This is a genomic window from Citricoccus sp. SGAir0253, assembly GCF_005877055.1.
Lineage (GTDB): Bacteria > Actinomycetota > Actinomycetes > Actinomycetales > Micrococcaceae > Citricoccus.
Map to the genome: position 1 here is coordinate 2334211 of NZ_CP039424.1, position 230686 is coordinate 2564896.

189 protein-coding genes, 3 tRNA genes and 1 riboswitch (2 of these 193 running past the window's edge) are annotated in these 230686 nt (G+C 74.9%); of the genes, 55 read left to right on the forward strand and 137 right to left on the reverse strand.

Annotation, left to right across the window (positions count from 1 at the left end; translation table 11 throughout):
* The 11 genes from miaB to dapA form a co-directional block, all read right to left on the reverse strand.
* A protein-coding gene (gene miaB, locus E7744_RS10275; protein ID WP_137774028.1) for a tRNA (N6-isopentenyl adenosine(37)-C2)-methylthiotransferase MiaB crosses the window boundary here: on the reverse strand, positions 1-235 show its 5' portion. The gene continues 1265 nt to the left of window position 1, outside the view; only the first 235 of its 1500 coding nucleotides appear in the window; it begins with the start codon at positions 233-235; the stop codon falls past the left edge of the window.
* A gap of 9 nt (positions 236-244) precedes the next feature.
* On the reverse strand, positions 245-811 hold the full coding sequence (locus E7744_RS10280) for a regulatory protein RecX (protein ID WP_246858400.1): 567 nt from the start codon (positions 809-811) through the stop codon (positions 245-247).
* Between the two features lie 20 nt (positions 812-831).
* Positions 832-1890, reverse strand: coding sequence for a recombinase RecA (recA, locus tag E7744_RS10285; RefSeq protein WP_137774030.1), 1059 nt, complete (start codon positions 1888-1890; stop codon positions 832-834).
* A gap of 237 nt (positions 1891-2127) precedes the next feature.
* Positions 2128-2346 carry a DUF3046 domain-containing protein gene (locus tag E7744_RS10290; protein ID WP_137774031.1) on the reverse strand — a complete coding sequence of 73 codons (219 nt, stop codon included), beginning with the start codon at positions 2344-2346 and terminating at the stop codon, positions 2128-2130.
* A gap of 89 nt (positions 2347-2435) precedes the next feature.
* Positions 2436-2888 (reverse strand): helix-turn-helix domain-containing protein, encoded by a 453-nt coding sequence (locus E7744_RS10295; RefSeq protein ID WP_137774032.1) that lies wholly within the window; start codon positions 2886-2888, stop codon positions 2436-2438.
* A 267-nt stretch (positions 2889-3155) separates the two neighbouring features.
* A complete protein-coding gene (locus tag E7744_RS10300) occupies positions 3156-4268 on the reverse strand; it encodes a hypothetical protein (protein WP_137774033.1) in 1113 nt (370 codons plus the stop codon).
* Positions 4265-4789: a CinA family protein gene (locus tag E7744_RS10305; RefSeq protein WP_137774034.1), complete on the reverse strand. Its 525-nt coding sequence runs from the start codon at positions 4787-4789 to the stop codon at positions 4265-4267. The genes E7744_RS10300 and E7744_RS10305 overlap by 4 nt, the downstream gene beginning before the upstream one ends.
* Complete coding sequence (gene pgsA / locus E7744_RS10310; RefSeq protein ID WP_137774035.1) at positions 4786-5376, reverse strand: CDP-diacylglycerol--glycerol-3-phosphate 3-phosphatidyltransferase; 591 nt, start codon at positions 5374-5376, stop codon at positions 4786-4788. The genes E7744_RS10305 and pgsA overlap by 4 nt, the downstream gene beginning before the upstream one ends.
* Positions 5377-5443: 67 nt before the next feature.
* Entirely contained in the window at positions 5444-8590 is a 3147-nt protein-coding gene (locus tag E7744_RS10315) for a DNA translocase FtsK (RefSeq protein WP_137774036.1), read from the reverse strand.
* A 75-nt stretch (positions 8591-8665) separates the two neighbouring features.
* Positions 8666-10351 (reverse strand): ribonuclease J, encoded by a 1686-nt coding sequence (locus E7744_RS10320; protein WP_137774037.1) that lies wholly within the window; start codon positions 10349-10351, stop codon positions 8666-8668.
* A 15-nt stretch (positions 10352-10366) separates the two neighbouring features.
* The gene (gene dapA, locus E7744_RS10325; RefSeq protein ID WP_137774038.1) at positions 10367-11278 is read right to left on the reverse strand and encodes a 4-hydroxy-tetrahydrodipicolinate synthase; all 912 of its coding nucleotides are present in this window, start codon (positions 11276-11278) and stop codon (positions 10367-10369) included.
* A gap of 93 nt (positions 11279-11371) precedes the next feature.
* On the opposite strand from dapA, the gene E7744_RS10330 reads away from it, so the two are divergent.
* A complete protein-coding gene (locus tag E7744_RS10330; protein WP_137774039.1) occupies positions 11372-12583 on the forward strand; it encodes a heparan-alpha-glucosaminide N-acetyltransferase domain-containing protein in 1212 nt (403 codons plus the stop codon).
* 31 nt (positions 12584-12614) lie between these two features.
* Here E7744_RS10330 and E7744_RS10335 read toward each other — a convergent pair whose 3' ends face one another.
* From E7744_RS10335 to E7744_RS10495, 33 genes are all read right to left on the reverse strand, one after another.
* A complete protein-coding gene (locus E7744_RS10335) occupies positions 12615-13052 on the reverse strand; it encodes a hypothetical protein (RefSeq protein WP_137774040.1) in 438 nt (145 codons plus the stop codon).
* A gap of 19 nt (positions 13053-13071) precedes the next feature.
* Positions 13072-13854, reverse strand: coding sequence for a 4-hydroxy-tetrahydrodipicolinate reductase (gene dapB / locus E7744_RS10340; RefSeq protein ID WP_137774041.1), 783 nt, complete (start codon positions 13852-13854; stop codon positions 13072-13074).
* Positions 13855-13864: 10 nt separating this feature from the next.
* Positions 13865-15130: a NarK/NasA family nitrate transporter gene (locus E7744_RS10345; protein WP_137774042.1), complete on the reverse strand. Its 1266-nt coding sequence runs from the start codon at positions 15128-15130 to the stop codon at positions 13865-13867.
* Positions 15127-15945 (reverse strand): respiratory nitrate reductase subunit gamma, encoded by an 819-nt coding sequence (gene narI, locus E7744_RS10350; RefSeq protein ID WP_137774043.1) that lies wholly within the window; start codon positions 15943-15945, stop codon positions 15127-15129. The genes E7744_RS10345 and narI overlap by 4 nt, the downstream gene beginning before the upstream one ends.
* On the reverse strand, positions 15932-16648 hold the full coding sequence (gene narJ, locus E7744_RS10355) for a nitrate reductase molybdenum cofactor assembly chaperone (RefSeq protein ID WP_137774044.1): 717 nt from the start codon (positions 16646-16648) through the stop codon (positions 15932-15934). The genes narI and narJ overlap by 14 nt, the downstream gene beginning before the upstream one ends.
* Positions 16645-18375, reverse strand: a complete 1731-nt coding sequence (gene narH / locus E7744_RS10360; RefSeq protein ID WP_137774045.1) for a nitrate reductase subunit beta — start codon at positions 18373-18375, stop codon at positions 16645-16647. Before narH ends, narJ begins: the two co-directional genes overlap by 4 nt.
* Entirely contained in the window at positions 18375-22112 is a 3738-nt protein-coding gene (locus tag E7744_RS10365) for a nitrate reductase subunit alpha (protein WP_137774046.1), read from the reverse strand. The genes narH and E7744_RS10365 overlap by 1 nt, the downstream gene beginning before the upstream one ends.
* A gap of 175 nt (positions 22113-22287) precedes the next feature.
* On the reverse strand, positions 22288-23829 hold the full coding sequence (locus tag E7744_RS10370; RefSeq protein WP_137774047.1) for a sodium:alanine symporter family protein: 1542 nt from the start codon (positions 23827-23829) through the stop codon (positions 22288-22290).
* A gap of 106 nt (positions 23830-23935) precedes the next feature.
* Positions 23936-25267 (reverse strand): pitrilysin family protein, encoded by a 1332-nt coding sequence (locus E7744_RS10375; protein ID WP_137774048.1) that lies wholly within the window; start codon positions 25265-25267, stop codon positions 23936-23938.
* A gap of 203 nt (positions 25268-25470) precedes the next feature.
* Complete coding sequence (locus E7744_RS10380) at positions 25471-27744, reverse strand: polyribonucleotide nucleotidyltransferase (RefSeq protein WP_137774049.1); 2274 nt, start codon at positions 27742-27744, stop codon at positions 25471-25473.
* 248 nt (positions 27745-27992) lie between these two features.
* Entirely contained in the window at positions 27993-28262 is a 270-nt protein-coding gene (rpsO, locus tag E7744_RS10385) for a 30S ribosomal protein S15 (RefSeq protein WP_137774050.1), read from the reverse strand.
* Positions 28263-28403: 141 nt separating this feature from the next.
* Entirely contained in the window at positions 28404-29213 is an 810-nt protein-coding gene (locus E7744_RS10390) for a class I SAM-dependent methyltransferase (RefSeq protein WP_137774051.1), read from the reverse strand.
* Entirely contained in the window at positions 29210-30184 is a 975-nt protein-coding gene (locus E7744_RS10395; RefSeq protein WP_137774052.1) for a bifunctional riboflavin kinase/FAD synthetase, read from the reverse strand. Before E7744_RS10395 ends, E7744_RS10390 begins: the two co-directional genes overlap by 4 nt.
* Before the next feature lie 58 nt (positions 30185-30242).
* Positions 30243-30647 carry a hypothetical protein gene (locus tag E7744_RS10400; protein WP_137774990.1) on the reverse strand — a complete coding sequence of 135 codons (405 nt, stop codon included), beginning with the start codon at positions 30645-30647 and terminating at the stop codon, positions 30243-30245.
* 64 nt (positions 30648-30711) lie between these two features.
* Complete coding sequence (locus E7744_RS10405; RefSeq protein ID WP_137774053.1) at positions 30712-31074, reverse strand: hypothetical protein; 363 nt, start codon at positions 31072-31074, stop codon at positions 30712-30714.
* A 7-nt stretch (positions 31075-31081) separates the two neighbouring features.
* The gene (gene truB, locus E7744_RS10410) at positions 31082-32008 is read right to left on the reverse strand and encodes a tRNA pseudouridine(55) synthase TruB (RefSeq protein WP_137774054.1); all 927 of its coding nucleotides are present in this window, start codon (positions 32006-32008) and stop codon (positions 31082-31084) included.
* The gene (gene rbfA, locus E7744_RS10415) at positions 32005-32448 is read right to left on the reverse strand and encodes a 30S ribosome-binding factor RbfA (protein ID WP_137774055.1); all 444 of its coding nucleotides are present in this window, start codon (positions 32446-32448) and stop codon (positions 32005-32007) included. The genes truB and rbfA overlap by 4 nt, the downstream gene beginning before the upstream one ends.
* A gap of 60 nt (positions 32449-32508) precedes the next feature.
* Positions 32509-35382, reverse strand: a complete 2874-nt coding sequence (infB, locus tag E7744_RS10420) for a translation initiation factor IF-2 (RefSeq protein WP_137774056.1) — start codon at positions 35380-35382, stop codon at positions 32509-32511.
* A gap of 133 nt (positions 35383-35515) precedes the next feature.
* The gene (locus E7744_RS10425; RefSeq protein ID WP_137774057.1) at positions 35516-35827 is read right to left on the reverse strand and encodes a YlxR family protein; all 312 of its coding nucleotides are present in this window, start codon (positions 35825-35827) and stop codon (positions 35516-35518) included.
* 69 nt (positions 35828-35896) lie between these two features.
* Entirely contained in the window at positions 35897-36865 is a 969-nt protein-coding gene (nusA, locus tag E7744_RS10430; RefSeq protein ID WP_137774058.1) for a transcription termination factor NusA, read from the reverse strand.
* The gene (gene rimP / locus E7744_RS10435) at positions 36866-37456 is read right to left on the reverse strand and encodes a ribosome maturation factor RimP (RefSeq protein ID WP_137774059.1); all 591 of its coding nucleotides are present in this window, start codon (positions 37454-37456) and stop codon (positions 36866-36868) included.
* Between the two features lie 81 nt (positions 37457-37537).
* A complete protein-coding gene (locus tag E7744_RS10440; protein WP_371415402.1) occupies positions 37538-38287 on the reverse strand; it encodes a sulfite exporter TauE/SafE family protein in 750 nt (249 codons plus the stop codon).
* Between the two features lie 60 nt (positions 38288-38347).
* The gene (locus E7744_RS10445; protein WP_137774061.1) at positions 38348-40189 is read right to left on the reverse strand and encodes a proline--tRNA ligase; all 1842 of its coding nucleotides are present in this window, start codon (positions 40187-40189) and stop codon (positions 38348-38350) included.
* Positions 40190-40241: 52 nt separating this feature from the next.
* Positions 40242-41156 (reverse strand): hypothetical protein, encoded by a 915-nt coding sequence (locus tag E7744_RS10450; protein ID WP_137774062.1) that lies wholly within the window; start codon positions 41154-41156, stop codon positions 40242-40244.
* 44 nt (positions 41157-41200) lie between these two features.
* Positions 41201-42124, reverse strand: coding sequence for a DUF4081 domain-containing GNAT family N-acetyltransferase (locus E7744_RS10455; protein ID WP_137774063.1), 924 nt, complete (start codon positions 42122-42124; stop codon positions 41201-41203).
* Complete coding sequence (gene ispG / locus E7744_RS10460) at positions 42078-43238, reverse strand: flavodoxin-dependent (E)-4-hydroxy-3-methylbut-2-enyl-diphosphate synthase (RefSeq protein ID WP_137774991.1); 1161 nt, start codon at positions 43236-43238, stop codon at positions 42078-42080. Before ispG ends, E7744_RS10455 begins: the two co-directional genes overlap by 47 nt.
* A gap of 79 nt (positions 43239-43317) precedes the next feature.
* The gene (locus E7744_RS10465) at positions 43318-44115 is read right to left on the reverse strand and encodes a hypothetical protein (RefSeq protein ID WP_246858401.1); all 798 of its coding nucleotides are present in this window, start codon (positions 44113-44115) and stop codon (positions 43318-43320) included.
* A 212-nt stretch (positions 44116-44327) separates the two neighbouring features.
* On the reverse strand, positions 44328-44633 hold the full coding sequence (locus E7744_RS10470; RefSeq protein WP_137774065.1) for a YciI family protein: 306 nt from the start codon (positions 44631-44633) through the stop codon (positions 44328-44330).
* 37 nt (positions 44634-44670) lie between these two features.
* Positions 44671-46032 carry an RIP metalloprotease gene (locus E7744_RS10475; protein WP_137774066.1) on the reverse strand — a complete coding sequence of 454 codons (1362 nt, stop codon included), beginning with the start codon at positions 46030-46032 and terminating at the stop codon, positions 44671-44673.
* 2 nt (positions 46033-46034) lie between these two features.
* Entirely contained in the window at positions 46035-47285 is a 1251-nt protein-coding gene (gene dxr, locus E7744_RS10480; protein ID WP_137774067.1) for a 1-deoxy-D-xylulose-5-phosphate reductoisomerase, read from the reverse strand.
* A 147-nt stretch (positions 47286-47432) separates the two neighbouring features.
* Entirely contained in the window at positions 47433-48992 is a 1560-nt protein-coding gene (locus E7744_RS10485) for a cation acetate symporter (protein WP_246858653.1), read from the reverse strand.
* A gap of 59 nt (positions 48993-49051) precedes the next feature.
* Positions 49052-49432: a DUF485 domain-containing protein gene (locus E7744_RS10490; RefSeq protein ID WP_137774069.1), complete on the reverse strand. Its 381-nt coding sequence runs from the start codon at positions 49430-49432 to the stop codon at positions 49052-49054.
* Between the two features lie 118 nt (positions 49433-49550).
* A complete protein-coding gene (locus E7744_RS10495; RefSeq protein ID WP_137774070.1) occupies positions 49551-50759 on the reverse strand; it encodes an acyl-CoA dehydrogenase family protein in 1209 nt (402 codons plus the stop codon).
* A gap of 244 nt (positions 50760-51003) precedes the next feature.
* On the opposite strand from E7744_RS10495, the gene E7744_RS10500 reads away from it, so the two are divergent.
* On the forward strand, positions 51004-51468 hold the full coding sequence (locus E7744_RS10500) for a GNAT family N-acetyltransferase (RefSeq protein WP_137774071.1): 465 nt from the start codon (positions 51004-51006) through the stop codon (positions 51466-51468).
* A 27-nt stretch (positions 51469-51495) separates the two neighbouring features.
* On the opposite strand, the gene E7744_RS10505 is transcribed toward E7744_RS10500, so the two are convergent.
* Genes E7744_RS10505 through E7744_RS10515 form a run of 3 tightly spaced genes read right to left on the reverse strand, consistent with a single transcriptional unit; the run spans position 51496 to position 55224 of the window.
* On the reverse strand, positions 51496-52977 hold the full coding sequence (locus E7744_RS10505; protein WP_137774992.1) for a dihydrolipoamide acetyltransferase family protein: 1482 nt from the start codon (positions 52975-52977) through the stop codon (positions 51496-51498).
* Between the two features lies 1 nt (position 52978).
* Positions 52979-54037, reverse strand: coding sequence for an alpha-ketoacid dehydrogenase subunit beta (locus tag E7744_RS10510; protein ID WP_137774072.1), 1059 nt, complete (start codon positions 54035-54037; stop codon positions 52979-52981).
* Complete coding sequence (locus E7744_RS10515; protein WP_137774073.1) at positions 54034-55224, reverse strand: thiamine pyrophosphate-dependent dehydrogenase E1 component subunit alpha; 1191 nt, start codon at positions 55222-55224, stop codon at positions 54034-54036. Before E7744_RS10515 ends, E7744_RS10510 begins: the two co-directional genes overlap by 4 nt.
* Before the next feature lie 183 nt (positions 55225-55407).
* Between E7744_RS10515 and E7744_RS10520 the strand changes: the two genes are divergently transcribed.
* On the forward strand, positions 55408-55902 hold the full coding sequence (locus E7744_RS10520) for an Lrp/AsnC family transcriptional regulator (RefSeq protein WP_168199800.1): 495 nt from the start codon (positions 55408-55410) through the stop codon (positions 55900-55902).
* 75 nt (positions 55903-55977) lie between these two features.
* On the opposite strand, the gene E7744_RS10525 is transcribed toward E7744_RS10520, so the two are convergent.
* The 6 genes from E7744_RS10525 to rpsB all read right to left on the reverse strand — a co-directional run bounded on the left by E7744_RS10525 (position 55978) and on the right by rpsB (position 61228).
* Complete coding sequence (locus tag E7744_RS10525) at positions 55978-56586, reverse strand: DivIVA domain-containing protein (protein WP_137774074.1); 609 nt, start codon at positions 56584-56586, stop codon at positions 55978-55980.
* A 175-nt stretch (positions 56587-56761) separates the two neighbouring features.
* Entirely contained in the window at positions 56762-57673 is a 912-nt protein-coding gene (locus E7744_RS10530) for a phosphatidate cytidylyltransferase (RefSeq protein ID WP_137774075.1), read from the reverse strand.
* A gap of 15 nt (positions 57674-57688) precedes the next feature.
* The gene (gene frr / locus E7744_RS10535) at positions 57689-58246 is read right to left on the reverse strand and encodes a ribosome recycling factor (RefSeq protein ID WP_137774076.1); all 558 of its coding nucleotides are present in this window, start codon (positions 58244-58246) and stop codon (positions 57689-57691) included.
* Positions 58247-58357: 111 nt separating this feature from the next.
* Positions 58358-59176: a UMP kinase gene (pyrH, locus tag E7744_RS10540; protein ID WP_246858402.1), complete on the reverse strand. Its 819-nt coding sequence runs from the start codon at positions 59174-59176 to the stop codon at positions 58358-58360.
* A 172-nt stretch (positions 59177-59348) separates the two neighbouring features.
* The gene (gene tsf / locus E7744_RS10545) at positions 59349-60185 is read right to left on the reverse strand and encodes a translation elongation factor Ts (protein ID WP_137774077.1); all 837 of its coding nucleotides are present in this window, start codon (positions 60183-60185) and stop codon (positions 59349-59351) included.
* 131 nt (positions 60186-60316) lie between these two features.
* Positions 60317-61228 (reverse strand): 30S ribosomal protein S2, encoded by a 912-nt coding sequence (rpsB, locus tag E7744_RS10550; protein ID WP_137774078.1) that lies wholly within the window; start codon positions 61226-61228, stop codon positions 60317-60319.
* A gap of 387 nt (positions 61229-61615) precedes the next feature.
* On the opposite strand from rpsB, the gene E7744_RS10555 reads away from it, so the two are divergent.
* Positions 61616-62218, forward strand: a complete 603-nt coding sequence (locus E7744_RS10555) for a M23 family metallopeptidase (protein ID WP_137774079.1) — start codon at positions 61616-61618, stop codon at positions 62216-62218.
* Here E7744_RS10555 and E7744_RS10560 read toward each other — a convergent pair.
* Positions 62140-63363 carry a glycosyltransferase gene (locus E7744_RS10560; protein WP_137774995.1) on the reverse strand — a complete coding sequence of 408 codons (1224 nt, stop codon included), beginning with the start codon at positions 63361-63363 and terminating at the stop codon, positions 62140-62142. The genes E7744_RS10555 and E7744_RS10560 overlap by 79 nt on opposite strands.
* Before the next feature lie 294 nt (positions 63364-63657).
* Between E7744_RS10560 and E7744_RS10565 the strand changes: the two genes are divergently transcribed.
* Positions 63658-64797, forward strand: coding sequence for an S-layer homology domain-containing protein (locus E7744_RS10565; protein ID WP_137774080.1), 1140 nt, complete (start codon positions 63658-63660; stop codon positions 64795-64797).
* A 16-nt stretch (positions 64798-64813) separates the two neighbouring features.
* On the opposite strand, the gene E7744_RS10570 is transcribed toward E7744_RS10565, so the two are convergent.
* The 6 genes from E7744_RS10570 to E7744_RS10595 all read right to left on the reverse strand — a co-directional run bounded on the left by E7744_RS10570 (position 64814) and on the right by E7744_RS10595 (position 70229).
* A tRNA-Ile gene (locus tag E7744_RS10570) sits at positions 64814-64887 on the reverse strand.
* Between the two features lie 48 nt (positions 64888-64935).
* Positions 64936-66375 carry a lipase maturation factor family protein gene (locus E7744_RS10575; protein ID WP_137774081.1) on the reverse strand — a complete coding sequence of 480 codons (1440 nt, stop codon included), beginning with the start codon at positions 66373-66375 and terminating at the stop codon, positions 64936-64938.
* A gap of 152 nt (positions 66376-66527) precedes the next feature.
* Entirely contained in the window at positions 66528-67727 is a 1200-nt protein-coding gene (locus E7744_RS10580) for a glycosyltransferase (protein ID WP_137774082.1), read from the reverse strand.
* A gap of 73 nt (positions 67728-67800) precedes the next feature.
* Complete coding sequence (locus E7744_RS10585) at positions 67801-68718, reverse strand: DMT family transporter (protein WP_137774083.1); 918 nt, start codon at positions 68716-68718, stop codon at positions 67801-67803.
* Positions 68715-69359, reverse strand: coding sequence for a CDP-alcohol phosphatidyltransferase family protein (locus E7744_RS10590; protein ID WP_137774084.1), 645 nt, complete (start codon positions 69357-69359; stop codon positions 68715-68717). The genes E7744_RS10585 and E7744_RS10590 overlap by 4 nt, the downstream gene beginning before the upstream one ends.
* A 33-nt stretch (positions 69360-69392) precedes the next feature.
* Positions 69393-70229, reverse strand: a complete 837-nt coding sequence (locus E7744_RS10595) for a phage holin family protein (RefSeq protein ID WP_246858403.1) — start codon at positions 70227-70229, stop codon at positions 69393-69395.
* A gap of 452 nt (positions 70230-70681) precedes the next feature.
* On the opposite strand from E7744_RS10595, the gene E7744_RS10600 reads away from it, so the two are divergent.
* Both E7744_RS10600 and E7744_RS10605 read left to right on the forward strand, forming a co-directional pair.
* Positions 70682-70757 (forward strand) — tRNA-Asn (locus E7744_RS10600).
* A gap of 95 nt (positions 70758-70852) precedes the next feature.
* Positions 70853-72064, forward strand: coding sequence for a DUF1524 domain-containing protein (locus E7744_RS10605; protein ID WP_137774086.1), 1212 nt, complete (start codon positions 70853-70855; stop codon positions 72062-72064).
* An 84-nt stretch (positions 72065-72148) separates the two neighbouring features.
* On the opposite strand, the gene E7744_RS10610 is transcribed toward E7744_RS10605, so the two are convergent.
* From E7744_RS10610 to E7744_RS10620, 3 genes are read right to left on the reverse strand one after another with little or no spacing between them, the layout of a single operon-like run.
* Positions 72149-74050, reverse strand: coding sequence for a sugar phosphate isomerase/epimerase and 4-hydroxyphenylpyruvate domain-containing protein (locus E7744_RS10610; RefSeq protein WP_305764205.1), 1902 nt, complete (start codon positions 74048-74050; stop codon positions 72149-72151).
* Positions 74047-74955, reverse strand: coding sequence for a shikimate dehydrogenase (locus E7744_RS10615; protein ID WP_137774087.1), 909 nt, complete (start codon positions 74953-74955; stop codon positions 74047-74049). Before E7744_RS10615 ends, E7744_RS10610 begins: the two co-directional genes overlap by 4 nt.
* 52 nt (positions 74956-75007) lie before the next feature.
* A complete protein-coding gene (locus E7744_RS10620; protein WP_137774088.1) occupies positions 75008-75766 on the reverse strand; it encodes an IclR family transcriptional regulator in 759 nt (252 codons plus the stop codon).
* Positions 75767-75888: 122 nt separating this feature from the next.
* On the opposite strand from E7744_RS10620, the gene E7744_RS10625 reads away from it, so the two are divergent.
* Positions 75889-77307, forward strand: coding sequence for an MFS transporter (locus E7744_RS10625; protein ID WP_137774089.1), 1419 nt, complete (start codon positions 75889-75891; stop codon positions 77305-77307).
* Between the two features lie 91 nt (positions 77308-77398).
* Here E7744_RS10625 and aroQ read toward each other — a convergent pair whose 3' ends face one another.
* Positions 77399-77857 (reverse strand): type II 3-dehydroquinate dehydratase, encoded by a 459-nt coding sequence (aroQ, locus tag E7744_RS10630; RefSeq protein WP_137774090.1) that lies wholly within the window; start codon positions 77855-77857, stop codon positions 77399-77401.
* Positions 77858-78193: 336 nt separating this feature from the next.
* Here aroQ and E7744_RS10635 point away from each other — a divergent pair, with 336 nt between their 5' ends.
* Both E7744_RS10635 and E7744_RS10640 read left to right on the forward strand, forming a co-directional pair.
* Entirely contained in the window at positions 78194-79327 is a 1134-nt protein-coding gene (locus E7744_RS10635) for a hypothetical protein (protein ID WP_137774091.1), read from the forward strand.
* Between the two features lie 98 nt (positions 79328-79425).
* A complete protein-coding gene (locus E7744_RS10640; protein WP_137774092.1) occupies positions 79426-80226 on the forward strand; it encodes a PepSY domain-containing protein in 801 nt (266 codons plus the stop codon).
* 4 nt (positions 80227-80230) lie between these two features.
* On the opposite strand, the gene dnaG is transcribed toward E7744_RS10640, so the two are convergent.
* Positions 80231-82207, reverse strand: a complete 1977-nt coding sequence (dnaG, locus tag E7744_RS10645; protein ID WP_137774093.1) for a DNA primase — start codon at positions 82205-82207, stop codon at positions 80231-80233.
* Between the two features lie 94 nt (positions 82208-82301).
* Positions 82302-83696, reverse strand: a complete 1395-nt coding sequence (locus E7744_RS10650; RefSeq protein ID WP_137774094.1) for an aromatic acid/H+ symport family MFS transporter — start codon at positions 83694-83696, stop codon at positions 82302-82304.
* Positions 83697-83983: 287 nt separating this feature from the next.
* Between E7744_RS10650 and E7744_RS10655 the strand changes: the two genes are divergently transcribed.
* Together E7744_RS10655 and E7744_RS10660 are read left to right on the forward strand one after the other, a co-directional pair.
* Complete coding sequence (locus tag E7744_RS10655; protein ID WP_137774095.1) at positions 83984-84955, forward strand: NAD-dependent deacylase; 972 nt, start codon at positions 83984-83986, stop codon at positions 84953-84955.
* A 79-nt stretch (positions 84956-85034) separates the two neighbouring features.
* Positions 85035-85682 carry a DNA alkylation repair protein gene (locus tag E7744_RS10660; RefSeq protein WP_371415403.1) on the forward strand — a complete coding sequence of 216 codons (648 nt, stop codon included), beginning with the start codon at positions 85035-85037 and terminating at the stop codon, positions 85680-85682.
* 7 nt (positions 85683-85689) lie between these two features.
* Here E7744_RS10660 and E7744_RS10665 read toward each other — a convergent pair whose 3' ends face one another.
* Together E7744_RS10665 and dusB are read right to left on the reverse strand one after the other, a co-directional pair.
* A complete protein-coding gene (locus tag E7744_RS10665; RefSeq protein WP_137774097.1) occupies positions 85690-87081 on the reverse strand; it encodes a deoxyguanosinetriphosphate triphosphohydrolase in 1392 nt (463 codons plus the stop codon).
* Entirely contained in the window at positions 87074-88282 is a 1209-nt protein-coding gene (dusB, locus tag E7744_RS10670) for a tRNA dihydrouridine synthase DusB (protein WP_137774098.1), read from the reverse strand. The genes E7744_RS10665 and dusB overlap by 8 nt, the downstream gene beginning before the upstream one ends.
* A gap of 170 nt (positions 88283-88452) precedes the next feature.
* Between dusB and E7744_RS10680 the strand changes: the two genes are divergently transcribed.
* Positions 88453-89496, forward strand: a complete 1044-nt coding sequence (locus E7744_RS10680) for an LLM class flavin-dependent oxidoreductase (RefSeq protein ID WP_137774100.1) — start codon at positions 88453-88455, stop codon at positions 89494-89496.
* 9 nt (positions 89497-89505) lie between these two features.
* On the forward strand, positions 89506-90675 hold the full coding sequence (locus E7744_RS10685) for a hypothetical protein (RefSeq protein WP_137774101.1): 1170 nt from the start codon (positions 89506-89508) through the stop codon (positions 90673-90675).
* 34 nt (positions 90676-90709) lie between these two features.
* Here E7744_RS10685 and E7744_RS10690 read toward each other — a convergent pair whose 3' ends face one another.
* The 6 genes from E7744_RS10690 to E7744_RS10715 form a co-directional block, all read right to left on the reverse strand.
* Positions 90710-91000, reverse strand: a complete 291-nt coding sequence (locus E7744_RS10690) for a hypothetical protein (protein ID WP_137774102.1) — start codon at positions 90998-91000, stop codon at positions 90710-90712.
* Positions 90993-91568: a cation transporter gene (locus E7744_RS10695; protein WP_246858404.1), complete on the reverse strand. Its 576-nt coding sequence runs from the start codon at positions 91566-91568 to the stop codon at positions 90993-90995. Before E7744_RS10695 ends, E7744_RS10690 begins: the two co-directional genes overlap by 8 nt.
* A 112-nt stretch (positions 91569-91680) precedes the next feature.
* On the reverse strand, positions 91681-93015 hold the full coding sequence (locus tag E7744_RS10700; RefSeq protein WP_137774104.1) for a YibE/F family protein: 1335 nt from the start codon (positions 93013-93015) through the stop codon (positions 91681-91683).
* Positions 93016-93021: 6 nt separating this feature from the next.
* On the reverse strand, positions 93022-93495 hold the full coding sequence (locus tag E7744_RS10705; protein WP_137774105.1) for a PaaI family thioesterase: 474 nt from the start codon (positions 93493-93495) through the stop codon (positions 93022-93024).
* Between the two features lie 51 nt (positions 93496-93546).
* Positions 93547-94587 carry a GNAT family N-acetyltransferase gene (locus E7744_RS10710; RefSeq protein WP_137774106.1) on the reverse strand — a complete coding sequence of 347 codons (1041 nt, stop codon included), beginning with the start codon at positions 94585-94587 and terminating at the stop codon, positions 93547-93549.
* A 46-nt stretch (positions 94588-94633) separates the two neighbouring features.
* Positions 94634-96025 carry a glycine--tRNA ligase gene (locus tag E7744_RS10715; protein ID WP_137774107.1) on the reverse strand — a complete coding sequence of 464 codons (1392 nt, stop codon included), beginning with the start codon at positions 96023-96025 and terminating at the stop codon, positions 94634-94636.
* A 197-nt stretch (positions 96026-96222) separates the two neighbouring features.
* Between E7744_RS10715 and E7744_RS10720 the strand changes: the two genes are divergently transcribed.
* Positions 96223-96489 carry an RNA-binding S4 domain-containing protein gene (locus E7744_RS10720; RefSeq protein WP_137774108.1) on the forward strand — a complete coding sequence of 89 codons (267 nt, stop codon included), beginning with the start codon at positions 96223-96225 and terminating at the stop codon, positions 96487-96489.
* 15 nt (positions 96490-96504) lie between these two features.
* Here the strand turns inward: E7744_RS10720 and E7744_RS10725 are convergent, their stop codons facing one another.
* The 3 genes from E7744_RS10725 to E7744_RS10735 are packed head-to-tail and all read right to left on the reverse strand — an operon-like array spanning position 96505 to position 99733.
* Complete coding sequence (locus E7744_RS10725; protein WP_137774109.1) at positions 96505-97194, reverse strand: alpha/beta hydrolase; 690 nt, start codon at positions 97192-97194, stop codon at positions 96505-96507.
* An 18-nt stretch (positions 97195-97212) separates the two neighbouring features.
* A complete protein-coding gene (locus tag E7744_RS10730) occupies positions 97213-98334 on the reverse strand; it encodes a homoserine O-acetyltransferase (protein WP_137774110.1) in 1122 nt (373 codons plus the stop codon).
* A 16-nt stretch (positions 98335-98350) separates the two neighbouring features.
* Positions 98351-99733: an O-acetylhomoserine aminocarboxypropyltransferase/cysteine synthase family protein gene (locus E7744_RS10735; protein ID WP_137774111.1), complete on the reverse strand. Its 1383-nt coding sequence runs from the start codon at positions 99731-99733 to the stop codon at positions 98351-98353.
* Positions 99734-99807: 74 nt separating this feature from the next.
* Positions 99808-99922: riboswitch (SAM riboswitch) on the reverse strand.
* 243 nt (positions 99923-100165) lie between these two features.
* On the opposite strand from E7744_RS10735, the gene E7744_RS10740 reads away from it, so the two are divergent.
* Positions 100166-100813, forward strand: coding sequence for a VOC family protein (locus E7744_RS10740; protein WP_137774112.1), 648 nt, complete (start codon positions 100166-100168; stop codon positions 100811-100813).
* Positions 100814-100824: 11 nt separating this feature from the next.
* On the opposite strand, the gene E7744_RS10745 is transcribed toward E7744_RS10740, so the two are convergent.
* Positions 100825-101709: a type II CAAX prenyl endopeptidase Rce1 family protein gene (locus E7744_RS10745; RefSeq protein ID WP_137774113.1), complete on the reverse strand. Its 885-nt coding sequence runs from the start codon at positions 101707-101709 to the stop codon at positions 100825-100827.
* A 37-nt stretch (positions 101710-101746) separates the two neighbouring features.
* Here E7744_RS10745 and E7744_RS10750 point away from each other — a divergent pair, with 37 nt between their 5' ends.
* A complete protein-coding gene (locus E7744_RS10750) occupies positions 101747-102811 on the forward strand; it encodes a phosphotransferase (protein WP_137774114.1) in 1065 nt (354 codons plus the stop codon).
* Here E7744_RS10750 and E7744_RS10755 read toward each other — a convergent pair.
* The 8 genes from E7744_RS10755 to ligA all read right to left on the reverse strand — a co-directional run bounded on the left by E7744_RS10755 (position 102787) and on the right by ligA (position 112737).
* Positions 102787-103758, reverse strand: a complete 972-nt coding sequence (locus tag E7744_RS10755) for a phosphotransferase (protein WP_137774115.1) — start codon at positions 103756-103758, stop codon at positions 102787-102789. The two genes, E7744_RS10750 and E7744_RS10755, sit on opposite strands and share 25 nt — an antisense overlap.
* Positions 103759-103861: 103 nt before the next feature.
* On the reverse strand, positions 103862-105376 hold the full coding sequence (gene gatB / locus E7744_RS10760; RefSeq protein ID WP_137774116.1) for an Asp-tRNA(Asn)/Glu-tRNA(Gln) amidotransferase subunit GatB: 1515 nt from the start codon (positions 105374-105376) through the stop codon (positions 103862-103864).
* A complete protein-coding gene (gatA, locus tag E7744_RS10765) occupies positions 105376-106926 on the reverse strand; it encodes an Asp-tRNA(Asn)/Glu-tRNA(Gln) amidotransferase subunit GatA (RefSeq protein ID WP_210417218.1) in 1551 nt (516 codons plus the stop codon). Before gatA ends, gatB begins: the two co-directional genes overlap by 1 nt.
* A gap of 50 nt (positions 106927-106976) precedes the next feature.
* Positions 106977-107273, reverse strand: coding sequence for an Asp-tRNA(Asn)/Glu-tRNA(Gln) amidotransferase subunit GatC (gene gatC / locus E7744_RS10770; RefSeq protein ID WP_137774118.1), 297 nt, complete (start codon positions 107271-107273; stop codon positions 106977-106979).
* Between the two features lie 41 nt (positions 107274-107314).
* On the reverse strand, positions 107315-108322 hold the full coding sequence (locus E7744_RS10775; RefSeq protein WP_168199801.1) for an acyltransferase: 1008 nt from the start codon (positions 108320-108322) through the stop codon (positions 107315-107317).
* Between the two features lie 213 nt (positions 108323-108535).
* The gene (locus E7744_RS10780) at positions 108536-109330 is read right to left on the reverse strand and encodes a GNAT family N-acetyltransferase (protein WP_246858405.1); all 795 of its coding nucleotides are present in this window, start codon (positions 109328-109330) and stop codon (positions 108536-108538) included.
* 51 nt (positions 109331-109381) lie between these two features.
* The gene (locus E7744_RS10785) at positions 109382-110263 is read right to left on the reverse strand and encodes an inositol monophosphatase family protein (protein WP_137774120.1); all 882 of its coding nucleotides are present in this window, start codon (positions 110261-110263) and stop codon (positions 109382-109384) included.
* Complete coding sequence (ligA, locus tag E7744_RS10790) at positions 110260-112737, reverse strand: NAD-dependent DNA ligase LigA (protein WP_137774121.1); 2478 nt, start codon at positions 112735-112737, stop codon at positions 110260-110262. The genes E7744_RS10785 and ligA overlap by 4 nt, the downstream gene beginning before the upstream one ends.
* Before the next feature lie 64 nt (positions 112738-112801).
* Between ligA and E7744_RS10795 the strand changes: the two genes are divergently transcribed.
* Complete coding sequence (locus E7744_RS10795) at positions 112802-113638, forward strand: sugar nucleotide-binding protein (protein WP_246858406.1); 837 nt, start codon at positions 112802-112804, stop codon at positions 113636-113638.
* A gap of 29 nt (positions 113639-113667) precedes the next feature.
* On the opposite strand, the gene E7744_RS10800 is transcribed toward E7744_RS10795, so the two are convergent.
* The 12 genes from E7744_RS10800 to E7744_RS10855 form a co-directional block, all read right to left on the reverse strand.
* Positions 113668-114444, reverse strand: a complete 777-nt coding sequence (locus E7744_RS10800) for a hypothetical protein (RefSeq protein ID WP_246858407.1) — start codon at positions 114442-114444, stop codon at positions 113668-113670.
* Between the two features lie 15 nt (positions 114445-114459).
* Entirely contained in the window at positions 114460-116052 is a 1593-nt protein-coding gene (locus E7744_RS10805) for a serine/threonine-protein kinase (protein ID WP_137774122.1), read from the reverse strand.
* Positions 116049-117677 carry an FHA domain-containing protein gene (locus tag E7744_RS10810; protein ID WP_137774123.1) on the reverse strand — a complete coding sequence of 543 codons (1629 nt, stop codon included), beginning with the start codon at positions 117675-117677 and terminating at the stop codon, positions 116049-116051. The genes E7744_RS10805 and E7744_RS10810 overlap by 4 nt, the downstream gene beginning before the upstream one ends.
* The gene (locus E7744_RS10815) at positions 117674-118555 is read right to left on the reverse strand and encodes a PP2C family serine/threonine-protein phosphatase (RefSeq protein WP_137774124.1); all 882 of its coding nucleotides are present in this window, start codon (positions 118553-118555) and stop codon (positions 117674-117676) included. Before E7744_RS10815 ends, E7744_RS10810 begins: the two co-directional genes overlap by 4 nt.
* Positions 118552-119829, reverse strand: coding sequence for an RDD family protein (locus E7744_RS10820; protein ID WP_168199802.1), 1278 nt, complete (start codon positions 119827-119829; stop codon positions 118552-118554). The genes E7744_RS10815 and E7744_RS10820 overlap by 4 nt, the downstream gene beginning before the upstream one ends.
* Positions 119830-119834: 5 nt before the next feature.
* A complete protein-coding gene (locus E7744_RS10825) occupies positions 119835-122297 on the reverse strand; it encodes a DUF3488 and DUF4129 domain-containing transglutaminase family protein (RefSeq protein ID WP_137774126.1) in 2463 nt (820 codons plus the stop codon).
* Positions 122294-123541: a DUF58 domain-containing protein gene (locus E7744_RS10830; protein ID WP_371415404.1), complete on the reverse strand. Its 1248-nt coding sequence runs from the start codon at positions 123539-123541 to the stop codon at positions 122294-122296. Before E7744_RS10830 ends, E7744_RS10825 begins: the two co-directional genes overlap by 4 nt.
* Positions 123542-123626: 85 nt before the next feature.
* Entirely contained in the window at positions 123627-124640 is a 1014-nt protein-coding gene (locus tag E7744_RS10835) for a MoxR family ATPase (protein ID WP_137774128.1), read from the reverse strand.
* 93 nt (positions 124641-124733) lie between these two features.
* Entirely contained in the window at positions 124734-130922 is a 6189-nt protein-coding gene (locus E7744_RS10840) for an Ig-like domain-containing protein (protein WP_246858408.1), read from the reverse strand.
* 205 nt (positions 130923-131127) lie between these two features.
* On the reverse strand, positions 131128-132285 hold the full coding sequence (locus E7744_RS10845; RefSeq protein ID WP_371415405.1) for an adenylate/guanylate cyclase domain-containing protein: 1158 nt from the start codon (positions 132283-132285) through the stop codon (positions 131128-131130).
* A gap of 103 nt (positions 132286-132388) precedes the next feature.
* Complete coding sequence (locus tag E7744_RS10850) at positions 132389-133060, reverse strand: PH domain-containing protein (protein WP_168199803.1); 672 nt, start codon at positions 133058-133060, stop codon at positions 132389-132391.
* Positions 133061-133125: 65 nt separating this feature from the next.
* Positions 133126-134040 carry a biotin--[acetyl-CoA-carboxylase] ligase gene (locus E7744_RS10855; RefSeq protein WP_137774129.1) on the reverse strand — a complete coding sequence of 305 codons (915 nt, stop codon included), beginning with the start codon at positions 134038-134040 and terminating at the stop codon, positions 133126-133128.
* Between the two features lie 130 nt (positions 134041-134170).
* On the opposite strand from E7744_RS10855, the gene E7744_RS10860 reads away from it, so the two are divergent.
* The 6 genes from E7744_RS10860 to E7744_RS10885 all read left to right on the forward strand — a co-directional run bounded on the left by E7744_RS10860 (position 134171) and on the right by E7744_RS10885 (position 141553).
* Positions 134171-134965 carry a bifunctional 2-polyprenyl-6-hydroxyphenol methylase/3-demethylubiquinol 3-O-methyltransferase UbiG gene (locus E7744_RS10860; protein WP_137774130.1) on the forward strand — a complete coding sequence of 265 codons (795 nt, stop codon included), beginning with the start codon at positions 134171-134173 and terminating at the stop codon, positions 134963-134965.
* A gap of 221 nt (positions 134966-135186) precedes the next feature.
* Positions 135187-136815 carry an acyl-CoA carboxylase subunit beta gene (locus tag E7744_RS10865; protein WP_246858409.1) on the forward strand — a complete coding sequence of 543 codons (1629 nt, stop codon included), beginning with the start codon at positions 135187-135189 and terminating at the stop codon, positions 136813-136815.
* A 20-nt stretch (positions 136816-136835) separates the two neighbouring features.
* Positions 136836-137090: an acyl-CoA carboxylase epsilon subunit gene (locus tag E7744_RS10870; RefSeq protein WP_137774132.1), complete on the forward strand. Its 255-nt coding sequence runs from the start codon at positions 136836-136838 to the stop codon at positions 137088-137090.
* Between the two features lie 46 nt (positions 137091-137136).
* Entirely contained in the window at positions 137137-138861 is a 1725-nt protein-coding gene (locus E7744_RS10875) for a DUF885 domain-containing protein (protein WP_137774133.1), read from the forward strand.
* Positions 138858-139604 carry a nucleoside triphosphate pyrophosphatase gene (locus E7744_RS10880; protein WP_137774134.1) on the forward strand — a complete coding sequence of 249 codons (747 nt, stop codon included), beginning with the start codon at positions 138858-138860 and terminating at the stop codon, positions 139602-139604. Before E7744_RS10875 ends, E7744_RS10880 begins: the two co-directional genes overlap by 4 nt.
* Before the next feature lie 134 nt (positions 139605-139738).
* Positions 139739-141553, forward strand: a complete 1815-nt coding sequence (locus tag E7744_RS10885; protein ID WP_137774135.1) for a biotin carboxylase N-terminal domain-containing protein — start codon at positions 139739-139741, stop codon at positions 141551-141553.
* Here E7744_RS10885 and E7744_RS10890 read toward each other — a convergent pair.
* On the reverse strand, positions 141540-142709 hold the full coding sequence (locus E7744_RS10890; RefSeq protein ID WP_137774136.1) for a glycosyltransferase family 4 protein: 1170 nt from the start codon (positions 142707-142709) through the stop codon (positions 141540-141542). The two genes, E7744_RS10885 and E7744_RS10890, sit on opposite strands and share 14 nt — an antisense overlap.
* Positions 142710-142764: 55 nt before the next feature.
* Complete coding sequence (locus E7744_RS10895) at positions 142765-144900, reverse strand: glycogen debranching N-terminal domain-containing protein (protein WP_137774137.1); 2136 nt, start codon at positions 144898-144900, stop codon at positions 142765-142767.
* Between the two features lie 499 nt (positions 144901-145399).
* On the opposite strand from E7744_RS10895, the gene E7744_RS10900 reads away from it, so the two are divergent.
* Entirely contained in the window at positions 145400-146851 is a 1452-nt protein-coding gene (locus E7744_RS10900) for an MFS transporter (RefSeq protein ID WP_210417103.1), read from the forward strand.
* A gap of 45 nt (positions 146852-146896) precedes the next feature.
* Here the strand turns inward: E7744_RS10900 and E7744_RS10905 are convergent, their stop codons facing one another.
* Together E7744_RS10905 and E7744_RS15840 are read right to left on the reverse strand one after the other, a co-directional pair.
* Positions 146897-147082 carry a hypothetical protein gene (locus E7744_RS10905; RefSeq protein WP_137774138.1) on the reverse strand — a complete coding sequence of 62 codons (186 nt, stop codon included), beginning with the start codon at positions 147080-147082 and terminating at the stop codon, positions 146897-146899.
* Positions 147083-147087: 5 nt separating this feature from the next.
* A complete protein-coding gene (locus tag E7744_RS15840) occupies positions 147088-147225 on the reverse strand; it encodes a hypothetical protein (RefSeq protein ID WP_168199804.1) in 138 nt (45 codons plus the stop codon).
* Positions 147226-147347: 122 nt separating this feature from the next.
* Between E7744_RS15840 and E7744_RS10910 the strand changes: the two genes are divergently transcribed.
* Positions 147348-148070, forward strand: a complete 723-nt coding sequence (locus E7744_RS10910) for a hypothetical protein (protein WP_137774139.1) — start codon at positions 147348-147350, stop codon at positions 148068-148070.
* On the opposite strand, the gene E7744_RS10915 is transcribed toward E7744_RS10910, so the two are convergent.
* Positions 148027-149373, reverse strand: a complete 1347-nt coding sequence (locus tag E7744_RS10915; protein ID WP_137774140.1) for an alkaline phosphatase PhoX — start codon at positions 149371-149373, stop codon at positions 148027-148029. The two genes, E7744_RS10910 and E7744_RS10915, sit on opposite strands and share 44 nt — an antisense overlap.
* A gap of 205 nt (positions 149374-149578) precedes the next feature.
* Here E7744_RS10915 and E7744_RS10920 point away from each other — a divergent pair, with 205 nt between their 5' ends.
* Together E7744_RS10920 and E7744_RS10925 are read left to right on the forward strand one after the other, a co-directional pair.
* Positions 149579-150658 carry a hypothetical protein gene (locus E7744_RS10920; RefSeq protein ID WP_137774141.1) on the forward strand — a complete coding sequence of 360 codons (1080 nt, stop codon included), beginning with the start codon at positions 149579-149581 and terminating at the stop codon, positions 150656-150658.
* A gap of 101 nt (positions 150659-150759) precedes the next feature.
* Positions 150760-152145: an MBL fold metallo-hydrolase RNA specificity domain-containing protein gene (locus E7744_RS10925; protein ID WP_137774142.1), complete on the forward strand. Its 1386-nt coding sequence runs from the start codon at positions 150760-150762 to the stop codon at positions 152143-152145.
* Positions 152146-152181: 36 nt separating this feature from the next.
* Here the strand turns inward: E7744_RS10925 and E7744_RS10930 are convergent, their stop codons facing one another.
* From E7744_RS10930 to E7744_RS10940, 3 genes are all read right to left on the reverse strand, one after another.
* A complete protein-coding gene (locus tag E7744_RS10930) occupies positions 152182-152436 on the reverse strand; it encodes a PLDc N-terminal domain-containing protein (RefSeq protein WP_137774143.1) in 255 nt (84 codons plus the stop codon).
* On the reverse strand, positions 152433-154193 hold the full coding sequence (locus E7744_RS10935; RefSeq protein ID WP_246858410.1) for a DUF4389 domain-containing protein: 1761 nt from the start codon (positions 154191-154193) through the stop codon (positions 152433-152435). Before E7744_RS10935 ends, E7744_RS10930 begins: the two co-directional genes overlap by 4 nt.
* A gap of 80 nt (positions 154194-154273) precedes the next feature.
* Entirely contained in the window at positions 154274-155680 is a 1407-nt protein-coding gene (locus E7744_RS10940) for an NAD(P)H-quinone dehydrogenase (RefSeq protein ID WP_137774144.1), read from the reverse strand.
* 90 nt (positions 155681-155770) lie between these two features.
* Here E7744_RS10940 and E7744_RS10945 point away from each other — a divergent pair, with 90 nt between their 5' ends.
* From E7744_RS10945 to E7744_RS10965, 5 genes are all read left to right on the forward strand, one after another.
* A complete protein-coding gene (locus tag E7744_RS10945) occupies positions 155771-156646 on the forward strand; it encodes a purine-nucleoside phosphorylase (protein ID WP_137774145.1) in 876 nt (291 codons plus the stop codon).
* 52 nt (positions 156647-156698) lie between these two features.
* Positions 156699-158444 carry a phospho-sugar mutase gene (locus tag E7744_RS10950; protein ID WP_137774146.1) on the forward strand — a complete coding sequence of 582 codons (1746 nt, stop codon included), beginning with the start codon at positions 156699-156701 and terminating at the stop codon, positions 158442-158444.
* 10 nt (positions 158445-158454) lie between these two features.
* Positions 158455-159105: a deoxyribose-phosphate aldolase gene (gene deoC / locus E7744_RS10955; protein WP_137774147.1), complete on the forward strand. Its 651-nt coding sequence runs from the start codon at positions 158455-158457 to the stop codon at positions 159103-159105.
* Positions 159106-159147: 42 nt separating this feature from the next.
* A complete protein-coding gene (locus E7744_RS10960; protein WP_137774148.1) occupies positions 159148-159417 on the forward strand; it encodes a hypothetical protein in 270 nt (89 codons plus the stop codon).
* A gap of 95 nt (positions 159418-159512) precedes the next feature.
* Positions 159513-160505: an acyltransferase family protein gene (locus E7744_RS10965; RefSeq protein ID WP_137774149.1), complete on the forward strand. Its 993-nt coding sequence runs from the start codon at positions 159513-159515 to the stop codon at positions 160503-160505.
* A gap of 197 nt (positions 160506-160702) precedes the next feature.
* On the opposite strand, the gene mfd is transcribed toward E7744_RS10965, so the two are convergent.
* Positions 160703-164419, reverse strand: a complete 3717-nt coding sequence (gene mfd / locus E7744_RS10970) for a transcription-repair coupling factor (protein WP_137774150.1) — start codon at positions 164417-164419, stop codon at positions 160703-160705.
* A gap of 59 nt (positions 164420-164478) precedes the next feature.
* On the opposite strand from mfd, the gene E7744_RS10975 reads away from it, so the two are divergent.
* The gene (locus tag E7744_RS10975) at positions 164479-164991 is read left to right on the forward strand and encodes a DUF2505 domain-containing protein (protein WP_137774151.1); all 513 of its coding nucleotides are present in this window, start codon (positions 164479-164481) and stop codon (positions 164989-164991) included.
* 90 nt (positions 164992-165081) lie between these two features.
* Here E7744_RS10975 and E7744_RS10980 read toward each other — a convergent pair whose 3' ends face one another.
* A complete protein-coding gene (locus E7744_RS10980; protein WP_137774152.1) occupies positions 165082-166062 on the reverse strand; it encodes a ribose-phosphate diphosphokinase in 981 nt (326 codons plus the stop codon).
* Positions 166063-166129: 67 nt separating this feature from the next.
* On the reverse strand, positions 166130-167629 hold the full coding sequence (glmU, locus tag E7744_RS10985) for a bifunctional UDP-N-acetylglucosamine diphosphorylase/glucosamine-1-phosphate N-acetyltransferase GlmU (RefSeq protein WP_246858412.1): 1500 nt from the start codon (positions 167627-167629) through the stop codon (positions 166130-166132).
* 863 nt (positions 167630-168492) lie between these two features.
* Here glmU and E7744_RS10990 point away from each other — a divergent pair.
* A complete protein-coding gene (locus E7744_RS10990; RefSeq protein WP_137774154.1) occupies positions 168493-171333 on the forward strand; it encodes a WecB/TagA/CpsF family glycosyltransferase in 2841 nt (946 codons plus the stop codon).
* 88 nt (positions 171334-171421) lie between these two features.
* Here the strand turns inward: E7744_RS10990 and E7744_RS10995 are convergent, their stop codons facing one another.
* From E7744_RS10995 to E7744_RS11040, 10 genes are all read right to left on the reverse strand, one after another.
* Positions 171422-172528 (reverse strand): glycosyltransferase, encoded by a 1107-nt coding sequence (locus tag E7744_RS10995; protein ID WP_168199805.1) that lies wholly within the window; start codon positions 172526-172528, stop codon positions 171422-171424.
* A gap of 132 nt (positions 172529-172660) precedes the next feature.
* A complete protein-coding gene (locus tag E7744_RS11000; RefSeq protein ID WP_137774156.1) occupies positions 172661-173812 on the reverse strand; it encodes a DegT/DnrJ/EryC1/StrS aminotransferase family protein in 1152 nt (383 codons plus the stop codon).
* A gap of 115 nt (positions 173813-173927) precedes the next feature.
* Positions 173928-175358 (reverse strand): exopolysaccharide biosynthesis polyprenyl glycosylphosphotransferase, encoded by a 1431-nt coding sequence (locus E7744_RS11005; RefSeq protein WP_168199806.1) that lies wholly within the window; start codon positions 175356-175358, stop codon positions 173928-173930.
* Between the two features lie 483 nt (positions 175359-175841).
* On the reverse strand, positions 175842-178499 hold the full coding sequence (locus E7744_RS11010; protein WP_137774158.1) for a LuxR C-terminal-related transcriptional regulator: 2658 nt from the start codon (positions 178497-178499) through the stop codon (positions 175842-175844).
* A complete protein-coding gene (locus E7744_RS11015) occupies positions 178496-180994 on the reverse strand; it encodes a LuxR C-terminal-related transcriptional regulator (protein WP_137774159.1) in 2499 nt (832 codons plus the stop codon). The genes E7744_RS11010 and E7744_RS11015 overlap by 4 nt, the downstream gene beginning before the upstream one ends.
* 544 nt (positions 180995-181538) lie before the next feature.
* Positions 181539-181610: transfer RNA gene (locus E7744_RS11020), tRNA-Gln, on the reverse strand.
* A gap of 39 nt (positions 181611-181649) precedes the next feature.
* Positions 181650-183563, reverse strand: a complete 1914-nt coding sequence (locus tag E7744_RS11025) for an ABC-F family ATP-binding cassette domain-containing protein (protein ID WP_137774160.1) — start codon at positions 183561-183563, stop codon at positions 181650-181652.
* A 100-nt stretch (positions 183564-183663) separates the two neighbouring features.
* Positions 183664-184638, reverse strand: a complete 975-nt coding sequence (locus tag E7744_RS11030; RefSeq protein ID WP_137774161.1) for a 4-(cytidine 5'-diphospho)-2-C-methyl-D-erythritol kinase — start codon at positions 184636-184638, stop codon at positions 183664-183666.
* A complete protein-coding gene (rsmA, locus tag E7744_RS11035; RefSeq protein ID WP_137774162.1) occupies positions 184635-185567 on the reverse strand; it encodes a 16S rRNA (adenine(1518)-N(6)/adenine(1519)-N(6))-dimethyltransferase RsmA in 933 nt (310 codons plus the stop codon). The genes E7744_RS11030 and rsmA overlap by 4 nt, the downstream gene beginning before the upstream one ends.
* A 79-nt stretch (positions 185568-185646) precedes the next feature.
* Positions 185647-186678: a TatD family hydrolase gene (locus E7744_RS11040; protein ID WP_246858413.1), complete on the reverse strand. Its 1032-nt coding sequence runs from the start codon at positions 186676-186678 to the stop codon at positions 185647-185649.
* A 108-nt stretch (positions 186679-186786) separates the two neighbouring features.
* Here E7744_RS11040 and E7744_RS11045 point away from each other — a divergent pair, with 108 nt between their 5' ends.
* A complete protein-coding gene (locus E7744_RS11045; protein WP_137774163.1) occupies positions 186787-187401 on the forward strand; it encodes a low molecular weight phosphatase family protein in 615 nt (204 codons plus the stop codon).
* 54 nt (positions 187402-187455) lie between these two features.
* On the opposite strand, the gene pth is transcribed toward E7744_RS11045, so the two are convergent.
* Positions 187456-188073 carry an aminoacyl-tRNA hydrolase gene (gene pth / locus E7744_RS11050; protein WP_246858414.1) on the reverse strand — a complete coding sequence of 206 codons (618 nt, stop codon included), beginning with the start codon at positions 188071-188073 and terminating at the stop codon, positions 187456-187458.
* 8 nt (positions 188074-188081) lie between these two features.
* Positions 188082-188696: a 50S ribosomal protein L25/general stress protein Ctc gene (locus E7744_RS11055; protein ID WP_137774164.1), complete on the reverse strand. Its 615-nt coding sequence runs from the start codon at positions 188694-188696 to the stop codon at positions 188082-188084.
* A gap of 257 nt (positions 188697-188953) precedes the next feature.
* On the opposite strand from E7744_RS11055, the gene E7744_RS11060 reads away from it, so the two are divergent.
* The 3 genes from E7744_RS11060 to E7744_RS11070 are packed head-to-tail and all read left to right on the forward strand — an operon-like array spanning position 188954 to position 193630.
* The gene (locus E7744_RS11060; RefSeq protein WP_371415339.1) at positions 188954-189940 is read left to right on the forward strand and encodes an AAA family ATPase; all 987 of its coding nucleotides are present in this window, start codon (positions 188954-188956) and stop codon (positions 189938-189940) included.
* 13 nt (positions 189941-189953) lie between these two features.
* Complete coding sequence (locus tag E7744_RS16510) at positions 189954-191111, forward strand: DUF58 domain-containing protein (RefSeq protein ID WP_137774165.1); 1158 nt, start codon at positions 189954-189956, stop codon at positions 191109-191111.
* Entirely contained in the window at positions 191108-193630 is a 2523-nt protein-coding gene (locus E7744_RS11070) for a transglutaminase-like domain-containing protein (protein WP_137774166.1), read from the forward strand. The genes E7744_RS16510 and E7744_RS11070 overlap by 4 nt, the downstream gene beginning before the upstream one ends.
* A gap of 49 nt (positions 193631-193679) precedes the next feature.
* On the opposite strand, the gene E7744_RS11075 is transcribed toward E7744_RS11070, so the two are convergent.
* Entirely contained in the window at positions 193680-195164 is a 1485-nt protein-coding gene (locus E7744_RS11075; protein WP_137774167.1) for an NAD-dependent succinate-semialdehyde dehydrogenase, read from the reverse strand.
* A 172-nt stretch (positions 195165-195336) separates the two neighbouring features.
* The gene (gene rsmI / locus E7744_RS11080) at positions 195337-196221 is read right to left on the reverse strand and encodes a 16S rRNA (cytidine(1402)-2'-O)-methyltransferase (RefSeq protein WP_137774168.1); all 885 of its coding nucleotides are present in this window, start codon (positions 196219-196221) and stop codon (positions 195337-195339) included.
* Positions 196222-196286: 65 nt separating this feature from the next.
* On the opposite strand from rsmI, the gene E7744_RS11085 reads away from it, so the two are divergent.
* The 4 genes from E7744_RS11085 (at position 196287) to E7744_RS11100 (ending at position 201114) form a co-directional block, all read left to right on the forward strand.
* Positions 196287-197966, forward strand: a complete 1680-nt coding sequence (locus E7744_RS11085) for a dolichyl-phosphate-mannose--protein mannosyltransferase (protein WP_246858416.1) — start codon at positions 196287-196289, stop codon at positions 197964-197966.
* Between the two features lie 74 nt (positions 197967-198040).
* Complete coding sequence (locus tag E7744_RS11090) at positions 198041-199870, forward strand: long-chain fatty acid--CoA ligase (protein WP_137774169.1); 1830 nt, start codon at positions 198041-198043, stop codon at positions 199868-199870.
* 96 nt (positions 199871-199966) lie between these two features.
* Positions 199967-200224 (forward strand): DUF6480 family protein, encoded by a 258-nt coding sequence (locus tag E7744_RS11095; protein ID WP_137774170.1) that lies wholly within the window; start codon positions 199967-199969, stop codon positions 200222-200224.
* A gap of 68 nt (positions 200225-200292) precedes the next feature.
* Positions 200293-201114, forward strand: coding sequence for a phosphatase PAP2 family protein (locus E7744_RS11100; RefSeq protein WP_137774171.1), 822 nt, complete (start codon positions 200293-200295; stop codon positions 201112-201114).
* 34 nt (positions 201115-201148) lie between these two features.
* On the opposite strand, the gene E7744_RS11105 is transcribed toward E7744_RS11100, so the two are convergent.
* The 4 genes from E7744_RS11105 to E7744_RS11120 all read right to left on the reverse strand — a co-directional run bounded on the left by E7744_RS11105 (position 201149) and on the right by E7744_RS11120 (position 205761).
* On the reverse strand, positions 201149-202309 hold the full coding sequence (locus E7744_RS11105; protein ID WP_137774172.1) for a glycosyltransferase: 1161 nt from the start codon (positions 202307-202309) through the stop codon (positions 201149-201151).
* A gap of 78 nt (positions 202310-202387) precedes the next feature.
* Positions 202388-203629, reverse strand: coding sequence for a TIGR01906 family membrane protein (locus E7744_RS11110; protein ID WP_137774173.1), 1242 nt, complete (start codon positions 203627-203629; stop codon positions 202388-202390).
* 122 nt (positions 203630-203751) lie between these two features.
* Positions 203752-205305 (reverse strand): adenosylhomocysteinase, encoded by a 1554-nt coding sequence (gene ahcY, locus E7744_RS11115; RefSeq protein ID WP_137774174.1) that lies wholly within the window; start codon positions 205303-205305, stop codon positions 203752-203754.
* A gap of 78 nt (positions 205306-205383) precedes the next feature.
* Positions 205384-205761 carry a DUF3499 family protein gene (locus E7744_RS11120; protein WP_371415340.1) on the reverse strand — a complete coding sequence of 126 codons (378 nt, stop codon included), beginning with the start codon at positions 205759-205761 and terminating at the stop codon, positions 205384-205386.
* A gap of 134 nt (positions 205762-205895) precedes the next feature.
* Between E7744_RS11120 and E7744_RS11125 the strand changes: the two genes are divergently transcribed.
* The gene (locus E7744_RS11125; RefSeq protein WP_137774175.1) at positions 205896-206399 is read left to right on the forward strand and encodes a metallopeptidase family protein; all 504 of its coding nucleotides are present in this window, start codon (positions 205896-205898) and stop codon (positions 206397-206399) included.
* Positions 206400-206486: 87 nt separating this feature from the next.
* On the opposite strand, the gene E7744_RS15845 is transcribed toward E7744_RS11125, so the two are convergent.
* The 3 genes from E7744_RS15845 to E7744_RS16210 form a co-directional block, all read right to left on the reverse strand.
* Entirely contained in the window at positions 206487-208208 is a 1722-nt protein-coding gene (locus E7744_RS15845; protein ID WP_168199807.1) for a DUF5719 family protein, read from the reverse strand.
* Positions 208205-211783, reverse strand: a complete 3579-nt coding sequence (locus E7744_RS11135) for a glycosyltransferase (protein WP_138424644.1) — start codon at positions 211781-211783, stop codon at positions 208205-208207. The genes E7744_RS15845 and E7744_RS11135 overlap by 4 nt, the downstream gene beginning before the upstream one ends.
* 77 nt (positions 211784-211860) lie before the next feature.
* Positions 211861-212418, reverse strand: coding sequence for a WhiB family transcriptional regulator (locus tag E7744_RS16210; RefSeq protein ID WP_137774177.1), 558 nt, complete (start codon positions 212416-212418; stop codon positions 211861-211863).
* A 386-nt stretch (positions 212419-212804) separates the two neighbouring features.
* On the opposite strand from E7744_RS16210, the gene E7744_RS11145 reads away from it, so the two are divergent.
* Complete coding sequence (locus tag E7744_RS11145) at positions 212805-213593, forward strand: TIGR03089 family protein (RefSeq protein ID WP_137774178.1); 789 nt, start codon at positions 212805-212807, stop codon at positions 213591-213593.
* A gap of 54 nt (positions 213594-213647) precedes the next feature.
* On the opposite strand, the gene E7744_RS11150 is transcribed toward E7744_RS11145, so the two are convergent.
* Positions 213648-214277, reverse strand: a complete 630-nt coding sequence (locus E7744_RS11150; RefSeq protein WP_246858417.1) for a GtrA family protein — start codon at positions 214275-214277, stop codon at positions 213648-213650.
* A 136-nt stretch (positions 214278-214413) separates the two neighbouring features.
* On the opposite strand from E7744_RS11150, the gene E7744_RS11155 reads away from it, so the two are divergent.
* The 4 genes from E7744_RS11155 to manA are packed head-to-tail and all read left to right on the forward strand — an operon-like array spanning position 214414 to position 219124.
* The gene (locus tag E7744_RS11155; RefSeq protein ID WP_137774179.1) at positions 214414-215634 is read left to right on the forward strand and encodes a 5-(carboxyamino)imidazole ribonucleotide synthase; all 1221 of its coding nucleotides are present in this window, start codon (positions 214414-214416) and stop codon (positions 215632-215634) included.
* Positions 215631-216218 carry a 5-(carboxyamino)imidazole ribonucleotide mutase gene (gene purE, locus E7744_RS11160; protein ID WP_137774180.1) on the forward strand — a complete coding sequence of 196 codons (588 nt, stop codon included), beginning with the start codon at positions 215631-215633 and terminating at the stop codon, positions 216216-216218. Before E7744_RS11155 ends, purE begins: the two co-directional genes overlap by 4 nt.
* On the forward strand, positions 216215-217831 hold the full coding sequence (locus tag E7744_RS11165) for an LCP family protein (RefSeq protein ID WP_137774181.1): 1617 nt from the start codon (positions 216215-216217) through the stop codon (positions 217829-217831). Before purE ends, E7744_RS11165 begins: the two co-directional genes overlap by 4 nt.
* A 42-nt stretch (positions 217832-217873) precedes the next feature.
* Positions 217874-219124 carry a mannose-6-phosphate isomerase, class I gene (gene manA, locus E7744_RS11170; protein ID WP_137774182.1) on the forward strand — a complete coding sequence of 417 codons (1251 nt, stop codon included), beginning with the start codon at positions 217874-217876 and terminating at the stop codon, positions 219122-219124.
* A 7-nt stretch (positions 219125-219131) separates the two neighbouring features.
* Here manA and glpX read toward each other — a convergent pair whose 3' ends face one another.
* Positions 219132-220157, reverse strand: a complete 1026-nt coding sequence (gene glpX / locus E7744_RS11175; protein WP_137775009.1) for a class II fructose-bisphosphatase — start codon at positions 220155-220157, stop codon at positions 219132-219134.
* Between the two features lie 149 nt (positions 220158-220306).
* Between glpX and E7744_RS11180 the strand changes: the two genes are divergently transcribed.
* Together E7744_RS11180 and E7744_RS11185 are read left to right on the forward strand one after the other, a co-directional pair.
* The gene (locus E7744_RS11180) at positions 220307-220897 is read left to right on the forward strand and encodes a DUF4245 domain-containing protein (protein ID WP_137774183.1); all 591 of its coding nucleotides are present in this window, start codon (positions 220307-220309) and stop codon (positions 220895-220897) included.
* Between the two features lie 2 nt (positions 220898-220899).
* Positions 220900-221541: a carbonic anhydrase gene (locus E7744_RS11185; protein WP_137774184.1), complete on the forward strand. Its 642-nt coding sequence runs from the start codon at positions 220900-220902 to the stop codon at positions 221539-221541.
* Positions 221542-221584: 43 nt separating this feature from the next.
* Here E7744_RS11185 and E7744_RS11190 read toward each other — a convergent pair whose 3' ends face one another.
* Together E7744_RS11190 and E7744_RS11195 are read right to left on the reverse strand one after the other, a co-directional pair.
* The gene (locus E7744_RS11190) at positions 221585-222250 is read right to left on the reverse strand and encodes a response regulator transcription factor (RefSeq protein WP_137774185.1); all 666 of its coding nucleotides are present in this window, start codon (positions 222248-222250) and stop codon (positions 221585-221587) included.
* Positions 222247-223644: a sensor histidine kinase gene (locus tag E7744_RS11195; RefSeq protein ID WP_137774186.1), complete on the reverse strand. Its 1398-nt coding sequence runs from the start codon at positions 223642-223644 to the stop codon at positions 222247-222249. Before E7744_RS11195 ends, E7744_RS11190 begins: the two co-directional genes overlap by 4 nt.
* 147 nt (positions 223645-223791) lie before the next feature.
* Here E7744_RS11195 and E7744_RS11200 point away from each other — a divergent pair, with 147 nt between their 5' ends.
* The 3 genes from E7744_RS11200 (at position 223792) to E7744_RS11210 (ending at position 227198) form a co-directional block, all read left to right on the forward strand.
* On the forward strand, positions 223792-224994 hold the full coding sequence (locus tag E7744_RS11200) for an FtsX-like permease family protein (RefSeq protein WP_168199808.1): 1203 nt from the start codon (positions 223792-223794) through the stop codon (positions 224992-224994).
* A gap of 75 nt (positions 224995-225069) precedes the next feature.
* Positions 225070-225750 (forward strand): ABC transporter ATP-binding protein, encoded by a 681-nt coding sequence (locus tag E7744_RS11205; protein ID WP_137774187.1) that lies wholly within the window; start codon positions 225070-225072, stop codon positions 225748-225750.
* Positions 225751-225761: 11 nt separating this feature from the next.
* Complete coding sequence (locus tag E7744_RS11210; protein WP_137774188.1) at positions 225762-227198, forward strand: class II fumarate hydratase; 1437 nt, start codon at positions 225762-225764, stop codon at positions 227196-227198.
* Between the two features lie 78 nt (positions 227199-227276).
* Here the strand turns inward: E7744_RS11210 and E7744_RS11215 are convergent, their stop codons facing one another.
* Positions 227277-227807, reverse strand: a complete 531-nt coding sequence (locus E7744_RS11215; RefSeq protein WP_137774189.1) for an NUDIX domain-containing protein — start codon at positions 227805-227807, stop codon at positions 227277-227279.
* A gap of 40 nt (positions 227808-227847) precedes the next feature.
* Positions 227848-228354: an A24 family peptidase gene (locus E7744_RS11220; protein WP_137774190.1), complete on the reverse strand. Its 507-nt coding sequence runs from the start codon at positions 228352-228354 to the stop codon at positions 227848-227850.
* A 96-nt stretch (positions 228355-228450) separates the two neighbouring features.
* On the opposite strand from E7744_RS11220, the gene E7744_RS11225 reads away from it, so the two are divergent.
* Complete coding sequence (locus E7744_RS11225; RefSeq protein ID WP_137774191.1) at positions 228451-229101, forward strand: rhomboid family intramembrane serine protease; 651 nt, start codon at positions 228451-228453, stop codon at positions 229099-229101.
* Positions 229102-229429: 328 nt separating this feature from the next.
* Here the strand turns inward: E7744_RS11225 and E7744_RS11230 are convergent, their stop codons facing one another.
* Positions 229430-230686 carry the 3' portion of a PhoH family protein gene (locus E7744_RS11230; protein ID WP_246858659.1) on the reverse strand. The gene runs 42 nt beyond the window's last position, so 1257 of the gene's 1299 nt are visible here — the last part of the coding sequence; its start codon lies beyond the right edge, outside the window; it ends in the stop codon at positions 229430-229432.

The window sequence follows — 230686 nt, forward strand, 5'->3', positions numbered from 1 at the left end:
CCTCCTTGACGGAGCGCAGGTTGCCGAGGTTGCCGTAGAGGCGGTTGTCCGCGTTCTCCCGCACGGCGCACGTGTTGAACACCACGAGGTCCGGCTCCACGGCCTCGCCGGCCGCCGTGTACCCGGCGGCCTCCAGCAGGCCGGAGATGCGCTCGGAGTCGTGCACGTTCATCTGGCACCCGAAGGTGCGGACCTGGTACGTGCGGTCGTCGGGGAGGGAGGCGGTGGAAGTCACCGCAGCATTCTAGTCGTCGAGCTCGTCCGGCTCGTCCTCCAGCCCGCCCAGCACGTCCCGGACCACGCCGAGGGCCATGCCGGGCGGGTAGCCCTTGCGCGCGAGCATCCCGGCCAGCCGGCGCACGGCCTTGTCCCGCTCCGCCCGGGCCTCCGGGTCGTTGCCCGTGGGCACGGGGCGGCCGCGCAGCTTCCGCTCCACGAGCTCGACCGCGGCCGCCCGCTCGGCGTCCTCGCTGATGGTGCCGAGCGCGTGCTCGGCCGTCTCCCCGGTGACGCCCTTCTGCTGCAGCTCCCGGCGCAGCGCCCCGCGGGCCAGCCCGCGGGTGCGCTGGCGGGTGGAGACGTAGGACTCGGCGAACGCCTCGTCGTCCACGAGCCGCACGTCCTCGAGGCGGTCGAGGACGTGCGCGGTCACCTCCGGGTCCACGCCCCGCTCGGCGAGCTTGTCCTCGAGCTGGCGGCGCGACTTCGGCGAGGCGGTGAGCAGGCGCAGGACGATGGTCCGCGCCACCTCCTCGGCGGCCGGCTCCGGATCGCCCGCGAGGTGCTCGGGGACGTCCGGATCCGGCACCACGCGGAGATGGCGGCGTGTCATCAGGCCGGGGACTGGCCGGAGACGGCCCGCAGCTGAGGCTCGGCGGCCTCCTCCTCGGCCTTCACGCCGATGCCGAGCTTCTCCTTGATGCGGGACTCGATCTCGTCGGCCAGGTCCGGGTTGTCCTTGAGGAACCGCCGGGCGTTCTCCTTGCCCTGGCCCAGCTGGTCGCCGTCGTAGGTGAACCAGGCGCCGGACTTCTTGACGATGCCCTCCTCCACGCCCATGTCGATCAGGCCGCCCTGCCGGGAGATGCCCTCGCCGTAGATGATGTCGAACTCGGCCTGCTTGAACGGCGGGGCCATCTTGTTCTTCACGATCTTCGCCCGGGTGCGGTTGCCCACCGCGTTGCCGGCCTCCTTGAGCGTCTCGATGCGGCGCACGTCCACGCGGACGGAGGCGTAGAACTTCAGCGCCTTGCCGCCCGTGGTGGTCTCCGGGCTGCCGAAGAACACGCCGATCTTCTCGCGCAGCTGGTTGATGAAGATGGCCGTGGTCTTCGTCTGGGCCAGGCGGCCGGTGATCTTGCGCAGGGCCTGGGACATCAGCCGGGCCTGGAGGCCCACGTGGCTGTCGCCCATCTCGCCCTCGATCTCGGCCCGCGGCACGAGCGCGGCCACGGAGTCGATGACGATGATGTCCAGCGAGCCGGAGCCCACCAGCATGTCCATGATCTCCAGGGCCTGCTCGCCCGTGTCCGGCTGCGAGACGAGCAGCGCGTCCGTGTCCACGCCGAGCTTGCGGGCGTACTCCGGGTCCAGGGCGTGCTCGGCGTCGATGAACGCGGCGATGCCGCCGTTGCGCTGGGCGTTGGCCACGGCGTGCAGCGCCACCGTGGTCTTGCCGGAGGACTCGGGGCCGTAGATCTCCACGACGCGGCCGCGGGGCAGGCCGCCGATGCCCAGGGCCACGTCCAGGGCCACCGAGCCGGTGGGGATGACCTCGATCGGCGCGCGGGCGTCGTCGCCGAGGCGCATGACCGATCCCTTGCCGAACTGCTTGTCGATCTGGGCCAGTGCGGCTTCCAGTGCCTTCTCGCGGTCAGTGGCTGACGCCATGATTCACCCCTGGGTGTGTGTTGGTGGCTTCCGGCCGGTCGGCCGGTCCCTGATGCTGTAGATGAACCTATCCGGCACCCCGGACGAGTTAACGTGGCCCCGTGGCCGCTGTGGACGACATGCCTGGCTCCCGCCCCGCTCGACGTCCCGTGCAGGAGACTACTCTCCTTCGAAACTGTTTTCGAATCCCGCCGGCCGGCGTGTCGCGGCACCGGCGCCCCGGGCCGCCCGCGCTCCTCAGTCGCGCGGCGGGATGTCCCGGCCCAGGCGGCGCTCCTCGGGGACGCCCTGGAGCTCGCACACGTCCAGCCAGACGCGGCGGGGGTCCCAGCCGGCGTCGAGGGCGCTGTCCGCGGTGGTGCCCAGGGTGGGCAGCACGAGGGACGCCGCGATCATCCCGGCGTTGGCCGGGCCGAACTCCTCGTCCATCAGTCGGCGGAACTCGCTGAGCCTCATGGTGGTCCCCCTCCGGGCACGGGACGGCCATGGCCGCAGACCGGGCGGTCTGCGGCCATGGCGGTGGATGCGGGCGAGCCCGCGGGTGGTCAGTGGCTGCCGGCGAGCTGGGTGAGGTCGTCCGGCAGTTCGTCCGGCACGGTGGTCCCCAGCGCGGGACGGCCGTAGTCGGCCTCGAGGTCGGCGGGGATGTGGTCCGGGATGTGCACGCCCTCCTGCACCGCGATCCGGTCCGAGACCTCGCGCAGCATGAGGGCCATGGGGACGTTGAGGGCGGAGCAGATGGAGGAGAGCAGCTCGGAGGAGGCCTCCTTCTGGCCGCGCTCGACCTCGGAGAGGTATCCGAGGGACACGCGGGCGTGGTGCGAGACCTCGCGCAGGGTCCGCCCCTGGCGCTGGCGCACGTCTCGCAGCACGTCTCCGATCTCCTGGCGAAGGACTGGCACGGCGCGCTCCTTGGTCTCGGGGGTGTCTGCTGGGACTGTCTCGCCGGTCGCCAGCCAACGGGTGATGCCGTTGATGGTAACCGGTTGCTTCATCATGTCTACTGGTCTCTCCTGAGTGCGGTCTGGGAACCGGGCCCCTCCCGTCCGCGGCGCGGGGGCGGGACCACTGCCCTGTACAACCCTCCGGAGGCCGGTTTTTGTTCCCGGACCCCCGCGGCAGCGCGCGTCTCCCAGCGGACTCCCCGTCCTCCCGGCGGAGGGCCGGGCGCCCGTTGCGCCCCACTGTAGCGACCGCTCCGCGGCCCGGGGCAAGGCCCCGCCCGGCCCGGTCGCGATCGTGACGCGATCGTCACGCGCGCGGGCTCAGTCCCGGTCCTCGCGCTCGTCGATCCGGTGGTGCAGGGCGCGGCGCTCGGCCTCGCGGCGGCTGTAGGTGGCATTGCGGATGGCCTCGTCGTCGTCGAAGCTCGAGCCGATGGCACCGGCGATCAGCCCCAGGCTCGCGGCGAGCCACGAGAGCTTGAGGTAGTGCTCCGGCCCCGCGGCCACGCCGAGGACCTCCGTGAGGTGGTGGGGCGGCACCACCACCGCGGCGGCCAGCAGCAGCATCACGAACAGCCCGGCGTAGATCATCAGCACCGCCACGCCCACGGTGAGGACGGTGGCGAGGTTGTCCAGCGCGGACCAGCGGCGCGAGGACCAGCCGCTGCGCCGGGCCCACAGGCCGTTGGTGGCGATGAGCCAGGTGGTCATGGCCGCGATCGCCAGGACGCTGACCAGGCCGAGGCGGTCCACGCCGGCGTCCGTGGCCAGGGTCCAGATGCTGCCGAAGAACACGCCGTAGGCCCCGGCGGCCGCGGCGGCGGCGGCCGACTTCGTCATGGCCCGCGGCAGCCGGCCGGGCCGGTTCGACTGGACCATGCCGGTCAGCAGCCGGACGGTGGCCCAGGGGCCGCCGGACTGGATCTGCTCGCTCGAGGCCGCGGCCTCGGAGGTGGTCCCGGACAGCGGCGTGAGGGCGTTGAGGGCCTCGGGATGGTCGGGGTCGCGCGTGACGAGGCGCCCCCCGGAGCCCGTGTCCACGGCCCCGCGGTACAGGTGCCCGGCCATCCGGGCGAGCGTCTCGGTGACCCGTTGGCGCAGGCGGACGACGCCGAGCACGGGCAGGAACAGGATGGCGGCGCTGCGCTCGCGCGAGACCTCCGCCACCACGGGGCGGCCGCGCTCGAAGCGGGGCAGGTCCGTGATGTACAGGACCATGTCCCAGTCCTCGCGGTCGCTCATCTGGTCCGTCCAGCGGACCAGGTCGATGCCGCCCTCGGCGTCCAGGGCCACCGTCTCGTCGACCACGTCGACGCGCCAGTCGGTCCGGTCGTCCACCCGGCGGTGCAGCTCCTCCTCCAGGTCCCGGCGCACCTTCCGGGCCAGCGCGGCCGGCAGGCCGGGGTCGGCCATGAGCCCCACGACGGCGGTCATGCCGGTCCTCCTTCCGGACGGCCTTCCGGGCGGCCCTCCGGGCGGCCCTCCGGGACGTCCCCCAGGCGGCGCAGCACCCCGGCGAGGACGGCGTCCACCGTGCCCCGGCGGATCGCGGCGCGGTCCCCGGCCAGGTGCAGCTCCTCGGCCGTGTCCCCGCCCAGCCCGGCGAAGCCCAGGTAGACGGTGCCCACCGCCCGTCCCTGGTGCGGCTCGGGGCCGGCGACGCCGGTGGTCGCCACGCCGATGTCCGCACCGGTGGCGCGCCGGGCCCCCTCGGCCATCTGGGCCGCCACCATCGGGTCCACGGCCCCGTGGCGGGCGAGCCGGTCCGGGTCCACCCCCAGCAGCCGCTCCTTGACGTCGTTGCGGTACGCGACGACCCCGCCGACGAGGGTGCCCGAGGCCCCGGGCACGTCCGCGAGGGCGGCCGCGAGCAGCCCGGCGGTGAGCGACTCCGCGGTGGCGATCGTCAGCCCGCGCCCGAGCAGGGCGGCCACCACGTCCTGGGACCGGCTCACGAGGGCGCCTGCCCGGCCAGCGCGGAGCGCCGGAGCCGGACCGCCTTGGCCACGTAGTCCGCCCCCGTGACCAGGGTGACGGCCAGGGCGGCGGCCATGGCCGTCCAGCCGACCCACGGGTACCAGTCCCCCACGAGGGAGGCCAGCGGGGCCAGCATCAGCAGCAGGGCGCCGGCCTGCAGGACCGTCTTGAGCTTGCCGCCGCGGGAGGCCGGCATGACGCCGTAGCGCAGCACGGCGAAGCGCATCGCGGTGATGCCCCACTCGCGCAGCAGGATCAGCGCGGTGACCCACCACCACAGCTCCCCCAGCAGGGAGAGCACGATGAACGCCGAGCCGGTGAGCAGCTTGTCGGCGATGGGGTCCGCGATCTTCCCGAAGCTGGTGACGAGCCCGCGCGCCCGGGCGATGTCGCCGTCGAGCTTGTCCGTGTACATGGCCACCGCGAACACGGCGAACGCCGCCCAGCGGATGGCCACGGAGTCCTCCCCGAAGGGGCCCCCGGCCAGCAGGAACCAGACGAAGAACGGGACCAGCAGGATCCTGACGGTCGTCAGGACGTTGGGCAGGTTCCAGTTCTCGCTCATCCCTGCAGTCTACGGACCGGCGGCGGGGGACGCTCAGCCCGCGGGCCGGCGGCGGGCCGACCGCCGGTCAGCGCCCGGTCAGCTGCCAGGCGTCCTCGGAGCCGGCGTCGGCCTCGTCGTCCCCGTCGTACCACTCGTCGGCCCGGCGCCGGCCCTCGAGGTCCTCGGCCACGAGGTCACGCCCGTAGCCGTCCTCCGGCGGCAGCGAGCCGCGCACGAGCTCCCGGTCCGAGGGCCCCGCTCCGGGGCCGCGGCCGGGCACCGGCACGCCGTCCCCGTCCGCGTCCCGGTCGGAGTGGACCACGTCCTCGGCGTAGGCCTCCGGGGCCTGCTCGCTCGGGGCGGCGGCCGGCGGCGCGTCGCCCCGGATCGTGGCCAGCACGCCGGCCAGGTCGTCCGGCTTGACCAGCACGTCGCGGGCCTTCGAGCCCTCCGAGGGCCCGACGACGCCGCGGGACTCCATGAGGTCCATGAGCCGGCCGGCCTTGGCGAACCCCACGCGCAGCTTGCGCTGCAGCATCGAGGTGGAGCCGAACTGCGTGGTCACCACGAGCTCCGTGGCCTGCAGCAGCAGGTCCAGGTCGTCCCCGATGTCCTCGTCGATGACCTTCTCGGTCTTCTCCGGCACCACGTCGTCGCGGTACTGCGCGGTCATCTGCGCCTTGACGTGCTCCACGACGGCGTGGATCTCCGACTCGTTGACCCACGCGCCCTGCACGCGCATGGGCTTGGACTTGCCCATCGGCAGGAACAGCGCGTCGCCCTGGCCGAGCAGCTTCTCGGCGCCCGGCTGGTCCAGCACCACGCGGGAGTCCGTGACCGAGGACGTGGCGAAGGCCATGCGGGAGGGGACGTTGGCCTTGATCAGGCCCGTGACCACGTCCACCGAGGGCCGCTGGGTGGCCAGCACCAGGTGGATGCCGGCGGCGCGCGCCAGCTGCGTGATGCGCACGATCGCGTCCTCGACGTCCCGCGGGGCCACCATCATCAGGTCGGCGAGCTCGTCCACGATGACCAGCAGGTACGGGTAGGGCTTGAGCACGCGCTTGGAGTCCGGCGGCAGGTGCACCTTGCCGGCGCGGATGGCCTTGTTGAAGTCGTCCACGTGCTTGTAGCCGAAGGCGGCCAGGTCGTCGTAGCGGGTGTCCATCTCGCGCACGACCCACTGCAGCGCCTCGGCGGCCTTCTTGGGGCTCGTGATGATCGGGGTGACCAGGTGCGGCACGCCCTCGTAGGCGGTGAGCTCCACGCGCTTGGGGTCCACCATCACCATCCGCACCTCGTCCGGCGTGGAGCGCATGAGGATCGAGACGATCATCGAGTTCACGAACGAGGACTTGCCCGCACCGGTGGCGCCGGCCACGAGCATGTGCGGCATCTTCGCCAGGTTGGCCATGACGTAGCCGCCCTCGACGTCCTTGCCCACGCCCATCACCATGGGGTGGTCGGTCTTGCGCGCCGCGTTGGAGCGCAGCACGTCACCGAGCGCCACGACCTCCTTGTCCGCGTTCGGGATCTCGATGCCGATCGCGGACTTGCCCGGGATGGGCGAGAGGATGCGCACGTCCGAGGACGCCACGGCGTAGGAGATGTTCTTGGACAGCGCCGTGACCTTCTCGACCTTGGTGCCCGGCGCCAGCTCGATCTCGTAGCGCGTGACCGTCGGGCCGCGGGAGAACCCGGTGACCTCGGCGTCCACCTTGAACTGGTGCAGGGTCTCGGTCAGGGCGGCCACCACCTGGTCGTTGGCCTCGGTGCGCTCCTTCGGCGGCGGCCCGGCCGGCAGCATCGTGGAGTCCGGCAGCGTGTAGGTGACGTCCCCGCCCAGGTGCAGCTGCTCGGAGCGCGCGGGCATGGGCGGCAGGTCCACGGGGCGGGCCACGGGGGCGGCCTTCACCGCGGGGGCGGGCGCCGCCGGGGAGCCGGAGGCCCCCGGGGACACGACGCCGATCGGCTCGGTCGCCGGACCGGTGGCCGGATCGGCCCCGTCCGCCTCCGTGCCCTCGGGCCCGACGCCGGCCGCCTCCCGGGCGCGGGCGATGGCCAGTTCCCCGGCGGTCGGGCGCTTGACGCCGGCGGGCACCGCCGGTGCCGCGGCCGTCTCCGGCACCGCGTCGTCCCGGTCCCCCTCGCCCTTCGCGGCGCCGCCCTTCGCCGCGCCGCGGCGCGAGGACCTCCGGCCGCGGCCGCCGGCGGCGCCCGCCTCGGCGGGGTCGTCGTCGATGACGGCGGTCTCGTAGGCCTCGGTCCCCCCGCCGGGGGCGGCGGCGCGGAGCTCCTCGGTGGGTTGGTCGTCGTCGCGGCCGAACAGGCGGATGCCCCTGCCCGGGCGCCGGCCGGCGCGCGAGCCGCGGCCCGAGGGCCGGTCGTGCTGGGTGAGGTAGGACTGGTCGTGCGGTTCCCGTCCGCCCGCCCCGTCGCGGCCGGCCGCCCGGCCGGCGGCGCCCTCGTGCTGGCCGGTGAGCCAGGCGTACGCCCGGCCGATGCGCTCCGGGACCTGTCCCACCGGGGTGGCCGTCACCACGAGCAGGCCGAAGAGCACGAGCACCGCCATGAGGGCCCACACGGGGTACGGGGTGACGAGCGAGGCGAGCGGGGTGGTGGCCAGGTAGCCCACCATCCCCCCGCCGGCCAGCAGCTCGGCGAAGGACTCGGAGACCGTGGGCAGCCCGGCGACGAGGTGGGCCAGTCCCGCGATGCCGACCGTCATCACCAGCAGGCCGATGGCGATCCGGCCGTTGTCCCGGTGCTCCTGCGGGGTGCGGAAGTAGCGCACGGCGACGACCAGCAGCACCACGGGGAACACGAGCGCGGCCCAGCCGAGGGTGCCGGCCGCCACGTTGTGCACGACCGTGCCGTAGCCGGGGGTGCCGCGCAGCCCCCACCACTCGACGGAGCCGATGACGGCGGCGAGCACCACGAGGAAGAACCCCGTGCCGTCCCGCCGGTCCTCGGGGGCGATCCGGGCGTCGCGGCCGACCTTGCGCACCCCGGCGCCGACGGGCGTGGCCAGGGCCATCCAGAACCCGCGCACGGCGCGCAGCAGCACCGGGGCCTGCGGCTCGGGGGCCGCCTCGGGGGTGGAGCGCTTGCGCGGCGCCGGCCCGGACGATCGGGCGGACGACCCGCCGGACCGCGAGCCGGAGCCCTTGCGGGAGCCGGTGGCCGAGGACCGCGGGGACTGCGAACGCGTGGGGGAGGTACGGGTCGCCATGCAGGCTACGGTACCGGGACCGGGGCCCGATTGCCGGGACCAACACCTCCGCGGGCGGACCGGCCGGGCCCCGGATCAGGCCTCGAGGACCACGGGGACGATCATCGGGCGGCGCCGCAGCCGGCGGTTGACCCACGTGCCGATGACGCGGCGCACGACCTGCTGGAGCTGGTGGGTGGTGTGGTCCGCGTTGGACTGCACCGCCTCCTCCAGGGCCCGGGCGATCTTCGGCTTGACGTCGTCGAACACCGCGTCGTCCTCCGCCACGCCGCGGGCGTGGATGTCGGGGCCGGACACGATCGTCCCGGTCTGGCGGTTGACCACGGAGATCACGGAGATGAACCCCTCCTCGCCGAGGATCCGCCGGTCCTTGAGGTCCGCGTCGGTGATCTCCCCGATCGAGGACCCGTCCACGTAGACGAGCCCGCACTCGACCTCTCCCGTGATCCGGGCCGTGCCCTCGGCGAGGTCCACCACGGAGCCGTTCTCGGCCAGCAGCACCCGCTCGGCGGGCACGCCCGTGGCCTCGGCGATCCGCCCGTTGGCGATCAGGTGGCGCGTCTCGCCGTGGACCGGCATGACGTGCGTGGGCCGGACGATGTTGTAGCAGTACAGCAGCTCGCCCTGGGAGGCGTGGCCGGAGACGTGCACCTTGGCCATGCCCTTGTGCACCACCTCCGCGCCGAGCCGCATCAGCCCGTTGACCACGCGGAACACCGAGGTCTCGTTGCCGGGGATGAGCGAGGAGGCCAGCACCACGAGGTCCCCGGCGTTGAGCTGGATGCGGTGGTCGCCGTTGGCCATCCGGGACAGCGCCGCCATCGGCTCGCCCTGCGAGCCGGTGCACATCAGCACCACCTGGTCGTCCGGCAGCTCGTCGACCTGCATGAGGTCCACGAGGATGCCCTCGGGCACGTCCAGGTAGCCCAGCCTGGCGGCGATGCCCATGTTGCGCACCATCGACCGGCCCACGAGGCACACCTTGCGCCCGTGGGCCGCCGCGGCGTCCAGCACCTGCTGGATGCGGTGCACGTGGGAGGCGAAGGAGGCCACGATGATGCGCCGGCCGGCGCGGGCGAACAGCCCCTCCAGCACGGGGCCGATCTCCCGCTCCGTGGTGGTGAAGCCGGGGACCTCGGCGTTCGTGGAGTCGGTCAGGAACAGGTCCACGCCCTCCTCCCCGAGGCGGGCGAAGGCGCGCAGGTCGGTGATGCGCCCGTCGAGGGGCAACTGGTCCATCTTGAAGTCGCCGGTGTGCAGGATGGTCCCGGCGGTGGTCTTCACGGCCACCGCGAGGGCGTCCGGGATGGAGTGGTTGACGGCCACGAACTCGCACTCGAAGGGGCCGAACCGCTCGGTGTCCCCCTCGGTGACGGCCAGGGTCAGCGGCCGGATCCGGTGCTCCTCGAGCTTGGCCTCGATCAGCGCCAGCGTCAGCGTGGAGCCGATCAGCGGGATGTCCGGGCGCAGCCGCAGCAGGTAGGGCACGGCCCCGATGTGGTCCTCGTGGCCGTGCGTCAGGACCAGGCCGACCACGTCGTCGAGCCGGTCGCGCAGGTACCCGAAGTCCGGCAGGACCAGGTCGACCCCCGGCTGGGTCTCCTCCGGGAACAGCACGCCGCAGTCGACGATGAGGATCTTGCCGTCGATCTCGAACGTGGTCATGTTCCGGCCGACCTCGCCGAGGCCGCCGAGCGGCACCACGCGGCACGTCCCGGGCGACAGCGTGGGCGGGGTGGACAGGCGCGTGCCTGGAGCCATGGGGTTGCGTCCCTTCTAGAAGGTGAGTCCGGCCTCCGCGAGATCGGCACGGATGATGGTCTGCTCGTCCTCGGTGGCGGCGACCAGCGGCAGGCGGACGGCCGGGCTGGGCAGGATGCCCTGCCAGTGCAGGATCGTCTTGGCGGACACGGCGCCCTGGATGTGGGTCATCACCGCCCGCTGGTAGGGGTCGAGCCGGAAGTGCAGCTCCCGCGCGGTCGCCAGGTCCCCCGCGGCCATGGCGTCCACGAGCCGTCGGTAGAGGCCCGGGGCCACGTGGGCGGTCACCGAGACGACGCCGACGGCGCCGAGCGCCATGAGCGGCATGGTCAGGGAGTCCTCGCCCGAGTAGACGTCCAGGTCGGTGCCCGCCAGCACGAGGGTGGTGGACTGGAAGTCGCCCTTGGCGTCCTTGAGGGCCACGATGTTCGGGTGCGCGGCGAGCTCGAGGATCGTTGGCGCGTGGATCGGCATGACCGAGCGGCCGGGGATGTCGTAGAGCATGACCGGCAGGTCGGTGGAGGAGGCGATCGTCTCGAAGTGGGCGCGGATGCCGGCCTGGTTCGGCTTGTTGTAGTAGGGCGTCACGAGCAGCAGCCCGTCCACGCCCGTCTTCGCCGCCAGCTGGGACAGGTGCACCGAGTGGCCCGTGTCGTTCATGCCGGTCCCGGCGATGACCTTGGCCCGGTCCCCCACCGCCTCGACGACGGCGCGGAACATGGCGATGTTCTCCTCGTCCTGCAGCGTGGAGGTCTCCCCCGTGGTGCCGGTGATGACGAGCCCGTCGGCGCCGCCGTCCACGAGGTGGGCGGCGAGCGACTGGGCCGTGTCGAGGTCGAGGCTGCCGTCCTCGTGGAAGGGCGTGACCATGGCGGGGACCACGGTGCCGAAGGTGGGCTCGGGGCGCGCGGCAGGGGTGTCGATCATGGCCTCCAGCCTACCTGCGAGAATTGCCGGTGCTACGCATCCCGCGGCGCCCGCCGGGTCGCCGCCCGGTCCCGAGAGAGGACTCCCCCGACGATGGCCACCGCCCGTCCCCCCGCCGCCCGGCGCCTGCCCGGCGTGGACGCCGCCCGCGGGCTCGCCCTGCTCGGGATGATCGCCACCCACCTGGTCCTGCTGGTCTCCGCCGACGGCACGGAGCCGACGCCGGTGGGGCTCGTGTTCGCCGGGAAGTCCTCCGCCCTGTTCGCCACCCTGGCCGGCGTCGGGCTCGCCCTGCTGACCGGCGGCGCGCGGCCGGAGCCCGCGCGGCGGGGGTGGGACCGGCGCCGGGTGGCGGTGCGCGCGGTGCTGCTGTTCGCCGTCGGGCTCGCCTGCGGGTCCCTGGACATGGGCGTGGCCGTCATCCTGGCCCACTACGCGGTGCTGTTCCTGGCCGCCCTGCCGTTCCTCGGGCTCGGGGCCCGGGCCCTGGCCGCGTGGGCCGCCGGCTGGGTGCTGCTCTCGCCCGTCGCGGCGAGCCTGCTCTCCGCGGTGATGCAGTCCACGGTCGGCGCGGCCGCCTACCTGGACGCCTGGCGGCTGTGGCACAACCCGTCCTTCGCGGACCTGGTCCTCCAGCCGGGGCTGCTCGCGTGGGACCTGCTGTTCACCGGGTACTACCCCGTGCTGCAGTGGCTGGGCTACGTCCTGTTCGGCCTGTTCCTGGGCCGGCTGCGGCTGGACCGCCTCCGGGTCTCCGCGGCGGTGGCCGTGGGCGGAGCGGCGCTCGCCGCCGGCGCGTTCCTCGCCGCCCGGGCCCTGCAGTCCCTGCCCGGGGTCCCCGGGGCGATCGCAGGGGGGACCGGGACCGGGCCGGACCGGCTCGCCGCCCAGCTGCTCACGGGGGCCTCGATCCCGACGGAGGCCATCCAGCACACCGGGGCGTGGTTCACCCTGGCCACCCCGCACTCGGGCGCCCCGCTCGACCTGCTGCTGACGTGCGGGACCTCGGCGCTCGTGCTGGGCGCGTGCCAGGTGCTTTGCACCGCGGGCCGGGGCGTGCTGACGATCCCGCTGCTGCCCCTCATCGGGGCCGGGTCCATGACGCTGACCCTGTACGTGGCCCACCTCGTGGCCCTGGACGTGTTCGAGGACGCGACCGCCGACTGGCCGCGGCTGGGCCTGCTCATCGCGTACTGGACCGGCTGCCTCGTGGCCGGCACCCTGTGGCGCGGCCTGGGCTGGCGGGGGCCGCTCGAGCAGGCGGTCTCCACCGCCTCCACCACCCTGGCCGGGTCCCGGGCCTGAGGGTCCCGGGCCCGACGCCCCCGCTACCGCTCTACCGCGAGTACAGCCGGATGGCGTCGCGCATGGCGCGCCGGGCGCGCGTGCGGTCCCCGGCGGCGTCGTAGCCCAGGGACAGCCGGTACCAGGACCGCCAGTCCGCCGGGGCCGCCTCGGCCTCCGCCCGGAAGGCCTCGAACTGCGCGTCCGCCGCGGCCCGGTCCACCCGGCCGCCCGGCGAGCGCGGCAGGTCGTCCACCGGCAGCCCGCCCTCCGCGGCGAGCCGGCGCCCGAGGCGTTCCATCATCAGCCCGAAGCGCAGCTCGCGCCACAGCGTCCACAGGCCCACGGCCACGATCCCCAGGGTGGCCAGGCCGAGCGCCTTGGCCACCGGCTGCGGGGCCTGGAGGAAGCCGATGGCCGAGCCCACGGCGAGCACGGCGAACAGCAGCATGAGGGCGACGATGGCGCCCACGCCGATCTTGGTCTTCACGTGTGCCGTCCCGTCCCGCTCAGTCCAGGTCCAGGTAGCCGTCGAGCCCGTAGGTGAGCCCCGGCCGGGAGGCGACCTCGCGCAGCCCGAGCAGCACCCCGGACATGTAGGCGCCGCGGTCGAAGGCGTCGTGGCGGACCACGAGCTGCTCGCCCGGGCCGCCGAGCAGCACCTCCTGGTGGGCCTCGAGTCCGCGCAGGCGCACCGCGTGCACCCGGATGCCGTCCACGAGGGCCCCGCGGGCACCGTCGGGGTCGTGGGTGGTGGCGTCCGGGGAGGGCCCGACGCCGGCCGCGGCCCGGGCGTCCGCGATCAGTCCCGCGGTGCGCACCGCGGTGCCCGAGGGGGCGTCCACCTTGGCGGGGTGGTGCATCTCGATGATCTCCACCGAGGGGAAGTACCTCGCGGCCTTCGCCGCGAAGGCGCTGGCCAGCACGGAGCCCAGGGCGAAGTTGGGGGCGATGAGCACCCCGACCTCCGGGCGCCCGGCAAGCTGCCCCTCGAGGGCGGACCGGCGCTCGGCGGACCAGCCGGAGGTCCCGACGACGACGTGCAGCCCGTGCTCGACGGCGAACGCCACGTTGCCCGGGGAGGCATCCGGGACGGTGAGGTCGAGCACGTGGGTGGCGCCGGCGTCGAGCACGGCGTCCAGCCGGTCCCGCGAGCCGAGCTCGGCCACGAGCTCGAGGTCCTCCGCGCCGCCCACCGCCTCGGCCGCGTGGCGGCCCATCTTGCCGGAGGCGCCCAGGAGGGCGACGCGGATCGGGGTGGGGCTGGGGTGCTCGGCAGGCTGCGCGGTCATGGCCTCCAGTCTATTCCGAGGCCCGGGGCACGGCCGCGCCGGTGACCGGGGCGGCGGCGTGCCGCTCGTCCACGCGCCCGCCGTTGCGCACCGTGAACGTCAGCAGCAGCGCCACCACGGCGAAGGCCGCCAGCAGCATCAGCCCCACGAAGTAGCTGTTGTGCTCCTCGTTGTAGGTCGCCCCCATGACGAGCGGCGGGAAGTAACCGCCGAGGCCGCCGGCGGCGGCGATGATGCCGCCGACCGTGCCGACGTCGCGCGGCTCCGCCGTCCGGCCGACCCAGCCGAACACCCCGCCGGTGCCCAGGCCGAGGAACAGCGCCATGAGCAGGAACACCGGGCCGTAGACCTGTTCGGCGGTGGGCTGGAACGCCACGACGACGGCCAGCACCGCGGCGCCGGCGAAGGAGGCGAGCGTCACCGTCCGGGGGCCGAGCCGGTCGGCGAGGGTGCCGCCGACGGGGCGGGCGACCACCGCGGCCACGGCGAAGCCGGCGGTGCGCAGCCCGGCCTCGGTGGCGCTGTAGTCGTAGACGTTGCCCAGGAAGGTCGGCAGGTAGTTCGAGAACGCCACGAAGGCGCCGAACACCACGCCGTAGAGGAAGCACAGCTGCCACGTGACCCGCAGCGAGAGGGCGTGGAGGATCTTGGGCAGGGCCGGCTGGGGCCGGTGGCCGCGGCGGGCCGGGGACTCGCGCAGCACGAGCCAGCACGCCGCGGCGGTGGCCGCCACGAGGACCGCCACCAGCACGTGCGTGGGCAGGTAGCCGATGGCCTGCACGAGGAGCGGGGTGCCGAAGGCCGAGACCGCGGTGCCGACCATGCCCGCTCCGAAGACGCCGGTGGCGAAGCCCTTGCGGCTGGGCGGGTACCAGGAGGAGCAGAACGGGATGCCGATGGCGAACACCGCCCCGGCGATGCCCAGGAAGAACGCCACCACGAGCAGTGGCACGTACTGGCCCAGCTGGCCGACCAGCCCCGTCAGCAGGACGAGCGGCGCCGTGGCGCCCAGCAGCACGGTGAACATGACCCGCCCGCCGTACCGGTCGGTCAGGGCCCCCACCGGGATGCGGGCGACCGCCCCGACGAGGATGGGCATGGCCACCAGCACGGCCGTCTCGGTGGGGGCCAGCTGCATCTGCCGGGTGTACAGGCCGGACAGGGGCCCGATCATGGTCCAGGCCCAGAACCCGACGGTCGAGGCCACGGTCGCCAGGGCGAGGTTGCGGGACTGGCCCCGGGCCAGTTCGGCGTCGGTGACGGCGGGGGTGCTCATGCTGCGGGTCCTTCCTGGCGGCGGGTCCGGCTGCGCTCGCGGTCCGGGGTGCCGACCGGGTCCCAGCCGCGGCGGACCGGGACGGCGCCGCGGCCCGGGCGGCGCGCGTCCCGGGACCGGTAGACGATGTACGGGCGGAACAGGTAGTGCACCGGGGCCGTGAAGGCGTGCACGAGCCGGGTGAAGGGCCAGAGCATGAACAGCGCCAGCGCCCACAGCACGTGCACCTTGAACGAGAGTCCCGCGGCGGCCATCGCGGCCACCTCCGGCTGCAGCACCCAGATCGAGCGGAACCAGGGCGAGACCGTCTCGCGGTAGTCGGTCACGGAGTGGTCGAACACGGAGATGACGGTGGTGGCCAGGCCGGCGAGCAGGGCGCCCACGAGGACCACGTACATCACCTTGTCGTTGGCCGTGGTGGCCATGAACACCGGTCCCGTGGTGCGCCGGCGGTAGATCAGCAGCACGATGCCCACGAGCGTGCCGATGCCCGCCACGGCGCCGATGCCCAGCGCCATCGCGTGGTACATGCCCTCCGTGATCCCCACGGCCTCCGTCCAGGACTTCGGGATGACCAGGCCCACGACGTGCCCCACGAGCACCGCGAGGATGCCGAAGTGGAACAGGGGGGAGGCGATCCGCAGCAGCCGGGACTCGTACAGCTGGGAGGACCGCGTGGTCCAGCCGAACTGGTCGTAGCGGTAGCGCCAGACGGTCCCGCCGATGACCACGGCGAGGGTGAGGTAGGGCAGCACGCCCCACAGCAGGACGTCCCAGATGCCGACCGTGGTCCGCACGGTCTCAGCGCCGTCCATGTCCTGGTCCTTCCGTGGTGGGGGCGAAGGGCAGCAGCCGCGGATCGGAGGGGTCCAGTCCCACGGTCTCGGTGGGCGGTCCGTAGCCGGCCATGGCCTGCACCGCGGCCCGGTCCTGCGGGGACGGGCCGGGCAGGGTGGAGCAGACCAGCGTGAGCACGCCCTCGTGGGGCAGCGCGTCGTCCCGCAGGGCCAGTCGCAGCAGCTCGAGCGAGGGGCGGTGGCGCTGGAGCAGCTCGTAGCCGGCCTCCGGACTGACGCGCGCGGCGAACTCGAGCACGAGCGGCAGGTAGTCCGGGAGCTCGGCCTCGTCCGGGGCGCAGCCGTGCGCGCGGTAGACCTCCTTGAAGGCGGCGAGCGCCTCTCCCCGGCGGCGGGTGTCTCCGTCCGTCCAGTAGGTCAGGTGCAGGCTGTGCCGGCGCGAGAGGTCGTACTCCTGGACGTAGTCCGCCTGGACCTGCTGCAGTGGCCGGGCCGTGAGCCAGTCGAACACTGGACGGACGGGCGCGGGGTCCGCCCCGACCTCGGCGAGGGCCGCGCGCAACGCGTCCAGCCGCGCCAGCAGCTCCTCGTCCGGGTAGGACAGCAGCAGGGCGGCGGACTGGCGCACCACCGCGCTGCGGGCGGGGTCCGGGTCCGTGTACTCGCCGGGGTCCACGCTCCCGCGGCCGGGGGCGCCCAGCAGCCGATCGAGCAGTCTCATGCCGTCTCCCCGCTCCGGGTCCGCGTGCCGTCCGCCGGGCCCGGCGGCTCCGCGGCCTGGCCGACGTCGTCCGCGGTCCGGGAGGGGAACAGCCCCTCCGGGCTGCCGTTGCCGTCCCAGTTGAGCAGGTTGACCCGGCCGGCCAGCTGGGCGTTGCCCGTGGGGTCGTCCGCGGTCTGCCGCTCCCGCAGCGCCAGGAAGGTCTCCCGGGCCACGGGGACGGGTCGGCCGGAGGCCTCGCCGAGGCCGCCCATCTGCCCCATCCCCGGGCCGCCGTCCACGTCGAGCGAGCAGCCCAGCTCCTCGAGGTTGTGGGCGTCCTCCACGTGGGCCGAGGGGATGACGTAGCGCTCGTCGTACTTGGCGATCGCCATCAGCCGGTACATCTCCTGCACCTGGGCGCCGGTCATCCCCACCGCCGTGGCGATCGACTCGTCCGCCTCCCGGCCCAGGGTGATGTCCCGCATGTACGAGCGCATGGCCGCGAGCCGGCGCAGCACGTCCGTCACCAGGCCGGTGTCCCCGGCGGTGAACAGCTCGGCGAGGTACTCCACGGGGATGCGCAGGGCCTCGATGGCCCCGAACAGGGTGCCCGCGTCCTCGCCGTCGTGGCCCTGGTCCTTGAGCAGGTCCACGACCGGGGACAGCGGCGGGACGTACCAGACCATCGGCATGGTCCGGTACTCGGGGTGCAGCGGCAGGGCGACCCGCAGCTCCTTGGCGAGCCGGTACACCGGCGAGCGCCGGGCCGCCTCCAGCCAGTCCTCTGGGATGCCCTCGGCGCGGGCGGCGGCGATCACCTCCGGGTCGTGCGGGTCCATCATGAGGTCGAGCTGGGCCTCGTAGAGGTCGCGCTCGTCCGGGACCGCGGCCGCGGCGGTGACCCGGTCGGCGTCGTACAGGAAGATGCCGATGTACCGCAGCCGGCCCACGCAGGTCTCCGCGCACACCGTGGGGATCCCCACCTCGATCCGGGGATAGCAGAACGTGCACTTCTCGGCCTTGCCGGACTTGTGGTTGTAGTAGACCTTCTTGTAGGGGCAGCCGGTCACGCACTGGCGCCAGCCGCGGCAGCGGTCCTGGTCCACGAGCACGATCCCGTCCTCGGCCCGCTTGTAGATGGCACCGGAGGGGCACGAGGCCATGCACGAGGGGTTCAGGCAGTGCTCGCAGATCCGCGGCAGGTAGAACATGAAGGTCTGCTCCAGCTCGAACCGGACCCTGTCCTCGGACGCCCGGCGCACCTTCTCCACCACCGGGTCCAGGTGCCCGGCCTCCGTGGTGCCGCCGAGGTTGTCGTCCCAGTTCGCCGACCAGGAGATCCTCGTGTCCCCGCCCGTGATGAGCGACTTGGGCCGGGCCACCGGGAAGTCGTCGCCGGCGGGGGCGTTGATGAGGTTCTGGTAGTCGTAGGTCCAGGGCTCGTAGTAGTCCTTGAGCTCGGGTTGGACCGGGGAGGCGAAGATGCCGAACATCTTGGCCAGCCGGCCCCCGGACCTCAGCCTGAGGTTGCCGCGCCGGTTGAGCTCCCAGCCGCCGCGCCACCGCTCCTGGTCCTCGTAGCGGCGCGGGTAGCCCTGGCCGGGCCGGGTCTCCACGTTGTTGAACCACACGTACTCGGTGCCGGCCCGGTTGGTCCACGCCTGCTTGCACGTGACCGAGCACGTGTGGCAGCCGATGCACTTGTCCAGCGCCATCACCATGGCGGTCTGGGCCATGATCCTCATCAGTACTGCACCTCCTGGGAGCGCTTGCGGACCACCGAGACGATGTCCCGCTGGTTGCCGGTGGGACCGAGGTAGTTGAACGCCCAGGACAGCTGGGCGTAGCCGCCGATCATGTGCGTGGGCTTGACCAGGATCCGGGTCACCGAGTTGTGGATGCCGCCGCGGCGCCCGGTGGCCTCGGACTTCGGGACGTCGATCGTGCGCTCCTGGGCGTGGTGGACGTAGACCACGCCCTCCGGCATGCGGTGGGAGACGATCGCCCGGCCCACGAACACGCCGTTGTTGTTCACGCACTCGACCCACTCGTTGTCCGCCACCTCGATCAGCGCCGCGTCCTGCGGGCTCATCCAGACCGTGGTGCCGCCGCGCGAGAGCGAGAGCATGAACAGGTTGTCCTGGTACTCCGAGTGGATGGACCACTTGTTGTGCGGGGTGAGGTAGCGCAGGGCGATCGACAGCTCGCCGCGCTCGCCGAGGCGGGGCTCGCCGAACAGCCGGTGCATGTCCAGGGGCGGGCGGTAGATCGGCAGCATCTCCCCCATGTCCTTCATCCAGTCGTGGTCCTGGAAGAAGTGCATGCGCCCGGTCAGGGTGTGGAAGGGCTTGAGCCGCTCGATGTTCACGGTGAACGGGGCGTACCGCCGGCCCCCGCTCTCCGAGCCGGACCACTCGGGCGAGGTGATGACCGGCACGGGAGCGGCCTGCGTGTCGGCGAAGCTGATCCGCTTCTCCTGGGATCCCGCCGCCAGGTCCGCGAGCCGGACCCCCGTGCGCCTCTCGAGGGTCTCGAAGCCCTGGACGGCCAGCTCGCCGTTCGTGGTGCCGGAGAACATCAGAATCGCCTCGGCCATCCGCGCGTCCGTGTCCACGGCCGGTCGTCCGGCGGCCGCGCCGGAGTCGAAGACCCCGTGCAGCCGGCCGAGCCGGTCCACCTCCTCGGAGACGTCGAAGGTGATGTTCTTGGTCGTGAGCCCCAGCGTCTCCGCCAGGGGCCCGACGGCCGCGAACTTCTCGCCGATCGCCGTGTAGTCCCGCTCCACCACGGTCAGGTTCGGCAGGTTCCGCCCGGGCACCGCCGGCAGGTCGGTGCCCTTCCACTCCGGGACCACGCCCCCGGGCTGGGCGATCTCCCCGGGGGTGTCGTGCTGCAGGGCCGTGGCGACGACGTCCCGGCGCGCCCCGAGGTGGTCCCGGGAGAGCCGGGAGACCTCCTCGGCGAGCAGCCGGAACAGCTCGTGGTCGGTCTTGGCCTCCCAGGGCGGGGTGATCGCCGGGGTGAAGGCGTGCACGTAGGGGTGCATGTCCGTGGAGGACAGGTCGTGCTTCTCGTACCACGTGGCGGCCGGGAAGACGACGTCCGAGAGGAGGGTGGAGCTGGTCATCCGGAAGTCCGCGGAGACGAGCAGGTCCAGCTTGCCCTCGGGTGCCTCCTCGTGCCAGCGCACGTCCCGCGGCCGGGACTCGGCGTGGTCCCGGCCCAGGACGTTGTGGTGGGTGCCCAGCAGGTGCTTGAGGAAGTACTCCTCGCCCTTGGCGGAGGACCCCAGCAGGTTGGAGCGCCACAGGACCAGGGTGCGCGGCCAGTTGGCCTCGGCGTCCGGGTCCTCCACGGCCAGTTCCAGCGACCCGTCCTTGAGCCGGGCGGCGATCCACTCGGCCTCGCTGGCGGCCTCCCCGTTCCCGACGGCGGCGGCCGCCCGGTCCGCGACGTCCAGCGGGTTCTGGGTGAACTGGGGGTAGAACGGCATCCAGCCCAGCCGGGTGGACTGCGCGATGACGTCCGCGGTGTGCCTGCCGGCCAGGTGTCCCTCGGCGAGCGGGGACTGCAGGGAGTCCGAGGAGTAGCCGTCCGAGCGGAACTGGTCCGTGTGCATGTACCAGTAGGCGGTGCCGATCATGAACCGCGGCGGGCGGGTCCAGTCCGAGGCCGCGGCCATGGTGGCCCAGCCCGTGATGGGCCGCGCCTTCTCCTGGCCGACGTAGTGGGCCCAGCCGCCGCCGTTGCGGCCCTGGCAGCCGCACAGCATCAACAGGGCCAGGATGGCCCGGTAGGTGGCGTCCCCGTGGTACCACTGGCAGATCCCGGCGCCCAGGATGATCATGGACCGGCCGCCGGAGTCCTCGGCGTTGCGCGCGAACTCCCGGGCGGTGCGGATCGCGGCCTGGGCCGGGGCGGAGGTGATGTCCTCCTGCCAGGCCGGGGTGTAGGGCGTCTGCGCGTCCTCGTAGCCGGCGGCCCACTGCCCCGGCAGGCCCGGCCGGCCGACGCCGTACTGGGCGAGCATGAGGTCGAAGACCGTGGTGACGCGCCGCCCGGCGACCTCGGTGACCGGCACCCCGCGGTGGACCACCGAGCCGGAGCCGTCCGCCGCGGTGAAGGCGGGCAGGTCCACCCGGGAGGTGCCGCCGTCGTACCCGGCCGTGTCCGCCACGGACAGCGAGGGCCGCACGCCCTGCAGGTCCAGGTTCCAGCGGCCCTCGTCCCGGTCGTTGTACCGGAAGCCGACGGAGCCCTGCGGCACCACGGGCGTGCCGGCGTCGCGGTCCAGCAGCACGGTCTTGAACCGCGGGTCCGCGGCCGAGGCCTCGGGGCCGGTGGGGTCGGCGGCGGCCAGGTCCGCGGCGGTGAGGAACTTGCCGGGCACCACGGTGCCGTCCGGGCGCTCGTCGAGGGTGACGAGGAAGGGCAGGTCGGTGTACTGCACCACGTAGTCCTCGAAGAACGGCACGCGGCGGTCCACGAAGTTCTCCTGGAGCACCACGTGGCCCATCGACATCGCCAGCGCGGCGTCCGTGCCGGCCTGGGCGGGCAGCCACTCGTCCGCGAACTTGGTGTTGTCCGCGTAGTCCGGGCTGACCGAGACGACCTTGGTGCCGCGGTAGCGGACCTCCGCCATCCAGTGGGCGTCCGGGGTACGGGTGACCGGGACGTTGGACCCCCACATCATGAGGTAGGTGGCGTCCCACCAGTCGCCGGACTCGGGCACGTCGGTCTGGTCGCCGAACACCTGGGGGCTGGCCACGGGAAGGTCCGCGTACCAGTCGTAGAAGCTGTTCATCACCCCGCCGATGAGGTTGATGAACCGGGCGCCGGCGGCGTGGGAGACCATGGACATGGCCGGGATGGGCGAGAAGCCGGTGCAGCGGTCCGGGCCGTGGGCCTTGATGGTGTGCACGTGCGCCGCCGCCGTCAGCTCGACGGCCTCCTGCCAGCTCGCCCGGACGAGCCCGCCCTTGCCGCGGGCCTGCTGGTAGGCGCGGCGCCTGGCCGGGTCCTCGACGATGGACCGCCAGGCGGTGACCGGGTCCCCTCCGGCGGCCTGCTTGGCCTCGCGGTACATCTGCAGCAGGGTGCCGCGGACGTAGGGGTACCGGACCCGCGTGGGCGAGTAGGTGTACCAGGAGAAGGCGGCCCCGCGCGGACAGCCGCGCGGTTCGTACTCCGGCCGGTCCGGCCCGACCGAGGGGTAGTCCGTCTCCTGGGCCTCCCACGTGATGATGCCGTCCTTGACGTACACCTTCCACGAGCAGGAGCCGGTGCAGTTCACGCCGTGGGTGGAGCGGACCACCTTGTCATGGCTCCAGCGGTTGCGGTAGAAGGCGTCGCCGTCCCGGCCGCCCTCCCGGAAGACGGCCCGCCCGTCCTCCGTCTCGTCCCACCGGGTGAAGAAACGGCCGATGTTCAGCAGTGCCTGGGATGCCGGACCGTCGAGTCCGGGCCTGACCGGGGTCGTCATGGGGCCACCCTAGGCACGGAGGGGCCCCCAGCGGCAGGCCCCGTGTCCGGGGTCCGCCCCTGGGGGCCGAGTGGTGGGCGGGGGAACTCCCGCCGGCCGCGGTGCCGGGCAGGACACGCCCCGCCCGCCCCGGGGCCGTGGCCGGTCCGGGGCGGGCGGGACGGACCCGGGCCCGTCAGACCGCGTCGGTGCTGCGGTCGCTCAGGTCCTTGTCATGGACGCGCCTGGGGTCCAGCGACCGGCCGGTGTGCGTGCGCGAGGAGCCCACCACGTTGCCCGACTTCCAGTCCGCCCAGCCCGGGCGGTCCACCATGAACGCCTCGATCTCGGCCGCGGTGGCCACGAGCTTCGGGTCGTGCCTCAGGTAGTGCTTGGTCTCCCGGGCGATCAGCCCGGAGAGGATGAGCAGGCCGATGAGGTTCGGCAGGGCCATCAGGCCGTTCATGATGTCCGAGAAGTTCCACACCACGGCCAGCGGGATGGTGCTGCCGATGAAGACCACGAGCGAGAACACCACGCGGTAGGGCATCACGAGCCGCTGGCCGAACAGCCGCTCGACGTTGCGCTCGCCGTAGTAGGACCAGCCGAGGATGGTGGAGAAGGCGAACATCACCAGGCCGATGGTGACGATCCAGTGGCCCCACTGGCCGGGCAGGCCGGTGGAGAACGCCTCACCGGTCATCAGCGCGGCCGAGACCTGCTGCCCCGTCTCGTCGACCTGGCTCCAGGTGCCCGTGGTGATGATGACCAGGCCGGTGCAGGTCACCACGATGATGGTGTCGATGAAGGTCTGGGTCATGGACACCAGGCCCTGGCGGACCGGGTGGGTGGTCTGGGCGGCGGCCGCGGCGATGGCCGCCGAGCCCATGCCGGACTCGTTGGAGAACACGCCGCGGGCCACGCCGTACTGGATGGCGATGATCAGGGCCGAGCCGACGAAGCCGCCGGTGGCCGCGGTGCCGGTGAAGGCGTCCGTGAAGATCAGGGCGAAGGCCTGCGGGATGCCGCCGATGTTGGCGATGAGGATGTAGAGGGCCGCGGCGACGTAGAAGACGATCATGATCGGCACGAACGTGGAGGTGACGCGGCCGATGGACTTGATGCCGCCCACGAGCACGAGCAGGGTCAGCACGGTCAGGATGATGCCGGTGATCCACGGCAGCAGGCCGAAGGACTCCTCGACGTTGGCGGCGATCGAGTTGGCCTGGGTCATGTTGCCGATGCCGAACGAGGCGAGGAAGGCGAAGACGGCGAAGGACAGCGCCAGGACCTTCCCGAGCGGCCCGCGGATGGCCTTCTGCAGGTAGTACTGCGGGCCGCCGGACTTGTCCCCGGCCTCGTCCGTGGTGCGGAACCGCACGGCGAGGTAGGCCTCGGAGTACTTCGAGGCCATGCCCAGCAGGCCGGTGACCCACATCCAGAACAGGGCGCCCGGTCCGCCGATGCCGATCGCGGTGGCCACGCCGACGATGTTGCCGGTGCCGACCGTGGCGGCCAGGGCCGTGGTCAGGGCCTGGAACTGGGAGATGTCCCCCTCCTCCGAGTCATCGCGCCGGCGGATGATCCCGAGGTTGATCGCGGGGAAGAGCTTGTGGAACTGGAGGAACCCCAGCCGGATCGAGAGGTAGAGGCCCGTGCCGAGCAGCAGGGGGATGAGGAAGAACGGCCCCCAGACGAAGGAGCCGATGTCCCCCAGTGTTGTTTCCAGTTGTTCCATGACGGTGAACCGATCCTTCTCTCACGTGGTGCGAGCCCGCCCCTCGGGCCCCGCCTGGCCGGAGGGTGGCCAGTGAGGTCCACAATGTTGCACGCGCCACACCGAGTCAAGCGACGTGCCGGTCGCCGCCGTCCGGTCCGACGACGACGGTGGCGCGCGGGGAGGCGGCCAGCCGCCGGGCGACCGCGCGCACCTGCTGCCCCGTCACCCCGCGCAGCCTCTCCAGGGCCCCGTCGAGGTCCACGAACTCCCCCGTCACGAGCTCGGCCCGGCCGAGCCGGGACATCCGCGAGCCGGTGTCCTCGAGCCCCAGCACGGTGCCCCCGGAGAGCTGGCCGCGGGCGCGGTCCAGTTCCTCGTCCGTGATGCCGTGCTCGGCCAGCCGCTCCAGCTCGGCCGTCATCAGGTCCGCCACGGTGCCCGCCCTCGACGGGGAGCAGCCCGCGTACAGGCCGTAGTAGCCCACGTCCGAGTAGGCCGCCGAGAACGAGTAGGTGTTGTAGGCCAGGCCGCGCTTCTCGCGCACCTCCTGGAACAGCCGCGAGCTCATGCCGCCGCCGAGGGCGGAGTTCATGATCGCCAGGGCGAAGCGGTCCGGGTCCAGCGTGTGGACGGAGCGGCCGCCGACGAGCACGGAGGCCTGCTCCACCGGCCGGGCCAGCCGGTGGACGCCGTCCGCGAGGCCCGCCCCCGTGTAGACGTGGCTGCGCCGCGGCGCCGGTGAGGCCCCCTCGGGCAGGTCCCAGCCGGAGCGCTCGAGGGACTCCAGGACGAGCCGGCAGACCTCGTCGTGGTCCAGTCCGCCGGCCGCCGTCACGACGAGCTCGTCCGGCCGGTACCAGCGGCGGTAGTGATCGACGACGCGCTCGCGGGTGACCGCCCGGATCGCCTCCGGCGTGCCGCCGATGGGGCGTCCGAGGGGGTGGCCGTCCAGCAGCCGGGCGGCCAGGGCCTCGTGGGCGGTGTCCACGGGGTCGTCGGCGTCCATGGCCAGTTCCTCGAGGATCACCCCGCGCTCGGTCTCCAGCTCCCCGGGGTCGATCAGGGCGGAGGTCACCATGTCCGTGATGACCTCGATGGCCATCGGCAGGTCGGTGTCCAGCACGCGGGCGTGGTAGCACGTCGACTCCTTGGCGGTGGCGGCGTTGGACTCGCCGCCGACGCGGTCGAACGCCGTGGCGATGTCCATCGCCGACCGGCTCGGGGTGCCCTTGAAGAGCAGGTGCTCGAGGAAGTGGGTGGAGCCGAAGCCGCCCTCCGCCTCGTCCCGGGAGCCCACCGCGATCCAGAAGCCGATGGTCACCGAGCGCTGCTCCGGCATCGACTCGGTGAGCACGCGGACGCCGCCGGGCAGCACGGACCGGCGCACGACCGAGCCGTGCCCGGCGTCCTGGATCGTTCCGGTGAGGTCGGCGGGGATCGGGATGGTGGGACTCATGGAGGTGAAACTACCAGCGCACGGCCCCGTCCCGGCCACCGGTGCGGTCGCCCCCGGGGACGACGACAGGCCGGTGGGCCGCAGCTCGTGCGGCCCACCGGCCTGTCGTCGGTGCCTCCCGGCACCGCGGCGGCGCGGTCCGGGACCGGACCGCGCCGCCGTCGGGCGGGCACCCGGGGCCGGACGGCCCCGGACGGGGTGGATCAGCCCTGCTGGGCGGACTCCTCGGCGGCGTCCTCGGACGCGGCCCCGTCCTCGGCGGCGCCCTCGCCCTCCGCGACCACGGGGGCCAGGGACAGCTTGCCGCGGTCGTCGATCTTGGTGATCTCGACCTGGATCTTCTGGCCGACCTCGACGACGTCCTCGACGTCCTCGACGCGCTTGCCCTCGTTGATCTTGCGCAGCTCGGAGATGTGCAGCAGGCCGTCCTTGCCCGGGGTCAGGGACACGAAGGCGCCGAACGTGGTCAGCTTCACCACGGTGCCGAGGTAGCGCTCGCCGACCTCGGGGACCTGCGGGTTGGCGATCGCGTTGATCGCCGAGCGCGCGGCCTCGGCCTGGGAGCCCTCGGTGGCGCCGATCAGCACGGTGCCGTCGTCCTCGATGGAGATGTCCGCGCCGGTGTCGTCCTGGATCTGGTTGATCATGGCGCCCTTGGGGCCGATGACCGCGCCGATCTTGTCCACCGGGATCTTGATGGCGATGATGCGCGGGGCGTACTGGCTCATCTCGTCCGGGGCGTCGATCGCGGCGTTCAGGACGCCCAGGATGTGCAGGCGCGCCTCGCGGGCCTGCGTCAGGGCGGCGGCCAGCACGGAGGCCGGGATGCCGTCCAGCTTGGTGTCCAGCTGGATCGCGGTGACGAACTCGGCGGTGCCGGCCACCTTGAAGTCCATGTCGCCGAACGCGTCCTCGGCCCCGAGGATGTCGGTCAGCGCCGCGTAGCGGGTCTGGCCGTCCACGGTGTCGGACACCAGGCCCATGGCGATGCCGGCCACGGGGGCCTTGAGCGGCACGCCGGCGTTGAGCAGGGACAGCGTCGAGGCGCAGACCGAGCCCATCGAGGTGGAGCCGTTGGAGCCGAGGGCCTCGGAGACCTGGCGGATCGCGTAGGGGAACTCCTCGCGCGAGGGCAGCACGGGCACCATCGCGCGCTCGGCCAGGGCGCCGTGGCCGATCTCGCGGCGCTTGGGCGAGCCGACACGGCCGGTCTCGCCGGTGGAGTACGGCGGGAAGTTGTAGTGGTGGATGTACCGCTTCGACGTCTCCGGGGCCAGCGAGTCGATCTGCTGCTCCATCTTGAGCATGTTCAGCGTGGTGACGCCCATGATCTGGGTCTCGCCGCGCTCGAAGATGGCGGAGCCGTGCACGCGCGGCAGGACCTCGACCTCGGCGGTCAGCTTGCGGATGTCCGTCAGGCCGCGGCCGTCGATGCGGACCTGCTCCGTGAGGATGCGCTGGCGCACGACCTGCTTGGTGACGGAGCCGAAGGCCTTGGCGATCTCGCCGCGGCGGGCCTCGAACTCGGTGCCCTCGCCGGCCAGGGCCTCGAGGACCTCGGCGTGGTACGCGTCCGAGGCGGCCTGGCGCTCCTGCTTGTCCGCGATCGAGTAGATCTCGGCCAGCCGGGCGGAGGCGAACTGCTCGACGGCGGCGTAGGCGTCGTCCTCGTAGTCCTTGAAGACCGGGACGTCCACGGGGGCCTTGGCGGCGCGGGCGGCCAGGTCGGCCTGGGCCTCGCACAGGGCCTTGATGAACGGCTTGGCGGCCTCGAGGCCCTCGGCCACGACCTGCTCGGTCGGGGCGGTGGCGCCCTGGTCCTTGATCAGGCCCCAGGCACCCGGGGTGGCCTCGGCCTCGACCATCATGACGGCGATGTCGTCACCGGCCACGCGGCCGGCCACGGCCATGTTGAACACGGCGTTCTCCAGCTGCGAGTGCTTGGGGAACGCCACCCACTGGCGGTTGCCGGCGCCGTCGTCCACGAGGGCGACGCGCACGCCGCCGATCGGGCCGGAGAACGGCAGGCCGGAGAGCTGGGTGGACATGGACGCGGCGTTGATGGCCACGGTGTCGTAGATCTCGTCCGGGGCGATCGAGGTGACGGTCACGACGACCTGGACCTCGTTGCGGATGCCCTTGGTGAAGGCCGGGCGCAGCGGGCGGTCGATCAGGCGGCAGGTGAGGATGGCGTCCGTGGTCGGGCGGCCCTCGCGGCGGAAGAACGAGCCGGGGATGCGGCCGGCGGCGTACATCCGCTCCTCGACGTCCACGGTCAGCGGGAAGAAGTCGAAGCCCTCGCGGGGCGACTTGCCGACGGTGGTGGCGGACAGCATCGACGTCTCCTCGTCGATGTAGACCATGGCCGCGCCGGCGGCCTGCTGGGCCAGGCGGCCCGTCTCGAAGCGCACGACGCGCTGGCCGTAGGCGCCGTTGTCGATGACGGCCTCGGCGAACTTGATCTCGGGACCCTCCATGGGGGTGTCCTTTCGTTGCGGCCCGCCGCCGTCACCACCCGGTCTTCGATCGAAGCCCCCGGACGCCGCGCGGGGCGCCTTCCGGAGGCCACTGTCGAGGACCGCGAACGGTGACTCGGGGACGGGCGTGGATAGGGATGGTGGGGGCGTGCGCAGGTCGGGGACGAGCGCGCTCCCCCGGACAAGACTAGAGGCGGTGCCCCGCTCGGGGGAAACCCCACCCGCGGGACACCGCCTCCGTCAGGACGTCACTTGCGCAGGCCGAGGCGCTCGATGAGCGAACGGTAGCGCGCGATGTCGGTCTTCTCGAGGTAGCCCAGCATGCGACGACGGCGACCGACCAGGGCCATCAGGCCGCGGCGGGTGTGGTGGTCGTGCTTGTGGGACTTCAGGTGTTCCGTCAGGTCCGAGATGCGACGGGACAGCACAGCGATCTGCACTTCCGGGGAACCGGTGTCGCCCTCGTGGGTGGCGTACTCCTGGATGATGGACTGCTTGACGGCGGGGTCGAGTGCCACGCGAACTCCTTCAGAGTTGTGCCGCGATCAGGATCGGGCCGGCGGGCCGGCCGGGCGCCGCGCCACCGCGGACTGCAGCGGGCACCAGCGCTCCATCCTAGCAGAGCGGCCGGGGCCCGGCGCGGGAGCCGGTCCGGCCCGTCAGCGTCCCCCGCCGCCCGGGGCGCGCAGCACGCAGCGCCAGGCGCTCGTCACGTACGGCAGGGCCAGGACCTCGCCGGGGGCGTGCCCGAGGTGCTCGAGCAGGTACCAGTCCAGGTTGGCGCGCATCCGCTCCCGCACGGCCTCGCCGGCCCGCAGGTGGTAGGAGCGCGTGGCCATCAGCCCGTGCAGCCCCTCCGGGGTGATCGGCTGGGTCCAGTGCCACCAGCGGCCCTCGGGGGCGGCGAAGGGCTCCCCCACCGCCGGGGGGCGCCGGGGCGGGTGGACGTCCCCGGCGTGCATGATCCGGCTGAGCCGGTGCACCCACGGCACCGAGGTGTCCAGCTGGTTGGAGACGATGCCCAGGACCGGCTCGGCCACCCGGGTCCCGCCGAGCAGGCGCGCCGCCTCGGCCGTGCCGGCCACGGGGTCGATCCAGTGCCACGCCTGGGCGGCGGTCACGAGGTCGGCCACGCCCTCGGGCAGGCCGGTGCGCTCCCCCGGCGCCCGCACGGTGCGCACGGCGGGCAGGGCCTCGTGCAGCACCTCGAGCATCGCGCCGGAGGGGTCGACGGCCGTCACCGCCAGGCCGCGGCCGGCCAGCAGGGCGGTGAACAGCCCCGTGCCCGCGCCGAGGTCGACGGCGGCGCGGGCGCCCGCGGGCAGCAGGAAGTCCACGACGCCGGCCGGGTAGGACGGGCGGATCGCGTCGTAGTCCGCCCCGGACCGGCGGAAGGCGCCCCCGAGGTGGGCCCGTGCCGCGGCGTCGAGGCGGGGGTGCGCCCGGGGGCGCTGGGGGACGTCCGTCACGCCGCGCCGGGGCCGGGGCGCTCCGCGGCGGCGGTGAGGATGCGGCGGGTGCGCTCGACGTCGTCGGTCATCTGGTCGATGAGCTTGGGGATGCCCTCGAAGGCGACCATGCCGCGCAACCGCTCGACGAACTCGACCGTGACCTGCTGGCCGTAGAGGTCGAAGTCCTCGACCGCCTCCCGGGGGCGGTCGATGACGTGCGCCTCGACCACGCGCGCCACGCCGTCGAACGTCGGGTTCGAGCCCACCGAGATCGCGGCGGGCCAGCGGCGGCCGGACTCCTCGTGGAGCCAGCCGGCGTACACGCCGTCCGCGGGGATCATCCCCTGGACCTCGTCGGAGAGGTTCGCCGTGGGGAAGCCGAGCTCGCGGCCGCGGGCGAAGCCGTGCACCACCTCGCCGTGGACGCGGTGGTGGCGGCCGAGCACCCCGGCGGCCTCGGCGACGTCCCCGGCGCGCAGGGCGTCCCGGACCCACGTGGAGGAGCAGCGGCGGTCCTCGCCGAAGTCCGCCACGGGGATCACGGTGAAGTGGTACTTCCGGCCCAGCTCGACCATCGTGTCGAAGTCGCCGGAGTTGCGCAGCCCGAAGCGGACGTCCCGGCCGACCACCACGGAGCGGGCGTTGAGCGTCTCCACGATGACGTCCCGCACGAACTCCTCGGGGGTCAGCTGCGCGAAGTCCAGGGTGTAGTGCACCACCAGCAGCGCGTCCAGGCCGGTCTCCGCGAGCAGCCGGACCTTCTCCGAGAGGTCGGTGATGGCCTCCTGCGGCTCGTTGGGCCGGTGGACGGCGCGGGGGTGCGGGTCGAAGGTCAGGGCGACGGCGGCCAGGCCCTCGGCCCGCGCGGCCGTCACGACCTGGTCCAGGACCTGCCGGTGGCCGCGGTGGACCCCGTCGAAGTTCCCGATCGTCACGACGGACGGCTCCAGCCCGGACGGCACCGCGGCGAGTCCGTCCCAGTAGTGCACGACAGTCCTTTCCCTGCTGGAGTCCCTCACGTCCGCCGGGCTCCGGGGACGGTGACCATTATCCACCCGCCCGGCTCCGGGCCGCGACATCGCCGCGGGCCGCCCGGTCCGCGCGGGCCGGCCGGTGGGCCAGTAGCCACGCCAGGCCGAGGACCGGCAGCACGAGGGGGACGTAGCCGTAGCCGGCGCCGAAGCGGCTCCACACGGTCTCGTCCGCGAACAGCTGCGGGTCGAGCACCGTCAGCAACCCCACGCCGACCACGCCCGCGAGCTCGATGCCGACGGCCACGACGGAGACGTACCAGGCGGTCCGCCCCGAGCGGGCCAGCGAGAACGTGGCCACGATGTACACGGCGGCGGCGAACGCCGAGAGCAGGTACGCCAGCGGCGCCGCGGAGAACTCCGTGGCCAGCTGGAACACGGAGCGGGCGAACGAGGACAGCGCGAAGACCGCGTAGACCATGACGAGGATCCGCCCCAGTCCCTGGTTGCGCCGCGGGGCCGCGCCCCGGGGGTCGGGTGCCTTCTCAGCCAAACCAGATCACCTGCATCCTGTGCAACATCACGAAGATGGTGGGGCCGACGGCCGCCATCACCAGGTTGGACCAGCGCGTGCGGTCCGTCACGGCCCAGAAGAAGGCCACCAGCGGCACGATGAGCGCCGTCAGGACGTAGCCCCAGAACTCCCATGCGGCGCCGGCGATCGGCTCGGACCCGGCGCTGCGCACGAGGGCGCCGACGCCGTAGACGAGCACGAACAGCCACACGGCGGCGATCGAGAGGATCGAGGTGTCCGCGGGGTGGCGGCGCAGCGCGGTCATCGCCACGCACAGCACGAGGGACAGCGCGCAGACCACGGTCCCGGCCCAGAACCAGGCGTCCAGGATCACCGCGGCCTCACCGCCCGTCCGAGCCGGCGGCGGCGAAGACGATCTCCGCCCGGGCCACCCCGTCCCGGTCGGCCACGAGGGCGACGACCGTGCCGTCCGGGGCCTGGGCCGCGACGGTGCCCTCGCGCCCGGTGGGGGCGATGCGCCGGCCGAAGGACAGCTCCACCGCCTCCTCGGCGGTGAGCCGGCGCACGGGGAACAGCCCGGCGGCGGCCGCCGAGAGCTCGGTGGCCGTGAACCTCCGGCCCAGCTGCTCCACCGTCACGGCGTCCGCCACGGAGAACGGGCCGACCGCGGTGCGCCGCAGCGCGGTCAGGTGGCCGCCCGTGTCCAGCGCCCGGCCGAGGTCCCGGGCCAGGGCCCGGATGTAGGTCCCGGAGGAGCAGTCCACCTCGACGTCGAGGTCCACGACCGTTCCGCCCTCGAGCCGGCGGAAGCCGGTGAGCTCGAAGCGCCGGACGGTCACGGGCCGGGCCGCCAGCGCGACCTCCTCGCCCGCGCGCACGCGGTCGTAGGACCGGCGCCCGTCCACCTTGATGGCGGACACCGACGAGGGGACCTGTTGGATGTCCCCCGTGAGCGCGGCCATGGCCGCGCGCACGCGCTCCTCGGTCACCGCGTTCGCCAGCCGGGTCTGCACGACCTCGCCCTCGGCGTCGTCGGTCACCGTCGACTGGCCGAGCCGGACGGTGGCCAGGTAGGTCTTGTCCGAGCCGGTGATGGCGGTCAGCAGGCGCGTGGCCTTGTTGAACCCGACGACCAGCAGGCCGGTCGCCATGGGGTCCAGAGTGCCGGCGTGCCCCACCTTGCGGGTGCCGGCCAGCCGGCGGACCTTCCCGACGACGTCGTGGGAGGTCCAGCCGGCCGGCTTGTCCACCAGCACCAGGCCGGAGGCCGAGGTACCGGGAGCGCCCTCGGGCAGCTCCCGGCTCACCGGGCGGTGTCCTCGTCCCCGGGCTTGTCCTTGCGGTACGGGTCCGACTCCCCCGCGAAGGTGGCGTTCTGCCGCAGGCGCGCCAGCTCGGCGTCGCGCTCGCGGGCCTGGGCCAGCACCTCCTCGAGGTGGGCCGCCGCCTCGGGGACGTCGTCCGCGACGAACTCGAGGGTGGGCACCAGCCGGATGGTCAGCTGGCGCCCCACCTCGTGGCGGATGGTGCCCCGGTGGGTCTCGAGGACCTCCCGGGCACCCTCCGCGGCGGCCGCGTCCCCGAGCACCGTGTAGTACACGGTGGCGTGCTGCAGGTCGTTCGTGACCCGCACCTCGGTGAGCGTGATGGCCTCCGCCCGATCGTCCTTGACCCGCTTGCGCAGGGCCTCGGCGACGAGCACCTTGATGCGCTGGGCCAGCCGGCCCGCGCGTGCCGGATCAGCCATGGGACACCGTCCTTCCTTGCCTCTCTCGTTCTCTGCCCGTCGGCGCGATGATCATGGCGATCACGCGCGCGGCTTCTCCCGCATCTCGAAGGTCTCGACGATGTCGCCTTCCTTGATGTCGTTGAAGCCGCCCAGGCCGATGCCGCACTCGTAGCCCTCGCGGACCTCGGTGGCGTCGTCCTTGAACCGGCGCAGGGACTCGATCTTGAGGTTCTCCGCCACCACGTTGCCGTCCCGCACGAGGCGGGCCGCGGCGTTGCGGCGGATGATCCCGGAGCGCACGAGCGAGCCGGCGATGTTGCCCCACTTGGAGGACCGGAAGACCTCGCGGACCTCCGCGGTGCCGAGCTGGACCTCCTCGTACTCCGGCTTGAGCATGCCCTTGAGCGCGTTCTCGATGTCGTCGATCGCGTCGTAGATCACCGAGTAGAAGCGCATGTCCACGCCCTCCTTGTCGGCGAGCTCGGCGACGCGCTCGGCCGGGCGGACGTTGAAGCCGATGATGATGGCGTTGTCCACGGTGGCCAGGTTGACGTCGTTCTGGGTGATCGCGCCCACGCCGCGGTGGATGACGCGCAGCTGCACGTCGTCCCCGACCTGGATCTCCAGCAGCGAGTCCTCGAGGGCCTCGACGGCACCGGAGGCATCGCCCTTGATGATGAGGTTGAGGGTGTCGATCTTGCCCTCGGCCACGGCCTGGTCGAAGTTCTCCAGGGAGATCCGCTTGCGGCGCTTGGCGAGCATCGCGTTGCGCTCGGCCGCCTCGCGCTTCTCGGCGATCTGGCGGGCGGTGCGGTCGTCCTCGGTCACCAGGAAGGTGTCGCCGGCGCGCGGCACCGAGGACAGGCCCAGCACCTGGACCGGACGCGAGGGCAGCGCCTCGACGACCGTCTCGCCGTCGTCGTCGAACATGGCGCGGACGCGGCCGTGGGCGTTGCCCACCACCATCGTGTCCCCGACCCGCAGCGTGCCCGACTGCACCAGCACGGTCACCACGGCACCGCGGCCCTTGTCCAGGTTCGCCTCGATGGCCACGCCGCGCGCGCCCTTGTTGGGGTTCGCGGTCAGGTCCAGCGCGGCGTCCGCGGTCAGCAGGATCGCCGAGAGCAGGTCGTCGATGTGCAGGTTGTTCTTCGCCGAGACGTCCACGAACATCGTGTCGCCGCCGTACTCCTCGGGCACGAGGCCGTACTCGGTGAGCTGGCCGCGGATCTTGTCCGGGGAGGCGTCGGGCTTGTCGATCTTGTTGACCGCCACGACGATCGGCACGCCGGCCGCCTTGGCGTGGTTCAGCGCCTCGACGGTCTGCGGCATGACGCCGTCGTCCGCGGCCACCACGAGCACCGCGATGTCCGTGACCTTGGCGCCACGGGCACGCATGGCGGTGAACGCCTCGTGGCCCGGGGTGTCGATGAAGGTGAGCTGGCGCTCGTCGCCGTCGTGCTCGAAGTCCACCTGGTAGGCGCCGATGTGCTGGGTGATGCCGCCGGCCTCGCCCTCGATCACCTTGGTGGAGCGGATGGCGTCCAGCAGGCGGGTCTTGCCGTGGTCCACGTGGCCCATGACCGTCACGACGGCCGGGCGCTTCTCGAGGTCCTCGGCCGTCTCGGCCTCCAGCTCGCCCTCGAGGTCGATGTCGAAGGACTCCAGCAGGGCCTTGTCCTCGTCCTCGGGCGAGACGATCTCGATCGTGTAGCCGAGCTCCTCCGCGAGCACCGCGAAGGTGTCCTCGTCCAGCGACTGGTTGGCGTTGGCCATCTCGCCGAGCTGGAAGAGCACCTTCACGAGCGCCGCGGCGTCCGCGTTGATCTTCTCCGCCAGGTCGGACAGGGACGAGCCACGGCGCAGCCGGATGACCTCGCCGCTGCCGCGGGGGACCTTGACGCCGCCGATCTCGCGCGTCTGCTGCTCGAGCTCCTGGCGCTTCGCGCGCTTCGACTTGCGCTGCTTGCCGCGCGGGCCGCCACCGCGGCCGAACGCGCCCTGCGTGCCGCCGCGGGCGGTGCGGCCGCCACGCGGGCCGCCGCCGGCCGGTCCGCCGCCACCGCCCGGGCCGCCGCCGGGACGGCCGCGGCCGCCCCCGGGACGCGCCGAGGCCGGGGCCGGCTTGTTGATGTGGCCCGGCATCATGTTCGGGCTCGGGCGCGGGCCGCCCGGGCGCGGGGCCGCGGGGGCACCCGTGCCGGCACCGGCGCCGGGGCGCGGGCCGCCCGGGCGCGGACCACCCGGACGGGGGCCTCCGGAGCGGTCCTCCGGTCGGCCGGAGCGCATGCCCTGCTTGGGCGCGAACGGGTTGTTGCCCGGACGCGGACCACCGGGGCGGGGACCGCCGGGACGCGGGCCGCCGGAGCGGGCGCCGGAGTCCTTGGAGGTGAAGGGGTTGTTGCCCGGACGCGGACCGCCCGGCTTGGGGGCGCCGGAGCGCGCCGGCTGGGCCGGACGCGGGGCACCCGGCTTGGCGGCCGACTCCGGGGCCTGGGGAGCCTGGGGGGCCTGGGGCGCGGCCGGTCCCGGGGTGGGGGCGGCGGGGCCCGCGGGCTTGCCGACGGCGGCGGGGCCGGCCGGCGCAGCGGGCGCCTTCGGGCCGGGGGCCGCAGGGGCTGCCGGCGCGGCGGCCGGCTTCTGCGGGCCGGGCGTCGCCGGGGCGGACGCGGCGGGGGCGGCCTTCGGCGCGGCCGGGCCGGGGGTCGGCGCGGCGGGACCCGGGGTGGCCCCGGGCCGGGCGGCGGCCGGCCGCTGGGCGGCGGGGGCGGCCTTGCCGGAGGACTTGGGGGCGGCGCCCGCATACGCGGAACGCAGCTTCTTGACCACCGGGGGTTCGATGGTCGAGGAGGCGGAGCGAACGAATTCACCCATGTCCTGAAGCTTGGTCAGGGCCTCCTTGGAGGAAATGCCGAGCTCCTTGGCGAGCTCATGGACGCGGACCTTGGCCACGGTTCTCCTGTTCTGGTCCGCGCCGTGGCCTGCCGGTGGAGCTCCAGCTCCACTCAGGCCGCGTCAGACGGACCGATGTACGAATTGGTGTTCATCGTTGGGCACTCATCGCTTGGTGCTCATCGGGTTTCCATCAGATCTCTGACCCGCTTTCGTCGTCGGTCTTCGGTGCCGGGGCATCGGGATGCCCGGCGGTCAGGCCGTCCAGGGCGGTCGCATCGACCGGGCCCCGGAAGGCCCGGTTGAAGGCGCCCCGCTTCAGGGCGGCCTGCAGGCAAGCCGGGTCCGGGTGGAGCCAGGCCCCTCGGCCCGGCCTGCGGCGGCGCGGATCGGGGACCACGGATCGGGAACCCGGGACTCCGTCCAGCGCCACTCGCACCAGCTTGGTGTGGTCCTCTCTCCGCCGGCACCCGATGCAGGTCCGCACGGGGATGTGTGCCTGCATGGAGAACCTGTTCCGCCTCGGGAAGGGAAATGGACCTGAACTAGTCTACCCCAGTCCGCGGCCGGGCGGTCAGGCGGAGGCGTCGCCGGTGATGTCGATGCGCCAGCCGGTGAGCTTGGCGGCCAGGCGGGCGTTCTGCCCCTCCTTGCCGATGGCGAGGGAGAGCACGTCCTGCGGGACCACCACCCGCGCCGACCGCGTGGCCTCGTCCACGATGGACACCGAGGTGACCCGGGCCGGGGACAGGGCGCTGGCGATGAACGTGGCCGGGTCCTCGCTGTAGTCCACGATGTCGATCTTCTCGTCGTTGAGCTCGCTCATCACGGCGCGGACGCGCGAGCCCATCTCCCCGATGCACGCGCCCTTGGCGTTGACGCCGGACCGGGTGGCGCGCACGGCCATCTTGGTCCGGTGCCCGGCCTCGCGGGCCAGCGCCAGGATCTCCACGGAGCCGTCCGCGATCTCCGGCACCTCGAGCTCGAAGAGCTTGCGCACGAGCCCGGGGTGGGAGCGGGACAGGGTGATCGAGGGGCCCTTGAGCCCGCGGTGGACGTCCACCACGTAGGCGCGCAGCCGGGTGCCGTGCGAGTAGTCCTCGCCCGGGACCTGCTCCGGCGGCGGCAGCACGGCCTCCACGGTGCCGAGGCTGACCTGGATCATGTGCGGGTTGGTGCCCTGCTGGACGAGCCCGGAGATCAGCTCGCCCTCGCGGCCCTTGAACTCGCCGAGGATCTGGTCGTCCTCGGCGTCGCGCAGCCGCTGCAGGATGATCTGGCGGGCGGTGGAGGCGGCGATGCGCCCGAAGCCCGCCGGGGTGTCGTCGAACTCGCCGACGGCCTGGCCGTCCTCGTCGAGCTCGGTGGCCCAGATCGTGACGTGGCCGGTGCTGCGGTCCAGCTCCGCCCGGGCCTGCCGCAGCGCGCCCGGGGACTTGTGGTAGGCCACCAGCAGGGCCTGCTCGATGGTCGGCACGAGTCGGTCCAGCGGGATCTCGCGCTCCTTCTCCAGCAGCCGCAGGGCGCTCATGTCGATGTCCACTCAGACCTCCGTGTCCAGTTCGTCGCGGGAGGCACCGCTGCCACCGCTGGACAACTCTACCTGCACGCGGCCCGGGCCGAGCCGGTCGTAGTCGTGGCGCTCCGGCTCGCCGACCTTGGCGGGCATGCCCTTCTTGGCACCGGGGCGCACGGGCACGAGCACGACGCCGGTCGCGTCGGCCTCCCGGATCCGGCCCGTGAGCTCGGACCGGGCCTCGCCCTCCCCCGCGACGGCCACGCTGACCAGCCGGCCGACGTTGCGCTGCCAGTGGCGCGGCTGCGTCAGCGGCCGGGAGACGCCCGGGGTGGTGACCTCCAGCTGGTAGGGCTCGGCGCCGAGCCCGGGAACGTCGTCCCCCGCGGCGTCGAGGGCCTGGGAGACCGCCTCGGCCACGGCGGCCACCTCGTCCAGGTCCACGCCCTCGGTGCCCGCGGCGCGGTCGACGACGACCGTCAGGGTCCGGTGCCCGGCCTCGCCGGAGACCGTGGCCCCCTCGAGGACCATGCCGGTGGAGGCGACCGCGGGGGCGACCAGGTCCGCGAGCGGCCCGGTGGCGGCGGGGTCGGGGGTGGGGGGTGGCTCAGCGGTCATCGGGTCCTCGGTTCCGGTCGGCGGCGGGGCGCACGCTCCGCGCCCACCGATCAGGGTACCCACCCGCGCGGGGCCGGCGGCTCAGGCCCAGTCGCGGACCACGTCGTGGCCGAGGCGCAGGATCAGCACGGAGACCACCACGAGGAAGACCACCCGGATGAAGCCGGCACCGCGCCGCACCGCCATCCGCGCGCCCACGTAGCCGCCGACCATGTTGGCCGCGCCGAGCAGCAGGCCGAGTCCCAGCAGGACGTGCCCGGAGGGCAGGAAGAACGCGATGGCCCCCAGGTTGGTGGCGAGGTTCACGATCTTGGCCTTGGCCGAGCCCTGCAGGAAGTCGTAGCCGAGCACCGCCACGAGGGCGATGACCAGGAAGGTCCCCGTGCCGGGGCCCAGCAGCCCGTCGTAGAAGCCGATGACCAGGCCGATGGCCACGGCCGTCGCCAGGTGGCGCCGGCCCGCGTAGCGCAGGCCCGTGTCCCGGCCGAGCCGCGGGCGGGCCGCGGTGAACGCGGCCACGCCCACGAGCGCCAGGACGATCACCGGCTTGATGACGGCGGCGGGCAGCAGGGTGGCCACGATCGCCCCGCCGAAGCTGCCCGCCAGGGCGACCGCCGCCATCGGCACGGCCGTGCGCAGGTCCGGGTGCACGCGCCGGTAGTACGTGACGGTGCTCGTGGTGGTGCCGAACACCGAGCCCATCTTGTTGGTGGCCAGCGCCTGGACGGGCGTGATGCCGGGGACCATGAGCAGCACGGGCAGCTGGAGCAGTCCGCCCCCGCCCACCACGGCGTCGATCCAGCCGGCGGCGAGGCCGGCCAGCACGACCATCACCACCGTGGCGGCGGTGATCTCCTCCAGCCCCGTCAGCACGCCCCCTCCCCGTCCGGGTCAGTCGGGCAGCCCGGCGGGGTGGGTGGTCCCCTCCGCCACGAGCGTGGCGATGACGTCCGCGGCCGAGGCCACCTCGACCTGCTGCGCCTCGCCCGTGGCGCGGTCCTTGACCTCGACCACGCCGTCGGCGAGGCCGCGGCCCACCACCACGGAGGTGGGGATGCCGATCAGCTCGACGTCGGAGAACTTCACGCCCGCGGAGACCTTCTTGCGGTCGTCGTAGAGCACGGTGAGCCCGCGCCGCTCGAGCCCGGCCACGAGCTCCTCGGCGGCGGCGAAGACCTCCTCGCCCTTGCCGGTGGCCACGACGTGCACGTCCGCCGGGGTGACGGCGCGGGGCCAGACGAGGCCCTTGTCGTCGTGGTGGGACTCGGCCAGCGCGGCGATGGCGCGGGTGACGCCGATGCCGTAGGAGCCCATGGTCACCACGACCTGCTTGCCGTTCTCGTCCAGGACCTTCAGGTCCAGGGCCTGGGCGTAGCGCCGGCCGAGCTGGAAGATGTGGCCCATCTCGATCCCGCGGCGGGTGCGCAGCGGGCCGGAGCCGTCCGGGGCGAGGTCGCCGTCGCGGACCTCGGTGGCCTCGACCGTGCCGTCCCACGTGAAGTCGCGGCCGGCCACGAGCCCGAAGACGTGGCGCTGGGCCTCGTTGGCGCCGGTGATCCAGGTGGTCCCGGAGGCGATCCGGGGGTCCACGAAGAACGGCACGCCGGACTCGGCCTCGCGGCCCAGGAACTGCGTGGCGGCCCCGTCCGCGCCCACGCGGGCCGGGCCGATGTAGCCCTTGACGAAGGACGGGATGCGCCGCAGGTCCTCCTCGGTGGCCGCCTCGAGGGCCGGCTCGCCGGTGGCCTCGAGCAGCTCGCCGATCCCGGCCTCGAGGCGCTTGAGGTCCACGTCGCGGTCGCCCGGGACCGCGACGACGAAGGGGCGGCGCTCCTCGCCGTCGAGCACGGCGGTGACCACGACGCACTTCAGGGTGTCCGCGGCCGTCCACGGCTCGCCGTCCCGCGGGAGGAGCTGGTTGGAGACGTCCACGAGCGCGGCGATCGTGGTGGAGTCGGGGGTCTCGCGGACCTCGGCCGGCGGGGCCGCGGAGAAGTCCGCCTCGGCCGGGGGCACCGTGGTGACCGCCTCGACGTTGGCGCGGAAACCGCCGTCGGACTCCACGAAGGTGTCCTCGCCGATCGGCGAGGGGTGCAGGAACTCCTCCGAGGCGGAGCCGCCCATGGCCCCGGCCGTGGCCTTGACCGGGACGACCTCCAGGCCGAGGCGGTCGAAGATGCGCAGGTAGGCCGCGCGGTGGTCGGCGTAGGCGCGCTCCAGGCCGGCGTCGTCCACGGTGAAGGAGTAGGAGTCCTTCATGATGAACTCGCGCACGCGCAGCAGCCCGGCCCGCGGGCGGGCCTCGTCCCGGTACTTGGTCTGGATCTGGTACAGGTACGCCGGCAGGTCCTTGTACGAGGAGTAGTGGTCCTTCACCAGGAGGGTGAACATCTCCTCGTGGGTGGGGGCCAGCAGGAAGTCGGCGCCCTTGCGGTCCTTGACCCGGAAGATGCCGTCCCCGTAGTCGTCCCAGCGCCCGGAGGCCTCGTAGGGCTCCTTCGGCAGCAGGGCGGGGAACTGCACCTCCTGGCCGCCGATCGCGTTCATCTCCTCGCGCACGATCGCCTCGACGCGGTCCTTGACCCGCATGCCCAGCGGCAGCCACGTGTAGGCGCCGGGGCCGGCCCGGCGGATGTAGCCGGCGCGGACGAGCAGCCGGTGGCTGGCCACCTCGGCGTCGGCCGGGTCGTCGCGCAGGGTGCGGAGGAAGAGGGTGGACATGCGCAGGGGCACGGGGGCTCCGATCGGTGTGGTGCGGTCTTGCGGTGTGCGGGAAGGGTGGGGCTCAGCCGTCGAGCTCGGCGCGCAGTGCGTCGACCAGCTCGAGGCCGTCCCGGGGCGGGACGGGTTCCTCGCCGGCCACGGAGCCGGCGTAGGAGACCAGCCGCTCGCCGTCGCGGACGTAGAGCGAGGTGGTGGTGGTGGACTCCGTGCCCGCCGGCAGCTCGGCGCCCTCGATGTCCACCACGACGGTGACCGTGACGGCCAGCGCCTCGTCCGCCTCGGCCTCGAGGTCCTCGGCGGCCACGGTGGCGTCCGCCGTGATCCCGTCGTCCATCTCCACGGTGTACTCCGGGCAGCGGGCGGCGTCGTCCCGGGCGCTCGCCACCGCCCGTTCGGCGGCGGCCTCGTCCGGGAAGGTGGTGACGCTGAGCAGGTCCGAGGACGGGGCGGCGGGGTCCCGGGTGTCGACCCGGATGCCGCCCACGACGTCCGTGCCCTCCGGCAGGTCCCCGGCCCCCCCGCCGGCGGCGGCCCGGCCGCACTCGGCCGGGGTGACCGTCATGCCCTCGGCCAGGCCCTGGGCGCTGCGGGCGATCTGTTCGAACTGCTCGCCCCGCAGGACCTGCGCCTGGTCCCCGAGGACCGCGACGAGGGCCGCCTCGGCCCGGGCGTCCCCGCCGGGGGATGCGGTGCCGGAGCCGGCGGCGGAGCCCGTCGGGGCGACGGTCGGGGACGCGCCCCCGGGCGTGGCGGACGCGGGGGTGCCCGACGAGGTGCCGGAGGCGGGGGTGCTGGAGGCGGGGGTGCTGGAGGCGGGGGTGCTGGAGGCGGGCGTGCTGGACGCGGTGCCGGCCGGCGTCGTCGACGGGCCGCCGTCCCCGGGGCCGCCGCAGGCGGCCAGGGCCACGGCGAGGACGCCCGTGCCGAGCAGCGCGGGCAGCGCGCGGGCGGCGGGGCGCGGGGGACGACGGGTCATGCCTGAATCATAGGTCACCGCGCCCGTGGCGCCGTGTCCGCCGGCTACAGCAGGACGGTCGCGAACGTGCCGACCTGTTCGAAGCCCACCGTGCGGTAGGTCCGCAGCGCGGCCGTGTTGAAGCTGTTGACGTACAGGCTCACGTGCGGGGTCAGGCCCTGCGCGTACCGGACCACGGCCGCCATGGCGGGCGCCGCCAGGCCGCGGCCGCGCAGGTCGGGGCGCACCCACACGCCCTGGATCTGGGTGCAGCCGGCGGAGACCACGCCGAGGTCGGCCTTGAAGCGGACCCGGCCGTCGTCGTCCAGGTCCACGAGGCAGTGCCCGTCGCGGATGAGGTCCTCGACGCGCAGCCGGTACTGCACGGCCCCGTTCTGCAGGGGCGAGAAGCCGAGTTCCTCCTCGAACATCGCCACGCAGGCCGGCAGGACGGCGGCGAACTCCGCCGGCCGGGCGGGCCGGACGCGCTCGGAGGCGGGCACGGCCGGCTCCGCGTCCAGGACCATGAGCGGCTGGTCCTCGCGCACCTGCCGGGCCTGCTGGGGACCGCGGGAGAGCTCCTCCCACAGGGCCAGCACGGCCGTCCGCGGACCGTACACGGACGCGAAGCGCCGCCGCAGGGCCAGCAGGGCCCGCCCGAACAGGGCGCCGGCCCGCGCCGAGGCGCCGACCGGCACGACGTTGGCCCCCACCCAGCAGGCGGCCTCCAGCTCGGGGGTCCCACCCCCGTGGGGCGAGGCGTCGAGGCCGAGGAACAGCGATCCCCCGGCACGCGCGGACCCGGCGTGCCGGCCGTTCTCGAGCAGGGACTCGACGAAGCAGTTCGCCACCGGGTCGGCGGCGGCCAGGGCCGTCAGCGCGGTGGTGTCCGCGGGCGTGAGCATGCGGACGGCGCCGCCGGTGGCCCGGCGGACGAGGTCGTCAGCTGACGGTGACCACGGGCGAGCCCTGGACAGGATCCTGGCCATCGGTGCCCTCCCCACTGCCCAGTCCGGACTCGGCGGCGATGCGCCGGGCCTCCGCCAGCAGGGTCTCCACGATCTGGTCCTCCGGGACGGTCCGGACGACCTCGCCCTTGATGAAGATCTGGCCCTTGCCGTTGCCGGAGGCCACGCCGAGGTCGGCCTCGCGGGCCTCGCCCGGGCCATTGACCACGCAGCCCATGACGGCCACGCGCAGCGGCACCGTGAGGTCCTTCAGGCCCTCGGTCACCTCCTCCGCCAGCGCGTACACGTCCACCTGGGCGCGGCCGCACGACGGGCAGGAGACGATGTCCAGCCGGCGCTCGCGCAGGTTGAGCGACTGCAGGATCTGCAGGCCGACCTTGACCTCCTCGACCGGCGGCGCGGACAGGGACACGCGGATGGTGTCCCCGATCCCCTGGCCGAGCAGGTAGCCGAAGGCGGTGGCCGACTTGATGGTGCCCTGGAAGGCCGGTCCGGCCTCCGTCACGCCCAGGTGCAGCGGCCAGTCGCCCTCCTTCGCCAGCAGCTCGTAGGCCCGGGCCATCACCACGGGGTCGTTGTGCTTGACGGAGATCTTGAAGTCACGGAAGCCGTGCTCCTCGAACAGGGAGGCCTCCCACACCGCGGACTCCACGAGCGCCTCGGGCGTGGCCCGGCCGTACTTCTCCAGCAGCCGCTTGTCCAGGGACCCGGCGTTGACGCCGATCCGGATCGAGGTGCCGGCCTCCGAGGCGGCCTGGGCGATCTCCTTGACCTGGTCGTCGAAGCGCTTGATGTTGCCGGGGTTCACCCGCACCGCGCCGCAGCCGGCCTCGATCGCCGCGAACACGTACTTCGGCTGGAAGTGGATGTCCGCGATGACCGGGATGGTGGACTGCTGGGCGATCACCTTCAGCGCGGCGGCGTCCTTGTCCGTGGGGCAGGCCACGCGGACGATGTCGCAGCCGGCGGCGGTGAGCTCGGCGATCTGCTGCAGGGTCGCGCCGATGTCGTGGGTCTTCGTGGTGGTCATGGACTGCACCGACACGGGGTGGTCCGATCCCACGCCGACGCGTCCCACGCTGATCTGCCTCGTGGTCCGGCGCGGGGCCAGGACGGGCGGCGGGGCGGCGGGCATGCCAAGGCTGACGGGCACGGAAGGACTCCTGTGGTTGCTGTCGGTGTCCCCGCGCGCGGCGGGGCGGCTCCCCGCCAGTCTACTGGTAGGACACGAACCAGGGCTGGGGCCGGACGGTGGTCATCGTCTCCTCCGGGGTGAGGGTGGGGACGTCCTCGTCGATGAAGTTCTTCCAGCCCAGGCGCATGCCCTGCGGCAGGTCCCGCTTCAGCGACCGCCACGTCTCCTGCTTCTGCCCCGGGGTGCCGTGGCCGTCCGCGTGGACCAGGAGCGCCAGCCCCGGCCGGGACACCACGCGGTGCCGGTCCGGGACCATGCGGCGCTGGAACTGGTGCAGGATGACGAGCTTCTGCGGCAGGCGGTGCTCCGCCGCGAGCTCGGCGAGCCAGCCGGTGACCTCGTTGACCTCCGCGGCCGAGACCTGGCCCACCTGTTCCATGTGCCGCTGGCCCGGCCGCAGGCGCCATTCCGGGTCCAGGGCCAGCCCCACGTGCGGCAGCACGAGCAGGTCCTCGAGCGTCCGGGCCTGGCTGGGGAAGTCCTGCGTGCCCGGCTGCAGGTCCAGCACCACGTAGGTGTCCGCCGCACCCGCCGCCTCGACCCACCGCCGCAGCCGCCCCGGCTCCACCGGGGTGCTGTAGTGGCCGCCCGGGCCGGGCGCGGCCGTGGCCACCGTGGCGATGATCTCGAACGCCGGGCGGACGGGCTCCGCGCTGAACGGCTGGTACCGGGCGGCCAGCTCGCGCACGCGGTCCAGGGCGGCCTCGACGTCCTGCTCGCCGAGCAGGCCGAGGGCCGGGGTGCCGGGCGTGCCGTACAGGGCGACCATCCGGCGGGACGGGAACAGCGTGGTCCCGCCGCCCGGCAGCTCGGCCACCGGCGCGGGGCCGGAGGTCGCGGAGGACCCGCCGGCGGACGGCGACGACGGCGCCCCGCCGCCCGCGGTCGGCGCGGTGCCGGAGGGGGTCCCCGGGGAGCCCGCGGACGGTCCCGCGGCGGCCCCGGGGCCGGCGTCGGGGGCGCACGCGGCGAGCAGCGCGGCCGCACCGGTGCCGGCCAGGCCGGCCAGGACCCCGCGGCGGCCGGCCCTCAGGAGCGCTCTCCGCGCAGCACGCCGGCGAGGTCCCCCACGGCGCACGACCACTCGTGCACGTCGGTGGAGTGGACCAGGCCGTGGCGCTTGAAGGGGTCGCCGTCGAGCAGGTCGCGGACGGACTCCTCCGAGTCGGCGCGCACCAGCAGCAGCGCGGCCGAGGGCTGGTCCACGTAGGCGCCGGCGGCCACCATGGCCGGGCCGAGGGAGGCGAGGAACTCGCGGTGGGCGGCGCGGTGCGCGTCGCGCTCGTCCCCGAGCCCGGAGACGTACGTGTACTGGACGGCGAAGATCTTCTGCATGCCCTCACCCTAGAACAGCCGGAGGGGTCCGGCCGGGTCAGAACAGCCGGATCGGGTCCACGATGTCCGCGACGATGAGCAGCACTCCCATGCCGAGCAGCGCGACGCCCACCACGTAGGTGAGCGGCAGCAGCCGGGCGATGTCGAACGGCCCCGGGTCCCGCCGGCCGGTGAGCCGGGCCCAGCCGCGGCGCAGCGCCTCCCAGAGCGCGCCGGCCACGTGCCCGCCGTCCAGCGGCAGCAACGGGATGAGGTTGAACACCATGAGCGCCACGTTGACCCCGGCCACGAGCGACACGAGCAGGGACGCCTTGTCCGCCACCGCCACGTCCTCGAGCGCGGCCGCCTCCCCCGCGATGCGCCCGACGCCGACCACGGACATCGGCCCGTTGGGATCGCGCTCGGCGGGCCCGAACACGGCGACGGCCGTGTCCCACAGCTTGACGGGCAGCGCGACCACCACCTCGGCGGTGGCCCGCAGCTGCTGGCCCATGACCGGGAAGGCCTCCGTGACCGGGGCGGGCACGTTCTCCACGCGCGAGCCCATGCCCACGAAGCCCACCTGCTCGGTGCGCACGGTGCCGTCCGGCTCCCACTGGACGCGGCCGAGCCCGTCCGTGACCGGCCGCTCGGTCAGCCGCGGGGTGATGGTCCCGGACTGCTCGGCGCCGTCGCGCTCCCACGTGATCGCCGTCGGCTGCCCGGCGCGGTCGCGGATGGCCGCGGACAGCTCGTCCCATCCGGTGACCGGGGCGCCGTCGAACGCCGTGATGGTGTCCCCCGGCTGCAGGCCGGCCTCGAACGCCGGCGCCGGCGGGTCCCCGGGCTCGCACGCGTCCGCCCCGGACCGTCCGGCCGCGGCCCGCTCCTGCTGCACGGAGGCGGGCACCACGCAGCGGAACACCTCGGAGACGGTGGTGGACGGCGTGGCGACGCCGGCGGTGGTCACCAGGACGGCGGTGAGGACGAAGGCGATCAGCAGGTTCATGAAGGGCCCGCCGAGCATGATGACGATCCGCTTCCACACCGGCAGCGAGATGAACATCCGCCCCTCGTCCCCCGGCCGCAGCTCCCCGGCGGACACCTCGCGGGCGTCCCGGGCCATCTGCTGGAACAGGCCGGTGCTCGAGGTGCGCGGGCGCTCCCCCGCCTCGGGGTGCTCGGGCGGGTACATCCCGATCATGGAGACGTAGCCGCCGAGCGGGATGGCCTTGAGGCCGTACTCCGTCTCACCGCGCCGGCGGGAGAACAGGGTGGGGCCGAAGCCGACCATGTACTGCGTCACGCGGACGCCGAAGAGCTTGGCCGGGACCAGGTGGCCGACCTCGTGCAGCGCGATGGACGCGGCGATGCCCAGGGCGACCGCCACCACGCCGAGGATGAACCAGAGCACCTCCATGGTCAGCGCCCCCCCGTCCAGCGGGAGCGGGCGGCGGACCGGGCCCAGTCCTCGGCGGCGCCCAGGGCCGCCACGGACAGCTCCCGACCCCCGAGCACGCGGTCGGGGTCGTAGTCCCCCACCACCGCGCGGACGGTGTCCACGATGCCCGGGAAGCCGATCGCCCCCGCGTGGAAGGCCTCGACGGCCTCCTCGTTCGCGGCGTTGAACACCGCCATGTGGGTGGGCGAGGCCGCGGCGGCCTGCTTGGCCAGGGCCACGGCGGGGAACGCCTCCTCGTCGAGCGGCTCGAACGTCCACGTGGCGGCGCGGGTCCAGTCGCAGGCCGGGGCCGCGCCCGGCACGCGATGGGGCCAGCCGAGCCCCAGGGCGATGGGCAGGCGCATGTCCGGGGGCGAGGCCTGGGCGATCGTGGAGCCGTCCGCGAACTCCACCATCGAGTGCACCACCGACTGGGGGTGGACGACCACGTCGATCCGCTCGAGCGGGACGTCGAAGAGCAGGTGCGCCTCGATCACCTCGAGCGCCTTGTTGACCATGGAGGCGGAGTTGGTGGTGACGACCCGGCCCATGTCCCACGTGGGGTGGGCGAGCGCCTCGGCGGGCGTGACGGCGTGAAGCTGCTCGCGGGTGCGGCCCCGGAAGGGCCCCCCGGAGGCGGTGAGCACGAGCCGGCGCACCTCCTCGGCGGTGCCCGAGCGCAGGGCCTGGGCGAGCGCCGAGTGCTCCGAGTCCACGGGGACGAGCTGGCCCGGGGCGGCCGCGGCCCGGACGAGCGCGCCGCCGACGATGAGGGACTCCTTGTTCGCCAGCGCCAGCAGGTGCCCGGCCTCGAGGGCCGCGAGCGTGGGGCCCAGGCCGATGGAGCCGGTGATCCCGTTGAGCACGACGTCGGCGTCCGGCCACGCGGCCACGTCCCGGGCGGCGCCGGGGCCGGAGAACAGCACCGGCTCGGGCGCGGGCACGCCGGCCGCGGCGGCCGCGGCGGCGATGGCGGCGGCGAGCTCGTCCACGGTGGCGGTGGCGCTGCCCACGGCCCGCGCGCCGGTGGCGACGGCCTGGCGTGCCAGCAGGGCGGTGTTGGCACCGCCCGCGAGCGCGGCGACCTCGAAGCGCCCGGGCGCCGCCGCGATGACCTCCAGGCCCTGCGTCCCGATGGAGCCGGTGGAGCCGATGAGGCTCACGCGGCGGCGGCCGGGGACGCCGGCGGGGGCGGTGGCGTGCGGGGCGCTGGCGGTGGAGGCGGAGGTCACCGGTCCATTATGACGGCGCGGGCTGGGAGCCGCCTGCGCCCCGCCCCCGTCCGGGCCCGTCCTCCGGCACGGCGCCCCCAGCACGACGGCCCCGGACCTCGAGGGTCCGGGGCCGCCGTCGCCCCGCGGGGGCCGGGACGGGTGGTCCTAGTGCGAGACCGCCTTCTCGGCGCCCACGCCGGTGAGCGAGCGCACCTCCATCTCGGCCTGCTTGACCGGGTCCTCGGCGCGCTTCTCGGTGACCGAGCCCAGCCAGCCGAGGAAGAACGCGAGCGGGATCGAGATGATGCCCGGGTTCTTCAGCGGGAAGACGGCGAAGTCGGCCCCGGGGATCATCGAGGTCTCCGTGCCGGACATGACCGGGGAGAAGATGATCAGGATGATCGCCGCGGCCAGGCCGCCGTACATCGACCACAGCGCGCCCCGGGTGGTGAAGCCCTTCCAGAACAGCGAGTAGAGGATGGTCGGCAGGTTGGCCGAGGCCGCCACCGCGAAGGCGAGCGCCACGAGGAAGGCCACGTTCTGGCCCTGGGCCCCGATGCCGCCGGCGATGGCCAGGATGCCGATCACGATCACCGTGCGGCGGGCGATCTTGACCTCCTTCTCGGGGCTCGGCTTGTGCTTGGCCAGCACGGAGGCGTAGATGTCGTGTGCGAACGACGCCGCCGCCGTGATGGTCAGCCCCGCCACCACCGCGAGGATCGTCGCGAAGGCGACGGCCGAGATGAGGCCGAGCAGCAGCGGGCCGCCCAGCTCGAAGGCCAGGTACGGGGCCGCCGAGTTGACGCCGCCCGGAGCGCCCAGGATCCGCTCCGGACCGATGAGCGCCCCGGCGCCGTAGCCGAGCACGAGGGTGAACAGGTAGAAGGCGCCGATGAGCACGATCGCCCAGACCACCGACTTGCGGGCCTCCTTGGCGGTGGGCACGGTGTAGAAGCGCATCAGCACGTGGGGCAGGCCGGCGGTGCCGAGCACGAGGGCCAGGCCCAGGGACAGGAAGTCGAGCTTGGCGATCTCGCTGACGCCGTACTGCACGCCCGGGTTGAGGATGGCCTCGCCCTTGGGGCTGAGCGCCACGGCCTCGCCGAGCAGGGCGGAGAAGTTGAAGCCGAACAGGGCCAGCACCCAGACGGTCATGATGAACGCCCCGGCGATGAGCAGCATGGCCTTGATGATCTGCACCCACGTGGTGCCCTTCATGCCGCCCACGAGGACGTAGACGATCATCAGGGCGCCCACGATCGCGATCACCACGGACTGGCCGAGACGGTCCGGGATGCCCAGCAGCAGGGACACGAGGGCCCCGGCGCCGGCCATCTGCGCGAGCAGGTAGAACAGGCAGACCATGAGGGTCGCCAGGGCGGCGGCGATGCGGACCGGGCGCTGGCGCAGCCGGAAGGACAGCACGTCCGCCATCGTGTACTTGCCGGTGTTGCGCAGCAGCTCCGCGACCAGCAGCAGGGCCACGAGCCAGGCCACGAGGAAGCCGATGGAGTACAGGAAGCCGTCGTAGCCGTTGACGGCGATGGCGCCGACGATGCCGAGGAACGAGGCCGCCGAGAGGTAGTCACCGGCGATCGCGGTGCCGTTCTGGGTGCCGGTGAAGGACCGGCCGCCGGCGTAGTAGTCGGCCGCGGTCTTGGTGTTCTTCGAGGCCCGCAGCACGATCACCAGGGTGATCGCGACGAAGAGCCCGAAGATGAGCATGTTGAGCCAGGGCTCGCCGACGTTCGCGGACTCCGTGGCGGCGAGGACGGGGATTGCGGTCACTTCTGGCCTCCCAGGCTCTGGTTCGCGATCGAGGGGTCGAGGGCCTCGAGCTCCTCGCGGATGTCGGTGGCCCGCGGGTCCAGCCGGCGGTTGGCGAAGCCGACGTACAGGCCGGTGATCACGAAGGTCGAGACGAACTGCAGCAGGCCGATGACGATGCCGAGGTTGATGTTGCCGAGCACCTTGATGGCCATGAAGTCCGGTGCGTACGCCGCGAGCAGCACGTAGAGGAAGTACCAGATGATGAACACGACGGTGAACGGGAAGACGAAGCCGCGGTGGGTCCGCCGCAGTTCGCCGAACTGTTCCGTGGCCTGGACGGCCCGGAAGTCGACGTGGCCGTGTTCGGCCTCGTCGGGGTGGTGAGGTGTGGACACAGGTTCCCCCTTGTCAGGTCGGCACCCCCACGGGTGCCTGCGAGCGTGACGCGGCCATCCTATGTCGTAGGTGGTCCGAGTCACAGGTGGTCGGTGACGGTCCGCCGCGGCGGACGGGTCAGAGCCCCAGGGACCGCGCGATGAGCATGAGCTGCACCTCGGTGGTGCCCTCGCCGATCTCGAGGATCTTGGAGTCGCGGTAGTGGCGGGTGACGAGGGACTCGTTCATGAACCCGTAGCCGCCGAACACCTGGGTGGCGTCCCGCGCGTTGTCCATGGCCGCCTCGCCCGCGATGAGCTTGGCCACGGCCGCCTCCGTCTTGAACGGCTTGCCGGCCAGCATCTTGGCGGCGGCCTCGTAGTAGGCCAGCCGGGCCGCGTGGGCGCGGGCCTGCATGCGGGCGATCTTGAAGGACACCGCCTGGTTGCTGCCGATGGGCTGGCCGAAGGCCACCCGCGTCTTCGCGTAGGCCACGGACTCGTCCACGCAGCCCTGCGCGGCGCCGGTGGCCAGGGCGGCGATCGCGATGCGGCCCTCGTCCAGGATGGACAGGAAGTTGGCGTACCCGCGCCCGCGCTCCCCCAGCAGGTTCTCCTCCGGGACGCGGACGTCGTCGAAGAACAGCGGGTGCGTGTCCGAGGAGTTCCACCCCGCCTTGTCATAGGCCTGCCCCACGGTGAACCCCGGCGTCCCGGAGGGCACCAGGATCGTGGAGATCTCCTTGGCCGGCGCGCCGTCCCGGCCCGGAACGGTGCCCGTGACGGCGGTGACCGTGACGAGGCTGGTGATCTCCGTGCCGGAGTTGGTGATGAACTCCTTGGCCCCGTTGATCGTCCACTCGCCCCCGGAGGACACCGCCGTGGTCTGGGTGCCCCCGGCGTCCGAGCCGCCGTTGGGCTCGGTCAGCCCGAAGCCGGCCAGCCGGCGGCCGGCCACCAGGTCCGGCAGCCAGCGCTGCTTCTGCTCCTCCGTGCCGAAGCGGTGGATCGGCATGGCGCCGAGGGAGACCCCCGCCTCGAGGGTGATGGCCACGGACTGGTTGACGCGGCCCAGTTCCTCCAGCGCGAGCGCCAGGGCGAAGTAGTCCCCGCCCATGCCGCCGTACTCCTCGGGGAACGGCAGCCCGAACAGGCCGAGCTCGCCCATCTGGCGGACGATGTCCAGCGGGAACTCGTGGCGGGCGTCCAGCTCCGCGGAGACCGGGGCGACGACCTCGTCGGCGAACTCCCGGACGGTCGCGACGAGGTCGCGGTAGTCCTCGTCCAGCTCGGGGCCGGCCAGGGCCCGGGGCGACGGACGGCGGGTGGCGTGCGGGGCAGTGGTCATGGAGGGGTCCCGTCATTTCCAGTGAATGGTGAGTAACCGAATCTGGTGGAATGTTAGCCACGACACATCCCGGGTGTCGAGGGCCGGGCCCCCGGCGCACGCCACCGACCGTCCCCCGCCCCCCACGCCGCACGGGTCTCCGCACCGGCCGGGCGCGCGGGGGACGGCCGGGTTTGCGCGTACAGTGGGTGCGACAGCCGTGGCGGAGCCGGCTTCATCCCGTGACGAGGAGGTCACCGTTCCCGTGCAACTTCGTGAAGTCCGATCCGAGGACCTGGACCGCTTCTTCGAGCACCAGCAGGATCCCGAGGCCAACCAGATGGCCGCGTTCGCACCCCGCAACCCGCAGGACCGTGGCGTCTTCGACTACCACTGGTCGCGGCTGCTCGAGGACCCGCACGCCGAGGTGCGCACGATCGAGCAGGACGGCGCGGTGGCCGGCGCCCTCATCGTCTCCGGCATCGGCTCCTCCCCCGAGCTGTCCTTCTGGACGGCCCGCGAGTTCTGGGGCCAGGGCATCACCACCTCGGCCGTGGACGAGTTCCTGGCCTCCTTCACCGAGCGGCCCCTGAGGGCCCACGTGCCCGTGGACAACGTGGGCTCCCAGAAGATCCTCACCCGCCGCGGCTTCGCCGTGGTGGGCGAGGACAAGACGTTCTCCAACGCCCGCTCGGAGGTGGTCACCGAGCTGATCATGCAGCTCGGCTGACGCCCCGCGCCGGCCGGCCCCGGCCGGTCAGAACAGCGCCAGCGCCATCCCCGGCGAGGCGAGCACCGTCCCGACGTCGGCCAGGAACCGCGAGCCCTGCTCCCCGTCCACCAGCCGGTGGTCGAAGGACAGCGAGAGCGTGACCACCTGGCGCAGCGCGACCTCGCCGCGGTGCTCCCACGGCAGGCGCCGCACCTGGCCGACGGCCAGGATGCCCGCCTCCCCGGGGTTGATGATGGGCGTCCCGGCATCCACGCCGAACACGCCCACGTTCGTGAGGGTGAACGTGCCGCCGGTGAGCTGGTCCGGGGCCAGGGTCCCCTCGCGCGCGGCGGCGGCCAGTGCCGCGACCGCGCCGGCCAGGCCCGCCAGGTCCAGCGCCTGGGCGTCCTTGACGTTGGGCACCATGAGCCCGCGCGGCGTCGCCGCGGCGATGCCCAGGTTCACGTAGTTCTGCCGCACGATCCGCCCGTGGGCCTCGTCCCAGCGGGAGTTGAGCTCCGGCGTCCGCTCGAGGGCCAGGCAGGCCGCCCGCGCCACGAGCGTGAGCGGCGTCAGCCTCAGCCCGTGGAACCGCCGGTCCTGCCGCAGCCCCTCGAGCAGCTCGAGGGATGCCGTGGCGTCCACCGTGAGGAACTCCGTGACGTGCGGCGCGGTGAAGGCGCTCGCGGTCATCGCGGCGGCCGTGGCCCGGCGGACCGAGCGGATCGGCTCCTCCTCGGTGCGCGGCCGCCCCCCGAGGGTCCGCGCGGCGCCGGGGGCCGCGGGTCCCGCCGTGGTCCCCGCGCCCGGTCCCGACGCCGGGCGGGCCGCCTCCGCGGCGCGCGTCACGTCCTCGCGGGTCACCACGCCGCCGGGCCCGGTGCCGGGGACGGCGGCCAGGTCCACGCCGAGGTCCTTCGCGAGCTTGCGCACCGGTGGCGTGGACCGGGGCCGCTCCCCGGGCACCCCGTCCGCCCCGGGGGCGGGCCCCGGGCCGGGAGCGGGTGCCGGCGCGGGGGCGGAACCGGGCGCCGGGGCGGGTGCCGGCGCGGCCAGGACCGCGGCCCCGTTCCGTGCCGCGGTGCCGTCCGCGATCGCGCCGCCGCCCGCGGCCGGCACCGTCCGGGGCCTGCGGGCCGGCCGGCCGGCGCCCTCCGCGGCCGCGCCGTAGCCGACCAGCGTCGGCACGCGGCCGCCGGGCCGGACGGGGGCGGCGCCCTCGGCGGACGCCCCCTCGCCGGTCGCCCCCTCGGCCGCCGCCTCCGGCGACCGGTCGCCGTCGGGCGCGCCCGGCAGGTCGAAGGACACGATGGGCGCACCGACCGGGACCACGTCCCCGGGGCCGCCGTGCAGCTCCGCGATGGTGCCGGCGAACGGGCTCGAGAGCTCGACGACCGCCTTGGCCGTCTCGACCTCCGCGAGGACCTGGTTGACCTCGACCGTGTCCCCCACGGACACCTTCCACTGGACCAGCTCGGACTCGGTGAGCCCCTCGCCCAGGTCGGGCAGGGTGAAGACCTTCAGCATCTCAGGCACGCTCCGTTCCGTCCGCGGCCGCCAGGGGTCGGGGCGGGGCGAAGGGGTCGAGGGAATCCAGCGAGTTGGGCCGGCCGAGCACCCAGTCCACCCCGTCCAGGATCCGGTCCAGGTCCGGGACGTGGTGGTGCTCGAGCTTGGCCGGCGGGTAGGGGATGTCGAAGCCGGTGACCCGCACGGGGGCGTGCTCGAGCCAGTGGAAGCACCGCTCGGTCACGGTGGCCGCGATCTCGGCGCCCAGTCCCCCGGTGCGTCCGGCCTCGTGGGCGACGACGAGCCGCCCGGTGCGGCGCACCGAGGCCTCGATGAGCCCGTAGTCGACCGGGGCCAGGGAGCGCAGGTCGATGACCTCGATCGAGATCCCCTCCGCGGCGGCCGCCTCGGCCGCCTGCAGGCATGTCCTGACGAGCGGCCCGTAGGCCACGAGCGTCACGTCCGTGCCGGGGGCCGCGGTCGCCGCCGGGCCGAGGGGGCGCAGCGGGGCGGCCAGGTCGACCGGGCCGCGGTCGTGGTACCGGCGCTTGGGCTCGAGGTAAACCACGGGGTCGTCGCTGGCGATGGCCGCGCGGATGAGGTCGAACCCCTCCTGGGGCGTGGACGGGGAGACCACGCGCAGCCCGGCGGTGTGGACGAAGTAGGCCTCCGGTGACTCGGAGTGGTGCTCCGGGGAGCCGATGCCGCCGCCGAACGGGATCCGGATGGTCAGCGGCATCCGCACGGCGCCGCCGGTGCGGAAGTGCGTCTTGGCCACCTGCGAGACGATCTGGTCGAAGGAGGGGTAGACGAAGCCGTCGAACTGGATCTCCACCACCGGCCGGTAGCCGGCGTAGGCCAGGCCGACGGCCGTGCCCATGATGCCGGACTCGGCCAGCGGCGTGTCCACGACCCGGTCCCGGCCGAACTCCTCCATCAGCCCGTCGGTGATGCGGAAGACCCCGCCGAGCGTGCCGATGTCCTCGCCCATGAGCACCACCTTCTCGTCCGCGGCGAGCGCCGCGCGCAGCCCGGCCGTGATGGCCTTGCCGAAGGCGAGGTCCTGCGTGGCGCTCATCGCGACCCCTCCCGCGGCCGGGCGTCCAGCTGCTCGCCGTCGAACTGCGCCAGGTACAGGCGGTAGTGCTCGCGCTGGCGCTCGAGCTCGTGGTGCGGCTCGGCGTAGACGTGCTCGAACAGCGCCTCGGGGCCCGGGTCGGTGATCTCCGCGAGCCCGGCGCGCAACCGCGCCGCCATCTCGTCCGCGGCCCGCCCGGACTCCTCGCGGACCGCCTCGACCGTCAGTCCGGGGCCGGCGTCGCCGTCCGGGGAGGCCTCCGGCAGCAGGGCGGCCAGGTGGGCCTCGACCCGGTCGATCGGGTCCTTCGCCCGCCAGGCCTCGACCTCCTCGGCGGAACGGTAGCGGGTGGGGTCGTCCGCGGTGGTGTGCGGTCCCATGCGGTACGTGACGGCCTCGATGAAGGTGGGGCCGCCGCCGTTGCGGGCCCGCTCCAGTGCGCGGCGGGTGGCCGCCATGACGGCCAGCACGTCGTTGCCGTCCACCCGCATGGCCGGGATGCCGAAGCCCCAGGGCCGGTCCGCGATGTGCCGCCGGGCCTGCAGGGACACGGGCTCGGAGATGGCCCACTGGTTGTTCTGGCAGAGGAAGACCACGGGCGCGTGGAAGCTCGCGGCGAAGACCATGGCCTCGTTGACGTCGCCCTGGCTCGTGGCGCCGTCCCCGAAGTAGGCCAGCGTGACCGCGGTGGAGGCGTCCCGCTGCTGGCCCATCGCGTGGCCGACGGCGTGCAGGGACTGGGCGCCGATGATGATCTGCTGCGCGGCGAGGTTGACCTCCCGGGGGTCCCAGCCGGCGTAGGTGGACCCCCGCCACAGCCGGACCAGGCCGAGCGGGTCCACGCCGCGCAGGTAGGCCACGCCGTTCTCCCGGTAGGAGGGGAAGACGAAGTCCTCGGCGTGCAGCGCGGCCGCCGAGCCGACCTGGGCGGCCTCCTGGCCCAGCAGCGGCGGCCACAGGGCGAGCTCGCCCTGGCGCTGCAGGTGGGTGCACTCCGTGTCCAGCCGGCGGATCACGACCATGTCCCGGTGCAGCTCCGCGAGCCGCCGCGGCGTCAGGTCCTCGAGCCAGGGATCCAGGTCGTGGTCCGGACGGCGGTGGCCCTCCGGGGTGAGGACCTGGTGCAGGTCCGGCTCGGGCACGTGCGGCATGCCGGTGGGCGGGGTGTTCAGGCTGACCGATCCCATGGGTTCCTCCTCGAACGGACCGGTCAGCGGGTGGGTGACCGGCCCTCGCCGTGGATGCGGCCAGGATGTCGGCCGCGTTGGTGTGTGATGCTAGTCACACTGACAGCGGTGCACAAGGTATGCTCTTCGCAGTGGGCATCCTGCCCGCCGCAACCCCGTGACACCCCCGAGGAGTTGGGCATCATGCGTACCCTGGACGCCACCGACCTGAGGATCCTGGCCGCCCTGTCCGCCTTGCCCGACGCCACCACGGTCGCGCTCGCCCAGCACCTGGGGATCTCCCGCAACACCGCCCAGGCCCGGCTCGCCCGGCTCACGGCGGACGGGGTGTTCGGCCCGTTCGAGCGGCGCATCAGCCTGGAGGCGCTCGGGCACCCGCTCACCGCGTTCGTGCAGGTGCACGTGCACCAGCAGCGGCTCACCTCGATCACCGAGGCCCTGGCCCGGATCCCGGAGGTGGTGCAGGCCCATGGGCTCACCGGCTCGGCGGACGTGCTCGCCCGGGTGGCGGCGCGCAGCGCGGAGGACCTGTTCCGCATCCACACGCGGATCCTGGCGATCGAGGGGGTGGAGCGGGCGGACACCTCCCTGGCCATGGCCGAGCTCGTGCCCTGGCGCACCGTGCCGCTCGTCGAGTCCCTGCTCGACGGCGAGGCCGGCGAGGCGGCACGGGGCTAGGCCCCCGGCGAGGCGCGGCCTGCGAGGCGGAGCCGACGCGGCGGAACCTGCGAGGCGGAGCCGGGGGCCCGCCGGCTAGTCGTCGAAGACGGCCAGGACGTCGATCGCGGCGTCCAGGAAGGCGTCGACCTGGGCCTCCTCGTAGCCCTCGGGACCGGCCGCGCCGAACACGGCCAGCCGCACGTCGTCCACGCCGAGGCCGTCCCGGCGCTCGAGCCGCGCCAGGAGGCGGTGGCACAGGGCGTCGACGTCGGCCGGGGCGTAGGCGGTGGCATCCGCCCGGGTGGGGCGGCGGAAGCGCTGGCCGTCCGGCCGCTCGAGGCGGCCACGGAGGATCTCCACGGACCCCTCGACCCGCGCCCGCCAGGCCTCCTCGCCCTCGGCGCGGATGCGCGCCTCGCGCTCCGCCTGGGCCAGCGCGTCCTCGAGGCGGTCGAGCACCTCGTCCACCTGGTCGGCGGCATAGCCGCCCCTGACGGCGTCGAAGGTGATGCGACGGATGTCGGCCGAGCGCAGGCCGCCGGCGCCCTCGTAGGCCACGCGGGCCCGGCGCATGAACTCGTCGACCTGGCGCCGGTGGTAGCCGTAGGTCTCCCGGGACACCACGTCGAAGGGCTGCCGGTCGGCGGAGGCCATCACCTGCTGCTTCAGGCCGGCGGTGTCCCGCCGCGTGCCGTGGATCATCGGGGAGGCTCCTTCTGCCGCTGTCCGGTGCGCCGTGCTGGGCCGCGGGCACGGGCTCCCGCGGACGAGTCCATCGTAGCCAGCCGGGGGTTCGCGGCCGGGCAGGCGGGGCCGGAGGGCCCGGCGGGCTCCCGGGGCGGACCGGGGCACCGGGGCGGGGCGCCGCCGTCGGGCCTCAGACGAAGGGCAGGGCGAAGACCATGTAGGCCACCGGCGCGGAGAACACGAGCGAGTCGAGCCGGTCCATGGCCCCTCCGTGGCCCGGCAGCATGGAGCCCATGTCCTTGATGTTGAGCTCCCGCTTGACCATGGACTCGGCGAAGTCGCCCGCCGTGGCGGAGGCGACCGTCAGCACGCCGAGCAGGCTCCCGACCCACCACGGGTGGTCCAGCAGCAGGTCCACGGCGAGGGTGCCGACCACGACGGACCCGGCCACCGACCCGGCGAAGCCCTCCCACGACTTCTTGGGGCTGATCTTCGGCGCCATGGGGTGCCGGCCGAGCGTGGCGCCGACGAGGTAGCCGAAGGTGTCGTTGGCCACGACCATCAGCAGCATGCACGCCACCATGAGGTTGCCGTCCTGCTGGCGCAGCAGGGCGACCGCGAAGGAGAGCAGGAACGGCACCCACATGAGGATGAACACGGAGACGAGCACCGACTCCCCCCGCGCGGGCAGGTCCCGCACCACGGCCCAGGCCAGCACGAGCAGGACCGTGGCGAGCAGGGCGAGCACGAGTGCCTCCGTGCCGCCGGCGAAGGCGGCCATCGGCATGGCGACGGCCCCGGCCCACAGCGGGACGCGGGGGATGTCCAGCCCCCGCCGGGAGATGGCGCTGGCCGTCTCCGTCACGCCGAGCAGCAGCAGGGCGACGACGAGGACGGCCAGGGCCACGGGCAGCCACACCAGCCCGACGAGCGCGCCGCCGAGCAGCAACAGGCCGACGGTGATGGCCGCGGGCAGGTTGCGCCCGGCCTTGGCCGTGCGGGCCCGGGCGGCCTCCCGCTCCCGCCGCTGCCGCCGGGTCTGCGGCGGCCCGGGGACCGGCGCCGGGGCGAGCCCGGTGGGGGCGGGGGGTTCGGACGTCATGGTGTGCCGGCCTGCTCAGACCTCGAGGAGCTCGGCTTCCTTGCGCTTGGCCATCTCCTCGACGGCGTCGGTGTGCTTGCGGGTCAGGGCGTCGAGCTCCTTCTCCGCACGGGCGCCCTCGTCCTCGCCGATCTCGCCGTCCTTGACCATCCGGTCCAGGGTCTCCTTGGCCTTGCGTCGGGCGTTGCGCAGCGAGACCTTGTGCTCCTCGGCCTTGGTCTTGACGAGCTTCACGTACTCCTTGCGGCGCTCCTGGGTCAGCTCGGGCATGACCACGCGGATGACCTTGCCGTCGTTGGACGGGTTGGCGCCCACCTCGGAGTCGGACAGCGCCTTCTCGATGTTGCGCAGCGCGGTGGTGTCGTAGGGGGTGATCAGCAGGGTGCGGGCGTCCGTGGTGGTGAAGGAGGCCAGCTGCTGCAGCGGGGTGTAGGAGCCGTAGTAGTCGACCATGACCTTCGAGTACAGCCCGGGGTTGGCCCGGCCGGTGCGGACCGAGGCGAAGTCCTCGCGGGTGGCCTCGAGGGTCTTCTCCATCTGCTCCTCGGCGGCCTGAAGGGTTTCCTGCGTCACGTTATCTCCTGGGGTCGGATGGCTTGGCCTCAATCCTAGGACACCGGTGGGGACTCGGCGGCCGGGTCGAGGCACGGCGGGGTGGGGCGGGAGGGTGGGGGTGCGGCCGGGTCAGACGGTGACGGTGGTGCCGATGCGCTCGCCGAGCAGGGCACGGGTGACGTTGCCCTCGCCCTCCATGCCGAAGACCATCATCGACAGGCGGTTGTCCTTGCACATCGTCATGGCGGTCTGGTCCATGACGCGGATGTCGTTGAGCAGGGCGTCGTCGTAGGTGAGGTGCTCGTACTTCTCGGCCGCCGGGTCCTTCTTCGGGTCGGCGGTGTAGACGCCGTCCACGCCGGACTTGGCCATGAGCACCTCGTCCGCGCCGATCTCCAGCGCGCGCTGGGCGGCCACGGTGTCCGTGGAGAAGTAGGGCAGCCCCGTGCCGGCGCCGAAGATCACGACCCGGCCCTTCTGCATGTGGCGGATGGCCCGCAGCGGGATGTAGGGCTCGGCCACCTGCTCCATGTGGATGGCGGACTGCACGCGCGTGTCCACGCCGGCCTGCTCGAGGAAGTCCTGCAGGGCCAGGCAGTTCATCACGGTGCCGAGCATGCCCATGTAGTCGGCGCGACGGCGGTCCATCCCGTTCTCGGACAGCTCCGCGCCGCGGAAGAAGTTGCCGCCGCCGACCACCACGGCCACCTCGACCTCGTGCCGGGCCGCGGCGATCTGGTCGGCGATGCCCCGCACCGTCTCGGGGTCCACGCCGACCTTGCCGCCGCCGAAGACCTCCCCGGAGAGCTTGAGCAGGACGCGGCGCTTGCCGGTGCGGCCGGGGTCGCCGTGCGTGTCGCCGGCCTGGGCCTGCGGCAGGTCGCGGGACTCGGTGAACGACTGCGCGTCGCGGATGTCCGGGGTCGTGCGCGTGTCGGTGCTGTCCATGTGCTGGCCTCCTGGGCTCATCGGGGCGGGCGGGCGGGGATGCGTGCGGGCAGGGAAAAAGGGGGTGGCCACCAGGTGACTGGTGACCACCCCCTTCCAGGTCGTTCCGCGCCGCGGTCGGTCCGATCCTACCGCGTGCGGGCGGGGCCCGGGTGGTCCGGGTGGTCCGGGATCAGTTGCCCACGCGGAAGCGGGCGAAGCCGGTCACGGAGGTGCCCGCCTCGGAGAGCACCTTGCCCACGGTCTGCTTCGGGTCCTTGGCGAAGGGCTGGTCCACGAGCACGATCTCCTTGAAGAAGCCGGTCAGGCGGCCCTCCACGATCTTGGCCAGGGCCTGCTCCGGCTTGCCCTCGGCGCGCGCGGTCTCGTCGGCGATGCGGCGCTCGTTCTCGACGGTCTCGGCCGGCACCTCCTCGCGGGACAGGTAGGTCGGCGCGTAGGCGGCGGTGTGCACGGCGACGTCGTGGGCGGCGGTCTTCGCGGCGTCGGAGTCGGAGTCCACGGCCATCAGGACGCCCACCTGGGCGGGGAGGTCCTTGGAGGTCTTGTGCAGGTAGGCGTCCACGAGGGCGCCCTCCACGCGGGCCAGCCGGCGCACGACGACCTTCTCGCCGAGGATCGCGCCCTCGTCGGTGACGTGGTCGCCCAGGGTGCGGCCGTTGTACGGCGCGGCCAGCAGGGACTCGAGGTCGGCGGCGCCGGAGGACACGGCGGTCTCCAGGACGACGTTGCCGAGCTCCACGAACTTGTCGTTCTTGGCCACGAAGTCGGTCTCGCAGTTGATCTCGATCATGACGCCGACGCCGTCGGTGACGGTCGCGGCGACCAGGCCCTCGGCGGTCGCGCGGCCCTCGCGCTTGGTGGCGCCCTTGAGGCCCTTGACGCGGATGATCTCGGTGGCCTTCTCGGCGTCGCCGTTGGCCTCGTCGAGGGCCTTCTTGACGTCCATCATCCCGGCGCCGGTGCGCTCGCGCAGGGCCTTGATGTCAGCTGCGGTGTAGTTCGCCATGCGTGGTACCCATCCTTACCTGTGGCGGGGCGAGTGCCCCGAGTGGTGTTGTGGTGGTCGGTCGTTCGTGGGCCCGGGCCACCCCGGGCAGACACCGGCCGGCCCCCCGAGGGGGGCCGGCCGGTGGTGGATCACTGGGCCTGCGGGGCCTCGGTGCCCTCGGCGGCCTGGGCCACCTCGGTCGCGGCGGCGGGGACGGCGCCGGCGGCGGCCACGTCCTGCTCGGCGGCGGCCTCGGTGACCGGGGCGGACTGGTCAGCGGCCTCGGCCTGCTCGGCGTTGTGCTGCTCGAGCAGCTCGCGCTCCCACTCGGCCATGGGCTCCTCGGCGGCCTGGGAGCCGGACTTGCCCTGGTTGCGGGCGATGAGGCCCTCGGCCACGGCGTCGGCGATGACGCGGGTCAGCAGGTTGACGGAGCGGATGGCGTCGTCGTTGCCCGGGATCGGGTAGGTGACCTCGTCCGGGTCGCAGTTGGTGTCCAGGATCGCGACGACCGGGATGCCCAGCTTCTGGGCCTCGTCCACGGCGAGGTGCTCCTTCTTGGTGTCCACGACCCAGATCGCCGACGGCGTCTTGGTCATGTTGCGGATACCGCCGAGGTTGGCCTCGAGCTTGGTCAGCTCGCGCTGCAGCAGCAGCAGCTCCTTCTTGGTGTGGCCGGAGCCGGCGACGTCCTCGAAGTCGATCTCCTCGAGCTCCTTCATGCGCTGCACGCGCTTGGAGACGGTGGAGAAGTTGGTCAGCATGCCGCCGAGCCAGCGGTGGTTCACGTAGGGCATGCCCACGCGGGTGGCCTGCTCGGCGATGGCCTCCTGGCCCTGCTTCTTGGTGCCCACGAAGAGGATGGTGCCGCCGTGGGCCACCGTCTCCTTGACGAACTCGAAGGCCCGGTCGATGTAGGACAGGGACTGCTGCAGGTCGATGATGTAGATGCCGTTGCGCTCGGTGAAGATGAAGCGCTTCATCTTGGGGTTCCAGCGGCGGGTCTGGTGTCCGAAGTGGACACCGGAATCGAGCAGCTGGCGCATGGTCACGACAGGCATGTCGCTCCTTCAGGGGTTGTCGGTTGTCGACCGTCCCGTGGTGGTCCGGTCCCTGGCATGGGCTGCGGGCGAACCCGGCACCCCCGACGCTGACCCGGGCGCACGGTGGTGCACGCCGGGACCGATGGTGGGGACCTGCCGTGCCCGGGCGGATCGGGTCCGCGGGGCCGGCATCAGTCATGCGCGTAGTCAGTTCCGCGCCCGGGGGTCTCCGTACGGTCACGTCCGGCAGGTCCGGGCACACAACTGCTCCGCCAATCTTACCCCAGCCCGCTCCGTGCTCCGAACCGCCGCGGCGCCCCTCCACAGGGGCCCGGCCCCGGCGGGTCGCGCCGGCCGGTGGGACGCGGCCTCGCGGTCCCGACGACGGCCGGGGAGTCTGGCGTCATGTCACCGTGGCTCCCCCGCCGGACGGCGGTCCTGCTGTCGCTCGTCCTCCTCCTCGGCCCTCCCGTGCCCGACGCCGCCGTGGCCGACGGGAGTCCCGCCCCGGCTCCCGTGGCCGGCGACCGGTCGGCCCCGTCCGCGTGGACCGCCCCCGTCGCGCCCGCCGCCCCGCCCACGGTGCTGCGCCCCTTCGACCCGCCGGCCAGCCCCTGGGCCGCCGGGCACCGCGGGGCCGACTGGGCCGCCCGCCCCGGCGGGGCGGTCCTCTCCCCCGGGCCGGGGACCATCCGCTTCGCGGGTCCGGTCGCCGGCCGCGCGGTGGTCACGGTCGCCCATCAGGACGGGACGCTCTCGAGCCTCGAGCCGGTCGACCTCGCCGAGGGCCTCGAGGTCGGGGACCGCGTGGCCGCCGGGGACGTGCTCGGCACGGTCCAGCAGGGGGCGGCGCACTGCCCGCGGGCCTGCGTGCACTGGGGCGTCCGGGTCCCCGACGGGTGGCGGACCGACGGCGGGACGTGGGACCGCTACCTGGATCCGCTGGTGCTGCTCGGCTGGTCCGGCCCGTCGGTGCTGTGGCCGGTGCACGGGGAGCCGCCGGGGTGAGCCGGCCCCCCGGCACCCCGGGCCCGGGAGCGGCGCACCGTGATCTCGGCGGCCAGGCGGACGAGCGCCCGGGCGGAGTCGTCCCACGAGAACGCCGCGGCCTGCGCCACGGCGGCACGCGAGGCGGCCGCGAACACGGCGGGATCCTCGAGCTCGGCCACGCGCGCGGCCAGGGCGGCCGGGGACGGGTCGGCGGGGGTGCCGGCCGCGGGGCCCTCCGGGCCCAGCGGCACGAAGCGGGCCGCGCCGCCGTCGGGACCGCCGATCTCCCGGAAGATCTCGAGGTCGGAGAGCACCACGGGGGTGCCCTGCGCCATCGCCTCCGCCACGGGCAGCCCGTAGCCCTCGGAGCGCGAGAGGGTGACGAGCGCGGTGGCGCGGCGCAGCAGCCGGGCGTACTCCTCGTCGCTCGTCCCGCGGTGGAACACCAGCGACCGCGCCGGGACGCCCGCCGCGGCCGCGACCGCCAGCAGTTCCGCCTCCCGGTCCGGGGTGATCCGGGAGAGCAGGTGCAGGCGGTAGCCGTCCAGCAGGGCCAGGGACCGGACGATCGCCTCCACGTTCTTGTAGTCCATGAAGGACCCCATGTAGACGAGCGAGCGCTCCGGGGCCTCGGCGGGGTCACGGGGCGAGGCGACCGGCTGCGGGGCGTTGCCGACGAGGCGGATCTCGCGGCTGGTGAGCCGGTGCCGGCGCATGAGCCGGCGGGTGGTCTCGGAGACGGTCGCCACGGCGTCGGCCCGGTCCAGCACGAGGCGCTGGGGCCAGTAGGCCAGGTGGAAGGCGCGCCACATCGCCCGCACGGGGGCCGGCAGGTCCCGCGGCGGGGTGCGGTGCCGGTAGTAGATGAGGTCGTGCAGCGTCAGCACCAGCCCGTACTCCCGGCCGGCCGAGCCCATCGTCTGCATGGGCGAGAACACCACGTCCGGGCGGAAGGGGTTCAGCTGGCGGGCGATGAACGGCTCGGCCGGGGAGGTCGGCGCGGTCGTCCGGACCCACGGCAGGCCGGCGGGCAGCAGGCGCAGCTGGGCCTCGTCGGAGATCACCATCGTGAGCTCGGCCAGGGGCGCGCAGGCCTCGATGAGGCTGGCGCCGTAGCGGGAGATGCCGTCGTGGAAGTCGGTCCGGGTGTAGCGGGCGTCCATGAACAGGCGGAGGGGCCGCCCCAGCTCGGGGTGGACCGGCGGGCCGTGGCGGCGGGCGGGGGGCGGGAGTCGATCGGGCACGGCTCCACGCTAGCGGCACCCCGTCCCGTGACCGTGGGCCCGCGCCGCCGGGCAGGGGCGCCGTCTCTGGTCACGAATTCATCACGACACGCCGGGGGGCGTGCACGAATTCCTCACGAGACCATGACGATTCCATAACACCGGGGTTAGGGTGGTGTCACGTCCGTCGCAGGAGTCACATCCAGCACTCGCATCGCACCAGCCCGAGGTCCCATGTCACGCGCCCTGCTCCCCTCCGTGCCCCCCGCCCGCCGCCCCCGCGCCCGGCGCCCGTTCCGGGCGAGCCTGGCGGCGCGGGCCCTCGTGCCGCTCCTCGCCGCGGGCACGGTCCTGGCCGGGACGGGGTACGCCGCCCCGCCGGCCCACGCGGCGACCTATTGCGGGACCCGGGACTTCACCGACGTCCCGCGCGGCTCGACGTTCTACGCCGCCATCTCGTGGCTCACCTGCGAGGGCATCACGACGGGCTACCAGGACGGATCCTTCGGGGTGTCCCGGACGATCACCCGGGCCGAGCTCGCAACCATGCTGTACCGGCAGGTCGATCCCTCGCACCCGCGCGACGGGAAGCAGTACTTCCGGGATGTCCGGGCGGGCGCCTACTACACGGATGCGGTGAACTGGATGGCGCAGTCGGGACTGTCGACGGGCTATGCCGACGGCACCTTCAGGCCCACGCAGTCGATCACGCGCGGGGAGGTCTCGGCCCTGCTGTACCGGCTCTCGGGGTCCACGTACGCCGGACCCGCCACCTCGCCGTTCCGGGACATCCGTCGCGGCGACACCTTCTACGCCGCGGCCACCTGGATGCTGGCCAAGGGCCTCGTGTCCGGCTACGCCGACTGGACCTTCCGCCCCGATCGGCCGATCACCCGCGGCGAGACCGCCAAGATGCTCAAGAACTCCAACCCCTACGTGGCCGGCCGCGGAGACGTCAGCTATTCGGCCGTGGCGCCGTTGCCGAGTGCGGGGACCACGCCGACCTGGGCGGTCACGGCCGCACGATGGGCCACGGCCAAGGCGAACGACGCACGCGTGAGCTACGAGTGGGGCGGCAACGGTCCCTACGAGTACGACTGCTCGGGCTTCACGATCGGCGCGTTCGGGACCGCCGGCAAGAGCCTGCCCCGCCGGGCCCACGACCAGTACCGGGCGGCCAAGGACTACGTCCCGCTCTCCCAGGTGCGGGTCGGCGACCTGGTGTACTGGTCCAACGGCTCCACCGTCTACCACGTGGCCATGTACATCGGGGACGGCAAGATCGCCCACGCCCGGAACGAGCAGATGGGGGTCGCGGTGACCTCGCTCCAGTACAGCCCGACCAACATGCTGGCCGTGGCGGGGCGGTACTGACCCGGCACCACCTCGGTAGGGCGTGCGGGACTTGAACCCGCGACCCAGGGATTATGAGTCCCCTGCTCTGACCAACTGAGCTAACGCCCCGCGGACCGGCCGGGCCGGTCGCACAGGGACCCATCCTAGCGCCGGGCCTCAGCCCCGCAGGGCCACCGGCCAGATCTCGGTGCGGCCCATGTCCCGGACCCAGTAGGCCCCCGTGGCGCGGCGCTCGGCGCGCGTGGCGTAGCGGTACCGGAACGTCCGCACCCGGATGAGCGCCGGGGGGCGGCCGGCGAAGGGGTCGTGGCGCAGCAGCCGCAGCGTCGCGGGGTCGGCCACGAGCAGCTTGGCCAGCAGGGCGTGGAACCAGCGCTGGTGGATCCCGGACAGCGGCAGGAACCACATCATCCAGTCCAGGCGCAGGTGGTAGGGGGCGAACTGGCGGGGCCGGCGCGCGAGGTCCCCCGGCTTGCCCCGGAACCCGTAGGCGCGCCAGGACTCCTCGGGCGGCGGCTCGTCCACCGAGCCCTGCTCGGTCCCCTCGACGATCACCTCGATGCGGACCTTGGTCACCGAGCCGAAGGCGCCGTAGGCATTGCCGACCTGCCAGCGGTTGAACGAGGCGTTCATCAGCTGGCGCCGGGAGAACAGGTTGCGCACCGCCGGCACGGAGGCCACCACGATCCCGGCGCACGCCACGAGCACGATCACCGTCCAGTACAGCGGCGGCTCGGCATCGGTGCCCAGGTCCGCGGGCAGGGCGGGGAGCACCGCGTGCAGCACCCGGTCCCCCAGGGCGGAGCAGGCCAGGACGATCGTGGCCCAGTTCAGCCAGGCGTAGTTGCCGGTGGCCACGAGCCACGACTGGGTCACGATGATCACCGCCGCCCCGATCGAGGCCACCGGCTGGGGCAGGAACAGCAGCCACGGCATCCCGAGCTGGGTGACGTGGTTGCCGATCACCTCGGCACGGTGCCACCAGCGGGGCTTGAGGTGCGCCTGCCGGCTCAGCGGGTTGGGCATCGGCTGGGTCTGGTGGTGGTAGTCCATCGCGGTCAGGTCCCGCCATTCGGGCCCGCCGCGCATCTTGATCATCCCGGCGCCGAACTCCAGCCGGAACACGAGCCAGGCGATCAGCACGACCACCGGCAGCAGCGGCGCCGACCGGTCCGAGCCCAGCAGACCGGCCATGATCCCGGCCTCGAGCAGCAGCATCTCCCACCCGAAGCCGTAGAAGGCCTGCCCGATGTTCACGATCGACAGGTACAGCCCGTAGAGCACCAGGAACACCGCCAGGGGCACCCACGGCGGCCCGGCCTGCGGGAGCCCGGCCACGAGCGCAGCGGCCAGCACCATCCCGGCGACGGCGACCCCCACGAGCCGGCGGTCGGTGTACCTCCAGCGGCTGAAGACCGTGGGGCCGCGCTGCCGGCCGGCGGCCAGCAGGGCGGGCGCCGGCAGCAGCCCGTGCTCGCCGAGCAGGGCGCGGAACTGGTTCAGGGTGGACCAGAACGCGACGAGGTAGAGGGCCGCCACCCCGCGCTGCACGACCTGGCGGGCCCATTCCGAGTCGGTCGCGGACCACCACTCCACGGTCCGATCCTAGGTCGCGGCCCCGGCCGGCGGCACCCGCCGCCGCCCGCCGTCGCCCTGCCCCGTCCTCGGGCGGGCCGGGGCACCCGGCCGCCCCGCCGGCGTCGGGCGGGGGACGCGCGCGCGCCCTCGGACCGGGCGGCTGCGGGCCCTCAGAGCAGGGCACGCACCTCCTCCGGGGTGGCCCCGCGGTAGAGCATCTCGAACAGGTCGATCGTCCGGCCCTGGGCGTGCTGGACGGCGCGATCGTGCGAGGCCCGGCCCATCCGGGCGCGTTCCCCAGGGTCCGCGCACAGGACGGCGGTGAGCTTGGCGGCCAGGTCCTGCGGGTCGCCGGGGGCGAACAGGTAGCCGTTGTCCCCGTCGGTGACCAGGTGCGGCAGGGCCAGGGCGTCGGCCAGCACCACCGGCTTGGACGCGCTCATGGCCTCGAGGGAGACCAGCGACTGCAGCTCGGCGGTCCCGGGCTGGCAGAAGACGTCGGCGCGCAGGTAGGCCGTGTGCAGCTCGGCGTCCGTGACGTGGCCGAGGAAGTGCACCCGGTCCCCCAGGCCCAGTTCGTCCACGAGGGAGCGCAGGGGGGCACGCTGCTCGCCGTCGCCGACGACCTCCAGGTGCACGCACAGCGCCGGGTCCAGCAGGCCGATGGCACGGATGAGCACGTCCACGTGCTTCTCCACGGCCAGCCGGCCGACGAAGAGCACCACCGGGTGGTCCGGGCGCTCGACCGTCTCCCCGGGGGCGAGCTCGTAGGCCGAGGAGTCGATGCCGTTGGAGATCGGCAGGACGTGGTCCAGCCCGGCATGCTCGGCCATGGTCCGCGCCGCCAGCGCCGTGGGCGTGGTGACCGCGGCCGCCTTGCCCATGAGCCGGCCCATGTCCCGCCACGAGTTCCTCGAGACGATGTCCAGGAACCACTGCGGGAACGGCAGGAACGGCTCGAGGTTCTCCGGCATGAAGTGGTTGGTGGCGATCGTGCGGATGCGTCGCTTCTCGGCCTCGTTGATGGCCGCCTCGCCGATCATGTAGTGGCACTGGGCGTGGACCACGTCCGGGCGCAGCTCGTCCAGCAGGGCGCCGATCGACCGGCTGGCGTGCCAGGGGAAGACCATCCGGTAGGTCTCGTGGGTGAAGGCCCGGACCGACTGCAGGCGGTGGACGATGGCCTCCTCGGTGACCTGCACGGTGTCCGGCCCGGCGTCGTTGCGCGCCGCCAGCACGTGCACCTCGTGGCCGCGGGCGTGCAGCGCCCTCGCCAGCCGGAAGCAGAAGACCGAGGCCCCGTTGACGTCCGGCGGGTAGGTGTCTGCGGCGATGAGGACTCTGAGCGGGCTGTCGGGTGCTGCAGTCACGGGGATGGGGCTCCTGTCTGTGGTCGGCTGCGGTCACGGCGGTGCCCCGTCGACGCGACGCCGTCCACCACCCCTAGGGGCCGGCGTCCGGAGCGGAGGCCTCGCCCTGGGCCTGCTCGCGTCGGCTGATGACGTCGGGATGGTGCCGCGACAGGGCGATCACCCCGAGCGTAGCAACGGCCGCCGCCCCGGCCATGCACCAACCCACCCACCACGGCAGGCCCGGCAGCAGCTCACCGAGGACGATGATGCCGGTGAGCACCCCGACCATCGGGTCGACCACGGTCAGCCCGGCCACCACGAGGTCCGGCGGACCGTGGTGGTAGGCGCTCTGGACGAAGTAGACCCCCAGTCCCCCGGCCGCCGCGATGACGCCCAGGTGGAACCACGGGACCCCCGCCAGGCCCCCGGCGTCCCCCCGCAGCAGGTGGATCGAGCCGAGCCGCACGAACACGGCCACGAACCCGAACAGCACGCCCGCCCCGAGGATGTAGGCGAAGGCGCTGGGACGGCGGATCATCACGAGCGCGGCCAGCGCGCACAGGACGGTGGCGACGACGGCCACCACGGCGGTCACCCGTTCCTGGCCCGGGGTGGGGGCCGGGTTCTCCTGCGTGGCGGCGATGGCGAGCAGGACGAAGGCGGCGGACCCCGCCACGCACGCGGAGATGGCACCGACGGTCGTCCGGTTCAGGCGCAGGCGCTGGATGCGGGCGTGCAGCACGGTGGTGATGACGACCGCCAGGGCGCCGATGGGCTGCACCACGGTCAGCGGTGCCGTGGCGAGGGCGTAGACGTTGAGGACCATGCCCAGCACCATGAGCAGCCCGCCCGCCAGCCAGGCGCGCGAGGTCAGCAGCGCCAGGATCCCGCGCCGGCGGTGCAGGCCCCTGTACTGCTGGGTGCGGCGCACCCCCGCGGCCTGCCGCTCGCTGCCGAGCGCCAGGCAGAACGCCCCCGCCAGCGCGGCGGCGATCGAGAGCCACTTCATGCCCGGGACCGACCGGTCCGGTCGCGCGGGTCGAGGCCGGCGGCACGCAGCCCGCGGTGCTTGCGGATGCAGCCGACCAGGTAGTCCGCGGCCGCCAGGACGTGGCCGATGCAGCCGGCCGCGAGCAGCACGTACGCCACGACGCCCAGGGGCCCGGCGGCCGGGCCCGGGACCCGCGCCAGCAGCAGCACGGGCGTGCCGAGCAGCAGCAGCGCGGTGCGGACCTTGCCCAGGACGGTCACCTCGAGGCCGGGGCTGCCGCCGAACAGCACCAGGGCGGTGAGGCCCAGCACGAGGTCCGGGACCACGAGCGCCGCCACCAGCCACCACGGCGCGATCCCGGTGGCCACGAGGGTGACGGCCACGACGACGAGCGAGAGCCGGTCGGCCACCGGGTCGAGCCACTGCCCGACCGTGGAGACCTGGTTGAAGCGCCGGGCGACGTAGCCGTCCACCCAGTCGGTGCTGGAGAGCACCGCGAGGACCAGGAACGCGCCGAGGTAGCGCTCGGAGACGACGAGCCAGACGAAGACCGGGACCAGGCAGAAGCGCAGGATCGTGATGACGTTCGGGACGGTCCAGACCCGGTCCGTGATGACGTAGTCGATGTCATCCCGCGTGCCGGCACCGATCAATCGCATGGCCTCGACCCCACGGCCGCTGCGGCGCGCGGACTACTTCCTCAGCTGGCGGGCGAACACGGCGAAGGCCGTGGACGCGGCGCCGAGCAGGGCCAACGGCTGCCACCGCTCGCGCACGTACTCGCCGGTCTCGTGGGCCTTCTGGCCCGCGCGGGCGCCGGTGTGGTGCGGCGCGGTCGGCGAGGTGGGGTCCTGGGCGTCCGGCCCCGTGGCCGGACGGCCCTTGAACTGCGCGGTGAAGCTGGAGAACTGGGCCTTGACGTCCGTCTTCTCGTCCAGGCCGGAGCGGATGTCCCCGAGGTGCTGGCGGCGCAGCTGGGTGCGGCGGCGCAGCTCCGCGTAGGTGGGCTCCTGGACGGTGGCGTGCCGGGGAGCCTCGCCGCGCTTGCGGGCGGCCTTGTCCTCGGCCTCGGCGGCCTTGCGGCGCTCCTGCTCGCGGGCCTTGGCGATGCGCTTCTCCTCGGCCCGCTGGGCCTCCAGGCGGTCGAACTCGGCCGGGTCGAAGGCGTTGCCCTCCTTGAGGTAGCCGAGGTCGTACTTGACGCCCTGGACGGTCTCGGCCGGCACGAGCGGCATGGCCGCCTTGATGCGCATCGCCCCGATGCCGAGGAAGACGAGGCCCACCACGAGGGCACCGAGGGCCACCATGAGGGCGGCGAACCAGATCGGCCGGTCCTGGGCGAAGCCGCCGATCATGGCCACGATGAGCGAGACGACCATGATGAACAGGAAGACGAGCCCGACGACGGCCAGGCCGGCGCCGATCCCGACGGCCACGCCCTTCTTCGTCATCTGCCCCTTGACCATGGCCAGCTCGTCCTTGAGCTGGAGCGGCAGCAGGCGGGCGCCGGTGGAGACCAGTTCGGTCAACGAGCTGGATCGGGTCTGGTCCGAAACTCGGGGAGATCCCTGCTGGGCCATGGAACGCGCCTTCCCTCTGGTCTGCGATGTCCTGCGGTCGTTCGCGCCGGGCGGGCCCGGGCAGGTCCAACCTACCATCGACGGATTCCGGCCCCCACCAGATCACTTGACAGTTCAAGCATGGCGTCTAGACTGGTGGGCGAAGCCGGCGCCGCCACGTCCCCCTCGGGCGGCGCCGGCTCTTCCATGCCCGCGTCCCGCCGCGGCCTCGGCCCCGGTCCTCGGTCCCGGAGGAGCGCGCGCCCATCGCGCCGATCGCCGGGTGGTTGCCGCGGCCCAGGACGTGGTCGACGGAAGGGCCACGGGCCGCCGGGCACGCCGATTTCACACTTCGGCGGAACTTCGGTACAGTGGAACCCGCTGTCACGCAGTCTCGGTCCTCGCGGATCGCAGGCCGGCAGTCCCCCGTAGCTCAATTGGCAGAGCATTCGACTGTTAATCGAAGGGTTACTGGTTCGAGTCCAGTCGGGGGAGCCACCGGAGGTCCCCGTCCCGCACTGCGGGACGGGGACCTCGTCGGTTAAGCCGCCGCCCCGCCGGACGGCGTCGTCTCGACACGAGGGGTAAGCACCATGGGGTCCGTCCGCTCCACCACCGTCCCGGCCGCGTCCCTGGCGCTCGTGCTGGCCCTCGCCGGCTGCACCGGGACCGGCCCCTCCGCCGAGTCGACGGCCCCGGCCACCGCCGCTCCGGCCTCCTCGGCCGCGATGGGTTCCCCCACCGCGCCGTCCGTGGGCGCCACCCCGGAGTCCTCGCCGGAGTCGGCGTCGGGCTCGACGGCCGGGCCGGCCGGCGGGGGACCGACCCCCTCCTCGCCGGCCGCCTCCACCGCGTCGGCGAGCCCGTCCGCGTCCCCGTCGGAGACTCCCTCGGCGGCCCCCACGGGCGATGTCGCGTCACCGGGCACCGCCCTGGCCGCGCTGGAGGGGCTGCCGGTCAAGGGCCGGGCCCCGAGGACCGGCTACGACCGCCTGCAGTTCGGCCCGGCCTGGGCGGACACCGACCACGACGGCTGCGACACCCGCAACGACATCCTCGAGCGCGACCTGCGCGAGGAGGCCTTCCGCCCGGGCACCCACGACTGCGTGGTGCTCTCCGGCGTGCTCGACGACCCGTACACGGCCACGGAGATCCACTTCCTGCGCGGCCAGGACACCTCCAATGACGTGCAGGTGGACCACGTGGTCGCGCTGTCCGATGCGTGGCAGAAGGGCGCCCAGGCCCTGGACACGGCCGAGCGCACCGAGTTCGCCAACGACCCGCTGAACCTCCTCGCCGTGGACGGGCCGGCGAACGCGCAGAAGGGCGACTCCGACGCGGCCACGTGGCTGCCGGCCAACACGTCCTTCCGCTGCGACTACGTGGCCCGGCAGGTGGCCGTGAAGGCCCGGTACGCGCTGTGGGTCACCGCCGCCGAACGGGAGGCCATGGCGGGGGTGCTGGCCGGCTGCCCGGGCCAGTCGCTGCCCACCGGACAGACCGCCTCCCGCCCCTACGAGATCACCACCCACGCCACCCGGTCCCCCACCCCGGCACCCGCCGGGTCGACCACCCCGTCGCTCCCGGAGCCCGACCCCGCGCCCACCTCGGCGGGGTCCACCGGGCCGGAGGACGCCCCGGCGGTGCCCCCGTCCGGCACGGGCGAGGACGCGGACGCCACCGACCCGCGGTTCGGCAGCTGCACGAAGGCCAAGGCCGCCGGCTACGGACCGTACGTGGCCGGCACGGACGCGGAGTACGCGTGGTACCGGGACGGCGACGGCGACGGGATCACCTGCGAGTAGGCCCCCGGCCGTCCGCGCGGTGCGCGCGGGCGGTCCGTCCGCGAGGTCCGCACGCACGCACCGCACGCACGGACCGCCGCGCCGCTACCGGTGGTCGAGCCGGCGGTCGAGGTCGTACTGGGCCGCCAGGCGCACGGGGGCGCCGTGGGCCCCGAAGCCCCGGTAGCCGCCACGGCGCTCCACCACCTCGAAGAACACGCTGCCGATGGTGCGGGTGTAGAAGTGCAGGAACTCCCCGGCCTCGTCCCGGTCGTACATCAGGTCGTGCTCCCGCAGCAGCCCGAGCTCGCGGTCCTCGAGCCCGAAGCGCGCCTGGAGGTCCTCGTAGTAGTTCGCCGGCACCGGCAGGAAGCGCAGGCCGGCCGCCCGGGCGCGGCGCGCGACCTCCACGACGTCCGAGGACCGGAAGGCCACGTGCTCGGGGTAGTCGGCGCGTCCCCGCCCGGCGTCCCGCCCCTCGAGCACCTGGGGGAGCATGTTGAGCGCCAGGCGCACCGCGCCGTCGTCGGTCTCCATCACCTGCGAGCGCACGAGCCCCTGCGGTGAGGCGACCTCCGTGTTCGCCCGCGCGGTGAGCCCGAACAGCGCCCGGTGGAACAGCACCCCCTCGTCGAACCACTGCCACGGCTGGGCCAGGTTCACGTGGTCCACGCCCAGCAGCAGGGAGTCCTCGGCGCCCGACGCCCCACCCGGCGCCTCGGCGGCCGGGCCGAACTCGGCCGTCCAGGCCGGCTCGGCGCCGGGCCCGGGCACCGGGGCGACGAAGAACTCGGACCCGTCCGGGGCGGTGACGCCGCGCAGGACCACCTCGTCCGCCCGGTTCGAGCGCCACGCCACGGGGTAGCCCAGCGCCCGGGCCCGGTCCGTGGTGGCCCTCGGGTCCGGGACCTGCAGCCCCACGCCCACGATCTCCGAGCCGTCCTCGCCCCGCGGGCCCGGCGCGGCGTTGACCACCACGCGCGCGTCCCCGGCGGCGAACAGGCGGACGTCCTTGGTGCGGTGCCGGCCGCGGTCGGCGAAGCCCAGCGCGGTGAGGACCTCGGCCACGTCCTGCGGCTCGGCGGCGCGCACCTCGGCGTAGTCCCATCCGCGCGGCCGGCCCGCCGCGGGCCCCTGCCCGTCCGCGGCGGCGGCCGCCTCCTGCAGCCACCGCAGGGACCGCATGGCGGCCAGCGCGGTGCGCGGGGTGTCGGTCTGGCGGTAGACGTCGCTGAACACCTCGAGCGAGAGCGGGCCGGCGTAGCCGGTGGCCAGCAGCTCCCGGTGGAAGCCCACGAGGTCGAAGGATCCCTCCCCCGGGAACGTGCGGTGGTGGCGGGACCAGGACAGCAGGTCCAGCAGCAGGTGGGGTGCGTCCGCCAGCTGCACGAAGAAGACCTTCTCCCCGGGGATGGAGCGGAAGCCGGTGACGTCCCCGTGGCGGGAGAGGATGTGGAACGAGTCCAGGCACACGCCGAGGTTCGCACGGTCGGCCTGCTCCACGAGGGCCCACGCGTGCTCGTACGTGCTGACGAACCGGCCCCAGGCCAGCGCCTCGTAGGCGATGCGGATGCCGTACCCGGCGGCCAGGTCCGCGGCCCGGCGCAACTGGTCCACCGCGACCCCGTCCTCCCACTCGGTGGCGGTGCCCGCATTGGAGCACACGAGGACCAGGTCCATGCCCATCCGCCGCATGAGCCGGAACTTGGCCTCGAGCCGGCGCAGGTTGTCCGCGAAGACCTCCTCGGTCACGCCCTCGAGGTCCCGGAAGGGCTGGTACAGGTCCAGGGACAGCCCCAGCTCCGCGGCCAGCTCCGCCACCTGCTCGGGGGACAGCGGGGAGGCCACGAGGTCCGGCTCGAACAGCTCGATGCCGTCGAAGCCCGCGCCGGCGGCGGCCCGCATCTTCTCCTCGAGCGTCCCGGCCAGGCACACGGTGGCGATCGAGGTGCGCAGGGTGCCGTCCTCGCGCAGCGGCCGCTCCCCGGCCCCGGCGCGCGCGGTCATGCCCGGGCCCCCGTCCGGTCCTGCGGACCGGGGACCAGTTGCAGGAAGTGGCGGCGCATCCGCTCGGCGTCGGCGGGCCGGCCGGTGATGAGCGAGAACGCGTCCACGGCCTGGCCCACGGCCATGGTCCCGCCGTCCACCACCGCGCAGCCGCGCTCCCGGGCGGCCACCACGAGCTCGGTGTCCACGGGCAGGTAGACCACGTCCGAGACCCACAGCCCGGGGTGCAGCCACTCCGGGTCCACGGGGATCCCCGGGTGCAGGTGCATCCCCACCGGGGTGCAGTGCGCGAAGCCGGTGGCCGCCGCCAGGGCCTGCGGCAGCTCGGCGTGCGGCCGGGAGGTGACACGCTGCCCGGGGAAGCGGGCCTGCAGGTCCGCCGCCCGGGCCGCGGCGCGGTCCGCGTCCAGGTCGATGAGCACGAGCTCGGCCGCCCCGGCCCGCAGCAGCCCGTAGGCGATCGCGGAGCCGGCCCCGCCGGCCCCGAGCTGGACCACGCGGGACAGGTCCGCCCCGGGCAGCGCCCGGCGCAGGCCGGAGAGGTACCCGGAGAAGTCCGTGTTGCGTCCCACCGCCTGCCCGTCGGCCGTGAACACCACCGTGTTGACGGCCCCCAGGCTCGCCGCGTCCTCGTCCACCCGGTCCAGGTGGGCCATGATCGTCTGCTTGAACGGGTGGGTGACGTTGAAGGCGTTGAACCCGAGCCGGCGGCCGTACTCCAGCAGCCGCGGCGCCTCGGCCTGCGCCTCGTCCCCGGACAGGCCGAGGGCGGCCACGTCCACGGGGCGGTACAGGTACAGCAGCCCCTGTTCGGCCCCCTCCCGCTCGTGCATCGGCGGGGTCAGGGACGCCGCGATCCCCTCCCCGATCAACCCGACGAGATAGGACTCTCCGGTGGTACTCATGCGTGCTCCTTCTGGATGGTCTGGTGGTGCCCGGGGCGCGGGGAGGGTCCCGCTAGCCCTGGGGAAGCTGGATGGACAGCTGGTGGGCGGCCGCGCGCAGCGCGGGCAGGTGTTCCCGCAGGCCCTCGAGGTCGCACCGGAACAGCGGCGCGGCCAGGGCGAGGGCGCCGATGAGGCCCCGGGAGGGGGCCTGGACCGGCACGGCGATGGCGGCCATGCCGACGTCGTTCTCCTCGGACTGGCCGGCCCAGCCCTGGGCCCGCGCCTCGGCGAGCTGGCGGGCGAGCACCTCGCGGTCCGTGATCGAGTGCTCCGTCCGGGGCACCAGGTCCACGGAGCGCAGCAGCCGCTCGGCCGTCTCCGGGTCCGAGAAGGCCAGGAGGACCTTGCCGTTGGCGCTCGTGTGCAGGGGGCTGTGGTCCCCGGGGTCCGTGGTGGTGCGGAACTGGGGGCCGTCCACGGTGTGCACGGTCAGGGCGCGGCCCCGGTCCAGCACGGAGAGCACCGAGCTCTCCCCGGTGCGCTCGGTGAGCTCCTGCAGGACGGCGTGGACCGTCCCGGTGAACCCGCGGTGGTAGGCCACCTGCTGGCCGAGCTGGAAGACGGGCAGGCCCAGGGAGTAGCGCCGGTCCCGCGGGTCATAGGAGAGGAACTCCGTCTCCACCAGCGTGGTCAGCAGCCGGTGGACGGTGCTGAAGGGATAGTCCACCCGCTGGGCGACCTGCGCCGCCGTGCCGCCCGCGGGGAACTCCCCCACCAGGGTCAGCAGCTCCAGGGCCTTGCCCACGGTCCCGCCTCCGGTCGTCGCCATGATGCCGCCTCCTTGACTGGGGTTGTGATGTGCGCCATGATCTATTCCTAGCATACAGGAGTTGCTCCCATTATTCGAGAGTAGGACGACTCCCCCGCATCCCCTCACCCAAGGACACCGTCATGTCACACGCTTCCCCGGGCGCCGGCGCGCCCGTCGCCACCCACGGCAAGACGCCGCGGAAGGCGGCCCTGGCCAGCTGGATCGGCTCGGCCCTGGAGTACTACGACTTCGCCGTCTACGGCACCGCCGCGGCGCTGGTCCTGAACCACCTGTTCTTCCCCGAGGACGCCTCCCCGGGCGTGGCGATCCTGCTGTCCATGGCCACCGTGGGCGTCGCCTACGTGGTGCGCCCCCTCGGCGCCCTGGTCATCGGCCCGCTGGGCGACCGGCTGGGCCGGAAGTTCGTGCTGATGCTCACGCTGTTCATGATCGGCGGGGCGACCTTCGCCGTGGGCTGCCTGCCCACCTACGACCAGGCGGGGATGCTCGCGCCGGCCCTGCTCGTGCTGTGCCGCGTGATCCAGGGCCTGTCCGCCTCCGGCGAGCAGGCCAGTGCCATCTCGGTGTCCCTCGAGCACTCCGAGGAGCACCGCCGGGCGTTCACCACGAGCTGGACGCTGCAGGGCACCCAGTTCGGCACCCTGCTCGCCACCGCCGTCTTCATCCCCTTCACCCTCCTCCTCAGCGAGGAGCAGCTGTTCTCGTGGGGCTGGCGCGTGCCGTTCTGGCTCTCCGCCGTCGTGGTCGTCGTCGCGTGGGTCATCCGCCGCCGCCTGGAGGAGCCGCCGGCGTTCGAGCAGGCCCGTGCCGAGCTGCCCGGCGAGCGGCCGGCCACGCCGCTGGCCCTGATGGTGCGGTACCACAAGGCCGCCGTGGCCCGGATCGCCTGCGCCGCCATGGTCAACACCGTGAACGTGGTGTTCCTCGTGTGGTCCCTGTCCTTCGCCACCTCCGTGGTGGGCCTGGACCGGCCCACCATGCTGTGGGTCGCCGTGCTGGCCAACGCCGTCGCGCTCGTGGTCATCCCGCTGGCCGCCATCCTCGCGGACCGCATCGGGCGCAAGCCGGTGTTCATCGCCGGCGTGGTGGGACCGGCCGTGATGATGTACCCCTACCTCGCGGCCGTCGCCGCCGGGAACTGGGTGCTGATCTTCCTGTTCGGCGCCATCCTGTCCGGCTGCCTCTACTCCCTCGCCAACGGCATCTGGCCCTCGTTCTATGCGGAGATGTTCCCCACCCGCGTGCGCGTCACCGGCCTGGCCATGGGCACGCAGATCGGCTTCGCGGTCTCCGGCGGCCTGACCCCCATCGTCGCCTCGGCCGTGGCCGGCCCCGAGGGCACCAACTGGGTGGCGGTGGCCCTCGTGGTCAGCGCCGCCTGCCTCATCGCGATCGCCGCCGCCCTGACGGCCCGGGAGACCAAGGCCCTCACCCTGGCCGGCATCGACGAGCTGCACACCTCCCGCACGGAGGCGGCCGAGCTCGCCCGCCTCGACCGGCCGGCCGGCTCGGACTTCTCCTCCAGCGCCTCCCGCTGAGCCCCCCGGCCCCGGCCGGGGCCACCCCCACCGACGACGACGGCGCCCGCGACCACCGCGGGCGCCGTCGTCGTGCGCGGGGGGCAGGGTCCTACCGGGCCCCGGCCACCAGGCGGGCCATGTGCTGCAGCGCGAGGTCGTAGCCCTGCACGCCGGCGCCCGCGATGACGGCGCGGGCGGCCTTGGAGACGTAGGAGTGCTGCCGGAACTCCTCGCGCTGGTGGATGTTCGTGACGTGGACCTCGACGACCGGGCGCTCGGCGGCCAGGAGCGCGTCGAGGATGGCCACGGAGGTCGTGGTGTAGCCGGCGGGGTTGAGGATGATGCCGCTGGCCGCGGTGCGGGCCTCCTGGATCCAGTCCACGAGCGTGCCCTCGTGGTTGGACTGGCGGAAGTCGACCGCCAGGCCGAGCCCCTCGGCGACCCCCTCGCACATCCGGCGGACCTCCTCGAGGGAGGTGCTGCCGTACTTCTCCGGCTCCCGCTGGCCGAGCAGGTTGAGGTTCGGGCCGTTGAGCACGAAGACGGGCAGGGCGGCGGTCGGGGCCATGGGTCCTCCAGGGATCGAGACAGGGATCGGAACAGGGATCAGAAACGGGAGCAGGAACGGGGAGCAGGAACGGGAAACGGGGGCGGGATCGGCCGGACAGGGATGGGCGGCGGCTCCACCGCCCATTCTCCCCCCGCACGACGGCCGGACGTGGGCAGACACGGCGGCCCGCCGGGGCCAATGGTTGAGCACGAAACCGTCGCCCGGGTCACATCGCTGCACTACAGTCCAGACCGTTGATATATCAGTTCGCTGTCAGTCTGCAATCAGTCTGCAATCAGTTTGCGATCAGTTGTCGGACAGCGGTCTCCCCGTCCCCGCACCCCCGGAGCATCCATGACCCCGTCGCCACCCGTCACCCGCACCAAGGACCAGCTGTTCTCCACCGAGAAGGCCAGCCCCCTCCGCGTCCTCACCTACGCCGGCGCCATCATCGCCTTCCTCATCGGCTCCGGCTTCGCCACCGGCCAGGAGATCCTGCAGTACTTCGCCTCGTACGGCTACTGGGGCGTCTTCGGCACCGGCCTCGTGGTCCTCGCGCTGATCACCTACGTGTGCGTCGAGTTCCTCGTGGTGGGCCAGGCCCGGCGCTTCGACCGCCCGTCGCGGATCTTCCACTACTACGGCGGGAAGTACCTCGGCACGTTCTACGACTACTTCTCGGTCCTGTTCGTCTTCCTGAGCTTCACCGTCATGGTTGCCGGCGCCGGGGCCGTCTTCGAGGAGCACTACGGGCTCTCCCCGCTCATCGGCGGCATCGGCCTGGCCGTCGCGGTCGGCATCACGGTGTGGTTCGGCCTGGGCAGCCTCGTGGACGTCATCGGCAAGATCGGTCCGCTGATCGTCCTGGTCGCCGTGGGCCTGGGCGTCGTGGGGATCGTCCAGAACCCCGGCGGCATCGCCGAGGGCCACTCCCTGCTGCCCACGCTGGAGCTGACCCGGGCCGCGGACAACTGGTTCATGTCCGCCCTGTCCTACGTGGGCTTCTGCATGCTGTGGCTGGCCGCCTTCCTCACGGCCCTGGGCGCCACGGCCCGCAACCGGCGCGAGGCCGCGACCGGCGGCGCGGTGGGCGGCCTCGCCTTCTCCCTGGCCTGCATCGTCGTCGGCCTGGGCCTGCTGGCCACCATCGCCCGCGTCAACGGCACCGAGATCCCCATGCTCGTCCTGGCCGGGGACGTCAGCCCGGTCCTGGCCTCGGGCATCTCGGTCATGATCCTGGCCGGCATCTACACCACGGCCATCCCGCTGCTGTGGACGGTGGCCTCGCGCTTCTACCCGGACCGCACGCGCCGCTACAAGTACCTCGTGCTCGCCCTGGCGGCCGTGGGGACCGTGATCGGCCTGGCGGTGCCGTTCTCCCAGATGGTCAACATCGTCTACGTGGTCAACGGCTACGTGGGCATCCTGCTGCTGGTGCTCATGCTCGCCCGGACCGCCACGCGCCTGGTCCGCCGCGCACAGCCCTGAGCGGCCAGGGGACGGGCACCGCGGCGGGGACGTTCCCGCGGCGGTGCCCGTCTGCCTATCATCGGCCTCCCACACCCGACCCAGACCGTGGAGGCACCATGACGCACCAGGCCACTCCCCGACCGGCCCGCGGGCCCCTGCTCATCACCGGCACCGGGGCCCTCGCCCTCGCCCTGCTGACCGGGTGCACGACGGCGGGACCCGGGACCGATGACACCCCGGCCGACGCCACGAGCGGGGCCGCGACCGCCAGTACCACCCCCGAGGCGTCCTCCGCGCCGGCGACCGGCTCGGACGCCGCCACGGACGGTGCCACGGAGGATTCCCCCGACGATGCCGGCACCGAGGGCACCGGGGGCGCCACGGGCGGAGCGGGCCCGGGCGAGACGACGGGCAGCACCGATGACGGCACCGGTGACGCCACCGATGACGCCACGGCCTCCGGCGCCCCCGCCACCGCTGAGCCGGGTGCCTCGACGTCCGCCGCCGCCGGCGACGACCCGGTCCTGGCCGCCCTCGGGGCGCTCTCCGAGGAGCGCCCGGACGCGGTCGTCGTGTCCGTGGACCGGGACGACGAGGGCGCCGCCTACGAGATCGAGGCGGTGGAGGGATCCACCGTGCTGGACCTCGCCGTCGGCACCGACGGCACCGTCCGCGAGACCGACGACCGGGGCGACGACGAGGAGGACGTGCGGGCCGCCCGGGAGGTGACGGTCACCGCCGAGCAGGCCGCCGAGGCCGCCCTGCGGGGCCGCGACGGGCAGTCCGTGGACGAGATGGAGCTCGACGAGGAGGACGGCGCGCTGTCCTGGAAGGTCGAGCTGGACGACGGGCAGGGCGGCGCCGGTGACGAGGTGCTCGTGGACGCCGCCACCGGAGAGGTCCGCCCCGGGGGCTGACCGGTCAGTCGCGGGCCCGCAGCGACCGGCGCTTCATCTCCAGGTCCAGCAGCTGGCGGTTCAGGGCCGCGAACTCCGCCGGGTCACCCGCGGGGCCCATCCGCTGCAGGCGACCGAGCAGCTCCGCCTTCTGGTGGGTGATCTGCAGCTCGAACAGCCGGTTCATGATGTCCCGGCAGTACCGGATGAGGTCCTCCTCGGTGCGGGCGGGCAGCGGCGTCACCGCCAGCTCCCCGACTAGCGGTGCGAGCTCGGCCGGCGCCTCCTGCCGCACGCGGTCCACCCACTGGGCGGGGGTGGCCCCGGCCATGCCGGCGGCCCGGGTCGCGGCGTGCACGGCCGTGAACGCCGGCACCGTGAAGGCGGCCGCGTAGAACGCCTGCCACTGCTCGGCCGAGAGCAGCGTCGGCTGCTGCAGCACCACCTCGAGGGCCTCCCGCTCCATCCGCGCGGCGGGGTCCCGCGGGTCCGGGCGCTGGAAGGCCGGCCGCTCGGCGACGCCGACGGCGGCCTCCTCCCCCGCCCGTCCGGGGGCCGCCCCCGGGGCCGCCCCCGGGGCCGAGGGGGCCGGGCCCCGGTCCGTCGCGGGCGCCCGTCGGTCGGACCGCTCGGGGTGCTCCCGCTGGCGGGCCGCACCCGGGGACGCGGACGCCGGCGACCGCTGCGCGCGCTGCACCGCCTGGTGGACGGTTCCCTGGTCCAGGCCCAGCCAGCCCGCCAGTTCCCGCTCGTAGCCGGGGCGCACGACGGCGTCGCGGATCCCGGCCACGATGGGCGCGGCGTGGCGCAGGGCCCCCGCGCGTCCCTCGACGGTGTCGAGGTCGAAGTTCTTCAGCCCGGCCCGGATGGCGAACTCGAACAGCGGCCGGCGGGACTCGATGAGCGCCACGACGGCCTCCGGACCGCGCTCCTGGCGCAGGTCGCACGGGTCCATGCCGGAGGGCTCCACGGCCACGTAGGTCCGGGCCAGGAACTTGCTGTCCTCCTCGAACGCCCGCAGGGCGGCCTTCTGTCCCGCCGCGTCGCCGTCGAAGGTGAAGATGATCTCCCCGCCCGTGCCGTCGTCCGAGATCAGGCGGCGGGCGATCTTGACGTGCTCGGCGCCGAAGGCGGTGCCGCACGTGGCCACGGCGGTGTCCACCCCGGACAGGTGGGCGGCCATGACGTCCGTGTAGCCCTCCACCACCACGAGCCGGCGTTGGCGCGCGACGTTGCGCTTGGCGAGGTCGATCCCGTAGAGCACCTGGGACTTCTTGTAGAGCTGGGTCTCCGGGGTGTTGAGGTACTTGGGCCCGGGGTCGTCCTCGAACAGCTTGCGCGCCCCGAAGCCGATGGTGGCCCCGGTCATGTCCCGGATGGGCCACACCAGCCGGCCGCGGAACCGGTCGTAGATGCCGCGCTGGCCCTCGGAGAACAGGCCGGTCAGCCGCAGCTCGTCGTCCCGGAAGCCCTTGCGGCGCAGGTGGCCGAGCAGGTTGTCCCAGCCCTGGGGGGCGTAGCCGACCCCGAACTGCTCGGCGTGCTCGGCGGTGAAGCCGCGGCCGGCGAGGAACTGCTGGCCCGTGGCGGCGGCGGGGGTGCGCAGCTGGTCGCGGAAGAACTCGTCCGCCACCTTGTTGGCCTCGAGCAGCCGCTGGCGCCGGCCCACCTGCTCGCGGTCCGGCCCGGTCCCGCCGTCCTCGTAGTGGAGCTCGATGCCGGCCTTGGCCGCGAGCCGTTCGACGGTCTCGGCGAAGGTGGTGTGCTCCATCTTCATCAGGAAGCTGATGACGTCCCCGGACTCCCCGCAGCCGAAGCAGTGGTACGTCCCCACCGAGGGGCGGACGTGGAACGAGGGGCTGCGCTCGTCGTGGAACGGGCAGAGTCCCTTGTAGGACCCCACGCCGGCGCCGCGCAGGGTGACGAAGGAGTCGACGATCTCCTTGAGGTCCGTGCGCTCGCGGACACGATCGATGTCCTCGCGCTTGATCAGACCTGCCATGGACCCAGTCTAGTCCGGGGCCAGGACGCCGGGACGGCGACGGACCGGCCCCCGGAGGACATCCCCGGACCGGTCCGTCGTGGAGTGCGGGAGGCTAGGCGCCCGCGGTGGTGCGCTCGCGCTGGTCGGCGACCGGGCCGGCGTCGGGACGGGCGGCCGAGCGGCGGCCGCGGCGCACGGTCCGCATCCCGGACATGGCCACGCCGCCGAGGGCGCCCGCGAGGGCGAAACCGAAGAAGCCCCACGGGTAGGCGATCCCCGCGGCCACGAGGGTGCCGCCCATGATGGGACCGGAGATGGCGCCGAGGCGGCCCACGCCGGCGGCCATGCCCAGGGCGGTGCCGCGCACCTTCGGCGGGTAGTTCGTGGCGGCGAACGCGTAGACGAGGTTCTGCGCGGAGAACACGAAGCAGCCGGTGATGAAGATCATCGCGTAGATGCCCAGCAGCGGCAGCTTGATCGCCAGGGCGGCCAGCAGCAGCGCGGAGCCGATGAACCACAGGATGCCGGCGTTGCGCGGGGTGATGGCGTCGCCCACGCGACCGGCGATGAGCAGGCCGGCCACGGCGCCGGCGTTGAGCACCACGAGGAAGCCCAGCGCGTTGCCGAGGTCGTAGTCCGCAGCGCGCATGATCTGCGGCAGCCAGGTGTTCAGGCCGTAGACGAGCAGCAGGCCCATGAAGGAGGCCAGCCACATGAAGACGGTGTTGCGGCGGTACGCGCCGGACAGCAGCAGGGCGGCGCCCTGCCTCGGCGCGTCGGCCGACTCCGGCGAGGCGTCCGCGAAGGCGCGCTCCGGCTCCTCGTCCACCTCGACGCCGTAGTGCGCGGCCACGGTCCGGGCCTCCTCGACCCGCCCCTTGGACAGCAGGAAGTCCGGGGACTCGGGCAGGAAGCGCCACATCAGCGGCACCAGCACGAGCGCGGGCATCCCGCCGAGGAAGAACATCTCGCGCCAGCCGGTGACCGTGTTGGCGGCGGCCCAGATGGCCAGCAGCGCGGTGGCCACGGCGCCGACGTGGTAGCCGGTCATCATCAGCGTGGTGGCGTTGGAGCCCTTCCGGTGGCCGGCGAACTCGGTGACCATCGAGATGCCGGTGGGCAGGCAGCCGCCGAGTCCGACGCCGGCCAGGAAGCGCAGCAGGCCGATGGTGAAGGCGTCCTGCGCGAAGCCGGTGACGAAGGTCAGCACCGAGAACGCGATCACCGCGCCGATGAGCAGCCGGCGGCGGCCGAACCGGTCGGTGAGCCAGCCCATGCCCAGGGCGCCGATCATCATGCCGACGAGCCCGGCCGTGGCGATCACGGTGCCGGTGGCGTTGTCGATCCCCATGTCCGGGTCGGACGTGAGCATGGGCATGATGGCGCCGAGCACGACGGCGTCGAAGCCGTCGAGGAAGACGGCGAACCAGCACAGCGGCGCCACCCAGGCGCGGCCGCGGAGCACCGGGCGGCCGGTGCGGCCCGGGGCGGTGGTGGTCGTGGACATGGAACCTCCAGGGGGACCCGTCGGAGGGCGGGTCGGCGGTCGGTGACGGTGGTGGGAGCGCGGGCGCGGCGGGGCCGCGTGCGTCACGGGGGGCCATGACGGCGCTCACAGGACGGTGGTCCATCCTACCGTACGTATACGAATGGTTTGTCGCGCCCCTCACAGGCGGGAGCGACGCCGGCCACGCCCGCGAGCCCTCCCCGTCACGCCCCGTGGGCGCCGGTGAGAGCCGGGGGAAGCCCGGTGCCGGCCGTTCCGGCGCCCGACGCCGGCCGCTACAGTGACGCATGATGGAGCACCTCCCCGCACCGGACGACCGGCCCGTGACCCCGCCCGCGGACCCGGCCGCGGCGCCGCCCGGCCTCGCGGAGGCAGCGGCGCTGGCCCGTGCCGCGCGGCGTGTGGTGGTGCTGAGCGGCGCCGGGATGAGCGCGGAGTCGGGCGTCCCGACGTTCCGTGAGGCCCGGACGGGACTGTGGGAGCGCTTCAGCCCGGAGGAGCTGGCCAGCGAGGACGCCTGGTACGCCGACCCGGCGCTCGTGTGGGCCTGGTACCGGTGGCGGGCCCGGCTGGTGCGGTCCTGCGCGCCGAACGCCGGCCACCGGGCGATCGCGCGGTGGCAGCGGGCGCTGGCCGGCGGCGCCGGCGGGGCGGGCGGTGGCGGCGGGGCGGACGGTGGCGGCGAGGGAGGCTCGCTCGCGGTCGCCACCCAGAACGTGGACGACCTGCACGAGCGCGCCGGGACCGCGGTCCTCGCCCACCTGCACGGGTCCCTCTTCGACTACCGGTGCGCGGACTGCGGGGCACCCGCCGAGCTCGACCGGGACACCGCCGACGGCACCGACAGCACCGGGGACGCCGGGGAGGCGGACGGCGGCCCGGCGCCGGGCAGCGAGGCCGATCTCGAGCGGGTGCTGCGCGTCCCCCCGCCGGCGTGCCCCGCCTGCGGGACCGGGCTGCTGCGGCCGGGCATCGTGTGGTTCGGCGAGATGCTCCCCCGCCGGGCCCTCGACGAGACGTACGCGGCGCTCGAGCGGTGCGACCTCGCGGTGGTCGTGGGCACCTCGGCCACCGTCCAGCCGGCCGCCACCCTGCCGTACGTGGCGCTCGGGGCCGGCGCCGCCGTCGTCGAGGTCAATCCCGAGGTGACCGAGTTCTCGACCGCCGCGACCGTGCACGTGCGGGGCACCGCCGCGGCCGTGCTGCCGGTCCTCGCCGGGTCCATTCCGGAGCCTGGCCACGTCCTCGCCGGGTCCTAGGATGGCGTCCATGGCACCGTCCCCCCGGGACTCCCCGTCTCCCTCCCCCACCCCCGCCGCCGCGTCATTGCCCGAGGTGATGGCGGAGCTCGCCGCGCTCGAGGACCCGAGGATGCGCGCCGTCAACGAGCGCCACGGCGACGACCACGGCGTGAACCTCTCGAGGCTGCGGGCGATCGCCAAGCGCCTGCGGGCCCAGCCGGGGCTCGCCGTGGAGCTGTGGGACACCGGGGACACCGCCGCCCGGCTGCTGGCCCTGCTCGTGTGCCGGCCGCGGCAGTTCGACGCCGGCGCCCTCGACGCCATGCTGCGCCAGTCCCGCGCCCCGAAGGTCCAGGACTGGCTCGTGAACTACGTGGTGAAGAGGTCCCCACACGCCGAGGAGCTGCGCGTGGCCTGGCTGGCCGACGACGACCCGGTGGTCACGGCCGCCGGGTGGGCGCTGACGAGCGAGCGCGTGCAGAAGACGCCCGAGGGGCTCGACCTGCCCGGCCTGCTGGACGTCATCGAGGCGCGGATGCTCCGCGCCCCGGACCGGCTGCAGTGGGCGATGAACACGGCTCTGGCCACGATCGGCATCCACCACCCTGCCCTGCGGGCCCGGGCCGTCGGGATCGGCGAGCGCCTCGGGGTGCTCAAGGACTACCCCACGCCTCCGGGCTGCACCTCGCCGTACGCGCCGGCGTGGATCGCCGAGATCGTCCGCCGGCAGGAGGACTCCGCCTGAGGACTGCTCAGAACCAGGTGCGGGGGAACCGCTCGCCCCGCACCAGGGTGGCGTGCCACTCCAGGGCGGTGGAGTCGGTGAGGGAGGCCACCTGGTCGATGACCACGCGGCGCCGGGCCCGGTCGTCGCCCGCCTCGCGCCAGTCCCCGGCGAACATGGGGTCCAGGTAGCGGTCCCCGGTCGCGGCGAGCAGCTCGACGAGCTCGGTCAGCAGCTCGCGCTGGCGGGCGTACAGCGGCTGGCGCGCCTCGGAGCCCATGACGTAGGCGGCGGCGATGCCCTTCATCGTGGCGATCTCCGTCTCGGTCTCCGCCGGGACCACCACGTCCGCGCCGTGCCGGGTGAGCGGGTCGTTGCCGAAGACCTCGCGCGTGGCGTCGAACGCCGCGGTGGAGAACCGGCCGATGAGCTGGCTGGTCATGTCCTTCAGGGCGGCCCGCGAGCGCCGGGTGCCGTCCGCCTCGCCGACCCACACGCGGGTGGCCTCCAGCCGCGCGAGGGCGGCCTCGATCTCCTCGGTCCCGGTCTCCGGCAGGTACCACTGGCGCGTGCACTCCACGACGTGGGCGCGCTGGGCCGGGTCCCGCAGCCAGTGCAGCTGGAACTGCCCGTTGACGATCCCGTCCTCGACGTCGTGGACCGAGTAGGAGATGTCGTCCGCCAGGTCCATGACCTGGGCCTCCATCGACTTGCGGGTGCCGGCGATCCCGGTGCGGAACCACGTGAACACGGCCAGGTCGTCCGCGTAGACGCCGAACTTGCGGCTGCGGGTGCCGTCCGCGCGCACGGGGGCGTCCTCGCGGGCCCACGGGTACTTGCACGCGGCGTCCAGCGAGGCACGGGTGAGGTTCAGCCCGGCCGAGGTCCCGTCCGGGAAGGACTTCTTGGTCTCCAGCCGGGCCAGCAGGCGCAGGGTCTGGGCATTGCCCTCGAAGCCGCCGATGTCCTGGCTCAGCGCGTCCAGCGCGCGCTCGCCGTTGTGCCCGAAGGGCGGGTGGCCGAGGTCGTGGGACAGGCACGCGGCGTCCACCACGTCCGGGTCGCAGCCCAGGGACCGGCCCAGTTCGCGGCCGACCTGGGCCACCTCGAGGGAGTGGGTCAGCCGGGTGCGGGCGAAGTCGTCCTCGTCCGGGGCCACGACCTGCGTCTTCGCGCCCAGCCGGCGCAGGGCCGAGGAGTGCAGGATCCGGGCGCGGTCCCGCTCGAAGTCCGAGCGGTAGGAGTTCTTCGGCGGCTCCGGCAGCCACCGCTCGCGGTCCCACGCGGAGTACCCCGGCAGGGCGGCCGGCCGGCCGGCGTAGGGCGGTCGGCCCTCCGGTCCGAAGAGCACCTCCTGGCGGTGCCAGAGCGGCCGGGCCGGCCGGGTCCCGCCCGCCGCGCCCGACGCCGGCTCAGCCACCGGAGACGTCCAGCTCGGCGGCCGCGATCAGCGCCTTCTGCTCGGCGTCGAGCTCGCGCGAGTCCAGCCAGCCGTCCGGCAGGTGCGGGCGCTTGGGCGAGCCGGCGCGCCCGCGCGGGCCCTCGGCGTCGGGGCCGGGGTACGGCGCGGTGGGGTCCAGCTCGTCCAGCAGGGCGCGCAGCGTGGCCAGGTCCGGGACCTGGGCCAGCCGGGCGCGCAGCTCGCCGCCGACCTGGTAGCCCTTGAAGTACCAGGCCACGTGCTTGCGGATGTCCCGCAGGGCCTTGTCCTCGTCCCCGCCGAAGGTGTCCACGAGCAGCTCGGCGTGCCGGTAGAAGGTGTCCGCGACCTTCGCCAGGCCGGGCCGGAACCGCTCGTCGGAGCCCTCGAAGGCGTTCTGCAGGTCCCCGAACAGCCAGGGCCGGCCCTGGCAGCCGCGGCCGACGACGACGCCGTCGACCCCGGTGTGGCGGACCATCGCGATGGCGTCCTCGGCGCTCCAGATGTCCCCGTTGCCGAGCACCGGGATGTCCGGCAGCGCCTCGCGCAGCCGCGCGATGGAGTCCCAGTCGGCCGTGCCGGAGTAGTGCTGCTCCATGGTCCGCCCGTGCAGGGCGACGGCGGCGACGCCGAGGTCCCGGGCGGTGCGGCCGGCGTCCAGGTAGGTCAGGTGGTCCTCGTCGATGCCGCGGCGCATCTTCACGGTGACCGGGACGTCCTTCCTCGACGCCTCCCGCACGGCGGCGCCGACGATCGAGGCGAACAGCTCGGACTTCCACGGCAGCGCCGAGCCGCCGCCGCGCTTGGTCACCTTGGGCACGGGGCAGCCGAAGTTCAGGTCCACGTGGTCCGCGCGGTCCTCCTCCACCAGCATGCGCACGGCCTGGGCGGTGGTCACCGGGTCCACCGAGTACACCTGCACCGAGCGTGGGGTCTCGTCCGGGTCGTGGTGGATGATCCGCAGCGACTCGGGCCGGCGCTCCACGAGGGCGCGGGCCGTGACCATCTCGGAGACGTAGAGCCCGCCGCCGTACTCGCGGCACAGGCGGCGGAAGGCGTTGTTGGTGATGCCGGCCATCGGGGCCAGCACCACGGGCACGTCGATGGTCAGCGGGCCCAGGTGCAGGGCGGGCAGGTTCAGCCGCTCCGGCGCCGGGGCCGTGGCGGGGGTGCGCTGGGAGGCATCGGTCACGGCGGTCATTCCACCCATTATCCCAGAGTCGGGCCGCGGCCGCGGCGGCGCCCGCCGGGACCGGGCGAACCGCGCGGGAGGGCGGGTGGGAGCACGGCCGGGAGGCCGGGTGGAGGCCCGGCGGGCGGGAGGCGGGCGAGGGGTGGAAGAACGCCGGTGACTGGGGTGTTATGGCCAGCATGACCGCACGGAAGAAGATCGGGTTCCTGAACTTCGGGCACTGGAGCAGCGCGCCCGGCTCCCACACCCCGGACCCCGCCGCGACGCTGACCCAGACGATCGAGATGGCGGTGGCCGCGGAGGAGGCCGGCATGGACGGCGCCTGGGTCCGGTCCCACCACTTCCAGCACATGATCTCCGCCCCCTTCCCGCTGCTGGCGGCCATGGGCCAGGCCACGAGCACCATCCAGCTCGGCACGGGCGTGATCGACCTGCGCTACGAGAACCCGCTGTACATGGCCGAGGAGGCGGCGACGGCGGACCTCATCTCCGGCGGCCGGCTGCAGCTGGGCATCTCCCGCGGCTCGCCGGAGGCGGCGCGGGACGGCCAGCACCAGTTCGGCTACGACCTGGAGCCCGGACGGACGTGGGCCGCCGTCGCGCAGGAGCGCGGCGAGCGGTTCCGCCGGGCGATCTCCGGCACGCCCCTGGCCCACGCCGATCCCAACTCCGGCTGGGCCCCGCCGGGGCAGGAGATGCTCAGCGTCCAGCCCCAGTCGCCGGGGCTGGACCACCGCATCTGGTGGGGCTCCGGCACCGTCGCCTCGGGCGTGCGGGCGGCCCGGCAGGGCTACCACCTGCTGTCCTCCACGCTGCTGCTGCAGGACGACGGCCGGCCCTTCCACGTCCAGCAGGCGGACCAGATCGCGCAGTACCGCACCGCCTACGCGGAGTCCGGGCACACCACGGGCGGGCTGGCCGCCGTCACGCGCTCCGTCTTCCCCATCGTCTCCGCCGAGGACGACCACTACTTCGGCGGCCGGCGCGAGCGCTCCGACTCCTCCGGGCACCTGGAGGGCGGCCGGGCGCGCGGCGGCCCGACCTACTCCGGCACCCCGGACGAGGTGGCGGACCTGCTCCGGGCGGACGAGGCCGTGCAGGCCGCGGACTGGGTGCTGCTGGCCAACCCGAACCAGCTGGGGGTGGAGTACAACGCGCACCTGTTCGCGCAGTGGGTGGCCCTGGCCCGGTCGCTGGGCTGGCAGGCGCCGCCGGGTCGCTAGCCTGAGGGGATGGAGACCTGGATCGTCCTCGTCATGGTGCTGGCCGTGGTGGCGGTACTCGCCGGCTGGGCCGGCCTCGCCACCGCCCGGCGGCGCGGGCTCGAGGCGCGGCGGGACCGCTGGCGCGAACTGGAGGGCCGGTTCGACCGCGTCACCCTGGCCGCCGAGCGGTACGACCGCGATCCGGGGCAGGCCCTGGCCGCCCCGGGCTGGCTGGACCGGTCCAGCCCCGTGGTCCGCGGGTTCTCCGGCTCGCTCACGCGCGCCGTGCGGGACCGGGCCGAGCTGGAGCGGGCGGTGGCGCCGGCCCCGGGCCGGCGCGGCCGGGACGCCACGGCGGACACCGCCGCGCGGCTCGCCCCGACGGAGCAGGACCTGGCGGCCCTCGAACTGCTGGTCGAGCGCGTGGAGGACGCCTACCGGGACGCCGACCGGGCGGTGCGCTCGGCCGGGTGGAGCGCGCCGGGCGTCCTGGCGGTCCCCCACCACCAGTTCCTGCTCGACCCGCGCTGGGGCCGGCCGGCCGTGCTGCCGCGGCTCGGCTCGCTGCACCCGCGGGACGCGGACCGCAGCGTCAAGGCCTTCCTGGACTGCGCCTACCCCCTGCGCCGGGACCGGGCGGCCAAGGCCCTGCGCGAGCGCGCCGAGGGGCCGGGCGCCGCCCACCGGGCGCAGCGGGCGCTCGACCGGCTGGTGGCCACCGGCCGGTACACCACGGACCGGCACGGGTTCCTGTGGCCCGCCTCCACCGTGGTGGAGCACTGGGGCGTCCACCGCCTCTTCGGCCGCGGCGCGGAGCTGTCCCTCGACGACGCCCCGCCGGTCGAGATCGCCAACCTCCTGTGGTCGCTGCTGGCGGAGGGCCGCGGCCTGGCCGACGAGGACCTGCTCGCCGAGGCCCGCGAGGCGCTGGCCACCGCCCCCGGCCTCGGGGACGGGATCGCCCGGGGGCTCAACGAGGGCATCGCCCGCGGGGTGCAGGCCCTGCCCGAGGGGGTCCGGCGGGCGATCGAGGACGCCGTGCCCGGGGGCGCCTTCATCCCCCGGCCGGCCTCGCGGCTGGACCACCGGCTCCGGGAGGGCCTGGACGAGGCGCTCGTCACCGGCCGGCTCCAGCGGGCGCCCGACGGGCGCATCCACCGCCTGCGCACCCGCTGGCCCAGTACCTACCGGCGCTGACGCCCCGGGCCGGCGCGGCCCCGGCCGTGCGGTCTCAGCGGCCCGGCGGCCGGCGCCGGCGCTCCTCGCGCCGCATCAGCCGGACCTGCCAGACCACCCCGGCCACCAGCATGGCCACTACGAGGGCCGAGGCCCCCACCGCCACCCAGCCCAGCCCGCCGGCGATCGCGACCACGAGCCGGGCCACCCCGGAGAGGGCCATGAAGGACAGCAGCACGAGGTAGGCCGGGTGGTAGCGGGCCCAGCCCTGCTGGTCCTCCCCCGGCCCCTCCGGCCCCGGCCCCTCCTCCGGACCCGCCGGGTCCGCCGGCCCCGGATCAGTCATCGTCGAGGTCCCCGGCGAGCGCGCGGGCCGCGAGGTGCTCCTCGGTGGCGGTCTCCCAGACCTCCTGGGCGGCGCCCACGTTGAGCACGATGATCACCACGCCGAGCACGAGGTCCGGCCACCCGGAGCCGGTCCAGGCGGTGAGCAGCCCCATGAGGATGATCGCCGCGTTGACCAGCACGTCATTGCGGGCGGACAGGAACGCCCCGGCCGTCAGCGAGCCGCTGCCGTGGCGGAACCGCCGCAGGACGAGCGTGCAGGCCAGGTTCACCACGAGCGCGCCCCCGGCGGTCACCACGAGGGCCACCGGGTCCGGAGCCTCGGGATCGCCCGCCTTGACGACGGCGGTCCACGCGGCGGCCAGGGCCGGCAGCAGGATGATCGCCGCCAGCGCCTTCCCGGCGCGGGCCTGGCCGCGCATCGACCAGCCCAGCGCCACCACGATGAGGACGTTGATGGCGAAGTCCTCGAAGAAGTCCACCGAGTCGGCGAACAGCGAGACCGAGCCGATGGCCACGGCCACCGCCATCTCCACGCCCAGGTAGCCCAGGTTCAGCAGCGCGACCACCAGGACGGCCCGGCGCAGGGACCGCGCGCGGCCGCCGTCCGCGGCGGGGTGCCCGTTCGCGCCCCCGTCGGTCCCCCGGCTCCCGCCCGGCCCCGCGGTCCCGCCCCCGGCGTCAGCGATGGCGGTCCTCCCCCGCGGCGGCGGGGCGCGGCCCGGACCCCGCCTGCACCGTCTTGGCCACGGTCACCGCGATCGCCGTGGTGACCGGGATGGCGAGCACGAGCCCGATCGAGCCCACGAGGATCCGCACCACCTCCTCGACGAGCTCGCCGGACAGCAGCGTGTCGGCGAGGGAGCGGTCGTACAGGGAGACGACCATCAGCAGCGGCAGGGCCGCGCCGGCGGAGGCGAAGGCGATCGTGTACACGGTGGAGGCGATGTGGTCGCGGCCGATGCGCATGCCGGCCGCGAAGAGGTCCCGGGCGGAGGCCCGCGGGTCGGCGGCCTGCAGTTCCCAGACGGCCGAGGACTGGGTGATGGTGACGTCGTTGAGCACCCCGAGCCCGGCCACGAGCAGGCCGCACAGCACGATCCCGCTGAGCCGGACCTCCGGCGCCACGGAGGCCAGCACGTACGAGTACTCGTCCCCCATGCCGGTGAGGTAGGCGGCGTCCGTGCCCCACAGGGCGAGCAGCGCGGTCAGGCCCAGGCCGATGAGCGTGCCGAGCAGCGCCGTGGTGGTGCGCAGCGAGAACCCGTGGGCGAAGTACAGCACCACCACCATGATGAGGCTGCAGCCGACGAGCCCGATCCACAGCGGCGGCCCACCCTCGAACAGCGCGGGGACCATGAACCAGAACAGGACGGCGAAGGCCAGGCCGAGCCCGAGGATGGCCCGCAGCCCCCGCCAGCGCGCGACCAGCACCACCACGAGCGCGTACAGCAGCGCGAGCGCGGCCACGGGGACCGTGCGCTCGAAGTCCACGAACACGTGGTCGGCGGACTGCCCGCCGGTCCCGCCCGGCAGTGCCGTGAGGTCCAGGGCGCGCAGCCGGTCCCCCGGCTCCACGTCCAGGGAGGCCCCCACCTCCGGGGGGATGGCGACGCGCGCGCGGTCGGTGCCGCCGCCGTCGGGGTCCACGATGGCGTCCACGCACGCCTGCCCGGCGGCTGCGTCCCGGCCCACCACGGCACCGCCGGGGGTCTCGAGGGTGCCGGCCTGCGGTCCGCAGTCCCGGGGCTCGACGGCGGTGACCGTCCCGGAGAACAGGCTCACGCCCGAGGAGGTCCCGTAGGGGTCCGCCAGGGTCATCTCCCGGTGGGCGCCCGAAGGCCACAGGGCGGCCATGGCGGCCACGAGCAGCACGGTGACCGGCACGAGGATCGCGGCCAGCACCAGGACCACCCGGCGGCGGGGGGCGCCGCCGGGACCGGTGAGGGCGTCGTCGGCGGCGGGGCCGGCCTCGAGGCCGTGCCCGTGGCCGGCGTGCTCGTCCGTGAGGGCCATGGCGGATCAGCCGCGCAGGCGGACCATGACGTTGCGCATCTCCAGCACCACGGTGCCGTCCGGCTCGGCCAGCGTGACGTCGACGATCCGGGTGGACCCCCCGCCGCTGCCGACCACCGCGGTCGCCGTGAGCTCCTCGCCCTCGCGGCCGGGGGCCAGCAGGGACGAGGAGGAGTGCGAGGTGACCCAGCGCGGGGTCTCCTCGCCCGTGTTCAGGGCGTAGGCCGCCGCCGTGTCCGCGAGCAGCATGGTGATCCCGCCGTGGCAGATCCCGTGCGAGTTGCACTGCCGGGGGCGCACGGTCATCCGCATCCGGCAGCCGGAGGCGTCACCGTCCACGAAGGTGATGCCCTGGTCCGTCACGGGCGTGTCCACCGCCAGGATCGCGGCGGCGCGCTGGGCGCGCAGCCGCGCCTCCGCCGAGCGGCCGCCGGCCTCGCCCGCCACCGGGTCCGCCACCGGGTCCGTCGCCTGCTCCATGGTCCTGTCCTTCCTCGCGTCCGTGCCGCGTCCGTCGTCGTCCCGGGCCCGCTACCGCGCGGCGTCCGTGGCCCAGATGCGGGTGTCCAGCAGCACCCGGGCGTGGCCGGTGGCCACGAGCTGGTCCAGGATCGGCGCCAGCGCGTCCATCGCCTCGTCCACCTCGACCTGCACGGGGTACTGCGTGGTCAGCAGGGACAGCAGCGCCCCGACCGCGAACTGGGCGTCCGCCGGGGCCAGCTCCGGGTTCCAGCCGAGCAGCACGTCCGTGGGGTCGTCCGTGCGCTCGGGGGTGTAGGAGATCGCGAAGGCGTGCACGAGACCGCCCTCCGCCTTCGGCCGGGGTCGCAGCACCACGGCGCCGGAGGCCCCGGTCGCGGGCCCGAGCAGCAGCTGCTGGGCCCGGCCGACCGTCATCACCGCCGGGTCCCAGCCGTGCGTGGCCTCGTAGAAGGCCGCGACGGCCTGCGTGAGCTCCACGGACCCGGTGGCCAGGTCCTCCACGGTCACGCCCGTCCCGTCCAGCTCCGGCGGGGTGATCACCCCGGGCCCGACGGCGACGCGCCGGGAGCGCTGCAGCGGCGCGAAGCCCTGCCCCGCCAGGAACGCCTCGGTCCCCGCGGTGCCCTCGCCGGGGCCGTCGTCGCCGCCGTCCCCGGCGTCGTCCCCGGCACCGGGCACGACGGCGAAGCGCGCCTTGAGCTCGGCGGTGCCGATCTCCCCGGCCTCCCGGGCGGAGCGCACCTCGGCGCGCAGGGCCTCGAGCAGCGCGGTGGCGATGCCCCGGCGGCGCAGTCCCCGGGCGGTCTCGGCGTAGCACCAGAGCCGCTGCGGGTGCACCGAGGAGGCGTAGACGACGGCCGCCGCGACGGGCACGCCCTCGTCCTCGGCCACGAGGCAGCGCGCCCAGGGCCCGGCCTCCCGCCCGGCCGCCGGGCCGGCGCTCGAGGGCCGCAGCATGGCGCGGTCCTGGTGCTGCTGGGGGTCGGCCGGGTCGCCCCAGACCTCGAGCAGGCGCAGGTCGTCACCCTCGGCCCACGGCCGCAGGGCGAGGCCCGGCGGCAGCTGCCGGCCGGCGTCGGGAGCCGTCATGGGTGTCCTCTCTCGGGTGCTGGCGTGCGGTCTCGGTGCGGGCGGGCTAGCGGGAGAGCCGCTCGAACAGCCAGCCGCGGACCTGGTCCAGGCCCACGCGCTCCTGGGCCATGGTGTCCCGCTCGCGGATGGTCACGGCCTGGTCCTCGAGGGAGTCGAAGTCCACGGTGATGCAGTACGGCGTGCCGATCTCGTCCTGGCGGCGGTAGCGGCGGCCGATCGCGCCGGCGTCGTCGTAGTCGATGTTCCACACCCCGCGCAGCTCGTCCGCCAGCCGCTTGGCGGTCGGCACGAGCTCCTCCTTGCGGGACAGCGGGAGCACGGCGGCCTTGACCGGGGCCAGCCGCGGGTCCAGGCCCAGCACCGTGCGCACGTCCATGCCGCCCTTGGCGTTGGGCGCCTCCTCCTCGCGGTAGGCGTCCACGAGGAAGGCCATCATCGAGCGGGTCAGGCCGAAGCTGGGCTCGATCACGTACGGGGTGTACCGCTCGCCCGTGGCCTGGTCGAAGTACTGCAGCTTCGTGCCGGAGGCCTCGGTGTGCGAGGCCAGGTCGAAGTCGGTGCGGTTGGCGATGCCCATCAGCTCGCCCCACTCCGAGCCCTGGAAGCCGAAGCGGTACTCGATGTCGATCGTGCCGTCCGAGTAGTGGGCCCGCTCGTCCTCGGGGACGTCGAAGCGGCGCATGTTCTCGGGCTTGATGCCCAGGTCCGTGAACCACTCCCAGCACGCCTCGACCCAGGAGTCGAAGTACCGGCCCGCCTCGTCCGGGTGGGTGAAGTACTCGATCTCCATCTGCTCGAACTCGCGCGTGCGGAAGATGAAGTTGCCCGGGGTGATCTCGTTGCGGAAGGCCTTGCCGATCTGCCCGATGCCGAACGGGGGCTTGCGGCGGGCGGCGCCGACCACGTTGAGGAAGTTCACGAAGATGCCCTGGGCCGTCTCGGGGCGCAGGTAGTGCAGCCCCTCCTCGTTGTCCACGGGGCCCAGGAAGGTCTTCATCAGCCCGGAGAAGGTCTGCGGCTCCGTCCACGCCCCGCGGGTGCCGCAGTCCGGGCAGACGACCTCCTCCATGCCGTCCGCCCCGCCCTCGGGCCTGCGGCCCTTCTTGGCCTCGAAGGCCTCGATGAGGTGGTCCTGGCGGTGGCGGTGGTGGCACGAGGTGCACTCCACCAGCGGGTCCGTGAAGGTGTCCACGTGGCCGGAGGCCTGCCACACGGCGCGCGGCAGGATGATGGAGGAGTCCAGCCCCACCATGTCCTCGCGCCCGCGCACGAAGGTGTTCCACCACTGGGTCTTGATGTTGTCCTTCAGCTCCACCCCGAGCGGCCCGTAGTCCCACGCCGACCTCGAACCGCCGTAGATCTCGCCGGCCTGGAACACGAAGCCGCGGCGCTTCGCGAGGGAGATGACCGCGTCGAGGGTGGACTTGGGGGCCATGGGGGCATCACATCCGTGTCTGTTGCTTCGGCCGCTGGGCGGCGGTCCGCGCACTGGCGCGGGCGTACTCGGGGATTGTCTACCGGCCCAGTCTAGGGCCCGGTCCCGCCCGGGCCCGCCAGCGCGGACCCGGCCACCGTCCCGGCGCGCGCCGGTCACGGGATGACCCACCCCCGGGCAGGGGCGAGAATGGACCCATGCCCTCACGCCCCGAACGCCACGCCCCGCAGTCCCCGTCCTCGCACCCGGTGCCGCTCGAGATCCGCGACGACGTGATCCGGCTGGGCCAGGCGCTCAAGCTCGCCAACCTGGTGGAGGACGGGGCGGACGCCCGCGTGGTGATCGAGGCCGGCCTCGTCCAGGTCAACGGCGACCCCGAGACGCGCCGGGGCCGCCAGCTGCACCACGGGGACGTCATCGAGTTCTCCGGCGAGGCCGTGAAGGTGGTCCCGGCCGGGCACTGAGCCGGCCAGGAGGGCTCAGCGCACCACGGCGTCGAGGAACTCCCGCACGTGCCCCAGCTCCTGGGGGCTGATGGAGTGGCCGATCCCGGCGTAGACGACCTTGGTGAGGTCCACGTGGGCGTTCATCCAGCCGTGCGTGTACTCCACCTTGTCCGGCGTGATGACCGGATCCGCCTGGTCCCGGCCCCAGAACACCTTCGGCCGGGCGCGCTCCACGGCCTCGTCGTCGAAGAAGCCGGCCAGTGGGCCGGTGCCCGGGCCGGTCGGGGACCAGTCGGGGTCGATCGCGAAGCCGGACAGGCCCACGATGGCCCGGTACGCCTCCGGCTCGCGCCGCAGCAGCGAGGTGGCCATGGCCATGCCCATGGAGAAGCCCAGCAGGGAGGTGCTGGCGAAGTGCGGGCGCTGCGCGGCCACCCACGCCTGCAGGTCCTCGACGGCGGCGCGCACGGCCAGCGGCCAGGACTCGTCCGTGCCGATGATCGGGAACCACGTGTACCCGCCGTGGTCCATGGTGATCGGGGCGCGCACCGCGGCCACGGTGAACTTCTCCGGCAGCCCGGGGACGAGCCCGAACAGGTCGTGCTCGCTCGCGCCGTAGCCGTGGATGAGCACCAGCAGGTGCGTGCCGGCGCGCTCGTCCTCGGGGCGGGACCAGCGGACGACGGGGTCGGTGGCGGGGAACGGGGCGGTGGTGTCGGTCATGGGCACAAGGCTAGGGGCTCAGAGGCCCAGCACGCGCTTCATCTCGCCGGCCACCTGGTCCAGGTCCGTCAGGAACCCGTCGTGGCCGATCGGCGAGTCGATCATGAACACCGGCACGTCCCCGGGCAGCTGGCGCGCCAGCTCCTGGGACTGGCCCGGGAAGTAGAGCCGGTCCGAGTCCACGGCGGCGATGAACGCCGTGGCGGGGATCCCGGCCAGCACCTCCGCCTCGGTCCCCCGGCCGCGGGAGACGTCGTGGCTCATGAGGGCCTCGGTCAGCACCAGGTAGCTGTTGGCGTCGAAGCGGCCCGTGAGCTTGGTGGCCTGGTGGTCCAGGTAGGACTCCACCTGGTACCGCCCCGCGCGGCGCACCGGGTGGCCGAAGGGGTCCTCGTCCGGCTGCGGGCTGCGCCCGAAGCGGGCCGCCATGTCCGGCTCGGAGCGGTAGGTGATGTGCGCGATCCGCCGGGCGATGCCGAGCCCCGCGTCCGGGCGGGAGCGACCGTAGTAGTCCCCGCCGTGGTAGTCCGGGTCCAGCGTGATCGCCTGCACCTGGGCCTGGGCGAAGGCGATCTGCTCGGCCGTGGAGTGCGCCCCGCACGCGATGACGGCCATGCCGCGCACGCGCTCCGGGTAGGTGGCCGCCCACTCGAGGGCGCGCGCGCCGCCCATCGAGCCGCCGATGACCGCCTGCCAGGCGTCGATGCCCAGCGCGTCGGCCAGCCGCGCCTCCGCCCGCACGGAGTCGCGGATCGTGGTGAACGGGAAGCGCGAGCCCCACGGGGTGCCCTCGGGGTCCAGCGACGACGGCCCCGTGGTCCCGTAGCAGCCGCCCAGCATGTTGGGGGCCACCACGAACCAGCGGTCCGTGTCGATCGGCGCGCCCGGACCGACGACGCCCTCCCACCAGCCCTCCTCCGGTTCCCCGGTGGAGCGCGCCACGTGGGTGGAGCCGGTCAGGGCGTGCAGCACCAGCACCGCGTTGGACCGGTCGGCGTTGAGGGTGCCCCAGGTCTCGTACGCGATCTCGACGGCGGGCAGGTGCCCGCCGGCCTCGAAGTCGAGGGCGCCGACGGGCAGGGACTGCAGGCCGCCCTCGGGGAGGACGGTGCTGGCCTGGTGGGGGCTGGTCATGGTCATGGGGTCCCTCCGCGCCTCACGCGCTCACGTTGGCGGCGGCGAACCCCTCCTCGAGGTCCGCCAGGATGTCCTCGATGCTCTCCACGCCCACGGACAGCCGCACGAGCCCGGGCGTGACGCCCGCGGCGCGCTGCTCGGCCTCCGTGAGCTGGGAGTGCGTGGTGGAGGCCGGGTGGATGACGAGCGAGCGGACGTCGCCGATGTTCGCCACCTGGTGGTGCAGCCGCAGGGCGTCGACGAAGCGCGCCCCGGCCTCGCGGCCGCCGTCGATCTCGAAGGAGACGAAGCCGCCGGCGCCCCGGGGCAGGTAACGCTGCGCGCGCTCGTGCCACGGGCTGGAGGCCAGCCCGGGGTGGATCACGGAGAGGACCTGCGCGTGGCCCTCGAGGTACTCCGCGACCCGCTGGGCGTTGGCCACGTGCCGCTCCATCCGCAGGGACAGCGTCTCCAGCCCGAGGTTGATGAGGAAGGCGTTGAACGGGCTGATGGAGCTGCCGTAGTCGCGCAGCAGCTGCACGCGCGCCTTGAGGATGTACGCGAGGTTGGCCCCGAGGATGCCGTCCACGCCCAGGTCGCGGGCGAAGACCAGGCCGTCATAGCTCTCGTCCGGGGTGTTGAAGCCCGGGAAGCGCTCCGGCTGGGAGGCGTAGTCGAAGGAGCCGGCGTCCACGATGACCCCGCCCATGGCCACGGCGTGCCCGCCGAGGTACTTGGTGGCCGAGTGCACCACCACGTCCGCGCCGTGCTCGATCGGCCGCAGCAGGTAGGGGGTGGCCAGGGTGTTGTCCACGATGAGCGGGACCCCGGCCTCGTGGGCGATGTCCGCGACCGTGCGGATGTCCAGCACGTCCCCGCGGGGGTTGCCGAGGGACTCCCCGAAGAACGCCCGGGTGGTGTCCCGGACCGCGCCGCGCCACTCCTCGGGGTCGTCCGGGTCCTGCACGAAGGTGGTGGTGATGCCGACCTTGGCCAGGGTGTGCTTGAAGAGGTTCTGGGTGCCGCCGTAGAGGGAGGCCGAGACCACCACGTGGTCCCCGGCGCCGGCAAGGTTGAGGATCGAGAACGTGGTGGCGGCCTGGCCGGAGGCCAGCAGCAGGGCACCGGCCCCGCCCTCGAGCGCGGCGATCTTGCCCTCGACCGCCTCCTGCGTGGGGTTGCCGATCCGGGTGTAGATCGGCCCGAGGTCCTTGAGCGCGAACCGGTCCGCGGCGACCTCGTGGGAGGGGAAGTCGAAGGAGTTCGACTGGATGATCGGCAGCGCCGTGGCCCCGTAGGGGTTCTGGTCCGGGATGCCCGCGTGGACCTGGCGGGTCTCGAAGCCCCAGTCCGCGACGTCGGCGGCCTGGTCCTCCGCGGCGCTGGCGGGAAGGCTGGCCTCGGTGTTCGGGGTGTCGGTCATCGCAACGGCTCCTGTCTGGTCCAGGGCCACCCGGTGGCGCCCGCCCTCCCCGGTCCGGGGCGGCGTGGCGCGGTGGCCCGCGCTTGCCGGCGCCGGTCGGCGCCCGCCTGGTCCTCACCCGGGGCACCCCACCGCGAGCTGGAGGGTTGCCGGCCAGCAAGCCGGGGCTCGATGCTGGCACTCATGACCTGGCCCCAGTCTGCCAGATCCGCCCGGGCGATTCACCCCGCGGTGACGTCGCGTGACCCCGGCGGGGCGGTCAGGCGGGCGGCGGAGGGGCCCTCCGGCGGGCCTCGGGGGAACCGTGCGGCGGGCGGCGGAGGGGCCGCCGCCCGGGCCGGACGGGGGCGCTCGCCGCGTGTGACGTCGGCAACATGTCGAGTGAGGTTAACCTAAGCGATCCGCGCCGCCCGGAGGTGCGACGATGGACACATGATGCGCTTGGATCACGTCTCGTACGCCGTTGGCCCGGAGGGTCTCACCGACACCGTGGCCCGGATCGCCGATGCCCTGGGCATCGAACGCGTCAAGGGTGGTGTGCATCCCCGCTTCGGCACCCGCAACGCGATCTTCCCGCTGCGCAACCGCCAGTACCTCGAGGTCGTCGAGGCCCTGGACCACCCCTCCTCCGAGAAGGCGCCCTTCGGCCAGGCCGTGCGCGCCCGCTCCGAGATGGGCGGCGGCTGGATGGGCTGGTGCGTGGCCGTGGACGACCTCTCCCCCTTCGAGGAGCGGCTCGAGCGCCACTCCGTGCCCGGCAACCGCAAGTTCCCGGACGGCCGCGAGCTGACCTGGCGCCAGATCGGCATCAAGGGCCTCATCGCGGACCCGCAGGTGCCCTACCTGCTGCGCTGGGACGACGGCACCGAGGACCTGCACCCCTCGCAGGCCGCCGAGCCGCAGGCCTCCCTCTCGGCCATCACCATCGCCGGCTCGCGCGAGCGCGTGCGCGACTGGCTCGGCCTCGACGACCCGCAGCAGAAGGTCAAGGACCTCAACGTGGAGTTCCAGGCGCCGTCCGGCACCCCGGGCATCCTCTCCGTGACCTTCGAGACCCCCAAGGGCACCGTCACCCTCTGACCGCCCCGGGCTCAGGTGCCGAACCAGCCGAGCTGCGCCAGCAGCGGGTAGGCGACGAAGCCGGTGACGTCCAGCAGCAGGTGGGCCACCACGAGCGGCGCCACCCGGCGGTGGCGCAGGTAGACCGCGCCGAACACGAGCCCCATCACCAGGTTGCCGATCCCGGGACCGATGCCCTGGTACAGGTGGTAGGCCGCGCGCAGCACGGCGCAGGCCACCACGACCGCCACGGGGTTCAGCGGCGGGAACGCCCCGCCGGCCCACCGGCGCAGCCCGCCCTCGGCGACCGGCAGCGCGGGATCCGCCCCGGCCCGCAGCTGCTGCAGGTAGCCGAGCCGGTCGAACAGCCAGGCCACCACGATGACCTCCTCCAGCACGGCGTGCCGCAGGGCCGAGAGCACCAGCACCGGCGTGGTCCACCAGTACTCGTTCATCGCGCTGCCGACCACCGCCGTCGTCAGCCCGGCCGCCCGGCCGCCGGCGTAGACGGCGAGGGTCCCCAGGCCGATCACCAGGAACAGCGCCGCGCCCCAGCCGAGGTCCGCCCCGGGGCGGCGCAGGTCCAGGCCGAGGGTCCGGAACGGGTTGCGCCCGCGGATCCACAGCAGGTGGAACACGAGCAGCACGGGCACCAGCGCGAAGCCGATGTCCAGCAGCTGGTACGCGAGGTCGAAGTACTGGCGGTCGGCCAGCGGCGGGTTCAGCGTGGTGGTCTGCCCGGCCAGCGGTCCGCGGCTCATCTTCTCCAGCAGGTCCACCACGGCATAGACCGCCGACCGGCCCAGGGACAGCCCCAGGACGATCGCGATCTCCCAGCGGACCGTGCGCGCCGAGGGGGCGGCGGCCGGCGCGGGCGTCGCGGGAGCGGCCGGGCGGGGAGCTGCGGGGGTGGTCACCGCTCCAGTGTAGGAAGCACCCCGCTACCGTGGGGCCATGGCCTCCCCACCGTCCGACGCCGACCTCGCGCTCGCCCGCGCCGCCGCCGCCCGGCCCCTGGCCGGGACCGGCCCGGACGCCGCCCGCCGGCTGGCCGCGGCGGACTGGTCCGCCGGGGTCGTGGAGGAGGGCGGGGCGTCCCACCGGGTCCTCGTGCTGCCCGGCACCGGCGCGGTCCGGATGACGCGCGACGCGCGGGCCGCGGCCCGGCTGCCGGCGAACGTCGCGCTCGTGGCGGCACTGGCGGACACCGCGCGGCTGCCGGTGGACCTGCCGGTGCCCCTCACCGAGGTGGTCACCGCCGCGGACGGGACGGCCGCCGTCGTCCAGGGGTACCTGCCCGGCCGGCCCCACCCGCCGCACACCGGCGACCCCGCGGTGCTGCGCGCGCTGTGCGCGGCGCTCGCGGCGGTGGACACCGCTCCGCTGCTGCCCCACCTGGCCCCGCCCTTCGCGTACCGGGGCCCGTGGCCGGCGGCGCGGGTCGAGCGCCTCCGCCGGCTGCCGGACCGGCTGCGCCGGGCCCACGGCGCGGCGCTGTGGGACGGGCCGTGGGCGGCGGAGCACCCCGCGGTGTCCGCCGCCCGGTTCCCGGACGCGGCGGAGGAGCTGCTGGACACCCTCCGGTCCTGGACCGAGGACCCGGTGGTGCCGCCGGCGCTCGTGCACGGCGACCTCGCCGGGCACAACATGCGCTGGATGCGCGGGGGAACCGCCGGCCCCGCGGCGTCCCCCCGGGCCCCGTGGCGGCTCACCGGGATCCTCGACTGGGACCTGGCCAGCCGGTGGGACCCCGCGCTCAACGCCGCGCACCTGTCCCTGTGGCACGGCGAGGACCGGCTCGGGGAGATCGCCCGGGACCCCTTCGAGGCGCACCGGGCCCGGGCCTGGCTCGGCTGGACGGCGCTGGAGGCGCTCGACGACGCCGCCGGCCGCGAGGATCCCTCCAGCAGCCTCCGCCCGCCGGACTGGCCGAGGCTGCTGCGCAGGGTGCTGCCTCGTCTCGGCCGGGCCGTGGCGGCGCTGCGCGGCGCCGGTCAGGGGCGCAGCGTGGCCAGGTAGTCCCGGCCGACCGCGTGCAGGGCGTCCTCGGGCGGCTGGACCGCGAGGATGGTGGCGACGACGATGGCCCAGCCCCGCGCGCGACGCCAGAGGGCCTCGTCGGCGGGCCGGCTGGCGTCGTACCGGGCGCGGAACGCCGCGGCGCCGGCGGGCGTGAAGTGGGTCAGCGCGATGCCCAGGTCCGAGGCCGGGTCCCCGGCGCACAGGTCGCCGAAGTCCACGAGGACCGGGCGCGGCGGCCCGGCCGGGGCGCCGGGGCCGGCCGCAGCGGCGGTCGCCGGGTCCCCCGCCGCGGCGTCCGTCAGCACGGTGTTGTCCGGGTGCGGGTCGCCGTGCAGCCAGGCCGGCGGGCCGGCGTGCACCGGCGCGGCGAGGGCGTCGTGCCACGCGACCCCGGCGGCGCGGACCACGACCGGGTCCAGGTCCGGCACCAGGTCCGCCCAGCGCGCGGCGTAGCGCTCCCGCGCCGAGGCCAGCGGCATCCCCCGGAACGGGTTCGCCGGGGCGCCGGGCGGCGCCGGCACGTGGAGGCGCCGCAGCCCCGCGGCGAGGGCGCCGGCGTAGGCGTCCCGCTCCGCGGCCGGCCGGTGCACCGCCGGGGTCCCCGCCACCCACGGCACCACGGCCCACCGGTAGGGGTACCCGGCCGCGGGCACGCCGGTCCGGACGGGAGCCGGCAGGCCGAGCCCGGTCCGGGCGCCGAGGACGGGCAGCCAGGCGACCTCCCGGTCGAGCAGCGCCTCGGCGGCCTCGTGGCGGGGCAGGCGGACGGCGAGGCGGTCCCCCAGCCGGACCATGGTGTTGTCCCAGCCGCGGACCACGCCGGCGGCCGGATCTGCGTCCCCGGCGACCGGCAGCCACGCCAGGTCCGGGTGCTGGTCGGCCAGCAGGGCGCGGACGAGCGCGGCGGTGACGTCAGGCTCGCCGGACCGATGCTCCCGGGGCACGTCGTCCTCTCCTGGAGGCAACTGGAGGTCGAATCCGCCCCGGATCCAGCCCGTTCCCGGGCCCGGACGGGGCGGATTCGACCTCCAGTTGCAGGGGGTGGGGTTACTCGGAGACGCCCAGCTGCTCCAGGACGATCTCGCGCACGCGGCCGGCGTCGGCCTGGCCGCGGGTGGCCTTCATGACCGGGCCGATGAGCGCGCCGACGGCCTGCAGCTTGCCGCCCCGGATCTTGTCCACCACGCCCGGGTTCTGGGCGATGGCCTCCTGCACGGCGGCGGTGAGGGCGCCGTCGTCGGAGACCACGGCCAGCGAGCGGGCCTCGACGATCCCGCGCGGGGAGCCCTCGCCCGCGGCCACGAAGCCGAGGACCTGCTTGGCGATCTTGTCGTTGATGGTCTTCTCGGCGATGAGCGCCTCGACCTCCACGACGTCGGCCGGGCCGATCCCCAGCTCGGCGACCTCCCGCTCGGCCACGTTGGCCAGGCGCGCGATCTCGCCCATCCACCACTTGCGGGCCGCCGGGGCGGAGGCCCCCGCCTCGATGGTGGCGGCGATCTCGTCCATCACCCCGGCGTTGACGACGTCCCGGAACTCCTCGTCCGAGTAGCCCCACTCCGCCTTGAGCCGGCGGCGGCGCTCGGCCGGGGGCTCGGGCAGCTGCGCGCGCAGCTCCTCGATCCACTCCGGGGTGGTCACGATCGGCACGAGGTCCGGCTCCGGGAAGTACCGGTAGTCGTCCGCGTCCGACTTCGGCCGGCCCGCGGTGGTGGTGCGGGTGTCCTCGTGCCAGTGGCGGGTCTCCTGCGTGATGGTCCCGCCGGCGCGCAGGATCGCGGCCTGGCGCTGGATCTCGTAGGTCACGGCGTGGGCCACGGCGCGCGTGGAGTTCACGTTCTTCGTCTCGGTGCGGATGCCGAAGACGTGGTGGCCCTTCTCCATGAGCGAGACGTTGGCGTCGCAGCGGACGTTGCCGCGCTCCATCCGCGCGTCCGAGATGTCCAGTGCCTTGACGATGTCCCGGATCGCGGTGACGTAGGCCCGCGCCAGCTCGGGGGCGCGCTCGCCGGCACCCTTGATCGGCTTGGTGACGATCTCGATGAGCGGCACGCCGGCCCGGTTGTAGTCCACGAGGGAGTGGGCGGCGTCCTGGATGCGCCCGGAGGCCCCGCCGACGTGGGTCAGCTTGCCGGCGTCCTCCTCCATGTGGGCGCGCTCGATCTCCACGCGGAAGACCGTGCCGTCCTCGAGCTCCACGTCCAGCCAGCCGTCGTGGGCGATCGGGTCGTCGTACTGGGAGGTCTGGAAGTTCTTCGGGGTGTCCGGGTAGAAGTAGTTCTTCCGGGCGAAGCCGCAGACCGGCGCGATCTGGCAGTTCAGGGCCAGGCCCAGCTTGATCGCGTACTCCACGGCCTTGCCGTTGACCACCGGCAGCACGCCGGGCAGGCCCAGGTCCACCTCGGTGACGTTGGTGTTCGGCACGTCGCCGAAGGCGTTGGGCGCCGAGGAGAACATCTTGGTCCTCGTGTTCAGCTCCACGTGGACCTCGAAGCCCAGGACGGGCTCGAACTCCGCCAGGGCCTCCTCGAACGTGAGCACCTCGTCGGTGACGGCGGCCATCAGTCCTCTCCTCCTGCAGTGGTGGTGCGTGACGTGCCGACGCCGGCCGGCTGGGCCGGGCGGGCCTCGTCCAGTTCGGGGGCCTGGGCCCACAGCGGGCCGTCCCAGGCCTGCTCGAGGCGGGACTCCAGGGCGGCGGCGGCGCGGTACATCACCGCGTCCGCGCGGGCGGGGGCGAGGAACTGCACGCCCACCGGCAGGCCGTCGGCCAGGCCGCCGGGCACCGAGATGCCGGGCACGCCCGCCAGGTTGGCCGGGATGGTGGCCACGTCGTTGAGGTACATGGCCAGCGGGTCGTCCAGCTTCTCGCCGAAGCCGAACGCGGTGGTCGGCGACGTCGGGGAGACCAGCACGTCCACCTGGGCGAACGCGGCCTCGAAGTCGCGCTGGACCAGCGTGCGGATCTTCTGCGCCGAGCCGTAGTAGGCGTCGTAGTAGCCGGCGGACAGGGCGTAGGTGCCCAGGATGATGCGCCGCTTGACCTCCTCGCCGAAGCCGGCGGCGCGGGTGGCGCCCATGACCTGCTCGATCGTCCCGCCGCCGTCCGGCACCACGCGGTTGCCGTAGCGCACGCCGTCGAACTTGGCCAGGTTGGAGGAGGCCTCCGAGGGCATGATGAGGTAGTAGGCGCCCAGCGCGTAGCGGAAGTGCGGGCAGGAGACCTCGACCACCTCGGCGCCGGCCTCCTTGAGCACGGCGACGGCCTCGCGGAAGCGCGCCAGCACGCCCTCCTGGTAGCCCTCGCCCTTGAGCTCGGTGACGATGCCGATCCGCAGGCCGGCCACGTCGTCCCGGCGGGCGGCCTCCAGCAACCCCTCGATCGGCTCGGGCAGGGAGGTGGAGTCCTTGGGGTCGTGGCCGCCCAGCAGTTCCTGCAGGGCGGCGGCGTCCTGGACGGTGCGGGCCACGGGGCCCACCTGGTCCAGGGAGGAGGCCATGGCGATCACGCCGTAGCGCGAGACGCCGCCGTAGGTGGGCTTGGCGCCCACGGTGCCGGTGACGGCGCCGGGCTGGCGGATGGAGCCGCCCGTGTCCGAGCCCAGGGCCAGCGGGGCCATGAACGCGGCCACGGCCGCGGCCGAGCCGCCGCCCGAGCCGCCCGGGATCCGCTCCGGGTCCCACGGGTTGCGCGTGTTGCCGAAGGCGGAGTGCTCCGTGGAGCCGCCCATGGCGAACTCGTCCATGTTGGTCTTGCCCAGGATCGGCAGCCGCGCCTCGCGCAGCCGGGTCACCACGGTGGCGTCGTACGGGCTCATCCAGCCCTCGAGCATCCGCGAGGCGGCGGTGGTGGGCTGGCCGACCGTGACGATGTTGTCCTTCACGGCCACGGGCACGCCGGCCAGCGGGTGCAGGGCCTCGGCCTCGGCGCCCCCGGCGGCGCGGATCGCGTCCACCTCGGCCGCCACGGCGAGGGCCTCGTCCGTGTTGACGTGCAGGAAGGCGTGGATGCCGGTGCCCGAGCCGTCACCGTCCACGGCGGCGATCCGGTCCAGGTGGGCGCGCGTCAGCTCCACGGAGGTGATCTCCCCCGCGCGCAGGCGCTCGGCCATCTGCAGGGCGGTCAGGCGGACCAGTTCGGTCCCGGTGGCCTGGCTCACGGTCACTCCCCCTCCAGGATCGCGGGCACCCGGAACTGGCCGTCCTCGGCGTCGGGGGCCATGGCCAGGGCCTGCTCCTGCGTGAGCATCCCCGCCGGCTCGTCCTCGCGGAACACGTTCTGCAGCGGGATGGGGTGCGACGTGGGCGGCACGTCGTCCCCGGCGACCTCGCTGACGGAGGCGACGGCATCCATGATGACGGCGAGCTCACCGGACATCTTGTCCAGTTCCTGCTCGTCCATCCGGATGTGGGCCAGTCGCGCCAGGTGGGCGACGTCCTCACGGGTGATGGCGGACATGGGTCTCCTGTGCTCTTGCGCGGGTGGTTCTCCCCCTGAGTTTAGTGGCTGCGACTGCCGACGGACTCCGGCATCCGGGACCCCGGCCCCGACCGGGCGTGCTCCTGCGTCGCGGCGGCGCGGACGGGCGGCGCGGAATCCACTGGACGCGCCCGGCGCGAGGCCGGCAAGGAGAACAGCCAACGGGTCCAGTCGCCCCCCAGCACCAGGACCAGGGGGAACAGGACGCCGCCCGCCAACGCGGCGAGGTTCACTCCGACCCCGTCCATGCCGGACTGGGTGGCCCAGCGGACGGCCAGCGACAGGGCCGGGAAGTGGGCGCAGTACCAGATCACGCTGTTCCGTCCGATCCATTCGAGGAACCGCATCCTCGGCAGACGGGGTCCGACCCACGTGATGACCACGAACCAGGGAAGCGGCGCCAGGACCCCGGTCACGCCGAATTGCGTCATCGGGCTGTCCCCGGTGGCGACCATGCCCAGGAGCCCGACGGCCGTGCCCGCGATCGGCACCCACGGTCCGGCGGCCTGGACCGTCCGGCGCATCGTCATGAGGACTGCGCCGAGGAAGTAGTACGTGCCGTAGAACAGGTAGTCGCGCAGGACCGGCTCACTCGGCTCGAGCAGGACGAGCAGGACGGGCAGGGCCAGGGCGGGAACCCACGCCGGGACCCACTTCGTGAACCAGCCCAGGGCCACGCAGAACAACAGCGTGCCCAGGAACCAGAGGTGGCCGAATCCGCCGATCCATTCCCAGGGATCGGAGAACTGCGAGCGCCTGCCGACGAGCAGGACCGTGATGATCCCCCAGAGGAGGAACGGCCAGAGCAGGTGACGCACCTTGCCGGAGACGTAGACGCCCAGGGGCTTGCGCACCGCCCGTGCCAGCAGCATGCCGGACATGGCGAACAGGACAGGCACCCGCAGGGGGCTGAGGAACAGGAAGAGATCCGCCAACCACGGCATCGGCTCGACGTCCCGGACCGCGGGCATGGTGACCGCGTGCAACGTGATCACCAGGGTGATCGCCACCCCCCGGAAGAGATCCATCCAATGGTGGCGTTCCTGCATGTCGCTCCTCCGTGCGCCGGGCGTCGCCGTCGCGCGGACCGGGCGACGATGGTCGACCGCCCAGCCTAGGGAGCGCCTCCGCCCGGACGTCCCCGAGACCCGCGACCCGACGCGATTGAGAGGAACCTCACCCCGGGGTGGTCCCTGCCGAGGCGGCCCTCCCACCGGGATGGCGCCCCGGGGATTCCGGGATCACACGGTGCGCCGGTACACCCAGAAGAGCTGGTCGGTCCCGTCCGTGGGCTCCTGGCCGATGTCGGAGAGCCGCCAGTCCCGCTCGGGGACCCGCTCGAAGCCCTCCGACTCGTAGAGCGCGTGCGCTCCCGTCATGGTCTCCATGGTGGTGAGCACGACCGCGCCGATCCCCTCGAGCTGGCCCGCGCGGTCGACGGCGGCCCGCACCAGCGCGCGGGCCACCCCGCGGCGGCGGGCCCGCGGGTCCACGGCGAGCATGCGGAACTCGAGCTCGCCCTCGCGCGCGACCTCCGTCATCGGCATGCCCGGCAGGGTGAGCACCACCGAGCCGGCGATCACGGGACGCCGCTCGCCGGGCGCGCTCGCGCCCGGGTCGCCCGCGGCCTCGCGGTCGTCCCCGCCGTCGTCCCCCCAGCCGTCCACCTCGGCCACCAGGACGCGGGCGCGCCGGGCGCGGGAGGCCACGTCCTCGAGCTCGGCGATGTACTCGTCCGCGGGGTCCACGTGGCCCCCGTCCACGTAGGAGGTCACCGTCAGGTGGGCGATGGCCGCGTGGTCCCCGTCGCCGGCGTCGCGCACGGTGACGCCCTCCACGCGGGAGGTCGGCTCCGGCCAGTCGGCGGCCTCGACGAGGGGGTGCGTGTCCCCGGCCGGCGGGGCCGGGGCGGGCGGCGCCTCCCCTCCGGCGCCGGGCGCCGGCGCGTCGTGGGGACCCGCGGCGGGGCCTGCGGTCGGTCCCGGAGCCGGGCCTGCGGTCGGGCCTGCGGTGGTGTCGGTCTCGTCGTGGGGCACGGCAGAAGCCTATGCCGGAGGGACGGCGGCGCGGCAGGGCCGACCGGCGGCTCAGATGCCGGGCGGCCCCGCCGGCAGCAGCGCGGCCAGGGCCTCGGCCCAGGGCCGGTCCGGGTCCAGCACGCCGGCCACGGTCCAGTCCGGGTGGGCGCTGCCGTCCCCGTGGGCGGCCCGGCGCACCGGGACGCCGGCCTCCTCGGCGATGAGGGCCCCGCCGGCCCAGTCGTGCTCCTGGATGCCGAACTCGGCGTAGGCGTCCAGCGTGCCGTCCGCCACCATGCACAGGTCCAGGGCCGCCGAGCCGATGCGCCGGACGTCCCCGAAGTGCGGCAGCAACCCGGTGAGCGCGCGCAGCTGGAAGTCCCGGCGCTCCCCCGCGTAGGCGAAGCCGCTGGCGAGCAGCCGGCCAGAGCGGCCGAGCACCGGCCCGGCCAGCCGCACCGGCTCGCCCGGGGTGCCGGTGACGGCGTCGTCCACCGTGGAGAAGGCCCCCTCCCCGGCGCTCGCGTACCAGCTGCGCCCGAGGGCGGGGGCGACGACGGCCGCGGCCAGCCAGCGCAGCGGCCCGTCCCCGTCCGGGCCGGAGGGCCCCTCGACCGCCACGGAGGTGCAGAAGTGCGGGATCGTGCGGATGAAGTTGGTGGTGCCGTCCAGCGGGTCGATCGACCAGCGGAAGCCCGAGGGGGTGGCCGGCTCGGTGTGGCCGTACTCCTCGCCGGAGATCGCGTCGTGCGGGCGGTAGGCGGTGATGACCTCCCGGACGGCCTGCTCCGCCCGGCGGTCGTAGTCGGTGACCCAGTCCGAGCCGGAGGTCTTGGTCTGCGCGCCCAGGTCGGCACGGGTGGCCGGCGTGGGGCTCAGCACCCGCTCGGCCAGCACGGCGGCCCCGGCGCGGGCGGCGGCCCGGGCGACGGCGAGCAGTCCCCGGCTCATGCCATCTCCCCCTCGGTCGCCTCGGCGGCGTCGGCCGCGGCTCCGGGCCCGGCCCCGCCGCCGTCGTCCCCGCCGTCCCCGCCGTCCTGCGGCGCGGTCCCCGCCACCGCTGCGGGTCCCCCGGCGAGCAGGCGCACGAAGCCCTCCTCGTCCAGCACGGGCACCCCGAGCGACTCGGCCTTGTCCAGCTTGGTGCCGGCGTTCTCCCCGGCCACCAGGAAGTGCGTCTTCCGCGACACCGAGCCGGAGGCCTTGCCGCCGCGCACGATGATCGCCTCCTTGGCCGAGTCGCGGCTGAACCCCTCCAGCGAGCCGGTGACGACGACGGTGAGGCCCTCCAGGGTGCGCGGGGTGTCCGCGTCCTGCTCGTCCTCCATGACCACCCCGGCGGCGTGCCAGCGGTGCACGATCTCGCGGTGCCAGTCCTCGGCGAACCACTCGATGACGGCCTCGGCGATGATCGGTCCCACGCCGTCCACGTCCGCCAGGCGCTGCTGCGCCGCGGCGCGCGCCTCCTCGGGGGACTGGCCCTCGGGCACCCGGGTGACCAGGTCCTCGAGCGCCCGCAGCGAGCCGAACGCGGTCGCGAGGGAGCGCGCCGCCGTCGGGCCGACGTGCCGGATGGACAGGGCGACCAGCACGCGCCACAGCGGCTGCGCCTTGGCCTTCTCGAGCTCCTCGAAGAGCTTGACGGTGTTCGCGGTGGGCTCCGAGGGCTTCTTCGCGGTCCCCTGCGTCCAGAAGAAGGGCTTGAGCTCCCACTCCCCGGACGGGACCGTCCGTCCGTCCACGCGCCGGCGCCTCTCCCGCCAGACCCGCACCTCGCCGAGCCGTTGCCGCAGCTCGTCCCGGAGGGCCTCGTCCCCCGGGTGCACGAGGTCGAAGAGCTGGGCGTCCGAGGTGATCACGCCCGGCCCCTCCGGGCGGACCTGCCCGCCGTTGCCGGCCGGGTCCGGGCCGGGACCGGTGGTCAGCCAGAGCGCCGCCTCCTCCCCGAGGGCCTCGATGTCGAAGGCGCCGCGGGAGGCGGCGTGCTCGATCCGGCCGGTCAGCTGGGCCGGGCAGGACCGGGCGTTGGGGCAGCGCAGGTCCACGTCCCCCTCCTTGGCCGGGGCCAGGGGCGTGCCGCACGAGGGGCACTCGGCGGGCATGACGAACTCGCGCAGCCCGGCCTCCGGGCCCGTGCCGACCTCCTTGCCCTCGCGCAGCGGCAGCACGGGTCCCACCACCTCCGGGATGACGTCCCCGGCCTTGCGCAGCACCACGGTGTCCCCGATGAGCACGTTCTTGGCCCGCACCACGTCCTGGTTGTGCAGCGTGGCCATGGACACGGTGGACCCGGCCACGACCACGGGCTCCATCAGGGCGTAGGGGGTGACGCGGCCGGTGCGGCCCACGTTGACGCGGATGTCCAGCAGCCGGGTGTGGACCTCCTCCGGCGGGTACTTGTAGGCGGCGGCCCAGCGCGGCACGCGCGAGGTGTGGCCCAGCGCCCGCTGCAGGGCGAAGGAGTCCACCTTGATGACGATGCCGTCGATCTCGTGGACCAGGCCGTGGCGCTGCCGGCCGTGCTCCTCGATGAGGGCCAGGATGCCGTCCTCGCCCTCGAGGCCCTCCACGAGCCGGGTGTAGGGGCTCGTCGGCAGCCCCCAGGAGGCCAGCAGCTCGTACGTGGCGTGCTGGGACTCGGCGTCCAGGCCCGTGTGCGCCCCGATCCCGTGCACGAACATGCTCAGCGGGCGCTTGGCGGTCTCCGCCGGGTCCTTCTGCCGGAGCGACCCGGCCGCGGCGTTGCGCGGGTTGGCGAACGGGGCCAGCCCCTCCTCGGCGCGCTGGTCGTTCAGCGCGCGGAAGGCGGCGGTGGGCATGTAGACCTCCCCGCGGACCTCCACCTCCCGGGGCCAGCCGGAGCCGGTGAGCTGCTGGGGGATGTCCTTGATGGTCATCACGTTGTGGGTGACGTCCTCGCCCGTGGTGCCGTCGCCGCGCGTGGCCGCCCGGACCAGCCGCCCCTCCCGGTACAGCAGGTTCACGGCCAGGCCGTCGATCTTGACCTCCACGAGCCAGCGCGGGGTGGTGCCCGGGGCGATCGTGGCCAGGGAGGAGGCGGTCTTGTCGTACCAGGAGCGCAGCTCCTCGACGGAGAAGAGGTCGTCCAGCGAGTACATCCGCGCCAGGTGCCGGACCGGGGCGAAGGCCGTGGACACCTCCCCGCCGACCTCCTGGGTGGGCGAGTCGTTCGCGACGATCTCCGGGTGCAGCGCCTCGAGGTCCTCGAGCCGGCGGTACAGGGTGTCGTACTCGGCGTCCGAGACCAGCGGGGCGTCGTTCTGGTAGTAGGCCGTCCGGTGCCTCCGGACCTCGTCCACGAGGTGCTCGTACTGCTCGCGCAGCGACTCCGTGGGGACCTCCCCGGCGGCGGGCTGGACGGAGGCGTCGACGTCCGGGTCACGGACCGTATGCTCGGTGCTCACCGGCCCAGCCTAGCCGGGGGCCCGCCCGGCCATCGTGCCGGTCCAGACCGCGAAGGAGACCACCGTGCCCACCCCGCCCGATGCCGCCGGCACCCCGACCGGGGTGCCCGCCCGGACCCTGCTCGCCGGCTGCGGCCGCCTCGGCACGCTGCTGGGCGAGCGCCTCGTCGCGGCCGGCGGCGAGGTCATCGCCCTGCGGCGCGACCCCTCCGGCCTGCCTGCAGCGTTCGGTGCCGTGGCGGCTGACCTGCGCGAGCCCCTCGGGCGGCCCCTGCCCGCGGTGGACGCGCTGGTCATCACGCTTCCGCCCGGCACGCCGCCGGCCCCCGGGCAGGAGGACGACTACGCCCTCGCCCTCCGGCACCTCGCCGCCGCCCTGCCCCGGCCCCCGCGGCGCACCGTGTTCGTCTCCTCCACCCGGGTCTTCGAGGGCCGCACCGACGGCCGGCCGATCACGGAGGACGACGAGCCCGTGCCCCTCACCGAGCGGGGCCGCACCCTGCGGCGCGGGGAGCTGCTCGCCGTCGAGCTCCTCGGGGCGCTCGTCCTGCGCCCCGCCGGGATCTACGGTCCCGGACGGGACATGCTCCTGCGCAGGGTCCGGGAGGGTGCCGCCGTGCAGTACGGCCGGCGCACGAACCGCATCCACGAGACGGACCTCGTCCGGACCCTCGAGGCGTTGCTGCTCGCCGCGGACCCGCCGCGGGTGCTGCACGCCGTGGACCGGGCGCCGGCGTCCCTCGGGGAGGTCGTCACCCACATCGCCCGCGAGTGGGGACTGGAGCCGCCGCCGCGGGCCACCCCGGAGACCGTGGCGGGGACCGTCCTGGACGGCTCCCGGCTGCTGGGGTTCCTCGGCGGCCTCGAGTACCCCACGTTCCGGGAGGGCTACCGCCCCTGAACCCCGCCGTCCGCGGGAAGGGATCCGGCTCAGTCCTCCTCGGACCCGTGCAGCCGGTCCAGCAGCGGCAGGTCGTCCGCGGTGACCAGGTGGGAGGTGACGGCGTGCTCCACGAGCCGGGCGCGGCGGTTCGTGGCGAGCCGTCCCCCGCCGCCGCGCAGTCCGGCCACGCCCACGCGGTCCAGCTTGTCGCACACGTTGTCCAGCTTGCGGTTGAAGCGGGTGAGCGACCAGCCCAGGCGCCGGGCCGCGTCCGCCGAGGAGGGCACGGTGGAGAACCCGGTGCCGCCGCGGCGCAGGACCGGCTCGGCGAGGGCCACGATCAGCGCCTTCTGCGCGGGGGTGAACACGACCGGCCCGATGGTCGTCTCCCCCACGGCGTCGGTGGCGCGCGGCTGGTGCAGGAACGACGGGCTCCTCAGGTGCACGGCGAACTCGTACGTCGTCGGACCCGCCGTGAACACCACGGTCAGGTGGCCGAAGACCAGCGGGATGCGCGAGCCCGGCGCGACCCAGGCCTGCATGCCCCCGGAGGCGTCGGCGACCGTGGCGGAGATCATCGAGCCGACGTTGGCCAGCCACCACAGCCCGTCGACCTGCCGGATCTCCATGAACCGGCGGTGCAGGTACGGGTTGTCGTCGATCTCCAGGTCACCCTCGCGGCCGATCGTGAACACCGCGTCCGGGGAGACCTCGTACCACTCCCCCACGAAGTCGATCGCCAGGTCCGCCGGCTCCCGGCCCGTGGCCGGTTCCCGGCCGCGCTCCCGTCCCTCGGCCACCGACGCCCCGTCCCTCCCGGTCATCCTTCTCCCTCCCGGTCATCCTTCTCCCTCCAGGCAGCCGACCGCGGGGTCGGACTGCGTGCCGTTCGAGCGCACCACCACGACCTCGATGCAGGTGCGGTCCTCCTCCAGCACCGGCGTGGCCACCGTCGGGCCCTCGACGGTGGTGATCCGGCCCTTGCCCGTGGCCGTGGTGGTCCGCCACAGGTAGGTGTCCCCGTCCCGCGGCCGCGGGTTGGTCCACGTGAAGACCGCCTGCTCCCCCTCGAGCCGGCCCGCGAGGTCCTCGACGGCCGCCACCGGCTCCTCCCGCTCGGGCAGCGCCCTGGCCGGCGACTCGGAGATGAGCGTGGGGGCGGCGTCCGGCGCGGCGTCCGGGCCGGGGCGGGCGGCCACGCCGTCCGCGACCCAGGCGGCCGCCGCCACGCCGAGCACCAGCACGGCGAGCGCGGCGAGGATCCCGGTCCGGTTCTCGCCCGCCCAGCCGCGGGTCCGGGGACCCGGGAGGGGTTCCTCGACCCGGCGGGCGGTGGCGCCCGCCGGCTCCCCCGTGCCCCCGGGGCCCGTCCGGTCCGCCCGGGCTCCGCGCAGCACGGTGGCGTCCTCGGCCCCGCCCCACGGGGCCGCGGCGGGACCGGCCGGGGGCAGGGGCGGGAAGCGGTGCGCGGGCGCCGGGGCCCCGGGGTCGATGGAGACCACCCGGCGCAGGCGCGTGGCCTCGCCGCCGGGGTCCTCGTCCTCGGCCTCGAGCGCTCCCGAGCCCTCCATCACCTCGAACGGGGTGACGGACAGGCCCAGCCCGGCCTGGACCCGTTGCAGCTCCAGGGCGAGGGCGCGGGCGGAGGGGAAGCGCGAGGACGGGTCCTTGGCCATCGCCGTGGCCAGCACCAGCTCCAGCGCGGCGGGCACGTCCGGACGGTTCAGCGGCGGCAGGGGTGCCGTGCCGATCCGGGCGATGAGCTCGGCCTGGGAGTTGTCCGCCCCCGGCCGCACGAACGGCGAGCGCCCGGCCAGCAGCGTGTACAGGGTGGCCCCGAGGGACCACACGTCCATGGCCACCCCGTTCGGGCTGCCGCCCGCGAAGGCCTCCGGCGCGGACCACGGGATCGACATGCCGGCCTCGCCGTCGAGCGCGTCCGTGGTGCCGGAGATGCCGAAGTCGGTCAGCGCGGGGCGGTTGTAGTCCGTGGTGAGGATGTTCGCGGGCTTGATGTCCCGGTGCACGATCCCCGCGCGGTGCGCCGTCTCCACCGCCGAGGAGACCTGGATGCCGAGGGCCAGCACCTCGTCCACGCCCAGCCGGGCCCGGCGGTAGCGGACGTCGAGCGAGGGGCGCGAGCAGTACTCCATGGCGAGGTAGGAGTGGCCGTCCGCGGTGATGTCCGCCTCGTAGATGGTGACGATGTAGGGGTGCGAGGACAGCCGGGCCATGAGGTTGGCCTCGGACTCGAAGGACCGCCGGGCGCCCTCCGTGCGCAGCCCGGACAGCAGCACCTTGACCGCCACCTTGCGGCGCGGGCGGTCCTGCTCGTAGAGGTACACGTCCGAGAACCCGCCGGACCCGAGCAGGCCGAGGTGGCGGTACCCGTCGATGTGCGGCGGCGGGGCCGGGGGACGCCGCGGGCTCACGGGATCGCCTCGAACCGGACGGAGACGCCGTCGCCGAGGTCGGCGACGTCCCCGTCCAGGACCATGACCGCCTCCCCCTGGCCCAGGCGCCGCGGGGACTGGCCCTCGCGGACGAGGACCGTCCCGTTGGTGGCCCTCAGGTCGCGCAGCTGCACGTGCCAGCCCTCGAGCACCACCTCGCAGTGGGAGCGCGAGATGTCCCCGTGCGGACTGCGGACCTGGACCATGCGCGGCATCGTGCCGGGGGCCACGCGGTGCGCCTGCGGCTGGCGGCCGATGACGGCCGGCCGGTCCAGCTCGAGCACCTCGCCGGTGGACATCCTCATCCGTCCCAGCGACGGGCGCCGGACCTGGCGCGCCTCGCCGGCCAGGGACTGCCCGCAGGACCGGCATGCGGTGCTGCTCGGCGGGTTCGCGTGGCCGTCCGTGCACTGCCGGGCCAGCACGAGCGGGCCGGTGGTGGCCGGCGGGGCGGGGGCCCGGGCGGCGGTGGGCGCCGGGGCGGAGGTCCCGACGTCGGCCCGGTCCAGGTGCGCGGTCAGGATCGTCTGCCCGTCGTGGTCGGGATCGGCGGCGGGCGCGGCGGGCGGGGCGGACGGGGACAGCACGGTGTCGGCCTCGTCGTCCGGGTGCGCCACCGGCTCCCGCGGGAGCGCCTCCCCGGCCGCCTCGTCGGCCGTCTCGTCGGCGTCCTCCTCGGTCGACACCGGGGGCGCGACCGTCAGGCCGAGGTCGGCCGGGGTCCCGAGGGTGCGGCCGGCGTCGTCCTCGGGGGCGCCGGACCGCGCGGTGGCGAGCCACGGGACCGAGTCGATCAGTCCCGGCGCGGCGGGCCGCGCCGGGCGCTCCGGCACGGCCAGGGCGGGCGCCGCCGAGGGCGCGGCGATGTCCGGCACCGGGTCGGGGCCGGACGGCGGGACCGGGTCGGGGCCGGACGGCGGGACCGGGCCGGCGGCGGTGGCCGGAACGGGGGTATCCGGCACGGCAGTGCCGGGCGCCGCGGAGGGCGCGGCGGTGCCCGGCGCCGGGTCGGGACCGGTCGGCGGGACCGGGCCGGGGGCGGGGGCCGGGTGGGTGGCCGGGTGGGTGGCGGTGGCCGGGGCCGCCTCCCGGGCGTCCCCGGCGTCCTCAGCGCCCCCGGCGTCCTCAGCGCCCTCGGCGCCCTCGGCCCCGGGTCCCAGCTCGGCGGCCAGGGCCGACATCCGGACGGCGCCGGACTCGAGCGGCAGGTCCTCGGTCCCGGTTCCGGCCCCGGCCACGAGCAGCTCCAGGGAGCGCACGTCCGGCACCGTCCGCTCGGCCCAGGTGGACACGCCCGTCCCCCTGAGCCGCGTCTCGGCGCCGTCCGCCCCGGTGAGGCGCAGCTCCACGTCCCCGCGCAGGAACGCGTGCACGCCGGGCGCCCCGAGGGACACGATCGCGAAGGAGGGCAGTCCCGCCAGGTCCAGCCGGCCCGCGAGCACGGCCGCCAGCACCTCCTCCACGCCGGGCCGCCCGGCCAGCAGGTCCCACACGCGGTCGGCGGTCCCCCGGTCCGCGTCGGCGGGCAGGGCCACGAGGCAGCCGCCCCGGACCAGTCCCAGCCACGTCCCGGTGCCGTAGCGCATCCGTGCGGTCGGCGTCATGGCCGTTCCTCCTGCTCCCCGTCGGCGGCGTCCGCCTCGTCCACGGTGTCCCGCCGCGGGCGCGTGGTCTGCCGCTCCTCGTCCGCGGCGGCCCGCGGGGAGGTGACCACGCGCTCCTGCTCCGACGCGGTGTCCTCCACGTCCACCACGATGACCGTGATGTTGTCCCGGCCGCCGGCGCGCAGGGCCCCGTCGATCAGGGCGTCCACGGCGTCCTGCGGCCCGTGGTGCGCGGACAGCACCGCGCGGACCTGCTCGTCCTCGACGTCCGTGGTCAGGCCGTCGGAGCACACCATGAGCCGGTCGCCGTCGTGCACGGGCAGCATCCAGAAGTCCGCCTCGGAGGCCTCCCCCGTGCCGAGGGCCCGGGTGATCACGTGCCGGCGCGGGTGCCGCCGGGCCTCCTCCGGGCGGAGGTGGCCCTGGTCCACGAGCTCCTGGACCTCGGAGTGGTCCACGCTGACCTGGGTGAACCGCCCCTCGGACAGCCGGTAGACGCGGGAGTCGCCCACGTTGAAGACCATCCAGTACAGGCCCTGCTGCTCGCGGACGATCGCCACGCCGGCCAGGGTGGTCCCCGCGCGGGAGCCGCCGACCCGGCGGATGGCCTCGTCCGCCGAGACCATCAGCCGTTGCAGGTCCTCGGCCGTGAGGTCGTCCCGGACCTGCCGGACACCCGCGGCCAGGGTCTCCACGCAGATCCGGCTGGCCACCTCGCCGGCCTCGTGGCCGCCCATCCCGTCCGCCACCGCGAACAGGTTGCCGGTGACCACCAGGGAGTCCTCGTTCAGCTGCCGGCGCAGCCCGCGGTGGGAGCCGAAGCCGTACTCCAGGCGGAACGGCCGTCCGGCGGCGTCGATCGCCGCGTCCCCGCTCATGGGGCGGACACCGTGAACGAGCGGTCGCCGAAGTGGACGGTCGAGTCCACCGGGGCCAGCACCGGGCGGCCCGGGTCCAGGCGCCGGCGCTCCCCGCCGCGCGGGGTGATGCCGGAGCCGTTGGTGGAGTCCCGGTCGGTCACCCAGACGCCGGCGGGGTCTGCCGCCAGGTGCAGGTGCGTCTTGGACACGGAACGGCCCATGTCCGCGAACGGGATGAGCAGGTCCACCCTCTCCCCGGCCGCCGCGGCCGGGTTGCGGCCCACGAGGGCGGAGCCGGAGAGCTCGTGGCTCTGGCCGTCGTCGAAGCACAGCCGCAGGGCCGTGGGGGCCGAGGCGGCCGCGGGGCGCTCGCGCACCCGCGTCGCCCCGAGGTCCTCGTCCGGGTCGGCGGGCGCTGCCGCCCCGCCCACCAGCACGACGCGGTCCTCGCGGTAGCCCGAGGAGGACCGCCCGTGGGCCCCGCCCGGTGCCGGCGCGGAACCGCCCGCGGGAGCGTCCGGACGCGACGCCGCGGCGGGCACCGGCGACGCGGCGGAGGCGGCGGGGGCCGGGGCGGCGGAGGCGGCCGGCACCGGGGACACGGCGGAGGCGGCGGGGGCCGGGGCGTGCGCCCCGGTGCCCGTGACGCCGGGCACCGCGCTGATGGGCACGCCGGTGCCGGCCGGGCTGAACGCGGGCCAGCGGGAGGCCGGGGGCACGGCCAGTCCCGTCTCCGGGTGGCCGGGGTCCCCCGGGCGCAGGCCCTCGGGGGCGAAGGACGAGGGTCCGCGCAGCCCGCCGGTGGTGAGCGGGTCGCGGCCGGCGTGCACGTCGAGGACGAGGGTGCGGGCCACCTTGTCGTGCCAGCCCTGGCGCTGGTGGTTCGTGTCCCAGAGGTTGGACAGCAGCATCAGCACCGGCCCGACGACGGGGGCGAGGCCACTGGCCGCGATCACCACCGAGCGCAGGAGGATGGGCCCCCAGCCGGCCGGGGTGCCCTCCTCCGAGGTGACACGCAGGCCCAGCAGCAGGTGCCCGGGGGTCTTGCCCGCCGAGGCCTGCCAGCCCCACAGCCAGACGGCGTAGGCGAGCGAGACGACCGTGGCCGCCAGCAGGCCGAGGGTCGCGGTGGCCGTGGCGTCCTGCCGGGCGCTGCCGGTCGCGGAGAGCACGGCGGGCAGGGTGGCCGCCGAGACGACGGCCAGGAGCACCACCGGGACGACCTGGTCGACCAGCCACGCCGCCAATCGCCTGCCGGCCGGTGCGTTGACCAGGTTGAGGGTTTTCTGCACGGTTCCTATTCCTCGCTCGCTTGCTCGTCCACTGTACGGACTGGGGCCCCGCCGTCGCCATGCCGGCCGGGGCGCCGGCGGCCACGCCGAAGCCGGTCCCGACGGCGCTGGCGTCGGCGGGCGCGGGCCTCCAGCACGAGCGACCGCGGCGAGAACCGCGCCCGCAGCCGCCTCCATCCGCCGACGGACCCGCGGATCCCGGCGAGGTGCTCGTCCACCTGCTCCCAGTAGTCGGCCACCTGGGCCTCGGTCGGCTCCCCCGGGCCGAAGACCGCGTGGTCGGCGCGGCGGGCCAGCAGGGCGGTGCCGGGCGCCGCCGTCGGGAAGGCCGTCCCCAGGACGGCCGCGTGCTCGCGACGGGTGCCGGCCCGCTGCGGCTCCGAGCCCAGGTCCGCGGCCAGGCTCAGGACCTCCGACCAGCCGCCCGAGACCTGCGCGGCCGGCGTCCGCGCGCGCCGCCGGCGCCGGCGGCGCCGGCCCTTGAGCAGCGCGATGACCAGCAGCGGCAGCAGCAGCACCGCCACGGGCACCGAGGAGTAGGCCACGATCATCACCACGGGACCCCACCGGTCCCACCAGGAGCGCTCCTCCTGCTCGGCGTCCTGTGGCGCGGGGGCCGCGTCCGGCGGCAGGTCGGCCTGCTCCTGCGGGGGCGGCGGGGGCTGGAGCACCTGCGGCCTCGGCGTGGAGCGGGGCTCCTGCTGCGGGGGCGTGGGGACGTTGTCCTCGTCCGGCGTGGGGTCCAGGGCCACCCAGCCGACGTCCTCCACGTTGACCTCCACCCAGGCGTGGACGTCCTTGCCCTTGATCTGGACCGCGCCGCCGCCCTCGGGGTACTGCTCCGGGTAGAAGCCCATGACCACGCGGGCCGGGATGTCCAGCGACCGGGCCATCAGCGAGAGCGCCACGGCGTACTGCTCGTCGTCGCCGATCCACTGCTCCGCGTCCAGCAGCCGGGTGATGCGGCCGGCGTAGTGGCCCGACAGCGAGGTCACCTCGCCCTCGCGGCCGTTGGAGAAGGCGCCGGACTCGTGCAGCGTGGCGGCCAGCCCGGCGGCGGTCCCGTAGGGCGTGTCCCGGCTGGGGGCCAGTTCGGCCGCCTTCTCCGGGACCACCCGCGGCACGCCCGTCAGCTCCGGCAGCGCCACCGCCCCGGCGTCCCGGTCCTCCAGCTGTTCCGGGGGCACCTGCACCGGGAACACGACCTCGGCGGTGTAGGAATCGCCCGAGCGCAGCGGGACCGTGGACAGCGCCGTCTCGCTGGCGTCGTTGTAGTAGAGGGACCGGGACAGCTGCGCGGCGCGGGGGCCGCCCAGGGTGACGCCGTCGAGCCGGCCGCCGGCGGGCAGCCAGACCCCCTCGTAGCCCTCGATGGTGATCTCCAGGGTGCCCTCGGCGCGGTGCGGCGGGGCGGCGCTCCCCGCCCCGGAGAGCCGCGAGGCGTCGCCCACGGGCGAGAAGTTGCCGCCCGAGTGCGGGTCCACGGTGTAGACCATGCCGTCGTAGGCGTCGAGGGCGGCCAGCCGGACCCGCTGGCCCTCCGGGAGGCCCTCCACCGTGAAGAGGACCTCCTCGTGCTGGTCCTTGACGTACTGGCGGAAGGACATCAGCGGGCTCGGGTAGTCGAAGAGCTCGATCGGCGGCTCCACGACGTCGCGCAGCACCTTGCGGTCGCGGTCCTGCAGCAGCAACGGGGAGGCCGCGGCGCTCAGCAGCCCGGCCACCGCGAGCACCGCGGCACCCGTCACGGCCCGGCGCCAGAGCAGGCGCCGCGCGACGGCCGGGTGGGCCACCGTGGTCGTGTCCCCCGCGGCGATCGCGGCCGCGTCCCGGGTGCCCTCCACGCGCATCCGGTGGTGTCGCCAGGCGAGCCACGCGACGGCGGCCATCACCAGGGCCATGCCCCGCCCCACCGCCATGGGCGCGTCCTCGGTGCCGAAGAGGATCCCGACCGCGGTCATCGCCAGGACGGGCAGGAGCGTCCAGTACGGGACCCGCACGCGCCAGGCGAGCACCCCGGCGATGACGGCGGCGAGCAGGGCGGAGAGGAAGGGCACCACCAGCATGCCCCCGTGGACGCCCACGGGGGCGGCCACCGTCAGGATGTCCTTCCACGCGGTGACCGGCGCGGTCAGCAGGACGCGGGGCGACCCGGGCCCCGGCAGCACCCCGGCGGAGGACTCCGCCGGGGCGGCCACCAGCAGGCCCAGGAGCACGTAGGCCAGGACCACGGCGCCGGCGGTCCGCCCCGTGCCCCAGCCCCGGTGCGCACCGGCCAGCGCGACGGCCAGCCCCGCCACGACACCGGCGGCGCCGGCCAGCAGGTAGCGCGGGTCCCCGGCGAAGGTGTCGTGGAAACCGAGCACCCCCAGTCCCAGCAGCAGCGCCAGCACGGCCGCGTCCACGCCGGCCGCCGTCCACGACCGCAGGGGTCCCGCCGGGCGCGGCCGCCCGGACCGCGGCCTCACGCCGCGGCCTTCCGCAGGGCCAGGCCCAGGTCCTGGAGGTCGCCGACCGTGACCACGGTGAGGTCTCCGATGGAGGCCCGGCCCGTCTCGAGGCCGTGGGCGCAGCGGATCGCCAGGGCGCGCACGCCCGGGGGCACGGCGCTCGCGGCCCGGCGCAGCTCGGCGGCCCCGGGCCGGTCGCCCGTGATGAGGAAGAACACGGAGGCGTTCGGGACGTCCTCGGCCGTCTCCCGGGCCACGTCCACGCTGCCCCGGCGCAGGGGGCGGCCCTCGATCCGGGTCATCCCGTCCAGCAGGGTCCGCCCGGTCCCGGTGTGGAGGGGCCCGGCGTGGGTGCGGACGGAGAGCCCGCGCTGCTCCTTGAACGCCTCCAGGCCGATCGAGGCGGCCACCGAGACGGCGAGCTCGAAGTCGTCCTCCGTGGCGTACTCGGCGGTGTTCGTGGACAGGGCGATCGCCAGGTGGGCGCGCCGGGTCTCCTCGAACTGGCGGACCATGAGCGTGTTCGTGCGCGCCACGGTCTTCCAGTGGATGTGGCGGCGGTCGTCGCCCGGCACGTAGTCCCGCAGCGCGTGGAAGGAGACGTCCGCGCTGGACAGCTCCCGCGTGGGCAGGCCCTCGAGGTCGCGGATGAACCCGGCGGAGGAACCCTGCAGGGCGACGGTGCGCGGGTGGACGTACAGGTCCTGCGGATCCGTCCACCGCAACTGGCGGCGCAGCAGGCCCAGCGGGTCCTGCCGCACGGAGCGCACCGGCCCGACGACGATCACGGCGCGGCGGTGCGTGGGGATGGTGAACAGGTCCTCGTGGACGGTCCCGGGCCGCATCCGCGGCAGGGGGAACACGGCGGTGGCCCGGCCCACGGGAAGCTCCATGGCGGCCGGCAGCAGGGCGCGGTCCGCGGTGTTCGTCACCGCGATCTCCCCCACCGCGCGGTCCCCGACGGCGACCCGGGCGCGGGCGAGGTCCAGGCGGACCTCGTACGAGGACCGGCCGAGGATGAACGCCACCGCCAGCAGGAGCAGCAGCACGCCCACCAGCCCGGCCACGAGCGCCTCGGCCCAGCCCAGCACCAGGCCGAGGACCCAGGCGCCGGCGGTCACGCAGGCCACCGTCCAGCCCAGCGGGGAGACGATCTCGGCGGCAGGCCGGCCGGCCCGCCCCCACCAGCCGGCGGCGGCCTCGCGGGCGGGCCCGGTGCCGATGGCCGCCGACTCCGCCAGCCGCCGTGCCCGGTCGCGCAGCGCCGCGACGGCCGCGGTCCGGCGGCCTCCGGGGACGCGGGGGACGCGGGGGATACGGGGGACGGGAACGCGGAGGGCCGGCACCTCAGGCCCCCGCGGCGGGGTCGCTCCCGACGCCCGCCGCCACCGGCGTCCCGCCGCGCTGCTGCGGGACGGACACCCGGGCCAGGACACGGTCCAGCACGGCCGGGGCGGTGGCCCCGCCGAACTCGGCCTCCGGGTCCAGGACCAGCCGGTGGGTCCACACGTGCGGGGCGAGGTCCCTGACGTCGTCCGGGAGCACGTAGTTCCGGCCCCGGGCGGCGGCCCGCACCTTGGCCGCGCGGACCATGGCCATGGCGCCGCGGACGGAGACGCCCAGCCGGGTCTCGTCCACGTGCCGGGTCTCCTCGGAGAGCTCGGCGACGTAGTCCAGCACGGCGGCGTCCACGTGCACCGTGGCGGCGAGCTCCGTCATGTCCCGGATCGCCTGCGTGGTGATGATCGCCGAGAGCGCGCCGGACCGGTCCTTCGTCGCGGCCCCGGACAGCAGCCGCACGGTCGAGGCGCGGTCCGGGTAGCCGATCGAGGTCTTGATGAGGAAGCGGTCCAGCTGCGCCTCGGGCAGCCGGTAGGTGCCGGCCTGCTCGATCGGGTTCTGGGTGGCGATCACCATGAACGGGCGCTCGTTGGCGTAGGTCACCCCGTCCACCGTCACCCGGGACTCCTCCATGACCTCCAGCAGGGCCGACTGCGTCTTCGGGGAGGCGCGGTTGATCTCGTCCGCCAGCACGATGTTGGCGAAGACCGGCCCCCGGTGGAACTCGAACTCCTGCGTCCGCTGGTCGTAGATGGTCACGCCGGTGACGTCCGAGGGCAGCAGGTCCGGGGTGAACTGGATCCTCGAGTGGGTGCCCTGGACGGTGGCGGCCAACGAGCGGGCGAGCATGGTCTTGCCCGTGCCGGGTGCGTCCTCCAGCAGCACGTGGCCGTCGGTCAGCAGGGCGGTGAGGACGAGGGAGATGACGTCCTGCTTGCCCAGGATGGCCTGGCCGATGTTGTCCGAGATCCTCTCGAACGTCCCGGCGAACCACTCGGCCTGGTCGGTGGTCATGGTCATGGCGTGCGGTCCTCTTTCGACGTGGATCGGGAGACGTGCGGGTTGGTGGGAGGAGACGGGGGCAGGTGCGGCGGGGGGCGTGCGGCGCGGGTGTCAGTATCCCGGCCAGGGCGTCAGGGGCGTGGTCTTGACGCCGTTCGTGTCGAACACGGCCCAGACCCGGTCGAAGTAGCCGTGGCCGGCCCAGCAGTCCAGGTCCCCGGAGCCCCGACCGTCGAGGCCCACCCGGATCGGGTAGGAGTTGCCCGTCCCGATGGTCCGGCCGGACCCTGCGGTCCCCCCGGACGCCCAGCACTTGGCCGTGTGGGTGCCCGGGGTGAAGTCCTGGACGGACACCCGGTACTTGTGGCACTTGATGTCACAGCCGCTCACGCTGACCGGTGCGCCGCGCTCGGTCACCCCGCTGGGGCTCGGCGGCGGGGGCGGGGGCGGCGGCGCCTTGTCCGAGGTGGCCTTGGCGGACCACTGCCGGGACATCTGGACCGAGGCCTCCGGCGTGGTCTCGACCCGCACCACCACCGTCGAGGTGGTGCTGTAGCCGACCGTGGCCGTGTGCGAGCCGGCCGTCGCGTCGACCTGGCGGCCGTCCACCGTGACCGTCAGGGCCAGGCCCCGGCCGTTCTCGTAGTCGCGGACGTTGGGGTTCCAGCTGTGGACGACCTTCCGCTCGCCGCCGGAGGACCGGACGTCCGCGGCGTCCTTGATGGGTCCGTACGCGCTGGTCTGGTTGGAGGCGCCCGAGGGGTCCCCGGCGCCGGCGGCGTTGAGCGCCCGCACGGAGACCGTCACGTTGGTGCCGTTGGAGCCGACGTCGATGACGCTCCCGGGCCCCGCGATCGACTGCCAGCCACCGCCGTTCACCTGGTACTGGTACCCGGTGACGGGGGAGCCGTTCGCCGAGCCCGGGGTGAAGTCCACCGAGATCCGGTGGTCCTGCCCGGTGGCGGCGATCCGCGGGGCGGAGGGGGCCTTCGGCCGTCCGTAGGGGGTGACCGCCGCGGAGCGGGCCGAGGGTGCGGAGTCGCCGACCCGGTTCCGCGCGACCACGGCGAAGGAGTACGAGGAGGTGGCCTCCAGGCCGGTCACCTGCTGGGTGGTCCCGGAGACGCCCGCCACGGTGCGCACGCGGGTCCCGCCCTCGTAGACGTGCAGGTCGTAGGAGCCGATCGAGGCGCCGTTGTCGTCCGGGGCCGTCCACGAGACGTCGACGACCCCGCCGTTCACCGCCGACTGGGCGCGCGCGGCCGAGGGGGCCGGCGGCTGCCCGGGCACCCCGGCCGGCGTGACGGACGAGGACCACCCGGAGTACTCCGAGGGCCGGTCGGCGTCGTTCACCGCCTGGACCCGGAACTGGTAGGCGGTGCCGTTCGTCAGCCCGTCCCACGTCGTGGAGGTTCCGGAGACGGACCGCTGGCTGACGCCGCCCGCCGGGGCCGGGGAGATCTCCACCGTGTACGAGGTGATGGGCGAGCCACGGTTCACCGGCGCGGTCCAGGACAGCTCGACGGTGCCGTCGCCGTCGGTGCCCGTGGGCGGGGCCGGCTGCTCCGGCTCCACGTCCGGCCGTGCCGGTCGCGAGGCCACGGACGGGTCGGACTCACCGACCTCGTTCGTGGCGGTCACGGTGAACTCGTACTCGCGGTCGTTGGCCAGCCCGGTGATGGTGCACGTGGTGGCGGCGCACCGCTGCTCCACCCCGGCCGCGGAGACGGTGTACCCCGTGATGGCCGAGCCGTTGTCGGCCGGGGCGTCCCAGGCCAGGACGACCTCGCGGTCCCCCACGGACTCCACCCGCGGCACCCCCGGTGCCTCCGGGGCACCCTTGACGTTGAGGGTGATGGTGCCCTGGACCTCGCGGTCGGGGTCCTCCGTCAGGTCCCCGATCGTGTACTGCACGCGCATCTGTCCCACCACGTCCTCCGCGGGGGTGACCACCACGGTGTCCCCGCGGACCGCCACGCGACCCCCTCCCTCCCGGGTGGTGGCGGCGCGCAGGGTCAGCGGCCCCTCGCCCGCGAAGGGGTTGACGTCGTTGTCCAGCACGCGCACGGTCTCGGAACGGCCCTGGTGGGCGTCCTCCACGGTGTCCGGATTGGCCACGGCGAGCTCGCGGTCGGAGCCGTTGACGCTGATCGCGACCTGGGCGGCCACGGGCTCGGACCGGCCGTCCGTGACGGACACCCGGACGGTGCCCCGGGTCCCCTTCGGGGTGCGGCTGTCCGCCCGGACCGTGAGCACCGAGCCCTCCAGCGCGACGTCCACGCCCTCGACGTCCACGGCGCCGAGGGCGAACCGCAGCCTCCCGGCGTCCCGGGGGTCGGGGTCGGCGGCCGCCTGGGACAGGTCCAGCCGGACGGGATCGCCGCCGGCGGCGGCCTCGAGGGAGTTGGACTGCAGGGTGGGCGGGGTGTTGGACTCCTCGTCCGGCGGCGGGACCACCCGGATCGGCTGGGTCAGCACGGACTTCAGCCCGTCCGGGTCGTCCGGCCCCGAGCCGTCCGTGACCTCGAAGCTGACGGAGGCGGCCCCGGCGTAGTCGCGCGGCGCGCGGAAGACCAGTCCGGTGGCGGAACGGACCAGGTCGGCCTCCGACTGCGGGGAGGAGGTCACCTTCGCCTCCTCCGTGAGCCGCGGCGAGCGGCCGTCGCGCACGACGACGAGCTCGCCGACGTCGAGGGCCAGGTCCTCCCCCGCGGTCACCTCCAGCGGGGCGTCCGAGCGCAGGGCCGGACGGGCCTCGCCCGAGCCCGGCACGATCACGAAGGCGTAGGAGGAGAGCTCGTCGGCGTCGGTGAGCCGGTAGGTGATGACCTGCGGGTTGGACTCCACGGGGACCACCAGCTGGTCCTCCTCGGTCAGCTCCACGCCCTCCGGGTCGTCCGGCAGGGCCACCACGAGGTCGTCCGGCGTGCCGTCCGGGTCCTCGTCGTTGCCCAGCAGGTCCACGGTCACCTCGTCCCGGTCCACCGTCTCCTGGAAGGACACGCGGTCGTCCCGGGCGATCGGCGCGCGCAGGGGGGCCCGCGGGTCCGCCTCGACGGTGAGCGTGCCGGTGTCCGTGCCGCCGCGGCCATCGGTGATGCCGTAGCGCACGGTGACGAAGCCGGCCCCGGCCGGGGCGGTCAACAGGATGCGACCGTCCACCAGGGCGGCGTCCGAGCCCTCGGTGGCCTCGAGCGTCTCGAGGAAGCGCAGCTCGTCGCCGTCGGCGTCGGTGTCGTTCGCGAGCACGTCCACGGCCACCGGCCGGCCGGGCTGGACGCGGAGGGAGTCGTTGACCGCCACCGGCGGGGTGTTCACCTTGGCCACGGGGGCGATCCCCACCATGATCGTGCCGGTGGCCCGGGCCCCCAGCCGGTCCTCCACCACGTAGGTGAAGGCGTCCGTGCCCGCGGTGCCCTCGGCGGCGGTGTACTCGATCGAGTTCGCGGTCACCTTCGCGGTGCCCAGCGACGGCGGCGCCTGGAGCTGCACGAGGGACACCGAGTCGCCGTCCGGGTCGATCCCGTCGAGCGGGATCGGGATGGCCACGGTGTTCCCGGCGAAGACGCGCCCCTCCACGCGCTCGGGGGTGGGCGGGGAGTTGTCCTCCAGGTCCACCGCGGTGACGTGGAAGGTCACGCGGGCCGAGGCCTCCTGGCCGTCCGGTCCGGAGACCGTGTACACGGCGGAGACGGTCCCGGGGTCCCGGCCCGCGCGGAGACGGATCGTGTCGTCCGCCACCGAGACGAGCCCGTCCGCCGCGTCCACGCCCTCGGCCAGGACCGGCTCCAGCGTGAGCTCGGCCCCGTTGGGGTGCACGTCGTTCTCCAGGACGGGCACGGTGACCACGTCACCGGCCCGGACCACGGCGGTGTCCGGGTTGGGCCGCGGCGGTTCCATCGTCTCGGGGGCCGGGATGGGGATGACGGTGACCTCCCCGGTGGAGGCGGCGGTCCCGTTGGTCACGGTGTAGGAGAAGGTCAGCGGCTCGGCCAGTCCCCGCCGGTCGGTCACCCGCAGCACGGCGTTGCGCTCGATGGCGACCCCGACCGGGGCATCCCGGGGCACCTCGACCTGCTGGACCACCAGCACCCCGCCCTCGGGGTCGGTGTCGTTGCCCAGCACGTCCACGAGCACGTCCCCGTCCGCCGGCACCAGGGCCACGTCCCGGACGGCGATGGGCGCACCGGGGTTCTCCTCCGGGTCCCTGACGTCCACCCGGATCAGCCCCGGGGCGGAGGCCGGCCCGTTGGTGGCCACGTACTTCAGGTAGGAGGTCCCCTCCCGGCCGGAGCGGAACGAGACCGTGCCCGTGTCCGGGTTCAGCTCCACCTCCGCGCCGGGCACCGGGTCCACGTGGGCCAGGCGCAGCCCGGAGCCCGTGGGGTCGAAGTCGTTCCCCAGGGGCGCGAAGGTGGCCTCCTCCCCCCGGTTCACGGTGACGTGGTCCGTGGCCGTGATGGGCGGGGCCGCCCCCTCGGGCAGCACCTCGACGACCACGCGCCCGGTGGAGGACTCCCGGCGGTCGGAGACGGTGATCTCCAGTTCCTTGGTGCCGGTGGACTTGCCCACGTCCTCGAAGGTCAGCACGCCGTCCGGGCGGACCCGGACCACGTCCCCGTCCTCGGAGACGGCGCCCATCAGCTGCAGGTCGTCCCCGTCCGGGTCCCGCCAGTCCGTGAGGACGTCCTGGGACACCTCGGTGCCGGCCTGGACCCGCAACGTGGTCACCCGTTCCTGCTCCGGGGCGCCGTTCTGGTCCTCGGGCACCACCCGGACGGTGGCCCGCGCGGTGTCCGTTCCGCCGCGCCCGTCGTCCGCCCCGTAGGAGAACGAGGCGGTGCCGGTGGCGTCCCCGGGGACGACGAGCTGGAAGCCGGTGCCGTCGTGGATCGGCTGCAGGGTGCCGACCCGCGGCTGGCCGCCCTTCAGCTCGGCCGTCAGCAGGTCCCCGTCCGGGTCCACGTCGTTGAACAGCACGGGCAGCGCCGTGGTCCGGCCGGCCCGGACCCCGAAGGCGTCGTCCCGGGCGACAGGCCGCTGGTTCTCCTCCTGGCGGTCCGGCAGCTCGATGGAGTCGGTGATCTCGTCCGACTCCTCGTCCTCCTGCTCGCCCTCGCCCTTCGGCGGCTCCAGGTCGGCCCAGTTGTCGACGATCTTCAGGGCGTCCTGCACGAGCCAGCTGTTGCCCTGCGCGACGTCGTTGAGCACCACCACGTCGCGGTTGACGCGGAACACCAGCTCGGCCGCTGCGGGCACCTCGGGGATGCGCTCCACGAGGTCCTGCCCGTCGTCGTCGCAGTCCCGCTGGTACAGCCCGGACCCCTGCCACGCGGCGTGGGTGCAGGACCCGACGCGGACCGGCTGGACCGGCGTGCCGGTGGCCTCCACGGGAGCGTGCCGCGCCCCTCCCCCGTCCAGCGGCACCGTGGCGGTCCCGCCGGCCAGCGCGACGACGGCCCCGTCCGCCTCCGGGCCGGGCGCCTGGAGCCGTCCGCCGGCGGCGTCGGGGACGGTGGTCGCCGTGCCCTCCGAGGTCACCAGGGTGCCGGACGGCGCGTCGAAGACGACGCCGGTGTCCCCCACGGCGGACACCTGCGGCGCGGTGAGTCCCGCCAGCCCGTCCACCTCGGTGGACACGACCTCGCGGAAGCCGGCCGCCTGCCCGGGAGGCGCGTCCGCGGAGGGTCCGTCCCCGTCCGCCGCCGCGGCGGCGTCCCGGCGTTCCTCCTCGGTCAGCGGGCGGAAGCCCTTGAGCAGGTTCGCGTCCAGGTCCGCGACCCAGACGACGTCGTCCCGGCCGACGGCCGAGGCCACCCGGCCCTCGGCCTGGTAGAGCGGCGCCGACCCCTCGGCGGACATCGACCCGGCCTCGGCGGTCCGCGCGGCGTGGACGCGGCCGTGCTCGGGGTCCGCCACGGCCACGACGTCCTCGCCGTAGGAGAAGTGGTGGCCGGCCGGCAGCATGCTCTCGCCGGTGAGCTCGAACGCCGCCGGGTCGACGGTGACGAGGGCGGCCGTCTCCCGGTCGCGCAGGTAGACCTGGTCGGCGTGCTGTGCCAGGTCGAACTCGGCCATGGTGGTGGCCACGCCGCCGTCGAGGGTCTGCGACTGGTGGTTCAGGTGGGCGACCATGTTCTCGGCGCGGTTGACCACCCACACGCCGCCGTCGTTGAGGTCCACGTCCGCGGTCTCGAACCCGGGGTGGATGATCGCCCCGGCCACCGCGGCCGCGGAGACGCCGAGGAACGCCGTGGCCTTGAGCGCGCCCCGGCGCGCGGCACCCCACTGTGTCCTCACGATGCTCCCCCGATGGTGACAACCGGCGGCCGGCCCGGTGCGCCGGACCCGGTGCGCCGGGACCGCTGCGGGTGCCCGGCGGCCGCCCCGGTGAGTCTATCGGCCCCGCGCCGGCGCCCCGCCCCCGACATGCGGGGACCTCGCCGGGCCGGCGGCCGCCCCGGGGGCCGGCCGCGCCGACGGGACGCGCACCGTGGGCACGCGCTCAGTCGACGACGAGGCCCTCGCCCGAGCCGGGCATGAGGATGGACGGGCGGATCTCCCCGAAGCCGCGCACCATCCGGGGCGGCTGCGGGACGAGGATGAACCGCTCGTCGTCCTCGAGGGCCATGGCGGTCATCGCGTCGACCAGCACGGTGCCCGGGTCGGCGAGCGCGGTCAGCCGGGAGGCCAGGTTCACGGTGGGGCCGTAGATGTCCCCGAGGCGGGACAGCACGCGGCCCCACACGAGCGAGACGCGGGCCGAGGGCAGCACGGGGTCGTCGCTCATGGCCTTGGCCAGGGCGAGGGAGATCTGCGCGCCCGCCTCCGGGGTCTCGGCGTTGAACAGCACCTCGTCCCCCACGGTCTTGACGAGCCGGCCGCCGCCGATCGAGATGATCTCCGCGCACTTGTTCTCGAAGCGCTGGACCATCTGCGCCAGGGTGCGCTCGTTCATCTGCCGGGACAGCGAGGTGTAGGAGACCATGTCCGCGAAGCCGACGGCCCGGGCCAGGGGCAGCGGGGCGTCGTCCTCGGACCCGTCCCGGCCCACCGCGCTGGCCGCGAGCCCGGCCTCCACGCGCACCGTGAGCCGCTGCAGCGCGGAGTTGAGCTGACGCCGGTAGGAGTACTCCATGACCTGCTGGAGCGGTTCGATGATCTCCGGCAGCATGCGCACCACCTCCCGCCGGGCCTGGGGGTCCGTCATGCCCTCCTCGCTGATCTTGTTCTCCACGAGGGCCTCGATCTGCCAGACCACCATGCGGTCCGTCATCTGGCCGATCGAGCGGGTCAGGGAGATGGCCGTCTCCTCGTTGAGCACGCCCCGGCGGACGAGGTCGATCATGGTGCCGATCGCGGCCGTGTCCTGTGGCGTGAACGCCCGGTCCCCGTCCTGGACGTTGGGGAAGCCGAGCGCGCGCCACAGCTTGCGGGCGGAGACCAGCGAGACGCCCAGCTCGCCGGCCATCTCGCGCCGGGTCAGGGTGCGCGGGCCGCCGAGCAACTCCTCCTCGAGGTCCGAGATCGCCTGGGTCCAGGTGGCCGGATCCTGCGGGATCCCCAGGGAGGACGTGGCGGTCGTGTCCGGCGGCACCTCGGCCGGGGCGGGCTCGGCGGACGGCCGGGGGGCCGGTCCGGGGCCGTCGTCGCCGGCGGGCACGGCGCCGGCCACGGCGGGGTCGGGGACCCCGGGCCGAGGAGCGGGCTCGGCGCCCGGCACGGGGCCGTCGTCGGGGACCGGGCCGTCCAGGCCCTCCAGCGGATCAGCCACGGCGGCCACCGCCCCTCGTCGCGGGGGACGCGGGGGACGCGGGGACCGCACGGGTCGCCGGGAACGCGGGGGCGGCAGAGGGGCCGGCCGGGGCCGGCCGGGGCCGGGTCGTCCAGCTCACCTGGGGCGCGGCGGCGGGATCCACCATGCCCTGCTCGGCGACCTGGCGGCGCAGCGCCGCCACCTCGCGCAGGATCAGCTCGCGGAACCGGACGGCCTCGGGCATCCCGGCCAGCACCAGGTGCGATCCGCCGCCGTGCGCCACCACGAGGGTGCCGGCACCGGAGCGGCGCTGGCCGCGGCGCTGCTCCAGCCGGACGTCGTCCACGGCCAGCAGGTGCACGGCGCGCTCGCGCGTGCGGCCCGCCCCGTCCCGCCGGACGATCCGGCGGGTGGTGAGCACGGTGGTGCGCGCCAGCCACCGCCACGCGGGGCGGACGCTGCCGGCCAGGACCGCGAGACCGGCCAGGACCCACACCGTCCCGGAGAGCGCCGGCCGGGCCTGGACGAGCACCGAGGGCAGGTCGGCCCGGGCCAGGAGGCCCTGGACGTAGCCGGTGGCCAGGGCGATCAGCAGCAGCCGCAGGACGGGCGCGGTGAGGGCACGCGGGTGGGCCCGGGTGCGCACGCGCACCTGCTCCCCTGGTGTCAGCCGCAGTCCCACGTCCGTCGCGTCCTTCCCGCCGGGGGCCTCCGCCCCGTCTCGCCAGCGTCCGGTCCCGTCCCCGATCAGCGGCGCAGGTGCACGACGTCGGCGGCGGAGACCTCCAGCAGGCCACCGCGCCGGGTGGCGCCGGGGACCGCTGGGTCCATCTTCCCACGGCCGGCCGGCTCGATGAGCAGGGTGCCGCCCGGGCCCAGTCCGCGGGCCGTGCCCGTGACCGCGGCGCCGCCGGGCAGCTCGGCGCGCACCCCGGTGCCCAGGGTGCCCAGGTGGGCGACGACGTCCCGCACCGCCGGGTGGGACCCGTCCACCTCGGCGCCGGGGTGGGCCCGCACCTCGCGGGTGAAGTCCTCGAGCGCGGCCCCCAGCGAGCGCAGCAGGGCCGGGAGGACGTCCCGGGCCAGCTCCCCGGCGGCGGGGTGGCCGGTGCCGGGCAGCCACTCGACCATCGACGTGGCGGTCGGCACGGGGGCCCCGTGGGGGCCGAAGTCCAGGTTCAGCCCGAGCCCGAGGACCAGCCCCGACTGGCCCGGCAGCACGCCGGCGAGGATCCCGCACAGCTTGCGCCCGTCCGGGGCCAGCACGTCGTTGGGCCACTTCACGGTCGCCCCGATCCCGCGCCGGCGCAGTTCGCGCGCCGCCACGGCGGCCGCGAGGAGGGTCGTCCAGCTCCAGTGCCGCACGTCCACCGCGGGGCGCAGCACCACGGAGAAGGACAGGGCGGTGCCCGCCGGCGTCGTCCAGTCCCGGCCCTGCCGGCCGCGGCCGGTGCGCTGGTCCAGCGTCGCCAGGGCGCGCAGGTGCGGCCAGTCCCCCGGGGCCGCCTCGGCGGCCTCCAGGACGGCGCGCTGGGTGGAGCCGGTGTGGTCCACCCACGTCACCGGGGGCACGGCGGGCGCGCGGCCGGGATCGCCGTGGGCCGGGCGTGCGGGGCCCGGCGCGGAGGCGGGCGGGGTGTCGGGCGAGGCGTCACGGTCCATGCCTCAGGTATACCGCGCCCCGCCGGACGGCCGGGGCACGCGCAGGGTGGCCCTACTGCGGGACGGGTGGGCGGCGTACCCTCGGGATCATCCTTCGATGACTGTCGGATCGACTGGGAAGAGGCCGGAGATGATGCTGGACCAGTGGGCCGGGCCCGCCGCGTACGAGACCTACATGGGGCGGTGGAGCCGTCGGCTGGCACCGCGGTTCCTGCAGTGGCTCGAAGCCCCGCCGCAGGGCCACTGGCTGGACGTCGGCTGCGGCACCGGCGCGCTCACCGAGGCCATCTGCGCCACGGCGGACCCGGCGTCCGTGCTGGGCTGCGACCCGTCCGAGGAGTTCATCGCCCACGCCCGCGAGCACGTCCGGGACGAGCGGGCCGGGTTCGCGGTCGCCGCGGCGCCGGGCCTGCCGGTGCGCGAGGGCGGCTACGACAGCATCACGTCCCTGTTGGCCCTGAACTTCATGGCGGAGCCGGAGGCCGCCGTGGCGGAGATGGCCGCGCTCGCCGCCGGCAAGGACTCGCTCGTCTCGGCGTGCGTGTGGGACTACGGCGAGCAGCTGCAGATGCTGGACCGGTTCTGGCACGCCGCCGCGGCGCTGGACCCCCACGCCCGGGAGCTGGACGAGGGACGGCGGTTCCGGCTGTGCCGGGCGGATGCCCTGGACACGCTGTTCCGCCGCTCGGGACTGCGCCGCGTCCACTGCGGCCCACTGTTCCTGCGCATGGTCTTCGCCGGGTTCGACGACTACTGGGGCGCCCTGCTGAACGGCGTCGGACCGGCCCCGGCCTACGTGGCCTCGCTCGACGGGGACCGCCGCGAGGAGCTGGCCCGCCGGGTGCGGGACGAGCTGCCCGGCGGCCCCCACGGCCGCATCACCCTGATGGCGCGCGCCTGGGCGGTGCGCGGCATGCCCCGCTGAGCCGCCGGTCCGGGCCGCTCCGCGGCGGCCCCGGGCCGCTTCCGCGGCGATCCGGGGCCCGTTCGCACGGGACCGGCCCGGGACCCGATGTTGTGGGATTCCTACAAGGGGGGACCCGGCCCGCCTCACTAGACTGGGCCCCGGACGGGCACCGTTGGCCGGAGGGGGGCCGCACCGGGCGCCCGGGGAATTGTATGGATGATCCAACCGACGGAGGACCCGTGACCGTTCGCACCGAGGCCAGCACCGGGGCGAGCCCGGACGAGGGCGCACCGGACCTGACCACCACGGCGGGCAAGCTGCAGGACCTGGCCCGCCGCCGGGCGGAGGCCGCGCTGCCGTCCGGCGCGGCCGCCGTCGAACGGCAGCACGCGCGGGGCAGGCACACCGCCCGCGAGCGCGTGGAGATGCTGCTGGACCCGGGCTCCTTCGTCGAGTTCGACGCCCTGGCCGTGCACCGCACCACCGCCTTCGGGATGGACCGCAAGCGGCCGCTCGGCGACGGCCTCGTCTCGGGCCACGGCACCGTGGACGGCCGGCTCGTGGCGGTGTACTCGCAGGACTTCACCGTCTACGGCGGCTCCCTCAGCCAGGTCAACGGCGAGAAGATCGTCAAGGTGCAGGAGTTCGCCGCGCGCAACGGCTGCCCGGTGATCGGCATCAACGACGGCGGCGGGGCCCGCATCCAGGAGGGCGTGGCCTCGCTGGCCATGTTCGCGGACATCTTCCGCAACAACGTGATGTCCTCCGGGGTGGTCCCGCAGATCTCCGTGATCATGGGGCCCTCGGCCGGCGGGGCCGCCTACTCCCCGGCCCTGACCGACTTCATCGTCATGGTGGACAAGACCTCCCACATGTTCATCACCGGGCCGGACGTCATCAGGACGGTCACCGGCGAGGACGTGGACATGGAGACCCTCGGCGGCGCCCGCCAGCACAACACCACCACCGGCACCGCCTCCTACCTGGCCGCCTCCGAGGAGGACGCCCTGGAGTACGTGCGGGAGCTGCTGGAGTTCCTGCCCTCCAACAACCTGGCCGAGGGGCCCGTGGAGCCGTTCGAGGAGGAGCTGGAGGTCACCGACGAGGACCGCACGCTGGACACCCTCGTCCCGGACTCCGCGAACCAGCCCTACGACATGCTCACGGTGATCGAGCACCTGCTCGACGACGGCCACCTCCTGCAGGTCCAGGAGCTCTACGCGCCGAACGTCATCACGGGCCTGGGGCGGATCGAGGGCCGCACGGTGGGGATCGTGGCGAACCAGCCGATGCAGTTCGCCGGCACCCTGGACATCAACGCCTCCGAGAAGGCCGCGCGGTTCGTGCGCTTCTGCGACGCCTTCAACATCCCGATCGTCACCCTCGTGGACGTCCCCGGCTTCCTGCCCGGCACGGACCAGGAGTTCACCGGCATCATCCGCCGCGGGGCCAAGCTCATCTACGCCTACGCCGAGGCCACCGTGCCCAAGCTGACCGTCATCACGCGCAAGGCCTACGGCGGGGCGTACATCGTCATGGGCTCCAAGAAGCTCGGCGCGGACCTGAACCTCGCGTGGCCCACGGCGCAGGTGGGCGTGATGGGCGCCCAGGGCGCGGTGAACATCCTCTACCGGCGCGAGCTCGCCGCCGCCGAGGAGTCCGGGGCGGACGTGGAGGCCCGGCGCGCCGAGCTGGTGGAGGACTACGAGGCCGAACTGCTCAATCCCTACCAGGCGGCCGAGCGCGGCTACGTGGACGCCGTCATCACCCCGGCCGAGACCCGCGTCCAGCTCGTCCGCGGGCTGCGCGCCACCTTCCACAAGCGCGAGTCCCGGCCCGCCAAGAAGCACGGGAACATCCCCCTGTGACCCCGAAGGAGCGACCCGCCATGACCGCACGCGATGCCGACGCCCCGGACCGCCCCGGCAAGGAGCCGGTCCTCGTGGTCCGCGGCAGCCTGGACGCCGAGGAGACCGCGGCGCTGACCGCGGTGCTGCAGGCCGCGGCCGTGCAGGCCGAGCACCACCACCGCCAGGGCGCCGGTCGGCGCGACCCGGACCGCACCCTGGAGCGCCGCCGTCGCCTCGGGCTGTGGGCCCGGCCCGGCTCGGACTCCTGGCGGCACGCCGCCGGGCACAGCTGAGGCACGCCCTGCGGCGCGGGGGCGCCCCGACCAGTAGGGTTTGTCCATGACCGACACCACACGGACGGATACCCCCCGCCCCGGCGCCGTGGACCCCGCGGCGGCCCCGCCGCGCCGCCCCACCGCGATCGACGACCTGGCCGACCGGTACTTCGCCGACACCCTGGCACTGCACCCCGAGGACGCCACGGCACTGGGCCACCCCGGGCACGAGACCGAGTACGCGGACTACTCCCCCGCGGGCACGGCCGCACAGGACGAGCTGGACCGCCGCGTGCTGGCCGAGCTGGAGCGGCTCGAGCCGGCGGACGACGTGGACCGGGTCACCGCCGCGGCCATGCGGGAGCGGATCGGGCTGCAGCGGGAGATCACCGCCACGCGGCGCACCGAGCTGAACAACCTCGCCTCCCCCGCGCAGGGCATCCGCGAGGTCCTCGACCTCATGCCCACGGACACCGCGGAGCAGTGGGAGCACATCGCCGGCCGGCTGGCCAACCTGCCGGCCGCCCTGGAGGGCTACCGCGAGTCCCTGCGGTCCTCGCGCGACGCCGGCCAGGTCCCCGCCCGGCGCCAGGTGGACATCGTCATCGAGCAGGCCGAGGCCCACTCGGCCCCCGACGGCTTCTTCCCCGGGCTCGTCGAGCGCGCGGCCGCGGCCGGCGTCGTCCCCGGCCCGCTGCTGGCCGAGCTGGAGACCCGGGCGCGCGGCGCCGGCGAGGCCTACCGCTCGCTCGCGGCCTTCCTGCGCGAGGAGCTGTGGGGCTCCGCCCCCGAGCGCGACGCCGTGGGGACGGACCACTACGCCCTGGCCTCCCGTGTCTTCCTGGGCGCCCGGATCGACCTGGCGGAGACCTATGAGTGGGGCCTCGAGGAGCTCGCGCGGATCGTGGCGGCCCAGCAGGCCGACGCCGAGGCCATCCGGCCCGGGGCCACGATCGAGGAGGCCCGGCAGGTGCTGAACGCCGACCCGGCCCGCCGGCTCGAGGGCACCGGGGCGCTGCGCGAGTGGATGCAGTCCACCTCGGACGCGGCCCTGGCGGCGATGGGCGCCTACTTCGAGGTCCCGGCGCCCATGGACCGGATCGAGTGCATGATCGCCCCCACCCAGGAGGGCGGGGTGTACTACACGGGCCCCTCGGAGGACTTCTCCCGGCCGGGCCGCATGTGGTGGTCCGTGCCGCCGGGAGAGGACTCCTTCACCACGTGGGAGCAGAGGACGACCGTCTACCACGAGGGCGTGCCGGGGCACCACCTGCAGATCGCCACGGCGATGCTCAACCGCGGCCAGCTCAACGACTGGCGCCGCAACGCCTGCTGGACCTCGGGCCACGGCGAGGGCTGGGCCCTGTACGCCGAGCGGCTGATGGAGGAGTTCGGCTTCCTCGAGGATCCCGGGGACCACCTCGGCATGCTGGACGCACAGCGCATGCGGGCCGCGCGGGTGGTGTTCGACATCGGCGTGCACTGCGGCTTCCGGGCCCCGGAGGAGTACGGGGGCGGGACGTGGACGCCCGAGTCCGGGTTCGCGTTCCTGCAGCGGCACCTCAACGACACCCCGGGCCAGGTGCGGTTCGAGTTCATCCGCTACCTGGGCTGGCCCGGGCAGGCCCCGGCCTACAAGGTGGGCCAGCGCATCTGGGAGCAGCTGCGGGCCGAGCACGCCGACCGGGCCGCCCGGCGCGGCGAGGCGTTCGACCTCCGGGCCTTCCACACCCGCGCCCTGCGCCTGGGCTCGATGGGCCTGGACACCCTGCGGGAGGCGATGGCATGAGCGCGCCCGTCCGCCCCGGCGGTCGGCCGGCCCCCCGGCTCGTGCTGGCCTCCGCCTCCCCCGCCCGCGCCCGCATCCTCGAGGCCGCCGGCATCGGCTTCACCGTGATGGTCTCCGAGGTCGACGAGGACGCGGTCGCCGAGGCCCACCCCACCGCCGGCCCCGCCGAGATCGCCCTGCTGCTCGCCCACGCCAAGGCCGAGGAGGTCGCGGCCCGCCCGGAGGCGGCCGGCGCGCTCGTGCTGGGCTGCGACTCGGTGTTCGAGCTCGACGGCACCGCCTACGGCAAGCCGTGGGAACCCGCCGTGGCCGCCGAGCGCTGGCGGCGCCAGTCCGGGCGGACCGGGCAGCTGCACACCGGGCACTCGCTCATCGACGCCGGGCACCACGGCACGGTGCGCGGGACGGGCCCGGCCGGCGTCGGGACGACGGGCGCGCGGACGGCGGGCGCCGGGGCGGGAGGTCCGCGGCCCGACGGCGGCGGGGCGCCCTCGGCCACCGCGCTGTCGACCGCCTCGGTCACCTTCGCAGAGGTCACGGACGCGGAGATCGCCGCCTACGTGGGGTCCGGGGAGCCGCTGCAGTGCGCTGGCGCCTTCACGATCGACGGGCGCGGCGCCGCCTTCGTGACGGCCGTGCACGGGGACCCCAACGCGGTGATCGGCCTGTCCGTCGCCACGCTGCGCGGCCTGCTGCACCAACTGGGCTGGTCGGTGACCGATTTGTGGGGTTCCTACAACTGACCAGGCCGGGCGCGGGGAAAAGGCGCCGGATCCTGTAGGAATCCCACGGCCGGGTCTAGGCTCGCAGGACGGGTCCGCCCCCCAGGGCGGTCCCCGAGAACACCGCGCAACGCTCGTGAAGGAGTCCCGACCCGATGCCCCAGCCGACGCCGAACGCCCCCGCCCCGCGCCCCTTCTCCCGGGTGCTCGTGGCCAATCGCGGGGAGATTGCCGTCCGGGTCATCCGGGCCGCCCACGACGAGGGGCTCACGGCCGTGGCCGTGTACGCGGAACCGGACCGCGACGCCCTGCACGTGCGGATGGCCGACGACGCGATCGCCCTCGGCGGGACCACCGCGGCCGAGTCCTACCTGCTGGCGGACAGGATCCTGGCCGCCGCCGCGAGTTCCGGCGCGGACGCCGTGCACCCGGGCTACGGCTTCCTGTCCGAGAACGCCGACTTCGCCCGCGCCGTCCAGGCCGCGGGCCTGGTCTGGATCGGCCCGCCGCCGGAGGCGATCGAGCGGCTCGGCGACAAGGTCTCCGCCCGTCACCTCGCCCAGGAGGTGGGCGCCCCGCTCGTGCCCGGCACCGCGGACCCCGTCTCCGGCGCCGACGAGGTGCTGGCCTTCGCCGACGCCCACGGGCTGCCCCTGGCCATCAAGGCCGCGCACGGCGGCGGCGGCCGCGGCATCAAGGTGGCCCGCACGCGCGAGGAGATCCCCGAACTGTTCGAGTCGGCGGTGCGCGAGGCCACGGCGGCGTTCGGCCGGGGCGAGTGCTTCGTGGAGCGCTTCCTGGACGCGCCGCGGCACGTGGAGACCCAGTGCCTGGCGGACGCGGCCGGCACCGTGGTGGTGGTCTCCACGCGCGACTGCTCCCTGCAGCGGCGCAACCAGAAGCTGGTGGAGGAGGCCCCCGCCCCCTTCCTCACCCCCGAGCAGCAGGAGCGCCTGTACTCCGCCTCCAAGGACCTGCTGCGCGCCGCCGGCTACGTGGGCGCCGGCACGTGCGAGTTCCTCGTGGGCACGGACGGCACGATCTCCTTCCTCGAGGTGAACACCCGGCTGCAGGTCGAGCACCCGGTCTCCGAGGAGGTCACGGGACTGGACCTGGTCCGGGAGCAGTTCCGGATCGCCCGCGGCGAGGCACTGGGCTACGACGACCCCGCGGTGCGGGGGCACTCCTTCGAGTTCCGGATCAACGGCGAGGACCCGGGCCGCAACTTCATGCCCGCCCCCGGCACGCTGACCCGGTTCCGGCTGCCCTCCGGCCCCGGGGTGCGCGTGGACACCGGCGTGGAGGAGGGCGAGACGATCACGGGTGCCTTCGACTCCATGGTGGCCAAGCTCGTCGTCACCGGCGCCACGCGCCGGCAGGCCCTCGAGCGCTCCCGCCGGGCCCTGGCCGAGATGCAGGTGGCCGGCATGCCCACCGTGCTGCCGTTCCACCGCGCGGTGGTCGCCGACCCCGCCTTCGCCCCGCGGGACGGGGAGTCCTTCTCCGTGCACACGCGGTGGATCGAGACCGACTTCGAGAACACCATCGCCCCGTACGCGGCCCCCGCCGGCGCGGACGAGGCGCCCGAGCCGGAGGACCGCAGGTCCGTCACCGTGGAGGTCAACGGCAAGCGCGTCGAGGTCACCCTGCCCGCCATCCTCGGGGCGATCTCGACCGTGGCCGGCACCACCAAGGCCGGGGCGCGCCGGCGCAAGTCCCGGGGCAGCCGCGGCGCCACGGCCACCGGCACGGACGGGGACACCCTCACCTCGCCGATGCAGGGCACGATCGTCAAGGTCGCCGCGGGTGTCGGGGACGTCGTCGCGGAGGGGGACCTGATCGTGGTGCTCGAGGCGATGAAGATGGAGCAGCCGCTCACCGCCCACAAGTCCGGCACCCTCACGGAGCTGTCCGCCGAGCCGGGCGCCACGGTGACCGCCGGCGCGGCGATCGCGGTCATCGCCGACTGACCGCGCCGTCCGGTCCCGTGCCGCCCGGTGCGGGACCCGGCGGGGCGGGACCCGAGGGGGCGGGACGTGAGGGCGCCGTCGCCACCGGCCGCCGCGCGGCGGCCGGCGCCGGGGCGGGGGCGGGGGCGGCGCCGTCGAGCACCCGCCGGTACACCGCCTCGTAGCCGGCGGCCATGGTGGCCGGGACGAACCGCTCGAGCACCTCCCGCCGGCACCGGCGGGGATCGATCCGCCCGACCTCCGCGAGCGCCGGGACCAGGTCCTCGACCCGGTCCCGCACCAGGCCCGTCACGCCGTCCGTGATGATCTCCGGGACCGCCCCGCGGGGCATCGTCACCACGGGGGTGCCCGCGGCGAGCGCCTCGATCAGCACCATCCCGAAGGGCTCCTCCCACTGCAGCGGGAACAGCAGGCAGCGGGCGGCGGCGAGGGCCTCGGCCTTGGCGGGTCCGCACAGCTCGCCCAGCCACTCCACCCCCGGCCCGAGCCGCGGGCGGATCTCGGCCTCGAAGTACCGGCGTTCCGGCGGCTCGGTGCACTTCGCCGCGATCCGGATCCGCCGGCCCGCCGCCCGGGCCACGTCGATCGCCAGGTGCATGCCCTTGTCCGGGGTGCACCGGCCCAGGAACAGCACCCAGTCCTCCTTCCGGTCGCGGAAGGGCGAGCACGTGGGGTCCAGGGCGTTGTGCACGGTCCCGGCCCAGTGCAGGTCCGGGGCGAGCGCCCGCTGGGCGTGCGAGATCGCCACCAGGTGCGCGCTGCGGCCCACGGACCGGTAGTACCCGCCCGGCTCCCCGGCGACCGGGCCGTGCACGGTCACGACCGTCGGGACGGCCCGGCCCCGGGCCTGGAGCGGGCCGAGCAGGGTGTGGTCGTGGACCAGGTCCACCGCGAGGCCGTCGAGGACCTCGGCGACGGCGGCGGCGTGGACGGCCTCGGGCAGCACCTCCCTCAGGCGCTCCCGCTGGGGGACGGCGTAGGTCCGGCGGAACCGGGCCCTCGTGCCGTGTCCCCCGGCGCCGACCAGCGTGACGTCGTGGCCGCGCTCCACGAGGGCGTCGACGAGATGCGCGAGCACCAGCTCGATCCCGCCGTAGCCCCGCGGGGGCACCTCGAAGAACGGCGGGGCCACCATGGCGATGCGCAGCGAGTCCATCGGCTTCCTCTCCCAGGGACCCCTCCGCTGTGGCACGTCTCGACCACCGGTCCCCTCAGGGGGACCCGGGCTCGCCGCAGGCGCACGGCTCGGCGCTGACCGTCATCCCGTCGGCGAGCCCCGTCACGGTGGCCTGCCCGTCCCGGACCTCGACGTCCACCAGCGCGTCGCCGAGGCGCAGGCCGCGGATCGTGAGCGGCTGCAGCTCCGCCGGCAGCCGAGGGTCCAGGCGCAGGTGCCGGTGCGGGAAGCACGGCCTGGCCCCCAGCAGCATCCGGGTCAGCTCCACCGGCGCCGCGGAGGCCCAGGCCTGGGGCGAGCAGGCCGCCGGGTAGGGCACCGCCTGGGCGTACTCGTCGGCGTCGAAGCCGCACATCAGCTCCGGCAGCCGGCCCCCGAACTCCGTGGCCGCGCCGTACAGCGCGCGGGCGACGCGGGCGGCGTGCTCGACGAAGCCGTACCGGCGCAGCCCGGTGGCGATGATGGCGTTGTCGTGGGGCCAGATCGAGCCGATGTGGTAGCTCATGGGGTTGTACGCGCCCATCGTGCTGGCGAGGGTGCGCACCCCCCAGCGGGTGAACATCGCCGGGGAGAGCAGGTGGTCGGCCACGGAGGCCGCGTGCTCCTGCGCCACGATGCCCGTCCACAGGGCGTGCCCCATGTTCGAGGCCAGCGAGTCCACGGGGTCCTTGTCCCCGTCCAGCGCGATCGCGTACCAGCCGCGCTCGGGCAGCCAGAAGGCCTCCTCGAAGCGCTCCCGCAACCGGGCCGCGCGGTCCCGGAACGCCCGTGCGGTCCCGGCGTCGTCCTCGAGCGCCTCGGCGAGCAGGGCGCGGGCCAGGTAGGCGCCGTAGACGTACGCCTGGACCTCCACGAGCGCGATGGGGCCCCGGGGGATCCGGCCCGAGGCGTCCGTGATGCCGTCGTGGGAGTCCTTCCACCCCTGGTTCACCAGTCCGCGGTCGGTGCCGCGCTGGTACTCCACGAAGCCGTCGCCGTCCCGGTCGCCGTGGCGCTCCACCCACTCCAGCGCGCGGTCCACGTGGGGCAGCAGGGCCCGCAGCCGGTCCGGCGGGGCGCCCCAGCGCAGCAGCTCGCCCACGAGGATGACGAACAGCGGCGTGGCGTCGGCCGTGCCGTAGTAGACGTTGCCGCCCAGGGCGTCCGCGGCGTCCACGCCGAACCGCATCTCGTGCAGGATCCGGCCCGGCTGCTCCTCGGTGACCGGGTCCTCGCGGGCGCCCTGGTACTTCGCGAGCGCCTCGGCGGTGCCGAGGGCGAGCGAGGGGCTCAGGGACAGGGTCATCAGCGCGGTGAGGATGGAGTCCCGGCCGAACAGGGCCATGAACCAGGGCGCGCCGGCGGCCACCGCCACGGCCTTCGGATCGGTCGGGTCGTAGATGCGCAGGGACTCCAGGTCGCGGCCGCTCGTGCGCAGGGTCTCCAGCAGCTCGGGGTCGGGCACCATGACCGTGGGCGTCTCCCCCCGCCACGCCGTGCGCCGCACCGCCGGCAGCATCCGGGTGACGGGTTGGTCCTCCGGGAACGCCAGGTCCGGCCGCACGCCGTCGATGACGGGTTCGACGTGCAGCGAGGTCCTCCACTGTCCCCGCGCCGGGACCACCACCCGGAACGTGATGGCGTCGGGCAGCATGGTCGCCCCCACCACCGAGACCACCGTGCCCCGGCTGTGCCCCTGCCATCGCCGGGTCAGGTGCAGCTCGTCCTCCCCGTGCTGGATGGAGTGCTCGCCCCGGCTCTCGACGTGGCCCGCCTTGACCTCGAAGAGGTCGCCGAAGTCGGCGTCCACGTGCACGGTCATCGCGAACGCCGCCGTCTCGGCCCCGAGGTTGCGCACCACGAGGTCCTCGCGCATGCTCGCGCCGATGAACCGGTGGCGCTCGACCACGAGGGTGGAGTCGGCCAGGCCGGCCCGCGGCCGGGCCCGGCCGATGAAGGTGCCGCGGTAGGTCTCCTCCGCCAGGACGGTGAGGGGCTCCACCGGATCCCCGTCGAGGCGGAGCTCCCAGCGGGAGAGCACCCGGGTGTCCCGCAGGAACAGGCCCTGCGCGGCGCCGGGGGTGATGTCCCCCGAGGCCTCGGACAGGCAGAAGGACGAGCCCTCCAGGAGGGTCACCGTGCCGGACGAGACGCCTCCCGGCGATCCGGCGAAGTTCCACGCGAGCGTCACCCTGCACCTCCGGTTCCGAAGCGGTGCCCCGCACCGCGCCCCTGCGTCGGTCCCCGCCCCCCTCCCGGGCGGCGCCCGGCGGCCGGCTCGACTGGTCGTGGCGTGAATGGTAGACCCGCCCCCGGCCCGGGCGACAGGGTAGGGACCACGGCCCGGGCGACGGGGTACGGACCCCGGCCCGGGCGACGGGGTGCGGACCCCGGACAGGCCGGGCCCCCCGGAGAGGCACCCGCGCGGACCGGCCATGTCCTCGCCGCCCCCCCCGGAGTGCTTCGGGGGCAGAAACCACCGGTTGCTTCTGCCCGCAAAGCCTCCCAGGAACAAGGCTGTCTCATTATGTGGACCGACTGCCCGTCATCTGGACGCGCGCGTAGGATGGATGGGCCACGCGGCCGGTTCCCACCGGCGTGCCGGACCCTCCCAGGCGCCCCCGCGGCGCCGGCCACGGACCGTTGCACGGCGTGGCCGTCATCGCCATCCTCACCTCAGGAGCATTGCCATGTCCGCTGACCTGTCCACGGGGGGCCCGGCCGGGACCGCCCCCGCCAAGGACGACGGCACCGCCGAGCTGGGCGTCCCCCGCTCGCGCGTGGTGCTGGCGTCCCTCATGGGGACCTCGATCGAGTTCTACGACTTCTACGTCTACGCCACCGCGGCGGTCTCGGTCTTCCCGCTGATCTTCTTCCGCGCCGGCGACGACGGCGCGGCCCTGCTGGCCTCGATGGCCACCTTCGGCGCCGCGTTCATCGCCCGTCCGGTGGGCTCGGTCCTGTTCGGCCACTTCGGCGACCGGATCGGCCGCAAGGCGACGCTCATCGGCTCGCTGCTGACCATGGGCATCGCCACGTTCCTCATCGGCCTGCTGCCGACCTACTACCAGGTCGGCCTGTGGGCCCCGGCCATGCTGACCATCCTGCGCTTCTGCCAGGGCCTGGGCCTGGGCGGCGAGTGGTCCGGGGCCGCCCTGCTGGCCACCGAGACCGCGCAGAAGGGCAAGCGCGCCTGGGCGGCGATGTGGCCCCAGCTCGGCGCCCCGATCGGCTTCCTGCTGGCCAACGGCCTGTTCCTCATCCTCACCCTTTCCTTCGACCACGACTCCACGAACCCGGACATGGACGGCGCCTTCCTCACCTGGGTGTGGCGACTGCCGTTCCTGCTCTCCCTGGTCATGGTCGCGATCGGCCTGTACGTCCGGGTCCGCCTGCAGGAGACCCCGGTCTTCCGCCGCGCCGTGGAGAACGACGAGCGCGTCAAGGCGCCGCTGGGCGAGGTCTTCCGCAAGAACTGGTGGGAGCTCATCCTGGGCACCTTCATCATGCTGGCCACCTACGTGCTGTTCTACCTGATGACCACGTGGATCCTGTCCTACGCGATCGGCAACCCGGAGAAGACCGGCGGGCTGGGCGTGCCCTACTCCGACTTCCTGGTGCTCCAGCTGATCGGCATCCTGTTCTTCGCCGCGTTCGTGCCGGTGGCCGGCTGGCTCGCGGACCGCTTCGGGCGCAAGCCCACCCTGGTCGTCATCACGGCCCTGCTGCTCGCCTTCGGCCTGACCTTCGGCTGGTGGCTCAGCGCCGACTCGATCGGCCAGGGCACGGACCTGAACACCGTCCAGATGATGCTCTTCCTCATCGTGGGCATGACGCTCATGGGCCTGACCTTCGGCCCAATGTCCGCCATCCTGCCGGAGCTGTTCCCCACCAACACGCGGTACACGGGCTCCGGGATCGCCTACAACGTCTCCTCCATCCTCGGCGCGGCGCTCACCCCGTTCGTCGCCGCCTGGCTGGTGCAGGCCTACTCGGTCGCCCACGTGGGCTACTACCTCTCCGCCGCCTCCGTGCTGACGCTCCTCGCCCTCGTGCTGTCCCCCGAGACGAGGACGAAGTCGCTCGACTCGGACGGCGCCGCCTCGCGGGCCATCTCCGAGGAGATCGTCTCCGAGCCGTGACCGGAGGGGGTTCGTCCCCCTCGGCCCGACGCCGGCCCGGCACCCTCAACGCGAGGGTGCCGGGCCGGCGTCGTCCCCGGGGCGCGAGGGGCCTCCGGCGGTGCCCGCGGGGTCCCCTGCGGTGCGCGCGAGGACGAGCAGGCGCCGGCCGGCGAGCACCGCGAACACGGACCACGGCAGCAGGGAGGCCAGCGCGAACACCAGGCCCACGACCCCGGCATTGGAGGGCACGGCCATCAGGGCGGCGGCGACGAGCCCCCCCCCCCCCCCACGATCAGCACCACGCTCGCCAGGGCGGCCCACCCGCCCAGGCGCACGAGGCCCGCGAAGCGCCGCACGTCCGGCAGGACGGCGGCGGCGTCGACGACGGTCATGGTTCCTCCCGAGTGGTCCCGCCCCGCCCGGGGGCGGCCCCTGGCCTCTGGCGCACCCGGCGGGAGCCGTGCCACGCTGGCGCGCAGGATCGGGCGCGTCGTTCCGGAAGGGGTGTGCTGGCATGCCGATGACATCACGGCGCCTGGTCCGGTGGGTAGGGCTGTGCGCCGCGGCGGAGGCCCTCGGGATGACGGCCGCGGCGCTCGCCGCCCGGCTCGGCGCGGACTGGGGTGCCGAGGCCGCGGGGCCGGGCACCGGTGCCGCGCTCGCCCTGGTCGTGGCCGCGGGGATCCTCGAGGGCGCCGCGGTGGGAGCGGCCCAAACCGCCGCCCTGGGCCGTGAGGTGCACGGGCTGCGCCGCGGACGCTGGACGGTCGTCACCGTGCTGGTCGCCGGGCTCGGCTGGGCCGCGGCCTCGGCCCCGGCGGTGCTCTCCGCTCCCGGGGACGCCGGGGAACCGCCCTGGCCGCTCGTGCTGGCCGGGGCCGCCGCGCTCGGCGCCGTCATGGGCGCGGTGCTCGGGGCGGCCCAGTCGGTGGTGCTGCGCCCGGCTGTGGCGCACCCCTGGCGGTGGGCGCTCGTCAGCACGGTGGCCTGGACACCGGCCATGGCCGTCATCTTCCTCGGCGCCACCACGGCCCCCGCCGCGTGGCCCCTGCCCGCGGTGGTGCTGCTCGGCACGGTGACCGGGGTGGCCGCCGGCGCGGTGCTGGGCCTGTTGTGCGGGCTGTTCTCCCCGGTGGTCTCCCCCCCGGTGGCCGGGGCCGGCGGTGCCGCCGGCCCCGGCGTCCCCGTGACGCCTACAGGGCGCCGCGCTCCCACGGCCCGGTCACCGCGTAGGTGATGCCGGGGGTCTGGACGTTGAAGAACAGGATCCGCCCGTCCGGGCTGAACGTGGCCCCCGCGAGTTCGCTCGTGTTGTCCGAGGCCAGTTCCGCCAGGTCGAAGATCAGCCCGTCCGGGGTGATCCCGCGCAACAGGTCCTTGCCGCCGCCGTCCTCGCACAGCACCAGTCCGCCGGTGTTGGGCGACACGCACAGGTTGTCCGGGCTCTGCAGCACGTCCGGGTCGGTGGACTCGTAGACCAGCACCAGCTGGCCGCCGGACGTGCCGCGCGGACGGTACTCCCAGACCTGGCCGAGGCCGGCGTCGCCGCCGCTCGTGGAGTTGACGTAGATCGAGCCGTCCCCGTACCAGGCCCCCTCCAGTCGGGCGAAGACGGCGCCGCCGAGGGCGTGGCCCTGCTTGAAGACGGCCAGGCTGTCGTCGCTGTCCGGATCCGGGTCGGCGATGTCCACCCACTCGACGGGCAGCGGCGTGCCGGGTCGCTGGCTGTACCGGGTGTCGTACTGCGGCCGATCCTTGACGGCCATCATCTGCAGGCGCCCGCCGGCAGCGAGGTCCTGCGGGTCCTCCGGCAGGAACCGGTAGAAGCCGGAGGTGCCGCGGTCCTCCGTCTCATAGACGATGCCGGTGGAGGGGTCGATCGCGACGGCCTCGTGCGTGAACCGGCCCATGGCCTTCAGCGGCACGGGATCGACGGGCGAGGTGGCGTCCGCGGGCACCTCGAAGACGTAGCCGTGTGGTCGCTCGACGTCGAGGCCCGTGAAGGTCTCCTCACAGGAGAGCCAGGTGCCGGCCGGCGTCGGGCCGCCGGCACAGTTGCGAATGGTCCCGGTCAGCGAGGGGTACGCGCTCACGAGCGCCATGGCCCGGGGATCGAAGACGAGGTTGGTGGTGCCGCCGGCGGCCGACGGGTCGTAGCTGTTGGCGCCGAAGGCCGCGCCCTGGGAGTTCTCGTGGTTGCGCACCAGGTTGATCATCCCGTCCCGGCCCGGGAACGCGGCCATGCCGTCGTGCTTGCCGGGCGTGGGGGTGCCGTCGCTCATGACCGACCCGGTGTGGCCGAAGGCCACGTAGGAGAAGCCGGCGGGCAGCAGCAGCTCGCCGCCCGGGGCTGGCTCGAGGGGGCCGTAGCCACCGTTGTCCGGCGCCTGCATGGTGTCGTCGCCCCGGGTGCGGCCCTGGGCGGCGTGGGCGGTGTTGCCCATGAGGGCGGACAGCGCCGCCGCCGCGGTGAGCGTGCCGCCGGCGAGGAAGCCGCGGCGGCCGAGGCGGGAGGCCGCCGCGCTGGTGGAAGTGGTCATGATGGAAGGCCCTCCTGCGGGTGGATGGGGGATCTGGCCTCCCCAGACCACCGGGGCCGGGTGAACGGGTGGCCGGGCGCAGGTGAACGGGCCGCCCGCTGCGGGTGAAGACTGCCGGGGCGCACCGGTTCCCGGCCCCTGTCCCGCCGCGGCGTGCCCCGCTAGGGTCGACCCACCCCTGCCCCCGGAGTCCCTGGGAGTCCCCATGACCGCCCTCTCCCCCACGCCCGCGGCGCCGGCCCGGCACTGGTGGCACGCCGCCCTGGAGCGCACCACGGCCCTGGCCCGGACCGTCCGCGCCGGGTTCGCCCGGCGGTTGGCCGCCCGACGCCGGCGCGACGGTCTCGGGGCGAGCGGCGGTCCGCCCGCCCCGTCCATTCCGTCCGCGCCGGAGGCGCAGCACCGTGCCATCGTGCGGCCGGGCCGAGGCCGGACCGCAGGCGCGCTCACCGGACTCCTCGCCGTCGTCGCCACCGGCTCCAGCGCCGCGGGACTGCTGCTGCCGGACCTGTACGGGAACCCCGCCTCGAGGGCCGCGATGTTCCGCGGCCTGGACCTGGTCACGCTCGCCGTGGCCGGGCCGGGGCTGCTGGGCGGCTGGTGGCTCGCGGAGCGGGGGTCCCTGCGCGGCCGGCTGCTGTGGTCGGGAACGCTCGCCTACATCCTGTACACCTCCGTGCTGTCCGTGTTCGGGCTCGGGTCCACCGCCACGTTCCTGCTCCACGTCGCGGCGCTGGTCCTGTCCGCCGCCGCGCTCGTCCTCGTGCTGCGGACAGCGGACCCGGACCAGGTCGCGGCGCGGTCCGTGGGCCGACTTCCGGCCCGGATCGCCGCGGCCGTCCTGGGGCTGCTGGGCGGTGGACTCGGCGGCACGTGGACATTCTTCGCGGTCCGCGAGGCCCTGACCGGGGCACCCCCGGAGGAGAGCCTGCTCGTCCAGACTCCCGAGGGGATCCAACTGGCCTACGCCGCCGACCTGGTCCTCGTGGTGCCGTCCTACCTGGTGGCCGCCGTGCTGCTGTGGCGCGGCCTGTCCTGGGGCCACCTGCTGGGTGGCACGCTGCTGGTCTCCGGGCTCCTCCAGCAGCTCGGGTACCTCGCCGAGCTGGCCGGGCAGGCCCGCGCCGGCATCCCGGGCGCCGCCGGCACCGACCCCCAGGAGCCGGCCGTCGTGGCCGCCTACGTCATCGGCGCCGCCGCGCTGCTGGTGTCGGGCACGTCGCGCCGGTCGCACACCGTCCGCGCAGTTCCCCTTGCCCCGCCCGCACGGCTCCCGACCGCCTGACCCCGGTCGCCGGGCCGCAGTGGCCTCGCCGCGGCGGCCCGGCCTCGGAGGCCGGGGGCCACGCCTGTCCGGCGCCAGCGGGCCGGTGCTAGCCTCCGGCCATGGCGCAGCACACGCCCCCGCGGACCGGACCCACCCTGCGGTTCCTCGGCGGCGCGGACACCGTGACCGGCTCCCGGTTCCTCGTCGAGACCGCCTCCACCCGCGTGCTCGTGGACTGCGGCATGTTCCAGGGCCTGAAGGTGCTGCGCGAACGCAACCGGGCGGACTTCCCCGTCCCGCCCGGCTCGATCGACGCGGTGGTGCTCACGCACGCCCACCTCGACCACACCGGGTACGTGCCCGCCCTCGTCCGCGACGGCTTCCGCGGGCCCGTCTACGCCACCGCCGGGACCACCGACCTGGCCGCGATCATGCTCCCGGACAGCGGGTACCTCGCCGAGGAGGAGGCCCGGCGGGCCGCGCACCACGGCTACTCGCGCCACGCGGCCCCGCGCCCCCTGTACACCGCGGCGGACGCGGAGCGCTCCCTGGCCAGCTTCGTCCCCGTGGACGTGGACGTCCCGACGGCCATCGGCGAGGACGTCCGCTTCACCCTCGTGCCGGCCGGCCACATCCTCGGCGCCGCCGGCGTCCGGCTCGAGGTGGCCGGGCGCACGGTGCGCTTCACCGGGGACCTCGGCCGCCGGCACGACCCGCTCATGCACCCGCCCCGGCCCCTGGAGCGGGTCGACGTCCTCGTCTCCGAGTCCACCTACGGGGACCGGCGCCACCCGCAGGAGGACCCGGAGGACGTCCTGGCCGACGTGGTGCGGCGCACCGCGCAGCGGGGCGGCGTGGTCCTCGTCCCGGCCTTCGCCGTGGGCCGCACCGAGACGGTCCTCTACCACCTCTCCCGGCTGATCGAGGCCGGCCGGATCCCCGAGATCCCGGTCTACCTGAACAGCCCCATGGCCGTCGACGCGGCCGCCATCTACCAGCGCTACCCCGAGGAGCACCGGCTGGACCCGGCGGCGCTGCGCCGGATGTACGCGCTCGCCCGCCTGGTCCGGGACCCGGACGAGTCGCGGCTGCTGAACGTCCGCGGCGGCCCGATGATCATCCTCTCGGCGAGCGGCATGCTCACCGGGGGCCGGATCCTGCACCACGTGGCCTCGTACGGTCCCGACCGCCGCAACGCCATCGTGCTCACCGGCTACCAGGCCGTGGGCACGCGCGGGTCCGCGCTGCTCGGCGGCGCGGAGTCCCTGCGCATCTTCGGCCAGGACGTGCCCATCCACGCGGAGGTGGTGTCCATCGACGGCCTGTCCGCGCACGCCGACGCGGACGAGCTCTTCGGCTGGATGGCGGCCGCCCCGCACCCCCCGCAGTCGACCTACCTCGTGCACGGGGAGCGCACGGCGTCCGACGCCCTGCGCGCGCGGCTGCAGCGGACGCTCGGCTGGCGGGTGCGCACGCCGGAGCACCTCGAGCGCGTGCGGCTGTGATCCTCCGGCGGCGATCCTCCGACGCCGGCCGCGGGGTCAGCGACGCCGGCCGCGGGCGAAGTACAGGATGGGCCCGAGGAAGTTCAGGCCGATCACCACCGCCCACACCCCCTTGGGGCCGTTGACCTGCTCGGCCGGCCGCCGGGCCAGGTCCGCCCAGGCCGTGGCGGCGAGCGAGAGCTGCACGGAGCCCAGGGTCAGCACGGCCGCCTGCTGGCGCGGCGTCAGGTCGCTCCAGCGCCGGGGCCTCCGGCGTCCCGGCCTCCTGCCCTTCCACGGACTGCGGTTCATGGTCCCTCCTCTGCTCGGGGATCGGTGCCGGCCGCCGGCGGCGGTCCGGGAGGCGTCGTCACGGGCCCGGGCGCCCACCCGGGGTCCACGGGGCCCTGGTCCAGCCGGAACGGCGGGTACTCGTCCCGCAGCAGCAACACGTACGCCGCCACCCGGAAGCTCCAGCGGTCCAGGCCCACCACGAGGTCGAACAACCCGGTGCGGTAGCGGCCGGTGAACAGCAGCACGACGGCGGCGATGAGCACGAGCAGCCCCACCAGCGAGGGACCCCAGGCCGCCCGGTCCCCGGGCCCGTCCGCCCACCGCGCGCCGGTCCCGCCCGTGAGGATGCCCACGACCACCAGGTGGGGCAGCGCCAGCAGCCACCACTTCACGAGCACCAGCCCGCGCGAGAGCCGCTCCGGATAGGCCACGTCCAGCGCCGCGGGGTAGGGCGCGGGGGCCAGGCTGAACGGCGGGTACCGGTCGGTGCCGAGGGCGGAGTAGCCGTAGAAGCCCACCCGCCAACTCCAGCGCAGCACCCCGACGGCGAAGGCGAACCACGCCCGCGGGTACCGTCCCGTGACGAGCACGGCGAGGCCGGCGGCGACCGTGGTGACCACCAGGGCGAACCACAGCAGCGCCAGGACGAGGTAGTGCGGGATGGCCAGCAGCCACTTCACGAGCCACAGGCCGCGGGACAGCGGCTCGTCGAGGATGCCGCCGATCCGCAGCGGGTAGGCCCCGGGCACCGCGCGGACGGGTGCGGGCTCGGCGGCGGCCGCCGCCCCCGGACCCCGACGGCGGCCCGCGGCCTCCGCGCGCGCGGCCGGGTCGATGTCCCGCCCCAGCCCGGCGGCGCCGAGCAGCAGCAGCGGGACCCCGACGACGAGCCCGGCGATCCCCGCCCACAGCAGCCCCGTCCCGACGGGGCCGAGGAGGCCGGAGCGGGCGCCTGCCCGCACGTCCACCCAGACCGGCTGGCCGGCGTCGGCGTCCATGACCACGAGCGTCCACCGGCCGGGCCCGGGCACCCACTCCAGGGCCTGCTCGCCGGGGCCCGTGGCGGAGGCGACCCAGAAGTCCTGCGCCGCCGGCTCGGCCGGCCGCCGGTCGCCGTCGACGGTGCGCCCGCTGTCCGCCCGGTCCGGACGGTCCGCGTCACGGTCCCCCCACCGCGGGGCGCCGTCCGGGCCGGTGCCGGCGCCCCAGCCGGTGCCCGGCGCCCACCCGGGCCAGTCACGCGGACCCCAGGCACCCGCGCCCCCGCCGCCGGGAGTCCAGCCGGACACACCCCAGCCGGAGGGATCCCACGGTCCCCGGCCCCAGGCACCCGGACCCAGCACGGTGTGCCGCACGCCGTCCAGGTACGCCGCGGCCCGGTCGGCCGGGGCGATGCCGACGAAGACGTCCCGGCCCGGCACCACCGAGGCGGCGCGGACCTGCACCGTGAGCAGGTCGCCGGCTGCGGGCCCGGGGGCGCCGTCCGCGCCGTCCGGTCCCCCCAGCACGACCGGCGCGGTCGCGAGGGCGTACCCGGTGGACTGCAGCCGCCGGACGTCGCCGACGACGAAGCCGCCGTCGCGCTGCTCAGCCCCGGCCCGCAGCACGGCGGCGCCGGCGACGGTGAGGCCGAGGCCGGCCATCGCCAGCAGGACGCCGATCACCAGCAGGGCCCACTGGCCCGGGCGCGTGCGGGCCGGGAGGGGCGCGGGGAAGGACGAGCCGGAGGGGCCCGCGGGGAGGGGTCCGGGCGGTGGTGCGGACGGTGCGGACATGGCGACTCCTGGGGGCACGGGTCAGCGCATGGCCCGCACTCTAGCGACGGCCCGCGGGGCGGGCCAGACCCGCCCGACCGCTACAGGTGCACGTGCAGGCGGCGCGCGGCCTCGGAGATCGAGCCGGACACCGAGGGGTACACGGTGTAGGTGCTGGCGAGGTCGTCCACGTGCAGCTTGTGCGTGACCGCGAGCGCGAGCGCGTAGATCAGCTCGGAGGCGCGCGGGGCGACCACCACGCCGCCGATCACGGTTCCCGAGCCCTTGCGGGCGAAGATCTTCACGAAGCCGTGCCGGACGTTCTGCATCTTCGCGCGCGGGTTGGTGGCCAGGTCCAGCTTCAGGATGTCCGCCTGGTACTTGCCGGAGGCGACCTCGGCCTCGGTGATGCCGACGGTGGCGATCTCCGGGGAGGTGAAGATGTTCGAGGACACCAGGTGCGGCTGGAACGGCTTGACCGCGTCCCCCATCAGGTGCGCCACGGCCACGCGGCCCTGCATCGCGGCCACGGAGGCCAGCGCGAACACCCCGGTGCAGTCCCCGGCGGCGTAGATGGTGGGCACGGAGGTGCGGGAGACGCCGTCCACGGCGACGTGCCCGGACTCGGTGAGGCGCACCCCGGCCTCCTCGAGGCCGATCCCCGCGGTGTTCGGGATGCCGCCCACGGCCAGCAGGCAGTGGCTGCCCTCGAGGACCTCGCCGCCGGTCAGGTGCACGCGCACGCCGTCCGCGGTCCGCTCGACCGACTCGGCGCGGGTCCGGCCGACCACGGTGACGCCGTCCTCCGCGAAGGCGTCCTCGAGCACGGCGGCCGCGTCCGGGTCCTCGCCCGGCAGGACCCGGTCGCGCGAGGACACGAGCGAGACGCGGGCGCCGAGCAGGTTGTAGGCGGAGGCGAACTCCGCGCCGGTCACGCCCGAGCCGACCACGATCATGTGCTCGGGGACCTCGGTGAGGTTGTAGACCTGGGTCCAGTTGAAGATGCGCTCGCCGTCCGGCCGGGCCGTCGGCAGCTCGCGCGGGCTGGCACCCGTGGCCACGATGATCGCGTCCGAGGCGATGGTCTCGGTGCCCTCCGCGGTGGTGGCCTCGACCGTGGTGGGGCCGGTGAGCCGGCCGGAACCGATGACGATCCGCACGCCCAGGCGCTCGAGCGCCCGGCGGATGTCCCGCGACTGCTGGCGCGCCAGCTCCAGCAGTCGGTGGTCCACCACGCGCATGTCCGCCCGGGGCACCGTGGTGCCCAGGTCCACGCCGAGCCCCGGGGCGCGGGCGGCCCGGCGCATGGAGTCGGCCGTGGCGATGAGGGTCTTGGAGGGCACGACGTCCGTCAGCACCGCGGAGCCGCCCATCCCCTGGCGTTCCACGACGGTCACCGTGGCCCCGAGCTTGGCGGCCACCATGGCGGCCTCGTAGCCGCCGGGACCGCCGCCGAGGATCGTGAGGGAGGGACGGGGGATGATCTGGGTGCTGGTCACGGGCTCCATTCTGTCCAACCCGGCCGGAATCCGGAAACGGCGTCCGGCGCACGGCACGGCGCCCCGGCACAGGGAACCGGTCGGTGACCGGCGAGTAGGATGGCGCTCGTGACCGACCCCGCGACGACCACCGTCCCCCCGTCCCGCTCCCCGCTCCAGGGCGACCACCCGGGCTTCACCGAGGCCCGCGAGGCGGCCGCCGCGCTGGCCCGGGCCACCGGCGCGGCCCTCGAGGGCCCGGACAGCCACCGGATCGCCGTGGTCCTCGGCTCCGGCTGGGGCGGGGCCGCCGAGCTGATCGGCGAGACCGAGCACACCGTGCCCACCTCCGAGCTGCCCGGCTTCGCCGCCCCGAGCGTGCCCGGCCACAACCCCACGGTGCGCTCCGTGCGGCTGGCCGACGGCAGCCGCGCCCTGGTCTTCGGCTCCCGCACCCACTACTACGAGCACCGCGACGCCGGCGCCGTGGCCCACACGGTGCGCACCGCCGCCGCGGCGGGGGCGCGGGCCGTGGTGCTCACCAACGGCTGCGGCTCCCTGGTCCCCGAGTGGGGACCCGGCACCCCGGTGCTGATCGCCGACCACCTCAACCTGACCGGGGCCACCCCCCTCGTGGGGGCGGAGTTCGTGGACCTCACGGACCTGTACTCCCCGCGCATCCGCGAGATCGCCCGCTCGGTGGACCCGGACCTGCCCGAGGGCGTGTACGTCCAGTTCCCCGGCCCCCAGTACGAGACCCCCGCCGAGGTGCGCTACGCCAAGGCGATCGGCGGCGACCTCGTGGGCATGTCCACCGCGCTGGACGCGATCGCCGCCCGGCACGCCGGCCTCGAGGTGTTCGGCATCTCGCTCGTCACCAACGCCGCCGCCGGCTTCAGCGGCGAGCCGCTGAGCCACGACGAGGTGGTCCAGGCCGGCCGGGACGCCGGACCGCGCATCTCCGCCCTGCTGGCGGGGATCATCGGGCGCCTGTGAGGCGCCGGGCGGGCACCGCTCGATCCACCGCACCGAGGACAGGGAGCAGCGCATGACCGAGACGACCGCCCCGGACCCCGCCCTGCTGGCGGCCGCCGAGGACTGGGCCCGCCAGGACCCGGACGACGGCGACCGCGCCGTCCTCGAGGCCGAGATCGCCGCCGCGCGGGCCGGGGACGCCGGCGCCGCCGCGGCCCTCGCCGGCCGCTTCGCCGGTCCGCTGGCGTTCGGCACGGCCGGGCTGCGCGCCGAGGAGGGCCCCGGCCCGGCCCGCATGAACCGCGCCGTGGTGCGCCGCACGGCCGCCGGGCTCGCGCGGCACGTGCTCTCGCGCCTGGACGGCCCCGCCGCCGCGTCCGGGGGCGGCGCCGCCCGGCCCCCGCGCGTCGTCGTGGGCTACGACGCGCGCCGCGGCTCGCAGCGCTTCGCCCGGGACTCGGCGGCCGTGTTCGCGGCCGCCGGCCTGGAGACCGTCCTGCTGCCACGCCCCCTGCCCACGCCCGTGCTCGCCTTCGCGGTGCGGCACCTGGACGCCGAGGCCGGGGTGATGGTCACCGCGAGCCACAACCCGCCGGCGGACAACGGCTACAAGGTCTACCTCGGCGGCCGGCTCACGGACGAGGCGGGGCGCGGGGCGCAGATCACCGCGCCGACGGACGCCGAGATCGCCGCCGCGATCGACCACGCCGCCCCGCTGGACTCCATCCCCCTGGCGGAGGAGGGCTGGACCGTGGCGGGCGAGGAGATCGTCGCGGCCTACCGGCGGGCCGCCCTGGGCGTGCTCTCCCCGGAGACCGGGGCCGCGCGCCGGCTCGACGTGGTCTACACCCCGCTGCACGGGGTCGGCGGGACGGTGCTGCCGGACCTGCTCGCCGCGGCCGGCTTCGACCGGCCCTTCGTGGTGCCCGAGCAGGCCGAGCCGGACCCCGCCTTCCCCACGGTCGCCTTCCCCAACCCCGAGGAGCCCGGCGCCCTGGACCTCGCCCTCGCCGCGGCGCGGGAGCGCGGGGCGGACCTGGTGATCGCCAACGACCCCGACGCCGACCGGCTGGCCCTCGCGGTCCCGGGACGGGACGGGGACGGCTGGCGGATGCTCACGGGCGACGAGGTGGGCGTGCTGCTGGGCCACCACCTGCTCGGCCGGCTGCGCTCCCGCGGTGCCGTGGTGGCCGCCTCCGTGGTCTCCTCCCGGCTGCTCTCGCGGCTGGCCGCCGAGCGGGGCGTGGCCCACGAGACCACCCTGACCGGCTTCAAGTGGATCTCCCGCGTGCCCGGGCTCGGCTACGGCTACGAGGAGGCCCTGGGGTACTGCGTGGCCCCGGAGCTCGTGCGGGACAAGGACGGGCTGACCGCCGCGCTCGTGGCCGCCGAGCTGGCCGCGGGGCTGGCGGCGGACGGCCGCACCCTGCAGGACGTGCTCGACGAGATCGCCCTGGCCCACGGCGTCACGGTCACCGGCCAGCTCTCCGTGCGGGTCGCGGACCTCTCGCTGCTGGGGGCGATGATGTCCCGCCTGCGGCTCGCGCCGCCGTCGTCCCTCGCCGGCCGGGAGGTCACCGCCGCCGTGGACCTGGCCCCCGGCTACCGGGGACTGCCGGGCACGGACGCGCTGCTGTACACCACGGCCGACGACTCCCGCGTGATCGTCCGGCCCTCCGGCACGGAGCCGAAGCTCAAGTGCTACCTCGAGGTGGTCCGGCCGGTCGACTCGGCGGACCGGCTGGCGGAGGTCCGCGCGGAGGCGACCGCCGCGCTCGCGGCCCTCACCGCGGCCGTGTCCGAGGCCCTCGGACAGTAGGCTGGTGGGCATGGACCTCGCACAGTACATCGACCACACCCTGCTCAAGCCCCAGGCCTCGCGCCAGGACGTCCTCGCGCTGTGCGCGGAGGCCGCGCAGGCGGGGGTCAAGAGCGTGTGCGTCAACCCCGTGTGGGTCCCCACGGTGCACGAGGCCCTGGCCGGCAGCGGCGTGCTGACCTGCGCAGTGGCCGGCTTCCCGCTCGGGGCCACGACCACCGCCGTGAAGGTGGCCGAGGCCGCCGGCGCCGTGGCCGACGGGGCGGACGAGGTCGACATGGTCATCGACATCGCCGCGGCCCTGGCCGGCGACCGCGAGGCCCTCGTCGCGGACATCGGCGCCGTGGCCCGCGCCGTCCACGAGGGCGGGGCGATCCTCAAGGTGATCATCGAGACCTGCCTGCTGGACGAGGCGGCCAAGGAGCTGGCCTGCCGCGCCGCCGTCGAGGCCGGGGCGGACTTCGTCAAGACCTCCACCGGCTTCTCCACCGGGGGCGCCACCGTGGAGGACGTGGCCCTGATGCGCCGGGTCGTCGGCCCGGACGTGGGGGTCAAGGCCTCCGGCGGCGTGCGCACCCGCGAGGACGCCCTGGCCATGATCGAGGCCGGCGCCACGCGGATCGGCGCGAGCTCGGCCCTTGCTATCCTGAAGACCAACTGACTTCCGCTTCGGCACTCGTTCGCACCGCACTGAGGAGACATCGTGATCGTTAACGGCAAGCCCCGGAACCACTCCGGCGAGGGCAGCTTCTGGGGCAACCTGCTGGTGACCGCCGTCTGCTTCGTCCTGTTCGTCGGCTGCATCTACGCCATGGGCTGGTGGTCGCTGGAGGTCGCGTGGATCCCGGGCATCATCGCCCTGGCCCTGGCCGTGCTGGCGTTCATCATCCCGCAGCAGGTCCTCGGCCGCGGCGACTCCGTGGACCACGAGGCCATCCACGTCCAGGACGCCACCGTCCGCCGCGGCCACTGAGCCGCCCGGACCGCACCGCGCCACCGGAGGGCCGTATCCCTCGCGAGGCACCCTCGGCACCGCCGACCCCCAGACGTCCACGCCGGAACACCGGCGTGGACGTCTTGCGTATCGTCTCCATCGCCGCCGTGGTGCTCGGCCACTCCTTCGGTCCCCGGCTGGCCGGCGGGGAGTACCTGGAGATCTGGCGGATGCCGCTGTTCTTCTTCCTCACCGGCTACTTCTGGACCCGCGGCCGGCCCTTCGCCCACGAGTTGCGGGCCCGGTGGCAGGCGCTGGCCGTGCCCTACCTCGCGTGGGCCGTGCTCATGAGCGCGGCCGCGTGGCTGTGGACCCGGGACACCCCGGACGGGTTCTGGCCCCTCATGGCCACCGGCTGGTACGGCGGCTCGGACCAGGAACCGCCGTGGTGGGCGTTCTGGTTCATCTCCGTGCTGTTCTTCGTCACCGTCCTGCGCCGCTGGCTCGAGCGCTTCCCGGCGTGGGTGGCGTGGGCGGTGTCCCTGGCCGGGCTGGCGCTGGGCCTCGTCCCGGACTCGATGCTCGGCCGGACCCCGTTCGGGGCGGGCCTGGCCCTGCCGTGCCTGTTCTTCGTCCTGGCCGGGGAGCACTTCCGCTACCGCGTCCAGCCGCGCATCCCCCGGCACCGCACCCTCGTGGGGCTCACCGTGATCGGCCTGGGCCTGCTCGCCGTGCGGCTCGGCGTGGCGCCGCCCAACATCAAGTTCGCCGGGTTCGGCGACTTCCTCGTCACGCCCGTGGTGGGGGCCGCGATGGCCGCCGGCTTCGTGCTGGTGTCCAGCACCGTGGTCGAGCGCCTCACGCGCGGCGCCTCCCGCGCCGTCAACGCGGTGGTCCGCACGGGCACCGTGGTGGTGCTGTTCCACGGCTGGCTGCTGCAGACGCTCGTGGACCTCGACGTGCTGGACGACGCGGCGAAGTTCGTGCTCACCCTGCTCATCAGCTGGGCCGTGGGCATCCTCCTCAACGCCACGCCGCTGGCCCCGGTGCTCAGCGGGACGCCGGCCCCGGACTGGTGGACCCGGTGGCGGGCCCGCCGCCGCGGGCACCGGCGCGACCACCGGTAGCGCGGCCGCGAGGCGTGGCGGCGCGCCCGCCGGCCCGGGAGCCGCGCGCCCCCAGCACTTTGCGGGCAGAAGTCACCGGTGGATAGTGCCCGCAAAGCGCTGGGGGTTCAGGCGTCGGGGGCCGACCGCCGGGCCGCCAGGCCGGACAGGCGGGCGGGTCAGGCGGGCGGGTCAGGCCGGCGGGTCAGGTGGGCGGGTCAGGCCGGCTGGTCCTCGCGGAAGATGGCCTTGAGCACCTGCGCCGCCCAGTCCAGCAGCGGCAGGTCCACGAGGTCCCGGCCGCCCACGGGGGCGGTCCTCGGCCGCGGGATCATCACCGCGTTCAGGGCCGGCTTGACGGAGGCCCCCTTGTACATGCGCTGCAGGCGCATGACGCGGGACTCCGGCAGGTCCGCGGGGCCGAACTTCACGTTCTGGCCCATGAGCATGACCTCGGTGACCCCCGCCGCGCGGGCGGCATTGCGGAACCGCGCCACGGCCACGAGGTTCTGCGCGGCGTCCGGCAGCTCGCCGTAGCGGTCCCGCAGTTCCTCCACCACGGCGTCCACCGCCGCGTCGTCGTTGGCCTGGGCGAGGTTGCGGTAGGCCTCCAGACGCAGCCGCTCCCCCGGCACGTAGTCGTGCGGCAGGTGGGCGTTGATGGGCAGCTCCACCTTGACCTCGGCGGGCGCGGACTCCTCCCCGCCCTTGAAGTCGGCCACGGCCTCGCCCACCATGCGCAGGTACAGGTCGAAGCCCACCCCGGCGATGTGCCCGGACTGCTCCCCGCCCAGCAGGTTGCCGGCACCGCGGATCTCGAGGTCCTTCATGGCCAGCTGCATGCCCGAGCCCAGCTCGTTGTGCGCGGCCACGGCCTTGAGCCGCTCCAGCGCGGTCTCGCCCAGCGGCTTCTCCGCGTCGTAGAGGAAGTACGCGTAGGCCCGGTCCCGGCCACGGCCCACGCGGCCGCGCAGCTGGTGCAGCTGGGACAGGCCGTAGGCGTCGGCGCGGTCGATGATGAGGGTGTTGGCGTTGGCGATGTCCAGGCCCGTCTCGATGATCGTGGTGGACACCAGCACGTCGAACTTGCGCTCCCAGAAGTCGACCATCACCTGCTCCAGGCGCGCCTCGCCCATCTTGCCGTGCGCCACCACCACGCGGGCCTCGGGGACGAGCTCGCGGATGCGGGCGGCCACCTTGTCGATCGAGGACACCCGGTTGTGCACGAAGAACACCTGGCCCTCGCGCATCAGCTCGCGGCGGACCGCCGCCGTGACCTGCTGGTCCGTGTACGGCCCCACGTAGGTGAGCACGGGGTGCCGCTCCTCGGGGGCGGTGGCCAGGGTGGAGGTCTCGCGGATGCCGGTCAGGGACATCTCGAGCGTGCGCGGGATCGGGGTGGCGGACATGGCCAGCACGTCCACGTTGGTGCGCATCGTCTTGAGCGCCTCCTTGTGCTCCACCCCGAAGCGCTGCTCCTCGTCCACGATCACCAGGCCGAGGTCCTTGAACCGCACCTCCTTGGACAGCAGGCGGTGGGTGCCGATGACCACGTCCACCGAGCCGTCGGCCATCCCCTCGAGGGTCTCCTTCGACTCCTTCGCGTTCTGGAACCGGGACAGCGCCCGGACCCGCACGGGGAACCCGGCGAACCGCTCGGTGAAGGTCTCGTGGTGCTGGCGGGCGAGCAGCGTCGTCGGGACCAGCACGGCCACCTGCTTGCCGTCCTGGACGGCCTTGAAGGCCGCCCGGACGGCCACCTCGGTCTTGCCGAAGCCGACGTCGCCGGAGACCAGCCGGTCCATGGGGACCGAGGCCTCCATGTCCTTCTTGACCTCGTTGATGGTGGTGAGCTGGTCCGGGGTCTCGATGAACGCGAACGACTCCTCGAGCTCGCGCTGCCACGGGGTGTCCGGGGCGAAGGAGTGCCCGCGCGAGGCCATCCGGGCCGAGTACAGCCGGATCAGCTCGCCGGCGATCTGCTTGGTCGCCTTCTTCGCCTTGGACTTCGTGGACGCCCAGTCCGAGCCGCCCATCTTGGACAGGCTCGGGGTCTCCCCGCCCACGTAGCGGGTGACCTGGTCCAGCTGGTCGGTCGGCACGAACAGCCGGTCCCCCGGGGCCCCGCGCTTGGACGGGGCGTACTCCAGCACGAGGTACTCGCGGTAGGACTCCCCGTTCGCCGAGCTGCCGGCGCCGCCGGCGGCGCCCGCCCCGGAGACCTTGCGCCGCTGCAGCTCCACGAACCGGGCGATGCCGTGCTGGCTGTGCACCACGTAGTCGCCCTCGGCCAGGGTCAGCGGGTCCACCGCGTTGCGGCGCTTGCGGGCCAGGGCCTTGGTGGCCCCGCGGGCCCCGCCCGCGCGGTTGCGGCCGAACAGGTCCTGCTCGGTCAGCAGCGCCACCCTCGCGGCGGGCAGCGCGAAGCCGGACCCGGCGACGGCGGTGGTGATGGTGACCTGACCGGGCTGCGGCTCGGCGGGCACGGCGTCCACCACGACGGCGGGCAGCCCGGCCTCGCCGAGCAGCTCCGACAGGCGCCGGGCCGGGCCGGGCCCGTCCGTGGCGACGACCGCCTGCCAGCCCTCCGCGCAGCGCTGCCGCACGTGCGCGACCATGGCGTCCACGTCCCCGTGGAAGCCGCGCGGCTCCGTCAGGCCGGTGCGCAGCGCGGAGGCGTCCGGCAGCAGCTCGACGTCCGCCCCGAGGGCGGTGAGCTGCCACCAGCCCTGGAACCGGCCCAGGGCGGTGGCGCGGGTCTCGGCGAGGGTGGCGAAGCCGCCCGCCCCGGCCTGGCCGGCGCCGGGACCGGTGCCCGCCCCGGCCAGCGCGGCGACGTCCACGGGCGCGGCACCGCCCTGGGAGGCGGAGGCCCACGCGGCGGTGAGGAACTCCTCGTTCGTGTTGAGCAGGTCGTCGGCCCGGTGCCGGACCTTCTCCGGCTCCACGACGACCGTGAGGGAGCCCTCCGGCAGCAGGTCCAGGAACGGCACCATGCCGTCGGCCAGCACGGGGGCGAGCGACTCCATGCCCTCCACGGCGATGCCCTCGGCGATCCGCTCGAGCATGTCCACCGCGCCGGGCAGGGCCGGCTGCAGCTCCCGGGCGCGGCGGCGCACCGAGTCGGTCAGCAGCAGCTCGCGGCACGGGGGCGCGTACAGGGCGGTCGGGTGCCCGGAGCCGTCCTCGGTGGTGTCCTGCAGCGAGCGCTGGTCCGCCACGGAGAAGTAGCGCAACTGCTCCACCGTGTCCCCGAAGAACTCGATGCGCAACGGGTGGGCCTCGGTGGGCGGGAAGACGTCCAGCAGCCCGCCGCGCACGGCGTACTCGCCCCGGCGCGAGACCATGTCCACGCGGGCGTAGGCGGCGTCGGCCAGTGACTGGACGACGCCGTCGAAGTCGTGGTCCTCCCCCACCGCGAGCCGCACCGGGGCCAGGTCGCCGAGCCCCGCCACGAGCGGCTGGATCACGGAGCGCACCGGGGCGGTCACCACGGCCAGCGGCGGGCGCCCGTCCGTGCCGGGGTGCTCCAGCCGGCGCAGCACGGCCAGGCGGTTGCCCACGGTGTCCGAGCGCGGGGAGAGCCGCTCGTGCGGCAGGGTCTCCCACGAGGGGAAGTGGGCCACGGCGTCCGGGTCCATCCACCCGGCCAGGTCGGCGGCGAGGTCCTCCGACTCGCGGGAGGTGGCGGTCACCAGGAGCACGACGGCGGGCCGGTCCAGGCCCGTGGCCGCGGCGCCGTCCGGCGCGGAGAGCCCGGCCCCCGCCCCGGCGAGCAGGGCGGCCAGCGGCGCCCGGGCGCCGTCGGGCAGGCTGATCTCCAGGTCCTCGGTGCGGTCGGCGCCGGTCCGGGCGGCCGAGACGGTGGCCGCGGCGACGGCGGGGTCCTGCAGCAGGGCGGGCAGCAGCCCCGCCAGCGGGTGGGGTGTGGTCATTCATCCCAGCATATAGGCTCGGCACTGGTCAGCATCGTCGATCCACAGGAGGCTCCACCATGGGATTCCAGGAAACCACGACCATCGCCCACCCCCCGGCCGAGGTCTTCGCCACGCTCGTGGACGAGCGGTTCAACCACTCGATCACCAAGGGCGTGGGCGGCGAGCTCGTCGCCTTCGAGCGGCAGGGCGAGCTGGACGGGCCCGTGTCCGTCACCATGGTGCGCTCGGTGCCCGTCTCGCGGCTGCCCGAGGTGGTGCAGAAGTTCGCCGGCAAGTTCCTCGGCGACCACCTGCGGATGGAGCAGCAGGAGACCTGGTCCGCGCCCGCCGCGGACGGCTCCCGCACCGGCCAGCTCGTCATCACCGTCTCCGCCGCCAAGGTGACCGCCACGTCCGAGCACCAGCTGGTGCCGGCGGACGGCGGCGCCACCGAGGTGCGCGCCACCGGCTCCGTGGAGTGCCGCATCCCGCTCGTGGGCGGCCAGGTGGCCAAGGCGGCCGAGCCGCGCGTCGGCCACGTGCTGGGCCGCCAGGCCCGCGAGGTCACCGCCTGGCTGGACGGGAAGTAGTCCCGGGCCAGCACGCACGACGAGGCCCCGGCGGGAGATCCCGCCGGGGCCTCGTCCGTCCCGGGCCTCGGTCCGTGGCCCGGCCGGGGCTCAGGCCACGCCGTCGAACAGGCTGGTGACCGAGCCGTCCTCGAAGACCTCGCGGATGGCCCGCGCGATGAGCGGGGCGATGGACAGCACGGTCAGGGTGCCGAACCGCTTCTCCTCCGGGATCGGCAGGGTGTTGGTCACCACGACCTCGCGGGCGCCGCACTCGGCCAGGCGCTGGGCGGCGGGATCGGAGAACACGGCGTGCGTGGCCGCGATGATGACGTCCTTGGCCCCGGCCTCCTGGAGCACCCGCACGGCGCCGGCGATCGTGCCGCCGGTGTCGATCATGTCGTCGATGAGCACGCACGTGCGGCCCTCGACCTGGCCGACGACCTGCTTGGACACGGCCTGGTTCGGCACCGTGAGGTCACGGGACTTGTGCACGAAGGCCAGCGGGGCACCGCCCAGGCGCTCGGCCCACTGCTCGGCCACGCGCACGCGGCCCGTGTCCGGGGAGACGACCGTCAGGTCCTCGCCCTCCGTCTTCGAGCGGATGTAGTCGCTGAGCATCGGCACGGCGAACAGGTGGTCCACCGGCCCGTCGAAGAAGCCCTGGATCTGCGCGGTGTGCAGGTCCACGCTCATGATGCGGTCGGCGCCGGCGGTCTTGTACAGGTCCGCCACGAGGCGGGCGGAGATCGGCTCGCGGCCGCGGCCCTTCTTGTCCTGGCGGGCGTAGGGGTAGAACGGCGAGACCACCGTGATGCGCTTGGCGGAGGCGCGCTTGAAGGAGTCCAGCATCAGCAGCTGCTCCATCAGGTGGTTGTTGAGCGGGGCCGGGTGCGACTGCATCACGAAGATGTCCTTGCCGCGCACGGACTCCCCCGAGCGCACGTAGATCTCCCCGTTGGCGAAGTCGTAGGCGCTCATCGGCAGCAGTTCGGTGCCCAGTTCCTCGGCGACCTGGGTCGCCAGCTCGGGGTGGGCCCGGCCGGCCGCCAGGACCAGCTTCTTCTCGCCGTGCAGGGTGATCTCGTTCATGGGGTGCTTCCTTGGTTCTGTTCGGGTACCGGCCGGGGGGATGTGTGGGGGAGCGCTGAGGGGTCGCTCAGGCGTCGGCGCCGGGGGTCTCCGCGGCCTGCGCGGAGGAGCGGGCGCGCGCGGCGGCCTCGGCCGCGGGGGACCCGGGACGGCGCTGCTCGGTCCAGCCCTCGGTGTTGCGCTGCGGGGCCACGGTCAGGGCCAGGGCCCCCGCGGGGACGTCCTTGCGCACCACCGCGCCGGCGCCCGTGTAGGCGCCGTCGCCGACCGTCACCGGGGCGATGAACACGGTGTTGGAGCTCGTGCGCACGTGGTCGCCGATGACCGTGCGGTGCTTGGCGACGCCGTCGTAGTTGGCCGTGATGTTGCCGCAGCCGATGTTGGTGTACTCGCCGATCTCCGCGTCCCCGGCGTAGCCGAGGTGGGAGAGCTTGGAGCCGCGGCCGATCACCGCGTTCTTCGTCTCGTAGAAGGCGCCGATCTTGCCCTGCTCCCCCAGCACCGTGCCGGGGCGGAGGTAGGTGAAGGGCCCGACGGCGGCCCCGGCGCCGATCACGGCCCCCGTCGCCTGGGTGCGGGTCACCGTGGCGCCGGAGCCCACCGTGGTGTCCACGAGGGTCGTGTCCGGACCGACGACGGCGTCCTCCGCGACGTGGGTGGCGCCCTGCAGGTGGGTGTTCGGCAGGATCGTGGTGTCCGGCTCGAGGGTGACGGTGGCGTCGATCCAGGTGGTGGCCGGGTCCTGCACCGTGGTGCCGGCCCGCATGTGGGCCTCCACGGTGCGGCGGTTCATCTCGGCGCCCAGCGCGGCGAGCTGGACGCGGTCGTTGGCGCCCTCGACCTGCCACTGGTCGCGCGTGCTCACGGCCGCCACGCGTCCGCCGGCGGCGCGCGCCAGGGACAGCACGTCCGTGAGGTACATCTCGCCCTGCGCGTTGTCCGTGGTGACCTTCTCCAGGGCCTGCACCAGCACGGCGCCGTCGAAGGCGTAGATGCCGGAGTTGACCTCGTTGACGGCGCGCTCGGCCTCGGTGGCGTCCTTGTGCTCCACGATCCCGGCCACGGAACCGTCCTCGTCCCTCAGGATGCGGCCGTAGCCGGTGGGGTCCTCGAGCAGGGCGGTGAGCACGGTGACGGCGTTGCCCTCGGCCTCGTGGGTGGAGACGAGCTCCCGCAGCAGCTCCGTGGTCAGCAGCGGCACGTCGCCGTAGGTCACCACCACGGTGCCCTCCACCGGGAGGCCGGCCGACTGCAGGGCCTCGAGCCCGCACTGGACGGCGCGGCCGGTGCCGGGGACCTCGTCCTGGTCGGCCACGTGCAGGGAGGTGCCGAGCTCCTCGGCGAGGGAGGCGATGTGCCCGGCCACGAGGTCGCGCTGGTGGCGCACCACCGCGACGAGCTCCCGGGGGGCCAGTCCGGCCGCGGCGGCGAGCGCGTGGCCGATCATGGAGCGTCCGCCGATGCGGTGCAGGATCTTGGGGGTCTTCGACTTCATCCGGGTGCCCGCACCGGCCGCGAGGACGATGACGGCGGACGGCTGGGCGGTGGCCACGGTGGACTCGGTCAAGGAAGTACGCTCCTGCATCGGTCGTTCAAGGCGGGGACGGGGCGGGAGGACCGCCGCCGGTCAGTCTAGACCGTCCCGGGTGCGGGCTCCGAACCCGGGTCCGGCCTGCGGGGCCACACCCGGACCACCTGGTCGCCCACCCCAGAGCCTCCGGAACCAGGCCTGCGACGGCACCACACCACTCACCCCGGACGCCGATCCCCGGCACGGGCACCCGACGCACGCTCGTGGGGCACGTGGGTGGCGAGCCACGTCACCCTGGTGGTACTCGATCACCACGTGGTCCGCGGGGGTTCCGCGTACTCCGTCCGTGTTCCCACCTACCGTGTGCTCGTGAGCGTTGCACCCGTCCAGCCAAAGATGTCCGAGCCCTTCGGCCACGTGATGGCCCCGACCCGTGGATCCGCACTGCGTCGCGCAGCGCGGCGAGGCCTGGCGGTCGCACTCCTGGCCGGCTCCCTGCTCGTCCTGCCCTTCGGTCTCACCCCCCTGGTCTCGGCCGCCGGCCCGTGCGGACCGGCGGCGGCGCGGAGCCACTGCGGGGACGCTGGGGACGGTACCCCCTGAACCACTCTCCGGACACCTGCCCCTCGGACCGCGGTCCGGGCCACGGACGGTCCACGTAGTCCTCCCTCGCCGGCACGCGCGCCGGCACGCGCGGGACAGGGCCGCCTACTCAACCGCCTCCCGACTTCCTGTCCGGGTCCCGCCCACCCATTGTTGGCCGCAGGGCGGGGACCTACCGTGAACCCGACGATCCAGCAGCGCCATCCCCGGCGCGGTGCTCGGCCACATCGTCCCCGGCGCCGCGGCCGGCGTCGCCATCCGCTGCCGCTCCCCGGCGACCGGACCAGGAGGACACCATGACCGGAAACCACCCGCGGGTCGACCTCGCGGGGATCACCGTCGACCTGATGGACCAGGACGAGGCCATCCGCACCATCACGGCCCGGGCCGCGCAGCCGGCCGCGGCGGACCGCCGTGCCTGGGACACCGGGACCGAACCGCCCCTGGCCGTCGTCACGGCGACCCTGGACCACGTCGTGCGGTTCGGCACCCGGGGACCCTGGCGCCGGACGCTCGGCGAGTCCCGACCGCCCCTCGGCCGTGACGCGTGCGATCGGCCGGTGCGGCTGGACTGGCTCACGCTGCCGGCCGGAGCGCCCCTCGTCACCGCCTCACGCCACATGACCGGCAATGACTGGCCGCGACTGGCAGGCGGTGACCTGATCGGTCCGCTGCTGGATGCCGCGGAGCGGGACGGGATCTCGGTCGGGTTCCTGGGCGGCTCCTACCTCGTCCAGCGGTTGCTGTCGCGGCAGCTCGTGCGCGGGCGACCGGGGCTGGCCGTGGCCGGGATGTGGTCCCCGGACCACAGCGAGCTGACGGACGAGGAGGCCTCACTGCGCCTGGCGCAGGCGATCGCCGATGCCGGGGTGCAACTGCTCGTCGTGGGGCTGGGCAGGCCGCTCCAGGAACTCTGGATCGATCGCTACGGCCCGTCCACGGGCGCGAACGTCCTCCTGGCCTTCGGGGGCGCGGTCATCGACCTCCTGGCGGGCGCGGCCAGGCGAGCGCCCCGACGGGTGGCCGACCATGGTCTGGAATGGGCCTGGCGACTGGCCGCTGGGCCGACGCGCCTGGCGAGGCGGTACCTGGTCGATGACCCGCGGGGCCAGTGGCCGCTGCGCCGGGACAGCAGGGTCCTCGAGGACGCCCCGCGGGACCGTCCGGGCCGGGAGGGCTTCGCCGACCGACCGGCGGCCACGGCCTCCGATACGGCCGACCGTCCGGACGCGACGCACGGGAGCGGGGCCTTCGTCCCGCTCGGCCGCACGGCCGATGTCGCCGTCCTGGCCGTGACCCGCGATGACCAGGACGACATCGAGCGATTCGTGGCAGCCCTCCGGCGCGAGGCACACGACGTGCGGTTGCGCCTCGTGGTGGCCGACAACGACTCCACCGACCACACCCTCGAACTGCTCCGGGCCCACCCGGACATCACCGTGGTGACCACCGGGGGCAACCTGGGGCGGGCCGCCGGCATCAACGTGGCCCGTCGGCACCGGGGCGAGGCCGAGGCCGTCCTGGTGCTACACCCCGGCCTGGAGGTCCGTCCCGGTGCGGTCCGCCACCTCCTGTCCGAGATCCGTTCGGGGCGGGCCGACCTCGTCGTCCCCCGGCTCGTGGACCACGAGGGGACGACCCAGCACTCCCTCCACCGGGAACCCAGCGTGGCGCGCGTGTTCGGGGATGCCCTTCCCGCCGCGCTCCGGACACGGCTCCCAGCGGTCCTGACCGGGACGCTCACCGCACCCGAGGGCTACCAGTTCGGCCACGAGGTGGAATGGGCCACCGGGGCAGCCGTCATGGTACGGGCCGACCTCGACCGGCGTCTGGGCGAGTGGGACGAGAGGTTCTTCCCCTCCGGCGAGGACACGGACTACTTCCGTCGGGCCAGGGCCTCCGGTGCCGTCGTTCGCTACGCGCCCGGCGCGGTGATGGCCCGCTGCGAGGCGCCCGGTCCCCCGGAACCCCCCGCCCTGGCGGCCGTCAATCGCGTCCGCTACATGCGCAAGCACCACTCCGAGACGGTCACCACCGTCTACCGGGTCGGTCTGGCGCTGCGGGAGCTGCTGCGCCTGCACGTCCCGGAGCGGCGGGGCGTCCTGGCCGCCGTCGCCGACGAGGGACGGTGGCAGGGCCTTCCCGGCCCCACCGCGTCCCGCCACCCGGCCACCGTCCTGTCCGGCTTCCCGCGGGGTGCGGTCATCATCCCCGCGCGCAACGCGGCCGACGTCATCCTGCGGACGCTCTCCGCCCTGGATCCGGTGCTGCGGACGGGCCGGGTGGAGGTGATCGTGGCATGCAACGGCTGTACCGACGACACGGCGATCCTGGCTGCCTCCGTGCCGGGGGTGCAGGTGATCGACTGCCCAGTGGCGTCAACGGCGGCCGCCATGAACGCGGGTGATGCCGTGGCCACGCGCTGGCCCCGCGTCTACCTCGCGGCGGACGTCGAGATCACCCCGACGACGCTGCGCCGCGTCCTCGAGCAACTCCGCTCCCCGGTCCTGGCCGCCCGTCCGGCCTACCGCTACGACGACGTGGGCGCCAGCTGGCCGGTGCGCGCATACTACAGGGCCAGGTGTCGGCTGCCCAGGACGGAGCGGGCGCTGTCGGGAGCGGGCGTCTTCGGCCTCACCGAAGCGGGGCACGCCCGCCTGGGCACGTTCCCGGAGGTCACGGCCCTCGACGTGTTCGTGGATCGCTCCTTCGCCCAGGAGGAGAAGATGACCGTGCCGGCCCCGCCGGTGGCTGTCCGCACGCCCCACGACGTGCGGTCCCTGCTGGCGGTCCTGCGCCATGATCTCCGAGCGACGCTCAGCCTCCCCGGCGCTGCGGTCAGGGGGGCCGGGGACGAGGCCTCGGGGACCTGTCGTCCGGACGTCCCGGCGAGCACGGCAGGCTCCACGTTCTGGGAGTTCGTCCGTGCCGTCCGCGGACCCAGGAGCGCGGTGGACGCCCTGTCGTCCGGCCCACTGGCCGCCGCTCCCCGGCTCGGCCGTCGAGTCCGCCTCCGGGTGGGACCCGTGGTCGGCCCCGGGGCCATCGCGTGGGAGTGGGACGCCCCCCGGAGGCGGCCGGCCCGGCGGCCCGGGGACCCCGCAGTGGAGGCCCCGCAGGACCGCCCGGGTCCCTGACGCGCCGGTGAGTCCGGTGCGCCCACGCCTCGCCGGCGCGTGGTCCGCTGGACTCCGAGTGCGACCCGGGCAACCAGCCCGATGGGCCTCAGGCCATGACCTCGCCCCGGGCCCAGCGCTCCCGCGCCACCGCCGACCCGAACTCCCGCACCGCGTAGTAGCGGGCGTCGACGACCACCGTCCGCGCGCGTGAGCGGACCTCACTGCCGTGGACGCGGCGGTCCAGGGCGGTATCCACGTAGGCGGCTGCGAGCTGCTCGGCAGCCCGGTCCAGGCCGTAGCGGCGCTGCACCAGTTCCCGTCCGAGGTCTCCCAGACGGCGGCGCAGGGATTCCGAGCCGGCCAGTGCCTCCAGGGCGCCGGCCAGGTCCCGCACTCCCGCGCCCTGGCGGCCGAACCAACCACGCGTGACGAACCCGGCCACGCTGTCCTCGTCCACCAGCCTCCAGAAGCCCCCCTCTCCGTGCACCACGAGCGGCTTGGCGTGGGCCAGCCCCCTGAGGGCCGAGGAGCCCATGCCGATGACGATGTCCGCCGCCTCGTAGATCGACGCGGAGTCCGGCGGCACGTCCACCGGCTGCACCACGGTCCACCCATGGTGTGCGTTGACGGCGGCGGCGCGTCGCTCCACCGTCCCCCGGCCCTCTCCGTCACCGGCGATCAGCAGCCGGACCGGGCGGGTGGCCGCCATCCGGTCTGCCACCCGGATGGCCTCCAGCACCGCCTGCAGCCGCTCCAGTTCCGGCGTCAGTCCGGCCACGACCACGATGGCCAGGGCACCTCCCGGCACCTCCCACCGCTTGCGCGCCGCGGCCGTGCCGACATATCCGCCCGGCCGGTGCAGCTCCAGGTCCACGGGCGGCTCCACCAGGTGGGTCCGGTGGCCCCGCGCGGTCATGCGGCGGTGCAGCTCTGGGGTCCCGACGACGACCGGCAGGCGCGGGGGCACGAGGGAAGGCACGTCCGTGGGGCTGAGCGACACGAGTGCGGGCAGGTTCCCGAAGCAGCCGAGGGTCGTCCTGAGGCCCGGCTGCCATCCGTAGACATGCAGCATGTCCGGCCGCACCTCGCGCACCACGCGTGCCAACCGCCGGGACCAGGACGGTCGCGGGTCATCCGGAGCCGGGGCCGCCACCCAGTCCAGGCCGGCGTCCCGCGCGACCTCGGCCAGCGCTCCCGGCGGGGCATAGACCACGGGACGATGGCCATACCCCCGCATCGCGCAGGCGAGGTCTACGGCGCTGGCCCGGCCACCACCGCCCCCTCCGGGCGGACGGGGACAGACGAGGACCTTCATGGCGGGACTCCTTCCATGTCACGTCACCGTCTAGGAGCCGTGGGGATCCGGGCGGCGACGCGGTGCCTCGGCCGCCGCCAGCAGGCTCGCGCAGACCCGCACGTGCTCCTCCGCCGTCATGGTGTGGAACACCGGCAGGACGATCGTGCTTCCGGCCAGTCGCTCGGTCACCGGCAGGGGCCGGACGCGGCCGGAGTGACCGGCGTAGGCGTCCTGGAGATGGACGGCCATGATGCCGCGCCGCGCGGAGATGCCGTCCGCCGAGAGCCACTCGAGGAGCTCCTCACGGTCCAGGGGGAACTCGGGCAGCACCTCCACCCAGCAGGACTGGACGTTCGACGTGCCGTACTGGGGATCCCGGACCAGGCGCAGTCCCGCGACCGAGGCGAACACGTCCCGGTAGTCGGCCGCGAGCGCCCGACGTCGCCGGACCATCTCGGGCAGCTTGCCGAGCTGGACCAGGCCGACCGCGGCCTGCAGGTCGGTCATGCGGTAGCTGAACCCGATCTCCGGATACCGCTCGCGAGGCGGCAGGGCCTGGGCGAGCGGCTCCGGGGAGGAGGGATCCATCGAGTGCTCCCGCAGGCGCCGCGCCCGGGCCGCCCACCCCGGGTTGTCGGTCGTGAGCATGCCGCCCTCACCGGTCGTCAGGACGGCGCGCGCATCGAAGGACCAGGCCGTGATGTCCGCGCCGGCGCCCACCGGTCGGCCCCGGTACGTTGATCCCGCACTGCCGGCCGCGTCCTCGACGAGGGCGAGGGAATGCCGGTCGCACAACTCGCGCAGGGGAGCCAGGTCCACCGGCAGGCCGCCCTGGTCCACGGCGACGATGGCCGTGGTCCGCGGCGTGATGACCTCGTCCACCGTGGCAGCCGTGACGGTACCGGTCTCGAGGTCGACATCGGCGAACACCGGCCGCGCACCCACGTAGGTCACGGCATTCGAGGTCGCCACGAACGACAACGAGGGGACGATCACGTCATCGCCGGGCTGCACCCCGGCGACGAGTAGTGCAACGTGGAGTGCCGCCGTCCCGGAGGACATGGCCACCCCGAGCGACACGCCCTGCGCCGCGGCGAAGGCCCGTTCGAACTCCGCGGTCCGCGGTCCCTGTGCCATCCACCCGGAGTCCATGACCCTGATGACGGCGTCGGTCTCCCCGCGACCGAGCCAGGGCCTCATGACGCTGATCCGGTCGCTCACGTCGAGACCGACGTTCTCGCCCCCGGGGCGGCAGGCCCGGGATCTACGGAGGGGGGTGGGGCGGCAGGGACAGAGGTGTCGATGGCGAGACTCATCAGGATGCTCCCTCGGGACGGATCATGACGCGGACGGTGCGCCACATGATCGAGAGATCGCCCAGGACGGACCAGTCCTCGGCGTGACGGGGATCGGGCCGCACGTTCTCGGCCCACTCGAGGCCGGACCGACGGCTGACCTGCCATGGGCCCGTCATCCCGGGCGTGATGTCGAGCCGGTGGCGCTCCGGGCCGGCGGAGGTGGTGACCTCCAGCGGCATCGAGGGCGGCGGTCCCACGATGGACATGTCCCCGCGCAGCACGTTCCAGAACTGGGGCACATCGTCCAGGGAGTGCCGGCGCAGCACCCGCCCGACCCGGGTGACCCGCGGGTCCTGGCGGGGCGTGGACAGGGACCCCTCCACCTCGCCGGTGGCCTGCGGCGTCGCCCGCTCCTCCCCGGTGGCCACCAGGGTGCGGAACTTGTACATCCGGAAGGGCCTGCCCTGGCGGCCAGTGCGCGTCTGGGCGAGGATCACCCCGCCCGGGGAGTCCCGCCGGACCAGCACGGCGATCACGGCGAACAGCGGCAGCATCACCAGCAGGGCCAGGGAGGCGATGACCACGTCCATGGCCCTCTTGACCACGTGCCGGGCCCCCTCGGAGGCCGACTGGCCCACGTGCACCAGGGGCAGGCCCCCCACCGTCCGGACACGGCTCGGCGGTCCCGGGACACCGGTCACCAGGGGCGCGAGGATGATCGCGACCCCGGTGGGTCCCACGGCCCGCGTGAGCTCGCGGACGACCCGGCTGTCGCCGCACGGCGGGCCGGTGATGACCAGGGCTTCCGCCCGGAGGTCCCGGACGGCCCCCTCGGCCTCCTCGAGGCCCACGTAGCATGCCGCGCGGTGGACCTCTCCCCAGTCCTGGACGGCGTCGTCGAGGGTGACCTCTCCGTCGAGGACGACACCCACCACCCTGTAGGCGCCTGCGGCCTCCCGCTCCACGAGGCGCACCACGGACCGCACGTCCGCAGGCGGGCCCACGACCACGACGTCCGAGAGGTCGTGGCCCTGCCGCCGACGTCTTCGCAGCCAGGACCGCCAGGACCATCTCCCGGCCAGGAGCCCGGCCAGCCCTAGGGGGAACAGGAGGACCAGCAGGGCACGGACACCGGTCCCGGGTCCCAGCACGCCCACGACGGCGACCATGCCTGCCGCCGCGGCGGTCCCGACGAGCACCCGCCGGTACTCGACGGTCCCGATGCCGACCTCCCACGGCGACCGGGTGCCGGACAGCTGGAGCATGGTGGCCCACAGCAGCGTGACGATGGCGACCATCCCCGGTGAGGGTGCCCCGCCTGCCGGCCCGGTGACCGAGTACAGCGGCCCTACCAGGCCGGCAGCGGCCACGACGACCGCCAGGTCCGTGACCAGGACCCGGCGGACGTAGCTCCGCTGCCAGTCGACGGCACGGAGGCCAGTGCCCACCAGCCCGCGGGGGGACAGGGCGAGGGACGAGGATGCATCGGGCCCTCCGGACGCCTGCTGGTCCCTCCCCGACCGGGGCGGCGTGGCCGACACCGGGAGACAGGAGGGGTGCCGGGCGGAGATGAGGGCCATGGGTGAACTCCCGCCGGGTGAGAGGGGTCCGGGCCGGCCCGCGGCTGGCTCCTGCGGACCCCCGGTGGTTGCCGCGGGCAACCTTGGTTGACACCCCGAGCGTAGGTTTCCACCTCGTCCTCCACACCCGTAGGCCGATACTCGATTGCCCCGTGGTCTCCACGTAGGGCGTGTCCCGCCGCTCCCTAGCTCCACCCGCGAGCCATCGGGGCCGCGGTCCCTCCGTGCGACTCCCGGCCTCCACGCGGACGGGGCCGGCCCCGGGTCGCCCAGAGGACCCGCACGGGACACGACGACGGCGTGGCCGGCGCCCGCACGGGAGCGGCGGCCACGCCGTCGGTCGTGCCCGGGCTAGGCGGGCAGGTCCCGCAGCTCGGAGCGGTCGGAGATGCCCAGCTTGGTGAACACCCGGTACAGGTGGCCCTCCACGGTGCGCTGCGAGACGAACAACCTCTCGGCCACCTCCGCGTTGCTCAGCCCGGCCGCCGCGAGGTCCACGATCTCCTGCTCGCGGGCCGTGAGCTCGCCCAGGGCCAGGGCCCCGGCCACGTACGGCGGGAACCACAGTCCGCTCCTGACCTGCAGCCGCTTCAGGTGGCGCAGGGCCTCGCCGCGGCGGCGCAGGTCTCCGCCGGCGTGGTGGAGGAGCACGAGCCGGGACCACGCCACGGCGGCCGGCAGGACCTCCCCGGCCACGGCCATCTCCTCGGCGGCCGCGGCCAGCCCCCGTGGGTCCTCCGCGAGCGCCGGGTCGAGGACCCGCACCAGGGCCTCGGACCGGGGACCGTCCATCCCCGCGCAGGTCCGGTGCAGCCGGGCCATGACCCCGTCGTCCTCGGCCTGGGGCGCCCGCAGCAGCAGCAGGGTGTACAGGATCTCCCGCCGCACCACGGGATCCTGTTCCAGGCGCGGGTCGTCGAGGATCCGGCGCCATAGCGGCTGGTGGTCGTCGGCGTACTCCCGGGTCCGGTCCTGGGCCAGGCTGAACAGGGCCAGGGCCAGCAGCCAGCGTCCCCGGGAGCCCTGCTGGGCTCGGCGTGCCCGTTCCTCCACGCGGAGGTCCTGCGGTACCGGGGACAGGGCGGCCCGGTGGGGGGCCAGCGCCGCCTCGGCCAGCAGGAGCAGCTGGGCCGGGTCGTGGTGGCGGAGCTCCACGACCGCGTCCCGGAGCCGGGCCACGGTCGAGGTGCTGCCGCCGTGCGAGGAGTCGACCAGAGCGCGCAGGGCCAGCACGGTGCCGGAGCGCTGGTACCAGTGGCGGGGCGCGAGCCGTTCCTGCTCGTCCAGGACCCGGCGGGCCTCCTCCAGGTGCCCGGCCGTCGTGTGGCTCAGGACCAGGTGGACGAGCGCGTAGTTCCCGAACCGCGCCGAGAAGGCGGGGGTGCTGGTGGCCAGCCCGTACGCCCTCCGGGCGGCCTCGATCGCCTCGGCGCTCCGGCCGGCGAGGCCCAGCAGGTCGGACTCCAGCACGAGCAGGATCGCCCGGGTGCCGTCCTCCGTGGCGGGGTCCTCGACCAGCGCGCGCGCCCGCTCGAGCAGCTCCTCGCGGCGGTCGTCCACGTCCTCCTCGCCCAGCAGCTCCACCAGCCCGGCGAGGGGCGCGGGCAGTCCGGGATCGGCCCCGCCCCGGGCGCGGACCCCGGCGACCGCGGGCGGCAGTGCCGCCCACGCGTGCGGTGCCTGGCCGGTGCGTACGCGGTCCATCGCGAGCAGGGAGTAGGCCTCGATCCGGTAGGCGGGGTCGGGCGCCCGCGCCGCCAGCTCCTCGAGCTCGGCCCGGGCCGTCCAGGTGCGTCCGGAGACGAGCATCAGCTCGGCCACCAGGAGCGCCGCGCGCGGGTCCCGGCTCCCGGCCAGTGCCGGGGCCAGGGCCCGGGCGGTCGGCCAGTCCTTCGCCCCCAGGGCCCGGTAGCCGGCCCCGACGACGGCCTCCTCCGGCACCTCCCGGCCGCACTCCAGGGCCCACAGGACCGACCGCGCGGTGGGCGGCTGCCCGTCGTCCCCGCCGGCGGACTCCCACCGGGCGTACAGGTCTGCGCTGCGGCCCGGCGGCACGCACGTGCGGAGCACCTCCGCGTGCAGGGCCGCGGACAGTTCCACGCGGTCGGCCCCCGTGCCCCGCACGAGTCCGGCCTCCAGCAGGTCCGGGACGTGGTCGCCGGCCACCGCGCGCAGCCGGGCGCGGGGCATCGGCCCGGCCAGGGCCAGCAGCTCGAGGGTCTCCCGCTCGCCCGGCAGCAGGGAGGCGTGCATCGACTCCACGGTGTCCACGAGCCGCACGTCCGGCTCCGGCGCGGCGCGCAGCAGGATCCAGGGGGTGGGGTGGCCGGGCATCGCCGGCCCGTCCGGGGCCGGGACCAGCACCCCCTGCTCCCGGGCGGACTCGAGGAAGGCGGCGGTGAGGCGCGGGTTGCCCCCCGTCATGCCGTGGATGGTGCGGACGGTCCCCTCGGTCAGGGGGGCGCCGACCGCCCGCTCGCACTGGCGCCGCACCCGCTCCGGGCAGGCCGGCTCCATGCGCACCGTGGCCAGGAGCCCCGTGTCCGCCAGCGCGGCGATGCCCGACTCCCGGCCCAGCGATCCCGTCCCGATGGCCACCAGGGTGGCCGCGCGGTTCTGCACCAGCTGGGCGAGCACGAAGGCGCTCGCGGCGTCGAGGTACTGCACGTCCACCACCACGATCACGGGCGAGGTGTCCAGCAACTGCAGCGCCCGCAGGACTGCCACGGGCGAGTCCAGGTCGTCCAGCCCGGTCAGCAGCGGCACCAGCGCCCCGTACGGCACCTCGCGCAGCGACTGGCTGCACTGCACCGTGAGCACCCGGTCGGACAACTCCGCCAGGTCCAGGGCGGCCCGGACGAGGGAGGACTTCCCCGTCCCGGGACCGCCGAGGACCACGGCGCCGGCCTCCCGGCCCCCGCGGAGCACGTCCAGCAGCGACTTCAGCTCGGGGCTGTCCGCGGGGACCGCGCTGCGCGGTCCCCGCAGCCCCGTCGTCGCCTGCCTCATCGGCCGGCCCCGAGATGCACCTGCGCCCGGGCCAGCCGGGCCAGGTCGGCCCGCCCGCGCACCTGCAGCTTCGCGTAGATCTGGTACAGGTGGCCCTCCACCGTCCGGATGGAGATGCCGGTGATCCGCGCGATCACGGCGTTCGTCCGCCCCTCGACCACGAGCCGGGCGACCTCCCGCTCGCGCCGCGTGAGCTCGGCCATCCAGGCCGGGTCGGCGTCGGCCTGGTCCTCGGCGCCCCCCGCGGGACGCCGGGAGGGCGCCGCCTCGGCGATGCGCCGCAGCGCCTGGGGCGGGAGGGCGCGCAGCAGCGGCGTCGCAGCCCACTCCAGGTGCGCGGCGAAACCGGCCGCGGCCAGGCCCTCGAGGGCCTGGACGCGCAGTTCCTCGTCATCCTCCAGGACCCAGCGGGCCAGCAGCAGGTGCGGGGCCGAGGTGGTGGTCTGGGTGCACGCCGCGGCCTCGGCCAGCCGCGCGGCCACCCGGAACTCGCCCAGCTGGAAGACGCTGGCCAACGCGGTGAACTCGACCGCGTAGAGCCCCGCCTCCGCCGCCCGGTCCGCCAGGGCCAGGACCCGCGCGGTGCCCGCCTCCGGGGAGTGGGTCCGCGCCGTGGACCAGGCCAGCATCAGCTCGGCGAGCCAGCCCAGGCGGCCCAGCGGCTGGTCCGCGGGCTGCCCCGACTGGCCGTCCATGAGCGCCTCCAGCAGCGTGGAGTCCCGGACGTCCTCGCCGTCGCTGCAGAACACCGTGATCGCGCGCGCCACCTGCAGCTCGTGGGGATTGCCCCCGGCCTCGAGCTGGGCCGCCAGGCGTGCGGCCCGGTGGTGGGCCTGCTCCCGCTCGCCCGTCACGGCGTCGAGGACCGCGAGCACGAGCTCGGCGTACTGGGCGGCCAGGGGGTGTCCGTGACGGCCGTCCAGGACGGCCTCGGCCACCTCGCGGCAGCGCTCGATCCGTCCGCAGGCGAGCAGCACGTTCAGCACCGACTGGGCGAGCACGGCGCGGTCCGAGGCGCCGAGCACGTCGTCGATGATGCCGTCGGCCTCGAAGCGGCCGAGCTCGGCATCGAGCCGGTCCAGCAGGCGCAGGGCACCGTCCTGGTCGTCGGCCAGGGCGAGGGCCTCCGCCCGCAGGGCCTGGGCCCGGCAGCGCACCGCCTCGCCCGTGAGGCCCGAGCTGGCGGGCGACAGGAGGCCGGGCAGGTGCTCCGCGGGGACCAGGTCCAGCCGCGCGTGGGCCTCGCGGACGTCCCCGCGGGCGACGGCCACGCTGGCCGCCACCACGCTCAGCGCGGCGGACGAGCCCTGCGGGAACCGGCGCACGACGGCCTCGGCCCCGTCCAGGTCGCCCGCCGCCACCCGGGCGCGGGCCTCGGCCCAGGCCACGTACAGGCCGGCGGGCGGCCCGGGGACCCCGGCCGGGACCGTGCCGGGGGCGGGCCAGTCGGTCTCGGCGAACAGGGACACGGCGCCCCGGACGTCGCCGAGCAGCATCAGCTCGTCGGCGGCCCGCAGGACGCTGAGGAAGCCCGGGTCCAGGGCCTCGAGCGTGACGGCCAGTTCCCGGCGCCGGTCCGGCTCGATGGCCGCGAGGGTCTCGGCGGCCTGCACCGGGGTGAGGGAGGCGATCCGCCCGGAGTGGTCGTTGCGCAGCTCGAGGGCGCCCCCGGCGTGCAGGGCGTCCAGCTCGTGGGCGAAGCCGTCGTGGATCAGCTCGCTGACCTTGCGGGGACCGCAGACGGCGAGCGCCTCCAGCAGCGCGCGCTGGCGCTGCGGCAGGTGGCGCAGGGACGTCATGGGCATGCCGGCGGCGCCCGTCCGGGGCAGCGGGCCGGAGCCCAGGATCCAGCAGGACCCGGACCGGCGCAGCTTGCCCTCGGCGACGCAGTCGCGCGCGAGCCGGCGCAGGCGGCTCGCGGAACCGCCGGCGTGCCGCCACAGGACCGTCAGGGCGAACCGCGAGACGGGCCCGTCCAGCACCTCCTCGAGCAGGCCCTCCGCGGCGGCCGGCGTGAGCGGCCCGACGGTGATGCCCTCCAGGACGCCGGCGCGCAGCAGGGCGGCCAGGTCCACGGGGACGTCCGAGAGGCGGTCGCAGTGCACGACCAGGGTGATGCGGCCCAGCTGCGCGAGCTGGGACAGCACCGTGAGGGTGCCCGCGTCGATCTGGTGGGCCTGGGACACGATGACCACGGCCGGCGGCTGGCCGGCCGGGCGGACGTAGTCGGAGAGCGTGCGGATCATGCCGTGCAGGGAGGACGGCGGGGCCTGGTCGAGTCCGGAGAGGAGGATGGACAGGGCCGCGTAGGGCGTGGCCACGGCGAACGCGCTGCCGTGCAGGCGGAAGACGGTCCGCTCCGGCGGCAGCGCGGCGATGGCCGCCTCGATGGTCTCCCGCCGGTCGCCGGCCTCGCCGGAGAGGATGGCCCCTCCGGGACGGTCGGCGGACAGGATCCGGCCGAGGGCCGTGGTGGCCTCGTGGGGGGACTCCATCCAGCGGCCGTCCCGGCCGGAGCCCAGCCAGGCCAGGGCCGGTCGCGCGGGATGGCGACGGGCGGCCGGCCGGGGGGTGTCCGGTGGTTCGGGGGGCGTCGGCCGGCCCGGGGCAGCCGCGGCCGCGGGCCGGGCGCCCGGCGGGGAGGCCGGGGAGGGTGTCCTGGGACTGGTGGTGGTCGGTGGGGCCGCCCGGGGGATGGGAGCGGCGTGGGTCGGATGAGACGGATGCATACCGGCGTGCCCTCGATTCTGCTGCGGACCTCCGGAAGGGGGGACTTCCGGACATGCTCGCGGGGATGCGAGACGACCCTGGCAGGTGGCCCTGATCTCGCGATCCTATGGAATCGGCCACACCGGGCGGAAGGGCGGGCGACATGGAGGGACACCCCGCGGGGCAAATCAACCCGCAGATTTAACCCTTGACGGCACGGGACTGGTGTGCAGTATGGGGCGGAAGGGGCCTAGGGCCCGGTGCGGGCCGGCCACGGGACGCCGACGCGGAGGGCGAGCCCGGGACGGACGCCCGGGCGGGGCCGCGCGGTTCCGCCCATAGGATTCGAACCTATACTGCACGGCTCCAAAGGCCGGCGTGCTGCCGTTACACCAGGGCGGATCGGTCGGCTGCGGACCGGCAGCCCATTCTGCCACAGGCTCATCCCTCGGCGACCTCGCCGGCCTCGAGCCAGGCCAGCTCCGTCTCCTCCCTGCGCTCCAGCAGTTCCTGCAGCGCGGCGTTGGCGCCCGCGAGCTCCTCGTAGTCCCCCGCGGTCGAGAGCCGGGCCATCCTCTCGTGCAGGGCGGCCTCCTCCTCGGCCAGCCGCGCGAGCTGGCGCTCGAGGCGGGCGGCCTCCTTGCGGGCCGCCCGCTTCTCCGCCTCGCTGGGCCCGGCCGGGCCGGCGTCGGGCCCCGCGGCGGACCCGGGGGCGGACCCCGTCCCGGCCGCGGGCGCCGACCGGCCGGCCGCGGGCGCCGACCGGCCGGCCGCGGGCGACCCCGCCGGACCGGTCGCGCCGCCGCCCGCCTGCTCCTGGGCACGGCGCAGCTCCAGGTACTGCTCCACGCCCCCGGGCAGGTCCCGGACCCGGCCGTCGCCGAGCAGGGCGAGCTGGTGGTCGGTGACGCGCTCGAGCAGGTAGCGGTCGTGGCTGACGACCACGAGCGTGCCGGGCCAGCCGTCGAGCATGTCCTCCACGGCGGCCAGGGTGTCCGTGTCGAGGTCGTTGGTGGGCTCGTCCAGCATGAGCACGTTCGGCGAGCCGACCATGAGCCGCAGCAGCTGCAGCCGCCGGCGCTCCCCGCCGGAGAGCTCCGCCACCGGCGTCCACTGCCGGGAGGCGCCGAAGCCCAGCTGCTCGAGCAGCTGGCCACCCGAGACGTCCTTCCCGCCGACCTGGAACGTGTTGCCCTCGCGGGCGATGACCTCGGCGACGCGCAGGTGGGCCACCTCGTCGAGCTCGGTCACGTCCTGGGTGAGGATGGCGGTCTGCACGGTCTTGCCCCGGCGCACGCGCCCGGAGTCGGGCTGCACCTGCCCGTCGAGCAGGCGCATCAGCGTGGACTTGCCGGCCCCGTTGACACCCACGATGCCGACCCGCTCCCCCGGGGCCAGGCGCAGGGTCACGTCGTCGAACAGCACGCGGCGCCCGCCGTCGCCGCCGTCCGTCCCGCCGGGCACCGGCACGGAGTAGGTGACGGACTCCAGGTCCAGCACGTCCTTGCCCAGCCGGGCGGTGGCCATCTTGGCCAGGGACACCGAGTCCCTCGGCTCCGGGACGTCCGCGATGACGGCGTTGGCCGCCTCGATGCGGAACTTCGGCTTCGAGGTCCGCGCCGGGGCGCCGCGGCGCAGCCAGGCCAGTTCCTTCTTGACCAGCTGCTGGCGCTTGCCCTCCATCACGGCCGCCGCGCGGTCGCGCTCGGCCCGGGCGAGCATCCACGCCGCGTAGCCGCCGTCGAAGGGCTCGACCGTGGCGTCGTGCACCTCCCACGTGCGGGTGCACACCTCGTCCAGGAACCAGCGGTCGTGCGTGACCACGAGCAGCCCGCCGTCGGAGGCCCGCCAGCGGTCCTTGAGGTGCCGCGCGAGCCACGCCACGCCCTCCACGTCGAGGTGGTTGGTGGGCTCGTCCAGGAAGACCAGGTCGTCGTCCCCGGCCAGCAGCCGGGCCAGGGCGGTGCGGCGGCGCTGGCCGCCGGAGAGGGTGCCGACCTGCCGGTCCCAGTCGATGCCGGACAGCAGCCCGGACACCACGTCGCGCACCTTCGGGTCCGAGGCCCACACGTGGTCCGGGACGTCGCCCACCACGGCGTGGCCCACCGTGTGCTCCGGGTCCAGGTCGTCGCGCTGGTCCAGCACGCCGAGGGTGACGCCGCCGCGGCGGGTGACCCGGCCGGCGTCGGGGTCCTGCTGTCCGGCGAGGATGCGCATGAGCGTGGACTTGCCGTCGCCGTTGCGGCCGACGAGGCCGATGCGGTCGCCCTCGTCCACGCCCAGGGACACGGAGTCCAGGACGGTGCGGGTGCCGAAGGAGATGCCGATGTTCTCGGCGCCGAGCAGGTGTGCCATGGAGCGGGGGGATCCTCGGGGTCGGTGGGGTTCGGGTGGTGCGGTCCGGGTGGTCCGGTGGTCCGGGTGGTCCGGTGGTCCGGTGGTCCGGGGCGCCGGCCTACAGCACCCGGGCGCCGTGGACGGGGCCGTGCACCGCGACGGCGGCGACCCCGGTGCGGTCCTCGATCCGCGCGGCGAGCTGGTAGGACTCCTCGGCGCTGCGGGCCAGGAACATGACGGTGGGCCCTGAGCCGGAGACCTGGCCGGCCAGGGCCCCCTCCTCCAGGCCGACGTCCAGCATGTCCGACAGCTCCGGGACCATGGCCGCCGCCGGGACCTGCAGGTCGTTGTGCAGCAGCAGCGCCAGCCGCTCCGGGTCGCCCGCGGTGAGGGCCTGGACGAGTTCCGGGTCCACCGCGGGCTCGTCCTCGGGGGCCGGCAGCGTGCCGTCCGCGCGCAGCTCGTCCAGCAGCGCGTAGACCTGCGGGGTGGACAGTCCCGTGGTGGCGGGCACGAGGACCAGGTGGACCGGGTGGCGCGCGAGCAGCGGGGTGAGCTCGTCCCCCACCCCGAGCCCGACGGCGGCACCACCGGTCACCGCGAAGGGCACGTCCGCGCCCAGGTCCGCGCCGAGGTCGGCCAGGTCCTGCCGGGACAGGCCGGCGTCCCACAGCGCGGCGCACGCCACGAGCGCGGCCGCGGCGTCCGCCGAGCCCCCGCCCATGCCGCCGGCCACGGGGACCTGCTTGGTGATCTCCAGGTGCACGCCGTGGGTGGCGGGGTCCAGGCCGAGCTGCTCGCGCAGCAGCAGGGCGGCCCGGGCGGCGAGGTTGGAGGCATCCTGCGGGATGGCCTCGGGGTCCACGAAGACGCTCGAGTGGTCGGACAGGGACACGGAGACCTCCCCGTCGCCGCGGGGCGTGGCGGTGACCTCCTCGAGCATGGACACGGAGAGGTAGACGCTCGCCACGGGGTGGTAGCCGTCCTCCCGGGGGCCGCCGACGGCCAGGGCCAGGTTGACCTTGCCCGGGGCCTGGGCCGTGACGTGGCTGAAGAGCCGGGTGCTCCCGGCGGTGGCGTCGGACGGGCTCATGCGCCGGCCTCCCCGGCGGCGGGGACCGGACCGGTGCCCGCGGGGCGGGCGGCGGCGATGCGCGCGAACTGCTCGATGCCGAGGACCTCTCCGCGGGCGCGCGGGTCCACGCCGGCGGCCAGCAGCGCGGCCTCCGCGGCGGCCGGGGAGCCGGCCCAGCCGGCCAGGGCCGCGCGCAGGGTCTTGCGCCGCTGGGCGAAGGCCGCGTCCACCACCGCGAACACCTGCCGGCGCGTGGCCGGGGTCTCCGGAGGGGTCCGCCGGGTGAGGGAGACGAGCCCGGACTGGATCTTGGGGGCCGGCCAGAAGACGTTCTTGCCGATCGTGCCGGCCTTGCGCACCTCCGCGTACCACGCGGCCTTGGCCGAGGGCACCCCGTAGACCTTCGATCCGGGGGCGGCGGCGAGCCGGTCGGCGACCTCCTCCTGGACCATGACGAGCCCGTGGCGCAGGGAGGGCAGCTCGGCGAGCAGGTGCAGCAGCACGGGCACCGCGACGTTGTACGGCAGGTTGGCCACGAGGGCGGTGGGCGGCCCCGCGGCGGCGGCCGGGCGGACGGAGTCCACCTCGGCGGCGGTGACGCGCATCCCGTCCGCCAGCAGCACGCCCAGCCGGCGCTCGGCGCCCGGACGGAACTCGGCGGCCGTGCGGGCCAGCCGGCCGGCCGGCACGGGGTCGATCTCCACGGCGGTGACGGCGCCGGCGGCGTCCAGCAGCCCGAGCGTGAGCGAGCCCAGTCCCGGGCCCACCTCCAGGACGTGCTCGTCCGGTGCGGTGCCCGCGGCGGCGGTGATGCGCCGGATGGTGTTGGGGTCGATGACGAAGTTCTGCCCCAGGGTCTTGGTGGGCCGCAGGTCCAGTTCCGTGGCCAGCCGGCGGATGTCGGCGGCGGAGAGCAGGGGGGCGTCGGGTGCGGTCACGCGCTCCATCCTACGGTGGCGCGGCCGTGCGGGGGCGGCACCGCCCGGTGCTGGGGACGGCGCTGGGGACGGTGCTGGGGACGGACCGTCAGAACTCCCCGTACACGCGCCGGGTGTTCTCCGCCACGGCGGTGCACAGCGCCTCCTCCGCCACGCCCCGCACCCGCGCCATCCCGCGCACCGTCAGCGGCACGAGGTAGGGCGCGTTGGGCCGTCCACGGTGGGGGTGGGGCGTGAGGAAGGGCGCGTCCGTCTCCACCAGCACCAGGTCCTCCCGCGCCTCGGCGAGCGCGGCCCGCAGGCCGTCGTTGGCGCCGAAGGTCACGGGGCCGGCGAAGGACATGTACCAGCCGTGCTCGTTGCACGTCCGGGCCAGCTCCACGTCCCCGGAGAAGCAGTGGAACACCACGGTCCCCGGCCGCCGCGGGGTGTCCAGCAGGATCCGCACCACGTCCTCGTGGGCGTCGCGGTCGTGGATCTGGACGGCCTTGCCGAGGCGGTGGGCGAGGTCCAGGTGCCAGCGGAAGGCCTCCTGCTGGGCCCCCACGCCCTCCGGGCCGGTCCGGTAGTAGTCCAGCCCGGTCTCCCCGACGGCGCGCACGCGCGGGTGGGCGGCCATCTCCTCGATCTGCTCCAGGGCCGCCTCGAGGTGGCCGCGCTCGGCCAGCCGGGCGGCGTCGTTGGGGTGGATGGCCACGGCCCCGAGGAGGCGGGGCTCGGCCTCGATGGCCGCGAGGGTGAACCGCGCGGACTCCACGTCGCAGCCGACCTGCACGGCGCCGGCCACCCCCACCGCCGCGGCGGCGTCCATGGCCTGGTGCACGTCCACGCGCACGAGCCCGTCGCGGAAGTCCAGGTGCGTGTGGTTGTCCACCACGGGCACCGCCAGCGGGTCGGGGGCCGGCGGGTACTCCAGCCGGCGCCGCCGCCGGGACTTCTCCTCCGCGGGATCCCGGCGCCGCTCCCCGGCGACCGCTCCCCCGGTGGCCGCGGCACTGGCGTCCTCGGCGGGCCGGTAGGCGGCCGGGGTGGCGGGCTCGGCCGCGGCGGCGCGGGCGGGCCCGGCGGTCTGGGCTGGATCGACAGGCACGGCGGGATCGGCGGGATCGGCGGTGGGCATGGTCCCCATGCTAGGGCCACGCCGGGGCCTGCATCGGGGCGGGCCCTGGGCGCCGTGCCCTCGGGGAGTGCGCCCGGGACCGCGCGCCCGGCTGGCTACGATGGACGGATGAGTGAACCGCTGGCCACCGTGCTGTTCGTCTGCACGGGCAACATCTGCCGTTCCGCCTACGGGCAGCACCTGCTGGCCCGCCAGCTGGAGGAGGCCGCGCCGGGCCGGTACCGCGTCGCCTCCGCCGGGACGCAGGTCAACCCGCGGCTGACCGTCCCGCCGCAGGTCCACGCGCTCGAGCGCGCCGGCGCCCTGGCGACACTGGCGGAGCACTCCCCCACGCAGCTGTCCGGGCGCACCGTGGCGCGGGCGGACCTGCTGCTCGGGGCCACCGCCGAGCACTCCGCGGCGATCCTGCGGGAGACGCCGGGGGCGCTGAACCGGTCCTTCACCATGCTCGAGTTCGGCGCGGCCGCCCGCGCGCTGGCCACGGGCACCCTCCCGGCCTGGTCCGCCCCGGAACCGGGGGCGACCACGCTCGCCGAGGACGTGCGCTCGCTGGCCCGCCACGTCGCGCGGCACCGCCCGGCGGTGCGCGCCGCGCTGGACACGATCGACCTGCCGGACCCCTACGGCCGGGAGGACGCCGCGTACACGGCCATGGCCGCGGCGCTGGAGCCCGCGGTGGACGCCATCACCGACCTGCTCGCCGGGCTCGCCCGCCGCGGCTGAGCCGCCGTCGGGACCGGGCCGCCGCCGGGAGCGCCGCCGTCCGGACCGGGCCGGTCAGCGGCCGGGGGCCGGGTGGAAGCGCTGCTGGGCCTTCTCCAGGCCCGCCTCCACCAGCTCGACGACGGCGTCCGCCGCGCGGTCCAGGTGCAGCGGCAGCAGCTCGCGCTCGGTGGCCGTGAACGGCCGGAGCACGAAGTCGGCGGCGGGCTGGCGCCCCGGGGGCCGGCCGATGCCCACCCGCACGCGCGGGTAGTCCTTGGTGCCGAGCACCTGGGAGATCGACTTCAGCCCGTTGTGGCCGCCCTCGCCCCCGCCGGTCTTCAGGCGCAGGGTGTCGAAGGGGATGTCCAGCTCGTCGTGGACCACCACCACGCGCTCGGGCGGGATGGAGTAGAAGCGCGCCAGGGCGCCCACGGGGCGCCCTGACACGTTCATGTAGCTGGCCGGCTTGGCCAGGATGAGTTTCGGCCCGCCGGGGGCCACGTGCGCGGTCCCGACGGCGGCCCCGGCCTTGTGGGCCGTGAGCCCGGTGCCGTAGCGCCCGGCCAGCTCGTCCACGACCATCTGGCCCACGTTGTGCCGGGTGCGCGCGTAGTCGGGCCCGGGGTTGCCGAGCCCGACCACGAGCCACGTCGAGGGGTTCCCCGCCGAGGGCGCACCCTTCACGTCCACGGGGAGGCTCAGGCCTCGGTCGGCTCGGCGGGGGCCTCGGCGCCCTCGGTGGCCTCGGTGGCCTCCGCGGTCTCGCCCAGGTCCTGCACGATCGGCTCGGAGACGGTGGCGATGACGTGGTCCTCGGCCAGCTCCAGGGTGACGCCGGCGGGCAGCTTCACGTCGGAGGCGTGCACGTGCTGGCCGGCCTCGCGGCCCTCGACCTCGATCGTGACGTTCTCGGGCAGGTGGGTGGCCTCGGCCAGCACCGGAACGGTGACCTCCTCGAGGTTGAACACGGCGCCCGCGGCGATCTCGCCCTCCACGTGCACCGGCACGTCCACGACGACCTTCTCGCCGCGCTGGACGACCAGCAGGTCGAGGTGGTCCACGGTCTGCTTCAGGGCGTTGCGCTGGATGTCCTTCGGCAGCACCAGGTGCTCCTGGCCGTCGTGGACCAGGGTCAGCAGGGCGTTGGGGTTGCGCACGGCCAGCGTGGTCTCCTGGGCCGGCATCAGGATGTGCACCGGATCGCCGCCGTGGCCGTAGACGACCGCGGGGATCTGGCCGGACCGGCGGGCCTGGCGCGAGGCGCCCTTGCCGAAGTCCTCGCGCAGGGTGACCTGGATCTTGGTATCGCTCATGGTTTCCTCCTGTACTTCCTCACCGCCGCCACCGGTGGTGGGGCGGGCCTTCCAGGCAGGACATCGCCGCGTCCGGCCGGGCGGTCACGGCGGACCCGCTCGGGGATCCGCCCCGGCCACGGTCCGGGGGTGCGGCGGCCTCGTCGATCACGGAGCGGGACGCTCCCTCGCCTGGGCAACGCCGACCATCCTACCAGTAGGCTGGTCCCCACCGGCTCCGCCGTGGCATCCGCATCCCTGATCCCCCAGGAGGACCCGTGGAGGACCCGCACCAGGACTGGGAGGCCGGCGGGGACCGGCTGACGGCCACCGCGGGCGCCATGCTGAGTGCCATGGACTCCGTGCTGGACGGCCGCCCCGGCGCGGTGCGCACCGCCGTGCTCGTCCTGCTGGCGGGCGGGCACCTGCTGGTCGAGGACGTGCCGGGCGTGGGCAAGACGCTGCTGGCCAAGGCCCTGGCCCGGACGGTGGGCGGGACCGTCAGCCGCATCCAGTTCACCCCGGACCTGCTGCCCTCGGACGTCACCGGGGTGGCGGTGTTCGACCCGGAGCGGCGTGGCTTCGAGTTCCGCCCCGGGGCCGTGTTCGCCAACGTGGTGATCGGCGACGAGGTCAACCGTGCCTCGGCCAAGACCCAGTCCGCCCTGCTCGAGTGCATGGAGGAACACCAGGTCACCGTGGACGGCACCACGCACCCCCTGGACGCCCCGTTCATGGTGGTGGCCACGCAGAACCCCGTGGAGTCGGAGGGCACCTATCCGCTGCCGGAGGCCCAGCGGGACCGGTTCATGGCCCGGATCACCATGGGCTACCCGGACGAGGACGCCGAGCTGCGGATGCTGCGCGCCCACCACCACCCGTTGCCCGCGGCCGCCCCCGTGAACCGGCTGGCCCCCGTCACCACCACGGAGGAGGTGCTGCGGATGATCGGTGCCGTCGCCCGCGTGCACGTCTCCGAGCCGGTGGCCCGGTACGTCGTGGCGCTGGGCCGGGCCAGCCGCGAGGACCCCGAGGTGCTCGTGGGGGCTAGCCCCCGCTCGCTGCTGCAGCTCACCCGGGCGGCCAAGGCGGAGGCCGCCCTGTCCGGCCGGTCGTTCGCCACCCCCCAGGACGTGGCGGACGTGGCCCGCGTGGTGCTGCCGCACCGGCTGCTGCTGCGCCGCCGCACCGCCGACGAGGCGGCCCGGGCCGAGGCGGTCGTCGACCGGCTCCTGCGCTCCACGCCCGTCCCGGCCGGCGACTGAGGGCGGGGCGGGGATGGGCGGCGGCACCGGGACCCGGGTCCGCGGACCGCTGCGCCCCACGGCCCGGGGCCTGGCCGTGGGCACCGCCGCCGCCGTGCTCGTGCTCGCCGGGCCGGTCCTCGGCCGCAGGGAGGCCCTGGCCCTCGGCCTGTTCCTCGCGGTGCTCGCCGCCGCGTCCCTCGGGGTCCTGGCGGTCCACGCCGGCCGGGTGGGCCGGCGGCGGCTGGGGCGCACCCTCGTGCCGGAGGCCGTGCCGGCCGGGGGCACCGTGCGCGTGTCCCTCTCCGGCACGGCGCCCGGGCTGCACGACGCGCTCCCGGGCCGCGACCCGGTGCCGGTGCCCTCCGGCAGCCACGACTGGCCGGCGGCCCGCCGCGGGGTCTACGACCTCGGCCCCGCCACGGCGGGGCTCATGGGACCCTTCGGCCTGTGGTCGGCGCGCGTCACGGTCGCCGGGACCGGCCGGGTGCGCGTGCTGCCGGCACCCCCCGACGACGCGGTCCTGGACGGGCTGTTGCGCGCCGGGCTGGGCGGGCGGCACGCGGCGGACCTGCTCGGCCGGCACGCCGCCCCGGACGACCTGCTGGTGCGGGAGCACCGGGACGGCGACCCGCTCACCCGCATCCACTGGGGCGCCACCGCCCGCACCGGGCGGGTCATGGTGCGCCAGGAGGAGTGGGCGCCGGACCCGTGGACCGCGGTCGTCCTGGACTGCCGGGCCGTGTCCTTCCCCGCCGGCCGCCGGACCGTGGAGGGCGGCGCCGGGCGGCGGTGGAGCACCTCCGGGGACTTCGAGCGCGCCGTGTCCGCAGCCGCGGCGGCCGCTGACCGGCTGCGCTCCGCCGGGCACCGGGTCCTCGTGCTGGACCAGGACGGGGCGCCGCTGGAGGAGGACCTCGCCGCGGCCGTGCTCACCCCGGCCCTGCGGGAGGCCTCCTGGCCGGCCTCGCTGCCGGCCGGGACCGCGGCCGTCGTCGCCGTGCTGGGCGCTGCCGTCACCCGGGACCTGCCGGTCCTGGCCTCCCTGCCCCGGTCGCTGCGCCGCGCCGCCGTGCTGGTCGGCGTGCCGGACGCCGGGCTAGCCGGCCCGGGGAGCGCGGGATCCGGGGACGGCGGGCCCGCCCGGGCGCTGGAGCGGGCCGGCTGGTTCATGGCCGAGGTCCCGTCATGACGGCCCGGTCCTCCCGCGCGGCGGCCTCGGGACTGCTGGCGGCGCTGGCGGGGGTCCTGGTCCTGTCCGCCGGGGCGGCCCTGGCCGGGGCGCTCGACGCCCCCGTGGCCGCGTGGCTGGTCCCGGCGGCGGTGCCGGCGGCGTGCGGCCTCGCCGCCGCCGCGCTCACCCGCTGGCTCGGTGGCCGGACGGTCCAGCCGCTGCTGGCGGGGCTGGCCGTGGCCGCGGTCGCCTGGTGCCTGCAGTGGTGGCCGGAGACGCTGTTGGTCGGCCTGGCGCCGCAGCCGGCCACCGCGGCGGCGATCGCCGAGTCCGCCGACCGGCTGCGTCAGGTGATCTGGACCGAGACCGCGCCCGTGGACCCCTCGCCCCCCGTGGTGGCCGGCGTGGGGGCCCTGCTGGCGGTCACCGCCCTCGTCACGGACGCCGTCGCGGTGGGACTGCGCTCCCCCGCCCTCGCGGGCCTGCCGGCGCTGGCGTTCGTCGGCGGCGCGGGGGTCCTGACCACGGGCGTGGCGCCGTGGCCCGCGCTGGCCCTGGCCGCCGCGGCCTGGCTGGGACTGCTGGCGGTGGGCCGCGAGGAGGTCCTGGACCGCGTGCTGGACCGGGCGCACCGGCCCGGGGCCGCGTCCGGGACGTGGCCGGCCGGCGCGGCCGTGGCCGGGACCGCCGCCGTGGCCGCCCTGGTGATCGCCGCCACCCAGCTCCCCCTGCTCTCCTCCGGCCTGGCCCCGGAGGGCCGGCGCGTGGTGCTGGGTCCGGGCTCGGGGCCGGTGGACCCGGCGGCGGACCTCGGCCGGGAGCTGCGCAGCGGCACCGGCTACGCGGGCATCCGCTACGAGACCGAGGACGGCCGGGGCGTGTACCTGCGCACCGCCGTCGTCGACGACGTCTACGACGCCCCGTGGGAGGCCTCGCCGCCGGGCCCCGGCGCCCCCGGCCGGACCGTCCCGGAGCTCGAGCCGGCCGGGGTCCGGCTGGCCGGCGGCGCCGGGCGGTTGCGGTCCGGGTCCGGCCCGCCCCGGTCGGAGGTGCGCCTCGTCCTGGAGGGCTGGTCGGGGCACTGGGCGCCGCTGCCGGACCAGTCCTGGATGGTGGACGGGCCCCTGGGCCAGCGGGGGTGGACCCTGGACCCGGCCACGGCCTCCGCCTACCGGCCCGCGGCCGAGCCCGTGGGCCTGGCGTACCGGGCCGCCGTCGTGCCCGTGCGCCTGGGGCTGGCGGACCTGGCCGCCCGCGCCGCCCCGGGGGCGCCGCCGGAGGTCGCCGGGCGGTGGGGGCCCGCACCCGAGCTGGCCGGCTCCGCCCTCCAGGACCTCGCCCGGCGGGTCACCGCGGGGCGGACCGGGCCGGTGGAGCAGGCCGCCGCCATCCAGTCCTACCTGACCTCGCGGCGCTTCAGCTACTCCGAGACCGCCCCGGCGGAGGAGGGCTACGACGGCTCCGGCCTCGAGATGACCGAGCAGTTCCTGCGGACCGGCGCGGGGTACTGCATCCACTACGCCTCGGCGATGGCCATGATGGCGCACGCCGTCGGCATCCCGGCCCGGGTGGTGGTCGGCTACGCCCCCGTGGCGGCCCGGGGCGGGGAGCACCGCGTGACCTCGGACCGCGCGCACTCGTGGCCCGAGCTCTACCTCGGCGGCGTCGGCTGGGTGCCCTTCGAGCCCACCCCCGGGGTGGGGCGGACCCCGCCGTACGGGCAGCTCGCCGCCGGCCCGCGCGGGCCGGTCGAGGACCCCGTCATCGGCGATCCGCCCGCGGCCGCCGGGGACGCCCCCACCGCCTCCCCCGAGCCCCCGGACGGCACCGCGGAACAGGGCCCCGCGGCCGGGGACGGGAACGCGGCCGGGGCCACCGGCCGGCTCGCCGCGGGGGCGGTGCTGCTGGCCGCGCTGGCCGGCGTGGCGGCGCTGCCCCGCGCACTCAGGACCCGACGGCGGCGCCTCCGGCTGGGCGCCCGGCCGCGGGTCCGGGGGCCGGGTCCGGGCCGGCACGCGGAGGCGCTGCGGGCCGCCGTCGGGAGTGCCTGGCGCGAGCTGGAGGACACGGCGGTCGACCTGCGCCGCGGCCGCGCCCCGGCCGAGTCCGAACCGGCCCTCGGACGCCGGCTCGCGCGGGCCGCCGGCGGCGGGGAACCGCACCGTGCCGTTCCGGGCCGCGGGGACGGCGGCGGGGACCCGGATCCCGGCGCCACCGCCGACCGCATCGTGGACGCGGTCGTGTGGGCCCGCTACGCCCCGCCGGACGCTCCCCCGCCCGCGGACGCCGGGCGCACCACCGAGCGGGTGGCGACCCTGGTCGCGGGCCTCGAGGCGGCCGCGGAGCCGGCCGTCCGGCGTCGGGCCCGGTGGCTGCCGGCGTCCCTGCTGCCCCGCGCGTCGCGGGCGCCCGCGACGGCCCGGGCGCCCGGACGCGTGGCGTCCGCGGGGCCCGGGGAGCCGGCCCCCGGGGATCCCGGAAGCGCGACGACCCGCCACCGGTCGGGGGCATCGCGGTCGGATGCGCCCCGTCGGTGACGGGTCGTGGCACCGGGTGCCGGCGTGGGGTGCCGGCGTGGGTGCGGTGCTACTTCTTCGCCGCGTACGGGTCGGCCAGGCCGATGTACTGCACCGTGGTGTACTCCTCGATGCCCTCGGCGCCGCCCTCGCGGCCCAGGCCCGACTGCTTCACGCCGCCGAAGGGGGCGGAGGCGTTGGAGATGACGCCGGCGTTGAAGCCGACGAGCCCGAACTCGATCTGCTCGGAGACCCGGAACATCGTGTTGACGTCCCGGGTGTAGATGTAGGAGGCCAGCCCGTACTGGGAGGCGTTGGCCAGCTGGATGGCCTCCTCCTCCGTGGCGAACGTGGTCACGGGGGCCACGGGGCCGAAGATCTCCTGGGACAGGATCGGGTTGTCGCTGCCCACGGACAGCAGGGTGGGGAGGTAGAAGTAGCCTTCGCCCTCCTTCGGCTTGCCGCCGGTGACGACCTCGCCGCCGGCGGCGACGGAGTCCTCGACGAGCTGGTGGATGTCCTGGCGGGCGCCCTCGTCGATGATCGGGCCCACGGTGGAGTCCGGCTCGGTGCCTCGCACCGGGTTCAGCGCGGCCAGGGCGGCGGCGAACTTGGCCTTGAACTCCTCGGCCACGTCCTCGTGCACGATGAAGCGGTTCGCGGCGGTGCAGGCCTCGCCCATGTTGCGCATCTTGGCGGCCATGGCGCCCTCGACGGCGGCGTCCAGGTCGGCGTCCGCGAACACCAGGAACGGGGCGTTGCCGCCGAGCTCCATGGAGGTGCGCAGCACGTTCTGGGCCGCGTCCTGCATCAGGCGCACGCCCACCGGGGTGGAGCCGGTGAAGGAGACCTTGCGCAGGCGCGAGTCCTTCATGAGCGGGCCGGAGATGGCCGAGGCGGAGGAGCCGGCCACGACGTTGAGCACGCCGGCGGGCAGGCCGGCCTCCTGCATGACCTGCGCGAACAGCAGGGAGGTCAGCGGGGTCAGCTTGGCGGGCTTGAGCACCATGGTGCAGCCGGCGGCCACGGCCGGGGCGACCTTGCGGGTGGCCATCGCCAGCGGGAAGTTCCACGGGGTGATCAGCAGGGACGGGCCCACCGGCTTGTGGGTGACGATCATCTTGTTCTTGCCCTCGGGCGAGGTGAAGTAGCGGCCGTAGTGGCGCACCGTCTCCTCGGAGAACCAGCGCAGGAACTCGGCGCCGTAGGCCACCTCGCCGCGGGCCTCGGCCAGGGGCTTGCCCATCTCGAGGGTCATCAGCAGGGCGAAGTCCTCGGCGCGGGCCGTGACCATGTCGAAGGCGCGGCGCAGGATCTCGGCGCGCTCGCGCGGGGCGGTGAGGGCCCACTCGGCCTGCGCCCCGGCGGCGGCGTCGAGGGCGGCGAGCGCGTCATCGGAGTTGGCGTCCTGGATGGACAGCAGCACCTTGCCGGTGGCCGGGTCGTGGACGTCCAGGGTCTTGCCGGAGGCGGCGTCCCGCCACTCTCCGTTGATCAGCAGGCCGGTGGGGACGGACTGCAGCAGTTCCTGCTCGCGTTCGGCGGTGACAGTCATGGGGAACCTCATTTCCGGTCGGTCGGCTCGGTCGGCCGGCGGCGTCTCGCCGTCGTCGGGGACCGTTCACCCCAGACTACTGCCGCCCGTGGGGCCACCCTGCACAGGTCACATTGCGACACCGGTGCACTGTGCGGCCCCGGAGGCGGGGCGTGCCGGCCGGCGCGAAGGGCTACTGCCGCGAGGCCAGGACCGCCTCGTAGAGCTCGCGCTTGGCCACGCCCCGGGCGGCGGCGACGGCGGCCACCGCCTCCTTCAGGCGGGTCCCGGAGGCCACGAGGACCTCGACGTCGGCCACCTGGCCCGCGGTGTCCGTGTCCGGGGCCGCGGTGGCCCCGGCCGTGACGATCACGATCTCCCCCTTGATCTCCTTCGAGCCCGCCCACTCGACCAGGCCGTCCAGGCTGTCCCGGACGACCTCCTCGTGCAGCTTGGTCAGCTCCCGGGCCACGCACGCCGGCCGGTCGGCCCCGAAGGCCTCCCGCAGGGAGGACAGGGTGGCGGCGAGCCGGTGGGGGGACTCGAAGAAGACGAGGGTGCGCCCGTCCCGGGACAGCTCGGCCAGCAGCCGGGCGCGCTCCCCCTCCTTGCGCGGGAGGAAGCCCTCGAAGGCGAACCGGTCCGTGGGCAGCCCGGACAGGGCCAGGGCGGTGGTCACCGCGCTGGGGCCGGGGGCGCAGGTCACCGGGACGTCCTCGCGGGCGGCGGTGGAGACGAGCCGGTAGCCGGGGTCGGAGACCAGCGGCATGCCGGCGTCCGTGACCACCGCGACCACGGCCCCGCCCCGGGCGGCCGCGAGCAGCTCCTCGGTGGACTCGCGCTCGTTGTGCTCGTGGTGGCTGACGACCCGGCCCGCGATCCGCACCCCGAGGCCCTGGGCCAGGTGGTGGGCGCGCCGGGTGTCCTCGGCCGCCACCACGTCCGCCGTGGCCAGCAGGTCCCGCAGGTGCTGCGAGGCGTCCGAGAGGTTGCCGATGGGCGTGGCCGCCAGCACGATCCGGCCGCCGACGGTGGCGTCGGACGGAGCGGGGGTCCCGGGGGTCTGCGGAGCGGCCATGCCTCCATGCTAGGCGTGCCCCGGTCCGGCCCGGCCCGCGCGGTCCCGGCACGTACGATGGCAGGGTGCTCCCGTCCCCGCCCCTCGGCCCGCCGGCCGCACCCGCCCTCCCGCCGGTGTCCCGGCCGGTGACGGCGGCCCCCGGGCCCGGCCCGCGGGGTTGGCTGGACGCCCCCGCCCACGCCTACACGGAGGCCGCGCTGCGGCTGCGGCTGCTCGGCGAGCGCTTCCGCCCCGGACACTGGGGCTGGATCGTGCCGCTGGCCGTCACGGTGGTGGCGGCGGTGCTGCGCCTGGCCCGCCTCGACCACCCGGACCAGCTGATCTTCGACGAGACGTACTACGTCAAGGACGCCTACACCCTGCTCCGGGCCGGGTACGAGCTGGACTGGCCGGAGGACCACGACGCGCAGTTCGCCGCCGGCGACCCGCGGCCGCGGGACTCCCCCGAATACGTGGTGCACCCGCCACTGGGCAAGTGGCTCATCGCCCTGGGGATGCTCGCGTTCGGCACGGACCACGGGCTGGGGTGGCGGTTCTCGGCGGCCGTGGCCGGCACGCTGTCCGTGCTGCTGACCGCCCTGGTGGCCCAGCGGATGTTCCGCTCGGTGTTCCTCGGCGGGATCGCCGGGCTGCTGCTGGCGGTGGAGGGACACCACCTGGTGATGTCCCGGACCGGCCTGCTGGACATCTTCCTGTCCTTCCTCGTGCTCGCCGCCTTCGGGGCGCTGCTGCTGGACCGGGACCACGGCCGGGCGCTGCTGGCCCGGCGGCTGGCGGCCGTGGCGGACCGCCACGGCGGGGTGCCGCCGTCGTGGGCCCTGCGCCACGGGCCGTGGCTGGGCTGGCGCCCGTGGCGGATCCTGGCGGGCGTGCTGCTGGGCGCGGCGTGCGGGGTGAAGCTGTCCGGCCTGGCGTTCATGGCGGCCTTCGGGCTGATGAGCGTCCTGTGGGACGCCAACGCCCGCCGCGTGGCCGGGATCCGGCACTGGCTGGGGGCCGGGGCCGTGCGGGACGGGCTGCCCGCCCTGGTCGCCGTGGTGGGGGTCGGCGCCGCCGCCTACCTCGCCACCTGGACCGGCTGGCTCGTCACCTCCGGCGGCTACAACCGGCAGTGGCACCTGGCCCATCCGCCGCAGGCCTGGTGGGAGCACCTGGTCCCGGGGGCGCTGCGGTCCCTGGTGGACTACCACGTGCAGTCCACCCGGTTCCACGGCGGCCTGGCCTCCGGCCACGCCTACGCCTCGAACCCGTGGACGTGGCCGTTCATGGGCCGGCCCACGTCCTTCTACTACGAGGGCCACGAGGCCGGCGAGGCCGGCTGCGCGGTGCGGTCCTGCTCCGCGGCGATCATCGACCTGGCCAATCCGGTGATCTGGTGGGCCGGGCTGCTGGCCGTGCTGGCCCTCGTGCTGCTCTGGGCCGGCCGCCGGGACTGGCGCGCCGGGGCGATCCTGGGCGCGTACGCGGCCGGCCAGCTCGTGTGGTTCCTGTGGCCCGAGCGCACCATGTTCTTCTTCTACACGGTGGCGTACACGCCCTTCCTCGTCCTGGCCGTCACGCTGTGCCTGGGCGTGCTGCTGCGCGCCGGCGGCCCCGCGCTGCGCCGCCGGAACACGGCCCTGGTCCTCGCGTTCGTCCTCGTGGCCCTGCTGGCCAGCGCGTTCTTCCTGCCCGTGTGGACGGGTGAGACGATCCCCTACGACCACTGGCGCCAGCGGATGTGGATGAGCAGCTGGATCTGAGCCGATAGCATCGCAGGAGACACCCCCGTCCCTCACGCCGGGCCGCCGCGCCCGGCACCGTGGAAGGCAGCGACATGGACAACCCCCAGGAATCCGGCACGGACCAGGTCGCCGAGCTCCCCGCCGAGACGAACGCGACGGACCACGTCCTCGCCGTGGCCGCCGCCCACCCCCACGCCCCCGCCTACGCCGTGCGCAACGGCGCCGGCGGCTGGATCGACGTGTCCTACGCGGCGTTCCTGGAGCAGGTGCGCGCCGCGGCCAAGGGCCTCATCGCCCGGGGGGTGCGACCGCGCTCCATGGTGGCGATCATGGCGCCCACGAGCTACGAGTGGGCGGTGATCGACCAGGCGATCTGGTTCGCCGGGGCCACGTCCGTGCCGGTGTACGAGACGTCCTCGCCCCTGCAGGTCCGGCACATCCTGGAGGACTCGGGCGCCCGCCTCGTCTTCACCGCCGCCGAGCGGCACTCCACCGCCGTCGAGCGCGCGGCCGGGCAGGGCGGCCTCGAGGTGGACGTGCGGCCGCTGGACGCCGCGGGGCTGGCCGCCCTCGCCGAGGACGGGCGGGGCGTCTCCGACGCGGCGCTGGAGGCCGCCCGCTCGACCGCCACCCTGGCCGACGTCGCGTCCCTCGTCTACACCTCCGGGACCACCGGCAAGCCGAAGGGCACCCGGATCACGCACGGGAACTTCGCCGTGGGGGCGGTCAACATCCTGCCGTTCGCGCAGGACATCGTGGGCCACGGCGAGCAGCGCACCCTGATGTTCCTGCCCCTGGCCCACGTGCTGGCCCACGCCGTGCAGTACATCTGCCTGCTGGGCCGCATCCAGGTGGCCCATGCGGCGGACCTCAAGACGCTCACCGCGGACCTGGCCTCCTTCCACCCCACGTGGCTGCTGGCGGTGCCCCGCGTGTTCGAGAAGCTCGACGCCGGCGCCGCGGCCGCGGCGCGCGAGGCCGGCACCGGCAGGCTCTTCGGCGCCGCCCGGGCCACGGCGATCGCGTACTCGGAGGCACTGGACGCCCGGGAGCGCGGCGAGGGCACCGGTCCCGGGCCGGCCCTCCGCGCCCGCCACGCGCTGTTCGACCGGCTCGTCTACCCGCGGATCCGGGCCATCCTGGGCGGCTCGGCGCGGTACACCGTCTCGGGGGCCAGCGCGCTGAACCCGGAGCTCGCCCACTTCTTCCGGGGCGCGGGCCTGGGCATGCAGGAGGGCTACGGGCTGACGGAGACGACGGCGCCGGCCACCCTGAACATCCCCGGCCTCACCCGCGTGGGCTCCGTGGGGCTGCCCGTGCCGGGGACCACGGTGCGGATCGCGGCCGACCAGGAGATCCTCGTCCGGGGCCCGATCGTGTTCGACGGCTACCACGGGCTGCCCGAGGAGACCGCCGCCGCGTTCGACGACGAGGGCTTCTTCCGCACCGGGGACATCGGCCGCCTCGACGCGGACGGCTTCCTCTACGTCACCGGCCGCAAGAAGGAGATCATCGTCACCGCGGGCGGCAAGAACGTCTACCCCACGCCGCTGGAGGAGGCCATCCGCTCCTCCGGGATCGTCGCCCAGGTCGTGGTGGTCGGGGACGGCCGGCCGTTCGTGGGCGCCCTCGTCACCCTGGACCGCGAGGGCCTGGCGCAGTGGGCGCGCGCGCAGGGCCGGCCGGTGCCGGACCTGGCCGCGGCCAGCACGGACCCGGACGTGCGGGCCGAGGTGCAGCGAGTGGTGGACACGGCCAACGAGCACGTCTCGCGCGCCGAGTCCGTGCGGAAATTCGTCATCCTCGACGCGGAGCTCTCCGAGGAGTCCGGGCACCTGACCCCCTCCCTGAAGCTGCAGCGCAAGGTCGTCATGGCGGACTACGCTGCGGCGGTGGAGGAGCTGTACGCGCCCTCCGCGTGAGGACCCCGCTTGCTACGCTGGCCGGGACCGAGTGATCACCCGCAGGACCGGCCGATCCACCGATCGTCCGGACGACCGACCAGGAAGCAGGTCACCGTGGCAGACATCGATCCCCAGAGGGCACGGCAGGATCCCGAGGAGGCCGCCGAGGCCACCCGGGAGCACAGCGGCTACAGCATCGAGGGCGACACCCCGCCCGCCGAGGGGCTCGGCGTGGGCCCCACGAACCCCGAGATGGACGTCGAGCGGCGCGGCGAGGGGGCCAAGGGCAAGACCTGGCTGGTGCTGGTCCTCGCCCTCGTCGTGGTGTTCGTCGTCCTGGCGATCATCGGCCGCATCGCCGGGATGTTCTGATCCGGGAGGACACGGCCGGCCACGGGGCCGGCGAGCCGGGGCCCACCCCCGGCGGTCCCGCGGGGGAACTGGCCGAGGACCGGTACGTCGGCGGCCGGGACCTGACGCGCTGGGACACGCGCCTCGGGAACCGGCTGGCCGAGTCGGCCCACCGCGTGGGCAGCGCACTGGGGCCCCACCAGGCGCTCATCCTGGTCCTGGCGATCGGCGCCGCCGTCGCCGCGCTCATGACGTGGCTGGCCTCGGAGGTCTACGAGGCGGTCACCCAGGCCGACGGCGTGGCGAGCCTGGACCGCCCCGTGCTGCGGGCCATGGTCGGGTGGCGCTCGACCGCCCTGGACACGGCCGTGACCGCCTACACGAACGTGGGCGGGGTGGTCGGCATGCCCGTGGTCGCCGTGACGGTCATGCTGGCCCTGGCCCTGCGGCGACGGTCCTGGACCCCGGTCATCCTCGTGGCCGCCGCCGGCACGGGCTCGCTGCTGATGACGGTGGCCGGCAAGGACCTCATCGGCCGCACCCGGCCGCCCCTGGCGGACGCCGTGCCGCCCTACGAGTACTCGCCGTCCTTCCCCTCGGGACACTCCCTCAACGCGCTCGTGATCGCCGGGACCGTGGCGTACCTGCTGTTGCTGCGCCAGCACTCGCGCGCAGTGCGGGTCCTCACGATCGCCCTGGCGGCCGCGTTCGCCCTCACCATGGGGCTCAGCCGCGTGTTCCTCGGGCACCACTGGCTCACGGACGTCCTCGCGGCCTGGCTCCTGGGGGCCGGCTGGCTCGCCGTGGTGGTCACCGCGCACCGGCTCTACCTCACCACCCGCCGCGCCGAGCGGCCCGGCGGGGCCGCGCCCGACGACGGCCCGGTCCCGGGCGGCGCCGGCCGCGCCTGAGGCGGGGGGACGGGGATGCCGCCGCCCCGGAGGGCTAGCGGCCGCCGTCGGGCACCAGGGCATCCACGATCCGGCCGAGCTCGCCCAGGCCGCCGGACCGCGCCATCGCCTCCGCCATCCCCTCGGCGGCGCGCCGGTAGGACGGGTCCTCGAGGACGGCCCGCACGGCGTGCGCCAGCCGCTCCGGGCTCGGGGTCTCGGACCGCAGCCTGCGGCCGACGCCCGCCCACGCCACGCGCGCCCCGACCTCGGGCTTGTCCTCCAGCCCTCCCGTGGTCACCACCGGCACCCCATGGCACAGGGCGTAGTGGACCCCGCCGTAGCCGCCGTTCGTGACGTAGACGTCGGTCCGCGGCAGGAGCTCGTCGTAGGGCAGCATCTCCGCGGCGCGGGCGTTCGCGGGCAGCGGCGGCAGCGTGTCCAGGGACCGGCCCCCCGTGGAGACGACCACCAGGACGTCGTCGCCGGCGAGCCCCTGCAACGCCGGGACGATGACCTGCCGCAGGTCCTTGTTCGCGAACGTGCCCTGCGTGACGTGGACGACGGGACGGCTGCCGTCCAGCTCGTCCCACCACGGCGGCAGCGGCGCCCTGGAGGGGGACAGCACAGGGCCGATGAAGTGCAGGTTCTCCGGGGCGTCGGATCGTGGGTACTCGAACGCGGCCACCGTGAACTGGGCCAGCGCCTCCGCGTGGCGAGGCCAGTCCAACACGGGGAAGCCCAGCGGCCGACCGTGGAGTCCGCGGTTGATCCCGTCCGCCGACGCGTTGACCGGCGCGAACAGGGTCCGGTCCATCACCGCGGACAGCGCCCGGTTGCGCCACCGGCCGACCGGTCCCCGCAACGGGGGCAGCCCCAGCCCGATCGGGGCCGTGTCCCGGCTGGCCAGCAGCAGCGGGATGACCCCGCACGCCACGATCGGCGGTCGCGTCCCTCGGGTGTGGCCCAGCAGGAAGGCGGCGCCGAGGAACGCGGTCTCCGCCAGCAGGACGTCGACGGGCTCCTGCGCGTGGCACGCCATCACCGTGCGGTACTGCTCGCGTCCGGGCCTGACGATGTAGCGGTCCGTCTGGCTGATGGCGAGCTTGAGGCCCTTCATCGTCGCGGAGTCCGGGTTCTGCGCCACGAGGTCCAGCCGGTCGTCGTAGTCGGCGGCCGGCGGCAGGGGGACGAACTCGGCGCCGGTGGCACGCACGTCGTCCGCGAAGCGGGCGCCGGTGAGGAAGCGGACGCGGTCAACGGGCCATGTCCTCCCGGTCCTGCCCTCGAGGGCTCAGGCGGCGTCGGCCCAGTCGGTGCGCCGCCGGACGAGGTCCTGCTGCGCCAGCCGGGACTCGCGGCGCCGACGGCGCGTGGGCCACGTGCCGATGAGCACGGCCACGAGCGTCACCAGCACCACGGCGGCCACGGCGATGCCGGCGTCCATCCAGAACTGGCCCGGGTAGAGCCGGATCAGGGCGTCGCTGGCGCGGAACGTCCACGTCCCCTCCGCGAAGAACAGGCCGTGGAAGGCCGCGAAGAACTGCTCCCAGCCCAGCGCGGCGAGCACGGCCAGCGCGACCAGCGCCACCAGCATCCACGCCGACCCGGCGAACAGGGCCCGGCGGATGCCGCCCTTGGCCGTGCGGGACAGCGCCACCATGAAGGCGAGGCAGGCCACCGCCAGCACGAGGCCCACGGCCATCGTCACGAGCATGACGAGCTTGACGTCCGCCATGTGCGCCACCTCCCCGTCCGTGAACAGCGGGGCGCCGCCGTTCCGCAGCTCGGCGAGGTACCGCGCGGGGGCGGCGTTGAAGAGGTAGTCCATCCCCGCGGACCCGTAGGTGAGCCGGTCCTCCGTGGTGAAGCCGTAGGGATCCGCCGGGAAGCCGGGGCGTTGGTACTCGAGCCACAGGAACACCGGCGAGGCGACGAGCCGGACGGCCGCGACCAGCACCACGACCGGGAAGAACAGGGCGAGCAGCACCTGCAGCACGCGCGGGGCGGTGGAGGGGCCCTCGAGCGCCTCGTCGCGGGCCGCGGCGCGGGCCTCGGCCTCGCGCAGCTCCCGCCGGCGGTCCTCGGCGTCCGCGGGGTCGGTGCCGAAGCCGCGGTAGTCCTGCGCGACCGGCGCGGGGACGGCCCCCGGACCCGCGGTCCAGGCGGTCTCGGGCTCCGGGGCGGCGGTGGCGGTCACGACGTCGGCCCGCGCCCCCGGGGCGCCCGGCCGCTCGTCGTACGGGACGGCGTCACCGGCGGCGAGCCGGCCGAGCTCGTCGCGGTCGATCGCCTGCGTCGACCCGGCCGCGTCATACCCCTCGCCGGCGGCGGGGCGGTCGAGCGCGACCGTGTCGGCCTCGCCGGCGCCCCGGTCGACCGGGTCCGCGCCGGCCGCGGTGCGGTCGAGCGCGACCGTCTCGGCGCCGTCGTCCTCCTGGTGGGCGCCGTAGTCCAGTCCGCTCTCGAACTGCGGGGCGTCCTCGCGGTCCCCGGTGGCGTCTTGGTCGCCGTTGCCTGACGTCCTGCGTGCCATGGTGCTGCCTCCCGCTCGTGCCGGACTGCCCGGATCTCGGCCACGAGCCTAGTCGGCGGGCCGGTCCCCGCGGCGGGGGCGCACCGGTCCCCGGCCGGGTTCGGCCGGGGACCCGCGGACGGTCAGTACCGGTAGTGGTCCGGCTTGTAGGGACCGGCCACGTCCACGCCGAGGTACTCGGCCTGGTCCTTGCTCAGCTCGGTCAGGTGGGCGCCGAGGGCGTCCAGGTGCAGCCGGGCCACCTTCTCGTCCAGGACCTTGGGCAGGACGTAGACCTGCTTGCCGTAGTCCAGGCCGGTGATCGAGCCGTGGCGGGCGAACAGCTCCATCTGGGCCATCACCTGGTTCGTGAAGGACGCGCTCATGACGAAGGACGGATGGCCCGTGGCGTTGCCCAGGTTCAGCAGGCGGCCCTCGGAGAGCACGATGATCGAGCGCTCGGTGTCCTGGCCGGCGTCGAAGGTCCACTCGTGGACCTGGGGCTTGATCTCGGTCTTGACCACGCCGGGCACGCGGGCGAGCCCGGCCATGTCCAGCTCGTTGTCGAAGTGCCCCACGTTGCCGACGATCGCCTTGTCCTTCATCCGCAGCATGTCCTCGGCCATGATGATGTCCTTGCCGCCGGTGGTGGTGATGAAGATGTCGCCGGACTCCACCACCTCGTCCAGGCGGACCACCTGGTAGCCGTCCATGGCGGCCTGCAGGGCGTTGATGGGGTCCACCTCGGTGACGACCACGCGGGCGCCCTGGCCGCGGAAGGCCTCCGCGGCGCCCTTGCCCACGTCCCCGTAGCCGCACACCACGGCGGTCTTGCCGCCGATCAGCACGTCGGTGCCGCGCATGATGCCGTCCGGCAGGGAGTGGCGGATGCCGTACTTGTTGTCGAACTTCGACTTGGTCACGGCGTCGTTGACGTTGATCGCCGGGAACAGCAGCTGCCCGGTCTCGGCCAGCTGGTAGAGGCGGTGCACGCCCGTGGTGGTCTCCTCGGTCACGCCGCGGATGCCCTCGGCGATCCGGGTGAACCGCTGCGGATTGGCCGCGAGCGAGGCGCGCAGGGTCTCCAGGATGATCTGGTACTCGGCGGAGTCGTCCGTGGTGGCGCTCGGCACCGCGCCGGCGGCCTCGAACTCCACGCCCTTGTGGACCAGCAGCGTGGCGTCGCCGCCGTCGTCGAGGATCATGTTCGGGCCGCGGGACGGATCGGCGTCCGAGCCGGGCCACACGAGGATCTGCGAGGCGGTCCACCAGTAGTCCTCGAGCGTCTCGTTCTTCCAGGCGAACACGGGCACGCCGGCCGGGGCCTCCGGGGTCCCGGAGCCGACCACGACGGCGGCGGCGGCCTCGTCCTGGGTGGAGAAGATGTTGCACGAGGCCCAGCGGACCTCGGCGCCGAGGGCCACGAGGGTCTCGATCAGCACGGCGGTCTGGACGGTCATGTGCAGGGAGCCGGCGATCCGGGCCCCCTTGAGCGGCTGGGCCTCGCCGAACTCCTCGCGCAGGGACATCAGGCCCGGCATCTCGTGCTCGGCCAGGCGGATCTGGTGCCGGCCGGCCTCGGCCAGGGACAGGTCGCGGACGGCGAAGTCGAACGTGGCCCCGGGGACGGTGACGCGGTTGGCGTAGCCCGGGTCGGTGGCGGGGCTCGGGGCGCTGTCGGCAGGGTTCTCAGTCATGCGTCCCAGCCTAGGGCAGGCGCGAGGGCGGACCGGGCGGCCGGCGACCGCGGGCGTCACGGGCCCGCGCCCGGGGACTCAGTCGTCGGTGGCGTCGCGCAGCAGGCGCAGGACGGGCCGGCCGGGACGGGCCGGGGCGTCACCCGTGAGCGGCTCGGGGCGCGGGCCGGCGTCGGGACCGGTGCCGCGGCGCACCGCGGGCGGCGTGGCGGCGGGCTCGTCCCGCGGCTCGGGCTCGCGCACGGCGTGCGCCAGGGCCAGCAGGTCGTCGGGCTCCGGCGCGGGGACGGCCGGGGTGCCCCCGGGGGCCTCGATGCGCAGGATCTCCCAGCCCCGCGGGGCCGTGAGCGTGCGCGCGTGGCGCTCGCACAGGTCGTAGGTGTGCGGCTCCGCGAGCCGGGACATGGGGCCCAGCACCACCGTGGAGTCGGCATAGTTGTACGTCAGCGTTGCCACGGCCGCCGTCCGGCAGCTGGTCTTGGAGCACTGGCGCATCGATCCCACGGCAGACCAGCCTACCCCCGCTTCCCCGGGCAGGCATGGAGGCCGCCCCGGTACACACCGGGGCGGGGCGGGACTAGCATCGAGTCATGATGTCCTTCGATCCGATCGTGGTCACCGCTCCCGGCGGGAACGGCGGGGAACCGGTCCGGACGCCGGAGGGCCGCTCGCCGCGGCGCGACCGCCGGGGCCGCGGGCTGCGCGGTCCGCTGATGCCGGCCGCCCTGCCCGCCGCGCGCACGCGCAACGAGCGGTTCGAGGACCACCTGCAGGCCGCCGTGGACCGGCTCGCGGAGCTGTGCGGCCCCGCGGTCGAGCAGGCGCGCTTCCGCGCCACCATGGTCCCCGAGGACCTGGAGCGCCGCCTGGAGCTCGTGCGCGCCTGGGGCAGCGAACTCGTCGAGGAGCCCACGGGCACGGCGCGCCGCGACCCGGACGGCACCGTGGTGATCACCATCCACCGCCGGCCCGTCGAGGCCCGGTGCCCCATCCCCTCGCTGCTGCCGGACGCCGTCTACGGGGCGGTCGTGGAGCAGTGGGCCGCACTCACCGGGGTGTCCCCGGAGTCCGTGGACCCCGACTACCACTGGTAGGGCGCGGACCGGCGGATCCCGGCGCGCCGCGCCCGGCCCGCGCCGGGCGCGGCCGGCACCGCCGCCGGCCGTGACGGGCCGGACCCGTCAGTAGCCCACGCGCACCGGCAGGCCCCCCGAGCGCTCGGCGCGGGGCACCACCGGATAGGCGGAGATGCCGTCCGCCGTCCGCACCGAGACGCCCGCGTGCACGAGTCCCCCGGTGGTGGTCAGCAGCACGCCGGCCACGGTCTCGTCCCCCGCGGCCAGGTCCCGCGCGGCGAGGGCACGGGACGACCGCGGGTCCAGCGCGCGCTCCACGGGTTCCCCCAGGGACCCGTCCGCCAGCACGGGGGTGACCTGCACGGCGCCGCCCTCCGCCGAGGACAGCACGAGCGTGGCGTCGGCGCCCTCCGGGAACGCGACCGCCCGCTCCACCCCGAGCGGGCGGACGGCGGACACCGAGGAGGTGTCCAGCGGACCGCCGGGCCGGCCGGACTGCCCCTGGGCGCTGGCCACCACGGGCTCGTCCGCGGTGACCGTCACGGTGTAGGTGCCGGTCTCCAGGCCCTCCAGGGGGACGCGGACGGTGGAGCCGGCGGCGATCTCCACCTCGCCGACCCCCTCCAGTTCGACCGGGCCGTCCGCCCCGGCCACGGTGACCTCCGCGGTCGTCGCCACCGTGGGTGCGGCGATCGTCACGGCCGGGGACACGCCCCCGTGGCCGTCCTGCGCCGCGACCTCGCGCACCGCGCGGGGGGAGGGCACGAGCACCCCGGGCATGACCGCCCGCGGCGCGGGCGCGGCCGTCGGCTGGATGACGTCCACGCCCCCCGGGGTGACGCCGAACAGCCGGCTGTGCTGCACCACCGCGCCCACGGCGCCGCCCCGGGCGCTCACGCGCACCGCGAGGTGCTCCTCGTCCGGGGCGAGGCCGCCGAGGACGATCGAGCGGTCCTCGCCCGGCCCGAGCACCAGGCCGGCGGTGCCCGGCGCCTCCACGGGCCCCTCGGCGCCGTACAGGCTCACGTCCACGGTGCTGGCGGAGGCCGAGGGGTTGGACAGCGTGAGCACGGCCGTGGAGCCGGCCGCCGTCCCGGCCCCCGTCAGCCAGAGCTCGTGTCCCGGGGCGGTGCACGCGCTCGCGTCGGCCCCGGCGAGGTCGCCGTCGGCCGCGGAGTACAGGGTGACGGCGTCCGCCACGGCGGACTGCCCACCGAGGGGCTCGACCGTGACGGCCGCCGCGCCCCCGTCCTCGCCGCCCGGGTCGGCGAGGGTCTCCACGCCGGCCCGGCGCACGGGCACGCCGTCCGGCCCCGAGGTGGCCGGCTCGCCCTGCTGGACCCGTTCCGGCTGCCCCCTCGTCAGCGGCTCCGCCCCGCCGTCCCCGCCGGCCGTGGCCAGCGGTCCCGCGGAGCTGCCGGGCAGGCGCCCGGCCAGGTCGGACAGCAGCACGGCGCTGAGCCCCGAGCGGGCCGTCGTGGACACGGGGCTGAACTGCGCATCCGTCCCCTCCGCGGCGCCGCGGGGCAGCCGGGGCGCGGGCGCGCACACGCCGACGTCCGGCGCGGCGGAGAGCCGGGCCGGGGCGGCGGTGCCGTCCACCGCCGGCGGGGCCGGCGCGGCGAGGCTGCCGGCCGCCACGGCGCCGGCCACGAGGAGCACGACGCCGGTCCCGGCCAGTCCCGCGCCGATCCTCCCCCGCCGGCCGAGCCCGCGCTCGTGCGCCGCGAGGGCGGCCCGGCGCCGCCGGTCCCGCTCTGCGGCGGCGCGCTGTCCCTTGAGCTGCCCGCGGCTGGCGGGCGGGGTGGGCTCGTCCGGTCGGCTCATCGTGCCGTGGTCCTCTCCTCGTCGCCGGCGCGGACGGCGTGCGACCCCGCCGGTCCGGGCGCCGGGGCCGGCGCCCCCGGTCCGGCCGGGCGCTGCGCGTCGACCGGCCCCTCCGGGTCGTCCGCGTCGTCGTCCGCCCAGTCGTCCCCGGGTCCGCCGAGCTCGCCCTCGAGGTCCTGCCAGGGCCGCGCGGGGCCGGCGAGCGGGGCGCGCGGGCGGGCGTCCGAGCGGCGGGCCGGCGAGGGGACCGCGAGCAGGGTGGCGAGCAGGAGCAGCACGGCAGGGACCCACCAGGCCCAGGAGACGGCGCTGGCGGACTGCTGCCAGACCACCAGCCGGCCGCCCTCGGCGGGCAGCTCGAAGGCCTGGGCCCACTCCCCCTCGGCCACGGGCGCGCGCTCCAGCGGCGTGCCGTCCAGGGTCGCGTGCCAGCCCGGGTCCGCGCGCTCGGCGAGCACGAGCCGGCGCTCCCGGCCGTCCTCGCCCGCCGCGATCCGGGTGTCCACCCGGCCGTCCCGGCGGGCCACGAGCTGGGTCGTGTCCCCCGCCGCGTCCTCGATGCGCACGCGCGCTGTGGTGAAGCCCAGGCGGTCCCGCAGTCCGTGCTCCCCGGCCACGGGGATCCCGCCGTCCCGGTCCGGCACCACGCGCCACAGCCAGCCGGAGTCGGTCAGGCCCACGGGAGCCAGCCCGGGAACCGCGTCGATGGACGCCGCGGTGGCCGCCTCCCGGCCGTCGGGGTCGCGCAGCACCACGAACGCGGCGCCGAGGGACTCCAGGGCGGGGCGCGGGTCCGCCGTCGTGCCCGAGACCAGTCCGGCGGCGAGGCTGCGCAACTGCTCGTCGGCCGCGTCCGGCGCCGCCGGGCGCGGGTCGGTGAGCGGCCCGGCCAGGGAGCGGGCCGCCCAGCCGGCGCTGAGCCGGTCCAGGGACGGGCCGGAGCCGGCGGCCAGGCCGGCGCGAAGCTCCTCGGCGCCGCGTTCCAGCACGAGCGTGCGCGTGGCGAGGGCGCTGGTGCCCTGGTCCGCGGCGGTGGCGGGGATCAGGCGCACGGGGCTGGGCGCCACCTCCGAGCCGGCGCCCAGCCCGGAGAGCTCCGGGGAGTGCTCCCCCGCAGCGGCGCGGGACTGCAGGGCGGCGGCGCCGGCCGCCTCCAGGTCCCCGCCGGGCAGGGTCCGCGGCAGGGTCCACAGTCCGGCGGCCAGGAGCACCGAGCACGCCCCGGCCGCCCCCAGCATGGCCAGGGCGGCGCGCAGTGGCACCCGGGCGCCGCGGTACCCGTTGAGCCCGGAGACCGCAGCGAGCAGCACGCCCATCGCCGCCAGGGAGGTGAAGGGGCCGGTGGAGACGGTCACGAGCCGCCCGTCGGCCGCCAGCGAGGTGGCGACCAGGGGCGCGAGCGTCCCGCCGGCGAGGGCCACGAGGGCCACGAGCAGCCCGGCCCGGGCCAGCCGGCCGGCCCGGCCGCGCCGCACCGCGCCCGCGGCCGCCATGGCCAGCGGGGGGGCGCCGAGGACGAGGGCCGCGGCCAGCGCCCACGGGGTCCCCGGGACCCACGCGTCCAGCCACGGCAGGGCGAGCAGCCCGGAGTCCGGGGCGAAGGCCTCGGGGAAGCCGAGCACCTGCTGCCACGGCGCGGCGGGCGCGGAGGCCTGCGGGACGCCGGGGTCCCCGAGCACGGCGCGCAGGTCGGTCCAGTGGGCCAGCAGCACGGGCAGGAACAGCGCGAGGGCCGGCAGCGGGGTCCACCACAGGGTGCGGCCGCGGCGGCGCAGCACGGCGGCGAGCACGAGCACGGCCGCCACGAGCGGCGGCAGCAGGGCCGGGGCCGCGGCGCCGAGCCCGGCCAGCAGCAGGGCGGTCCAGCCCGAGGCCGTCCAGGACACCACGCCGCGCCGGCCCGGGCGGGGACGGGCGTCCACGGCGTGGCCCTCGGGGTCCGGGCGGCGGGGGGCCGCGGACCCGGTGGCGTGGATGACGGCCAGGGCGAGCCACGGCAGGGCCAGGTGGACCAGGAGGGACCCGGGACGGCCCTGCCCGGAGGCGGTCACCAGCGCCGGGGACAGCCCCCACAGCAGCCCGGCCAGGACCCGCACGCCGCGGCCGCGCTCCACCGCGCCGGCGGCGAACCACGCTCCCGCGCCGGCCAGCGGCATGGCCAGGACCGTGAGCCACGCGAGGACGGCCGAGCCGTTGCCGGTGGCGCCCAGCACCGCGAGGACCAGGCCGAAGGGCCCGGGCTGGACGGGCGCGCCGACGCCGGCCGGGGCCCAGCCGTCGGTCGCGTGCCGCCACAGCTCCGCGGGGCTCCCGGACACGGGCAGCAGCGACCCGCCGGCCAGGGCGGGCGCGCCCAGCAGGTGGCGCGTCCCGGCGATCGAGAGCGCCGCGAGCAGGAGCACCACGGCCACCAGGCCGGTGCCGACCCAGTTGCGCCCCGGGGTGGCCAGCGCGGTGAAGTCGTCGTGCCCGCCGGTGGCCTCCGTGCCGGTGCCGGTCGAGCCGGTGCCGTCGCCGATGACCTCCTCGACCGACTCGAGCTCCAGCACGCTGCGCCGGTGGGAGCGGACCTGCCGGCGGCCGGCGCGCAGCGGGGCCACGACGCCGCGGGGGGCGGTGCGCGTGCGCCGGGCCTGCGCCCGGGCGCGGGCCAGCGGCACGGGCCGCACGAGGGTGCGCAGGGTCCCCGCCAGTCGCGCGGCCCCGCGACCGGGCTCCTTGGCGAGCAGGGACCCGGCGAAGCCGGCGATGCCGGCCAGGAGGGACCAGGCCCAGAGGAGGGGCACGGCCAGCGGCCGGGCATGCTTGAGGCGGAGCCAGACCGAGGACTCCCGCAGGGCCGCGGGGCCGGCGTACAGCCCCTCGCCCTCGGCGGCGTGCCGGACGACGGCGCCCGGGACCACGACCACGCGGTGCCCGGCCAGCCGCGCGCGCCAGCACAGGTCGACGGCGGCCGCCGGCGCCGGCGCGGCGGGATCCGGGCCGCGCAGGGCGTCCCACACGTCCGCGCGCACGAGCAGCCCGGGGGCCGAGACGGCGAAGACGTCGGTGCGCGCATCGTACTGGCCCTGGTCGAGCTCCCCGGGCTCGATGAGGCTGATGGGCTCGCCGGCGCCGGTCACGGCCAGCCCCACGTCGAGCAGGTGGCGGGGCCGGTCCAGCTCGACCTGCTTGCAACCGGCGACGGTCACCGACGGGGAGGCCTCCACGACCCCGAGCAGCCGCTCCAGGGCGGCGGGGTCGGCCAGCGCGTCGTCGTGCATCCACCACAGCCAGTGGGCCGCGGCCTCGCGGCCGGGGTCGGCCTGGTGGCCGGCCGGGGCGCCGGTCGCGGCCAGGAGCCCGGCCACCGCGGGGACGGGACCGTGCAGGAACGCGGCCGGCACGCCGGCGTCGTCGGCGAGGCGGGCCACCTCGTCGCGGACCGCGTGGAGGGGCTCACCGAGCCCACCGTCGCCGCCACCGTCACCGCCGCCTGCCGCGCCGGCGAGCACGGTGACGAGGCGGTCCGGGAGGCGCCGCTGGGCCAGCAGGGAGCGCACGGCGTCGGCCGCCATGCCGGGCCGTCGGTCCACGACCACCACCGCGGTGACGTGCTGGGCCCGGGCCCCCGGGACGGCGGCGTGGCCCGGGGCGGTGGCGGTGGCGGGGATCAGACCGACCGCTTCCGCAGCCGGCGCCTCTCACGCTCGGACAGCCCGCCCCAGATGCCGAAGCGCTCGTCGTTGCCGAGCGCGTACTCGAGGCACTCGCTGCGCACGGTGCAGGCGCTGCAGACCTTCTTGGCGTCGCGCGTGGAGCCGCCCTTCTCGGGGAAGAACGCCTCGGGGTCGGTCTGGGCGCACAGGGCGTCCACCTGCCAGGCCAGCTCACCGTCCACGTCGCGCGGGTCGGCCAGTCCGGGCAGGCCCAGCCACGCGGCGGGCGCCGCGGGGGCCTCCCGCGGGCGCTCCGGGGCCCCGCCCGGGTGCAGGGCGGTGACGGTGGCGGCGGCGCCGTCCTCGTCGGGGGTCTCCGCGTCGTCGCGGTCCGCATGGGCGTCCAGCAGGGCCGTGGCCCGGTCCTCGAGGCTCAGGCCGGAGTCCAGCCGCCGGGCGGCCTCCGGGTCGGCGGGGTCCAGGAACCAGTCGGCCGGCACCGCCCGTCCCGCGTACGGCGCGTCCAGGGTCCGGGTGCTGCGCGTCTCCTCCACCTGCTGGGCATTCTCCATGTGCTTCCTCCCCGTACTCACGCTGGCCGTCCCCCACCGGGATCTCCGGCGACGGGGACGCGGACCGGGTTCCAGGCACACGCCAGCCGACCCCCCGTCTCCGCCGTCCGGCCCCCTCCGGGCACGAACGGAACCACCGGCCGGGCCTGGGCACCGGTCGGTGGCGGAGAACAGTGGTGGGCGGTGGGAAGCGCCGTGGTCACCTTGACCGTTCCGCTTGAATTACATCGGTGTGACTCACGGTTCGTCAAACCGGCGCGGCACAATGTGGAGCGGCGATCGGCGGCGCCAGAACCGACACGCCGAGCCCACGTCGGCCCTGCCCGGCGTGTTGCCCCGGAGGCCCGTCCGGGGCCGTCCACGACGTCCCGAAAGGACAGGTTCCCATGGTCTCACTCGGATCCCCCTCCCGCCCCGGCGGCGGCCCGGCCGACTGGTTCGGGCTCGTGGCCGCCTCGCCGCGTCCCGCGGTGGTGGACTACGCCACCGGCGGGGACCGGGTGGAGCTCTCCGGCCGGGTGCTGGCCAACTGGGCGGCCAAGACCGCCAACCTGCTCGACGCCGAGGGCCTGGGCACCGGGTCCACCGTCGTCCTGGACCTGCCCGCGAGCTGGATGCCGCTGGCGGTGCTCCTGGGGGCCGCGCGGGCCGGCGTCGGGATCGGGTATGCGGGCCCGGGCGGGGCCGGCGCCGACCTGGTGGTCACCGACGACGCGGGCGCCTGGGCCGCCGCGCCCTCCGAGCTGTGGTCCGTCCCGGCCGGCGGGATCGGCGGGGGCGCGGCCGGCGGGACGGACGGCGACGCCGGCGCCGCCCCGCTGCCGGCCCACGCCCTGGACTACGCCGCGGAGGTCCGCGTGCAGGGCGACCGGTGCGCCCTGCCGATGCCGCCCGGCACCCTCGCGGGGCTGGTCGCGGGGCCGGCCGGGGCAGCCGAGGACGCGACCGGGGCGGACCGAGACGGGGCCGGGGCGGACGCGCGCTGGTCCCGCCGCGAGCGCGGCCTCGTGGTGGCCGCACGGGCGGGCCGCCTGGACGCGGCGCTGGCGCGGGCCGCCGCGGAGGCCTGGGGCCGGGGGCTGCCGGTCGTGCTCGTGCCGGCGGAGCGGGCGGACGACGAGGCGGTGGCCGGGATCGTCACGGCGGAGCGGCTCGGGGACGCCACGGCCCGGTGACCGGGGCGCGGCGTGCGGACGTGGCATCCGGGGGTCGCGGGAAGGCGCGCGGCGTCAGTCGGCGGAGTCGGCCCGCGCGGTGGCGGCACGGTCGCCCGGCACCGTGCTGGCCCGGGGGGCCGCTCGGAGACCGCGCGGGGCGTCCCGGGGGCCCCGGGGCCCGTCGGCCCCGGGGGCCGTGACCACGGGCAGCTGGCCCGTCAGCCGTTCCCGGTCGTGGGCGAAGTCCGGGTCGGCGTCCAGTTCCTCGGTGAAGACCCAGAACCGGTAGGCGAAGAACCGGAAGATCGTGCCCAGCACGAGGCCCACCACGCTGCCGGCGATGAAGATGCCGGTGGTGGAGGTGACGCCCAGCCAGTACTGCGCCACGAACACGCACGCGGCCGCGATGCCCATCCCGATCACGTTCATCACGGCGAACAGCACGAGCTCGCGCACGACGTTGCTCTGCCGGCGGTGCCGGAAGGTCCAGAACCGGTTGGCCGCCCAGGAGAAGATGGTGGCGACCACGCTGGCCACCACCTTGGACTTGACGTTGCTGCCCTCCATGGGCCCGTCCATGAGCCACAGGAAGATGCCGGAGTCCACCACGAAGGCGGCGGCCCCGACCGCGCCGAACTTGGCGACCTCCCGCCACAGCAAGGCGACCAGGGCCACGAGGCGTTGCCACAGGGTGCTGATCATGGGCGTGGAGGGGCTCCTCGGTGGGCGGCGGGCGTACCCGCACACTGTAGACGGCTTTCCTCCCCGTTTCCTGACAGGTCCGGGGCGGGGACGGTGGCCGACGGGCGGGCCCCGCGGTGATGGGTACCCTTGGTGCGTGACTTTTCCTGTGATCGGAGTAGTGGGCGGCGGCCAGCTGGCCCGGATGATGGCCCCGGCGGCCACGGCACTGGGGGTGCGCCTCAGGGTGCTCGCCGAGGGCGCCGACGTGTCCGCCACCACCGCGGCGCCGTGCGTGGTCGGCGACTACCGGGACCTCGAGACCCTGAAGGACTTCGCCGCGACCGTGGACGTGGTCACCTTCGACCACGAGCACGTCCCGGCCGAGCACCTGCGCGTCCTCGAGGCGGCCGGGGTGAACCTGCAGCCGGGCCCCGAGGCGCTGCAGTACGCCCAGGACAAGCTGCTGATGCGCCAGGCCTGCGACCGGCTGGGCCTGCCGAACCCGGAGTGGGCCGCCGTCGCCACCGTGGCCGAGCTCGTGGCGGCGGGCGACCGGATCGGCTGGCCGGTGGTGCTGAAGACCCCGCGCGGGGGCTACGACGGCAAGGGCGTGCGGGTGCTGGACTCCGCCGCCCAGGCCGAGGACTGCCGCGACTGGTTCGCCCTGGGCTTCGAGGCCCTGCTGGTGGAGCAGAAGGTGGACTTCTCCCGCGAGCTCTCCGCCCAGGTGGCCCGCACGCCCTCCGGGACGACCGCGTCCTACCCCGTGGTCGAGTCCGTCCAGACGGACGGCGTCTGCGACCTCGTCACCGCCCCGGCCCCGGGGATCGATCCGCGCACCGCGCAGGCCGCCGAGGAGGCGGCCGTCACCCTCGCCGAGGGACTGGGCGTGACCGGGATGCTGGCCGTGGAACTGTTCGAGACCCCCGGCGTGGGCCCGGGCTTCATGGTCAACGAGCTGGCCATGCGCCCGCACAACTCGGGGCACTGGTCCATGGACGGCGCCGTGACGGGCCAGTTCGAGCAGCACGTGCGTGCGGTGCTCGACCTCCCGCTGGGGTCCACGGACACGCTCGGGGCGTTCACCGTCATGAAGAACTACCTCGGCGGCGCCAACGAGGACCTCTACTCCGCCTTCCCGACGGCCATGGCCGCCTACCCGGAGGCCAAGGTCCACGCCTACGGCAAGTCGGTGCGCCCGGGGCGCAAGATCGGGCACGTGAACGTCGTCGCCCCGCTGGCCGAGGACCTCGACGCGGCCCGCGAGGCCGCCGAGGGCGCGGCCGCGATCATCCGCGACGGCCACCGGGCCCAGAACGAGCCCGGGGCCCAGCCGGCCCCGGACGAGCACGACGAGCACCAGGAGCAGCGATGACCGGCACGGACGAGCAGCACGCAGGGACCACCGGCCCGGCCCGGGTGGCGGTGGTGATGGGCTCCGACTCGGACTGGCCCGTCATGCAGGCGGCCGCCGAGGCCCTGGAGGAGTTCGGCATCGCCTACGAGGCCGACGTCGTCTCCGCCCACCGCATGCCGCACGAGATGGTGGACTTCGGCACGCGGGCCCACGAGCGCGGCATCCGGGTGGTCATCGCCGGCGCCGGCGGCGCCGCCCACCTGCCCGGCATGATCGCCTCCACCACCCCGCTGCCGGTGATCGGCGTCCCGGTGCCGCTGAAGATGCTCGACGGCATGGACTCCCTGCTGTCGATCGTGCAGATGCCGGCCGGCGTCCCGGTGGCCACCGTCTCCATCGGCGGGGCCCGCAACGCGGGGCTGCTCGCCGCCCGCATCCTGGCCGCCGGCGAGGGCGCCGAGGCCGCCCGGCTGCGCGAGCGCCTCACCGTCTTCGCGGCGGAACTGCGGGACACGGCCACCGCCAAGGGCGCCCGCCTGCGGGACTCGCTCACCGGCCGGCCCGGCTACCGCGCGCCAGCCACCCCGGCCGACCGGTCATGACCGGCCGCGCCGTCGGCCCCTCCCCCGCCGGCGGCGGGGACCCCGTGCGCGCACCGGAGACGGCGAGCGTCCCGCAGCGCGGCAAGCGGGCCTGGATCCTGCTCGCGCTCACCCTCCTGGTCCCCGGCGGGGCTCAGGTGGTGGCCGGCGACCGCCGGCTCGGCCGGGCGGCCCTGCGCGTGACCCTGGCCGTGTGGGCCGTGCTGCTCGCCGCCCTCGTCCTGTTCCTCGTCCAGCGGGACCTGCTCCTGCGCCTGGCGGCGGACCCCACGTGGCAGCTCGGGGGCATCATCGTCCTGGCCGCGCTGGCGATCGGCTGGGCGGTGCTGTGGGTGGACACCCTGCGGCTCGTCCGCCTCCGACTGCTGGCCCCCGGGATGCGCCCCCTCGTGGCGGCCTGCTCCGTCCTGGCGCTGGTGGCCACCTCCGGCGTCCTGGGCTACGGCTCGTGGGCCGTGAACGCCGGGCGCAACGCGCTGGGCTCCATCTTCGAGGCCGGGCCGGCGATCGAGCCGGTCGACGGCCGCTACAACTTCCTGCTGATGGGCGGGGACGCCGGCGAGGGCCGGCTGGGCCTGCGCCCGGACTCGATCCACGTGGCCTCCATGAACGCGCGCACCGGCCACACGATCGTCTTCTCCCTGCCCCGCAACTTCCAGAACGCGCAGTTCACCGAGGACTCGCCGCTGTGGCAGGCCTACCCCGAGGGCTTCGACTGCGGCGACGAGTGCATCCTCAACGCGCTCTACGTGGACGTCAACGAGAACCACCGCGATCTCTACCCGGACGCCGAGGACCCCGGGGCCGAGGCGATGAAGGACGCCGCCGGCGGCATCCTGGGGCTGGAGGTCCAGTCCTACGCGCTCGTGGACATGGGCGGCTTCGCCCAGCTCATCGACGCCATGGGCGGGGTCACCGTGACCTCCGGCGGCTGGACCACGTACCGCGGCACCCGCCCGGACGGGCAGTGGGGCAACGCCTGGTGGGGCCCCGGCACGTACACCTTCGACGGCGAGGACGCCCTGGCCTTCGCCCGGTCGCGGCACTTCTCCACGGACTACTCCCGGATCCGCCGCCAGCAGTGCATCCAGTCGGCCATGCTGGCCCAGTTCAACCCCCAGACGCTGGTCACGCGCTTCCAGGGCATCCTCGACGCCGGCGAGCAGATCGTCGAGACGGACCTGCCGGGCCAGCAGCTCGGGACGTTCGTGGGCCTGGCCTCCAAGGCCCGGTCCCAGGAGATGGGCCAGCTGACCATCGGCCCGCCCGACTTCGGCAGCCAGGGCGACCAGTTCACCACCTACCCGGACTTCGAGCTGGTCCACCAGCGCGTCGGCGAGATGCTCGCCGAGGACGGCACCCCGCAGGCCGCCGGCGGGATGCCCGCGCCGCTGCTGGTCGTGGACGCCGCCGCCGGCGTCCTCGCCGGGGCGGCCCCGGACCCGGCCGGCTCGGAGGGCTCCGGCCCCGCCGACTGGCCGGAGCCGCCGCGTCAGCCCGACGGCGACCCCATCGACCCCGAGTGGCTCATGTACCTCGAGGACACCGGCCAGATCGGCCTGCTCGAGGAGGCCGCGAAGACCAACCACCTCTGCGTGGCCGGCACCGGCTGAGCCGGCGGGCCGCGTGCCGTCGCAGATCGATAGGCTGGAGGAATGTTCCTGCTCCGCAACGCCGTCCGTGACTATGCCTGGGGATCGACGACCCTCCTGGCGGGGTTGCAGGGGCGCACCCCGACCGGGCGGCCCGAGGCGGAGGTGTGGATGGGCGCCCACCACGGCGCGCCCTCCGGCGCCGTCCCGGTGGACGCGCCCGCCGGGGACCCCGTCCCGCTGGACGAGCTCATCGCGCGGGACCCGCAGGCGATGCTGGGCGAGGCCGCCCGCTTCGGCCGGCTGCCGTACCTGGTCAAGCTCCTCGCCGCCGGGCGTCCCCTGTCCATCCAGGCCCACCCCACCCTGGACCAGGCGCGCGCCGGCCACGCGGCCGAGGAGGCCGCGGGCATCCCGGTCGACGCCGCCCACCGCAACTACCGGGACGACAACCACAAGCCCGAGATGGTCGTCGCGCTCACGCCCTTCGCCGCGCTGTGCGGCTTCCGGACGCCCCAGCACGCCGCCGCCTCCTTCGAGCGGCTCGCCGCCGTGCTGGCCGACCACGCCGACGGCGGGGGTGCGGACCCGGCCCACGCCGTGGCCGGCCTCGCCGCGCGCCTGCGCGCCGGCGCCATCGACGAGGCGTTCTGCGCCCTGCTGGACCCCGCCGGTCCCTGGGCCGGGGGCGACGCGGTGGCGGCCGCCGTCGCCGCCCTGCGGGACGCGCCCTCCGTCCTGGCGGAGGACCTGAACCTGTCCACCGCCGTGGGCATCGCCGGGCACTGCCCGCGCGACCCCGGCGTGCTCGTGTCCGTGCTGCTCAACCGCGTGGACCTCGCCCCGGGCCAGGCCATCCACCTGCCGGCCGGCAACGTGCACGCCTACCTGCACGGGCTCGGCCTGGAGGTCATGGCCGCCTCGGACAACGTGGTGCGCGGCGGGCTGACCCCCAAGCACGTGGACGTGCCCGAGTTGCGCCGGGTGGTGCGCTTCGAGGCGCTGCCCGTCCCCTACTGCACGCCCGTGGCCGACGGGCCGGGCCATCTCCTGTTCCGGCCGCCGTTCGAGGAGTTCCAGCTGGAACGGTTCGACCTGCCGGACGCCGAGGGACGCACGCTCGCCGCGCGCGGACCGGTGATCGCGGTGTGCACGTCCGGGTCGGTGCGCGTCACCACCGGGGGCCAGGCCGGGCCGGAGGCGGTCCTGTCCGCCGGGGAGTCCGTCTTCCTCGGGGCAGCGGACGGCCCCGCCACCGTCCACGGGGTGGACGGGGACGGGGCCGCGACGCTGTTCTCCGTGACGCTGCCGTAGCGGCGCCTCAGCCGAGGCGGGTGGGGGCCACGTCGGGGCCGATCCACTGCTCCCACTTGCGGGCCTGGTGCTCGGCCTCGACCACGCGCACGGTGCCGGACTTCGAGCGCATCACCATCGACTGGGTGACCACGCGGTCGTTGTAGTACCGCACCCCGCGCAGCAGGTCGCCGTCGGTGATGCCCGTGGCGGCGAAGTAGCAGTTGTCGCTCTTGACGAGGTCGTCGGTGGTGAGCACCGCGTCCAGGTCGTGGCCGGCGTCGAGCGCCTTCTGCCGCTCCGCCTCGTCCTTCGGGGCCAGGCGGCCCTGGATGACGCCCCCGAGCGCCTTGATGGCGCACGCGGTGATGATGCCCTCCGGGGTGCCGCCGATGCCCAGCAGCATGTCCACGTCGGTCCCGCCGCGCGCCGCGGCGATGCCGCCGGCCACGTCCCCGTCCATGATGAACTTCACGCGGGCGCCGGCGGCGCGGATCTCCTGGACGAGCTTCTCGTGGCGGGGGCGCTCGAGGACGCACACGTTGAGCTGGCTCACCGGCTTGTTCAGCGCCTTCGAGACCAGGTGGATGTTCTGCTTGATCGGCAGGCGCAGGTCCACGAAGTCGGCCGCCTCGGGCCCGACCACCATCTTGTCCATGTAGAACACGGCGGAGGGGTCGAACATGGCGCCGCGCTCGGCGACCGCGAACACGGACAGGGCATTGGGGTAGCCCATGGCGGTCAGCCGGGTCCCGTCGATCGGGTCCACGGCCACGTCCACCTCGGGACCGGTGCCGTCGCCCACGTTCTCGCCGTTGAACAGCATGGGCGCCTCGTCCTTCTCGCCCTCGCCGATCACCACCACGCCGTTCATCCGCACGGTGTCCATGAACGCCCGCATGGCGTCCACGGCCGCGCCGTCCGCGGTGTTCTTGTCCCCGTAGCCCACCCAGTGGCCCGCCGCGATCGCCGCGGCCTCGGTGACCCGTACGAGCTCCAGCGCGAGGTTGCGGTCCGGCTGGGTGGCGGACACCGCCAGGTTCCGGTTCAGCATGTTGTACTCGGCGTGGTGCTGCTCCGCCGGCTTCTGGGCCGCAACGCCATCGTTCGCGGGCTGTTCAGTGGTCACCGTGTGTCTCTCCGTCTGCCTCGGGTACGTCTGCGCACCCATCCTAGTGTCCGGCGCGGTGGCAGAATGGACCGGTGACCTCCCCCGAGCCAGCGCCCAGCAGTGCCCCCAAGCCGCGACTGACCCAGAAGCAGGTGACGCGGGCCAGCCAGTCGGCCGGTCCCATGGTCATCAGCGTCCTGGCCACCCTCGCCCTCGCCCTCCTCGTCGTGTTCATCAACCCCGGCTCCACGGACCGGACCTACCGGCCGGACGTGGACGTGCCGACCGTCGCCCGCCAGGCCACGGCCACCGCCGGGTTCCGGGCCGTCGCCCCGGAGGTGCCGGAGGGGTGGACCGCCAACTACGCGCGCTGGAACGCCGCCGGCAGCGACCGGGTGGAGTCCTGGGAGGCCGGCTACGTGACCCCGGAGGAGGACTTCGCCGGGTTCACGCAGACCGCGCAGGCCAACCCCACGTGGCTGTCGCAGCAGATGGACAACGCCCCCCGGACCGGCACCCGCTCCGTGGACGGCACCACGTGGGAGCTGCACGAGCCCCGCGACGGCGACCGCCACATGGTCGCCGAGCTCGGCGGCACCACCGTCATCGTCACGGGCTCCGGGGACCTCGGGGTCATGGATACACTCGCCTCGGCCATCCAGAAGGACCTCCAGGAGGACTAGTCATGACCCTGACCCCCACCGAAGCCTACGAGCTCATGCGCCGGGGCAACGAGCGCTTCGTCTCCGGCGGCTCCGAGCACCCCAACCAGGACGCGGCCCGGCGCACCTCCCTGGCCAACGGGCAGAACCCGATCGCCGTGGTGTTCGGCTGCTCCGACTCGCGGCTGGCCGCCGAGATCATCTTCGACCTGGGCCTGGGCGACCTGTTCGTCATCCGCACCGCCGGCCAGGTCATCGACGACGCCGTCCTCGGCTCGCTCGAGTTCAGCGTGGACGTGCTGTCCGTGCCGCTCATCGTGGTCCTGGGCCACGACAGCTGCGGCGCCGTGACCGGCGCGCTGGCCTCCTACGACTCCGGGGAGATGCCCGCCGGCTTCCAGCGCTCGCTCGTGGAGCGGATCATGCCCTCGGTGTTCGCCGCCCGCCGCCAGGGCGTGGAGGACGTCAACGGCACGGTCGCCGAGCACACCGTGCAGACCTGCCAGCGCCTCGTGGAGTCCTCGATGTCCGTGGCCCGGGCCGTGGAGGAGGGCCGGACCGCGATCGTGGGCCTGACCTACTCCCTCGCCGAGGGCACCGCCCGGCCCGTCCGGGTCATCGGCGAGGTCGCGGTCCCCGGCCTGGAGGCCGGCGCCGCCCGCTGAGCCCGCCGGCCCCGGCGCCGCTCGCGCCGGGGCCGGGGAGCGCTCATCCCCGCACCAGGCGCAGCGAGCGCGCCACCGTCACCGCCTCGGTGCGGTTGCCCACGCCGAGCTTGTGGAACACGTGGTGCAGGTGGGTCTTGACCGTGGCCTGGGAGATGAACAGCGCGGCCGCGATCTCGCGGTTCGTCCGGCCCCGCGCGAGGTGCTCGAGGATCTCGACCTCGCGCGGGCTCAGGGCGGGCCCCCCGGGCGCCCCGGCGCCCAGCGCGCGCCGCGCCAGCGCTGCCGGCAGCGTCCACGTCCCGGCGGCGGTCCGCGCGACCGCGTCGCGCAGCTGCTCGGCCGAGGCGTCCTTGAGCAGGTAGCCGGACGCCCCCGCGGACAGGGCCGCCTGCACGTCCGCCACCGCCCCATAGGTCGTCACCACCAGCACCGGCAGTCCCGGCTGCGTGGCGCCGAGCCGCCGGGTCGCCTCGATCCCCGAGGGGCCCGGTCCCAGCTCGAGGTCCATCACGACGACGTCGGGCCCCTCCCCGGCCGCGCGCAGCCGGTCCGCGGTGGCGAGCGCCTCCTCGGCGCCCGCGGCCTCCGCGATGACGCGCAGGGCGCCGCCGGCCTCGAGGACGGCCCGCAGCCCGGCGCGCACGACCGGGTGGTCGTCCACCAGCATGACCCGCACCGGCCCCGCGGGCGCCTCGCCGGCCGTCATCGCCCCGCCTCCCCGCGTGCCGTCGGCAGCGCGAGGGCCACCACCGTGCCCGAGCCGGGGGCCGCTCCCTCGCCGGGATGGGCGTCCTCCACCGTGAGCGTGCCCCCGAGCGCCGCGGCGCGCTCGCGCATGGCCCGGATCCCGAACCCCTCGGGACGCCCGCCACGGCCCCGGCCGTCGTCGTGGACGTCCAGCGTCACCTCGCCGGCGTGCACCGCCAGGGTCACCACGCAGCGCCGGGCCCGGGCGTGCAGCACCACGTTGGCCAGCGCGGACTGCGCCACCCGCAGCACCGCCGTGGCCACCTCCTCCTCCAGTCGGGGACCGGAGGCGGGACCGTGGAGGGTGACCGCGAGGTCGGACCCGGCCGCCCGGGCGGTCCGCTCGGCGGCGCGGCAGGCGCCGGCGAGCGCGGCGTCCAGCCCCTCCCCCGGACCGCCGCGCTCCACGAGCGCCCGGGCCTGGACCAGGTTCTCGGCCGCCGACCGCTCGATCTGCCGCAGCCGGGAGGCGAGCGGCTCCCCGGGGTCCTCCTCCAGGGCGGCCCGGGAGAGCAGGACCACGGAGGCCAGGCCCTGGGCGAGCGTGTCGTGCAGGTCCCGGGCCCACCGCTCGCGCTCGGCGAGGGCGCCGGCCTGGCGCTCGGAGGCCGCGAGCCGGTCCCGGGTGGCCCGCAGGTCCTCGCTCGTGCGGCGCTGGGCCCGGGCCTCCTCGAGGAACAGCACGTAGGCCGTCCACAGGGCCACCGCCACCGCGGCGCCGAGCACGGGCCCCACCACCGCGCCGACGTCCAGGGTCCCGCGGTGCCACCGGAAGCCGGCGACGACGGCCAGGGCCAGCACGACCACGAGGGCCAGGGCGACCGGCAGCGAGCGGCGCCCCACCACGTGCAGGTGCAGGAAGAACAGCGGGAAGGCGAGCCAGGCGAAGTCCACGTGCACGGCGAGCAGGCCGAGCCAGGCCACGGTCACGAGGGCGAGCCACGCGGGGCCGCCGGGCCCCGCGGCCCCGCCGTCCGTGCCCTCCCAGCCGGCGGCCCGGGCCCGGCGCCGCTCCACCGCCGTGCCGGCCAGGTAGAGGCCGGCGAACACCGCGGCCAGCGCACCGGTGACCCAGGCCGCCGCGTGGTCCCCGGACCGCAGGGCGGGGGCGAGGGAGCGGGCCAGCCCGAGGACCAGCAGCACCGCCACGGAGACGTGCAGGACCAGGCGCATGGCCCCGAGCAGCTCCGGGATGCGCGTGCCGGGGATCCCCTCGCCAGCGCCGCGGGCCGTCTCCGCGCGCGCTCCCGTGGCCGCACCGGGCACCGCGGGCGCACCCGGCCGCCCGGCCGGGCCGGCCGGCTCCACCGGCTCCTCCGGTCCCTCCGCTGCCGGGGCACGCACCGTCTCCATCCGTGCAGGCTAGCCCGGCCGGGCCGCCCGCGGGTGGGGCGGGATCCACCGAAGGGTTGATCCCGGACCGTCCGGGTGGCCGATGTGCGCGCCGGGCCCGCACGCGAGGCTGGACGGCGTCCCGGTCCCGTCCACGAGGAGTCCCCCGTGCCCGTCCCGTCCCCCCTGTACCTCTCACTGCGCGATGTCCGCTCCTCCGCCGGCCGGTTCTCCCTGCTCGGGGCGGTCGTCGCGCTGGTCACCCTGCTCCTGGTCTTCCTCACCGCCCTGACCGGCGGACTGGCCGAGCAGAACGTCTCCGCCGTGCGCGCCTGGGAGGACGCCGGCGCCGGGTCGGACGTCACCGTGGCCTTCGGCGCCGCCCACGCCACCGACCCCGCGGACGTGGAGGCCTCCTTCACCGCCTCGAGCGTGGACGCCGCGCAGCTGACCGCGTGGCGGCGGGACGGGCAGGTGTCCTGGGCCGAGCCGGTGGGCATCACCCAGGCGCGCGCCGACTCCGGCGCCGCGGCGGCGGCCCTGACCCTGGTGGGGCTCGAGCCCGGCTCGCGGCTCGCCCCCGAGGGCGCCGGCCCGGTCCTCCGCACGGAGGCCCTCCCCGCCGGCCGGGCCGCCGCCGACGCGGCCGGCACGGCTGGCGCGGACGGCACGGCCGGCACGGCCGGCACGGTGGTGCTCAGCGAGAGCGCGGCCGCGGACCTCGGCGCGGCCCCCGGGGACCGGCTCGAGGTCAACGGCCGGGCCCTGGCCGTCGGCGGCACCGTCCCGGACGCGTGGTACTCGCACACCCCCGTCGCGTGGCTGCCCCTGGAGGCATGGACCGCGGTCTCCCGGTCCCCCGCGGACACCGCCACGGTCCTGGTGGCCGGGACGGACCCGGCGGCCGGCCACCGTCCTGCCGCCGCGCAGGGCACCGCCACCGTGGCGACGGACGTGGCCGGTGCGCTCGCCGCGCTGCCCTCGTACTCCTCCGAGAACGGCTCGCTCGTGCTGATGCAGGGCTTCCTGTACGGCATCTCCTCCCTCGTGATCGCCGCGTTCATGGCCGTCATCACGCTCCAGCGCACCCCGGACATCGCGGTCCTCAAGGCCCTGGGGGCCACCACGGGCTGGGTGGTCCGGGACGCCCTGGCCCAGGCGGCGATCGTCCTCCTCGGCGGCGCCGTCGTCGGGGCCGGCCTCGGCACGGCCGGGCTCCTGCTGGCCCGCGGCGCCGTGCCCGTCCAGCTCGACGCGGCCGCCGTCGCCGTGCCCGTGCTGGCCACCCTCGCGCTCGGCCTCGCCGCGGCCGCGGCCGCCGTGTGGCGCACGTGCCGCGTGGACCCGCTCGTCGCCCTCGGCGGCAGCTGAGCCACCGCGCCCCGCCACCCGCGCACGCCCCCTCCCCCGGACCACCCCGCACGCCCCACCCCTGGAAGGACCTCCATGCTGACCCTGAACGACGTGACCCTGGCCTACCCCGACGGTGAGGACGGCACCCTGTACGCCCTGGACGGCGTGGACCTCACCGTCCCGGACGGGCAGCTGCTCGCGCTCGTCGGCCCGTCCGGCTCCGGCAAGTCCAGCCTGCTCGCCGTCGCCGCGGCCCTCGTGAGCCCCACCGCCGGCTCCGTGCGCATCGACGGGACCGAGGTGACGGCGGCCGGGGAGGCCGAGCGCGCCCGCATCCGGCGCGAGCGCGTGGGCCTCGTGTTCCAGCAGCCGCGGCTGCTGCCCTCGCTGACGGCCCTCGAGCAGCTGGAGCTGGTCGGCGTGCTGGCCGGCAACCGGCCCCGCGCGGTCCGCACCGCCGCGCGGGAGGCGCTGGCCGCCGTCGGGCTCTCCGGGGCCGCGCACCGCCGGCCCCACCAGCTCTCCGGCGGCCAGCGCCAGCGGGTCAACATCGCCCGGGCCCTGCTCGGCGAGCCCGCCGTGCTGCTCGTGGACGAGCCGACCTCGGCGCTGGACCACGAGCGCTCGGCCGAGGTGATGGACCTGCTCGCCACGCTCACCCACGAGCGGTCCACGGCCACCGTGGTGGTCACCCACGACCTCGAGTTCGTCCCGGTCGCGGACCGATCGGTCACCCTGCGTGACGGACGGATCCGGCCGGGGGCGACGCACTAGAGTTGGGCACCATGACCGATCAGACTCCTTCCGAGCACTCTTCCGCACAGCAGTTCCGCATCGAGCACGACACGATGGGCGAGGTCAAGGTCCCCGTCGACGCCCTGTACCGGGCGCAGACCCAGCGCGCCGTGGAGAACTTCCCGATCTCCGGCAAGACGCTCGAGCCGGCCCACATCCACGCCCTGGCCCAGGTCAAGAAGGCCGCCGCGAAGGCCAACGCCGAGCTCGGCGTGATCTCCGAGGAGCGCCGGGACGCGATCGTGGCCGCCGCGGACGAGGTCATCTCCGGCCAGCACGACGCGCACTACCCGATCGACGTGTTCCAGACCGGCTCGGGCACCTCCTCGAACATGAACACCAACGAGGTGCTGGCGAACCTGGCCACCCGCTCGCTGAAGGCCGCCGGCTCGGACACCGAGGTCCACCCGAACGACCACGTCAACGCCTCGCAGTCCTCCAACGACGTGTTCCCCACCTCGGTGCACATCGCCGTCACGGGCGCCCTGATCAACGACCTGAAGCCGGCCCTCGAGCACCTCGCCGCCTCCCTGGAGCGCAAGGCCAAGGAGTTCGAGAACGTGGTCAAGTCCGGCCGCACCCACCTGATGGACGCCACCCCGGTCACCCTGGGCCAGGAGTTCGGCGGCTACGCCGCGCAGGTGCGCTACGGGATCGAGCGCATCGACGCCTCCCTGCCGCGCGTGGCCGAGGTCCCGCTGGGCGGCACCGCCGTGGGCACCGGCATCAACACCCCCAAGGGCTTCTCCGCCCGCGTGATCGAGCTGCTCGCCGAGGAGACCGGCCTGCCGATCACCGAGGCGCGCAACCACTTCGAGGCCCAGGCCAACCGCGACGGCCTCGTGGAGGCCTCCGGCCAGCTGCGCAACATCGCCTACTCGTTCATGAAGATCAACAACGACCTGCGCTGGATGGGCTCCGGCCCGAACACCGGCCTGGGCGAGATCCTCATCCCGGACCTGCAGCCGGGCTCCTCGATCATGCCGGGCAAGGTCAACCCCGTCATCTGCGAGGCGGCCATCATGGTCTGCGCCCAGGTGATCGGCAACGACACCACGGTGTCCCTGTCCTCCACCAACGGCGCCTTCGAGCTCAACGTCGGCATCCCGGTGATGGCCGCCAACCTGCTGGAGTCCATCCGCCTGCTGGCCAACACCTCCCGCGTCATGGCGGACAAGATGATCGACGGCATCGAGGCCAACGTGGAGCGCTGCTCCTTCCTGGCCGGGGCCTCCCCGTCCATCGTCACCCCGCTGAACAAGGTCATCGGCTACGAGGCGGCCGCGAAGATCGCCAAGCACTCCGTGGCCCAGAAGATGACCGTGCGCGAGGCCGTGGTGGACCTCGGCTACGTGGAGCGCGGCGAGGTCACCGAGGAGCAGCTGGACGCGGCCCTGGACACCATGTCCATGACCCACCCGGCCTGATCCCCCGCCGCCCCCTGGCTCCGGGGGCAATCCCCACCGGTGGGGATGGCCCCCACAGCACCCCGGAGGCCCGGTCCGTCAGCCCCGCACCGCGGGGACGACGAACCGGGCCTCCGCCGTCTCCTCCAGCGCCCAGTCCAGCGCCCGGGCGTGCAGCTCCGGCAGTTCCGGCAGGGCGTCGAGCCGGTACCAGCCCACCGCGGTGTTCTCGTGGTCGTTCACGCGCGCCTCGCCGCCCACGTAGTCCATCACCATCACCACGTCCAGGTACCGGGCGCGGTCCCCGTTGGGGTACGTCACCTCGTGGGTGGTCCCGACGCCGGCCAGCCGCCTCGGCGCGCACGTCACCCCGGTCTCCTCCAGGGTCTCCCGCACGGCCGTGGCGGCCGGTTCCTCCCCGGGCTCGATGATCCCGGCCGGCAGCGTCCAGCGGCCGGTGTCGGAGCGCTTCACGAGCAGCACCTCCCGGTGCCCCGCCCCGGCCGCGTCCCGGGCCGCCGGGCCGGCAACGTCCGCGGCCCGCAGCACGACGGCCTTGCAGCCGGGCAGCCACAGGCTCTGGGCGCCGACCTTCTCGCGCAGGGCCAGGACGAACTCGGGAGTGGTCATGGGGCCACGCTACCGCCCGGCGGGTCCGGGCCGGCCGGACTCAGGCCAGCAGGGCGAGGGCGGTGCCCAGCAGCATGGCCGGCCCGAACGGCAGGTGGCTGGAGGGGGTGGCGCGCCGGACCACCACGAGGACCAGGGCCAGCACGCCGCCGGCGACGAAGCCCAGCACCACGGCGCCGGCCAGGTGGTCCCAGCCCAGCCAGCCGGCGTACAGGCCCAGGGCCCCGCCGAGCTTGACGTCCCCCATGCCCATCCCCGTGCGGCTGAGCAGGTGCAGGACGAGCATGAGCGCCAGGTAGGCGGCGCCGCCCCCGGCCATGCCCCAGAACCGGGTCCAGCCGACGTCGCTGGCCAGGCACCCCAGCCCCAGGGCGACGGCCCCGCCGGCGGCCAGCCGCCCGGTCCACAGGTTCGGCAGGCGGTGCTCGCGCACGTCCGTCACCGCCAGGGCCGTCCCGCACACGACGAAGACCGCCAGCGCCGCGACCACGGCGGCCAGCAGCAGCCAGTTCCCCTCTCGGACGGTCTCGGCCAGCACGCTCGGCATGGGCTCCACCCTAGGGCGCCCCGGCCGCGGCGGGGACGGTTCCCACGCCGCTGTGGACGACGCGCGGCCGTCGGGCCCGCGCCCTAGACTGGCGGCATGCCCGGCCCCGTGGACCCGCCCAGGACCCCGTCCGTCGTCGAGACCTACCGCTCCCAGCCCGGCTGGATCCGCCGGGCCGTGCCGATCGCCGGCCTCGTGGCCCTCATGTGGGTCCTCGAGGTGCTCGACCTGTTCGCCGGCGGGTGGCTGAACCAATTCGGCATCCGGCCGCTCGACCCGGACGCGCTCACCGGCATCCTCGTGGCCCCGCTGCTGCACGCCGGTCTCGGCCACCTGGCCTCCAACACCCTGCCGCTGCTGGTCCTGGGCACGCTCATCGCCTGGATCACGGGCCGGTGGTGGATCATCACCGCGGGGGTGTGGCTGCTCGGCGGGCTGCTGACGTGGCTGGTCGGCGGGCCGGGCACCAACCACATCGGCGCCTCGATCGTGGTCTACGGCTACGCCGCCTTCCTGGTGACCTACGGGATCCTGTCCCGCCGCCTCGCGGCGATCCTCGCGGCCGTGGCCACCGTCCTGCTCTACGGCGGCTTCGTGTGGGGCTTCCTGCCCCTGAACCCGCGCGTGTCCTGGGAGGGGCACCTGGCGGGGGCCGCGGCCGGCGTGGTCGTGGCCTTCGCCGACACGGGGCAGGCCCGCCGCGACCGGCGCCTGCGGGCCCTGGGCCGGCGGGACGGGCTCGTCTGAGGCCGGGTCCCGGGTGGAGAACCGGCCGGGGACGACCGTGTCCGAAAGTCGGTAGCGAAGGGGATCCGGAAGTGGTAGGCAAGGGCGCCCCCGCCGCGTATGCTGGGACCGCTTCCACCCGTGTGGACCGGCTCAGCAACAGTGCACCGAGGGGAAGCCACCGGCTCCATGGCCCTCCATCCCGTTTCACGGGGCCATGGTCACGGTGGGTCCGTCCCGGGTCCCCTCATCCCCCCTCCGCGGGGAGCCGGAACGATCCGCCGCCAGGGGCCGCCGCACCACGTGCGGCGGCCCCCGGTCTGTTCCCGGCCACGTCCTCCCGGGGCCGTCAGATCGAGGCGTCCTCCAGCAGCTCGGTCACGAGCGCCGCGATCGGCGAGCGCTCGGAGCGGTTCAGGGTCACGTGGCCGAACAGCGGGTGGCCCTTGAGGGTCTCCACGACCGCGGCGATGCCGTCGTGCCGGCCCACCCGGAGGTTGTCCCGCTGGGCGACGTCGTGGGTCAGCACGATCTTGGAGTTCTGGCCCATGCGGCTCATCACCGTCAGCAGCACGTTCTTCTCGAGGGACTGGGCCTCGTCCACGATCACCCAGGCGTCGTGCAGCGACCGGCCGCGGATGTGGGTCAGCGGCAGGACCTCGAGCATCCCGCGGTCCACCACCTCGTCCAGCACCTCGGTGGACACGAGCGCGCCCAGGGTGTCGAACACGGCCTGGCCCCACGGGTTCATCTTCTCGGACTCGGAGCCGGGCAGGTAGCCGAGCTCCTGGCCGCCCACCGCGTAGAGGGGCCGGAACACCACCACCTTGCGGTGCTCGCGGCGCTCCATCACCGCCTCCAGCCCGGCGCACAGGGCCAGGGCGGACTTGCCCGTGCCCGCGCGGCCGCCCAGCGAGACGATGCCGACGGTCGGGTCCAGCAGCAGGTCGATGGCCAGCCGCTGCTCGGCCGAGCGCCCGTGCAGGCCGAACACGTCCCGGTCCCCCCGGACCAGCTGCGTCCGGCCGTGGCGGTCCACCCGGCCGAGCGCCGAGCCGCGCGGGGAGGTGATGACGAGGCCCGTGTTCACGGGCAGCTCGGCCGCGCCGGCCAGCGCGACGGGCTCGTGGCCGTAGAGGGCGGTCACCTCCTCCTCCGTGGCGGTGACCTCCGCGGTGCCGGTCCAGCCGGAGTCCTTGACCAGCTCGTTGCGGTACTCGTCCGCCTGCAGCCCCATGGCCGAGGCCTTCACCCGCATCGGCAGGTCCTTGGACACCACGGTGACGTCCCGGCCCTCGTCCGCGAAGTTCTTGGCCACCGCCAGGATGCGCGCGTCGTTGTCCGCGGAGCGGAAGCCGTGGGGCAGCACGTCCACGGAGATGTGGTTCAGCTCCACCCGCAGCGAGCCGCCCTCCGTCCCCAGCGGCACCGGCCGGGCCAGGGTCCCGTGCTCCACCCGCAGCTCGTCCAGCAGCCGCAGCGCCTTGCGCGCGAAGTAGCCCAGGTCCGGGTCGTCCCGCTTCTTCTCCAGCTCGGAGATCACCACGATCGGCAGGATCACCTCGTGCTCGGCGAAGCGCAGGATGGCCCGCGGGTCGGACAGCAG

What these genes read in the sequence shown, in the direction of transcription:
- recA (WP_137774030.1), bottom strand. Translation starts at nt 1,890, where the DNA reads ATGGCGTCAGCCACTGACCGCGAGAAGGCACTGGAAGCCGCACTGGCC.
- E7744_RS10290 (WP_137774031.1), bottom strand. Translation starts at nt 2,346, where the DNA reads ATGAGGCTCAGCGAGTTCCGCCGACTGATGGACGAGGAGTTCGGCCCG.
- E7744_RS10295 (WP_137774032.1), bottom strand. Translation starts at nt 2,888, where the DNA reads ATGATGAAGCAACCGGTTACCATCAACGGCATCACCCGTTGGCTGGCG.
- E7744_RS10300 (WP_137774033.1), bottom strand. Translation starts at nt 4,268, where the DNA reads ATGACCGCCGTCGTGGGGCTCATGGCCGACCCCGGCCTGCCGGCCGCG.
- pgsA (WP_137774035.1), bottom strand. Translation starts at nt 5,376, where the DNA reads ATGAGCGAGAACTGGAACCTGCCCAACGTCCTGACGACCGTCAGGATC.
- E7744_RS10315 (WP_137774036.1), bottom strand. Translation starts at nt 8,590, where the DNA reads ATGGCGACCCGTACCTCCCCCACGCGTTCGCAGTCCCCGCGGTCCTCG.
- E7744_RS10320 (WP_137774037.1), bottom strand. Translation starts at nt 10,351, where the DNA reads ATGGCTCCAGGCACGCGCCTGTCCACCCCGCCCACGCTGTCGCCCGGG.
- dapA (WP_137774038.1), bottom strand. Translation starts at nt 11,278, where the DNA reads ATGATCGACACCCCTGCCGCGCGCCCCGAGCCCACCTTCGGCACCGTG.
- E7744_RS10330 (WP_137774039.1), top strand. Translation starts at nt 11,372, where the DNA reads ATGGCCACCGCCCGTCCCCCCGCCGCCCGGCGCCTGCCCGGCGTGGAC.
- dapB (WP_137774041.1), bottom strand. Translation starts at nt 13,854, where the DNA reads ATGACCGCGCAGCCTGCCGAGCACCCCAGCCCCACCCCGATCCGCGTC.
- E7744_RS10345 (WP_137774042.1), bottom strand. Translation starts at nt 15,130, where the DNA reads ATGAGCACCCCCGCCGTCACCGACGCCGAACTGGCCCGGGGCCAGTCC.
- narI (WP_137774043.1), bottom strand. Translation starts at nt 15,945, where the DNA reads ATGGACGGCGCTGAGACCGTGCGGACCACGGTCGGCATCTGGGACGTC.
- narJ (WP_137774044.1), bottom strand. Translation starts at nt 16,648, where the DNA reads ATGAGACTGCTCGATCGGCTGCTGGGCGCCCCCGGCCGCGGGAGCGTG.
- narH (WP_137774045.1), bottom strand. Translation starts at nt 18,375, where the DNA reads ATGAGGATCATGGCCCAGACCGCCATGGTGATGGCGCTGGACAAGTGC.
- E7744_RS10365 (WP_137774046.1), bottom strand. Translation starts at nt 22,112, where the DNA reads ATGACGACCCCGGTCAGGCCCGGACTCGACGGTCCGGCATCCCAGGCA.
- E7744_RS10370 (WP_137774047.1), bottom strand. Translation starts at nt 23,829, where the DNA reads ATGGAACAACTGGAAACAACACTGGGGGACATCGGCTCCTTCGTCTGG.
- E7744_RS10375 (WP_137774048.1), bottom strand. Translation starts at nt 25,267, where the DNA reads ATGAGTCCCACCATCCCGATCCCCGCCGACCTCACCGGAACGATCCAG.
- E7744_RS10380 (WP_137774049.1), bottom strand. Translation starts at nt 27,744, where the DNA reads ATGGAGGGTCCCGAGATCAAGTTCGCCGAGGCCGTCATCGACAACGGC.
- E7744_RS10400 (WP_137774990.1), bottom strand. Translation starts at nt 30,647, where the DNA reads ATGGTCTACGCGGTCTTCGCGCTGTCCTCGTTCGCCCGCTCCGTGTTC.
- rbfA (WP_137774055.1), bottom strand. Translation starts at nt 32,448, where the DNA reads ATGGCTGATCCGGCACGCGCGGGCCGGCTGGCCCAGCGCATCAAGGTG.
- E7744_RS10425 (WP_137774057.1), bottom strand. Translation starts at nt 35,827, where the DNA reads ATGCAGGCACACATCCCCGTGCGGACCTGCATCGGGTGCCGGCGGAGA.
- rimP (WP_137774059.1), bottom strand. Translation starts at nt 37,456, where the DNA reads ATGACCGCTGAGCCACCCCCCACCCCCGACCCCGCCGCCACCGGGCCG.
- E7744_RS10440 (WP_371415402.1), bottom strand. Translation starts at nt 38,287, where the DNA reads ATGGTCGTGCTGGCCGGCCTCGCCGCCGGCTGGATCGACGCCGTGGTG.
- E7744_RS10450 (WP_137774062.1), bottom strand. Translation starts at nt 41,156, where the DNA reads ATGACCCGTCGTCCCCCGCGCCCCGCCGCCCGCGCGCTGCCCGCGCTG.
- E7744_RS10455 (WP_137774063.1), bottom strand. Translation starts at nt 42,124, where the DNA reads ATGGCCAGGATCCTGTCCAGGGCTCGCCCGTGGTCACCGTCAGCTGAC.
- ispG (WP_137774991.1), bottom strand. Translation starts at nt 43,238, where the DNA reads ATGCCCGCCGCCCCGCCGCCCGTCCTGGCCCCGCGCCGGACCACGAGG.
- E7744_RS10470 (WP_137774065.1), bottom strand. Translation starts at nt 44,633, where the DNA reads ATGCAGAAGATCTTCGCCGTCCAGTACACGTACGTCTCCGGGCTCGGG.
- E7744_RS10475 (WP_137774066.1), bottom strand. Translation starts at nt 46,032, where the DNA reads ATGGAGGTGCTCTGGTTCATCCTCGGCGTGGTGGCGGTCGCCCTGGGC.
- E7744_RS10485 (WP_246858653.1), bottom strand. Translation starts at nt 48,992, where the DNA reads ATGCTCATCTTCGGGCTCTTCGTCGCGATCACCCTGGTGATCGTGCTG.
- E7744_RS10495 (WP_137774070.1), bottom strand. Translation starts at nt 50,759, where the DNA reads ATGACCACTGCCCCGCACGCCACCCGCCGTCCGTCGCCCCGGGCCCTG.
- E7744_RS10505 (WP_137774992.1), bottom strand. Translation starts at nt 52,977, where the DNA reads ATGCTGAAGGTCTTCACCCTGCCCGACCTGGGCGAGGGGCTCACCGAG.
- E7744_RS10510 (WP_137774072.1), bottom strand. Translation starts at nt 54,037, where the DNA reads ATGAGCGCCACGCAGGACCTCGCCTTCGGCAAGGCCATCACGGCCGGG.
- E7744_RS10515 (WP_137774073.1), bottom strand. Translation starts at nt 55,224, where the DNA reads ATGGGATCGGTCAGCCTGAACACCCCGCCCACCGGCATGCCGCACGTG.
- E7744_RS10520 (WP_168199800.1), top strand. Translation starts at nt 55,408, where the DNA reads ATGCGTACCCTGGACGCCACCGACCTGAGGATCCTGGCCGCCCTGTCC.
- E7744_RS10525 (WP_137774074.1), bottom strand. Translation starts at nt 56,586, where the DNA reads ATGATCCACGGCACGCGGCGGGACACCGCCGGCCTGAAGCAGCAGGTG.
- E7744_RS10530 (WP_137774075.1), bottom strand. Translation starts at nt 57,673, where the DNA reads ATGACGTCCGAACCCCCCGCCCCCACCGGGCTCGCCCCGGCGCCGGTC.
- pyrH (WP_246858402.1), bottom strand. Translation starts at nt 59,176, where the DNA reads ATGGACAGCACCGACACGCGCACGACCCCGGACATCCGCGACGCGCAG.
- tsf (WP_137774077.1), bottom strand. Translation starts at nt 60,185, where the DNA reads ATGGCGAACTACACCGCAGCTGACATCAAGGCCCTGCGCGAGCGCACC.
- rpsB (WP_137774078.1), bottom strand. Translation starts at nt 61,228, where the DNA reads ATGCCTGTCGTGACCATGCGCCAGCTGCTCGATTCCGGTGTCCACTTC.
- E7744_RS10555 (WP_137774079.1), top strand. Translation starts at nt 61,616, where the DNA reads ATGTCACCGTGGCTCCCCCGCCGGACGGCGGTCCTGCTGTCGCTCGTC.
- E7744_RS10560 (WP_137774995.1), bottom strand. Translation starts at nt 63,363, where the DNA reads ATGGACGCCCGCTACACCCGGACCGACTTCCACGACGGCATCTCCCGC.
- E7744_RS10565 (WP_137774080.1), top strand. Translation starts at nt 63,658, where the DNA reads ATGTCACGCGCCCTGCTCCCCTCCGTGCCCCCCGCCCGCCGCCCCCGC.
- E7744_RS10585 (WP_137774083.1), bottom strand. Translation starts at nt 68,718, where the DNA reads ATGAAGTGGCTCTCGATCGCCGCCGCGCTGGCGGGGGCGTTCTGCCTG.
- E7744_RS10590 (WP_137774084.1), bottom strand. Translation starts at nt 69,359, where the DNA reads ATGCGATTGATCGGTGCCGGCACGCGGGATGACATCGACTACGTCATC.
- E7744_RS10605 (WP_137774086.1), top strand. Translation starts at nt 70,853, where the DNA reads ATGGGGTCCGTCCGCTCCACCACCGTCCCGGCCGCGTCCCTGGCGCTC.
- E7744_RS10610 (WP_305764205.1), bottom strand. Translation starts at nt 74,050, where the DNA reads ATGACCGCGCGCGCCGGGGCCGGGGAGCGGCCGCTGCGCGAGGACGGC.
- E7744_RS10615 (WP_137774087.1), bottom strand. Translation starts at nt 74,955, where the DNA reads ATGAGTACCACCGGAGAGTCCTATCTCGTCGGGTTGATCGGGGAGGGG.
- E7744_RS10620 (WP_137774088.1), bottom strand. Translation starts at nt 75,766, where the DNA reads ATGGCGACGACCGGAGGCGGGACCGTGGGCAAGGCCCTGGAGCTGCTG.
- E7744_RS10625 (WP_137774089.1), top strand. Translation starts at nt 75,889, where the DNA reads ATGTCACACGCTTCCCCGGGCGCCGGCGCGCCCGTCGCCACCCACGGC.
- aroQ (WP_137774090.1), bottom strand. Translation starts at nt 77,857, where the DNA reads ATGGCCCCGACCGCCGCCCTGCCCGTCTTCGTGCTCAACGGCCCGAAC.
- E7744_RS10635 (WP_137774091.1), top strand. Translation starts at nt 78,194, where the DNA reads ATGACCCCGTCGCCACCCGTCACCCGCACCAAGGACCAGCTGTTCTCC.
- E7744_RS10640 (WP_137774092.1), top strand. Translation starts at nt 79,426, where the DNA reads ATGACGCACCAGGCCACTCCCCGACCGGCCCGCGGGCCCCTGCTCATC.
- dnaG (WP_137774093.1), bottom strand. Translation starts at nt 82,207, where the DNA reads ATGGCAGGTCTGATCAAGCGCGAGGACATCGATCGTGTCCGCGAGCGC.
- E7744_RS10650 (WP_137774094.1), bottom strand. Translation starts at nt 83,696, where the DNA reads ATGTCCACGACCACCACCGCCCCGGGCCGCACCGGCCGCCCGGTGCTC.
- E7744_RS10655 (WP_137774095.1), top strand. Translation starts at nt 83,984, where the DNA reads ATGATGGAGCACCTCCCCGCACCGGACGACCGGCCCGTGACCCCGCCC.
- E7744_RS10660 (WP_371415403.1), top strand. Translation starts at nt 85,035, where the DNA reads ATGGCGGAGCTCGCCGCGCTCGAGGACCCGAGGATGCGCGCCGTCAAC.
- dusB (WP_137774098.1), bottom strand. Translation starts at nt 88,282, where the DNA reads ATGACCGCCGTGACCGATGCCTCCCAGCGCACCCCCGCCACGGCCCCG.
- E7744_RS10680 (WP_137774100.1), top strand. Translation starts at nt 88,453, where the DNA reads ATGACCGCACGGAAGAAGATCGGGTTCCTGAACTTCGGGCACTGGAGC.
- E7744_RS10685 (WP_137774101.1), top strand. Translation starts at nt 89,506, where the DNA reads ATGGAGACCTGGATCGTCCTCGTCATGGTGCTGGCCGTGGTGGCGGTA.
- E7744_RS10690 (WP_137774102.1), bottom strand. Translation starts at nt 91,000, where the DNA reads ATGACTGATCCGGGGCCGGCGGACCCGGCGGGTCCGGAGGAGGGGCCG.
- E7744_RS10700 (WP_137774104.1), bottom strand. Translation starts at nt 93,015, where the DNA reads ATGGCCCTCACGGACGAGCACGCCGGCCACGGGCACGGCCTCGAGGCC.
- E7744_RS10705 (WP_137774105.1), bottom strand. Translation starts at nt 93,495, where the DNA reads ATGGAGCAGGCGACGGACCCGGTGGCGGACCCGGTGGCGGGCGAGGCC.
- E7744_RS10710 (WP_137774106.1), bottom strand. Translation starts at nt 94,587, where the DNA reads ATGACGGCTCCCGACGCCGGCCGGCAGCTGCCGCCGGGCCTCGCCCTG.
- E7744_RS10715 (WP_137774107.1), bottom strand. Translation starts at nt 96,025, where the DNA reads ATGGCCCCCAAGTCCACCCTCGACGCGGTCATCTCCCTCGCGAAGCGC.
- E7744_RS10720 (WP_137774108.1), top strand. Translation starts at nt 96,223, where the DNA reads ATGCCCTCACGCCCCGAACGCCACGCCCCGCAGTCCCCGTCCTCGCAC.
- E7744_RS10725 (WP_137774109.1), bottom strand. Translation starts at nt 97,194, where the DNA reads ATGACCGACACCACCGCCCCGTTCCCCGCCACCGACCCCGTCGTCCGC.
- E7744_RS10730 (WP_137774110.1), bottom strand. Translation starts at nt 98,334, where the DNA reads ATGACCATGACCAGCCCCCACCAGGCCAGCACCGTCCTCCCCGAGGGC.
- E7744_RS10735 (WP_137774111.1), bottom strand. Translation starts at nt 99,733, where the DNA reads ATGACCGACACCCCGAACACCGAGGCCAGCCTTCCCGCCAGCGCCGCG.
- E7744_RS10740 (WP_137774112.1), top strand. Translation starts at nt 100,166, where the DNA reads ATGATGCGCTTGGATCACGTCTCGTACGCCGTTGGCCCGGAGGGTCTC.
- E7744_RS10750 (WP_137774114.1), top strand. Translation starts at nt 101,747, where the DNA reads ATGGCCTCCCCACCGTCCGACGCCGACCTCGCGCTCGCCCGCGCCGCC.
- gatB (WP_137774116.1), bottom strand. Translation starts at nt 105,376, where the DNA reads ATGGCCGCCGTCACCGACGAGGTGCTCACGTTCGAGGAGGCCCTGGCG.
- gatA (WP_210417218.1), bottom strand. Translation starts at nt 106,926, where the DNA reads ATGGCCGAGCGCCTGCGCGCGGGGGAGATCACCTCCGTGGAGCTGACG.
- gatC (WP_137774118.1), bottom strand. Translation starts at nt 107,273, where the DNA reads ATGTCCGCCATCACCCGTGAGGACGTCGCCCACCTGGCGCGACTGGCC.
- E7744_RS10775 (WP_168199801.1), bottom strand. Translation starts at nt 108,322, where the DNA reads ATGGATCTCTTCCGGGGGGTGGCGATCACCCTGGTGATCACGTTGCAC.
- E7744_RS10785 (WP_137774120.1), bottom strand. Translation starts at nt 110,263, where the DNA reads ATGAGCCGGGGACTGCTCGCCGTCGCCCGGGCCGCCGCCCGCGCCGGG.
- E7744_RS10800 (WP_246858407.1), bottom strand. Translation starts at nt 114,444, where the DNA reads ATGACCGGGAGGGACGGGGCGTCGGTGGCCGAGGGACGGGAGCGCGGC.
- E7744_RS10810 (WP_137774123.1), bottom strand. Translation starts at nt 117,677, where the DNA reads ATGACGCCGACCGCACGGATGCGCTACGGCACCGGGACGTGGCTGGGA.
- E7744_RS10815 (WP_137774124.1), bottom strand. Translation starts at nt 118,555, where the DNA reads ATGAGCGGGGACGCGGCGATCGACGCCGCCGGACGGCCGTTCCGCCTG.
- E7744_RS10835 (WP_137774128.1), bottom strand. Translation starts at nt 124,640, where the DNA reads ATGACCATGACCACCGACCAGGCCGAGTGGTTCGCCGGGACGTTCGAG.
- E7744_RS10855 (WP_137774129.1), bottom strand. Translation starts at nt 134,040, where the DNA reads ATGGACCGTGACGCCTCGCCCGACACCCCGCCCGCCTCCGCGCCGGGC.
- E7744_RS10860 (WP_137774130.1), top strand. Translation starts at nt 134,171, where the DNA reads ATGATGCTGGACCAGTGGGCCGGGCCCGCCGCGTACGAGACCTACATG.
- E7744_RS10870 (WP_137774132.1), top strand. Translation starts at nt 136,836, where the DNA reads ATGACCGCACGCGATGCCGACGCCCCGGACCGCCCCGGCAAGGAGCCG.
- E7744_RS10875 (WP_137774133.1), top strand. Translation starts at nt 137,137, where the DNA reads ATGACCGACACCACACGGACGGATACCCCCCGCCCCGGCGCCGTGGAC.
- E7744_RS10880 (WP_137774134.1), top strand. Translation starts at nt 138,858, where the DNA reads ATGAGCGCGCCCGTCCGCCCCGGCGGTCGGCCGGCCCCCCGGCTCGTG.
- E7744_RS10885 (WP_137774135.1), top strand. Translation starts at nt 139,739, where the DNA reads ATGCCCCAGCCGACGCCGAACGCCCCCGCCCCGCGCCCCTTCTCCCGG.
- E7744_RS10890 (WP_137774136.1), bottom strand. Translation starts at nt 142,709, where the DNA reads ATGGACTCGCTGCGCATCGCCATGGTGGCCCCGCCGTTCTTCGAGGTG.
- E7744_RS10900 (WP_210417103.1), top strand. Translation starts at nt 145,400, where the DNA reads ATGTCCGCTGACCTGTCCACGGGGGGCCCGGCCGGGACCGCCCCCGCC.
- E7744_RS15840 (WP_168199804.1), bottom strand. Translation starts at nt 147,225, where the DNA reads ATGACCGTCGTCGACGCCGCCGCCGTCCTGCCGGACGTGCGGCGCTTC.
- E7744_RS10910 (WP_137774139.1), top strand. Translation starts at nt 147,348, where the DNA reads ATGCCGATGACATCACGGCGCCTGGTCCGGTGGGTAGGGCTGTGCGCC.
- E7744_RS10915 (WP_137774140.1), bottom strand. Translation starts at nt 149,373, where the DNA reads ATGACCACTTCCACCAGCGCGGCGGCCTCCCGCCTCGGCCGCCGCGGC.
- E7744_RS10920 (WP_137774141.1), top strand. Translation starts at nt 149,579, where the DNA reads ATGACCGCCCTCTCCCCCACGCCCGCGGCGCCGGCCCGGCACTGGTGG.
- E7744_RS10925 (WP_137774142.1), top strand. Translation starts at nt 150,760, where the DNA reads ATGGCGCAGCACACGCCCCCGCGGACCGGACCCACCCTGCGGTTCCTC.
- E7744_RS10930 (WP_137774143.1), bottom strand. Translation starts at nt 152,436, where the DNA reads ATGAACCGCAGTCCGTGGAAGGGCAGGAGGCCGGGACGCCGGAGGCCC.
- E7744_RS10935 (WP_246858410.1), bottom strand. Translation starts at nt 154,193, where the DNA reads ATGTCCGCACCGTCCGCACCACCGCCCGGACCCCTCCCCGCGGGCCCC.
- E7744_RS10940 (WP_137774144.1), bottom strand. Translation starts at nt 155,680, where the DNA reads ATGGAGCCCGTGACCAGCACCCAGATCATCCCCCGTCCCTCCCTCACG.
- E7744_RS10945 (WP_137774145.1), top strand. Translation starts at nt 155,771, where the DNA reads ATGGCGCTCGTGACCGACCCCGCGACGACCACCGTCCCCCCGTCCCGC.
- E7744_RS10950 (WP_137774146.1), top strand. Translation starts at nt 156,699, where the DNA reads ATGACCGAGACGACCGCCCCGGACCCCGCCCTGCTGGCGGCCGCCGAG.
- deoC (WP_137774147.1), top strand. Translation starts at nt 158,455, where the DNA reads ATGGACCTCGCACAGTACATCGACCACACCCTGCTCAAGCCCCAGGCC.
- mfd (WP_137774150.1), bottom strand. Translation starts at nt 164,419, where the DNA reads ATGACCACACCCCACCCGCTGGCGGGGCTGCTGCCCGCCCTGCTGCAG.
- E7744_RS10975 (WP_137774151.1), top strand. Translation starts at nt 164,479, where the DNA reads ATGGGATTCCAGGAAACCACGACCATCGCCCACCCCCCGGCCGAGGTC.
- E7744_RS10980 (WP_137774152.1), bottom strand. Translation starts at nt 166,062, where the DNA reads ATGAACGAGATCACCCTGCACGGCGAGAAGAAGCTGGTCCTGGCGGCC.
- E7744_RS10990 (WP_137774154.1), top strand. Translation starts at nt 168,493, where the DNA reads ATGACCGGAAACCACCCGCGGGTCGACCTCGCGGGGATCACCGTCGAC.
- E7744_RS11000 (WP_137774156.1), bottom strand. Translation starts at nt 173,812, where the DNA reads ATGAGGCCCTGGCTCGGTCGCGGGGAGACCGACGCCGTCATCAGGGTC.
- E7744_RS11010 (WP_137774158.1), bottom strand. Translation starts at nt 178,499, where the DNA reads ATGAGGCAGGCGACGACGGGGCTGCGGGGACCGCGCAGCGCGGTCCCC.
- E7744_RS11015 (WP_137774159.1), bottom strand. Translation starts at nt 180,994, where the DNA reads ATGGAGTCCCCCCACGAGGCCACCACGGCCCTCGGCCGGATCCTGTCC.
- E7744_RS11025 (WP_137774160.1), bottom strand. Translation starts at nt 183,563, where the DNA reads ATGGCACACCTGCTCGGCGCCGAGAACATCGGCATCTCCTTCGGCACC.
- E7744_RS11030 (WP_137774161.1), bottom strand. Translation starts at nt 184,638, where the DNA reads ATGAGCCCGTCCGACGCCACCGCCGGGAGCACCCGGCTCTTCAGCCAC.
- rsmA (WP_137774162.1), bottom strand. Translation starts at nt 185,567, where the DNA reads ATGGAGCGCGTGACCGCACCCGACGCCCCCCTGCTCTCCGCCGCCGAC.
- E7744_RS11040 (WP_246858413.1), bottom strand. Translation starts at nt 186,678, where the DNA reads ATGCCCACCGCCGATCCCGCCGATCCCGCCGTGCCTGTCGATCCAGCC.
- E7744_RS11045 (WP_137774163.1), top strand. Translation starts at nt 186,787, where the DNA reads ATGAGTGAACCGCTGGCCACCGTGCTGTTCGTCTGCACGGGCAACATC.
- E7744_RS11055 (WP_137774164.1), bottom strand. Translation starts at nt 188,696, where the DNA reads ATGAGCGATACCAAGATCCAGGTCACCCTGCGCGAGGACTTCGGCAAG.
- E7744_RS16510 (WP_137774165.1), top strand. Translation starts at nt 189,954, where the DNA reads ATGGGCGGCGGCACCGGGACCCGGGTCCGCGGACCGCTGCGCCCCACG.
- E7744_RS11070 (WP_137774166.1), top strand. Translation starts at nt 191,108, where the DNA reads ATGACGGCCCGGTCCTCCCGCGCGGCGGCCTCGGGACTGCTGGCGGCG.
- E7744_RS11075 (WP_137774167.1), bottom strand. Translation starts at nt 195,164, where the DNA reads ATGACTGTCACCGCCGAACGCGAGCAGGAACTGCTGCAGTCCGTCCCC.
- rsmI (WP_137774168.1), bottom strand. Translation starts at nt 196,221, where the DNA reads ATGGCCGCTCCGCAGACCCCCGGGACCCCCGCTCCGTCCGACGCCACC.
- E7744_RS11090 (WP_137774169.1), top strand. Translation starts at nt 198,041, where the DNA reads ATGGACAACCCCCAGGAATCCGGCACGGACCAGGTCGCCGAGCTCCCC.
- E7744_RS11110 (WP_137774173.1), bottom strand. Translation starts at nt 203,629, where the DNA reads ATGGCACGCAGGACGTCAGGCAACGGCGACCAAGACGCCACCGGGGAC.
- ahcY (WP_137774174.1), bottom strand. Translation starts at nt 205,305, where the DNA reads ATGACTGAGAACCCTGCCGACAGCGCCCCGAGCCCCGCCACCGACCCG.
- E7744_RS11125 (WP_137774175.1), top strand. Translation starts at nt 205,896, where the DNA reads ATGATGTCCTTCGATCCGATCGTGGTCACCGCTCCCGGCGGGAACGGC.
- E7744_RS15845 (WP_168199807.1), bottom strand. Translation starts at nt 208,208, where the DNA reads ATGAGCCGACCGGACGAGCCCACCCCGCCCGCCAGCCGCGGGCAGCTC.
- E7744_RS16210 (WP_137774177.1), bottom strand. Translation starts at nt 212,418, where the DNA reads ATGGAGAATGCCCAGCAGGTGGAGGAGACGCGCAGCACCCGGACCCTG.
- E7744_RS11145 (WP_137774178.1), top strand. Translation starts at nt 212,805, where the DNA reads ATGGTCTCACTCGGATCCCCCTCCCGCCCCGGCGGCGGCCCGGCCGAC.
- E7744_RS11150 (WP_246858417.1), bottom strand. Translation starts at nt 214,277, where the DNA reads ATGATCAGCACCCTGTGGCAACGCCTCGTGGCCCTGGTCGCCTTGCTG.
- purE (WP_137774180.1), top strand. Translation starts at nt 215,631, where the DNA reads ATGACCGGCACGGACGAGCAGCACGCAGGGACCACCGGCCCGGCCCGG.
- E7744_RS11165 (WP_137774181.1), top strand. Translation starts at nt 216,215, where the DNA reads ATGACCGGCCGCGCCGTCGGCCCCTCCCCCGCCGGCGGCGGGGACCCC.
- manA (WP_137774182.1), top strand. Translation starts at nt 217,874, where the DNA reads ATGTTCCTGCTCCGCAACGCCGTCCGTGACTATGCCTGGGGATCGACG.
- glpX (WP_137775009.1), bottom strand. Translation starts at nt 220,157, where the DNA reads ATGCTGAACCGGAACCTGGCGGTGTCCGCCACCCAGCCGGACCGCAAC.
- E7744_RS11185 (WP_137774184.1), top strand. Translation starts at nt 220,900, where the DNA reads ATGACCCTGACCCCCACCGAAGCCTACGAGCTCATGCGCCGGGGCAAC.
- E7744_RS11190 (WP_137774185.1), bottom strand. Translation starts at nt 222,250, where the DNA reads ATGACGGCCGGCGAGGCGCCCGCGGGGCCGGTGCGGGTCATGCTGGTG.
- E7744_RS11195 (WP_137774186.1), bottom strand. Translation starts at nt 223,644, where the DNA reads ATGGAGACGGTGCGTGCCCCGGCAGCGGAGGGACCGGAGGAGCCGGTG.
- E7744_RS11205 (WP_137774187.1), top strand. Translation starts at nt 225,070, where the DNA reads ATGCTGACCCTGAACGACGTGACCCTGGCCTACCCCGACGGTGAGGAC.
- E7744_RS11210 (WP_137774188.1), top strand. Translation starts at nt 225,762, where the DNA reads ATGACCGATCAGACTCCTTCCGAGCACTCTTCCGCACAGCAGTTCCGC.
- E7744_RS11215 (WP_137774189.1), bottom strand. Translation starts at nt 227,807, where the DNA reads ATGACCACTCCCGAGTTCGTCCTGGCCCTGCGCGAGAAGGTCGGCGCC.
- E7744_RS11220 (WP_137774190.1), bottom strand. Translation starts at nt 228,354, where the DNA reads ATGCCGAGCGTGCTGGCCGAGACCGTCCGAGAGGGGAACTGGCTGCTG.
- E7744_RS11225 (WP_137774191.1), top strand. Translation starts at nt 228,451, where the DNA reads ATGCCCGGCCCCGTGGACCCGCCCAGGACCCCGTCCGTCGTCGAGACC.